The sequence below is a fragment of the Methanospirillum lacunae genome (assembly GCF_003173355.1).
In the GTDB taxonomy this organism is placed as follows: Archaea; Halobacteriota; Methanomicrobia; order Methanomicrobiales; family Methanospirillaceae; genus Methanospirillum; species Methanospirillum lacunae.
Window position 1 is genome coordinate 230,686 of the sequence record NZ_QGMY01000007.1, and the last position, 221,199, is coordinate 451,884.

General features: G+C 45.9%; 212 protein-coding genes, 5 tRNA genes and 1 pseudogene (1 of these 218 only partly in view). 128 read left to right on the forward strand and 90 right to left on the reverse strand.

All coding sequences use genetic code 11. The features are described from left to right. Positions 1-1,002, reverse strand: the 5' end (the start) of a protein-coding gene (locus tag DK846_RS09065) for a right-handed parallel beta-helix repeat-containing protein (protein ID WP_109968619.1). 1,809 nt of this gene lie to the left of the window's left edge; 1,002 of the gene's 2,811 nt are visible here — the first part of the coding sequence; the start codon lies at positions 1,000-1,002; its stop codon lies off the left edge, out of view. A 147-nt stretch (positions 1,003-1,149) separates the two neighbouring features. Between DK846_RS09065 and rbr the strand changes: the two genes are divergently transcribed. Then, positions 1,150-1,722, forward strand: coding sequence for a rubrerythrin (gene rbr, locus DK846_RS09070; protein WP_109968620.1), 573 nt, complete (start codon positions 1,150-1,152; stop codon positions 1,720-1,722). Between the two features lie 11 nt (positions 1,723-1,733). Here the strand turns inward: rbr and DK846_RS09075 are convergent, their stop codons facing one another. Beyond that, positions 1,734-3,443 carry an ATP-binding protein gene (locus tag DK846_RS09075; RefSeq protein ID WP_109968621.1) on the reverse strand — a complete coding sequence of 570 codons (1,710 nt, stop codon included), beginning with the start codon at positions 3,441-3,443 and terminating at the stop codon, positions 1,734-1,736. A 347-nt stretch (positions 3,444-3,790) separates the two neighbouring features. On the opposite strand from DK846_RS09075, the gene preA reads away from it, so the two are divergent. After that, complete coding sequence (gene preA / locus DK846_RS09085; RefSeq protein WP_109968623.1) at positions 3,791-4,990, forward strand: NAD-dependent dihydropyrimidine dehydrogenase subunit PreA; 1,200 nt, start codon at positions 3,791-3,793, stop codon at positions 4,988-4,990. Positions 4,991-5,060: 70 nt separating this feature from the next. Here preA and DK846_RS09090 read toward each other — a convergent pair whose 3' ends face one another. Further along, positions 5,061-5,915, reverse strand: a complete 855-nt coding sequence (locus DK846_RS09090) for an MBL fold metallo-hydrolase (RefSeq protein WP_109968624.1) — start codon at positions 5,913-5,915, stop codon at positions 5,061-5,063. Positions 5,916-6,023: 108 nt separating this feature from the next. Beyond that, positions 6,024-6,743, reverse strand: a complete 720-nt coding sequence (locus DK846_RS09095) for a hypothetical protein (RefSeq protein WP_146201190.1) — start codon at positions 6,741-6,743, stop codon at positions 6,024-6,026. 114 nt (positions 6,744-6,857) lie between these two features. Between DK846_RS09095 and DK846_RS09100 the strand changes: the two genes are divergently transcribed. The 4 genes from DK846_RS09100 (at position 6,858) to DK846_RS09115 (ending at position 9,739) form a co-directional block, all read left to right on the forward strand. Continuing rightward, positions 6,858-7,193: a hypothetical protein gene (locus DK846_RS09100; protein ID WP_146201191.1), complete on the forward strand. Its 336-nt coding sequence runs from the start codon at positions 6,858-6,860 to the stop codon at positions 7,191-7,193. A 201-nt stretch (positions 7,194-7,394) separates the two neighbouring features. Beyond that, on the forward strand, positions 7,395-8,354 hold the full coding sequence (locus tag DK846_RS09105) for an ABC transporter ATP-binding protein (protein WP_109968627.1): 960 nt from the start codon (positions 7,395-7,397) through the stop codon (positions 8,352-8,354). Continuing rightward, the gene (locus DK846_RS09110) at positions 8,351-9,076 is read left to right on the forward strand and encodes an ABC transporter permease (protein ID WP_109968628.1); all 726 of its coding nucleotides are present in this window, start codon (positions 8,351-8,353) and stop codon (positions 9,074-9,076) included. Before DK846_RS09105 ends, DK846_RS09110 begins: the two co-directional genes overlap by 4 nt. Positions 9,077-9,124: 48 nt before the next feature. Beyond that, positions 9,125-9,739: an FmdE family protein gene (locus tag DK846_RS09115; RefSeq protein ID WP_245926509.1), complete on the forward strand. Its 615-nt coding sequence runs from the start codon at positions 9,125-9,127 to the stop codon at positions 9,737-9,739. 36 nt (positions 9,740-9,775) lie between these two features. On the opposite strand, the gene tsaA is transcribed toward DK846_RS09115, so the two are convergent. Beyond that, entirely contained in the window at positions 9,776-10,246 is a 471-nt protein-coding gene (gene tsaA, locus DK846_RS09120; protein ID WP_109968630.1) for a tRNA (N6-threonylcarbamoyladenosine(37)-N6)-methyltransferase TrmO, read from the reverse strand. A gap of 60 nt (positions 10,247-10,306) precedes the next feature. Further along, positions 10,307-11,335, reverse strand: a complete 1,029-nt coding sequence (locus DK846_RS09125; protein ID WP_109968631.1) for a phosphate uptake regulator PhoU — start codon at positions 11,333-11,335, stop codon at positions 10,307-10,309. A 206-nt stretch (positions 11,336-11,541) separates the two neighbouring features. Here DK846_RS09125 and pstA point away from each other — a divergent pair, with 206 nt between their 5' ends. From pstA to phoU, 3 genes are read left to right on the forward strand one after another with little or no spacing between them, the layout of a single operon-like run. Then, entirely contained in the window at positions 11,542-13,491 is a 1,950-nt protein-coding gene (gene pstA, locus DK846_RS09130) for a phosphate ABC transporter permease PstA (RefSeq protein ID WP_109968632.1), read from the forward strand. A gap of 2 nt (positions 13,492-13,493) precedes the next feature. Next, complete coding sequence (gene pstB / locus DK846_RS09135; RefSeq protein ID WP_109968633.1) at positions 13,494-14,255, forward strand: phosphate ABC transporter ATP-binding protein PstB; 762 nt, start codon at positions 13,494-13,496, stop codon at positions 14,253-14,255. 7 nt (positions 14,256-14,262) lie between these two features. Beyond that, positions 14,263-14,913, forward strand: coding sequence for a phosphate signaling complex protein PhoU (gene phoU, locus DK846_RS09140; RefSeq protein ID WP_109968634.1), 651 nt, complete (start codon positions 14,263-14,265; stop codon positions 14,911-14,913). Positions 14,914-14,945: 32 nt separating this feature from the next. Here the strand turns inward: phoU and eno are convergent, their stop codons facing one another. From eno to DK846_RS09170, 6 genes are all read right to left on the reverse strand, one after another. After that, complete coding sequence (gene eno / locus DK846_RS09145) at positions 14,946-16,229, reverse strand: phosphopyruvate hydratase (RefSeq protein ID WP_109968635.1); 1,284 nt, start codon at positions 16,227-16,229, stop codon at positions 14,946-14,948. 107 nt (positions 16,230-16,336) lie between these two features. Next, positions 16,337-17,281: a hypothetical protein gene (locus tag DK846_RS09150; RefSeq protein ID WP_109968636.1), complete on the reverse strand. Its 945-nt coding sequence runs from the start codon at positions 17,279-17,281 to the stop codon at positions 16,337-16,339. 18 nt (positions 17,282-17,299) lie between these two features. Next, positions 17,300-17,965 carry a DUF4956 domain-containing protein gene (locus DK846_RS09155; protein ID WP_109968637.1) on the reverse strand — a complete coding sequence of 222 codons (666 nt, stop codon included), beginning with the start codon at positions 17,963-17,965 and terminating at the stop codon, positions 17,300-17,302. Then, positions 17,959-18,762 carry a polyphosphate polymerase domain-containing protein gene (locus DK846_RS09160; protein WP_109968638.1) on the reverse strand — a complete coding sequence of 268 codons (804 nt, stop codon included), beginning with the start codon at positions 18,760-18,762 and terminating at the stop codon, positions 17,959-17,961. The genes DK846_RS09155 and DK846_RS09160 overlap by 7 nt, the downstream gene beginning before the upstream one ends. Continuing rightward, positions 18,759-20,453, reverse strand: coding sequence for a CotH kinase family protein (locus DK846_RS09165; RefSeq protein WP_109968639.1), 1,695 nt, complete (start codon positions 20,451-20,453; stop codon positions 18,759-18,761). Before DK846_RS09165 ends, DK846_RS09160 begins: the two co-directional genes overlap by 4 nt. Before the next feature lie 325 nt (positions 20,454-20,778). Continuing rightward, positions 20,779-22,422, reverse strand: coding sequence for a CotH kinase family protein (locus DK846_RS09170; RefSeq protein WP_109968640.1), 1,644 nt, complete (start codon positions 22,420-22,422; stop codon positions 20,779-20,781). A gap of 155 nt (positions 22,423-22,577) precedes the next feature. Between DK846_RS09170 and DK846_RS09175 the strand changes: the two genes are divergently transcribed. Beyond that, positions 22,578-23,411, forward strand: coding sequence for a TrmB family transcriptional regulator (locus DK846_RS09175; protein WP_109968641.1), 834 nt, complete (start codon positions 22,578-22,580; stop codon positions 23,409-23,411). 111 nt (positions 23,412-23,522) lie between these two features. Here the strand turns inward: DK846_RS09175 and DK846_RS09180 are convergent, their stop codons facing one another. Next, positions 23,523-23,984 (reverse strand): HNH endonuclease, encoded by a 462-nt coding sequence (locus tag DK846_RS09180; RefSeq protein WP_109968642.1) that lies wholly within the window; start codon positions 23,982-23,984, stop codon positions 23,523-23,525. A 216-nt stretch (positions 23,985-24,200) separates the two neighbouring features. On the opposite strand from DK846_RS09180, the gene DK846_RS09185 reads away from it, so the two are divergent. Beyond that, positions 24,201-25,130 (forward strand): phosphohydrolase, encoded by a 930-nt coding sequence (locus tag DK846_RS09185; protein WP_109968643.1) that lies wholly within the window; start codon positions 24,201-24,203, stop codon positions 25,128-25,130. Between the two features lie 135 nt (positions 25,131-25,265). Here the strand turns inward: DK846_RS09185 and DK846_RS09190 are convergent, their stop codons facing one another. From DK846_RS09190 to DK846_RS09220, 7 genes are all read right to left on the reverse strand, one after another. Next, positions 25,266-26,165, reverse strand: a complete 900-nt coding sequence (locus DK846_RS09190) for a hypothetical protein (protein WP_109968644.1) — start codon at positions 26,163-26,165, stop codon at positions 25,266-25,268. 694 nt (positions 26,166-26,859) lie between these two features. Then, complete coding sequence (locus tag DK846_RS09195) at positions 26,860-27,765, reverse strand: phosphate ABC transporter substrate-binding protein (protein WP_109968645.1); 906 nt, start codon at positions 27,763-27,765, stop codon at positions 26,860-26,862. A 126-nt stretch (positions 27,766-27,891) separates the two neighbouring features. After that, positions 27,892-30,762: a methyl-accepting chemotaxis protein gene (locus DK846_RS09200; RefSeq protein WP_109968646.1), complete on the reverse strand. Its 2,871-nt coding sequence runs from the start codon at positions 30,760-30,762 to the stop codon at positions 27,892-27,894. Further along, a complete protein-coding gene (locus DK846_RS09205; RefSeq protein WP_109968647.1) occupies positions 30,759-32,390 on the reverse strand; it encodes a response regulator in 1,632 nt (543 codons plus the stop codon). The genes DK846_RS09200 and DK846_RS09205 overlap by 4 nt, the downstream gene beginning before the upstream one ends. Beyond that, positions 32,387-32,620, reverse strand: a complete 234-nt coding sequence (locus tag DK846_RS09210; RefSeq protein ID WP_109968648.1) for a hypothetical protein — start codon at positions 32,618-32,620, stop codon at positions 32,387-32,389. Before DK846_RS09210 ends, DK846_RS09205 begins: the two co-directional genes overlap by 4 nt. Before the next feature lie 19 nt (positions 32,621-32,639). Further along, positions 32,640-33,587, reverse strand: a complete 948-nt coding sequence (locus DK846_RS09215; protein WP_109968649.1) for a HAMP domain-containing protein — start codon at positions 33,585-33,587, stop codon at positions 32,640-32,642. Between the two features lie 285 nt (positions 33,588-33,872). Further along, on the reverse strand, positions 33,873-34,715 hold the full coding sequence (locus DK846_RS09220) for a phosphate ABC transporter substrate-binding protein (RefSeq protein ID WP_109968650.1): 843 nt from the start codon (positions 34,713-34,715) through the stop codon (positions 33,873-33,875). Between the two features lie 686 nt (positions 34,716-35,401). On the opposite strand from DK846_RS09220, the gene DK846_RS09225 reads away from it, so the two are divergent. The 9 genes and pseudogenes from DK846_RS09225 to DK846_RS09265 all read left to right on the forward strand — a co-directional run bounded on the left by DK846_RS09225 (position 35,402) and on the right by DK846_RS09265 (position 45,879). Further along, positions 35,402-35,932 (forward strand): hypothetical protein, encoded by a 531-nt coding sequence (locus DK846_RS09225; protein ID WP_109968651.1) that lies wholly within the window; start codon positions 35,402-35,404, stop codon positions 35,930-35,932. Between the two features lie 250 nt (positions 35,933-36,182). After that, the gene (locus DK846_RS09235) at positions 36,183-38,540 is read left to right on the forward strand and encodes a methyl-accepting chemotaxis protein (protein ID WP_245926510.1); all 2,358 of its coding nucleotides are present in this window, start codon (positions 36,183-36,185) and stop codon (positions 38,538-38,540) included. 65 nt (positions 38,541-38,605) lie between these two features. Next, a complete protein-coding gene (locus DK846_RS09240; RefSeq protein WP_109968654.1) occupies positions 38,606-39,685 on the forward strand; it encodes a DMT family transporter in 1,080 nt (359 codons plus the stop codon). Between the two features lie 77 nt (positions 39,686-39,762). Then, on the forward strand, positions 39,763-40,911 hold the full coding sequence (locus tag DK846_RS09245) for an LL-diaminopimelate aminotransferase (protein WP_109968655.1): 1,149 nt from the start codon (positions 39,763-39,765) through the stop codon (positions 40,909-40,911). Further along, positions 40,911-42,200, forward strand: a complete 1,290-nt coding sequence (lysA, locus tag DK846_RS09250) for a diaminopimelate decarboxylase (protein ID WP_109968826.1) — start codon at positions 40,911-40,913, stop codon at positions 42,198-42,200. Before DK846_RS09245 ends, lysA begins: the two co-directional genes overlap by 1 nt. Positions 42,201-42,257: 57 nt before the next feature. Beyond that, positions 42,258-43,553, forward strand: a complete 1,296-nt coding sequence (locus DK846_RS09255; protein WP_109968656.1) for an OB-fold nucleic acid binding domain-containing protein — start codon at positions 42,258-42,260, stop codon at positions 43,551-43,553. A gap of 397 nt (positions 43,554-43,950) precedes the next feature. Next, positions 43,951-44,058: pseudogene (locus DK846_RS18210) on the forward strand (helix-hairpin-helix domain-containing protein); the annotation flags it as partial. A gap of 144 nt (positions 44,059-44,202) precedes the next feature. Then, positions 44,203-45,177: a DNA repair and recombination protein RadA gene (gene radA, locus DK846_RS09260; RefSeq protein WP_342769661.1), complete on the forward strand. Its 975-nt coding sequence runs from the start codon at positions 44,203-44,205 to the stop codon at positions 45,175-45,177. Between the two features lie 3 nt (positions 45,178-45,180). Next, complete coding sequence (locus DK846_RS09265) at positions 45,181-45,879, forward strand: phosphoglycolate phosphatase (RefSeq protein WP_109968658.1); 699 nt, start codon at positions 45,181-45,183, stop codon at positions 45,877-45,879. Here the strand turns inward: DK846_RS09265 and DK846_RS09270 are convergent. Further along, entirely contained in the window at positions 45,861-46,112 is a 252-nt protein-coding gene (locus tag DK846_RS09270) for a PRC-barrel domain-containing protein (protein WP_109968827.1), read from the reverse strand. The two genes, DK846_RS09265 and DK846_RS09270, sit on opposite strands and share 19 nt — an antisense overlap. Positions 46,113-46,254: 142 nt before the next feature. Further along, positions 46,255-46,581 carry a divalent-cation tolerance protein CutA gene (cutA, locus tag DK846_RS09275; RefSeq protein WP_109968828.1) on the reverse strand — a complete coding sequence of 109 codons (327 nt, stop codon included), beginning with the start codon at positions 46,579-46,581 and terminating at the stop codon, positions 46,255-46,257. Positions 46,582-46,682: 101 nt separating this feature from the next. Here cutA and DK846_RS09280 point away from each other — a divergent pair. Together DK846_RS09280 and DK846_RS09285 are read left to right on the forward strand one after the other, a co-directional pair. Continuing rightward, positions 46,683-46,771, forward strand: a tRNA-Met gene (locus tag DK846_RS09280). Positions 46,772-47,304: 533 nt separating this feature from the next. After that, positions 47,305-47,607: an RNA recognition motif domain-containing protein gene (locus DK846_RS09285; protein WP_109968659.1), complete on the forward strand. Its 303-nt coding sequence runs from the start codon at positions 47,305-47,307 to the stop codon at positions 47,605-47,607. Positions 47,608-47,726: 119 nt separating this feature from the next. On the opposite strand, the gene eif1A is transcribed toward DK846_RS09285, so the two are convergent. Next, positions 47,727-48,002 (reverse strand): translation initiation factor eIF-1A, encoded by a 276-nt coding sequence (gene eif1A / locus DK846_RS09290; protein ID WP_109968660.1) that lies wholly within the window; start codon positions 48,000-48,002, stop codon positions 47,727-47,729. 843 nt (positions 48,003-48,845) lie between these two features. Next, the gene (locus DK846_RS18160; protein WP_281269824.1) at positions 48,846-50,174 is read right to left on the reverse strand and encodes a PKD domain-containing protein; all 1,329 of its coding nucleotides are present in this window, start codon (positions 50,172-50,174) and stop codon (positions 48,846-48,848) included. 439 nt (positions 50,175-50,613) lie between these two features. Here DK846_RS18160 and DK846_RS17650 point away from each other — a divergent pair, with 439 nt between their 5' ends. The 4 genes from DK846_RS17650 to DK846_RS09315 all read left to right on the forward strand — a co-directional run bounded on the left by DK846_RS17650 (position 50,614) and on the right by DK846_RS09315 (position 54,150). Continuing rightward, complete coding sequence (locus DK846_RS17650) at positions 50,614-50,754, forward strand: hypothetical protein (RefSeq protein WP_181391705.1); 141 nt, start codon at positions 50,614-50,616, stop codon at positions 50,752-50,754. A gap of 997 nt (positions 50,755-51,751) precedes the next feature. Next, a complete protein-coding gene (locus DK846_RS09310) occupies positions 51,752-53,050 on the forward strand; it encodes a hypothetical protein (RefSeq protein WP_109968664.1) in 1,299 nt (432 codons plus the stop codon). 24 nt (positions 53,051-53,074) lie between these two features. Beyond that, positions 53,075-53,212 (forward strand): hypothetical protein, encoded by a 138-nt coding sequence (locus DK846_RS17655; protein WP_181391706.1) that lies wholly within the window; start codon positions 53,075-53,077, stop codon positions 53,210-53,212. Between the two features lie 176 nt (positions 53,213-53,388). Further along, positions 53,389-54,150 (forward strand): hypothetical protein, encoded by a 762-nt coding sequence (locus DK846_RS09315; RefSeq protein WP_109968665.1) that lies wholly within the window; start codon positions 53,389-53,391, stop codon positions 54,148-54,150. Between the two features lie 51 nt (positions 54,151-54,201). On the opposite strand, the gene DK846_RS09320 is transcribed toward DK846_RS09315, so the two are convergent. The 3 genes from DK846_RS09320 to DK846_RS09335 form a co-directional block, all read right to left on the reverse strand. Continuing rightward, positions 54,202-54,540 carry a hypothetical protein gene (locus DK846_RS09320; RefSeq protein ID WP_109968666.1) on the reverse strand — a complete coding sequence of 113 codons (339 nt, stop codon included), beginning with the start codon at positions 54,538-54,540 and terminating at the stop codon, positions 54,202-54,204. A gap of 396 nt (positions 54,541-54,936) precedes the next feature. After that, the gene (locus DK846_RS09330; protein WP_109968829.1) at positions 54,937-56,307 is read right to left on the reverse strand and encodes a hypothetical protein; all 1,371 of its coding nucleotides are present in this window, start codon (positions 56,305-56,307) and stop codon (positions 54,937-54,939) included. 187 nt (positions 56,308-56,494) lie between these two features. After that, positions 56,495-56,728 carry a hypothetical protein gene (locus DK846_RS09335; protein WP_109968668.1) on the reverse strand — a complete coding sequence of 78 codons (234 nt, stop codon included), beginning with the start codon at positions 56,726-56,728 and terminating at the stop codon, positions 56,495-56,497. Positions 56,729-57,289: 561 nt separating this feature from the next. On the opposite strand from DK846_RS09335, the gene DK846_RS09340 reads away from it, so the two are divergent. The 5 genes from DK846_RS09340 to DK846_RS09360 all read left to right on the forward strand — a co-directional run bounded on the left by DK846_RS09340 (position 57,290) and on the right by DK846_RS09360 (position 62,215). After that, the gene (locus DK846_RS09340) at positions 57,290-57,514 is read left to right on the forward strand and encodes a hypothetical protein (protein WP_245926511.1); all 225 of its coding nucleotides are present in this window, start codon (positions 57,290-57,292) and stop codon (positions 57,512-57,514) included. After that, positions 57,511-57,777: a hypothetical protein gene (locus tag DK846_RS09345; protein WP_109968670.1), complete on the forward strand. Its 267-nt coding sequence runs from the start codon at positions 57,511-57,513 to the stop codon at positions 57,775-57,777. The genes DK846_RS09340 and DK846_RS09345 overlap by 4 nt, the downstream gene beginning before the upstream one ends. Positions 57,778-58,024: 247 nt before the next feature. Next, entirely contained in the window at positions 58,025-58,528 is a 504-nt protein-coding gene (locus tag DK846_RS09350) for a MarR family winged helix-turn-helix transcriptional regulator (protein WP_109968671.1), read from the forward strand. Between the two features lie 97 nt (positions 58,529-58,625). Further along, complete coding sequence (locus tag DK846_RS09355) at positions 58,626-59,942, forward strand: COG1361 S-layer family protein (protein ID WP_109968672.1); 1,317 nt, start codon at positions 58,626-58,628, stop codon at positions 59,940-59,942. 23 nt (positions 59,943-59,965) lie between these two features. After that, complete coding sequence (locus DK846_RS09360) at positions 59,966-62,215, forward strand: efflux RND transporter permease subunit (RefSeq protein WP_109968673.1); 2,250 nt, start codon at positions 59,966-59,968, stop codon at positions 62,213-62,215. Between the two features lie 109 nt (positions 62,216-62,324). On the opposite strand, the gene DK846_RS09365 is transcribed toward DK846_RS09360, so the two are convergent. Both DK846_RS09365 and cdd read right to left on the reverse strand, forming a co-directional pair. After that, positions 62,325-62,864: a cache domain-containing protein gene (locus tag DK846_RS09365; RefSeq protein WP_109968674.1), complete on the reverse strand. Its 540-nt coding sequence runs from the start codon at positions 62,862-62,864 to the stop codon at positions 62,325-62,327. A 96-nt stretch (positions 62,865-62,960) separates the two neighbouring features. Beyond that, entirely contained in the window at positions 62,961-63,338 is a 378-nt protein-coding gene (cdd, locus tag DK846_RS09370; RefSeq protein ID WP_109968675.1) for a cytidine deaminase, read from the reverse strand. 231 nt (positions 63,339-63,569) lie between these two features. Between cdd and DK846_RS09375 the strand changes: the two genes are divergently transcribed. The 6 genes from DK846_RS09375 (at position 63,570) to DK846_RS18340 (ending at position 66,709) form a co-directional block, all read left to right on the forward strand. Beyond that, complete coding sequence (locus tag DK846_RS09375; RefSeq protein ID WP_109968676.1) at positions 63,570-63,929, forward strand: nuclear transport factor 2 family protein; 360 nt, start codon at positions 63,570-63,572, stop codon at positions 63,927-63,929. 371 nt (positions 63,930-64,300) lie between these two features. Then, the gene (locus tag DK846_RS17660; protein WP_109968677.1) at positions 64,301-64,516 is read left to right on the forward strand and encodes a hypothetical protein; all 216 of its coding nucleotides are present in this window, start codon (positions 64,301-64,303) and stop codon (positions 64,514-64,516) included. 467 nt (positions 64,517-64,983) lie between these two features. Continuing rightward, positions 64,984-65,235: a DUF7123 family protein gene (locus tag DK846_RS09385; RefSeq protein WP_109968830.1), complete on the forward strand. Its 252-nt coding sequence runs from the start codon at positions 64,984-64,986 to the stop codon at positions 65,233-65,235. Positions 65,236-65,947: 712 nt separating this feature from the next. Next, a complete protein-coding gene (locus DK846_RS09390; RefSeq protein ID WP_219970680.1) occupies positions 65,948-66,079 on the forward strand; it encodes an MBL fold metallo-hydrolase in 132 nt (43 codons plus the stop codon). Between the two features lie 335 nt (positions 66,080-66,414). Then, entirely contained in the window at positions 66,415-66,558 is a 144-nt protein-coding gene (locus DK846_RS09395) for an alkyl sulfatase dimerization domain-containing protein (protein ID WP_109968679.1), read from the forward strand. Between the two features lie 22 nt (positions 66,559-66,580). Continuing rightward, positions 66,581-66,709, forward strand: coding sequence for an alkyl sulfatase C-terminal domain-containing protein (locus DK846_RS18340; RefSeq protein ID WP_394339596.1), 129 nt, complete (start codon positions 66,581-66,583; stop codon positions 66,707-66,709). A 370-nt stretch (positions 66,710-67,079) separates the two neighbouring features. Here DK846_RS18340 and DK846_RS09410 read toward each other — a convergent pair whose 3' ends face one another. Beyond that, positions 67,080-69,218 carry an ArnT family glycosyltransferase gene (locus DK846_RS09410; protein ID WP_109968681.1) on the reverse strand — a complete coding sequence of 713 codons (2,139 nt, stop codon included), beginning with the start codon at positions 69,216-69,218 and terminating at the stop codon, positions 67,080-67,082. 421 nt (positions 69,219-69,639) lie between these two features. Here DK846_RS09410 and DK846_RS09415 point away from each other — a divergent pair, with 421 nt between their 5' ends. Beyond that, positions 69,640-70,755: a PEGA domain-containing protein gene (locus DK846_RS09415; protein WP_181391707.1), complete on the forward strand. Its 1,116-nt coding sequence runs from the start codon at positions 69,640-69,642 to the stop codon at positions 70,753-70,755. 247 nt (positions 70,756-71,002) lie between these two features. Beyond that, positions 71,003-71,440: a tetratricopeptide repeat protein gene (locus tag DK846_RS09420; RefSeq protein WP_109968683.1), complete on the forward strand. Its 438-nt coding sequence runs from the start codon at positions 71,003-71,005 to the stop codon at positions 71,438-71,440. A gap of 63 nt (positions 71,441-71,503) precedes the next feature. Here DK846_RS09420 and DK846_RS09425 read toward each other — a convergent pair whose 3' ends face one another. Then, positions 71,504-71,755 (reverse strand): DUF7123 family protein, encoded by a 252-nt coding sequence (locus DK846_RS09425; protein WP_109968832.1) that lies wholly within the window; start codon positions 71,753-71,755, stop codon positions 71,504-71,506. Between the two features lie 673 nt (positions 71,756-72,428). Here DK846_RS09425 and DK846_RS09430 point away from each other — a divergent pair. The 4 genes from DK846_RS09430 (at position 72,429) to thiE (ending at position 75,435) form a co-directional block, all read left to right on the forward strand. Then, the gene (locus DK846_RS09430) at positions 72,429-73,115 is read left to right on the forward strand and encodes a tetratricopeptide repeat protein (protein ID WP_181391708.1); all 687 of its coding nucleotides are present in this window, start codon (positions 72,429-72,431) and stop codon (positions 73,113-73,115) included. A gap of 8 nt (positions 73,116-73,123) precedes the next feature. Continuing rightward, positions 73,124-73,921 carry a class I SAM-dependent methyltransferase gene (locus tag DK846_RS09435; protein WP_109968685.1) on the forward strand — a complete coding sequence of 266 codons (798 nt, stop codon included), beginning with the start codon at positions 73,124-73,126 and terminating at the stop codon, positions 73,919-73,921. 86 nt (positions 73,922-74,007) lie between these two features. Beyond that, the gene (thiM, locus tag DK846_RS09440; RefSeq protein ID WP_109968686.1) at positions 74,008-74,808 is read left to right on the forward strand and encodes a hydroxyethylthiazole kinase; all 801 of its coding nucleotides are present in this window, start codon (positions 74,008-74,010) and stop codon (positions 74,806-74,808) included. Further along, positions 74,809-75,435, forward strand: coding sequence for a thiamine phosphate synthase (gene thiE / locus DK846_RS09445; RefSeq protein ID WP_109968687.1), 627 nt, complete (start codon positions 74,809-74,811; stop codon positions 75,433-75,435). Between the two features lie 44 nt (positions 75,436-75,479). Here the strand turns inward: thiE and DK846_RS09450 are convergent, their stop codons facing one another. Both DK846_RS09450 and DK846_RS09455 read right to left on the reverse strand, forming a co-directional pair. Then, positions 75,480-75,914, reverse strand: coding sequence for a HEPN domain-containing protein (locus tag DK846_RS09450; RefSeq protein ID WP_109968688.1), 435 nt, complete (start codon positions 75,912-75,914; stop codon positions 75,480-75,482). Between the two features lie 575 nt (positions 75,915-76,489). Further along, positions 76,490-77,515 carry a DNA adenine methylase gene (locus DK846_RS09455; protein ID WP_245926512.1) on the reverse strand — a complete coding sequence of 342 codons (1,026 nt, stop codon included), beginning with the start codon at positions 77,513-77,515 and terminating at the stop codon, positions 76,490-76,492. Positions 77,516-77,634: 119 nt separating this feature from the next. Here DK846_RS09455 and DK846_RS09460 point away from each other — a divergent pair, with 119 nt between their 5' ends. From DK846_RS09460 to DK846_RS09480, 5 genes are all read left to right on the forward strand, one after another. Next, positions 77,635-78,078, forward strand: a complete 444-nt coding sequence (locus DK846_RS09460) for a hypothetical protein (RefSeq protein ID WP_109968689.1) — start codon at positions 77,635-77,637, stop codon at positions 78,076-78,078. Positions 78,079-78,295: 217 nt separating this feature from the next. Further along, positions 78,296-78,796 carry a protease inhibitor I42 family protein gene (locus tag DK846_RS09465; protein ID WP_109968690.1) on the forward strand — a complete coding sequence of 167 codons (501 nt, stop codon included), beginning with the start codon at positions 78,296-78,298 and terminating at the stop codon, positions 78,794-78,796. 88 nt (positions 78,797-78,884) lie between these two features. After that, positions 78,885-79,538, forward strand: coding sequence for a DUF5591 domain-containing protein (locus DK846_RS09470; protein ID WP_109968834.1), 654 nt, complete (start codon positions 78,885-78,887; stop codon positions 79,536-79,538). 75 nt (positions 79,539-79,613) lie between these two features. Further along, positions 79,614-82,241 carry an ATP-binding protein gene (locus DK846_RS09475; protein WP_109968691.1) on the forward strand — a complete coding sequence of 876 codons (2,628 nt, stop codon included), beginning with the start codon at positions 79,614-79,616 and terminating at the stop codon, positions 82,239-82,241. A gap of 13 nt (positions 82,242-82,254) precedes the next feature. Beyond that, positions 82,255-82,461, forward strand: coding sequence for a hypothetical protein (locus DK846_RS09480; protein ID WP_146201192.1), 207 nt, complete (start codon positions 82,255-82,257; stop codon positions 82,459-82,461). Between the two features lie 84 nt (positions 82,462-82,545). On the opposite strand, the gene DK846_RS09485 is transcribed toward DK846_RS09480, so the two are convergent. Then, positions 82,546-82,618, reverse strand: a tRNA-Thr gene (locus DK846_RS09485). A gap of 82 nt (positions 82,619-82,700) precedes the next feature. Here DK846_RS09485 and mmp10 point away from each other — a divergent pair. The 7 genes from mmp10 to serS all read left to right on the forward strand — a co-directional run bounded on the left by mmp10 (position 82,701) and on the right by serS (position 89,004). Continuing rightward, a complete protein-coding gene (mmp10, locus tag DK846_RS09490) occupies positions 82,701-83,930 on the forward strand; it encodes a methyl coenzyme M reductase-arginine methyltransferase Mmp10 (protein ID WP_109968693.1) in 1,230 nt (409 codons plus the stop codon). A gap of 181 nt (positions 83,931-84,111) precedes the next feature. Next, positions 84,112-84,570, forward strand: a complete 459-nt coding sequence (locus DK846_RS09495; RefSeq protein ID WP_109968694.1) for a 30S ribosomal protein S15 — start codon at positions 84,112-84,114, stop codon at positions 84,568-84,570. Between the two features lie 12 nt (positions 84,571-84,582). Further along, positions 84,583-85,800, forward strand: a complete 1,218-nt coding sequence (locus tag DK846_RS09500; protein WP_109968695.1) for a single-stranded-DNA-specific exonuclease RecJ — start codon at positions 84,583-84,585, stop codon at positions 85,798-85,800. Then, positions 85,797-86,045, forward strand: coding sequence for a KEOPS complex subunit Pcc1 (locus DK846_RS09505; RefSeq protein ID WP_109968696.1), 249 nt, complete (start codon positions 85,797-85,799; stop codon positions 86,043-86,045). The genes DK846_RS09500 and DK846_RS09505 overlap by 4 nt, the downstream gene beginning before the upstream one ends. Positions 86,046-86,088: 43 nt before the next feature. After that, on the forward strand, positions 86,089-86,685 hold the full coding sequence (locus DK846_RS09510) for a 30S ribosomal protein S3ae (protein ID WP_109968697.1): 597 nt from the start codon (positions 86,089-86,091) through the stop codon (positions 86,683-86,685). A gap of 79 nt (positions 86,686-86,764) precedes the next feature. Further along, the gene (locus tag DK846_RS09515; RefSeq protein ID WP_109968698.1) at positions 86,765-87,601 is read left to right on the forward strand and encodes a hypothetical protein; all 837 of its coding nucleotides are present in this window, start codon (positions 86,765-86,767) and stop codon (positions 87,599-87,601) included. A gap of 125 nt (positions 87,602-87,726) precedes the next feature. Beyond that, complete coding sequence (serS, locus tag DK846_RS09520) at positions 87,727-89,004, forward strand: serine--tRNA ligase (RefSeq protein ID WP_109968699.1); 1,278 nt, start codon at positions 87,727-87,729, stop codon at positions 89,002-89,004. 270 nt (positions 89,005-89,274) lie between these two features. On the opposite strand, the gene DK846_RS09525 is transcribed toward serS, so the two are convergent. From DK846_RS09525 to DK846_RS09545, 5 genes are all read right to left on the reverse strand, one after another. Continuing rightward, positions 89,275-89,607: a P-II family nitrogen regulator gene (locus tag DK846_RS09525; protein WP_109968700.1), complete on the reverse strand. Its 333-nt coding sequence runs from the start codon at positions 89,605-89,607 to the stop codon at positions 89,275-89,277. A gap of 29 nt (positions 89,608-89,636) precedes the next feature. Beyond that, a complete protein-coding gene (locus DK846_RS09530; RefSeq protein ID WP_109968701.1) occupies positions 89,637-90,851 on the reverse strand; it encodes an ammonium transporter in 1,215 nt (404 codons plus the stop codon). Positions 90,852-91,244: 393 nt separating this feature from the next. Then, complete coding sequence (locus DK846_RS09535; protein ID WP_109968702.1) at positions 91,245-93,350, reverse strand: DEAD/DEAH box helicase; 2,106 nt, start codon at positions 93,348-93,350, stop codon at positions 91,245-91,247. Continuing rightward, entirely contained in the window at positions 93,347-94,153 is an 807-nt protein-coding gene (locus tag DK846_RS09540; protein ID WP_109968703.1) for a DUF7839 domain-containing protein, read from the reverse strand. The genes DK846_RS09535 and DK846_RS09540 overlap by 4 nt, the downstream gene beginning before the upstream one ends. After that, positions 94,143-94,649, reverse strand: a complete 507-nt coding sequence (locus tag DK846_RS09545; RefSeq protein WP_109968704.1) for an ArsR family transcriptional regulator — start codon at positions 94,647-94,649, stop codon at positions 94,143-94,145. Before DK846_RS09545 ends, DK846_RS09540 begins: the two co-directional genes overlap by 11 nt. Before the next feature lie 57 nt (positions 94,650-94,706). Between DK846_RS09545 and hypF the strand changes: the two genes are divergently transcribed. Further along, complete coding sequence (gene hypF, locus DK846_RS09550; protein WP_109968705.1) at positions 94,707-96,929, forward strand: carbamoyltransferase HypF; 2,223 nt, start codon at positions 94,707-94,709, stop codon at positions 96,927-96,929. Between the two features lie 32 nt (positions 96,930-96,961). Here hypF and DK846_RS09555 read toward each other — a convergent pair whose 3' ends face one another. From DK846_RS09555 to DK846_RS09575, 5 genes are all read right to left on the reverse strand, one after another. Further along, positions 96,962-98,143 (reverse strand): PKD domain-containing protein, encoded by a 1,182-nt coding sequence (locus DK846_RS09555; RefSeq protein ID WP_109968706.1) that lies wholly within the window; start codon positions 98,141-98,143, stop codon positions 96,962-96,964. A gap of 32 nt (positions 98,144-98,175) precedes the next feature. Next, positions 98,176-99,654, reverse strand: a complete 1,479-nt coding sequence (locus DK846_RS09560) for a PEGA domain-containing protein (RefSeq protein ID WP_146201193.1) — start codon at positions 99,652-99,654, stop codon at positions 98,176-98,178. Positions 99,655-99,670: 16 nt separating this feature from the next. Then, positions 99,671-104,302, reverse strand: a complete 4,632-nt coding sequence (locus tag DK846_RS09565) for a PKD domain-containing protein (RefSeq protein WP_181391709.1) — start codon at positions 104,300-104,302, stop codon at positions 99,671-99,673. 324 nt (positions 104,303-104,626) lie between these two features. After that, entirely contained in the window at positions 104,627-106,153 is a 1,527-nt protein-coding gene (lysS, locus tag DK846_RS09570) for a lysine--tRNA ligase (protein ID WP_109968709.1), read from the reverse strand. 232 nt (positions 106,154-106,385) lie between these two features. Then, on the reverse strand, positions 106,386-107,687 hold the full coding sequence (locus DK846_RS09575) for a PEGA domain-containing protein (RefSeq protein WP_181391710.1): 1,302 nt from the start codon (positions 107,685-107,687) through the stop codon (positions 106,386-106,388). A 325-nt stretch (positions 107,688-108,012) separates the two neighbouring features. Between DK846_RS09575 and DK846_RS18215 the strand changes: the two genes are divergently transcribed. The 3 genes from DK846_RS18215 to DK846_RS09585 all read left to right on the forward strand — a co-directional run bounded on the left by DK846_RS18215 (position 108,013) and on the right by DK846_RS09585 (position 111,239). Next, positions 108,013-108,129, forward strand: coding sequence for a symporter small accessory protein (locus DK846_RS18215; protein ID WP_342769660.1), 117 nt, complete (start codon positions 108,013-108,015; stop codon positions 108,127-108,129). Between the two features lie 4 nt (positions 108,130-108,133). Further along, the gene (locus DK846_RS09580; protein WP_109968711.1) at positions 108,134-109,696 is read left to right on the forward strand and encodes a sodium:solute symporter family protein; all 1,563 of its coding nucleotides are present in this window, start codon (positions 108,134-108,136) and stop codon (positions 109,694-109,696) included. 160 nt (positions 109,697-109,856) lie between these two features. Further along, a complete protein-coding gene (locus tag DK846_RS09585) occupies positions 109,857-111,239 on the forward strand; it encodes a S8 family peptidase (RefSeq protein WP_109968712.1) in 1,383 nt (460 codons plus the stop codon). Here DK846_RS09585 and DK846_RS09590 read toward each other — a convergent pair. Both DK846_RS09590 and trxA read right to left on the reverse strand, forming a co-directional pair. Further along, a complete protein-coding gene (locus DK846_RS09590) occupies positions 111,229-113,343 on the reverse strand; it encodes a DEAD/DEAH box helicase (RefSeq protein ID WP_109968713.1) in 2,115 nt (704 codons plus the stop codon). The genes DK846_RS09585 and DK846_RS09590 overlap by 11 nt on opposite strands. A gap of 13 nt (positions 113,344-113,356) precedes the next feature. Next, positions 113,357-113,740: a thioredoxin gene (gene trxA / locus DK846_RS09595; protein WP_245926514.1), complete on the reverse strand. Its 384-nt coding sequence runs from the start codon at positions 113,738-113,740 to the stop codon at positions 113,357-113,359. Between the two features lie 127 nt (positions 113,741-113,867). Between trxA and DK846_RS09600 the strand changes: the two genes are divergently transcribed. The 4 genes from DK846_RS09600 (at position 113,868) to DK846_RS09615 (ending at position 118,534) form a co-directional block, all read left to right on the forward strand. Then, positions 113,868-113,942: transfer RNA gene (locus tag DK846_RS09600), tRNA-Met, on the forward strand. A gap of 145 nt (positions 113,943-114,087) precedes the next feature. Continuing rightward, complete coding sequence (locus DK846_RS09605) at positions 114,088-116,421, forward strand: hypothetical protein (RefSeq protein WP_109968715.1); 2,334 nt, start codon at positions 114,088-114,090, stop codon at positions 116,419-116,421. A 27-nt stretch (positions 116,422-116,448) separates the two neighbouring features. After that, on the forward strand, positions 116,449-117,828 hold the full coding sequence (locus tag DK846_RS09610; protein ID WP_109968716.1) for an MBL fold metallo-hydrolase: 1,380 nt from the start codon (positions 116,449-116,451) through the stop codon (positions 117,826-117,828). An 85-nt stretch (positions 117,829-117,913) separates the two neighbouring features. Next, entirely contained in the window at positions 117,914-118,534 is a 621-nt protein-coding gene (locus DK846_RS09615) for a TMEM175 family protein (protein ID WP_109968717.1), read from the forward strand. A gap of 65 nt (positions 118,535-118,599) precedes the next feature. Here DK846_RS09615 and DK846_RS09620 read toward each other — a convergent pair. Beyond that, positions 118,600-118,671: transfer RNA gene (locus DK846_RS09620), tRNA-His, on the reverse strand. A 239-nt stretch (positions 118,672-118,910) separates the two neighbouring features. Between DK846_RS09620 and infB the strand changes: the two genes are divergently transcribed. Further along, positions 118,911-120,725 (forward strand): translation initiation factor IF-2, encoded by a 1,815-nt coding sequence (gene infB, locus DK846_RS09625; RefSeq protein WP_109968718.1) that lies wholly within the window; start codon positions 118,911-118,913, stop codon positions 120,723-120,725. Positions 120,726-120,860: 135 nt separating this feature from the next. Next, on the forward strand, positions 120,861-121,268 hold the full coding sequence (locus tag DK846_RS09630) for a 30S ribosomal protein S6e (RefSeq protein WP_109968719.1): 408 nt from the start codon (positions 120,861-120,863) through the stop codon (positions 121,266-121,268). Between the two features lie 4 nt (positions 121,269-121,272). On the opposite strand, the gene DK846_RS09635 is transcribed toward DK846_RS09630, so the two are convergent. The 3 genes from DK846_RS09635 to hypB all read right to left on the reverse strand — a co-directional run bounded on the left by DK846_RS09635 (position 121,273) and on the right by hypB (position 123,102). Next, positions 121,273-121,737, reverse strand: coding sequence for a DUF2240 family protein (locus tag DK846_RS09635; protein WP_109968720.1), 465 nt, complete (start codon positions 121,735-121,737; stop codon positions 121,273-121,275). Between the two features lie 238 nt (positions 121,738-121,975). Continuing rightward, on the reverse strand, positions 121,976-122,353 hold the full coding sequence (locus DK846_RS09640) for a 30S ribosomal protein S8e (RefSeq protein ID WP_109968721.1): 378 nt from the start codon (positions 122,351-122,353) through the stop codon (positions 121,976-121,978). Between the two features lie 101 nt (positions 122,354-122,454). After that, positions 122,455-123,102 carry a hydrogenase nickel incorporation protein HypB gene (hypB, locus tag DK846_RS09645; protein ID WP_109968722.1) on the reverse strand — a complete coding sequence of 216 codons (648 nt, stop codon included), beginning with the start codon at positions 123,100-123,102 and terminating at the stop codon, positions 122,455-122,457. 55 nt (positions 123,103-123,157) lie between these two features. Between hypB and DK846_RS09650 the strand changes: the two genes are divergently transcribed. The 5 genes from DK846_RS09650 (at position 123,158) to DK846_RS09670 (ending at position 125,551) form a co-directional block, all read left to right on the forward strand. Further along, complete coding sequence (locus tag DK846_RS09650) at positions 123,158-123,451, forward strand: signal recognition particle subunit SRP19/SEC65 family protein (RefSeq protein WP_109968723.1); 294 nt, start codon at positions 123,158-123,160, stop codon at positions 123,449-123,451. Further along, on the forward strand, positions 123,452-124,093 hold the full coding sequence (locus DK846_RS09655) for a histidinol phosphate phosphatase domain-containing protein (protein WP_109968724.1): 642 nt from the start codon (positions 123,452-123,454) through the stop codon (positions 124,091-124,093). It begins immediately after the preceding gene. A 104-nt stretch (positions 124,094-124,197) separates the two neighbouring features. Next, complete coding sequence (locus DK846_RS09660; protein WP_109968725.1) at positions 124,198-124,434, forward strand: H/ACA ribonucleoprotein complex subunit GAR1; 237 nt, start codon at positions 124,198-124,200, stop codon at positions 124,432-124,434. A gap of 15 nt (positions 124,435-124,449) precedes the next feature. Beyond that, positions 124,450-125,463 carry a transcription initiation factor IIB gene (locus tag DK846_RS09665; protein WP_109968726.1) on the forward strand — a complete coding sequence of 338 codons (1,014 nt, stop codon included), beginning with the start codon at positions 124,450-124,452 and terminating at the stop codon, positions 125,461-125,463. A gap of 16 nt (positions 125,464-125,479) precedes the next feature. Further along, a tRNA-Ala gene (locus DK846_RS09670) sits at positions 125,480-125,551 on the forward strand. Between the two features lie 15 nt (positions 125,552-125,566). Here the strand turns inward: DK846_RS09670 and DK846_RS09675 are convergent. From DK846_RS09675 to DK846_RS09700, 6 genes are all read right to left on the reverse strand, one after another. Beyond that, positions 125,567-125,836 carry a hypothetical protein gene (locus DK846_RS09675; RefSeq protein ID WP_146201195.1) on the reverse strand — a complete coding sequence of 90 codons (270 nt, stop codon included), beginning with the start codon at positions 125,834-125,836 and terminating at the stop codon, positions 125,567-125,569. A 9-nt stretch (positions 125,837-125,845) separates the two neighbouring features. Next, entirely contained in the window at positions 125,846-126,721 is an 876-nt protein-coding gene (locus DK846_RS09680; RefSeq protein ID WP_109968728.1) for a PEGA domain-containing protein, read from the reverse strand. 192 nt (positions 126,722-126,913) lie between these two features. After that, complete coding sequence (locus DK846_RS09685) at positions 126,914-128,047, reverse strand: pyridoxal phosphate-dependent aminotransferase (protein ID WP_109968729.1); 1,134 nt, start codon at positions 128,045-128,047, stop codon at positions 126,914-126,916. Then, positions 128,044-128,451: a 6,7-dimethyl-8-ribityllumazine synthase gene (gene ribH, locus DK846_RS09690; RefSeq protein ID WP_109968730.1), complete on the reverse strand. Its 408-nt coding sequence runs from the start codon at positions 128,449-128,451 to the stop codon at positions 128,044-128,046. The genes DK846_RS09685 and ribH overlap by 4 nt, the downstream gene beginning before the upstream one ends. Before the next feature lie 15 nt (positions 128,452-128,466). Continuing rightward, a complete protein-coding gene (gene ribC / locus DK846_RS09695) occupies positions 128,467-128,925 on the reverse strand; it encodes a riboflavin synthase (RefSeq protein ID WP_109968731.1) in 459 nt (152 codons plus the stop codon). After that, positions 128,922-130,052 carry a pyridoxal-phosphate-dependent aminotransferase family protein gene (locus DK846_RS09700; protein ID WP_109968732.1) on the reverse strand — a complete coding sequence of 377 codons (1,131 nt, stop codon included), beginning with the start codon at positions 130,050-130,052 and terminating at the stop codon, positions 128,922-128,924. The genes ribC and DK846_RS09700 overlap by 4 nt, the downstream gene beginning before the upstream one ends. Before the next feature lie 51 nt (positions 130,053-130,103). Here DK846_RS09700 and purE point away from each other — a divergent pair, with 51 nt between their 5' ends. Then, positions 130,104-130,496 carry a 5-(carboxyamino)imidazole ribonucleotide mutase gene (gene purE, locus DK846_RS09705; RefSeq protein WP_109968733.1) on the forward strand — a complete coding sequence of 131 codons (393 nt, stop codon included), beginning with the start codon at positions 130,104-130,106 and terminating at the stop codon, positions 130,494-130,496. A 289-nt stretch (positions 130,497-130,785) separates the two neighbouring features. Here the strand turns inward: purE and DK846_RS09710 are convergent, their stop codons facing one another. The 3 genes from DK846_RS09710 to thiC form a co-directional block, all read right to left on the reverse strand. Then, positions 130,786-131,076 carry an RNA recognition motif domain-containing protein gene (locus DK846_RS09710; RefSeq protein WP_109968734.1) on the reverse strand — a complete coding sequence of 97 codons (291 nt, stop codon included), beginning with the start codon at positions 131,074-131,076 and terminating at the stop codon, positions 130,786-130,788. Positions 131,077-131,325: 249 nt separating this feature from the next. Further along, positions 131,326-131,616 carry an RNA recognition motif domain-containing protein gene (locus DK846_RS09715; RefSeq protein WP_109968735.1) on the reverse strand — a complete coding sequence of 97 codons (291 nt, stop codon included), beginning with the start codon at positions 131,614-131,616 and terminating at the stop codon, positions 131,326-131,328. A 237-nt stretch (positions 131,617-131,853) separates the two neighbouring features. Then, a complete protein-coding gene (thiC, locus tag DK846_RS09720; RefSeq protein WP_109968736.1) occupies positions 131,854-133,104 on the reverse strand; it encodes a phosphomethylpyrimidine synthase ThiC in 1,251 nt (416 codons plus the stop codon). A 37-nt stretch (positions 133,105-133,141) separates the two neighbouring features. On the opposite strand from thiC, the gene DK846_RS09725 reads away from it, so the two are divergent. The 8 genes from DK846_RS09725 to cgi121 all read left to right on the forward strand — a co-directional run bounded on the left by DK846_RS09725 (position 133,142) and on the right by cgi121 (position 140,767). Next, positions 133,142-133,747, forward strand: a complete 606-nt coding sequence (locus DK846_RS09725) for an MBL fold metallo-hydrolase (RefSeq protein WP_181391711.1) — start codon at positions 133,142-133,144, stop codon at positions 133,745-133,747. Between the two features lie 3 nt (positions 133,748-133,750). Further along, entirely contained in the window at positions 133,751-134,218 is a 468-nt protein-coding gene (locus DK846_RS09730) for a GIY-YIG nuclease family protein (protein WP_109968737.1), read from the forward strand. A 69-nt stretch (positions 134,219-134,287) separates the two neighbouring features. Then, complete coding sequence (locus DK846_RS09735) at positions 134,288-135,307, forward strand: type II glyceraldehyde-3-phosphate dehydrogenase (RefSeq protein WP_109968738.1); 1,020 nt, start codon at positions 134,288-134,290, stop codon at positions 135,305-135,307. A gap of 45 nt (positions 135,308-135,352) precedes the next feature. After that, the gene (locus DK846_RS09740; RefSeq protein WP_109968739.1) at positions 135,353-136,297 is read left to right on the forward strand and encodes a tyrosine--tRNA ligase; all 945 of its coding nucleotides are present in this window, start codon (positions 135,353-135,355) and stop codon (positions 136,295-136,297) included. 74 nt (positions 136,298-136,371) lie between these two features. Continuing rightward, positions 136,372-137,124 (forward strand): serine protein kinase RIO, encoded by a 753-nt coding sequence (locus DK846_RS09745; RefSeq protein ID WP_109968740.1) that lies wholly within the window; start codon positions 136,372-136,374, stop codon positions 137,122-137,124. Position 137,125: 1 nt separating this feature from the next. Next, complete coding sequence (locus tag DK846_RS09750) at positions 137,126-137,665, forward strand: KH domain-containing protein (RefSeq protein WP_109968741.1); 540 nt, start codon at positions 137,126-137,128, stop codon at positions 137,663-137,665. A gap of 116 nt (positions 137,666-137,781) precedes the next feature. Further along, positions 137,782-140,220 (forward strand): ATP-dependent DNA helicase, encoded by a 2,439-nt coding sequence (locus DK846_RS09755; protein WP_109968742.1) that lies wholly within the window; start codon positions 137,782-137,784, stop codon positions 140,218-140,220. 22 nt (positions 140,221-140,242) lie between these two features. Next, a complete protein-coding gene (gene cgi121, locus DK846_RS09760; RefSeq protein ID WP_109968743.1) occupies positions 140,243-140,767 on the forward strand; it encodes a KEOPS complex subunit Cgi121 in 525 nt (174 codons plus the stop codon). Positions 140,768-140,795: 28 nt separating this feature from the next. On the opposite strand, the gene DK846_RS09765 is transcribed toward cgi121, so the two are convergent. Then, positions 140,796-141,284 (reverse strand): MogA/MoaB family molybdenum cofactor biosynthesis protein, encoded by a 489-nt coding sequence (locus DK846_RS09765; RefSeq protein ID WP_109968744.1) that lies wholly within the window; start codon positions 141,282-141,284, stop codon positions 140,796-140,798. 446 nt (positions 141,285-141,730) lie between these two features. On the opposite strand from DK846_RS09765, the gene DK846_RS09770 reads away from it, so the two are divergent. The 8 genes from DK846_RS09770 to pdxT all read left to right on the forward strand — a co-directional run bounded on the left by DK846_RS09770 (position 141,731) and on the right by pdxT (position 148,363). Continuing rightward, positions 141,731-143,005 carry an ORC1-type DNA replication protein gene (locus tag DK846_RS09770; RefSeq protein ID WP_109968745.1) on the forward strand — a complete coding sequence of 425 codons (1,275 nt, stop codon included), beginning with the start codon at positions 141,731-141,733 and terminating at the stop codon, positions 143,003-143,005. Between the two features lie 5 nt (positions 143,006-143,010). Further along, complete coding sequence (locus DK846_RS09775; protein ID WP_109968746.1) at positions 143,011-143,502, forward strand: Lrp/AsnC family transcriptional regulator; 492 nt, start codon at positions 143,011-143,013, stop codon at positions 143,500-143,502. Between the two features lie 9 nt (positions 143,503-143,511). Further along, positions 143,512-144,669, forward strand: a complete 1,158-nt coding sequence (locus DK846_RS09780) for an aminotransferase class I/II-fold pyridoxal phosphate-dependent enzyme (protein ID WP_109968747.1) — start codon at positions 143,512-143,514, stop codon at positions 144,667-144,669. Between the two features lie 97 nt (positions 144,670-144,766). Further along, the gene (locus tag DK846_RS09785; RefSeq protein ID WP_109968748.1) at positions 144,767-145,780 is read left to right on the forward strand and encodes an adenylosuccinate synthetase; all 1,014 of its coding nucleotides are present in this window, start codon (positions 144,767-144,769) and stop codon (positions 145,778-145,780) included. After that, a complete protein-coding gene (locus DK846_RS09790; protein ID WP_109968749.1) occupies positions 145,777-145,953 on the forward strand; it encodes a methytransferase partner Trm112 in 177 nt (58 codons plus the stop codon). The genes DK846_RS09785 and DK846_RS09790 overlap by 4 nt, the downstream gene beginning before the upstream one ends. A gap of 6 nt (positions 145,954-145,959) precedes the next feature. Beyond that, complete coding sequence (cbiB, locus tag DK846_RS09795) at positions 145,960-146,871, forward strand: adenosylcobinamide-phosphate synthase CbiB (RefSeq protein WP_109968750.1); 912 nt, start codon at positions 145,960-145,962, stop codon at positions 146,869-146,871. 3 nt (positions 146,872-146,874) lie between these two features. Beyond that, positions 146,875-147,771, forward strand: a complete 897-nt coding sequence (pdxS, locus tag DK846_RS09800) for a pyridoxal 5'-phosphate synthase lyase subunit PdxS (protein ID WP_109968751.1) — start codon at positions 146,875-146,877, stop codon at positions 147,769-147,771. Then, positions 147,761-148,363, forward strand: a complete 603-nt coding sequence (gene pdxT, locus DK846_RS09805; RefSeq protein ID WP_109968752.1) for a pyridoxal 5'-phosphate synthase glutaminase subunit PdxT — start codon at positions 147,761-147,763, stop codon at positions 148,361-148,363. The genes pdxS and pdxT overlap by 11 nt, the downstream gene beginning before the upstream one ends. A gap of 75 nt (positions 148,364-148,438) precedes the next feature. Here the strand turns inward: pdxT and gpmA are convergent, their stop codons facing one another. Next, entirely contained in the window at positions 148,439-149,185 is a 747-nt protein-coding gene (gpmA, locus tag DK846_RS09810; protein WP_109968753.1) for a 2,3-diphosphoglycerate-dependent phosphoglycerate mutase, read from the reverse strand. Between the two features lie 78 nt (positions 149,186-149,263). Between gpmA and DK846_RS09815 the strand changes: the two genes are divergently transcribed. Beyond that, positions 149,264-150,163 carry a CARDB domain-containing protein gene (locus DK846_RS09815; RefSeq protein WP_109968754.1) on the forward strand — a complete coding sequence of 300 codons (900 nt, stop codon included), beginning with the start codon at positions 149,264-149,266 and terminating at the stop codon, positions 150,161-150,163. 22 nt (positions 150,164-150,185) lie between these two features. Here the strand turns inward: DK846_RS09815 and DK846_RS09820 are convergent, their stop codons facing one another. From DK846_RS09820 to DK846_RS09830, 3 genes are read right to left on the reverse strand one after another with little or no spacing between them, the layout of a single operon-like run. Further along, a complete protein-coding gene (locus DK846_RS09820) occupies positions 150,186-150,401 on the reverse strand; it encodes a hypothetical protein (RefSeq protein WP_109968755.1) in 216 nt (71 codons plus the stop codon). Next, positions 150,394-151,068, reverse strand: a complete 675-nt coding sequence (locus DK846_RS09825; protein WP_109968756.1) for a hypothetical protein — start codon at positions 151,066-151,068, stop codon at positions 150,394-150,396. Before DK846_RS09825 ends, DK846_RS09820 begins: the two co-directional genes overlap by 8 nt. A gap of 4 nt (positions 151,069-151,072) precedes the next feature. After that, positions 151,073-151,471 (reverse strand): GerW family sporulation protein, encoded by a 399-nt coding sequence (locus DK846_RS09830; RefSeq protein ID WP_109968836.1) that lies wholly within the window; start codon positions 151,469-151,471, stop codon positions 151,073-151,075. Positions 151,472-151,951: 480 nt separating this feature from the next. On the opposite strand from DK846_RS09830, the gene DK846_RS09835 reads away from it, so the two are divergent. From DK846_RS09835 to DK846_RS09915, 17 genes are all read left to right on the forward strand, one after another. Beyond that, positions 151,952-154,000, forward strand: a complete 2,049-nt coding sequence (locus DK846_RS09835; RefSeq protein WP_109968757.1) for a sodium-translocating pyrophosphatase — start codon at positions 151,952-151,954, stop codon at positions 153,998-154,000. A gap of 188 nt (positions 154,001-154,188) precedes the next feature. Further along, positions 154,189-154,656: a 4Fe-4S dicluster domain-containing protein gene (locus DK846_RS09840; RefSeq protein ID WP_219970682.1), complete on the forward strand. Its 468-nt coding sequence runs from the start codon at positions 154,189-154,191 to the stop codon at positions 154,654-154,656. Positions 154,657-154,674: 18 nt separating this feature from the next. Next, entirely contained in the window at positions 154,675-154,944 is a 270-nt protein-coding gene (locus DK846_RS09845) for a hdrC-like protein (protein WP_109968758.1), read from the forward strand. Continuing rightward, positions 154,945-155,862 carry a CoB--CoM heterodisulfide reductase iron-sulfur subunit B family protein gene (locus DK846_RS09850; protein WP_109968759.1) on the forward strand — a complete coding sequence of 306 codons (918 nt, stop codon included), beginning with the start codon at positions 154,945-154,947 and terminating at the stop codon, positions 155,860-155,862. Further along, on the forward strand, positions 155,859-156,140 hold the full coding sequence (locus DK846_RS09855; RefSeq protein WP_109968760.1) for a hypothetical protein: 282 nt from the start codon (positions 155,859-155,861) through the stop codon (positions 156,138-156,140). The genes DK846_RS09850 and DK846_RS09855 overlap by 4 nt, the downstream gene beginning before the upstream one ends. Next, positions 156,133-157,713: an NADH-quinone oxidoreductase subunit D-related protein gene (locus DK846_RS09860; protein ID WP_219970684.1), complete on the forward strand. Its 1,581-nt coding sequence runs from the start codon at positions 156,133-156,135 to the stop codon at positions 157,711-157,713. The genes DK846_RS09855 and DK846_RS09860 overlap by 8 nt, the downstream gene beginning before the upstream one ends. Then, a complete protein-coding gene (locus tag DK846_RS09865) occupies positions 157,710-158,639 on the forward strand; it encodes a respiratory chain complex I subunit 1 family protein (RefSeq protein WP_109968761.1) in 930 nt (309 codons plus the stop codon). Before DK846_RS09860 ends, DK846_RS09865 begins: the two co-directional genes overlap by 4 nt. Then, complete coding sequence (locus DK846_RS09870) at positions 158,636-159,325, forward strand: NADH-quinone oxidoreductase subunit I (RefSeq protein ID WP_109968762.1); 690 nt, start codon at positions 158,636-158,638, stop codon at positions 159,323-159,325. Before DK846_RS09865 ends, DK846_RS09870 begins: the two co-directional genes overlap by 4 nt. Continuing rightward, complete coding sequence (locus DK846_RS09875) at positions 159,322-159,741, forward strand: NADH-quinone oxidoreductase subunit B family protein (protein WP_109968763.1); 420 nt, start codon at positions 159,322-159,324, stop codon at positions 159,739-159,741. Before DK846_RS09870 ends, DK846_RS09875 begins: the two co-directional genes overlap by 4 nt. A 15-nt stretch (positions 159,742-159,756) precedes the next feature. Then, positions 159,757-161,226 carry a complex I subunit 5 family protein gene (locus DK846_RS09880; RefSeq protein ID WP_109968764.1) on the forward strand — a complete coding sequence of 490 codons (1,470 nt, stop codon included), beginning with the start codon at positions 159,757-159,759 and terminating at the stop codon, positions 161,224-161,226. Positions 161,227-161,252: 26 nt separating this feature from the next. Beyond that, a complete protein-coding gene (locus tag DK846_RS09885) occupies positions 161,253-161,789 on the forward strand; it encodes a hydrogenase 3 maturation endopeptidase HyCI (RefSeq protein ID WP_146201196.1) in 537 nt (178 codons plus the stop codon). A 60-nt stretch (positions 161,790-161,849) separates the two neighbouring features. Continuing rightward, on the forward strand, positions 161,850-163,871 hold the full coding sequence (acsB, locus tag DK846_RS09890) for an acetyl-CoA decarbonylase/synthase complex subunit alpha/beta (protein ID WP_109968766.1): 2,022 nt from the start codon (positions 161,850-161,852) through the stop codon (positions 163,869-163,871). A 9-nt stretch (positions 163,872-163,880) separates the two neighbouring features. Further along, positions 163,881-164,810, forward strand: a complete 930-nt coding sequence (locus DK846_RS09895) for an acetyl-CoA decarbonylase/synthase complex subunit delta (RefSeq protein WP_109968767.1) — start codon at positions 163,881-163,883, stop codon at positions 164,808-164,810. Further along, positions 164,810-166,135, forward strand: a complete 1,326-nt coding sequence (gene acsC / locus DK846_RS09900; protein WP_109968768.1) for an acetyl-CoA decarbonylase/synthase complex subunit gamma — start codon at positions 164,810-164,812, stop codon at positions 166,133-166,135. The genes DK846_RS09895 and acsC overlap by 1 nt, the downstream gene beginning before the upstream one ends. A 3-nt stretch (positions 166,136-166,138) precedes the next feature. After that, entirely contained in the window at positions 166,139-168,046 is a 1,908-nt protein-coding gene (locus tag DK846_RS09905) for an ASKHA domain-containing protein (protein ID WP_109968769.1), read from the forward strand. Beyond that, the gene (locus DK846_RS09910) at positions 168,046-169,071 is read left to right on the forward strand and encodes a uroporphyrinogen decarboxylase/cobalamine-independent methonine synthase family protein (RefSeq protein WP_109968770.1); all 1,026 of its coding nucleotides are present in this window, start codon (positions 168,046-168,048) and stop codon (positions 169,069-169,071) included. The genes DK846_RS09905 and DK846_RS09910 overlap by 1 nt, the downstream gene beginning before the upstream one ends. 119 nt (positions 169,072-169,190) lie before the next feature. Next, a complete protein-coding gene (locus tag DK846_RS09915; RefSeq protein ID WP_109968771.1) occupies positions 169,191-170,471 on the forward strand; it encodes a tetratricopeptide repeat protein in 1,281 nt (426 codons plus the stop codon). A 24-nt stretch (positions 170,472-170,495) separates the two neighbouring features. On the opposite strand, the gene DK846_RS09920 is transcribed toward DK846_RS09915, so the two are convergent. Then, complete coding sequence (locus DK846_RS09920; protein ID WP_109968772.1) at positions 170,496-171,920, reverse strand: DNA-directed DNA polymerase II small subunit; 1,425 nt, start codon at positions 171,918-171,920, stop codon at positions 170,496-170,498. 213 nt (positions 171,921-172,133) lie between these two features. Here DK846_RS09920 and DK846_RS09925 point away from each other — a divergent pair, with 213 nt between their 5' ends. Further along, positions 172,134-172,865 (forward strand): S24/S26 family peptidase, encoded by a 732-nt coding sequence (locus DK846_RS09925; protein WP_109968773.1) that lies wholly within the window; start codon positions 172,134-172,136, stop codon positions 172,863-172,865. An 8-nt stretch (positions 172,866-172,873) separates the two neighbouring features. Continuing rightward, positions 172,874-173,959 (forward strand): 5-amino-6-(D-ribitylamino)uracil--L-tyrosine 4-hydroxyphenyl transferase CofH, encoded by a 1,086-nt coding sequence (gene cofH, locus DK846_RS09930; protein WP_109968774.1) that lies wholly within the window; start codon positions 172,874-172,876, stop codon positions 173,957-173,959. Positions 173,960-173,961: 2 nt separating this feature from the next. Here the strand turns inward: cofH and DK846_RS09935 are convergent, their stop codons facing one another. Continuing rightward, complete coding sequence (locus tag DK846_RS09935) at positions 173,962-174,330, reverse strand: pentapeptide repeat-containing protein (RefSeq protein WP_109968775.1); 369 nt, start codon at positions 174,328-174,330, stop codon at positions 173,962-173,964. Between the two features lie 158 nt (positions 174,331-174,488). On the opposite strand from DK846_RS09935, the gene DK846_RS09940 reads away from it, so the two are divergent. After that, the gene (locus DK846_RS09940) at positions 174,489-175,580 is read left to right on the forward strand and encodes a hypothetical protein (RefSeq protein WP_146201197.1); all 1,092 of its coding nucleotides are present in this window, start codon (positions 174,489-174,491) and stop codon (positions 175,578-175,580) included. Between the two features lie 97 nt (positions 175,581-175,677). Next, positions 175,678-176,259: a DJ-1/PfpI family protein gene (locus DK846_RS09945; protein WP_181391712.1), complete on the forward strand. Its 582-nt coding sequence runs from the start codon at positions 175,678-175,680 to the stop codon at positions 176,257-176,259. Between the two features lie 17 nt (positions 176,260-176,276). Here DK846_RS09945 and DK846_RS09950 read toward each other — a convergent pair whose 3' ends face one another. Together DK846_RS09950 and DK846_RS09955 are read right to left on the reverse strand one after the other, a co-directional pair. Next, positions 176,277-177,590: a tetratricopeptide repeat protein gene (locus DK846_RS09950; RefSeq protein ID WP_109968778.1), complete on the reverse strand. Its 1,314-nt coding sequence runs from the start codon at positions 177,588-177,590 to the stop codon at positions 176,277-176,279. Between the two features lie 80 nt (positions 177,591-177,670). After that, a complete protein-coding gene (locus DK846_RS09955) occupies positions 177,671-178,165 on the reverse strand; it encodes a DUF367 family protein (protein WP_109968779.1) in 495 nt (164 codons plus the stop codon). A 31-nt stretch (positions 178,166-178,196) separates the two neighbouring features. Between DK846_RS09955 and DK846_RS09960 the strand changes: the two genes are divergently transcribed. Continuing rightward, on the forward strand, positions 178,197-179,033 hold the full coding sequence (locus tag DK846_RS09960; RefSeq protein WP_109968780.1) for a nucleoside 2-deoxyribosyltransferase: 837 nt from the start codon (positions 178,197-178,199) through the stop codon (positions 179,031-179,033). On the opposite strand, the gene DK846_RS09965 is transcribed toward DK846_RS09960, so the two are convergent. The 4 genes from DK846_RS09965 to DK846_RS09980 form a co-directional block, all read right to left on the reverse strand. After that, positions 179,034-179,561, reverse strand: a complete 528-nt coding sequence (locus DK846_RS09965; protein ID WP_109968781.1) for a metal-dependent hydrolase — start codon at positions 179,559-179,561, stop codon at positions 179,034-179,036. Beyond that, positions 179,555-179,992, reverse strand: a complete 438-nt coding sequence (locus DK846_RS09970) for an adenylyltransferase/cytidyltransferase family protein (protein ID WP_109968839.1) — start codon at positions 179,990-179,992, stop codon at positions 179,555-179,557. Before DK846_RS09970 ends, DK846_RS09965 begins: the two co-directional genes overlap by 7 nt. A 1-nt stretch (position 179,993) precedes the next feature. Then, positions 179,994-180,371 (reverse strand): Mov34/MPN/PAD-1 family protein, encoded by a 378-nt coding sequence (locus tag DK846_RS09975; RefSeq protein ID WP_109968782.1) that lies wholly within the window; start codon positions 180,369-180,371, stop codon positions 179,994-179,996. Positions 180,372-180,440: 69 nt separating this feature from the next. Then, complete coding sequence (locus DK846_RS09980) at positions 180,441-181,853, reverse strand: dihydropteroate synthase-like protein (protein ID WP_109968783.1); 1,413 nt, start codon at positions 181,851-181,853, stop codon at positions 180,441-180,443. A 44-nt stretch (positions 181,854-181,897) separates the two neighbouring features. On the opposite strand from DK846_RS09980, the gene DK846_RS09985 reads away from it, so the two are divergent. Continuing rightward, positions 181,898-182,563, forward strand: coding sequence for a CehA/McbA family metallohydrolase (locus DK846_RS09985; RefSeq protein WP_109968784.1), 666 nt, complete (start codon positions 181,898-181,900; stop codon positions 182,561-182,563). Continuing rightward, positions 182,530-183,354, forward strand: coding sequence for a tRNA pseudouridine(38-40) synthase TruA (truA, locus tag DK846_RS09990; RefSeq protein ID WP_109968840.1), 825 nt, complete (start codon positions 182,530-182,532; stop codon positions 183,352-183,354). Before DK846_RS09985 ends, truA begins: the two co-directional genes overlap by 34 nt. A gap of 35 nt (positions 183,355-183,389) precedes the next feature. Here truA and DK846_RS09995 read toward each other — a convergent pair whose 3' ends face one another. Beyond that, a complete protein-coding gene (locus tag DK846_RS09995; RefSeq protein ID WP_109968785.1) occupies positions 183,390-183,956 on the reverse strand; it encodes a chemotaxis protein CheW in 567 nt (188 codons plus the stop codon). A 230-nt stretch (positions 183,957-184,186) separates the two neighbouring features. Here DK846_RS09995 and recQ point away from each other — a divergent pair, with 230 nt between their 5' ends. Further along, entirely contained in the window at positions 184,187-186,025 is a 1,839-nt protein-coding gene (recQ, locus tag DK846_RS10000) for a DNA helicase RecQ (protein ID WP_109968786.1), read from the forward strand. Here the strand turns inward: recQ and DK846_RS18040 are convergent. Together DK846_RS18040 and DK846_RS10010 are read right to left on the reverse strand one after the other, a co-directional pair. Continuing rightward, entirely contained in the window at positions 186,007-186,381 is a 375-nt protein-coding gene (locus tag DK846_RS18040) for a hypothetical protein (RefSeq protein ID WP_245926516.1), read from the reverse strand. The genes recQ and DK846_RS18040 overlap by 19 nt on opposite strands. After that, positions 186,362-186,904, reverse strand: coding sequence for a hypothetical protein (locus tag DK846_RS10010; protein WP_109968788.1), 543 nt, complete (start codon positions 186,902-186,904; stop codon positions 186,362-186,364). Before DK846_RS10010 ends, DK846_RS18040 begins: the two co-directional genes overlap by 20 nt. An 86-nt stretch (positions 186,905-186,990) precedes the next feature. On the opposite strand from DK846_RS10010, the gene DK846_RS10015 reads away from it, so the two are divergent. From DK846_RS10015 to DK846_RS10045, 7 genes are all read left to right on the forward strand, one after another. Then, positions 186,991-187,899, forward strand: coding sequence for a thiamine pyrophosphate-dependent enzyme (locus DK846_RS10015; RefSeq protein WP_245926517.1), 909 nt, complete (start codon positions 186,991-186,993; stop codon positions 187,897-187,899). Continuing rightward, positions 187,893-188,999: a pyruvate ferredoxin oxidoreductase gene (gene porA / locus DK846_RS10020; RefSeq protein WP_109968789.1), complete on the forward strand. Its 1,107-nt coding sequence runs from the start codon at positions 187,893-187,895 to the stop codon at positions 188,997-188,999. Before DK846_RS10015 ends, porA begins: the two co-directional genes overlap by 7 nt. Continuing rightward, entirely contained in the window at positions 188,999-189,529 is a 531-nt protein-coding gene (locus tag DK846_RS10025) for a 2-oxoacid:acceptor oxidoreductase family protein (protein WP_109968790.1), read from the forward strand. Before porA ends, DK846_RS10025 begins: the two co-directional genes overlap by 1 nt. Then, positions 189,526-189,771: a 4Fe-4S binding protein gene (locus tag DK846_RS10030; protein WP_109968791.1), complete on the forward strand. Its 246-nt coding sequence runs from the start codon at positions 189,526-189,528 to the stop codon at positions 189,769-189,771. Before DK846_RS10025 ends, DK846_RS10030 begins: the two co-directional genes overlap by 4 nt. Before the next feature lie 155 nt (positions 189,772-189,926). Then, a complete protein-coding gene (locus DK846_RS10035; RefSeq protein ID WP_181391714.1) occupies positions 189,927-191,792 on the forward strand; it encodes an AMP-binding protein in 1,866 nt (621 codons plus the stop codon). A gap of 121 nt (positions 191,793-191,913) precedes the next feature. Continuing rightward, positions 191,914-192,615, forward strand: a complete 702-nt coding sequence (locus DK846_RS10040) for a tetratricopeptide repeat protein (protein ID WP_181391715.1) — start codon at positions 191,914-191,916, stop codon at positions 192,613-192,615. Positions 192,616-192,829: 214 nt separating this feature from the next. Next, positions 192,830-193,741, forward strand: a complete 912-nt coding sequence (locus DK846_RS10045; RefSeq protein ID WP_109968794.1) for an ion transporter — start codon at positions 192,830-192,832, stop codon at positions 193,739-193,741. A gap of 190 nt (positions 193,742-193,931) precedes the next feature. On the opposite strand, the gene DK846_RS10050 is transcribed toward DK846_RS10045, so the two are convergent. Both DK846_RS10050 and DK846_RS10055 read right to left on the reverse strand, forming a co-directional pair. After that, on the reverse strand, positions 193,932-194,291 hold the full coding sequence (locus DK846_RS10050; RefSeq protein WP_109968795.1) for a hypothetical protein: 360 nt from the start codon (positions 194,289-194,291) through the stop codon (positions 193,932-193,934). Between the two features lie 4 nt (positions 194,292-194,295). Next, positions 194,296-195,717 carry a DHA2 family efflux MFS transporter permease subunit gene (locus DK846_RS10055; RefSeq protein ID WP_109968796.1) on the reverse strand — a complete coding sequence of 474 codons (1,422 nt, stop codon included), beginning with the start codon at positions 195,715-195,717 and terminating at the stop codon, positions 194,296-194,298. 151 nt (positions 195,718-195,868) lie between these two features. Here DK846_RS10055 and DK846_RS10060 point away from each other — a divergent pair, with 151 nt between their 5' ends. Next, a complete protein-coding gene (locus DK846_RS10060; protein WP_181391716.1) occupies positions 195,869-196,108 on the forward strand; it encodes an MTH865 family protein in 240 nt (79 codons plus the stop codon). Positions 196,109-196,513: 405 nt separating this feature from the next. On the opposite strand, the gene DK846_RS10065 is transcribed toward DK846_RS10060, so the two are convergent. Both DK846_RS10065 and DK846_RS10070 read right to left on the reverse strand, forming a co-directional pair. Next, positions 196,514-197,410: a class I SAM-dependent methyltransferase gene (locus DK846_RS10065; protein WP_109968798.1), complete on the reverse strand. Its 897-nt coding sequence runs from the start codon at positions 197,408-197,410 to the stop codon at positions 196,514-196,516. Continuing rightward, the gene (locus DK846_RS10070; RefSeq protein WP_245926518.1) at positions 197,397-198,623 is read right to left on the reverse strand and encodes an MFS transporter; all 1,227 of its coding nucleotides are present in this window, start codon (positions 198,621-198,623) and stop codon (positions 197,397-197,399) included. Before DK846_RS10070 ends, DK846_RS10065 begins: the two co-directional genes overlap by 14 nt. A 146-nt stretch (positions 198,624-198,769) precedes the next feature. On the opposite strand from DK846_RS10070, the gene DK846_RS10075 reads away from it, so the two are divergent. Continuing rightward, a complete protein-coding gene (locus DK846_RS10075) occupies positions 198,770-200,035 on the forward strand; it encodes a threonine/serine exporter family protein (RefSeq protein ID WP_109968799.1) in 1,266 nt (421 codons plus the stop codon). A 143-nt stretch (positions 200,036-200,178) separates the two neighbouring features. After that, positions 200,179-200,997: a MerR family transcriptional regulator gene (locus DK846_RS10080; protein WP_181391717.1), complete on the forward strand. Its 819-nt coding sequence runs from the start codon at positions 200,179-200,181 to the stop codon at positions 200,995-200,997. A gap of 74 nt (positions 200,998-201,071) precedes the next feature. Here the strand turns inward: DK846_RS10080 and DK846_RS10085 are convergent, their stop codons facing one another. After that, the gene (locus DK846_RS10085; protein ID WP_181391718.1) at positions 201,072-201,509 is read right to left on the reverse strand and encodes a DUF3795 domain-containing protein; all 438 of its coding nucleotides are present in this window, start codon (positions 201,507-201,509) and stop codon (positions 201,072-201,074) included. 62 nt (positions 201,510-201,571) lie between these two features. On the opposite strand from DK846_RS10085, the gene DK846_RS10090 reads away from it, so the two are divergent. Continuing rightward, a complete protein-coding gene (locus tag DK846_RS10090) occupies positions 201,572-202,366 on the forward strand; it encodes a helix-turn-helix transcriptional regulator (protein WP_109968802.1) in 795 nt (264 codons plus the stop codon). Here the strand turns inward: DK846_RS10090 and DK846_RS10095 are convergent. From DK846_RS10095 to DK846_RS10110, 4 genes are all read right to left on the reverse strand, one after another. After that, positions 202,351-202,818, reverse strand: coding sequence for a DUF2115 family protein (locus DK846_RS10095; protein ID WP_109968803.1), 468 nt, complete (start codon positions 202,816-202,818; stop codon positions 202,351-202,353). The genes DK846_RS10090 and DK846_RS10095 overlap by 16 nt on opposite strands. Beyond that, positions 202,815-203,693 carry a 4Fe-4S ferredoxin gene (locus DK846_RS10100; protein ID WP_109968804.1) on the reverse strand — a complete coding sequence of 293 codons (879 nt, stop codon included), beginning with the start codon at positions 203,691-203,693 and terminating at the stop codon, positions 202,815-202,817. The genes DK846_RS10095 and DK846_RS10100 overlap by 4 nt, the downstream gene beginning before the upstream one ends. A 36-nt stretch (positions 203,694-203,729) precedes the next feature. Beyond that, positions 203,730-205,946 (reverse strand): adenosylcobalamin-dependent ribonucleoside-diphosphate reductase, encoded by a 2,217-nt coding sequence (locus DK846_RS10105; RefSeq protein WP_109968805.1) that lies wholly within the window; start codon positions 205,944-205,946, stop codon positions 203,730-203,732. A gap of 211 nt (positions 205,947-206,157) precedes the next feature. After that, positions 206,158-206,535, reverse strand: coding sequence for an HIT family protein (locus DK846_RS10110; protein WP_109968806.1), 378 nt, complete (start codon positions 206,533-206,535; stop codon positions 206,158-206,160). Positions 206,536-206,772: 237 nt separating this feature from the next. On the opposite strand from DK846_RS10110, the gene DK846_RS10115 reads away from it, so the two are divergent. Then, positions 206,773-207,975 (forward strand): methyl-accepting chemotaxis protein, encoded by a 1,203-nt coding sequence (locus tag DK846_RS10115; protein ID WP_109968807.1) that lies wholly within the window; start codon positions 206,773-206,775, stop codon positions 207,973-207,975. Positions 207,976-208,132: 157 nt separating this feature from the next. Here DK846_RS10115 and DK846_RS10120 read toward each other — a convergent pair whose 3' ends face one another. From DK846_RS10120 to DK846_RS10130, 3 genes are read right to left on the reverse strand one after another with little or no spacing between them, the layout of a single operon-like run. Further along, positions 208,133-210,670, reverse strand: a complete 2,538-nt coding sequence (locus tag DK846_RS10120) for a glycosyltransferase family 2 protein (RefSeq protein WP_109968808.1) — start codon at positions 210,668-210,670, stop codon at positions 208,133-208,135. A gap of 18 nt (positions 210,671-210,688) precedes the next feature. Next, positions 210,689-211,123 (reverse strand): response regulator, encoded by a 435-nt coding sequence (locus DK846_RS10125; RefSeq protein WP_109968809.1) that lies wholly within the window; start codon positions 211,121-211,123, stop codon positions 210,689-210,691. A gap of 12 nt (positions 211,124-211,135) precedes the next feature. Further along, positions 211,136-212,353 carry an ATP-binding response regulator gene (locus DK846_RS10130; protein ID WP_109968810.1) on the reverse strand — a complete coding sequence of 406 codons (1,218 nt, stop codon included), beginning with the start codon at positions 212,351-212,353 and terminating at the stop codon, positions 211,136-211,138. An 85-nt stretch (positions 212,354-212,438) separates the two neighbouring features. On the opposite strand from DK846_RS10130, the gene DK846_RS10135 reads away from it, so the two are divergent. After that, complete coding sequence (locus tag DK846_RS10135) at positions 212,439-213,503, forward strand: glycoside hydrolase family 26 protein (RefSeq protein WP_181391719.1); 1,065 nt, start codon at positions 212,439-212,441, stop codon at positions 213,501-213,503. Positions 213,504-213,812: 309 nt separating this feature from the next. Here DK846_RS10135 and hisC read toward each other — a convergent pair whose 3' ends face one another. Together hisC and DK846_RS10145 are read right to left on the reverse strand one after the other, a co-directional pair. Next, entirely contained in the window at positions 213,813-214,925 is a 1,113-nt protein-coding gene (gene hisC, locus DK846_RS10140) for a histidinol-phosphate transaminase (protein WP_109968812.1), read from the reverse strand. Beyond that, on the reverse strand, positions 214,925-216,235 hold the full coding sequence (locus tag DK846_RS10145) for a hypothetical protein (protein WP_109968813.1): 1,311 nt from the start codon (positions 216,233-216,235) through the stop codon (positions 214,925-214,927). The genes hisC and DK846_RS10145 overlap by 1 nt, the downstream gene beginning before the upstream one ends. Positions 216,236-216,392: 157 nt before the next feature. Between DK846_RS10145 and DK846_RS10150 the strand changes: the two genes are divergently transcribed. Further along, on the forward strand, positions 216,393-217,703 hold the full coding sequence (locus DK846_RS10150) for an STAS domain-containing protein (protein ID WP_109968814.1): 1,311 nt from the start codon (positions 216,393-216,395) through the stop codon (positions 217,701-217,703). Between the two features lie 19 nt (positions 217,704-217,722). After that, positions 217,723-219,621, forward strand: a complete 1,899-nt coding sequence (locus DK846_RS10155) for a PP2C family protein-serine/threonine phosphatase (protein ID WP_109968815.1) — start codon at positions 217,723-217,725, stop codon at positions 219,619-219,621. 23 nt (positions 219,622-219,644) lie between these two features. On the opposite strand, the gene DK846_RS10160 is transcribed toward DK846_RS10155, so the two are convergent. Then, complete coding sequence (locus tag DK846_RS10160) at positions 219,645-220,970, reverse strand: amidohydrolase (protein ID WP_109968816.1); 1,326 nt, start codon at positions 220,968-220,970, stop codon at positions 219,645-219,647. Positions 220,971-221,199 lie beyond the last annotated feature (229 nt).

Below are 221,199 nucleotides of genomic sequence, written 5' to 3' on the forward strand. Positions count from 1 at the left end.
ATCTACGAGGTTGTTGGTGACAGATCCGCCAGAAATACTCTTGACAGCTAGTGCTCCATCACTGCCATGGATCCCGGTGATGTGGTTTCCGCTCACATTGAAGTTCTTGAGGATATGCTGATCTCCATGGTTCTCAAATCCTCCAGCATGAATACCCCAGGAGTTGGAGTTCACAATCGTGTTGTTCCGAATCTCTATCTCGTTCATAGGAAGATTGTCAACACGGTCATCCACCGGGTTTACAGGGCCGACAGATATACCTCCACCTTCAATTTGGTTATTCTCAACATAGAGATTGTTCTGCTCATAACCGTAATTATTCGGGGTGAGATTTATTCCGGTTCGTAAATAGCCGGTGTTGTTTGCAAGTGCTATTCTGCACCCTCTTACAAGTACAAGACTGGTGTTGGTAAGCGCGATACCTGTAACTCCAGATGATGCAATGGAGCAGTTTAACAAAACTGTCCCCACAGCAGCATTACCGGTGATCACCGGAGAAGTTTGATTATCAGGATCATGAGCAGTGATATTCAGATTCCCCAATGCCGTGAAGTTACCATCTATGTATATAGCGGATTTTTTTGCCGAAACCAGTGAAAGATCTGCAACATCCACCAGGTCACTGGTGCTCACAATGGCGTAGTCCTGCTCTGGATCGCCAACAAGAACAGTTCCATTCACCCCCTGGATTGATACTGCCTTATTTATAGTCAGAGATTCGGGGTAAATTCCCCCTTCAACCTTGATGATATCAAAATCTTTGGATGCATTGATGGCATCCTGGATATGAGAATAATTACATCCAGAGGAACATACCGAGATAGTCGAGATATTTTGAGATTTAAGTGTTTGATCCGGGCTTGTCGGGAATGGTGCACCAGGAAACAAGGCCTTCCAATTTAGATCTGGATTGCCACCGTCCGCAACAGCCAGTACACCGGACGATACGACGAGCATGATACAAACGAGCCCCCATACTCCGAAAGTAAGAACATTCCCCATTGATACATCCCTACCACAACATTGGGTTTAGAATATATAATATTAAGGATATTAATCAGGGCTCCGAATCTGGGGACTTATGAATTTCTTTTTTAGAGGTGGTTATTTACCTGTCTCCCAAATAGTATACATCAAGGAGCAGATCACATGGACCTGAAAGGAAGCCTGACTGAGAAGAATTTATTAGCTGCCTTTGCCGGAGAATCCCAGGCACGATCACGATACACCTTCTTTGCAAGTGTGGCAAAGAAGGAAGGATATGAGCAGATTTCGGCATTCTTTATGGAGACTGCAGAAAATGAGAAGGAACATGCAAAACTATTCTTCAAAGCACTGCCAGGTGGAGAAGCTGAGATAACGGCATCATACCCATCCGGAAAGATAGGGACTACAGCCGAAAACCTGAAAGCTGCGGCAGACGGTGAAAAAATGGAGTGGGGCACCCTTTATCCCGGGGCCGCTGATACTGCAGATAAAGAGGGGTTTCCACAAATTGCCGAGATATTCAGACAGATAGCAAAGGTTGAAGCCGAACATGAAAAGCGATACCGCAAACTTCTCGAAGATGTAGAAAAATCCACCGTTTTCAGCAGAGAGTCAGAAGTCAAATGGAAATGCCGGAACTGCGGATATGTGCACAGCAATAAAAATGCACCACAGATATGCCCGGTTTGTTCACATCCGATTAGTTACTTTGAACTCTGGTGCGAGAACTACTGATCAAATTCGTTTTATTTTTCAAGAGATGGCCTGAACGCCTGGGCAGGAACGATCATCTCAAACAGAACTCCTGATCCAGGGATTCCATCTTCCCGTATTGTAATCCATGTAATCGAGAGAATCTCCTGGATCAAAAACATACCAAAGCCGGTGTTTCTGCCGAATCCTTTCTTGAATATCCTGTCTTTCTCATCAGAAGATATACCTGCCCCGTCATCCTGGTAAATCAGGTGCATGGTCTCATCTTTACATTCTTCAGAGAGAGTGATGGTTGTAACCTGACCGCCATGCCTAACAGAATTATCAATCAGATTGTAAAATACACGTTCGAGGAGGGGATCAGCCAAAATATCATACCTAATATCAGATACTGAAAACTTTATCCCCTGATCTGCAAAAGAACCCGCCACCTTCAAAAAGGCTGCACCCGGATTCTGCCAGGAGGGCTGATGTATGCCGATATCCTCGTATTCTCCCGATGATTCAGCATGCTGTTGCATTAACCGTAGTGTCCGATTCATCCGGTCATAATATTCGAGAGCTTCCTGTTCTGTTGGATTCTGCTTTAAAAGATAGAGGTACAATTTTAGGGCAGATATCTGATTTAATATATCATGCCTTGAGATCCCTGACAGAAGATGAAGTTTCTGATTCATTCCTACAAGTATCTCTTCATTGTGCTTTTTTTCGGTGATATCATGAAAATTCAGAGCACGACCTCTGACTAGACCATGTACTCTGTACGGTGCTATAGAAAGATCATAAATCCTTCCTGAACGAGAGGTGAGTTCAGTTGTGAATACCTGATTTTCTTCAGGAAGCGCAAAGAAGAGTGATTCATCCAGAGAATCAGGTTTTGCCATATGGTATTGTATCAGACGGGAGATCATAAGTTCATCTTCTTTTGTCTCATCCGGGGACCTGATATCCAGTATCTCCCTTGCTGTCCGATTATACCCTTTCACTTTTCCTTCAGGATCGATAACCAGAATTCCATCAGCTGTTGAATCTATTGTTGCCTGGGTAAATGCATTAATATCGCTTAATTCCGCTGTACGCTCCTGGACCATACTTTCCAGATGTTCCTGATACCTAATCAGACTCTCTTCGTTTGCTCTCTTGTTGTCAATCTGAATAATCGTAAATCCAAGGAGAAAAAGTCCAAAAAAGATGACAATGCCTGTATCATCATGACCAATGAGGTATCCCGGGTGATCCATTCCACCATCATGAGTAAAGAATGAGAGAGTTGTAACAGTGATTCCTGCGAATAATAAAGCCAAGATAAATATTTCAAAAACCGGAGGAATGAGGATTATTTTTCGTTTGCGAAGTTCATAAAAAAGACACCCGACAGTTGCAGCAAAAATGGCAATGACAAGGTCAGGAGTGTTACCCGTACCTCCACCAGAAAGGATTCTGTAAAGGACAAAAAAAATGGTGATAATGCCTGCTGATACAAAACCCCCAACATATCCGGCAAGGGGAATGAGGACTCCATTCAGCCCAATTACGGGGTGACTTGTTCCAGTCCAGGGAACAAGGATTCCCATCGCAGCAGCAAAACAGAATATCACCCCGACAAAGACAGAAAACCAGAACGTTTTATTTCGATAGATCCGGGAAGGGATAAAATTGTATAAGAGGATAAGCATTATGAGGATACTGATATTTTCAAACCAGTGACGTGCGGGGTCAGAAATGACAGGAACGATATCCACTTAACCTCCGTTCATAAGAACAGTAATTAATTCTTGATCAGGTAAGGATAATATTCTTCTTTTCAGGTTTCTCCAAGACATTCTCATCATAGGGGAAATATTTCCAACCTTCTCATATCAGATATAGTGCCATCCTCACCCATACTCAAAATGGTGACGTTGAACAGAGTTCTTTCCGGAATAGTGGATCTTTCATTGTATCCTTATCCCACCGAATTCATCAATCATAACATTTCCAATAGACAGATGAAGTGGATGATGTGTATCCATGATTGCAATTCAAAACATAAAGCCACTTCCTGGTACAAAACTAAAATGATAAACAAAGAAGAGAACGAGATCACATTATGCCTGATATTCTAAAGACAACTCTCGGATCGCTCGCACTTCCAAACCCATTTATTCTGGCTTCCGGACCACCTACTGCATCAGGAGAGATGATCAGAAGGGCTTTTCAGGCAGGGTGGGGAGGGGCAGTCATCAAAACAATCCATCCAGACGGGATGGAGATTCAGGATCTTTCTCCCAGGTTTGCTGCATGGACTGGAACAAAAGGGGAACTTTTCGGGTTTGAAAATGTTGAACTGCTCAGTAAAAAGACGGTTTCATATTGGGAAAATGAGATCAGAAGTCTCAAACAGGATTTTCCAGCGAATCTCCTTGTTGCAAGTATCATGGGGGATACGGATTTTTCTACATGGCAGAATCTCGCAATAAGGGTTGGAGATGCTGGCTGTGATGCGATTGAACTGAACGTCTCATGTCCGCATGGAATGCCGGAGGCTGGACTCGGGGCAGCAATAGGACAAAACCCGGATTTAATCAGGAAACTGACAAAGATGGTTTCAGCAGTTGCCAGCGTGCCGGTATTTGTCAAACTTACCCCAAACATCACTGATATCGGCACATCAGCATTGTCTGCAGAAGAAGGTGGAGCAGACGGTGTGTCTGCAATTAATACGATTCAATGTATATTGGGAATAGACATCGATTCCTTTGAACCATTGCCCTCAACAGGAGGAAAGGGAACTTCAGGAGGATACTCAGGCCCTGCAATAAAGCCAATCGGACTAAAGATGGTATCAGACATATCACAGGCAGTTTCACTTCCAATCATGGGAATCGGAGGAATCAGCAAATGGCAGGATGCTGTTGAATATATCCTCCTCGGTGCATCAGCGGTGCAGATCTGCACCGCAGTGATGTGGAACGGATATGAGATAATAAGGGCGATGAAAACAGGAATGGAAAATTACCTGATCCAAAATGGATTTAATTCTCCAGATGAGATCAGAGGAACCATTCTTGGAAAAATGCAACCTCATCATACTATCAGCAGATCAATCAGGGTTGAACCTGCCATTTCAGAGAACCAGGTCTGTTTACAGTGCGGAAAGTGTGTCACAGCCTGCAGGGATGGCGGATATGATGCACTCATACTAACACCAAAAGGGCCGGTTGTTGAGAGAACGCGATGTGACGGGTGTGGGCTCTGTCTTCTGGTATGTGGCTCAAAGGCACTCACGCCTATGATAAGGTCTGGATAAAGATGCCCGGGGAAATACCGAAGATACTGGGCCAAGACTAATATTCAGCCTTCTGATCCTGTACCAGAAATTATGATAACCTGCTTGCAAATCCCAGAAGCCGGGATTTGAGCTGTACCGGATCCTGATCGTGAAGATCTCCGGCATCCATTAGGACCTTCACGAGTTCACTATTTCTCCCGGATTTCTCCTGCCTGACAACCTCGTGAATTAACCGCATATTCAAATTCCACCGGTGTACCGGACCATATGATCCAAGGTGAGCAGAATCTATCAGAGTTTCATCCCTCACTGCACGGATATACGCAATGTTCTCCTTTATCAGATCTCTCGTTACAAGACCTGAATGGGCGGAGATGAGAATCCTGGCCGGATGGTCAAGAAGGGATGTGAGTGTGTCAATATATTGATCAAGGTCATATGCATCCAGATATGGGATTGGATCTTCCACAAGGTCTCCTAAATAGAGAACTTCGTCTGTCATATCATAACAGACTGTTGAGTCCACTGTATGGCCGGGAGCATAAGTGAATCTTATTCCCTCATCTTCAAGTGTAAGTTCATCAGAAAATGTAAGGTTTGGAGGGATGAGTTCAACGTCTCCACGCTTTTGTGCCGCATTCTGTATAAGATCAAAAGCACCCCTCTCGTTCATTCGCTGGCGGCACATTTCATGACCGATTATGATATGATCACGAAATACACAATTTCCCCAGATATGATCCCAGTCCGAGTGTGAGTTAAAGATCAGCAACCTGTGGTTTTCCGGTTTGATCTTTAGATAGGAATTGATCTCCTCAATGGAAACCGGTCCGAGGTGAGTATCACAGAGCAGATCAAACATTTTACCTGAGATCAGATACAAGGAGATTTCATCATCAAAAGTCAGAAGATGTCCTCTGTCTGCAATCCGCTCAACTCTCATATATTATATTAGACTAAACCGGGTAAAAACCTGAATTATGACAGTTCCCTTATGGTCGGATATGAGACACGGAAAAAAGAGTTATCTTCTATCGGGTTTTTCTGAACCTTACTTCACGCTGAGCGTGGAAAGTATTGCATCCCTGACAGGTGCCTCAGCCTCTGCCCGTTCATAATTTGCATAAACAAAGTTGATATTATAGACCAAACCAGGTCTGCAGAACAGGTATGTAACCGCGGCTCCATTCTCTGAATTTACGGCTGTGACCTTGATCACACCAGTACCGTCATCAAATTTTGCCCCTTCGACATCAAACCGGACAAATGTCATGGCCGAAACATTCACCGAGCCATTGACCGCAACCTCATGGGAGATGGTCATCTTCTCGTTGTATAATCCATCGAGTGTGGCGTCTGTGTTCTGCCAGGTTACCTGGATTGAATCTTTACTGTCTGTGGCTGTTAAAATAGTCAGAATATTGATCCCTCCCTGTCCAGCAACAGCCCGCATCTTTTCGAGGGATAAATTGCTGATCTGCTTGAACCGTTCAGGGTAGGAAAATATTACCCCCCCTTCATTATAGGTAATATTCCCAGTTACATGAGTCTGATCACCCGCCAATCCGGATTGGGGCGGGAGAATCGAACCACTATTGGTATTATTTTCAGAAGAATGAGATATAGTAACCCCAGGAACGGCTGTCTGTCCTGTTTGTATTGCCGCAGGAGCAGACGCTTGCTTCTCCTGGCTGTGGGATGTACATCCGGCAATGATTACTCCAAAAGCCAGGAGAATGAGAAGTATTCCGAAGATTCGTTCCTGCTTCATAAGCTCTTCATACATGTACTGGAAGGTAGAAATATCTCTTTTCCGGTTCAGGAACCAATTGAGAAAATCTACATTGATTCATTTTTTTGTCCAACCTATTTGGATGGATGAAAGGTGAAAACTCATCATCCATCAAGCCAATCAGAGTACATGGATATGGTCAGGCAGGTCCTTGAGACGATATCTGAAACAGATGATGCAGTCACAATCAGACATATATCTCATAAGACCGGGCTTGCTCCCACAACTCTCATTGGAGTCATGATGGGAATGATAAACCAGGGGTACATTGGTGAGGTTTTGCCTGATGGGGATAATCAACAGCCCTCACGATGTACCTGTGGTTATTGCACCCGTGATCATGGAAAGAACAGTTCACTTGACAGGAGATTATACCAAATCTCACCCAGAGGGAGAATATACCTCAGGAACTGGGAGGGAAAGGCCTGATAAAAAAACACCTCACCTTGTCCGGACTCTCCATTTTTTCAAAAATCAGGGTCATATTCTGGCCACCATTGATGGAGTGCGTACACTCAAGGCCTCATTTTCGGCATCTGTCTAGAGGGATTGATGGCGCCATTACACAGGTATAAAGAGAAACAGGGCTGATCCTCGTATCAGATAAACGGAGACCACATATATATGCGCATGGGACAGGTAATAGAGATCGAAGGACTATCAAGGAACTTTGGTGATCTCTGTGCTGTCGATGATCTAAATCTCTCTATTGGAACTGAAATATTTGGTCTGCTCGGGCCGAATGGATCAGGAAAGACAACAACGGTTCTGATGCTGACAACCCTGTTGAAACCGACATCGGGAGCCGCATTTATTCATGGTCACTCTTGTTTATCAGAACCAATGAAAGTCAGGGAGCATATCTCATATGTTCCCCAGGAGATGGCAGTTGATATCAAACTCACAGGCAGAGAGAACGTCTGGTTTTTCGCTAAGATGTATGGAGTTCCACGACCTCATGACCGGGTTGATGAAGTACTGGGGATCCTGAATCTGACTGACCGGGCAGATGATCTGGTTAAAACGTACTCTGGAGGAATGAGACGGAGGCTGGAACTCGCCCAAGCTCTTGTGCATGAACCCGATGTACTTTTCCTGGATGAGCCAACCATCGGACTCGATGTCTCTGCACGTCGGAGTATCTGGGAGCATATCACCCGGCTTCGCAGGGATGGTATGACAGTCTTTGTAACCACCCATTACATGGATGAGGCTGATCACGCCTGCGACAGGGTCGGGATCATCGATCATGGCAGACTTGTTGCGGTAGACACGCCTACAGCACTCAAACACCAGTCAGCTCCCGATGTTATCTCGGTCAGAATTTCAGGAGCATATCACCCGATAACTGGTGATTATTTCACTCCTATTGGAAGGGACGGGGAGGTATGGAGCTTTGCTACAGCAGATGGTGTAGCAGCTCTCCCCCAGATCAGGGAACTGCTTGAAAAGGCAGGAAACACCATAAGAGGCGTTTCACTCCGTTCAGCAACCCTCGATGATGTATTTCTCCAGCGAATCACTACACAGAAAGAGCCAGAAGGGTTTGATGAGCGTAAGTTCAGGACCATGCTCAGGAGACGCCGATGAAGCAGATTGCATATTACTTCTGGCGTGACCTGATCCGCTGGAGCCGGAGCAGAGCATCGGTGATCTCCTCCCTGGTGATGCCTGCTGCCTGGCTCATCTTTGTCGGACTAGCCCTTCCAATCAGGTTTACTGACAACTACCTCGAGTTCATCACTCCGGGAATTCTTGTCATGACTGTGTACATGACCTCACTGCAAGGGGGAGCCCTCATCCTTTTTGACAAGATTCTTGGGTACTTCAACAAGTTTCTGGCTCTTCCAGCCCCGAGAGAGACACTTCTCCTTGGTAAGATCTTCTTTGTCACCTTCAGAGGGCTCGTGCAGGCTACGATCATCCTTATACTAGCAATCATCCTCGGGGCAAAACCATTCTCCCCTGCCGGACTTCTTCAGACCTATCTTCTCCTATTTCTCCTAGGGATGCTCTTTTCATGTATTGCCAGCACTATTGCCCTCTACCTTGGAGATCATGACAGTTATGCAGCCGTCAACTCGATGATCAGCATGCCCCTCTTTTTTACATCAAGTGCCCTTATGCCGTATGACAAGATGCCTGCTTGGCTCAGCATCCCTGCTCATCTCAATCCATTAAGTTTTGCAATCGATGGGATTAGGGAAGCAGCAGCAGGAGTCTTCCCATGGGTACAGATATGCGGTCTTTCTGCTGCTCTGTGCCTTGTTCTTGTAATCGCTGTGGTACTGTTCAGACGGATTACTGTGTAGAACTCCGAAAAAGAGATCATGTAGCGAAACCGATGAGAAGATATGTGTATGTCCTCATCACCGATCCCCTCATTTGAGGAGGTCGTCAGATTTCATGGCCATGTTTGTCCAGGGCTGGCAATCGGATACCAGATCTCGCTGGCTGCGATGAATGCACTTGGAGTCACACGACCAGATGACGAGGAACTGGTTGCGATCGTAGAGACTGATGCCTGTGGTATTGATGCAATCCAGGTGGTAACCGGATGCACTGCAGGCAAAGGAAATCTTATCATAAAAGACTATGGAAAACATGTATTTACCTTTATAAACCGGGCAAATGGAGAAGCAGTAAGAGTAATTGGGAAACAGCCTAACATCCCGGAGCAGGCAGAACTCAGCAGCATGAGACCAAAGATATTTGGGGGTAGTGCCAGCGAAGAGGAACATCAAGCCTATCATATCCTGACACACACAGTCGTGAAGAAAATCATAGCCTTACGTCCCGAAGAGGTCGCAACCGTAGAGAAAGTTACCGTAGATCTTCCTGCCACAGCAAAGATATTCTCCTCTATTCCATGTGGATGCTGTGGTGAGATGGTTGCAGATGGCAAAACAAAAGAATACAATGGGAAGAGGATCTGCGTCCCCTGTTATCTGAAACACTCAGCCGTAAAAAAATAACTGAACCCAGTGCAGGGATTAGTAACATTTTTCATATTATGGGGACTTTTCATCTCCGTTTCTCGTGCTAGTTTCATCATGATGAGTCAGTGCCGAATACTCAGCGCCCGGAATACAGTCAAGCCCGGGGATATATGGCTTGATGTCAATTACCGGAGATCCATCAAGCGCCTCGATACCAGAGACTGTGATAATCCCGTTCTCAAAGGCAACAATCCGACCAATTGAAAGGGCAACGGGATTAGGACGAGCAGGGGACCGGATAGTAAAGACCGGTCGATCCTCGATCCAGTCAGGTCTTCGGGAAAACAACTTGCTTCGATCCGCACGATCCATCCAGTATAGCACCCAGATATGTGATATCCCGATCATCTCTCCAAGACCATCCCTGAATTCAGGAAAAATAGTGATCGTAGAGCACCCCTCACATTCCCGTCCCTGCCTAGGTGCCTGCTGACTGTCTTTGAATGGTGAACTGATGACACCGATTGGGGTAAGCTCAATCATAAGAGAACAATGTACATTCCACCGATTAATATGTGATCCAGATAACACAGGATTTTCAAATTATGAAACAGAAGAGTCAGATCTGGCATCTGGAATTACTCCGAAATCAATCACCCGTTCTGCGATATCACCGGAGTACTCACCAATTCTGCGAATGCTGTCTGTAATCTTCCTTGCAACCATCACTGAGTCTGTGGGAAGAGCAAGAATATCCTGATTTATCTGATGAAGGATCTGTTCAAGGGGAGAAGTGGTTCCCAGAACACGGTTAGCCTTTTTCATATCCCGGGAAAAGAACGCAGAAATACTCAATTCAAACAGTTTATCGGCCTCTGCCATTGCCTTGCCAATCACCACACGGACATCTTCTGCCAGGATCTCCTGCTCTATCATGTTAATGCTCCTCGCTATGAGAACACAGTGATCAGCAACCCGCTCCACAATTCTTCCAGTCTGCAGGTAATGCAGGACTTCAGATATGTTTGTCTTCATCCGCTCTGCATTGCGAGGGCTTTGTAGAATCATATTTGTCTGTCTCGAGATCAGCCAGAACAAACGATCAACATCTCGGTCCCTGAACTCTACATCCTGTACCCTTCCCTGATTACATGATTTTAATCCCTCAGCCGAATCGGTGAGCATACCATGTGTGACTGCATACATTCTTCTGAATGAGGTGTCAAGGGGCATATCAAGGGGGTTGAAGAGATCCCTGAGTATTATTATTGTCTCCTCTTCTTCAACAGGTTCAAGCCCGATGACCTGGTCTGAAAAAGCTCTGATAGTTCTCCGAAGAGTCCCCTGAATACGGTCTTTTGATTTGATCTCGATGATATTGTACCCTGCAATATAGATTCCCACCAGAATCCTGAAAAGCATCTGCGAGTCCATTCCCTGATCAATGGTAACAACACGTGAACGGGGGGGGAGATCGCCGGAAAGATTTCCGGTGATCATCAGATCACCATCAGCCTGGATCATCACACCAACCGGATCATTTTTTCTGATATTGAGGGAGGTGACCCACTCTTTTGGCAACGTGAGCACATATGATGAACCTCCGGTCATCTGAACCCTTCTGATATCCATCTATGCTCGGGTCATGCTACTCCCCAGAATATAGTAACTTTCCCCGGCAACTACAGAGACCTCTATAGTTACCATACCCCACAAGAATCTCCGGGAAGAATCATGATAACACAACCGGGGAGATACTAGGACCAGAAAGTATCCAGAGACTGATATGCCGTATTGGTATAATCCGGGCTCTGAACACTCGGCACGAAACGATTATCATGACCATAACGGGCTCTGAACGAACATTCAAGGAACGTCTCACACATCGTCCGATGGAGCAGGGTGTGAAAGTTCTCTGGTTTCTGTGTGCGATCTCATCCATCATAGCGATATTCTGTATACTGGGATTTCTCCTCTATGACGCAATTCCTGCGTTCATGGAGATCGGCTTAATACCATTCCTTACCGGAGACCGGTGGGACCCGACAAGCGTCATCCCGAAATTCGGGACCGTGCCTCTTATCGTCGGCACCTTGCTAGTCACTTTCGGTGCCATGGTCTTTGCTGTCCCACTTGGACTTGCATCAGCCATTTTTATCTCTGAACTTGCATCCCCAAGGCTCAGACAGACATTGAAACCAGCCATTGAACTCCTTGCAGGAATTCCTTCTGTGTTGTATGGTTTCTTCGGACTGGTAATTCTTGTCAGGCTGATCCAGGACTGGGCTCATGTATCAAGTGGGGAGTCAGTCCTTGCAGGATCAATTCTCCTAGGGATCATGGCCCTTCCAACAATCATCAGTGTTTCTGAGGATGCTTTGAGTTCAATACCCAGATTTTTGAAAGAAGGATCACTTGCTCTTGGAGCAACCCACTGGCAGACTATAGCAAGAGTGTTACTTCCTGCTGCTCTTCCTGGAATCACTGCTGCAATTATCCTCGGAATAGGCAGGGCAGTAGGAGAGACCATGGCAGTGATCATGGTAACCGGAAATGCAGGGATCATCCCTGATCCAATCTGGAACATCTTTTCTCCGGTCAGAACCCTGACAGGAACACTGGGTATCGAAATGGGAGAGGTGGCTGTAGGATCCCTTCACTATCACGCCCTCTTCGGAGTTGCAGTACTCCTTCTGATAATATCACTCATAGTAAACCTCCTTTCACTTGAGGTAATGAAATGGCTGCATCGCACACAGACCGGTGGAAAAAATGGCCATAAATCACTGCTTCAATCTATACCAGTAGATCTTACATTCATTACCCCATACCTCTCATGGATTGTGATCATTGGATGTCTGCTCCTGCTGACCCTTGTGGGACTCTGGGAAGGTGCTGTTGCAGTCCTGGTAATACTGGCAATCAACGCCCTGGTTTGTCGGTTCTGCAAAAAACAGCAGATACAACAGATCTGGTTTTCTGGAATTGCACTGGTGATGGTGCTTGTCGTTGCAATCCTTATCTTCATCCTGTACGACATCTTCTCGCACGGGCTCCCGTATGTGAGCCTTGAGTTTATCACGCAGCCACCCACAAACCTCGGGCGTGGAGGTGGAATCTTCCCTGCAATCGTCGGAACCTTTTACCTGATCCTTGGATCAATCGCACTCGCATTCCCACTAGGTATCGGAGCGGCAATCTACCTGGTCGAGTATACCAAGGAGAATACACTTACTAAAATCATCAGGACTGCAACAGACCTCCTGAATGGAACACCATCTATCGTGTTTGGACTCTTTGGATTTACCTTCCTTGTTATCTTTCTCGGGTTTGGAATCTCACTCATTGCAGGTATCGTCACTCTTGCCCTGATGGTGCTTCCAACCGTAATACGAACTACAGAAGAAGCTCTTCGTAGTGTTCCTGACAGCCTTCGTGAAGGTTCGTATGCCCTGGGCGCTACCAAGTGGCAGACAGTTCGCAGAGTGGTTCTCCCACCCGCAATGCCGGGAATTATTACAGGAGCGATCCTGGCGATTGGCAGGGCTGCCGGAGAAACTGCTCCTATAATGTTCACGGCTGTTGTCTTCATGCAAAAGAGACTCCCAGAATCCCTCCTTGATCCTGTCATGGCCCTGCCATATCATCTCTTTGTCCTGGCAACTACGGTTCCAGGAGCCCGAAATAACCAGTATGCAACAGCTGTGGTTCTTCTCGTCCTAGTAATTGCAATATACGGAGTAGCAATCGTGATACGAAATCATTTTGACCGGAAAGTCAGGTGGTAACAATGAACGACGATACAATCATCAATGTCAGAAATCTCAACCTCTGGTACGGAGAGACCCAGGCACTGAGAAATATCTCTATGCCCATAGCCCACCAGAAGGTTACATCTCTCATCGGACCATCAGGGTGTGGAAAATCAACGTTGATCCGGTGCTTTAACCGAATGAATGATCTCGTCTCGGGCTGCCGGATAGAAGGCTCACTCACATTCCATGGCAGGGACATCTACGGATCTGGCGCTGACGCCGTTGATATCAGGATGCAGATTGGGATGGTCTTTCAAAAACCCAATCCCTTCCCAAAGACAATCTATGAAAATATTGCCTATGGACCGAGGATTCATGGCATCAGAGACCGGGCAGAGCTGGATCGGATCGTTGAGTCTAGTCTGAAAAAAGCAGCCCTCTGGGAAGAGGTCAAAACTAGGCTTCATGACTCTGCACTAGGTCTGTCAGGTGGTCAGCAGCAACGCCTCTGTATCGCTCGCACCCTTGCAGTAAACCCCGAGATTATTCTGATGGACGAACCATGTAGTGCTCTTGACCCAATCGCAACCGCAAAGATAGAAGACCTGATTGATGAACTCAAGAAGGATTACTGTGTTGTGATCGTTACCCACAGCATGTCGCAGGCTGCACGTGTCTCTGATTTTACCGCGTTTATGTACCTTGGTGATCTTATTGAATTCGGAGAGACGAGACAGATCTTTGAGAATCCAAAGAAGGAATTGACTGAAAATTACATTACCGGAAGATTCGGGTGAGAAGATCATGACAGAAAAAAGCCAGGCAGAACTAGAGCAACTCCACCAGTCGGTGGTATCATTTGGCAAATTCGCATTAAGTATGCTGAAAGAGAGTATTGATGCTTTTGAGTCAGGGAACACAGAGCAGGCAATGGAGATATCACGATTAAAAAACGAGTTGAAATCCATGTTTGTTCCGCTGGAGGACTCACTCTTCCAGTATCTTGCTCTCTACCAGCCCGTAGCCAAGGATATGCGTGAATGTGTCGCTTCAATCAGAATTATTTACAATTTTGAACGAATCGGCAGAATGGGATATGATATCGCGGAAACAACTGCAATCCTGACAAAATGCTGCAACCTGAAGGACTGTGAGGCCCTCATCTCCATGGGCAGACTCGTCATAGGAATGATTGAGGATGCATTAAGTGCATATGATGAACGCAACATCACAAAGATCATCACAATGCGTGATCGGGATGAAGAGGTTGACACTCTCTACTGTGATGTACTCACCGGGTTTATCAGCAGAATGCAGGAAGAAAAAGAGGATGTCCCAGTCCTTACAAGATATGTGATCATTGACCGTTATCTTGAGCGTTGTGGTGATCAGGCGTGTAACATCGCTGAAATGAGTATTTACATGGTCACCGGGGACCGGATCGAGATAAACTAACCTGATTTCGGGAATAAAAAGTAAAAAAAACCTCACATGGAGGTTCTGAACGCAGATTTTCCAGCGTATACTGCAGAAGATCCAAGTTCCTCGCCAATCCGGAGGAGTTGGTTATACTTCTCAACACGCTCACCCCGGCAGGGTGCACCTGTCTTTATCTGCCCGGTAGCAAGAGCAACAGAAAGATCTGCAATAAAGGAGTCGCACGTCTCACCACTCCGGTGTGAGATCATTGCTCCCCACCCTTCTTTTTGTGCCATCCTGACTGCATCAATTGTCTCAGTGACCGTTCCGATCTGGTTGAGTTTTATCAAAACTGCGTTCGCAGCCTTTTCTTTGATACCCCTGCTGATACGGACAGTATTTGTGACAAAAAGGTCATCGCCGACGAGCTGGACTTTAGATCCTATCGCCTTTGTCAGTTCTGTCCATCCAGCCCAGTCATCCTCGGCAAGCCCATCCTCTATCGAGATGATAGGGAATGTGGTGGTCAGATCGCGATAATAATCTGCCATCTCACCAGAAGAGAGAGAACGTTTTTCAGTCTTCAGGGTGTAGACCCCATCCTTGAAAAACTCGCTTGATGCAGGATCAAGCACAACACAGATATCCTTACCCGGGACATAACCTGCCTCTTCAATCGCAGTAATGATCAGCGAGACCGGTTCGCTGTTTGAGGGAACCTGTGGTGCAAACCCACCCTCGTCACCAACTCCTGTCGATAATCCTTTCTTCTTGAGAACTGATTTGAGTGACTGGTAGACCTCGCACCCCCACTGCATTGCATGAGGGAAGTCAGGAGCACCAACAGGTGCTATCATATATTCCTGGAAGTCAGAGCCCTGCCAGTTTGCATGAGCTCCTCCGTTCATAATGTTCATGCATGGGACCGGAAGTGAGTATGGCCCTGATGCAAGGGATTTGAAGAGTGAAACCCCGTCTGCTGCTGCATGTACTCGTGCAACCGCCATCGAAACGGTGAGAATCGCGTTGGCACCAAGCTTTCCCTTGTTCTCAGTGCCATCGAGAGCGATCATCTTCTCATCAATCGCCTTCTGATCTGCCGCGTTCATACCTGCAAGAGCCTTTGCAATCTCGTTGTTCACCGAGGTTACCGCTCCAATCACACCCTTCCCTGAGAACCTTGCTCCCCCATCCCGGCGTTCTACAGCCTCGTGGATGCCGGTGGAGGCACCGGACGGACATGCTGCACGGGACATGAGCCCGCTGGCAAGAGTTACATCAACCTCAACCGTGGGATTGCCTCGGGAATCAATGATCTCCCGGGCTTTTATTGTCTTGATACTGGTATCCATGGCGTTCCCTCAGTATCTTCACTCAGTGGGAGTGAGACCTGAAATACCCTGTCTTCTAACACAACCAACGCGACTCATGATCATACGGGTGTCTGATGGATGATGAATCAAAGTTTCAACCCAGATTTATAGCCAAAGGATTTCTGCAATAGGGAGATATCACCAGCCACATCAGTCTCATCCTTCCATGTGTTGGTTGCAGCAGTCTTATTCCAGTCATTCGCATAGGGGTTTTTACTTTTACTCTTTGATGAAGTGGTTGTCTTTTTGTCACGTGCCTCATTGATAATGCCGGCAAATCTCGTTTTTACTATCCCCTCTGCAGACTCCTCTCCTAATGAGATGTCAGGACTGACTTCAATCTGATATGAGAGCCCTGCAGAGGTGCTGATTCGTGATCCAACTGCGCGAACCTGGCTCTTTGTTGACACCTCCCCACTATTGAAATTTATCAGTGAGCCCTGAGCCTCAACATAATCAGAGAAAGCTGGATTCGGGATCAGATAATCTTCATCACTAAACACACACATCACAGAATCAGTTGAATTACTTGTATAGTTCCCATTCACATCAAGGAGCAGGTAGTCATTTCCAACAAGGTGCGATCCATCGGTTCCTGAATAGGTCATGACCTTTTCGGATTCAAGGTTAAAGGACGAATCCCGTTGATCAGATGAATCAAACCCGGTATTCTTCACACCGTCAAAGAGGCCTCCATTAGAAAGTAGCGATTCCCGGTACACAGCAGACGAGATCAGCTCACCCTTTCCAATGGTTGTATCGGTTGTCGATCCATTCTTTACTGTAATCCAGTCCATCTTTGTAGAATCATCAAGAGGTCCGTTTGCTTCAATCTGGGATTCAATGGTCATCTCCTGGATCTCCGGAACTGTTGAAGGAAGCCTGTCCGCATCAGCCGTATCAAGTATTCCTGAAGATAGTACCAAAAAAATGAGACAGCAAAAGGAAGATGGTTTCATTGGCCTGTGTTGCCAGCAGCCATGTACAAACTGTTTAGCCGTTCCACTAGGAGAATTATCAGATACTATCATGTTTATCTCAAAAAGGGGTTACTGACCTGTGATCCCTATTGAAGGAAGTTGATCAGGATTGTTCTGAAGTGGTGAAACCAGGGAAGGATCTTTGGGAACCAGGGGAGCGTTCTCATCATACGAGATCATGAGGTCAGCTGAGTCACGTAGATAATCCATCTCAATAACCTCAACCTTCGTCACCGGAAGGCCAGTTCGATCCCTGATATCGGCGATCAATTCATCCCGCATATCTGCCCGTACGAGTTCGATCCTTTCGTACCTGACCAGTTTACACTGTTCATACCTAAATCCCCATTTTTTCTCAAGGATCCAGAGAACCAGGATGATCATGAGATTTGAAAGGACCATGTTGACATACTGACCACTCCCAAAAAGGATCGAGTTCAGGATCGGGAGAGCGATGATGACAAAGAGATAGGTCATCTCCCTGATCGGGACCGTATCGGTGCGGTACCGCAATACAGAGAAGAGTGCAAACAATCCAAACCCGGCACCTATTGAGAGCTCGACCGATGTGAAAAGACCCATTATCAGGTATACAACCACTGAGAAGGCCATGAATGTAAAGACATAGTCCTGTGCCCGCCGATGAGGATAGTAAATTCCTCTGACAATGATCAGGGAGAAGATGAGATTTATTACCATCCCGGCGACAAATAAAACAGAATCTGAAATTACCATCGTATCGGTCCTCCGTGCATCATCTTCTGGAGTAAGCGGAGTGTCATGTTGAAGTTGTTATGTTTGATCAGGTTACCGTACAATAATGAGATCCCGATACAGTACTTAGAGAATCCTTTTGGTTTTACCCGCATCCGGGTCAGATAGTCAAAAGCTGGTGAGTCAGAGTGTTCACTACTCCGCTTCAATTCAGCAATCACAATTTCAGGAAGGGCTAGATCTGTCGATGCACAATGATAAGAGAGATCAACATCCAGAGTGATACGTTCAGGACCGGTTGTTGATACAAGTGTGATACGTTTGTATTCATTGACTAAAACCGGCATGAACTGGGAGTAATCATATGGAAGACATGAACTAAAAAATTCACGGAGATCTGCCCCCAGGGTTGTAATGAGCCCATCAGTTTGCAGCCTGTGTTTTACTGTCCTTCCGGTGTTCTTCTTCTCTTTGACTTCAATGAAACTCAGATCAGACCCAACATACGACCTGGTCCTTACTTTGTAGCGTGGTTTGTTTCCGTTATGATGGGTCAGGTAAAGGCTCAAATGAGGTGAGTCATAATATGTTGTCGAATAGGTCTGGACACGTTGCCCATTTACCTCAAATACCCGGTATGTATCAGGGAGATGTAAGATAAGATCCCGAGCCTGCTCTGCAGTAAGCAGGTATTTAGACTCTTTACGGTCCTGCAAACTGGCATGCTCCATCTCTTCAAGTCCAATGGACTGGAACCGATCAAGAACAGTATCAGGTGATTGTTCTTTTTCGGATACATGTTGCACGGATTCCATCATGCAACCCCCTGATCTTTAAGGAACTTCTGTGCAGCCTCGTACTGTGATGAGGTGTGGGAGATCAGTGAGTCAAGGGATTTCGTGAAATCCTCTGAACTCTTTAGGTGTGTATATCCTTCCTGCTCTCCATTCTCCCCCACCACATACGGGCTGATGAGTTCGTGATTTCTGGTATAGATGGCATTCATCCGATCCGGGTTGAACACTTCAGTGATGACTGCATCAACTGCACTCACATATTTCTGGTGATATACCGGATCATCCATCAGATACCTGATAAGAGGCCAGTCACTCGTGACATTTCCAAGACTGATCTCCTGCGTTGCGCCACCAGGTCCCATATGGGTCATGTTCATCCCATCCCCCATACCCCCAGGACCTCTCATTGGGAATGCTTTGGGTGTCAGGTTCACATTGGTGCCCACATCCTGATTGCCAACATTGTCCATACCAGATGAGAACGGGAAGTTGTTTCCGGCAGAGAAGTTACCAAAATCAGGGTGATCTCCACCCATACCTTCAGAGCCATTCTGCAGTGCAAAGTTGTTGTCCCAGGGAATCCAGGTTACCTGGCCGGTTGAAGGATTGGTATACAGATAGAAATTATGGGCCATCGAGCCGTATGTATCCCAATTCTGGATGACAGTGTTTGTTGCAAGCCAGGTGATGAACTCGTTTACATCAAAGATGGATTCAAGATCAGATCTCCATGCTGAAGGATCTGATATTCTCTTTTCAGAGTTCAATGCAGTGTAGAACTGTTCAAGATCACTGTAATCATTCTGCTTCTTATTTGTCTCCTTATCAAAGAAACTGGAGTTGAATGTGCCGTTTTGGAAGGTTGCATCATGTTCACCTTCGGCTTTGTACAAATTACCAGAATCATCGTCGAACTGGGATGAGATCATGGTATCTCCCACGTCTTCGATCATCGTGTAAAGACCGAAATACTCCGGACCATTCCCTTTATCGATGTATAATTGATAGAAAGAGGCTCTGGGAGCACGGACCCCAGCATCGCGGAAGATCTCTGTGACAATCTTGTCCCTCATCAGGGAATTGTCCCCATACCCACTCTGGAGATTGAGTCTATCAAATCCATAGAGAGTCTGTCCTTTAATTTCAGGATGATCATCCTTGAATTGATCACAGTCTAATTTCAGAGATATTTTGTATGTGCCTTCGCGCCAGGATCCTGATAGAGAGCTGAATCCTTTAAACCTGACCCCTACATTATCAAGGGTTTTTCCATTCAACGTGACTTGGGCAGGAACATACACGGGATTCACGTCAGGCATCCCATGCCCACCAGGCATACCCATCTCTCCAGAATTTTCACCTGGAGTGAAATTCTCATTTGGTAGAGGCATTTGAGTGTTATTTCCAAATTCACCGTAGAGTTCGGTCATGTTATTCAGCATCTTCTGCCAGTCATCAGGTTTTATGACTAGATCAATCCGATTTACAGAGTTATTTGGAAATACCAGATCATAGTCGGGTTCATCTGAATCATCAGCCCCTGTATCCAGATTATCCTGTTTTGAATCGGTTGTGGCAAGGGTAGATACCATGCCTGGAGATGAGGTATTGGAGATCACAGCTGCCTGAACCAGCCCTGCACTGAGCAGGATAATGAGAACTGGCAGAATTCGAGTATATATCATTTCATTCATTCCGATGTTGGTTTTCATGACGGTCCGGGGATTCTCTCTCCGGACAGGGTTGTTATCATCTCAGAATCACTTCCCAGAGGTCATATTCTGCCATGTGCGAAAGAGCAGACTATATAGTAGTACATAACTTACCGACCTATTGAGAATATGATTAATCTGATACAACCAATGGTTGCTATGCTAGGTAGTAAAGAATTTCACAACAACAGGGTTGGATATTGAATCTTTCAGTTCGAAGAGACCATAGCAAAGGTCTAACATCAACTGATGGAAAATCACATTATGAATCAAGGAAAAATAGAACCTTTTTTGAGAAAAAACAGGATAATTGAAAGATATTGGATCAGGAAGCCCCGGCTAAGTTGCCTTTCATCTCTGCCAGGTACGCCATTGTATCGGTGTACCTGGAATCTGCATGAGAGAGCAAAGCTTCAAGTGATGAATTAAATTCTTCAGGACTTTTGAGCAGAGTATAACCCTTCTGTTCTCCATTTTCCCCGATAACATATGGTGCAATGAGATCATGATTTTTAGTATAGAGCGGTTTCAGATTATCTGGATAAAATGCTCCAGATATTACCTTCTCAACCGCTTGAACATACTTCTCATGGTACACCGGATCGTCCATAAGATATCTTATGAGCGGCCACTGGTCATCAACTTCATCAAGGCTGAGGCTTAACTGACCACCCAACGGATGATCACCTCCCATTCCTCCACCAATGCCTTGACCCCCGGGTGGTCCATTCATCGGGGAATCATTTCCAGGTTCAGGTGGCATCCTGGCAAACCCAGGTCCCGCAGCTGGTGACAGGTTTTCTGATCCTATTCCAGCACCTGGTCCAAAGTTGCCACCCATCCCTGCAGACCGATTCTGCAATGCCTCATTATTGTCCCAGGGGATCCAGACAAACCGACCATCTTCCGGATTATGGTATAAGAAGAAATTATGAGACGCCATACCATAGGTGTCCCAGTTCTGAATGATGGTGTTTGCTGCAAGCCAGGTGATGAACTCATCCACATTGAGAATTGATTCAAGACCTGAACGCCATGCAGCAGGATCTGTTGTTCGGAGATCTGAGTTCAGGGCTTCGTAAATCTGTTCAAGATCAGCGGACCCTTTCTTCTTGTTGGTCTCCTTACTAAACCCGCTAATATTAAAGGATGAGTTTGCAAAGGACGATGTACGAATGTTTTCTGCCTTGTACAGATTGCCAGACCCATTCGTGAACTGTGAAGTAATCATTGTATCCGCAACATCTTCGATCATTGTGTACAATCCAAAGTATACAGGTCCGCTTCCGGTGTCCACATATACCTGGTAAAAGGCAGTTTCCGGGGCAGGAACACCGGCATTCCGGAAGATATCAGGGACAACCTTATCACGAATCAGGGAACTGTCACCAAACCCGCTCTTCAGGCTGAGTTCGTCAAATCCAAAGAGTTTCTGATTTTTCAATTCTGGGTTTTCATCCTCGTACTCATCACAGTTTAGTTTCATGGAGATCTTGTAAGATCCTTCTCTCCATGAACCAGAGAGCGAACTCTGTCCTTTAAACCTTATCCCAATTTTATCAAGAGTAACATTCTGGACAGTCACTTTTGCGGGAACAACAACAGGATTGTCAGAATCATCCTGATTCATCTCCAGGCCTTGATGCATCTCTCCTTTTCCGGGACCATCCTCATCAGGATTTCCAGGACCCGGCCCACCCATCGGCATCTGTGAACTATTCCCAAATTCACCATATCTGTGAGTCATATCATCAAGCATCTTCTGCCAATCTTCAGGAGTAATGATGATGTCAATACGTTGTACAGAGTTCTGCGGGAACATAACCTGATAATCAGGTAATGAAGAAAAAGTCAGATTTTTACTATCCGTGTTACCCATCTTTAAAGAGGAATCGGCTGCGAGAACCAGACCCATGCTGGCAATCACTATAGTTACAAGAATTAATCCTGCATACAATTTTGGTTTCATGATGTCAGTACCTTATCTAAACTATAGAGTCAATCATACGGCAATTGAGATAATCAGAACCGCAGAGAAATCTACTATCGTCAGTGTTGTCCGGAAATACTAGTAAAAAATTTTACAACCAATGAGTTGGATATTAACAGGTATCTGATTAGTATATGACAGACAAGTTCCACCAACCTCTTATCTCTGCTCTCAATACGCTCGGTCTTACAACATACGAGGCTAAAGTATATGCAGCACTTGTCCTGTATGATCAGGCAGGAGCCAGGGATCTCATCGAATTCCTGCACATTTCAAAACCAAGTATCTACGAAAGCCTTCAAAAATTACAAGATATGGGCCTTGTTTTTAAAAAATATACTAAACCTGCCGTATATGCGCCAGTACACCCTGAAACCGCCCTCCGTATTCTTCTTGAAACTCATACCCAGGCTGCTTCAATTGCAGCAGAAGAGTTAGACCGACTCAAAAGAGAGAAGATAACAGAAGAACTGGATGAGGCTGTCTGGTCGGTATATGGGAATACCGTAGTAGAACATAAAATCCTGGATCTTATCACCGGGGCTGACCATAAGATTGACTGTGTTATGGGAGAACGTTATCTCCCCATATTCTTTAAAACAAAAATCAGATGCCCGGCCATTTCTCTGACTATCATATCTGACAATCTAATACAGGAACAGGAGTTAATAGAGAGATTCAAGAGCAAAGATGTAACCATTAGACTTTTTACACCTCCCGGTCCTGATTGCCTGCCCCACCCACCGGACTCTAATCCTGATATAGATCAGTACATTGAGATCAGAAATATTCTAGACCTCGTGATTGATGATCGAGAGGCTTTTTCCATACCACCCATAAGGGCGAAAAAGGTATCAGGACTCCATTCTTCAAACAAGGTGATCATCCTGATGACCAGGGACAGAATATCAAATTTTTCTCGACACCTTGAGGGTTGCCAGGCACCTTCTCACAAAAAAGATGGTTAATGGTATAATCTTGAGAGGTGTCCTATTCATTGAAAATAAATCATTTGCACGCATTGGAACAAATATCGTTTCATGTGGTTGCTCTAAAACAATATGATATGCACTGTAATCCTATGATGGATATACCTCTCCTCCCGACTGGTTTATCCAGTCTCCAAAGAAAGTGGCAGGAATATACATTGGCTGGTGTCGTATCCTTATCCTAAATTTCTTCTTTCTGACAATCGACGTGTGCCGCCCATGCTCTTTCTGGTGGCATGAATGACAGAGAACTCTAAGGTTGTGGAGTGTTGAATCACCACCTTCAGAAAGAGGAACTATGTGATGGACCGAGAGCTCTGCAGTATTACCACAGATCTGGCACTGGTGTCCATCCCGCTCAAGGGCCTGACGCCGGATAAGATTCCAGAATGGCGGCCTGCTTCCCCTGACAGATGCAGGTTCAGTTTCCAGCCAGGTGAGAAACCGCCTTTCACAGATATCAGAACAGTACGTCTTCCGTGATCCGGTCAAATTTCCACACCAAAGGCAGGGATGCCCGGCAGGACCAGAAATGGTGTCTGAATCCACCATAATTGATCATCGCCTTCAAAAATATATAGATTTTTCCTAAAGACAATATCTTAAGACCATTTTAACCAATAAAAAGAAGTAATACTAACAAAACCCACATATGAGAGGAAATTTTGAACAATATGTCCAGATGAGGCATAACAAAAATATAGAGAAACTGATACTACCATAAACTCGGTAAGAAACAACCTTGTAGATATCAACAGGAGTATCCCCATGGACAGCAGTTCCACCCCGATTCCCCCAAACATTTCAGAACTGATGGGATTAGACAAATACGATATTCATACCAATACCCAGTCAGAGTTCTCAGAGGAAGAGATCAGACAGCGATCACTCTCTCTTATTGCCAACCTTGTGAGAAGCAGGCTTAAAACCAATAAAGCCTGGGATCTTCTCTCCCATGATTCCGACCTTGTAATACATTGGGAGTGTGCAAACTATATAACAGTCGAGAAACTTGGGATGAATGACCACGGAAGAGTTCATGCCATTGTTGCAACTGCATCTGCTCTTCAGATACTCGAATATCTCATCGCCGGAGGCATTGTTCCCGATATCATCAACTCAGGGATGGGTGATCTTGATGATGCCTTTTTGATAGTATTAACAGCTGCGTTATGTCACGATATAGGGAATGAGGTCCACAGAACAGATCATATTTCACACAGCCTTCTCCTTGCAAGTCCCATCCTCGATCGAATTCTCCCGCAGATCTATGAAGATCAGGAGAAGATGGCAAGAATCAGGGCATTCATTCTGGGATCGATCTACACCCATCATGGAGAGCCAAAACCCCTCACCATTGAAGCCGGAGCAGTCTGTATAGGGGATGCAACTGACATGACCACAGGGAGAGCGAGAACTGCCTACGATCAGGGGAGGGTTTCTATTCACACAATATCTGCACTATCTATCGACACAGTGCAGATAGAACGAGGACAGGAAATTCCAATAGTAATCGCTATCCGGATGTCAAACTCTGCGGGCCTCTATCAGGTACAGGAAATTTTGGGACCAAAGATCGCAGCCGGCCCACTCACCCCATACATAGAAGTAAGAATTGAGTGCAGCGGTGAAACCGATGGATCGGAGAAGCAGATTTTGAGTGGAATGAAATTCATCCAGGGCACACTAATCAGGTAAACGATGCTAAAAACCTGAACCTTTCCCTGAAGACCTGAAACTCTTTTTATAATCAGGAAACATCCGTCATTTCAATAAAACCGAAGTCAGTGCTGTTAAACAATTAAAAAAAAGTGGAAAGTTTTAATTCAGAGATTATACCCTGAATCCGGACTGGTAGGTGAAGGCCTTCTGTAAGGTCTTGATGCCACCGGTCACTTCGGTAGTGTCTTTCCAGGTGTTGGTTGCTGAGGTCTTGTTCCAGGTTGCAGATGCGCCGCCATTTGCACCATTTAATGCATAGTTGCTGTCGCCGCCATCACGGGCTTCCATGATGCTGCCTGCAAAGACTGTCTTTACAGTACCTTCTGCAAAGCCGCTGCCTGAGTTTGCATCAGGAGTGACTGCAATCTGGTAGTTCAGAGCTGCCGGAACATCAGCGGTCTCGGCTACTCCACGAATCTGACCCTTGGTCGAGATCTGAGCGCTGTTTACATTGACAAGGCTGCTCTTGGCAGAGACAATGTTACAGAATGCCGGAAGGTTGCTATTGTCTGCCTGTGAGAAGACACAACGGATGTTACTGTCGCCGCTTCCATAGTTACCTGCAACTGAGAGAGTGTATTCCTCTTCCCCGACCAGGTGTGCCCCTTCTGTGCTGGCGTAGGTCAGAACCTTCTGCTGCTCAATGTTGTACAGACCGTTAGCCTGGTTCTTGGAGTTGAAATCAAAGTTCTTGTTCTCTGCGAGCTTTCCACCATTAGTGAGTATTGAGTCACGGAATGTGACATCAGCAATAGACTGACCAGCCTTCAGAATTCCGGTTGGAATAGAGCTGGGGTTTGCAATTACCCAAGACATAGTGGTCTTGTCGTCGACTGCTCCAGTAACATCAATAACGGTATCAATAGAGAAGACCTGGTTTTCAGGGGTTGCATTGGGCAGACGGTCTGCTGATGCAAAACCGGTAAGTGCCACAAGGGCAACCACTGCTATAAGTGCTGCAATAGAGAATCTCATTCTTACTCCTACAATATTTGCCGATACTCTCAGCATCAACTAGTACTCATGGGTGGATACATGATAAATCGTTTCTTATAATGAACAACCGATGTCATTGAAACAAGTTATATAGATAAACATTGCGAACCATCGAAGGATATTTCTTCGAAATGAATATGCAAATAGATCCTTGTCACCCGAAAAAATCCGCTAACATTTTCGTAAAATTGATAGATTAGGATTTACCTTTGAAGTCTTATATGTATAATGTCACCCGGATAGTCTTTATTCCACCGGTTACTGTGGCCGTGCCTTGTTCTAGGTCTATATGTATCATTTTGTACAATTGCATTCCCAAGTTTGCATCTGATATGATTACAATCTGATAATTCAAGGCGCTGGAACATTATCAATTCTTTTATACACTAAACCGTCCCCTGGAAGAAACATGAGCGCTTTTTAAACGAGGTTACTTTTAGAGAGATAATTTTGCAGAATACCAGGAATATTGATAATAATGGATGTAAAAAAACCAGTGATCTTTTCTGATGTGCTTATTCAGTTACCTGCGACGGGGAGTGAATATTCTTCCTTTCCAAATAGGTGAGTACCTCCGGTGGTCGCATAATAAGAACCAACAGGACTCAGCATTGCACAGCCCATTCTCCAGATCAAGAAAAAGGGAAATTGAAATTCTCTCATTTCATCAATACTACCAGGTATCCTGGAAAAAAGGGAGTTTAAGAAATCACTTGTTAAGGGTTACAAACCCTTCTTCTGTGACGAGTTTCTGTCCATCAGGACTGTCAATATATGCAATGAAATTTGTTGCATCGCCTGAAGGCTCTCCCTTGGTCAGGAGGTAAAGAGGGCGTGCAAGTGGATAGGTACCTGCTTTTACGGTCTCAATACTTGGAGTGATAGTAGTTCCGTTCACCGAAACGGGAACTGCATGAACACTGGAATCGATATATCCAAGTCCTACATATCCGATAGCATTTTCTGTCTGGGCGATGGTCTGCTGGACAGCACCGTTCGAGTTCTTCTCAAGTTGGGTCTTGACATAATCTGCATTCTTCATTACAGATGAGGTCATGAAGTCCCGTGAACCTGAAGCACTATCACGGCCGACTACAACGATTGCAGCGTCACTTCCTCCGACATCTTTCCAGTTGGTGATGTTACCATCATAGATCTTTTTGACCTGCTCCAGAGTCAATGATGGAATAGGGTTTTTCGGATTTGTAATGAACGCCAGACCATCGATTGCAATCTGGTGAGTCTTCAGGCCCGGGTACTTTGTCTTCTCATCACTAGTAAGGTCACGTGAAGCCATTCCAATCATGGTAGTACCTTCACCTGCTGCCTTAACTCCTGCACCAGATCCTCCTCCAGTCACCTGTACATCGATACCGGGGTGAGCAGTCATAAATGATTCTGCAGCTTTTGCTGCTACAGGCAGGACAGTGGTTGATCCGGCAACAGTGAGAACTGATCCACCGGATGTGGCTTTTACGGCAGTGGTAGTGTTTGCAGGGGTGACTTTCTTTTCAGTCTGGCCTGAAGAATTACCAGTGCAACCTGCCATCAGAACAGAGCACAGAAGAAGGCCAATCAGAATACATCCTAACATAGCGGTTTTTGAATTCATCATACTCCAACACTCGTGGGGTTCATACTACTCTGACCTGAGTGCTCATGGGCTTTCCCGCTATACACCATAGAGAGAAAGGATGAAGATGTATTCAACTGATTCCTATAGAGATCTATTGAGAAACAATCAGACATTAAACCTGCTAATATCAGAGTGAATACGACCTGCAAGGCCTGCAACAGTCTCGATATGCAGAGAGATTTCCTCAACAGAACGGCAGGATTCATTACAAGCCTGTGATGATGCATCAGCGTCTTTTGTTGTCTCCTGCATTAGATCACCAATTACCTGTGCACGTCTATCAAGGATCTGAATCATCTCTTCCTGCTCATCAGCAACCTGAACTACCCCCCTGCTCATTATAGCGATGGTTCCTATCTCACAGGACATATTCTGAAACATGTTTACCATCTCTTTTACCGCAATACTCCGTGTTTTTACTTCCTCTCGTGCACCATCAACCCCATCCCTTACCTCTTCAAACGCCTTATTTAGTGATTGGAGGGTATCTGAAATTCCCACCAGTGCACTCTTTGAATCTAGAGCCAGTCGTTTTACTTCTGAAGCTACAACTGCAAACCCTTTACCTGCGTTTCCAGCCTGGGCAGCTTCTATTGCGGCATTTACTGCGAGCAGGTTTGTCTGGCTCGTAATATCGGTAACAAGGCCTATGATCTTGTGTATTCTGCCAAGTTCCTCCTGTATTCTGATTGTTCTTGCAGCGATGAGTTCAGTCGCACCTGATATTGCATCCATGCCGTCTCTACTCTTTCCTGCAAGTTCAATTCCCCGGGACGAGATTTCATCAGCTCTGGATGAGATATCTGCAACAGATTCAGACTTTGATGTCATCAATCGAAGGGAATGCATTGCGGCATCAGTCCCCTTTATCATCTGCTGGACTTCATTTTTGACCTGACCAGCCCGTTCTGAAACAGAATACGCATAAGCAGCGAGCGTCTCTGCCTGACCTGCAACTGAGGCTATCCCTTCTCTCATGAGATCAGCCTCATTGTTCATGGTGGTGGAAGTACTCTTGAGATCCAGAATACTCTCAGAGATCCTGACCCCAATATTGTCAAGAGACGACCTGATAGTGACGAAATCACCAGTTACTTCGAGTTTTCTCCCCATCCGGTTCGCGAAATCTCCGTCAGCATAACCGCTGCACACACGGTCAATCTCGCTGACCACACCCTGACAATAGATACCTATTGCATCAAGTGAGGCTTTCAGGTTCTCAAAATCTCCAGGATATGAGATATTTTCATCCATCCGTGCATCAAACCTGCAAAGGGCATACTCACCACTCACCCTCCTAACTTCTTCAAGCGGTGCATGAATAAGGCCAATCATCCGGTTCATCCCGGTTACCAGTGCCTGGTAGTAACCTGAAAGACCAGAGAGATCACCTCGTGTCGAGAGATCACCATGCATCACCGACATTGTCAGCGATTCCACTGTTGCAATCATCATTTGAAGTGAACTCAGGGCTTCGTCGAGATCCCTGATCATTCCTTCAAACGGGCCAGAAGGAATATCTCCAACTGACACAGGAATCCAACCGGTTTTCAACTGTTCGATGGTTGTTGCTAGTACTCTGTACTGGGCCTCCACCGAGTCGAGCATCTGGTTCATATCCAATACCAGGTCTGAAACCTGTTCATTCTCCTGAAATTGACCAGGATCTAGACGGACAGACAAATTACCGGATGTAAACTGCTTACAGAGATTGGATATCTCATGATGCAATGAATCTCCTGACTGTTCTGGAGCACGTTCCTCTTCCCTGGACTTAATAAGTGCCTCATTAAAAATTTCACCAATATCTGCAAACAATCCCTTGTACTCATTAAGGTTAAGAGGGGTGAGAGAAACGGCCGGTTGAGAACATAAACCACCGGGATGAATACCCAGATCGTGGCGAAAAGACTCTATCATAAGCAACGTCATCCGCGTCCGTGTGCTCATTATGGCATCATCAGGAATTTCAGGGTCAGAGGAGAGGATAACATCCTGAAGGAGAGCCCGTTCAGATATTAGCCCCTGTACCTGTGACATCAGATCCCTGGGATTCTGGTGACCCCCGCACATTAGATGCCCACCTGAAATATCAGTGCAAATCTGCCGGACAGTCTGGCAGCATTTTTGCAGATCAGAGGCACCGGGATCCGTGGTACTGTCTATTAGCGAGCACAATTCTAAAAATCCGTCAGGAATGGAAGATATCCCGGAAGGCAAGGGAGTGATCAGGAGGTGAACAACATGGCGTTTGAGAAGAGGAATCATTCTCCGGTCAGCCTGCACTAGGAAAGAACATAACCCTGGTAACAGAAAAGACACTGGTTCATCCTCTTCCCTGACAGCAAGAATCTTCTCCAGAATCTGATCACCAGGGATTTCTGTTGCCTGAAAGTGAGAAAGGGTTTGTAACCTTATTCCACGGGAGGTAGTTGGATTTACTCCTAGATATGATGCGGCCAGATGAGATATTGAGAGGATAGTTCCATCAGATTCAACAAGTATTTCAGCATGATCTGACCAGGAACGCCGGATTTTGTCATACGAAGGGAGATCATCATCCTCTCTGATTTCAGCCAGAATAAGCAACAAATAGATGAGTGACCCATTTCCATCCATCACAGGCAGGGCAGTGGTTTGATAGAGATCAGACCTGGAAGGGAACCTAAACTCAACAACACTACTTGCGGGTTTTCTCATCAAAGCAGCATCCCAGACAGATTCACCTGACAGAAGTGACATCGGGATATCCTTCAGATGACTGCCACTCAGGGATCTTGATGCATACCCTGATGTGAGGTAGAAGGCATCGTTTGCATTAAGGATGGTCAGCATACCGTCGCAGACAAGAATCGGAGACGGAAAGACCCTGACTTCTTCGCTCCAGTCAGTGTGATTATCTGACGATGAAGTGAGAAGACGGATCAGCAATTCGAGATCGCCAGGTCTTGATGAACCTGCATTATTTGCGTTCATCCCTCGCTCACCGGCAGGGAAATCCTTCCGGACACATCATGTCCGTTCTTGATACGGTATCCTTTCTTCGGGATATGGATTTCAAATCTTGCACCTTTCAGGTTTTGCCCGGTCTCTGCAATGCCCATCCCGGTGATTCCCAGAATTTCTCTTGTATAATAGAGCCCAAGGCCGGTGTTACTCCCAAACCCGCGTTCAAAGATCTTCTCTTTGAGATCATCTGGCACTCCAACCCCATCATCCTCTACGACCAGAACACCGCCATTAATCTCCTCCATAAAACTGATCCTGACAGTAGTGACCCGTTTTCCATGCATGATTGCGTTCTCTATCAGGTTGCTAATAATTTTGCCAAACATCACATCAGTATAGACTTCAACCATTCCGGTAGAGTGAAGGATAGCAAGATCGCCAAACTCATGAGAGCAAGTGATCCCTTCTATTATTGCACCTACAGAGAGCCATCTCGGCCTCTGAATCCCTATTTTCTGATACACATCAGAGAAAACCAGGTGCTCATGAATGCTGTTTATACTAGAACCAATTGCAGCAACATACGGCCTAATCTCGGGGTTAGCTTCTGCACACTCAAGCAGGAGTTCATACGAGTTCATCTGGATGGTAAGTTGGTTCCTGATGTCATGCCTGGTAATACTATTAATGATGTGCAATTTCCTGCTCGTCCCCATTAGTGCCTCCATTGCAGTCTGCTCTTCTTCAAGAGCATAATGGTGGATTGCATAGGCAATCTCACTGCACAACTCAGAAAACATGGCCAGTTCATCAGGATCGGATGCGTAATCACCCGAAAGGGTGACAGACAGCACTCCGTAAACTTCACCGGCATGCTCAAGCCTCATGGTCAGGGCATATTGTCCCTGATGATCAGGATAGAGAGGACATTCCATGCAGGTCTGATTAGGCTCACAGATCACCGGTTCTAGACTCTGTACTATGGCACGACGAGTGCAGGAGGTCCGATTTCCTGCCTTGAGATACGTGATGAGATCATTGATCCGGCTTTCAAGGCCTGCATGATACACTGACCTGACACCACCATCCCGGTCAAAAATGACGACCCGGACATTATGATACCCACGGCCTGAAGAGATGATCCTGCATACATTCTGAAGTTTTCTCTCGATCTCCTCATCACCGTGCAGAGTCCCTGATACCTCACGGAGTGCCTGAAATATCTGGTATAGGTGGTGGATTTTCTGCTTTGTTCTGTACTGTCCGGCAGCATGAAGGACTTTTTTTGCAAGTTCTGCAAACTGGGATCCCGGATCTCCTCCTTTTTGAAGATAGAACGTGGCACCGTTGTTAAATGCCCTGATGACGACCTCTTCACGACCTCTCCCGGTGAATAGGATGAACGGAAGATCATGCCCACAGTCCCTGATCTCTTTGAGAAACTCTATCCCATCCATGACAGGCATCTCATAGTCTGAAACAACCGCATCATATCTGAAAGAGGAGAGTTTCTTTATGGCTTCCTGTGGGCTTGTAGTCGTATCAACAGAGATTTTCCCGGTTTTTTCGAGGTACATCCTGGTGATCTCCAGAATGATCGGTTCATCATCAAGATGAAGAATGTGGATATGGCCAGGCTGCCGGAAAGTTCTCATATTCCGACCCTTTTGATCTTGTCTGCAAGTTCCTGTGCCTGGTCCTGTTCGATGAACATGGCCGATGCGATGCCTACCCACTTTGAGAGGTCTGCGCAATGTGACGGTTCAAGATCCCTGAACGTTAATCCGTTCATGTGAAATTTGGTCTGACGTTCAAGGAGGGTGATAGCTGCCGGCCCGAGGTACTCGGTTGCAATCACCAGGACGGTGTCTGAAGTCGTGGTCATAATGGTCCACCAGGTTGGATCACTCCTGATAATCCTGATGCATGAGAATCTTCAAACTGGTGACCATTCGCTTGAATGAGGAGGCTAGCTCACCGATCTCATCATTGCGTGAGATAGAGATCGTTACGTCTGTCTCTCCCCTGCTTATCCGGTTTGCAGAATCGATAAGGATGTGAATATCCCTGATCATTGTCCGAGAAAAGACCGCGATAATCAGACCGGCACAGATAATTCCAAGGATCAGAATGAGATAGATCGTCTGTCCGACAAAGTTCATCCTGCCCTGAACCACTCCGGCATCCATATCAACACCGACGATCCCGATAACCTGACCTTTTGCATCTTTTATCGGGGCATATGCTGCAAGTACGGTTCCCCAAGGGCGATTTACAAACTCCGGTTCAACCTGTCGTTCAGAGAAGGCGTCTTTCATCGCCCCAGTTGGTGTAGATTCAACATCGCCAATCCTGAAATTTCGCTTTCCTGTATTGTATCCGGAGTCTACAACATATTCTATGTCTGAACTGCCATTACGCAGAGTATATATCTTGACAATATCAGGATCTGATTTTGCCATTTTTGCGAGTTGTTCTGCATTCATAATGTACAGAACTTCAGATTCCATTCCTGGCTGTAACTTGGCAATTTCATTACCATTCAGATCCGCTGCAGTTATTGAAGCCAGCGCCAGCAGTTCCTGCTGGGTTGACTCCTGAATTTTTCCTGAAGAGGCTCCATAGGTGAAGAGGAAGGTAAGCCCTGATATAACCAAAACGAGGATAACAAAACCAGCGGTGAGTTTTGTCATGATCGAATTGATCATGGACGTCATATTGCTTCTCCCATGCACCCAGGCTGCAGAGGGGCATTTTTTGTGAGAGGATGCTTCTGGTATTTCATGAAGGGATGATGAGAATGCTGGATCAATAATAATTCTGAATATAATCTCTTTATTAACCCTGAACATCAGGTCTCTCCTGATAGATCAGGAGATCAATAGAGGAAGAGAAGAGGAATTGAACTATGCCCATGATCCATGAAAAATCTCATACTAAAGGAAGAATAACTCATCAGACAAAGCCACAGAATGTGGCAATTTCTTAAAACAGAGAGATCAAACAAGGTGAAGAGATAGGACCCGGAATGAGTGTCCCAGGATCCTACAGGTTTAGAATGAAATTTGTGTGTATCTCTTCACCGGTAGATCAGATCTTCTAAATTATAGGGCTGGCTATGGCTTTCTTACACTGTTTTACTTGAGTGATACAAATCCCTGCTCTTCAACAATCTTCTGACCATCAGCGCTCAGGAGGAAGTCGATAAAGTCCTTAGCTGCACCTGAGGGTGCTCCGTTGGTTATGAAGTATAAGTCACGGGAGAGCGGGTATTCCTTGCTTTTGACGGTTGCCGTAGTTGGTTTGAGCATCTTTCCATCAACATTCAGGTTAAGAACCTTGACTCCGTCTTCAAAGCCCATACCCACGTATCCGATTGCATTCGGAGTCTGGGAGACGAGCTGCTGGACAGCACCGTTTGAGTTCTTCTCAACCATGAATGGAGTGAAGTCTGCCTTCTTAAGAACTTCGGAAGAGAAGAATTCTCGGGTCCCGGATGCACTATCACGGCCTACAATACTAAACTCAGCCTGCTCTCCTCCGACATCTTTCCAGCTCTTGTCTTTGCCGGTGTAGATATCCTTTATCTGGGAAAGAGTGAGTGAATCAACCTTATTTGCCGGGTTGACGATGATGGCAATACCGTCCTTTGCCACAGGTGTGACAACCAGTTTTGAGTTGGCTGCTTTCTCATCAGAACTCAGTTCTCTGGATGACATACCGATATCGACGGCTCCTTTCGAGATTGCAGAGATACCGGCACCTGATCCGCCTCCGCTCACCTTGACATCAACGTCAGAGTGCTTTGCCATGTATGCTTCGGCAACTGCCGAGGCGATGGGGAGGACGGTGGTTGAACCGGAGATCGTGACTGTCTTTCCTTCTGCACTCACCGCTGCCGGAAGAACTGCAAGGACTACCAGGAGTCCTGCAACCAGGGCAAGAGCGGAGAGTTGTGAACCAGGTACATGCTGCGACATACGCATCACCTCCTTAATCACGTGGGAATGATCATAGAGATTTTCTCATGAAAAACGGGGATCCATAGAGTCATGAGAGAGATCTATATCATCTATTCACCTCCGGAGAGAGTCGAGATCAAGAGGGACCATTTTTGGGATCATATTATACCTATCAGAAATCCGAATCCACGAATAAAGAACTACATGTCTTCTGTTATGGTAAAGATGGTTGATTTGTGCAAACACGTGTAATGACACATAAATAACGGTTCTGCTGGGTAGAGAATATAACGGGATATTAGATATCTGACACCCTAATGCCATGATTTACATGGAGAGTAACATGAACCACCTCGGGATCCACTGGAATTTTACAGGACAGAAAAGAAGAGAAGATGTATAACCAGGTGATCATAGTTCAACAGGAAGCAACGATACTATACTCAGCGACAGAAACTCAAATTTTCAATATCTCTAATTTAGCACCTATTTAATCCTAAAACCCTATATGTTTGAATAAGGGAGTTTCATTCATAATTTACTATGGCGTTGAGTATAATAAAGCAGGGTTATTCAACTCGACAATCGGTAGGCTGAATCAGAGAAAGTTTTCTCATACCTGCAGAAACATAACCGGATCTGTCAAAGGTATCAGATCAAAACCAAACCAAACATATTAATCGCTCGCCACCTGACGCTGTTTCATGAAGAGCCAGTACTGGATCATTCTTGTGGTCATTGTCTTGCTTATCGGGATAGGCGTTGGCGCATTATTCACTCCAAAGGCTCCTACCTTCACTGTCAAGGGGGCCGAGATCAATTCAGTCAATCTTTCTGCGATTGGTCTTTCATTTATTATTGAAGTTGATAGTTCTTATCCAGTTGCTATTCCAATTAAAACACTTACATATACTGTATCATATCAGGGAAGAGATGGCCCTATCCAACTCGCATCAGGTGAAAAGAAAGGAATTATGATAAAGCCAGGTAAGGATGAACTGGTTATTCCCGTACTTGTTTCAAATCCATCCATCGTGAAATCTGCATTTGAAGTATTACGGACAGGGGAAATCAGGTTGATTATTAACGGAAGTGCAACACCAGACTTTTTAGGTGTCGCTCCGGCAGTGCCATTCAGTAAAGAGGTGGCAGTTCCAGTAAAACTTGGTGATATTAGTGGAGATATTATCTCCAGTGTCGGATCACTTGCAGGATCACTTCTTTCAACCAAGTAACCCAGTTTTTTTCCATCTACTCTTTTTTTACGGATTTCAGCACGAACGAAACAGCTTATATTATATATTACTATGCCATGCAAAATCGATAGAATTATGGTAACATCTGTTAGAGTACCTATTCTCTATTCCTGCTTGGATAACAGGGAGAAGAGGAGGGATAATTCTGAAGGTAAATACTGGAGAAAAGATTTCATTTTTTTTAAATAATGCGACAATAGGACAGAAGATCAGGATCATCTGCCTGATATTGGTCATCGTACCGGTCCTCACTCTCGGAGCCATTGCATACACTAGCGCCTATAACGCAGTGTACAGCGATATCAGTCAGAACCTTGGAAACCAGGTTTCTGACATGAAAGATGAAAGCGCGACGGTCTACAACCTTACCCAGAACAAGGTGAATGACGATCTTAACATCCTGAGAAATTCGTTTTATTCTAAAGGGACTCCAGAGATCAATGATGGTAAACTGATACTCTCATCGGGATCATCACGTTATGTGGTGAATGATAACTTCGAGATCGTTGATGGGGTGCAAAAACTGGTTGGTGGGGCTGCAACAATATTTCAAAAAGAGGGTGACAAGGCAGTCAGGATCTCCACTAACGTCATTGGTGATGATGGCAAACGGGCAATCGGCACGACTGTATCTCAGGCAGTATATGACGCAGTCATCAACAAGGGTGAGACCTACTACGGATCGGCAATCGTTGTAGGTAAACCGTATATCACGGCTTATGAACCTATCAAGAATGCAAAAGGGGAGATCGTCGGGATTCTTTTTGTGGGTGTTGAAGAGAATGCCACGGTTGGTGTGCTCAAATCCCAGATAAAGGCAAAGAAGATCGGGGAGAAGGGGTACATGTACGTCCTTAACAGTACCGGGTATACTATCCTTCACCCGACAAATGAAGGGAAGAGCGACACAGATCTCCCCTTTATCAAAGAGATCATCACCAAGAAAAACGGATTTATACACTACAATTATAACGGTGTCGAAAAAGTCGCTGCATACGCGTATTATCAGCCCCTTGACTGGATCATCATCGCAAACGGATCCCTTGCCGACTTTATGGGCCCGATTGATGCTATCAGGAACACCATCATCCTCGTAATCATACTTGGTGTCATCGCAGGGGTTGCCATCTCATACTGGTTTGGAAACTCGATATCAAGGCGGATGACCGAACTCGTCAGGGTTTCTGAACAGATTACCAAGGGTAACCTTTCAGTCAGCGTCAATGAGTCAGCGAGTATGGATGAAATCGGGATCCTAAACAGGTCCTTCCTTGAGGTTATCAGAACATTTGAGCGGTTCAGGGATGAAGTTCAGACGATCAGTTTTGCTACTGCTGAGGGAAATCTAAATGTACGAGGAGACTCATCCAAATTCCAGGGTGACTATGCCCTAATCATCGGTGGAGTAAACAAGACCGTTGACGCGATGGCAATACCAATCAAAGAGGCGATGAGACTTTCAGGCGAATATGCAAAAGGAGACTTTTCCGCACGGGTTGACCAGTCACTTCAGCTTAAGGGCGAGTTTCTCACTTTCAGGGATGCTCTTAACACCATCGGTACCGATATCTCCGAAGCCATCACCAAGGTCAAACAGGAGGTTGATGGATTGTCAGAGGCAATGGGCCATGTGGGGGCTAACGTCAATTCTGTAACGAGCGGAATGGTTGAAGCACACCACAGTATTGAAGACGTCTCTAAAGGAACCGGTCAGGTTGCCCAGATCGCCAGTGCAGTCAACACGATGGCAGACCATTGTGGCAACAGTACCAAACAGATCATGAATGCAATGCAGGATCTCGCAACTACTGTGTCTGAAGTCGCTACTAAGATGAATGATGTAACATCACTGACAGGAAGTGCATCTCAACTCTCAGAACGCGGTAAGGAGGTAGCAGGAAAGGCTGAAGCCGGGATGCAGGGAATCATGCATTCATCATCTGATATCGAACGTATGGTTACCGATATCAACAACCAGATGAGCGAAATCGGAAGGATTGTAGATATTATCAGTTCGATCGCTGAGCAGACAAACCTACTCGCTCTTAATGCTGCGATAGAAGCTGCACGGGCTGGGGAGGCAGGACTCGGATTTGCTGTTGTTGCCGGTGAAGTCAAGGATCTTGCAACCGGTTCACAGAAATCTGCAGAAAATATTGCTTCAATCATCACAGCCCTGCAGCAGAAGACGGCACTTATTGCGGATGCAGTGAAGGTCTCATTGACAGAGGTGAAGAATGGTGATGAGGCAGTTGGAGAGTCACTTGCCATATTCAGCGATATTGTCGGGTCCATATCTGAGATCGACAAGAATATGAACGAGGTGGCAGCAGCGAGCCAGGAACAGGCTGCCTCTGTTGAAGAGGTGACCGCTACTGTTCATGAATTCGGAGACATGATCCAGAAAACTGCAAAGGAGTCAGTTGGACTTGCAGCAGCAAGTGAGGAGTCTTCAGCAGCAGTTGATCAGATCGTCACCATGATCGACCATGTAAACACCTCTATGGATGAAATTAGAAGTGTTGTAAGTAAGGCCCTCGAATCGACTCAGTTTATCGAGGAAGAGATGAGCAAATTCAGAATCTGATCATAAGGTCAGAACCTCCCTTCTCCCGCCTATTTATCGGGCTTTAACACCAATGTGTTCTGACCGTGATCTCGTCTTCTACAAGGCCAATTCTCTTTGTCCTTGCTGCAGCATTTCTCTTTGGCTCTTCAGCACCGATGGCAAAACTGGCACTGGCAGGTATTGCACCGATCACGCTAGCTAGTATAATCTATTTTGGAAGCGGGGGAGGAATGGCAGTATACCGGCTTTTCCGTTATCTTCGTGGGATTGCTGAAGAAGAGCCACCGCTCAATAGGAGTTCTGTTCCCTGGGTTATCGGGGCTTCATTCTTTGGGGCTGTTCTTGCAACAACCAGTCTCACACTTTCACTTCGCACCGTTACAGCCTGGGAGGCATCAGTCCTACTCAGTTTCGAAGCTGTCGCCACTGCACTGGTTGCCAGGGTTGTATCAGGAGAGAGGGCAGGCCCAAGGGTGTGGACTGCACTTGGATGTATCACTCTCGCCTGTATTACCCTTGTCTGGAGACCGGACCATTCACTCGGACTTTCCATAGGAGCAGCCGGCATTATCTTCACCTGCCTCTGCTGGGGTGTGGATACCAGTTGCTCACGAAAGATAGCAGGTCGTAATCCGCTTGAGATTGTGATGTATAAAGGCCTCTTTGCCGGAGTAGTCACCTTCGCAATTTCTAGAATTATCGATGAACCACTTCCACAAGCAGGTCCGGCAGTGGTAGCCGCGATCATAGGTATAACCGGGTTTGGCGGTTTGATGACATTCTGTTTCCTTAAAGGGCTCAGGGATCTGGGTCCAGCCCGAACCGGCTCTTACTTCGGAATAAACCCGGTGTTTGGTATCATCATGGGTCTGATAATATTCAGGAACATTCCAGGCTTGATCTTCATCCCTGCTGCTGGACTGATGCTCACCGGGATCGCAATCCTGTTGACTGAGCATCACAGCCATATGCACCGTCATTCTCCTGATGTTCATGATCATCGGCACAGGCATACCGACGGACATCATGATCATCCACACCCAAAAGGGACCCTTCCTATAGGACCGGATGGATATCATACTCATCTTCACTCGCACCGGGACCTCATTCATGAGCATGAACATACTCCAGACATTCATCATCAACACCAACACACACGGTAACAGATTTCCGGAGATCTTAGGTAGAATCATACTTCCTGCAGCGCAGGATTAAGAATAATCCGGTTCAACCTATCAGCATGTTTGCAAAACGGATCGATAACCTGCCCCCGTACCTCTTCGCCCGCATCGATGAGATGAAGGCAAAGAAACGCAGTGAAGGGGTGGATGTCATCGACCTCGGAGTAGGGGATCCCGACCTTCCCACTCCGTCCCATATTGTGCAGGCACTCATTGACGCTGCACAGGATCCAGACAATCATCATTACCCCTCATACCTTGGAATGCAGGCATTCCGTGAAGCAGTAGCCGGATGGTATAAACGCAGGTTCTCAGTTGATCTTGACCCATCGTCTGAGATCATCTCATTGATGGGCTCTAAAGATGGGGTCGCCCATATCCCAGAAGCACTCGTCAACCCGGGAGACTATGTCCTTGTACCAAGCCCCGGATACCCGGTGTACTCCACCGGAGCACTCTTCTCAGAGGGAAAAGTTCACGAGATGCCACTTCTTTGCGAAAACAACTTTCTCCCTGACCTGGATGCAATTCCTTCAGACATAGCAAAAAAATCCCGGCTCATGTGGATCAACTACCCAAACAACCCCACATCAGCTATTGCTCCGCCAAAATTCTTTGAAGAGGTTGTTCAGTTTGCCCGAGACAACGATATTGTGGTTGTCAGCGACAATGCCTACTCTGAAGTCTCTTTTGACGGATACAAAGCACCCTCATTTCTGGAGACCGACGGAGCATCAGAGGTTGGTATTGAGATGCACTCCCTTTCAAAGACCTACAACATGACTGGCTGGCGTATCGGAATGGCAGTCGGAAACAAGGAGATCATCAGGGGCCTTGGAGTGGTCAAGACAAACATTGACTCAGGAACTTTCAACCCGGTGCAGTATGCTGCTATTGCTGCACTTTCAGGTCCGCAGGACTGTGTCGCAGAAGCCTGCTCTATTTACCAGGAGCGCCGTGATGTTCTGGTTTCAGGGTTGCAGAAACTCGGATTTGATATCCAGGCACCAAAGGCAACATTCTATGTCTGGCTGAAAGTAGAGGACAGTATGGCAACCGCTGCAAAGATGCTCAATGAAGCAGGAATCGTCGTAACTCCGGGTATTGGATTTGGTAAATCAGGCGAGGGATATGTCAGGTTTGCAATAACCAGGTCTGTTGACCGGATTCGTGAGGCTATCGGAAGGATGGAGTCGGTATCATGGTAATGACCCTTCCACCACACCTCTCAGTCAAAGACCGACACCTGCGAATCGGCGGCTGTGATGCAGTGGAACTTGCATTTAAATACGGAACCCCCCTCTATGTCACAGATGAGGACCGGATAAGGGCTAACTTTCATGGATACAAAAAGGCCCTCTCATCACGGTACCAGAATATCAGAATTCTGTATGCTGCTAAAGCAAACGGTAACCCTTCAATCCTGAAGATCCTTGCAGAGGAAGGAGCAGGAGCAGATGTCTTCTCTTCAGGTGAACTCACCATCGCTTTGCAGGCAGGAATGAAACCTGAGTACCTCCTCTTCAACGGGAGTTCAAAGACCGAAGCTGATCACCGGCTTGCAGTCGAAAAGGGCGTCAGAGTCTCACTTGACTCTATCGACGAACTGATGCAGCTTGACCAGATAGCAGGTGAGGCAGGAAAGGTAGTTGAGGTCTCATTCAGAGTAAATCCGGCTATTGATGTTCCAACCCATCCAAAGATTGCCACAGGACTGGCCACCTCTAAGTTTGGAATTCCGGCAGCAACCATCACAGAGGCATATGCACAGGCTCTTGTATGTAAGAACGTTGTTCCGGTCGGGATACACTGCCACATCGGGTCGCAGATTCTCTCTGTGGAACCATTTGCGAAAGAAGCACAAGTTCTGATGGAAGTGGTTGCAGAGCTTCACAAAATGGGTGTAAAATTCAAGTTTGTGGATCTCGGAGGTGGCCTTGGAGTCTGCTATGAGCACTATGGCGGACCTGCTCCTGCATTTGATGCCTATGCAGACGCAATCATGCCAGAGATCATCTCAACCTTCACAAGACTGGGTATCTCACCAGAGATCTGGATAGAACCAGGCAGGTCAATGGTCTGTGACTCTACGATCCTGCTCACAAAGGTCAACTCAGTGAAACAGGCACACAAAACATTCGTGAATGTGGATGCAGGGTTCAATACCCTGATCAGACCAGCGATGTATGACTCGTATCATGAGGTGTTAGTAGCAAACCGTGCAGGAGAGGAACAGGCAGGAACCTACACCATAACCGGGCCGATATGTGAGACCGGTGATATCCTTGCCCATGATCGCAAACTCCCTGCAATTCAGGTAGGAGATCTCATTGCTCTTCTTGATGCAGGGGCCTATGGGTACTCAATGGCATCGCAGTACAACGGCCGGGGACGCTGCGCTGAGGTACTGGTAAAAGGGGATAAATCAGCCCTGATGCGAAGAGCAGAAACAGTTGATGATCTTCTGGCAGCTGTGGTAACACCACCATGGCTGTAAAGTCTTTCCTTTTTTTCTTGACTGAACCCTGCAGAATTACGAGACCGGAGAAGATCCATGGTCAGGTATCACTACGCACTTGTTGATGACCTGATCAGCAGGGAAGAGTTTGATCGCAGGATCGAGAAAAAGATCGAAGCCTGCGGTAACCTTGCCGATGAAGTAGCTGCTGCTCTTCTGGTAGTCCGGGATCTTGGTAGATCACATGTGAAAATCAAAGGACTACGAGGGAGATCCTCGCTCTTCTGTTTCTATGCAAAGATCCTTGCCTACTCAGAAGTTAAGGAATTTGATAGGGCTGATGGGAACAAAGGGCTTGTCGCACGGGTCACGGTTGCTGACGAGACAGGTCAGACAGACCTGGTCTTCTGGGATGAACAGGCTGCAGCGATTAGTGAGTCTTTTGAGGCAGGGGAGGTTGTTGAAGTCATCGGAAGGCATGGAAAGAGCCTGAAAGAGATTCAACCCCTTAACCTGAGGAAAACACATGTCGAGATAAACTGCGACATGAATCCGAAAGAACAGAGGCAGCCTGAGCGAAAGGATATTGATCTCATGTTCATCAGCCTGCAGCCTGCCAAGACCTTTACCAGGAAGGATGGTACTACCGGAGAGATGGTCAGCGGAATTGTAGGGGATGCAGGAGGGACAGCACGTCTGCTCTGTTGGGATGCAGTAATGCTCTCAGGACTTACTCCAGGCATGGCAGTACATGCAGGAGGTGTCCTAGAGAAAGAAGGGGATTTTGGGGGTAGGGAGATCGTGATTGATGAAAATACCCAGATATCTCCTGTAGTACAGATGCCTGAAATTCCATACATCCCGCTCGGAGAAGTGAAACCAGATCAGACCGTGACAGTATCAGGACACTTTGTGCAGGTACTGCCACCACGGCCCTTCACCAGGAGGGATGGAACTTCTTCGTGGGTACGGAATGTAAGGATCTCTGATGAGACAGCCACACTCCCGGTAGTACTCTGGGACGATGAAGCATCCCGGACGTTTCTCACAGGAGAAAAGGTGATCATCTACCATGTGCCTGCCCGGGTAGGGAGAACTGGTGAGACTGAACTTTCGGTGGGAAGAGGAAGTTGTCTGATCATTGTTCCTGAAGGTGGAGAGAGGATCAGTATAGATGGAACCATCATCGAGAGCCCTGAAGGTAAGGTCATTGACAATGGCGTGCAGGCGTTTTTGATCGAGGGATCATACCAGCACGGGACTGAGATCATTCTTCATGGAATCATGAGCGGAAAGAGGCTGTTTATAGAGGGTGATGAGAAAACCGGCATATCTCTGGAGATTGTACAGACAGATCTTAAACAGTTTCTTGAGAGCCTCGAATCAGCCTGAAAATACACTTTCACACAGTGATTTGCACGACCATATAATCATTACGATATTACAACCCTCAATCCACCAGAAAATATCCAATTTACTCCCTTTTTTTGGCACCGACCATTTGATCCTACTACAAGGACCAATCCATCTCATCATTTGCAAAATTCACATCCCGTATGAAAAAATTTGAGGGTGAAATGATGACCATATCAGCCGTTTTTCACCGGATTCATGATCCGCATATCCATATTGCGAAAGTATTGAAAACGCACAATTTCAGATAATTCAAAAATTAAGGGCCAATTATGGCGATTAAGAGTAGTTCTGAATTCTCTCTTTTCACTTTCGCCCTGTTTCCCTGAAGTTTAAATGGGGGTCTGAGTGATGGGTAGAGTAGGGATAGAACATTATGGCAGCAGAAGCATACCAACTTGAGGACATACCAGGCGTCGGACCAACCACTGCAGAAAAACTCCGCGAAGCAGGATACGAGAGCGTTGAAAAAATAGCACAATCAACAGCCTCTGAACTGTATGAATCTGCCGAGATCGGTGAGGCTACCGCTCGGAAGATGATCAAGTGGTGTATTGCTCAGACTTCTCCTGCTGAGCAGTCAGACAGTGAATCCACCTCAGCAGACGCCGGTGTTGAGTTAGCGCCTATGAATACCAGAAGACTGGAAATCGAGGATATACCCGGTGTAGGGCCTGCAATAGCAGAAAAACTTCGTGATGGAGGGTTCCTTACAATTGAAGGAATTGCAACAGCTACTCCATCGACACTCTCAGAGGCCGCCGAGATTGGTGAATCAACCGCCAAGAAGATGATCAAGTGGTGCAGGGAGCAGGCAGACATAGGGGGCTTCAAGACCGGCACAGAGGTCTTTGAGGCACGACTTCTCATCAAGAAACTCAGAACCCTGGTTCCTGAAGTAGACGAACTCCTGGGAGGCGGATTTGAAACCCAGGCAATCACTGAACTCTACGGTGAGTTTGGTTCAGGTAAATCACAGATTGTTCACCAGCTTGCAGTAAACGTTCAGCTCCCCGAGGAACTTGGCGGACTTAACGGATCGGTCATCTACGTTGACACCGAAAATACCTTCAGACCTGAGCGTATCGAACAGATGGTCAAGGGACTTGAGATCGAGGGAGCAGACCCACAGGAATTTCTCAAGCACATACATGTAGCCCGGGCCCAGACATCAGATCATCAGATGCTCCTGATAGAGAATACTCATGAACTTGCAGAAGAACTCAAGAGCCAGGGCAAGCCGGTAAAACTCATCATTGTAGACTCGCTCACCGGCCTTTTCCGGTCAGAGTATGCAGGCAGGGGAACCCTGGCTGAACGTCAACAGAAACTGAACAGACATATGCATGACATCTTTAAACTCTGTGATGAGTACAACGCAATCGGACTTGTCACAAACCAGGTAATGTCAAACCCGGCGGTTTTCTTCGGCGACCCCACAAAACCAATTGGAGGAAACATCGTCGGGCACACGGCAACATTCAGGATCTATCTGAGAAAAAGTAAGGGAGGAAAGCGTATCTTCAGACTGGTTGACAGCCCGAACCTGCCAGACGGTGAAGCTACATTCCTCGTGGAAGAGGGTGGCCTCAGGGCCTGTTAAGTTGTGCTACGAGCAGTTATCACTGACATAGACGGGACACTTACTGACGAGAGACGCAGGCTCAGTACGTGTGCAATAGAAACGATTAGAAAACTCCAGGATAACGGGGTTCAGGTAGTTCTCGCTAGTGGGAACACCTCCTGTATCCTCAAAGGTCTCTCCAAGCTTATCGGAACCAGTGGGACATTTATTGGTGAAAATGGCGGAGTATACAGGGTAGGATTCACCGGTGATCTGAAAATTCTCCCTAACCGCCAGATAGCGCTTGATGCCCTGGATCTCCTTACCAGGCATTTCCAAGAACAGGGGATTACTCTTGACATGTACTCTCCCCGTGAAAGGTTCGCTGATGTCGCATTTGCCCGTAATGTTCCGGTTGACGAGGTCAGAACTCTTCTTGCAGACTGGAACGTATCAGTTCTTGATACCAATTTTGCTATTCATATCCAGGAGAAGGGCTTTAGTAAAGGCTCTGCCTTCAGGCATATCGCAGGTGATCTGGACATACCGCTGTCAGATTTTCTTGCCATCGGCGACTCTGAGAATGATACCGACATGATTCAGGCTTCAGGAACAGGATGCTGTGTTGCTAATGCAGTACAGGAAGTAAAACAAGCTGCTGATTACGTATCCTCAATTCCGTACGGAGAAGGATTTGTTGAGGTTATGACCCGGTTTTTCCCTCACATTCTTGAGAGATAACGGTCAATCACAATAAAATCCTTGATATCACGAACAGATTCAAACGGAACCATCATCCGGTCCCCATCCATTTGGTATCCGGTGGTGTCGTATGTCTCGTCTGGTTCGATGATCAGGTCTGTTATCTGTCCGGTATCAAAATCAACCATAAGGTTGCGCAGCTCGCCGATGGCTTTCCCGTCGTTGGTCATGATCTGCTTGCGGGAGAGGCTCCGTGCAAGTACCGCTTTCATAACAGATTTTTCGGTCGTGAACGATATTAAAGATACTTTTTTGAAAGGGTATTTCACCAGGTTATCCCCCGCAACAGGCTCGCAGATGATTATGACCACCAGGAGCGTCTGATGAGCGCAAAACTTATGGATTTAGTTTTGTTTAGACGGTCTCATTCATGACCCAGTCAATATATCCGGAAAACCCTTTGGAAACCGGGAGTGCAATGATCTCAGGTACCTCATACGGATGAATAGTTCTGATTGCTACAATAAGGTCTTCAACACAATGATTCGCAGTTTTAATGATGAGAAGGTCTTCCTTTTCATCACAGAGATGGCCTTCCCATCGGTAGAGAGACCGGACGGGAGTTATGTTCACACATGCCACCAACCGGCGCTCCAGGAGCTCGCGGGCGATTCGTGTTGAATCATCAGAAGGAGCAGTACAGTAGATAACCGAGATATCAGAAAGGTTCTCGTCAGCCATTGATAGTTCTCGGCTTTCAGGATATATGAAGATCATTCCCTAGCAAGGGAGGAGACAAATATGTTTAAGTGCCTGAAGGTTGTTCTAATATAAGCATCTGTGCTGTTGTGGCCTAGCTGGTTAGGGCGCCAGACTCATAAGAGAAATCTGAGATATCTGGAGGTCGCGGGTTCGGATCCCGTCAACAGCATACTAATTTCAGGTTGGAATTTCTAAACACAATTCCTGCTTGAATTGAAGTTCTTTTTTTACATACCAATAAGATTGAAAACTACTAGAAATGAAGAGGCTATCAAAATATCTCCATTACACGTTTAGATCTCTGGTCTGAATTGCAATACAGACCCCCTTCCTATTACCAAACCATATGGGGCGTAGGGATGGGCGTAATGTATGCGGGGGACTCAGATCATTATCAGAACTTCAACCATAATTTGTCCCATTCTTTTAATCATATAAAAGCCCGAAAGATAAATTATCTGTTCACGAATTGTGTCTTCTGAAAGGGGGGTTAATTATCCTCAGAAAATCACGCTGATGAGAAACTATTTCACGTGACACATCATTGTGGTTCTGCAGACGGATCAGTAAATTCTTACAATAGTTTTGAAAATATCATTTTTGTTGATTAGATTCACTTCTATTTTTATGTAATTCTCTGTAGCAGTAAAATCAATTTTTTATCTGCGTCCAACCTTTTGCAAAACCCAGGAACTGAATTTAATGGATGGAAGTAAGTTATACGTAGGCAATCTCTCCTACTCAACCAAAGAGAATGAGTTATCAGATCTGTTTTCAACATACGGTCAGGTCGTAAGTGCAAAAATTATCGAGAACAAAGGATTTGGATTTGTCGAGATGGGATCATCAGATGAAGCACAGGCAGCTCTCGATGCACTAAATAACGCTGATTTTGGCGGCAGAACTTTAAAAATTGATGAAGCACGCCCGATGCAGCCAAGGACAAATTTTGGCGATAACAGAAGCGGAAGTTCTTCCGGCGGCTATAATAAAAGACGTTACTAATTGTAAAGTAACACAAAAATCCTTTTTCTCACCGATATTCTTTAAAAAGTTTATATCGATGGTTCTATTTTTTTTATTGAATTAACTGGTTTATTCCAGAACCAATAAAAAACAGAAATTTAGACATACTTATTTCTTCGTAACCAGTCCCGTTGAGGAGGAGTGTATCGATAAATAATGTCACATTTCTCGTCCTGGAATGCCCACGGGGTTATTAGTATAATGTCCCCTTCACGAATCCAGACACGGCGTTTCATTTTTCCTTTGATTCTACCAAGGCGGCTCACTCCATCTGAACTACGGACTCGTATATGAAAAGACCCAAGCATTAATTCTGCAATTGCGAATTGTTCACCCTTCCTACTATTAGGAAGTCGGACTCTTATTGTGTCCACTTCAGGCTGTCCAGGTACCGCTGGTGCCGGATTGGTATTTGTATCGCCATCTATCTGTGTTATCTTATCATCTCCGGTAAAAAGTGCAAAGAAACTACGAAAAACCTGTCAAAATGAAAAATTCAAGATTTGAGCAATCAGTTCGCACTAGTAACTATGACGAAATTTCTCTTTTGAAAAAACGTAGTTAGTTGTATAAATAAATGGTGTCTCAACGTATGTATGTATCGGTGTCAGAAAAAGGAGAGATTGCAAATTTTTTTGAGAAAATCGGTTATCAGAGATAACCGGTCTGACAGTTTGCTGAAGAAAGAGAATTAAAGAGGATGCATATGGGTAAAGATAAATCAGGTAGAATCTATACCGGGCATCATCTTACCTACACTCTTTATTATTAGAGAAAACCGATTTAAAAAAGAGTAAATTCTTTGGATTTTATTTAACGGTTAAAATGCAGCTACATTCTCATTTATACCACTGTTGGAGGGGCGACTCTGTTTTTTAAACACCATTACTGTGATATCACAAATATAAATCGGTTCAATCCTTTCTTTTCAGGATTAATCCCTCTTCCTGATCCCATTCCATAGTACGATCACAGGATCCTTTCTCTTCCACGTGTGTCATCCGTTTTCCTTATCAGGGTATGATCTGATAGAATCCCTCAATCTTCAAATTGCTTTTGCACCAATGATGGTTTGTCTGGCAAGGATGGGGAGCTGTTGATCCTCTATTTCCCGGATAAAATTCTCCATATCTTCATATTTATCCAGTGAATTAGTCCAAACAAGAAACAGAACATATCTCTCAGCTTTACCAAGATCTAATTAAGAAAAAGGAGACTCAGGTTGACACTGTTAAATTAACTGTATATGTCCCTGAATTATTGTATTGGTGAGATGGATTCTGCTTTGTTGAACTGACACCATCACCAAAATTCCAGTTCCAGGATGAAGGACTTCCAGTTGATGCATCATAGAACTGGATGGTGAGAGGGTTTACATTCAAACCAGGGACACCATAGAATTTTGCGACCGGGAGAGATTTGATATGAATAACGCCTACACCATAATGTTTCATTCTGGCATAATACCCACCCCAGGTCATGTAATGGTCTGAATAATCCCATGTGTCATGTAAGATGACTTGATCAGTACCAGAATATCCTATTCCAAGCATTGTATGTCCACTCACCTGAATAAGAACTGGATAACCTGCATCAATTTCTGCTTTATATTGAGCATAGGTAAACCCATATCTATAACCCATGGAGTCGATATACTGGTTATAATTTGTTAGGACACTGTAACCGCGTGATTCGGCAAACAGTCTCATACCATGCATCCCATCGCGGCTAAAGTAGTCGTAATCTTTAAAATCATATGTGGGTGAACCATCTGCATACCACCAGAAAGTGGTACTTCCATCACCATTTCCATATTTTTGGTTCATATTTGTACCCATATAATCGGCGATACAATCCTGAGGTGTATGCTCTGCCCAGGAACCGTAATATGGATCTACACCGGAGCCATATGCATAGTAATAATCATCCTTGTGCCCTTTTGTTGCCCTCCCATCAAGCCCATATTGAGATGCTGACAACGGGCACTGACCATACCCTTCAGATGAGGAACCCCAGACGGTGTTGGTTAATGGGAACACTCCGCCATTGGTCGGACCTGTGTAAATATTAGAAAACCCTGCTCTGTCATAGTACCCAAACAACATAGTAGCAGAGGTTGCAGAACATCCATATGACCACCTTAATGCAGGGACTTGACTTGAGGGCAGAGTTTTTACAGAAATATCACTTTTATCTATGATGTTTGATGCCCCGTTCCACCCATCAGGAGGCAGGCCGGGTCCAACAATTCGTTCATCAATTAGACTGCCATTGAGAATTTGACGTGACTTCAGTGTTGTATCCGATGTAGTTAACAAGCCAGAACTGATAGTCGTATTTACTGAAGCGGACATATTTACTGTTGAATTATTTACAGACTGGGTTGTCAGACCCAGAATAGAATGAGAACCAATCTCTTTAAAAATAGATGTCTCATACCTTTGTCCCATTAAAGAGACATCCAGGACATTTGGAAAATCCAAAGATAGGAGACCATTACCAGAGACAGGAAACGTGAGGGCACAAGCAGGGACGGTGAAACCCATAGTGCAACACATCACCAATAACAATGACGAATAACGCAGGTTCATAGTTCTTCTCTTTCAATGATTGATAACCGAAACCATAGCCCTTAATAAATTTGGGAAGGACAAATACGATGTATAAAAGTCAGCGTCATATCTGCATATAATAACTTTCAAATGATATGCGGATACTCCCCCCATAATTAGAATGAATCGGTATATTTTTTAAAAATCGTCTGCATGGAAACCAAGCAGGACCAAGACTGGTCCCGCCGCCAGTGATTCTGATATTTCGATCGAAGGGCTCCCCGTCGATCTTAATCCAGTCGTACATGGTAAAATCACATGCACTTGAGACGATGATGAATCAGATTCCTGAAAAACTATTTACTTGGAGGACGGATGAGGAAAAGCACTTTTCATCAATAATATACAAGATGCTCCAGGGATCATCAAGTAAATGTATCGGTTTAAAGGACTTGTAATAAAATTCCTAACAGTATCAGCCTGTAACAGAACCCTTGCCGGGGATGAGAGTGGTTATCATTCACACACCGAAGAACAAAGGCCTTCTTTTGGAATGGGCCTTCGAGGCCAGTAAATATGAAGTGAATGTTGGCATGAAAGAGATGACCCCCCATCAAGTGATGATACCCCTATCCTGGTGAAAAAAAGGAGCAGAATACTGATCTGAATATTCCGGCACTTCGGAAAGTTTCGGACAAATTACAGAAATTTCCGCAACCAATTCAGGCACCAATTGCAGTCAGATCTAGAATTAATAAATAATAATATAATTTTATGTACTTATTACGGAAATTGTGAGAAAACAGAGAGCAGGATAATTGATTCATGAGAGTGCTTGTGTCTCTTCATCTGAAATTTGCAATTCCGCAAATGGAGATCATGATCATCCATCTGGAGAAAATTTACACTCATATTGTAAAAATAGTCGCCATATGCATTGCAACGATGTCCGCAAATCGTTTGCAGAAACTCATAATGAGTTCAGATAAATCGAAATCTCCGCCAATCCTGGTGAGGAGTCATCTAGGTCCTGGAAGGGGAGGTGCTCTGATTTTTGCGAGATTGACCAGGGATTTGGCAAAGAGTCATGAAATTCTGTGGTCTGAATGGGTTCATTACATGGAACGGATGCCAATAGAGAGACTGTCTATTCATCCTCGAATAAACTGGAAAATCCCGGTCATATTATGCCAAGAGAAAGATTGACATTGTCGCATCGTTCAGGTCTTTTCTCGGTGTGATTTATCCTACATCCCAGGACAGGTTTGCAAATCATTCAGGTCACGGATTCTTTGGAAAGGGTTTGGATATCACCGATGTTAAGGATTACTCTGCCTCATCACTTCTGATTCTTGTTCGATAACCCCGTGCCCTGGAAGATTGGCAGTCACAAGTAAGATCATTTTGCGAATAGAGGACAGATCACCCGGTTCTGGATAATATCAAACTCTCTGATGCGATGAAGGAGGTCTTAAAAATAGTTACACCTTCTTTTAAAAAGCCGTTCAAGTACCAACAGTTGACATGGACCGGGGAGGGAAGACGTCCATCATTCCTGAACGGTGTGTCTGGTGGGTTGCAAAGGTCCTGAGATCCAGCGAAATCCAGATATGCTGCTTGTTCTGGTGAAGGCTCATGCTGTGTTGATGCAGAACCAGCGGGAGAGGAGCGAGTCAGAAAACATGGTCATCATCAACGCAACGGTTGAGGACTTCAGGAGTGCCTGCCGGCTGTATACAGCCCTGAACGGGACCGATGGAGGTCAGCAGTCCAAGCTGACCAGAAGAGAGTCTGAACTGGTTGAGGCGATCAGAACCCGGGGACAGGGCGAGATCACGATCTCGGAGATGCAACATATTACCGGGTGGTCATACTCGGTGATTCATAAGATGCTACATGGTTCAGTCAGTCGCGGGCACCAGTATTCAGGGCTTCTTGAGAAGTGTCCTGCCATCTCGGTCTGTGACCGGACACTGGTTACCGACGAGGGAGGACTCAATGCAGCTCACCGGAGGTCAAAGGCGTATGCCTGGGATCCCTACGTGTATGACTGCTGGATCCCTGATGATGGCTGCTGGCTTGACGGGTACGGGCCAGGTGATATGAATTGGAAGGATCCATCTGGCGGAGATGCGAACGGTGACGGAAGGATAACGAAAGATTCCACCATTGTATCCGGGGATGGTAGCGGGTTGGAAGAGGATAATCTTAGTAATAATAAGATTATTAGTACTCATAACGGAGAATCTGTAAGTATGAAGGAGGGGATCGGAGAGCGATCCTCTGTATGTACACATATACGTGAACTGTCAGGTTCCGCCAGTGTTGATCAAAGTACCCAATCTGATGATGCTGATTGCCCGGTTTTAAAATCAGGGGATGATTCTTGCAGCCACGAGATCCGTAATCTTCCCGCAGCTGCCTCTGTTCGTTCGCCAGGTTCTGAGAATTCCGAAGGATCAGGATCTCTTCCTTTGAGCGGGATCAGGTCAGAGGAGTTTACCAGTATAACCGGGGGATTTGGCACCGGTCCCTGTGACTGTTGCGGGTCTAAATGGGTGAACTATCAGGAGAGAATGACCTCTGCACGTCTGAAAGAGGCTCCACGGATGAACAGGAAGATCTGCAACAAGTGCTACGAGAGGGTACTCAAGGCCGAGTCGTTACAGGTCCGGGTTCTTCCCGGTGTTCTGAATCCGGAATTGATGACCCGGGTCAGCAAGGATCTCGGGAAGTGTGAGGTCTGCGGGAGGCAGAAGGCAACCTGGCAGGATCCGGAAACGAAGACTGTGATATGTGAGATCTGCTACCAGAATCTTCCCGGGATAAGGGAGGCTGCCGATGAGAAAAACGCTGACTCAGTGGTGTGAGAGGGTCTTGTCTGGGTCTGCTTTGTGAGTGGAAATCTGAACCCTGATTCAGTACATGATGCAGTCCGGGTGATTGTTGACTGTCAGGGGGAGATTATCGGCGGGGTAGAACCTCATCCGGTGTTTCCATCCGATGAGGGTGACCTTCCTGAGTCGGCCTAGGGAGTTAAGGTGACGATTCCGGTAGAGGGTCCGGTATATATGGTGGTAGCAGAGCAGGTAGGGAATATGCTGGAGAGGCGGTCCAGGAAAAAGGCGGCAGTGTTTATGCTTATGGAATAATTTTACAACATGATCAATCAATATTAAATCAAATTAGTCATATTATTGAATATTATATGCAAGAAGAAACAGAGAACCAGCCTTTATTTATCGAGATAGATAAAGAAGGATTTATTAATTCAATTGATCAACATTTTGAAAGTAAAATAATTGAACTTCCATCTTTTTATAATCCAATTCATCCTATTTTTTTAGGAAAATCACATCTGTTTTCGATATATCAAGATTCGTATCTATGTATTTTGTGTGGTTTGTACCATCCAGGTATCATGTTGATGGGACAATTATTTGAGATGATTCTAAAAGAAATCATCTTAATTTATGATGGTGTCAATGATGAAAGACCATTAGAATCGATGATTAAATATGCTAAAAATGAAGACAACAAAAAAAGACCCATTAATGGACCTCTGTTACCTCTACCAATATTAGATCTATTTACTAGGGTAAAGGATAATATTCGGAACCCGTATATGCATTTAAATTATGCCAAAATATTCGGTGATGAAAAAATCAGAGGTTTTAAATTTCCATCTGGTGCTACTTTCGATGAATTAATTGAAAATAGCCAAAAAGCGTTTGATAAATTAAATAAAGGAGAGATTAAACTAGTCGATATTGATCCTGTTGTAGATAAGATTATTGCTGACACTACAAAGCGAGATAATGATGCTAAATGGGCAATAGAATGGGCTTGGGAACTATTTCCCTTGTTTGAAATGCTAATTGATGAATATCTAACTGAAGACCAATATGAAAAATATGCCATAGAACATAAGGGTGATTATGATACTATTCCATCCATTGAATTAGATTAAGATTGGAAATAATGTTTTAATTTTTATTATTACTTCATTTATGTGTCTTTATTATAGTAATGGAAACAGTTTATGATATTTTTTCCAATACTCATTTAATGCAGTTTCGTAATGAGACATAATAATTATTGCATCACTGCTTAATGGTAGGTTTTCCGCATTCAATAGATCTAAGAATTCTGCTGATGGCTGATCCACTAGAAGATCTTTTATTTTTGATAATAGAAAGTTTATTTTAGTTATTTTTAATGGGTTTAACTCGTCTTTTTGTTTACCTTTGGATAATATCTTTAATTCATTAAAAATTCCATCAAACATACTTTTTAATAAATTATATTTTTCCCAATCAACCTCAGAGGGATAATTATTCGTAGAGGTTAGTTTCTTCATTTATAATCCTCTTAAATGAAATTTTTTGGGGGGGTATGTTTTTACTTTTTTATTATAATCATCGGTTATCCAAATCCAGTCATTAGAAAATTTTTTAATATTTTCACATCGATATCTTTCCATACTCTCTAAATATTGAGAGAGCATTATAGTAACATCACTATTTGATGGCAACTTATCTATCTCAAACACCTCAAAATCTGAAAATGGCTTATTGTTTTCCGATAATAATGTGTTTGCATTTTATAACACTTTATTAATAAAATTTAATTTAAATATATTTATCTCATCGTTTGGTTTTTTGCTTGAAAGCAGTGAAACCTCTTTATAAAAAACTTCCATTTGTTCTTGAGTAGTTATAAAAAGTTCTATTATTTCTATGTTCATATTATCACCTCATGAAGGACATAATCGAGTAAATTCTACATATTTTTTGTTAATTACTTCTATAGGAAATCGTTGTTTATTTTCATAAATATTACACATTTGAATAATGTCACTATCAGAAAGTATTAGTATACACTTTCTGTTTCCACCCCATAAATTTATTGTATTTCTTACTATTTTGGGTAAGGGAGGGTTTCGAGTAACAATAATCCCGAATTTGCCAAATTGTTCACATAAATATCGATTAACTTGATTTATATGCTCAGGTAATAATTCCTTAACATTTTTTAATTCAAAAACAATTTGACGACAATTATATTCATCATAAAAATATTGCAAAAAAGAAAGAGAACGGTTATTATAAAAGATTAAATCGCGTATTAATATCCCTGAATCGGTCCTACTTTGTTCTGATGCAAAATCTAAATGGGGATAAAATATTGATGGTAACAACTGACAAATATTGTTTTCGTACTTTTTATCAGCATTTCCATCCTTTCCAGTTGGGATTTTTAAAATTGTCGAAATCTTATTTTTAGCTGATAAAATTGGAATTGATGTAAATAAAGGATCATTTGCGCAATCCTTGGAACTTCTTTCTTTAATTTTTAAATATGTCTGTATTTGATCATAATTATTGCGGTTATAACTAAGTATTTTAATGCGATCGGGTAAGATTTCTCCGGGTTTAAGGATTTTTTTAGCAAAAAAATTGTCGCAATAATCTTCACTATTTATCCATGGAACAAATCGAAGCCATCTTTTTGGAACTAATAAGATGGGTTCTCTTGTAGATGGATTTTGTGGAAGGTAGGTCTCTTCATCAATGAAATTATGTGTTTTATAGTCATATACTTTAATTTTAGTTCTATCAATTGGAATATTGTACTTATCACACTGTTCTAATGTGAAATCAATTAAAAATGATTTAATAAAATTACAAGCGATGTCACTAACCCTATCTTTGGATATTGACTCAACATATAACTGTATTTCTTCAAAGTGGACGAATCCAGATTCTTTAATTTGAGGAATATCTTTGAATAGTGAAAGAATCTCTAACCCTTTCTTCTCACCGATACATGTTCCTTTTCTTTTTTTTGAATTTCCTAAACCAACCTCATTACATTCAGATGATTGTATTAAAATATCCAAAGCAACTGATTCTTTTCCAGTTGTTACTAATTTTCCCAAATTATTAAAACAATTAGTAATTGCAGTATGTAATGAATTATCCTGTTGAGATGGAGATTTCCAAAGAAGAAAAGGATCTAAGTATAATGGAATGTCCTCATCTAAATAAGGAATTGCAAAATCAACTTCATTTTGAGTAACGGGAATATTATAATAATCATTCAATCTTGGTCGAATTATTGCCATATTATCCATCTCTATGTTAATGCCTATGAATCCCATGAACACAATAATTGATCATTGTTGAAAAAATTATCTCCAAGCCGTCTATCTTTGAAATTTATCAGTATATGAGATTAAAATATTCATCAAATTGTTATGTGTGTATTAATCAGAATAATTGACCATACAAGAAGGATGTCAATGCTTACAGTTATTTTTCTAGTATACTACCAGATAATGTGCCGTATGTTGGTGTTCCTCCTAATAGTACTTTTTTAAGGTATTTTTCACCTTTTGGAGTTATTCTACATATATTATATGAAATAACATTCCCTCTTCCATCAAAAATTATATCACCCTCAATATAATTTTCTAATTTCAAATTTTTTACAGATTCTGATATTTGTATCGGATTATAATCTTCAAAAGGAGGAATATTTGTCATTGGATTGACATTTCCATCTTCAAAATAATCATTAATTAGACATAATACTGATAAGTCACAATACGAACCTCTCATATATAGGGTAATTTTTTTTCAAATAGAAAAAGTTGCGCAACAACTAAAAAAACCAAAGATACTATTTCCGGTATCTCTCGGAGATATAAAATGGACAGAATATTATTCATGCAAGTTCTTGTACAAGAGCACCGGAGCCAAGACTGTCGGACAGTTTTCAGATTGCACCGTCATCGCAGTTACCACAATTGGGATGACTCCAGGGTACGACAGTTCAGAGGACTTCATTCAGCTGTAGGCTAAAATTCCACGGAAGCAATAGCGAAATTTCAATATCATTCATGTACGATTCACTGATTATCATACTATGAACTCGATCCAATGATAACCGGCATCCAGATGAGAAGAAATATGAGGTTCAGCAAGAGCGAGTGAGGGGTAATACGGGGGAATATGGATGGAAAACCCGAATTTGAGTTGAATATTTTCAGAGAGAGGTAATGATCGCGGCACTTGTACTAAAATTCATCTACCTTGATGAGCAATATGTGCAATATGGCCAGTGCCCAACCATACAAACGCATACCCCTCACCCCTTCAACATGGGAACAACTCTCTCTCCTAAAAAAGCCTGGTGAAACATTTGACCACCTGATATCTGATCTCATCGAAGAACGACAACGGCAGGATATGATCAGACATGTCAGGCATGTAGCAGAACATGGGGACTTTGTCTCACTTGACGAAGCAGAAGAAGCCTGGAAAGAATGAGGGTAGAAGTAGAGAGGCGTGCGTGTGATTTTGTCAGGGAATTACCAATAAAGAGCCGTCGTATTATTCTCACCCATTTGAGAAGACTTGAGGACCCATTACATATTCCTGAGATCGAACGGCTTGGCACTGATGTGTACCGGATGCATATTGCAAGAACATATACGGTTTTTTTCCTCGTTCTACTGGAACAGGATCTGGTCAGAATTACAGACATATATCCCATTGGGATCGCTCACAAACGCTACAACAGACTAAGTTGAGAGACAAATCGAGGGGATATGTGCATATCGTGAAATCTTATTTTTACTTTTTTTTCACCAGGTCAGCCAACGGAGTAATTTCTTTTCGATAGCCTGCGGTTATCGCATACCTAATGAAATAATCGGATCTAGTGGATAATTGATGACTTTCAGCCCACTATCTGAATACTATCACCCATTAATTATACCAACTTGCAATTATTAACTAACACAATTATTTACTATTGCAACTAATAGATCTGGGTAGATGATCAGCCAGGAAGAAAATATCCAGGATGTTGCTGCGAATGAGATTATGAGCCTCTTTATTGACGTCCATACCATCATGATGCTCACAGCCCCGGATATAACCGGAATGCAGGAGGCAAAAATCCGCCTGCTCGGCCTTCTGGAAATGACAGGTTCACAATCGATGACCGAGTTATGTAACCAGATGTTTATATCAAAGCCTTACATGACCCGTCTCGTGGATAGCCTGGTATCTGAAGGATCAGTTGAGCGACATCCGGATGTGAAAGACAGAAGAGTCATAAACATCTCCATGACAGAAAAAGGGAAGGAATACCTCTGTAATATGCTCATGGAGTTAAGGAACCGCATGAAATCCTTCCTTTCCGAATTTTCTTCCACTGATCTCGAAACAATCTCCAAGGCCAGTACAGAATTACACAGAACAATCTCAAAAAACCCCAGAGTCAAAAATCAGGGAACATGGTCATTCTACAATGCACAGAATCTAAAGGAAAAATGACAGACCCCGGATCGATTCTCTCTGGCATACCAAAGATCCATCAAAGCGGTATCCACCCTTCATACACACCGGGTGGAAACAAGGTGACACCATTACCATGAAACTCACACAACTTACAAACGCATTCCTTATTGTGGGCATAGCCCTCCTGACCGTATCGATACTGACATCCCCGGTTCTTGCCGGAACGAAGTACATGTCCGGATCTCCGGATCTTTCTGTCACTATTGTTGGAAACAACGAGTTCGCACCCGGAACAACAGTACCTCTTCAGCTCCAGGTTCAAAATTCAGGATTGAACGAGATCAAATTTGTTCAGACTGATATTGTAGACACTGATGACAATCCAAGCACCGCAAAAATGGTGTCAGTCTCCCTCCTCCCTGGTGATAGTCCTGCCCTGATAAAGTCAGACCCACAGATGATCGGGGACGTTAAGGGATCATCGAGTGTCCCGGTAAATTTTGCTATATTAGTCCCTGATAATGCAAAGGCCGGGAAGTACTCGCTGCCGGTTGAACTGAACTACACCTACCTGCAGAATGCCGAACAGCAGGGAACAGACAGCATCACCTATCGGTATGTTCAGAAGAAAGTAACATTCGATCTGCCATTCGTCGTGCAGTCTGCAATCACCATGCAGGTATCTGATGTAAAAGCCGAGAACATCAACTCCGGTGGTTCGGGATATCTCACACTCACCCTGAAGAATGTTGGAACTGATACCGGGACAAATGCGGTTGCAAACCTGAGCAGAAGCGGGAACTCCCCGATTGTTCCGGTCTCAAACAGCGTATTCCTGGGAACATTAGCACCAAATACTACTGCAACGGCCAAATATAAGATCAGTGTCTCAAAAGATGCAGAGCCCCAGGACTACCCGGTCGAGGTATCTGTGATGTATGACAACGCTGATGGCGAGACCCAGGTCACACCGTCCCAGAAAGTGGGTGTTTCAGTAGGATCTGATGTCGATTTCACTATAACAAGCCAGAGCCCTGAACTCAATCCTGATAAGAAGAGTTACGTCGAAGTTACATACCGCAATGACGGATCGGTCCCGGTGTACGGGGCAGAAGTGAGGATCAGTGCAGTAGATCCGTTCACCAGTGCTGATGACCTTGCATACCTCGGAGACATGAAACCAGGGGAGAGCAAAGTTGCCAGATTCGGCTTAACCCTCGATGCAACCGCTGATACCAAGATGTATGGCCTTGATTCAGAGATAAAATACCGTGACGCCCTGGACGACAGCCATGTTTCAGATACCATTAAGGTACCGATCAAGGTTGTTCCCAACGCAGGACTAGCGGCACTCATGTCTAATCCGGTTGTAATCGGCCTAATTATGATAATCATTCTCGGAGGAGCATATTACCTCTATGAGTACCGGCGCAAACAACAGAACCGGTGAGAATAGCGGGGTAAAAACCGAACATGCAATCAATTTTTTCCGCAGTCTCTGATCTCATCGTTCACAGGCCGGGAATCCTCACCAAGATAATCCTTGTACTGATGGTCATCTCCCTGTTTGGGATGACAATGGTCTCAATGGAGACCGGAACCGCCACCTACATGGATGTAAATTCTCCGGAAGGAGTCCTGATTGAACATTATACAGATACCTTCTCGAAAGAAACCGTAATCCTGCTTGTAGAATCAGATGATTCAACAAGTCCGGAACTCATGCAGTATATCGATACACTGGAAGATCCACTGAGAAACCTTCAGTATGTAACCTCTGTATCAACCATCGTAGATGTCGTGAAATCCCTCAATAACGGAGTCATTCCTTCCTCATCCGGAGAGATGACAGAAGTAATGGCAAAGGTTCCTGATAATGTAAAGAGCGGATATGTTCCATCAGGGATGCTGAATATGGGGGCAATCGGCCTTGAGGCAGGATTATCTGAAAACCAGAAAAAAAGTGCTCTTGCAAATCTCAGGAAGTTTATTGCAAGCACGAATGCTCCACCGGGTGTTTCGATTAAACTGACCGGCTCTGCTGCATTCGATGAGGAGATGGGCGCTGCGATGGGAGAATCCATGGGGACTCTCATCATGGCAGCACTCGTCCTCATGGTCATTGTGATGGGCCTGCTCTTCGGATATGTCAATCACCGGTTCCTCCCGGTTGTCATTGTAACAGCAGGACTTATCTTTACATTCGGATTCATCGGTCTTGTTGGCTACAAGATCAGTATGGCCGTCATCGCAGCGTTCCCGGTTATGATAGGGCTTGGTATCGACTACGCCATCCAGTTTCAGTCCCGGCTTGAAGAAGAGTCCAGGGATCATCCCCTCGCTGAAGCGGTGTATATCACGATTACCAAGACCGGTCCTGCCGTGATGTATGCCATGCTTGCAACATCCATGGGATTTGTAGCCATGTACATCTCACCGGTCCCGATGATGCAGGGGTTCGGCCTCGTCAGTATCATCGGTGTGGTGACCTGTTACATCACCTCGCTCATCGGAATTCCCCTGATTGCAGTACTTATTAATTACAAGGCAAAAGGGCACGGGAATTCAAGGCAGGCGGCAATCGTCGACTCAGTGCTCTCAAAGACTGCGGTCTGGGTAGCAAAACGACCGGTCCCGGTTCTTCTGATCGTTCTTCTGGTTGCGTTTGTTGGAATCCAGGTCGACACCCGGATTCCGGTAAACACAGATGAGAACTCATTTGTGCCACCTGATATGCCCTCGAAGACTACCCTGGACAAGGTGACCAGGACGATGGGTTCTACTGATACAGCACCGATCGTTATCCATGGATCTGATGTTCTCACGCTTGATTCGGTGAACTGGATGAAGGAGTTTACCGATCTTGAGGTCAGGACACGATCGAAGATCACCCAGGGAACCAGTATCGCGGATTATGTGATCACCTATAACAACGGGGTGATGCCACAGACCCAGAGTGAACTGGATGCGGTTCTGAATACGATTCCTAAAGATGTCAGGGACTCGTACGTAAACGGGAATAACGAGGCAGTTATCCAGTTCAATACCGTAAAACTGACGACAACGACCCAGAGTGACCTGAAAGAGGATATCGAAGGGGATTTACTGCTATACCCGGCACCTCCGGGGATCAAGTCACATGTTACCGGTAACTTTGCGATGTTCACCAATCTGGTCAATGATATTGTCGAGAGTAAGGAACTTATCACCTATACCGGATTTATCCTGGTAGTTCTGTTCCTGGCAATTGTATACCGGAACGTAAATGCAATTACCCCGATTGTGCCGATCGCCGCCGTAGTCGGGTGGAATGCAGTCGCTATGAACCTCCTTGGTATTGACTACAATGTCATGACTGCATGTCTGGGATCGATGACAATCGGTGTTGCTGCGGAGTATACCATTCTCGTGATGGAACGGTACATCGAGGAGAAGGAGAAGACCCCTGATGTAATAGAAGCACTCAAGAATAGTGTAAGTAAGATAGGGTCTGCCATCATGGTATCAGGATTTGCAACCTTCTTCGGGTTCTCTGCCCTGATCCTCTCGACCTTCCCGATCATCTCTGACTTCGGGTTAACAACCATCATCGCAGTGCTCTTCTCTCTGATCGGAGCAGTCGTCATCATGCCGGCAATCCTCTCATTTGTTGACAGGATCAAGCATGGTGTAGAAGAGTTAGAAGAAGAAGTGCTGCATATTCCCCTTGCTCACCAAAAATAATTTTTTTTCTGGTCCTGCAGAAAGATCCTGGAACCGGTATTGGTTACAGCCCTATTGTCCGGATGTCCCAAAGAACCACGGGTAATAGATTTAGATACCGCTTAAACCATCAGACCCGGTCAGCAGGCCCTGCGTATATACCTGATCCGAGCCACCAGTCCTCATCTACCCTCTGTACATATCCCAGTTTGGATTCGATCGTCTGGTTGTGAGCGGGATTTGAGTAATAAAATCGGACAAATCCCGACCCGTTTCGTGCCGCATCGAGAAACTGCTGTGTATACGGGTTTCCATATGCATCAGATTCTCCAAGTCTGTTCTTTCCAATCTTTTCCGGGTTGAACGGGTGGGCAAGCGTAGTGCAGTTAAAATCATAGGCATAGATATAGAGTTCACCCTTGACAAACGAACCATTGGGGTTGGAAAATTCAACCAGTGCTGCTTCCCGGCCATGTGTTTTAGCATAGGAAACCGCATTCTCAACAAAAGTGACAAGTGTCTCATTTGAGGTATACTTCTCATGAATTGTAGAATTCGTAGTATCAGGAGTTGAAATGGGGATCGGGGACTGGCTATATACATGACCAGTAGAACTCAGAACAAGGCAGAGAATAAGCACAGCAAGGAGCGGGACCGGGGTATTTATCATACTATAGTGTTGGGTGATCTAATAAAAATGAATCAGTAACTCCCCTAATAACCCATTTGGTCTGTTCATCCCGCAGATGGAGGATATTTTACCGGATCAGGCCAGGTCTGTTGGTCCGAAGGAATTTGGAAGCAGATCACGGATAGTGGTTACTTTCATCTCGGATCCATTTGAGACAACGACCCGTGTGTCCAGCCCGAATTCTGATATTTTCTGCCGGTCAGATCCGCACGGGTACGCAAAATCCCCTCCTGAACTCATAACTGCTATCGCTGAAAACGTCTGCTCTCCTTCTGAAACTGCTTTATAAACCGCAACCTCTGCTGCGGTTACAGATGAGCCGTAAATAACATTCTCCACGTTTGCCCCTGTGAATACAGCTCCATTAGCGGTAAGTAGGGCTGCACCTACTTTGAAGTGTGAATACGGGCAGTATGAGTTATTTTGAGCCTCAATAGATACTTGATCAGGTATTCATCAGTCACTGATTCTGGTGCGATCCCGGTTTTATGAATAATCTAATCATCAGCAGAGAGAGGAATTACGATCAGACTGACGATGACCAGGACCAGATAAGCCAATACTCCATTGTACATACCAGGTATCTATAACTGATAATGAAAATAAACTCGATTCATCTCACAATACATGAAAGAATCAAATATTTGATTCTCATATAGCAAGAGTAATAACGGGTATGCATCTATGAGGCCGAAAGAGGTCCTTCAACAATTTGTTGAGGCATTTAACAGGACTGATGTCGAGAAACTGGTCAGTCTGTACCATGAGGAGGCAATCAACCACCAGGTCGCAGAAGAAACAGTCCAGGGGCACGATGCAATCAGGAAGATGTTTGTAGAAAGTTTTGCGAATGCATCAATGACCTGTATTGTAGAAAATATGTTTGAGGATGGAGAATGGGCCATCATGGAGTGGAGGGATCCACAAGGTCTCCGGGGATGTGGGTTCTTTCATGTCATTGACTCGAAGATAACGTTCCAACGGGGGTACTGGGATAAATTGACGTTTTTAAGGCAACAGGGTCTCCCAATTCCCAGGGAGTAAAGAGTTTATTATATGACAATGATTCAGGAGATTTACTATCAGTAGTGAAAACCAGGATATACCAACAGTTTCTGGCACTGAGTCAGTGGATGGAAATAAGATCTGCTTGAATCAACAGATTTTCGGAGATCTAGTCAAAGTATCACAAGTCATTATCTCCCTGAAGTCATACTCACGAATACCTTATCTACCCGGATGCAGGATTTCCTCATAATTTCGCTTGGACTTCCTATCTTCTCCTATAGGAGATCCCAGCCTTAGACCACGGAACAGGATACCAGCGAACACACTTTATCATTATTCGAGAGACGAAGGTAATGAACATCATAGGATCTATCCTGTTCAGAGACTTGAAATCATAAAAGGGAACAGTGAAACAGGTTTATGACCCTACCCTGTCCCATACCGATTCATGGTTATACAACCTGCTAGTATCAATCTCCGGCAGTATGATCGGACAGTCATCCACCGCTCTCTTTTCATCCGCGATTCACGAACAGATTACCACGGAGCACCCGGACATAACCCTCATCACTTTCCTGTTTCAGAGCGTTGCAACAAGTTGCAACAGTTTAAACCAGGGATAAAACCCACAATCCCTTCTATTTTTTCCATTTATTTTAAAATGCATTTCCCATCTAAAACCAGATGCAACATCCCCAGACGCTGTTAGTTCAGTTATCATGACACTAAGGTAAAGGGGACACTGAAAAAACAATAATCATTATTCAAAAATTATTTCTAACTGATTTTAACAGGTTTTTGCTAACTTATTTATAACCTGTTTCATGCAACAATAGTATGTCACACAGAGCCCTGCACAAGGGTCGCCCGAAAAACCCGGACACCCAGGCAGGTTCTGTGCACAATAGATGAGCTGCGTTCAACATGTCCTCCTACAATCAATGTGACTCATCATCAAAGCAGGAAACCAGACCTCTCAGGAAAGGTTTCCAACTCTCTGTTTGCTGCAATGATCCAAAAGAATCTCAACCAGCCGCCAAATCGGCTGGTCCTTCCTCCTACATTCAATCAATTAGTACATGGAGTTATTATGTTCGCCAAAGGCACACTCACCAGTACCTACAATGAAAGACAGATGACCCTGATAAAGTATCTTGAAGACAGGGTCAAAGAGGGAAAAAATTTCTTTAAATCCAAGTATATCGCCAGAGAAACTGGTCTCTCCTCTAAAGAGGTAGGAACAAACATGGGACTCCTGGCTGAAAATTGCCCCAAGTTCACAATTCAGAAATACAGTTATTCAAACAGCACCACCTGGTTGATAACACCCTCCCAGGTATAACCAGTCTTTTTTTACCAGTTCTCTGTAAAGTACAAAATAACAAGATACTAACACAGAGTTACACCCTTGCCGCCAATCAGAGATAAAATGTTTATAGCCATTTCAGTTCTGGATATCTGACAGAATGATAATCGGTTAGATTTTCTTTTAGATCAAGATTCATATAGACTTCGGTCTTCTATTCAACCTCTGAACAACGCAAGGGGTGAGTGATAACTCTGTAACCTTCAGATGTGAGAGCCTGAACGTATCAAGGTATGAGGTTATCAAAGTTATAGTATGACCGGCATTGAGTCATATGTTGTCACTGATACAGTTCTGACTAAATCCCGTTTTCCAGGAAATGTTTGCACAAACATTTCAACAAAATATCAAAGATGAACCCATTATCAGAGATTTGCACGCCCATTCTATTGGATCACTGAGGAACCTTATAAAGAAAAAGAGTTGTCAGACGTATGTCTGCCGAATTTTTCCATACTTCGTATAGATCAGGTATCAGGTGAAAAATATAGAATACCTTAATCTATGAGAGCCGGATTTTATTATATTTAGATCTTTATGTCTTTAGAAAAAACCCGAATCTGAAAGTTACGCAGAAAAATATAAGTACAAGCCTGTAACAAAGGAAGGATATCCTTTTTCATATGAGAAGGATATTGGCTTTTTTGGATTGCTCTATTTTGCCCTTATTTGCGGGACAATATACCCGGTGAAAGTGGTCATATACTCTCATCCCCATGCTGATCACTATCAGGGAGTAAAGGAGGTCACAACAGATGAGACTTGTAATTCCGGTGATGTCCAGATCATCGCCCCTAAACACTTCATGAAACATGCCTGAAGTGAAAATATGAATGCAGGAGATGTTATGCTCAGGCGTGCAACCTACCAGTACGGAATTCAGTTGTCAGGGATCCAAAAAGCACCATTGACATAGGCCTTAGCAAAAGCCCGTCACCTGGAACTGCGTCGCTGATCGCCCCCATTGTTAATATAAAAAGGTCGGACAGAAACTGACTGTCGACGGCGTTCAGATAGAATTCCAGTAGGCTGAGAACACAGAAAAATGCCATTTTAATGGCAGAAAACTGTACTGCAACTTATCATAACCTTCTGACCCTTTGAGGGGCATAGGTTAGAGACGCATTCTTCGATCTAATAATCTGAAAGAGGCACGTGAGATGGAAAACAGATGCCCTTGAAAAGCTCGGATACCAGGTTGAGTCAGGAACAACTCGAAATGCCTACTTAACGGGTGCACAGGAACTGAGAAACACTGAACAGGTCACCTCTGGAGTAGTATATCAGAGGATATCATGACTGTCATGTCCATGAGCCAGTTATTGGATTATATTTCTGTCAGGTAAATGGAAAGAAGGCTGATGGAGAGGATTACAAGATGAATATCGTTCTATCAGATATGGGTGATAAGGCTCTTATTCAGGTGAAAAATGACGCACTCATACACTGATACACTGGGTTGATACATCCTATCCGGATCCAGCTGTAACAGTTTCGATGCCAGGGATAACACTTGAAAAACTTGCACTCGATCCCTCTGTATTGCCTGATAACGTTACGACAATGGAGGATGGTAAAACCTTTGAGACGGTTTGTCGGAATGCTAGTCCAGTTTTATCCCAGGCTGAACATAGTTACTCCCTGAGTATCCGATTTTTTTCATATCCCATATCAGGGACCTGGGGAATGTGCCACCTGCCCAGCAAAACCTCAAAACATTGGCTTTGAACATCAATCAGAAAAAAGGAATACTACTCTCCTGGATATACTGGTTGAAATACTCACGGCTTCAAACAAAATAATTGATTAAATTAAGTAGTCTATACTACTCCCTTACAATCATATAACGTATTTCGCATCATTGATGTAGAATTTCCTGGATTTGTCTCGTCATTCCATTCTCTTTCAGGAACAACAGGACAACTATCCTGTATCCATTGAGTAATTCCTCCGCTTTTTCTTCCCGGCATTCCCTGTCCATTCTGGCCAAGCAGGAAAAACCTGATCTTTCCGTTGTGAATAAGCGTTTTCAGGGATTCGTTTGTGAGAATGTTATCACCACCAGAATATCCGCCCATTGCCATAACAGGGGCACCATATTTGATGATAAGATCATCTGCTGAACGGGAACTCTCAACTCCAACTAGGTACTTCTCACCAGCCTGATGAGATACCAGGTACAAGTAGACAGCAGAACTGTTTCCCTGAAACTCCCCTGGTCTCATACTATCCTGTCCATGATCCAAAACCAGACCTGGACCCGCAGACGGCATATTGCCTTCTCCTTTAAAGATAACCGAAGTGCATGACCATGCAAATGGTGCAACACAGAGAAGACCAACTGTGAGCAGAACCACCAGGGTCTGCTTCCCTGATGATACCGGAAGAGTGCGTAAGAAGGCCAATACTATAGCACCAAGGATTGATCCTGCAAGAACGATCCAGGAGAGTGGTGCCAGAAAATCTGGATTATACCTGAGAAATATCCACTGACAGGCACCTGTTGCAATGATTGCAGCAATGAACAGCCATCCTTTGATCCCAGGCTTCTGATAGGCATCATACATCAAAAAAGCCCCGATTCCAACGAGACCTGCAAGTGGAATTGCCACCATAACCACGTAATAAGTGTGATAGAATCCGCTTGTGAAACTGAAATACAACAACTCAGGAACAAGCCAGAGAGTCAGGGCGATTGTGAGAATTTCCTTCTCGCTTAGGGCAGTCAATACAGACCACCTGGGCCTGGAAACCCAGGCTAACAGGCCGATTAGGGCAAATGGGAGGAACCAGCTGATCTGTCCAGACATGCCTGAATCCCCCATCCTGAAGAAGCCCGGTTCACCTCCGTCGTTCATTCCCGGATTACCACCAGGACGTCCTCCTTCCATCCCGAACGGAGGGGTACCAGGCGTTCCATTTCCGGCAAACCCGGGTGGGCCTGCAAAAAACCTTCCTCCGGGTTCATACATAGAGCCATCAGTTCCATCAGGCAATGAACCCTGTTCAGGGGGCGTGATATTCAAGTCAGATCCCGGATCTCCAAATCCACCGTTTATACCAGGAGGGAATACTCCACCTGAACCGTCTGGGAATGCTCCCGGAGATCCTCCACGCAACGACCGATTACCACCAATTTCACCACCGCGGAACGGCATAAACCCGCCGAGTAACCGGTTTAGCCCATTATATCCAAAGATTAGGTTAAATTCAGAGTTATCAGTGCTACTTCCGATGTATGGCCGCTGATCGGCCGGTGTCAGATCCATCATCAAAGCCCACGATGCAGAGACCAGAATCAATACAACTAATGCTGGAGCAAGATGCAGGATCTTCTTCTTCCATGAGAGCCTGAAATTAAGCAGATAGATGCCAAAGCAGGCCGGAACAACAGCAAACGCCTGTATCATCTTTATATTAAACCCTATTCCGATAAGAACCGCAGATCCTACAAGGTACCAGGGAGAACCTGTTTTCCAGGCAGTCACAGCCAGAAAAACAGCACCAAGAAGAACAAAGATCAGGAGCCCATCCATGTTGTTTGTCCTGGCGACAGCCACAAAGATGGGAGTGATGGTGAGAGCAAATGCGGCAACAAGTCCAGCCTCTTTTCCCCAAGATCTTGAAACCAGCAGGTACAGCAGTAATACTGAACAGATCCCGGCAAGGGCCTGGGGAAGAATAACGGAGGGGCCTGAAAATCCCAGTAATGCAGCACTCACGGTCTGAACCCAGAGACTAACCGGAGGTTTGTCAACGGTCACAAATCCGGTTGGATCAAAGGAGTTATAGATCATAATCCCTGGATTTGTGAGCATACTCTTCACTGAAGCAGCATAGTACGAGTTTGAATACCCTTCCTTTGCCAGATTAAAGAGGAGAAAGACTGATGCCATGATCAGGATTCCCACCAGAATCAGTTCATGACGATATGTACGAATATCAGATTGAAGGTTCACGAAATTCACCCGGTTCGAAGATATACAATTAAAAGTTGTGAGATGCTGATCTGTGTGCAGTTATTTAATATTCACTATACTTAGTTGTTTGAAGAGACCACCTTACGGTTAAGAATTCGATAATTTAAAGGAACGATCGTAAAAAATCATACCGATTGCATGAAGTTAAGCAGGGAGAAGAAATACCTGTTTCGTGATCAAAGAGATGAAGATTAATCCTATCCTGTAACCGATATAGACTTGTTATCCTGCATATTCATCCTCAGAACCCGGATAAGTGAAAGTGGAACCAACAACAGGGATATACACCTCAATGATGGCATCTTCTTTATTCTCTCATACGGGGATAGCATTCATCAAACAGGACATATGGTGTATATTGCCCTGAAAAGTTGTATACTCAAACAATGGGATGTTCAAGATGAAGCAATCAGCATACGTAACAGTAATCCTCATTTTAGTTGTATTATTTTCAAGTCTTGTGTCAGCAGAAGAGATGAATTTTCAGAAAAACCCCGGAGACCAAATTCACCCAAATATGACCACGGGAACATCAGAGGACATAGTTTCGGGCAGCAAGAATCTGGGTCCTGGTCAACAGGGAGAACAGAGAGGGAAACAGAACATTGGGCAGAGTTCACCAGATCCCATTAACACAGGTGTCCCGGGATCCCAGACTGGAGAAAGCCCTGTTTCAGAGGCAAACCCACAGACAACAAGGCAGACTGCTCCATTACAGAATGAACAGACTGTAAACCAGATGCCCCAGGAAAACCCCACACAGGGAGAAAAACTGGGCACAATTATTAAAGAACCAGTACAGACAAGCAATCCTGCGCAGAAGGTTCCTGAACAAAAACAGTCCCAGGCACAACCGATACAACAACAACCAGACAGCCAGTATCACAACATCCCATTCCCCCAGTCATATCCTGTGTTTAAACAGGATCATGCAGCAATTCAGGTAACCAGCAGCCCGGCTGGTGCATATGTATATCTTGATGGATCCTACAAGGGAATTACACCCTCATCAGGATACCTTGAAATATCAGATCTTTCACCAGGGTCATACACTATTCATCTAACCCTCACAGGATACTCTGACTACACTACAGAGATATTGTTATCCAGAAACGAGGTCTCCACGATCTCTGCAGATCTGACATTATCATATGTCTCATCAGAGTATGGAGCACTCTCAGTTCAATCAAATCCTTCAGGAGCAGGTGTTTATCTGGACAACGAATACAAGGGAATAACACCAGTCACACTCCAGGGGGTTAGAGTTGGGTCCCATTCAGTACTAATCAAAACTGATGGATACTCATCGTACAACGGAGATGTGAATATCATCCCAGATCAGGCCTCTGGGCTCTCAGTCACTCTCACACCAATTGTCACCCAGGCACAGACTCAGGAACCAGCCCCCACACTTCCATCCGCACCGGCACCAACAAAATCACCAGTATCTCCCCTGATAGTCGTGGGTGGCCTTGCAATAGCAGGAATCAAACTTGCTATACAAAAGAAACAGTAAGGACGAAATATACAACACAGGGTTGACAGACATCAATCTGTCAGACTCTTTTTCAGATAGACAGGTCATCATCGTGGTCCTGATCCCACTTATATCATACAGTTTCATATACTTTCCTACAATGCCCGGTCAATCTGCCTGCGCTGTTATCTGAAAGCCCTTTCAAATACATCAAACCAGACAGATATTCCAGATATCAGGCTTATTTATCATAAACATTAATCTGATACGCAGCGGATGCCTCATAATGAAATATCTCTTTCTTCTGATCTTTCTTCTCTCTATATCAGGATATGCCACGACCGCTGCGACCGTTGATGATCCCCAACAGGCTGCAGCCTGGTTTGATAAAGGAAAAGACCTGGCATCCATGAGCAACTATGGAGAGGCTATATCAGCGTATGACAAGTCACTTGAGTACGGAAACAAAGATGAAGCAGTATGGCTTGAAAAGGGTAAAGCACTTGCCAAACTTGATAAATATGCAGAAGCTGTAAAATCATTTGAAAAGGCAATCGAGATAAAATCTGATGATATCGACGCATGGACTCAGAAAGGCGATGCTCTCAACTGGCTTGGGAAAGACAACGAGGCACTCGATGCATATGATAAGGTCCTTGAACTCGATCCGAAAAATTCCGTTGCAAAATTGAAGAAGAACATTATTCTCAACCTCCACAATTGATACCAGTAGATTAGTTCAAAAATCTGACAGAGAAGAGCAGCCAAATCGGGAAAAAGAGTGATATCAGGCCTGCACAGGAGTAACAAGCCAGGTCGTACTGTTCGAGTAACTGTACCTCTCAATGGTGAAGTCGGGACAGGTCTCTGCAAGTATAGCCATATTCGTCCCAACCTCTTTTGAAGAAAGCCCCAGTTCGCGTGCAATGTACTTGGACTTGAAGAAGCCTCTGCCAGAGCGAATCCGGTCTTTTAGGTACTCAATCAGGCAGATCTGACGGTCATTATAGTTGTTATTGAATCGTGCATGTAATAACATGAAATACCTCTCTGCTTTTGAAATGTTACTGATGAACATTGGATGTCGATTGTAGGAGGAAGCCGGTGTGACACCGGCATGAAGTTCGTTCATCTGTGTTCATGAAGTTTGCAAGAGAGACGTACCAGAACCTTGGACCTGACTGACATCCATTGAGGACACGGATTGTAGGAGGACATGTTGAACGCAACCTCGTAGAGTGGATACCAGTCATGGTCCTGGCACTGTAACCAGGTACGCAGGTTCATAGAACCCGGCATCCCAGTCGGCCTCTCTGTGACATACCAATGTTACTTGAAATAGGCTATAAGGAAAACAGGTAAAACTGGGAGAGATCAGTTCGAAATCCGTTCAGGTCAACATAACAGCGATTCAATCAAAACTGGATTACACAAAACGACGTATTTGAATAATCATGCCGTTAAAATCTGTTGCATCCGGTTCAGACTTCATAATGATCTTTAGGATCATATTGTCCCTTCAGGTCTCATGAATTCCCGGAAGATGGGTTTTCACTGTTGAAACCGGTTGCAACTCTATGAAACTGTTGCCATTTTCGCATCAACTCACTGATAATACAGCTTTATGAAACTTATGTTTATGATGAAAACGCGGATGGAAAAGGTTCCTTGTCCTCACAAAGGACATCAGGATATACAGACTAATGGTACTTATGAAGAAAACGTTCATCATCCTGATATGCCTGGGTCTCATGGCAGGTCCTTGTATCGCTGATAAGACCGTGGAAGAGTGGAACAATCTTGGTGTTGCATATTTTGGACAGGGCAACTATGACGAGGCTATCGCTGCATATTACAATGCTACGGCTCTCGACCCATCAAATGCTATGGCATGGGGAAACATCGGTCTCGCCCTGGCAAGCCAGGGAAAATACGAAGAAGCACGTGAAGCCCTGAATAAAACCACCACCCTCAACCCGAACGATGCCCTGGCCTGGTCCAACATGGGTCTTGTGCTTGATCACCTTGGGCAGTTTGAGGAGGCCATTGCCGCATATGACCATTCGCTTCAGCTTAAACCAGATATTGCAAGGACCTGGAACAACCGCGGTCTTGCCTGCCATAACCTCGGGAGAGAGGATGAGGCTCTGACAGACTATGAAAAGGCAACAACCCTTGATCCAAAGTACGAACCTGCCTGGAAAAACAAAGGATCTGCATTATACAACCAGGGAAAATATGAAGAAGCCCTGAAGGCCTGCGAAACTGCACTTACCCTTAATGCAGAAGATGCAGCAGCATGGAAGATAAAGGCTGATGTACTGGAAAAACTGGGTAAAGGGGATGAGGCTCAGAAAGCTTCAGAAAAAGCAGCATCAATCCTTGCAAATTTAACATAAGATAGACCGTGCAGCTCTCGAAGGTGCTTAGAGAGGTTATCCCAAAGTCCCTCCATCACCTCATACCAGACCGGTTTGAAGTGATCGGGGATATTGCAATCCTCTCTATTCCGGACGAACTTTCGCAATACCAGACAACCATCGCCAAAGCGCTAATCAGTCAGCGAAGGAGTATCACCACAGTTCTCAGGCGAGTCTCAAAGATGGGTGGAACCTGTAGAATTGCAGGGTATCAACCAATAATCGGAACAAAGACCAGGACACTTTACAAAGAGTCAGGCTTCAGGTACCGGGTTGATCTCTCTCATGCATTTTTCACGAGCCGGCTGGCAGGAGAACGCCAGCGTATATCAGGTGTTATCAGGCCTGGTGAACTTGTCCTGGTTCCCTTTGCCGGTGTCGGGCCCTTTGTTATTCCAGTTGCTGCCAGGGGGGCACAGGTCATTGCAATCGAGATAAACCCCGATGCCTGTCTCCTTCTCAGAGAGAACATCAGATTGAACCATCTCGAAGACAGGGTTGCCATAATCATGGGTGATGCTTCCCTGGCCTGCAGGATGCTTAAGATCATGTCAGACCGGGCAATTATCCCAACCCCATACGGCCTTGACGAGACTCTCATCCCCCTTTCCCGGATGGTACGCGAAGGGGGGAGTATCCATTTTTATACTTTTGACAATAGGGATGGTGCACAGGAGCGTGCCAATATCCTCTCTCAATCAGGTTTTAATGTTGACCGCTTCCATCGCTGCGGTAATGTTGCCCCCTCAGTCAGCAGATGGGTGTATGACCTGACCATCCGATGATCAGATTAGATGCCAATACCTGAATATTTTTACAGACTGCAGATGAACTGTACGACTGAATCGATCATACCAAACGAGGAGAATAGATGCAAGAGACCCCGTACTCAAAGATATTTGCTACAGCCCGGACCCAGACACCTCTAATTCATCATATCACAAACTACGTCACTGTCAATGATTGTGCAAACATCACCCTTTGTGCAGGAGGTGCACCGGTGATGGCACATTCAACCGATGAGATTGAGGAGATGGTGCAGTATGCCGGTGCCCTTGTTCTCAACATCGGAACACTTGATCTGGCACAGATTGAATCCATGCTTCTTGTCGGAAAAGCAGCAGGAAAGCGGGATATACCAATTATCCTTGATCCGGTAGGGGCCGGGGCCACAACGCTCAGGACTAATGCAGCCCGTAGATTAATGACTGAATTGCAAATATCTGTTCTGAAAGGGAACGCAGGTGAGATAGGAGTACTCGCTGGAGTGGATGCAAAGGTCAGGGGAGTGGATTCAGCAGGAATATCCGGAGATCCAGTTTCAATCACAACGGAGTATGCAGGCCGCTCGGGAATGACCATCGTCATGAGCGGACAGACAGATATTGTCAGTGATGGCACCAGAACTCTGCTCGTCGAAAACGGCCATCCACTCATGGGAGCCATTTCAGGAACAGGATGCATGGCAGCTTCGGTAACTGGTGTATTCGCTGCTTCAGGAAAAGACAGGGTCACCAGTTCTACAGCAGCACTAGCCGCATTCGGAATCGCAGGAGAGAGGGCTGCAACCCTGGCTAAAGGTCCGGGATCATTCAAGGTTGCTCTCTTTGATTCTCTCGCAGCTCTTACCCCTGACGATCTTGCAGAAGGTGCCAGGATCAGGACAGCGTAAATGAGTTACGAACTCTACGTGGTTACTGACGAGGAACTTTCACATGGGGTAAGTCATGTGGAAATTGCACGGCAGGCAGTAGCAGGAGGTGCTGATGTTATTCAACTGCGGGATAAAAAACTCCCAGGCAGAGACCTATTCAGAATTGCATGCGACATCAGGGCAGTCACTGCCGGATCCGGAGCACTCTTCATTGTCAATGATCGGCTGGATATCGCTCTTGCCAGTAATGCTGACGGAGTGCATATTGGCAAGCAGGATCTCCCGCTCTCTGTCATCCGACCCCTCGCACCATCGCCATTTATCATTGGTGTATCGGTCTCATCAGTAGAACAAGCAAAAGTATCAGAAGAGGAAGGGGCAGATTATGTCGCAATCAGCCCGGTTTTTTCCACAGGATCAAAACATGATGCAGGCCCGGGACTCGGTCTCGGGCTGGTAAGGGAGATATCAGAAGCGGTCTCAATCCCGGTCATCGGAATAGGCGGGATTCATGCAGATAATGCAGGAAATATCTTTAGAGCCGGGGCTGATGGTGTTGCAGTGATATCAGCCGTGGTCAGCCAACCAGATATAACTGAGGCTGCCCGTGCTTTTAAACTCCGGATCAGGCAGTTCAGGCCCTGATTATCACTCGTTTTGAAACTATGATCCTGTAATTAATTCGGATATTATTCGGTAGAATTACCGTGATCTTCGGCTCCTGAAGAGGGAGCCGTTGCCTGTTCTTTAGCCCATTCTTCTCGTGCCCATGAAAGGACCATTTTTCCTCCTTCAATCAATTCATGAACGCGTTTTTCAGTGAGAAACACGATCTGTTCTGCTGATATATCAGACTGCCATGCAAAGGGGGTGATATCTAATAGAGCATTTATCGGCTGATCCAGGGTATCGGGGATATACTGCCGCGTCGCATGATGAAGCTCACTGAGTGTCGAGCCACGTTCAGGCCTGACACCGGTCTTCATCACGATCAGTCCTTCCAGGATATATTCAAGGGCACGGTGGGCATAACTGGCAGCCCAAAGGAATGAACCTGCGTTCAGGAGTTCCTGAGCCAAGACAAGTTCATGATCAGCACGATTCAGCCACTGTTCAGCTTTCATTCCGGTTCCTGTATAGAGTTATCAGAGTATCGTATACACTGATAAGAAAAAAGGACTATGCTGAGACAACAGAGTGAGAGGTTCTCCCTTACCATTTACACGAAAAATGGATTGCTATTCTAAGTCGCCGCCCTGATGATCCTTCTAGTTTAGAGACCGTATGGGCGATTACCGTCACACCAACAAGATCAAGGGTACCTTCAGGGGTGTAAATTACCTCGTGTACCTCGATCGCACAGGGCAGCAGATTAGTATGCCATAGGTGGTATTCCCTGTATACCACTGATAGAATATTCACTCCAATGGCAGGGATCAACCCGTATTATCAAAAGCATCAGGTGGATAGAATATGGCATTATGATTTGGTAAGAGAACTATTCCCCTGGATCATGTTTCAGGGAGTGGTGCAATGAGAGGTACTAACCTGTCTGAACTTTGACTGAACAGTCAAGAATACCGGAGAGGAAAGAGAGTCACAACCTCAATACAAATTGTGGAATCAGAAATAATGCGATCCCTATCTATGATCACAGGATTTGGAATACTTCCATGATTTACTGGTATCATGATAGGTTCTACTCTGAATAATTCATCACGATGATCTCACTAATAGTTCCCCGTTTTTTCCCATTGCTGTTGATGGCCCGCTTTGCCATAACCCGCTCAATTCTGTATTGCTCATAAAGATCATCAAAGAAGCGGTCAGTTGGATCTTCGTTTCCAGGATCAGAATTACTCAACATCACTGATGCACCAATCCTGTCGACAGCGTCAAAAAAATCCTTAAGTCGGATTTGATCCTGATCAGAAAACCCGTCACGTGAGTAGCTTGTGAACGAGGATGATTTGCTTAGAGGTCTATATGGAGGGTCAAGATAGACAAACGTCTGGTCGTCGATGTACTCAAGACATCGTGAAAAGTCCCCATGAAGGATAGTTGTGTTCTTTAGTAATGCCGAAGCCATCCGCAGATTGTGCTCATTCACAATTCCAGGATTGCGGTATTTTCCAAACGGGACATTAAACTCTCCACTTGAGTTTACCCTGAATAGACCGTTGAAACAGGTTTTATTAAGAAAGAGAAGTTGTGAAGCACGATTGATCCAGGAAGGGCCGTAGGAGGAAAAATCAAAGTTTGATCGTTCTGCATTCAGTTCTGATCTGATATCCAGGAACAGTTCCTTCTGTTCTGCTTCACCAAGAGCATCATAACGGGACTGGAAATCCTGCAGAAGGAGGAGGAGGGGCTCAACATCCTTTCTTATTACCAGATACGTAAGGACAAGTTCCTCATTTGCATCACAGATAACTGATTCTTTAAACGGAAACAGTTGCATCATAAAGAAGAAGACTGCTCCCCCTCCGATGAATGGTTCTACGTACCGGTTCAGTGCACCAGACCTGAGTCTATCAGGAAATCTGGCATCAAATTCATGGAGAAGTTGAGTTTTTCCGCCAGCCCACTTGAAAAATGGTTTTGCGTATTCATTATCAGCGATGCTCCTTTTTCTGCGGAAGGAGCGGATCAGGGTACTGCTTTTTAGGGTCATGGGATGATTGCGGGTCTTTACCCCGATGTCAGTACATTTTACTTCAATCATGAATCATACCTCTCATTTCAGTAACTGAGTAACACCGGACAGGATGACAACTACATCATTGAAAACCTGCAGAGAACATTTCACAACCCATAAGAACTATAAAACCGATACGGACAATTATGATTCGCAGCGGAATTCTCGTAGTACTCCTCATCATAGTCATCCTGTTTTCAGGATGCACCGGAAAAACCCAGGATGATGACTTTAAGAATCTCGTACAGAACGTGGTAAACGATTTCAAGGATCAGAAAGATTTGATTGCAAAGCCCAATCAGGGCGTGACCGCAGAAAAACTGAACCAGTACAAGTCAGCAGCAGCGTCTGCAAAGGCAACTGCCGAAGCAATGACCCTTTCAGATAAGGTTGGAAAAGCACGAGGGGTGTTCGTCATGGGAATGAATGCAACAATCAGCGCAGTAGATACACTTCAGGCTGCTGGAAAAATGTCAAACCCATCTGATATTGTCACCACAGAGTCGGTTAGCGGATTCTTTGTCACCACTCAGACCAAGCTGGATGACACATGCGATATGATTGGTATTAAAAAAGAGAAGGCATTCTAGATACCATTTAAGGAGGAATATACTCTATTTTTGTACTCTCAGGCCGCGGGGGAGAGAGTAGCACAATATTATTTTTTGTAACATCTGAAAACTGACACATCCTTTGGTTGTTATCTTAAACAATCACTAATTTGAGTGATATTACATTATGTAACGCCCATTTGACAATGGATTTTCATAGAGAAACCTTAAAACCTGAATTCTGAAACATACAGTTATGGAGAAGTTAATCACTTCAGTTATCCTTCTCGTTGCAGCAGCTCTTCTGATCCCCGGATGTTTAGCAGTACAATCTGGGGAAAATGCAACCGAGAACTCAACTGCACCGGTTGAGATCGTAGAGAACATTACTGTTGCTGTAAATGAATCAGCATCCCAGGCTGTAGCATCAGTACCAGAACACACAGACTATACCGCTGATGTCAACACGACTAACCTGACTATGAAGGTAAACCAGACGGTTAGTGTCTCCCTTAAGGAGAACCCAACCACTGGCTTTGAGTGGAATGCCACCAACTCAACAGGACTTGAAATTGTAAACAGTACTCATAATCAGGATAAGGCTCCTGAAGGGATGGTCGGTGTTGGCGGAGTTCATACCTGGATCCTGAAGGCAGTTGAAGTAGGTAACCAGACATTCGACGCAGTATACATGCGTTCATGGGAACCGACAACCGGCAAAGAAGATTCCTACGCACTCAACGTGACGGTTGAATAACCGTCCACCTACCCAATCACTTTTTTGACCTTCTGATGAAAGGGATATTGCAGAGTAACACCCCAATATGTGTGAAACTGGGTTTACCATGCCGGATACCAATGATACCGGATCTAACCGTGAAAAGATGCTGAAAGATCCACCATTTTACCTCCCTGAGTTTGAACAATCATACAGATACATCATTGATGAGTATGATGTCAGTCCACGCGACATAGCTATTTTCATGCCCTGTGCTATGCGTAAACCCTACAGCACCAGCCCAAGCCACCGCCTTATAAGATCGATTATTGCAGATGTTCTTGACCCGTCACAATATCATATCGTTATCTTTGGAACCTGTGGGATACTCCCGGCAGAACTTGAATTGATGTACCCCTACGCCCACTATCACTACATGCTTGGGAAAGTTAAAGACCAGAATATTAAAGATGACTTTCTTCGCATAGAGACTGAACGGGTGGCAGGATACCTGGAAAAGACACGGAATACGTACCGGTTCAGGGTTGCTTACTGCATTGGCCTTTTCAGGGAGGCACTTATCAGAGGATCAGAACAGGCCGGAGTTCCGTTCGATCTGATTCTTCCTTCCAGGGATTTGATCAACGTCATCATCGAAGAAGATTGTCCATTTCAAGAGGGGAGCCTTTCAATGGACGAATATTTACAGGAATTTCATCAGGGCCTGACCGAGATCAAATCAAAAATGGAACAGTCAGAATGTAAAAAATTGGACTGTTGATTCTCTGTGTACCTGTATTCACACGAAAAGATCAATATCTTCAATTGGACAAACGTGGATACTCTCCAATAGTTCATGAAGACAGATCCCCGGTCTTTTTCATCTTTTTCTGCCAGGCTTGGTATTTTTCTGTTGATAATATTTCTCGTTATGATGGTTGTTTTTCTGACTAACTGGTACCTGACAGCCAGGGAAGAGAAAGAGCAAGACTTTCTCTCATCTGAAAAAACCATTGACCAGATTCTGCAGCAATCAATACTCTGGATTGACAGGGGACTGTACCTTTATGACCTCACCTTTGAGACCCCTCTCCGGGATGCAATGAAGATCTACCAAGATGAGTATAATGCCACAGGAGGGGATCCTGAAAAAATTGATTATCAGGGAGTAAAGGAGAAGATTGAGAAGACACTTGGGGATGAATATCAGGTATACGTGATCGAAAACGGGATCATTACTCACACAACTGATCCAAAGGATCTGGGTCTCAATTTTTCTACTTTTGCTCCAGAACTCATACCCAAGTTTAATAAGATCCAGGACTCTGGCCAGTTTATCCTTGATAGATCAGTAAAAGGACATGAGAGCAATGTTCCGGTAAGACTTTTTGCCTACCAGGGCACCCCGGATCGTAAATACCTCCTTGAAGTGGGAAGGATCTTTATCCAGTACACACCTGAAGAAAATAAGGCATATTATTCTGATCTCACAAATATCCTCTGGACACTCAACCCGGACATCGTCTCATTTGATCTCTATAATAGTTTTAACATCCTGATAGCCAACCGTTCAGAAATATCACTTTCAAACACGGATAACGAGACGTTAGATGTGATTGGCAGGACTATCAAGAACGAAAAAGGATCAATTTTACACGATAAGGTGAACCATCGCGACATCGTGTATACGTTCATGCCGGTTCTGCAAACAGATGCACCATCTACCAAGTGGATGAATGTCGCAGCTAGAACGGTTTACTCAACAAACCGGCTTGATAATGAACTGATGATGTTGACCCTGTGGTATATCGGATTTCTGGTAATCACATTCATCCTCGCATTTATTGCAGCATTCACGATCTCCAGGCACCTTACCAGACCACTTCGATGTATGCTTGAGGATCTTGATCTCATCTCTGCCGGTGATCTCAAACATAAAGTCAGGAAATCACCACATCATGAGTTGAATCGTATATCAGATGCAATTAACCAGATGGTGGGTGAGATACTGAACAATATTAGTGCACTCAGGGTTTCTGAGTCACGATATCGCGGTCTTTTTCTATCATCCAATGATGCCATACTGGTTTTGGAAGGAATCAGGATCGTAGATGCAAACCCGGCAGCTGTGGACTTTTTTAGCATTATGAAGCCCCTTGCAGGAGAAAATATTACTTCGATCCACGGACCTGTGGGAGCCATCCTCACAGAGATGATCTTTAAGGATAGTACCCACCAGTCAGTGAAGCAGTTCGTCGAGAGAATTGAGATCATTAAGAATGAAATAGGATCTGAGCAATTTCTGAATATCAGAATAAGTAAGGTGAAGGGTGGAGAGAAATACCTCAGCCAGGTGAGGATTCGGGATGAGACCCAGCAACAATTGGCATTCCGGCTATCGGCACAGCAGGTAGCACTGAGCGAGGCATACAGGCAAATCGAGAATATTCTTGCTATGCTTCCAGATCCGACATTTGTTATTGATACTACCGGACGTGTTCTCATCTGGAATCAGGCCATGGAGAAGATGACCCGGATTCCTTCTGCAGAGATAGTAGGAAAGGGTGATTATCTTTATGCTATACCGTTTTACGGATCTCCAAAACCAATGTTGGTAGATTTAGCAATTCATCCGGAGATGAAATCAGGAGAGTTTTCGCATATTATCAAGAACGGTAATACTTTATACAGTGAGCGATGGTTCAGGGAGACAGAACCATCCCGCCGGTATGCATCTATCAGCGCAACTGCCCTGTATGACAGCCAGGGAACCATTATTGGCGGAATAGAGAGCATCCACGACATTACTGAACTGAAATTTACTGAAGATGCGCTTAGAATAGCAAACACCAAGCTGAATCTCCTTTCGAGCATAACCAGACATGATATATTGAACAAGGTTATGATCGGGAGATCCAATCTCTTCCTGCTTAATGATCTCCAGTTAAACTGTGATCAAAAGAGATTCTTTGAGATGCTCTCGCAATCATTACAATCAATTGAAGAATTCATCGCTTTTACAAAAACATATCAGGAACTCGGGGTTGATGCTCCGGTATGGCAGGATGTACAGGCAGTCTTCATTCAGGCACAATCAAATCTCGATCTCAAGACGGTAAAGATTGATATCAGGATATCCAATCTTCTCATCTATGCAGACCCACTCTTTCCAAAGGTATGTTATAATCTCCTTGAAAATGCGATTCGCCATGGAGGAGACCTCACCCGGATACAGATCTCAACTGAACCTGTACAGACCGGAATCTCCCTGATTATTGAGGATGACGGAGTAGGGGTCCCGGAAGAGGAGAAGGATTTAATATTCGAGCGGGGATATGGGAAAAATACAGGTTATGGTCTTTTCTTAAGCAGGGAGATCCTGGCAATCACTGATATAGGTATCAGAGAGACCGGGATGAAGGGCACAGGAGCTCGATTTGAGATCCTGGTGCCTTTCGGAAAATATAAAAAATTAACAAAATAATTTGGTGAAAGGGATGGAACAAGAACAATGTGATGGAATGGGCGGATGCGGAGTGTACCGGGAGATCGATACAACAGAGTATAGGATTGATGTTGATCGAGTCCGGTCACTTCAGGATACATGGGGAGTTTCAATGACAAAAGACGGGAAGGTTAGAATTCCGGTTTGTTATTACGACGATGTCCTTCCCCTACTCACACGGAGGAGACCTCCGGGTTAGGATTGATTTGGCTATTTTGTCTTAAGATGAAAAAAAGAACTCAAATATGTCATCCAGGCTTTGAATAAAGAAAAGGGATTATGAAGCCTCAGCCGAGATTTGAACTCGGGACCTGTTGATTACAAGTCAACCGCTCTGCCAGCTAAGCCACTGAGGCGCGAACACATATTTCCCTTAAACAATTATTAAACCCACTGTTCATCCGCACATTTTTCCACCTTGAAATTGACCTTATCTGCATGGCACAGCTGACGGTGGACATTGGCGGAAGACCAGGACTTGACTGCAGGGGGTTCTGCTCCTACTGCTACTTTAAACATGCCCGGGAAGTTCCGCCATTCGGCTGCCGCTATTGTCTCCCCTTCACCAAAGGTTGTGAATACTGTACCAGGAGTGTTCAGGAACGATATGCAGGATTCAAAGACCTGAAAGAGGTGGCAGGAGATATTCTCGCCAACCTACAGCTCCTCTCAGGAGATCTCACCCGGATCACTATCAGCGGTGGAGGAGATCCAAGCTGTTACCCTGAATTCACTGATCTTATCGAACTCCTCGCAAGTCTTGAAGCGCCAATCCACATAGGGTACACCAGTGGGAAGGGGTTCGATGACCCTGATATTGCTGAATTCCTCATCACATCAGGCCTATCAGAGATATCGTTCACGGTCTTCGCTGCAGACCCTGAAATCAGGCGTAAGTACATGCATGATCCAACGCCCGAGGTCTCCCTGGAGATCCTGAAACGTCTCGCCGGAACTATTGATGTATATGCTGCCCTGGTCATTCTCCCAGGTATCAATGATGGAGATATCCTGAAAGATACCATCAGATGGCTTGAGAATGCTGGAGTAAAAGGAGTCATCCTGATGCGGTTTGCAAACGAGACAAACCAAGGTTTAATCCTTGGCAACGCTCCGATCATTGAAGGTCAGAGAATGCAAAGTGTCGAAGAGTTTGCCTCCCTTGTCAGACTAACAAAATCCCTGACTACCATGAGGATTTCAGGTACCCCGCTCTGTGATCCTGACCTCGGATCTCCTTTTGCTATCCAGCATGAACCAGATATCCTCGATAAATTACCAAAAATCCATAAACATGCGGCAGTCATCACCGGTACAGTTGCAGCGCCTTTCATACAGGAGATCCTCTCCAAAAGGGGATCAGGAGCAGATGTCATTGCAGTAAACAAGGAGATTGCTGATCTCATCACGATCGATGATCTCAAAGCCCTTGATCTTTCACTGTTACCCGGGACAGTCATCCTCCCGGGAAGGGCCTTCGTCCATCTTGCAGAGGCGGAAGATGTTTTTTCAGCGGATGGAAAAATCAGAACAGTGCTCAGAGGACCTGAAATGCTTACAGCAGACGGAGAGACCTCAATGGGTATGACCAGAGATGATCTTCTCTCCCTTGAGATGGCGGGTTTTTCTGCACTGATAATCCTAATCAACCAGTATGGGGAAGCGTAACCTTATCACCACTAAGAAGCAATAGTATTCCGCACTTTTACAAAGGTGCTGGCAGATGTAAATCCGACGTGGTGTATTGGCCACGGCCTTCAGGCTTTGGGATTGCAGGGAGTCAGCAGAAATAGCTGTCACTCTTTTCCCGCAGGATTATACTCTGTTCATGTAACGGAGGCTTTTAGATATGGCAAGAATGCATGCTCGCAGAAGAGGTATCTCCCGTTCAGTACGGCCGTACCGCACCTCTGCGCCCGATTGGTCAAACACCGACAAGGAAACGATCATTAAGCAGGTCGTTGATATGAAGAAAGAGGGCCTTTCAAGCGCCCGTATAGGTCTCGTCCTTCGTGACAAGTTTGGTGTACCAAGTGTCAAACTCGCAACAGGAAAACGTGTCGACGAGATTCTGCGTGAAAACGGCCTTGAATCATCAATCCCCGAAGACCTTCGCAACCTTATTGAGAAGGCACTCGGGCTACGAAAACACCTGACCGAGAATAAGAAAGATCTACACAACAAACGCCAGCTCAACCTCACCGAGGCAAAAGTCAGGCGTCTGGTCAAGTACTACGTCAAGAGCAAACGCCTGCCGGCAGGCTGGTTATACAAGCCGGAAACCGCAGAAATCCTCCTCTCCCGCTAACACGGTTACAATATGTCCATTGACACTGCTGCGAAGGATCTTGCATCACATATAACCCGACAGGATCAGGTGGAGATACGTTGCCACCACGATGCTGACGGGATCGCAGCAGGGGCGATCATGAGTATTGCACTCTTCCGGTCCCATATTCCATTTCGGCTCAGGGTGGTCCCACGAATACAGAGCCAGGATATCCCAAAAGGAGGAAATATCCTCCTTTGCGATCTCGGCTCAGGGATACCAGACCTTCCTGAAGAAACGATGGTCATTGATCATCATATCCCCCTTTTTGAAGGACCATATCACGTGAATCCCCGTCTCAATGGAATAGACGGGGACACTGAACTCTCAGGAGCAGGAGCCGCATACCTGGTTGCAAATGCCATCGGTGATAACCGCGACCTTGCAGGACTGGTTCTTTCCGGGATTATTGGAGACGGACAACGTCTTGCCGGCAAAAACCACGAAATATACCTCGAAGGGATGGGTAACGGGATTGTATCCAAGAAAAGGGGTATCCGTCTCGCAGGAAGAGATCTCACCGAACAACTGACTCTGGCAACAAATCCATACCTCCCTGGAATTTCAGGTAGTGAATCTGAAACAACCGCTCTCATCAATCAGTGTTCAGATGGATCAGAACTCTCAACTGACATCCTCCTCTCTCTGCTTATGCTCGATGCCGCGGAGCGGAGCCGGCCAGAGGCGCTTCTGAACCTCTATGGCGATGTATATCAACTGGAACGAGAGGTTATTTCAGATGCTCACAGCCTCACCATGCTCATTGATGCATGTGGAAAGGAAGACCAGGGAAGCATCGCTGCAGCGATCAGTCTCAGAAATTCGTCAGATCTTCCCGCTGCCTGGGATATCGCCCGGAACCACCGTTTGAGGCTCATTGATGAGCTCAATAAGACTCTTGGCACAAGCAGGGAGGCAGAGCAGGTGTATGAGATCAGTGACAAGAGACTGGCTAGCGATGTTGCAGATGCGTTAAACTTCATGGATGGAGAGCAGGCTGTAATCGTGGTTGTAAATCAGGACGATGGCACCAGTCATCTATCAATCAGGGTGCCTGCACGTCAGGGTACTGATCTCGGTACACTTGTTCACAGCCTCGCAGCCGATTGTAGCGGTCATGGAGGTGGCCATACTTCCCGGGCTGGTGCAACGATTTCAAGTGAACACCTCTCAAGATTCATTACAGCCATTCATGAGGTGTACGCATGAAGATCACCGGAATCATCAGAACGGTCCATGACGCCCCAGAATGTGTCGCTGCATCGGTTGCAGCAGATAATTTAAGCGAGATGGTTACACGTGCAACCACCCATGAGGGAACAGGTGTCGTAGAGACGACAATAACAGGAACGAAAATTCGTTCTATAATCGCGTCAATGGACGATTATCTCTCGAATTTAACCGTAGCGGAGGAGTTATGCAAACAGAGTTCTGACAAAGGGTCAGAACATTGATCGGAGCGATCAGAGATGCTATCATAACATATGGAGTAAAGAAATGGCAGGAAAGAAACAGTCAGGAAGAAGAGTTGAAGGATGGAAGGCAAAGTCCTGGTATAAGGTCTACAGCCCTGAGAATGTCGGTAAAGTCTACCTCGGTGACACCGTTTCAGATGACCCAGCAAAGTTGATCGGACGGGTCATGACAGCACCGCTCTCTGAGCTGGTCAACGACTACGCTAAGCAGAACGTCAAGATGAAGTTCTCAATCACCGAAGTAGCTGGAGATTCAGCGTACACCTCATTTATCGGACATGAGATCGCCAGAGATTACATAAGATCCCTGGTAAAACGACGGACCTCACGGATTGAGAGTATCGTTAACTTTGTCAGCAAGGATGGCTGCAAAGTCAGGGCAACAGTCACCTGTTTCACCCTTACCCGGGCTGATCAGAGCCAGCAGCACCTCATCCGCAAGGTCCTTTCAGATGATGTTGTCAAGTACGGAACCGAGAATGAACTTGGTGTATTTGTCAATGCAATCATCAACGGTGAGATCTCCAAGGAGACCTTCCGCAAGGTCAAAGAACTCTATCCAATCCGCCGGATAGAGATCATCAAGACCAAGGTTGAGCTTCCAAAGATCCAGAAGTAATTCTGGATTCCTTTTTTTGCATACGATAACTCTTTTCAGCGGGAACCCGGATATCTGAGCAGAGTGATGGAGATCCGGTATGCGTTTTGCTGAATTTTTTGAGGCTGATGAGGTCAGGCTTGTTGAACCACTCTTTTCAGATCTCTGTTATAAAGAGATGGATGAGTTGCTTCTCCAGATTCCTGCTGAGCGAAGCAGAATCCTGATCGATGAGAACGAAGAGATTCTTAGTGTAGGACTGGAAGGAGAATATGGAACAATTGATGCATCCTGCTTTCATCTGCGGACCCCATCAGATACACTCATCTCCAGACTTGAGGATATGGATGGAGATATCTTTCAGGTTACCAGGAGAGAGTTTGAGAATTCAGTCCGGAAATATTACTCCGATAATCTTATCAACACCAGTGAGATAGCCCCTGATGATCTCAACCCTGAACGACTTGTCATAACCCGTGATCTCATCAATTCTTTTGTCGGAAACGAGCATAGTATCCACTGCCTTGACTGCTGCTGCGGGACAGGGATTGGAACATACCTGATGAGAGAGATGGGCATAAATCCTCTCTCATATGACAATGATGATGCCCTTTTGGCTCGTGGATTTGCCGAAGGGCGTCTTGATCCTGAGAGAACTATGTGGATTGATGGCAGGCTTATCGAAGCTTATCTGACCGAGCCAGTGGACTGTGCATTCGGATTTATGTTTGGAGAACTGCAATTGTTTAACCATGACATTTGGTCAGAGATCATATCAGGAGTCTGCGCTGTCTCTGAACGTGTGATGATTACAGTGGGAACAGAGCCTGAGGCATGTATTATCAAGGGATGGATGAAGTCAGGAGGATATGAGCCTGAAATCTGGGAGAATGACCGTGATCCAATTTACGACAGATGGGTCTGTTCAATCGGGTGAAACTGTAAATATGACCCGCTCTATGATACTCTCTCAGGGAGACCGATGCATCAATGTGATGTTATTTGAGAGCAAAGTGATTAGGGAGCGAAGATACGATATGATAGATACCACGGGTGTAACCGATGCTTGATATCAGATTTGTACGGGCAAGCCCGGAGATTGTCAAAGCCGATCTGGTCAAACGAAACGACACAGAAAAGATTGACTGGGTCGACGACCTCCTCACAAAAGATGCCCGGAACAGGGAACTAATCGGACTCAATAATAAACTGAGGCAGAGACGTAACTCAATTTCACACGATATTAACCGTGCCAAAAAGGCAGGTGAGGACGCTTCTCCCCTAATGGCAGAGGCGGCGAGCCTCCCGCAGAAGATTAAGGACAATGAGGTTGAGATGGATGAACTCTCAACAAAGATCCATTATTACCTCATGCGCCTGCCCAATATTCTCCACGAGAGTGTGCCCCAGGGAAAGGATGACACAGAGAATGTTGAGATCAAGAAGGTCGGAACACCACGAACGTTTGATTTTGAACTGATAAATCACGGTCAACTTGCAGTTGATAACGATTGGGCAGACTTTGAACGGGCCACAAAAACATCGGGTGCAGGATTTTACTTCCTGAAAGGAAATCTGGTTCTCCTCGATCTTGCTCTTCAGAGATTTACTCTCGATATGCTGATGGAGCGGGGGTTCACTCCAATCTCACCACCATTCATGATTAACCGGAAGTCATACGAGGAAGTGACTGACCTCGATGACTTTGAGAAGGTGATGTATAAGATTGATGGGGATGATGCATACCTGATCGCAACCAGTGAGCATCCAATCGCTGCGATGTTTCAGGATGAAATTTTCGAAGAAAAAGATCTCCCCCTTCGTTTAGCCGGAATATCTCCCTGCTTTAGACGTGAGATCGGATCACACGGGCTTGATACCAAGGGTCTCTTTAGGGTACATCAATTCCATAAAGTCGAGCAGTTTGTATACTGTAAACCAGAGGATTCCTGGGAAATCCATGAGGAACTCAGAGAGAATGCAGAGGCAGTTTTCCAGAAACTAGGGCTTCCCTATCGGCTTGTAAATATCTGCACCGGTGACATAGGAACCGTTGCAGCGAAAAAATACGATATTGAGGCCTGGATGCCCAGGGAAAATGCATACCGGGAGGTTGTCTCCTGTTCAAACTGTACGGCATACCAGGCAACCCGTCTGAATATCAAAGTAAGAGACAGTAAGGATTTTGAATCCAAGCAATATGTCCATACCCTGAACTCAACCGCCATTGCAACATCAAGAGCCATGAGATCAATTCTTGAAAATTATCAACAGAAGGACGGATCTGTGGAGATCCCAAAGGTTCTTGTTCCATACATGAATGGAAAAGAATATCTCTGATCCTTCCATTTTTCTTTTTTTCCAGGATTATTTCATTCTGAAGCAGATGATCTGCTGATTGAAACAGGTAGACCACATTACATGGTTGACCAATTAGAAGGGGAAAAAAGGAGGTACTAGGGATTACTCCCTTATAATATTGAAGGGATGACGGGAGATTACACTCCCAGATGGATCTATGTTTTTCACGGACAAGACTCTACAAGAGGTGTGCGTGAAAAGGGATAATTTTCAGGTTTTTTGGATATGAAAAACTGAGTGAGATTAATCTTACTCAGTAATCACCTCATTGGTCCTGATTTTGATCGACTTGCTAACAGGCATGACAAAGATACGTCCATCTCCAATCTTGCCAGTGTAAGCCCCTTTCTTGACAGATTCAATTACAGCGTCTGCATCCTTGTCGCTCACGACAAGTTCAATCTCAACCTTTGGAATAAGATCCACTTCGATTGTACCACCACGGTACTGAAGGCTGATTCCTTTCTGTTCTCCCCGGCCCTGGACTTCAGTAATGGTCATGCCGAAGAATCCAGCCTCTTCAAGGGCAGCTTTTACTGCATCGAGGCGTTCAGGTTTTACAATTGCTTTTATGAGCTGCATAGTTGTACCTTTTTAATCGTTGCGCCTGTTTAATGAATCCTCTCTCCATGCTGGGAGATGTCAAGTCCGACGTACTCTTCTTCTTCACTTACACGCAGACCAATTGTCTTTTCAACAACCAGTGCAAGCACGTAGGTAAGTATGAAGGCGTAAGCGATGGCAGCGAATGCTCCAATGCATTGGGAGATAAACTGCTGTGCATTCCCTGCAAGAAGTCCATCCTTACCACCCACAACCGCTACTGCAAATATACCAGTTGCGAGTGCACCCCAGAGGCCACCCATTCCATGAACGGCCCATGCATCAAGGCTTTCATCAAGGCCCTTTCTGATTCTGAAGAGCATCATACCATAGCAGAGTACACCTGCGACAGCTCCAATGACGATGGAACTCATGGTGTCAACAAATCCTGCTGCTGGCGTGATTGCAACAAGACCTGCAATGGCTCCTGATACCAGACCGAGTGAGGCAGGCTTTCCATGAACCCAGCTTGCAAGCATCCATGCAATTGCACCAGCTGCTGCTGCGGTGTTAGTCACAACAAATGCACTTGCTGCAAGGCCGTTTGCTGCGATTGCACTCCCTGAGTTGAATCCGAACCACCCAAACCAAAGCAATGCTGCTCCAAGAAGGGTTACCGGAATGTTATTTGGCTCCATGGAGTGTTCGCCAAATCCCATACGTTTACCAAGGACGAGTGCTACTGCAAGAGCACCAAACCCAGAACTGATATGCACAACCGTCCCTCCTGCAAAGTCCAGTGCACCGAGTTGTGCAGTCCATCCTCCACCCCAAACCCAGTGGGCAAGTGGATCATACACGAGGGTAGTCCACAGGATGGCAAAGACGAGGAATCCTGACCACTTTACCCGCTCTGCCATTCCTGATGTGATGATTGCCATCGTAACCGTGGCAAAGACCAGCTGGAAAACCATGTAGAGAAGGGCGGGAACCGGCAGTTCTGTACCGGCGATAACTGCACCATCCTGACCTACTCCGGCAAGGCCGAGGTTTGCCAGTGATCCGATAAAGCCGCCTACATCAGGTCCGAATGCGAGCGAATATCCGAATAAAACCCACTGAAGGCTTACTACAGCGAATGCTACGAGCGAAAGAGCGATCATATTGATGAGGTTTTTCTTTCGTACCAATCCACCATAGAAGAGCCCGACACCCGGGGTCATGATCATGACCAGGGCAGTGGAAGCTAAAACCCATGCTGTTGCTCCAGTATCAATGTCCATGTTTTCAATTCACCTGTTTGATCACCAATAATGCTGACTCTCTTATCGTAAATTACTTAAAGATTTTCCCAATGCACAAACGCACTACAAAAATCCACGATTCGGAGTCGAAACTTACCTGAACGGATCTACTCCGCCCGGGTTAGTAAGAAGTTGTCTTCCACCTTATTTAAATTTTTTTAGTGATGGTGATCGACAATTCTCATCAGAAGGTTATTCAGGAAGAATAATTGGTTGATGGATCTAAAACGCAGGTGATTAAAGAGATGATTACACTTTTCTCAAAATTCTACAGAATTAATGAAAGGAAAAAAATCATACAAAATCATCAATTTTGGTGTAAAATTTGAGAAACACCACAGGATATACAGTAAGAAGTGATGATAATGAGGGTCAGCGGTGTCTCTTTCCAGGCCTTTTTTTTCTTTTCTCCATGAGACTACCATGAAGTTCTGCCTGCCTACCTCTCTGTCTCTGGAGAAGGGCAGCTTCTTCATCTGTTGCACAGTCAAGCTCAGCAAGGATTTCAAGGGGATCTTTGGTTTCCTTTACAAGATCAATGATTCTTGTAAGCCTTTCCACACCAATGAAGTGTTCTGCCATCAGACGGGAAAGAGGAGTGAGGCGGATGGTTCCCCCTTCACGAAAGACCAGATTCCTCTGCAACAGAAGTTCTTCGACCGGTTCAGGCTCACCCACAAGACTCGCTTCAATCTTCTGCATTATATTTCGGTCACCTGCAGCCACCACAGCATTTGCAACATAAATCTCAGAACTCTGCTCTAGAGTGTAAACAGGAGCAACTTCTCCCATTTCGCCTTTCAGAAGACCCATGGCAACTTCTTCTTCAGTCATCCGTGAACTCCGGGAGTATGACCCTCCTGGTTCTGCAAGGATCACCACTTTTCCAAGATCATGGTAATCAGGTCGTCCTGCCCTTCCTGACATCTGCTGGAACTCCTGCACGGTCAACCACTCAATTCCCATCGCCAGTGAATCAAATATTACCTGTGATGCAGGGAAATCAACGCCTGCTGCGAGAGCAGCAGTTGTGACAACAGCCCTGATCTCACCTTTTTCAAACTGGTTTTCAACATGGCGCCGCTCTTCCTGGGTCAGACCAGCGTGGTAAGGGGCCACTCCTTCACCTAACTTGTCAGAGATAACATGACACCGTGCCCGGGAATTGGTAAAAATAATAGTCTGATTATGAAATCCTTTAGAAGAGACCTTGTTGTACTCATCTTGGACCAGTTTCTTCTCTGTGGGTATCTTCTGCTGGCGTTCAAGAAAAACCAGATATCTCTCAAGGGTCACCGGGCGCTCATCATACCGGACCAGTTCACAGGATAATTTCTTTGCAAGAAGTTTTGGATGTCCTATTGTTGCACTCAAATACAAAAACTGGGCTTTTGGTGAGTTGAACTTCATCCTGGCAATAAGACCGTCAACACGATGCCCACGCTCCTTATCCTCCAGCATCTGGACTTCATCTATGACCACTGTACCGATGTCATGCAGTTTCATACCACACCTGAGCAGGTGGTCAATTCCTTCATACGTCGCAATAATGATAGAAGCTCCCCGATCACGGTTCCCGGGGCGACGGTTGTCACTGATTTGGATACGACTTGTTCCGGTGATGATGGATATCTCAGCGATCTTTCCATATTTTTTTGCAAACCGATCGTATTTCTGAAATGCGAGTGCCACCAGAGGGACAAGGAAAATCATCCGACCCCTCTTCTCAAGGAAATTCTTGAATCCAGCCATCTCACCAATGAATGTTTTTCCACTTGCGGTAGCTGCCACCACAAGGAGGTCTTTCCCGTACAAAAGACCGGCCTCTACAGCAATCTGCTGGACCGGCATCAGAGACTCAACATTGGCAAGATCTACAAACTGGCGGGGCAGGGGAAGCTCATCCAGCCTGCTAGTCTCAACAACAGGATGGGCAATCAATCGATCATAGAGAGTATGATCAAAAGAATGCTCACCAGGCTCAATGGTGGCAAGCACCCGATCAACACTTCGGTACTTATCAAGCAGTTCATCAAGATGAGAGAGAGCATTCCTGCCCAACCGTCCCATGTGGGCAAGTTCACGCCGGAGTTCTTTACGGGCACAGGGTAGGCAGATCCACTCATCTTCTCCGTACATTATCGCCTGATCACGGTCCAGTTCTGCAATGCGATCTTCCATCAGACAGAAACGACAGAGTTCAACATAGGTGAACGGGATCTGCAGATCATGCAAAAAAGCCTCAAATGGCCCATCTGGACAGGTGAGGCGAACCTTTGCACGCCTCAAGTGAATGACCAGATCCCTTGTCGGCAGGTTTCTGTACCCAGAACCACTCCCTCGCCTCATCCGGTAATGGGAAGGCCTGATACCCTTGGGTGTATCTATGAGTTCTATGATGGCTGTCGCATTTACATGATGAGTTTCAAAAAACAGGATCTTGTAATACTTTTTAGTCGGCTGAACGATTGCCTTCATGCAGCTACCAGATCATGAATCTCATAACTGAGCTCTGCCTGTTCAAGCTGTTTCAGATACTCGGTGAAAAACTCATCTACAATCACAATGCCGCAGGGGATGCCGTGCAGAGCTGCTTCTATTACACCTTCACGCGAACCAAAATAGAGATCGGGCACCCGTCCGATTTTTTTGAGCGAGACCCAGGCTTCAAGCCCGACACATGCGACAACCGAAACCCCGCCGATAACCTCGGTAAGTTGGTCGAGTTTGACATTTCGTGAGCCTCCACGCTCAACCCTCGGAACCTTACATACCTGGACAATAGACTCCTTGTGATCGATAATCCCATCCAGTTTAGCAACCCCTGTCTCCTCACCTTTCGGTGTATCAACCGCGATCTCACCATTTGCAGTAGTCAGTTTCCGGGATGCATATAAAATGCCCCCTTTCATGTACACCCCTACCCTGTCGCCCTTTCGGAGATCCTCTGCCGCTATTGCTGTCCATACCGAGACCTGATGGATAATGTCATGCCTCACATGCTTTGCATAGATTTCAAGCATCTCGGCATTCTGAAGGATCCACTCAATCCCTTCACGGGTTACCTCATATCTCCCCCTGCCAGGGGCCTTTATCATACCTTCATCAACCAGATCACGGATATATTCTGATATCGCCTGAGGTGTTACCCCAAGCATTGCTGCAATCTCCTGCTGCCGTACTGCAGGTTGATGCTCAGCTATTTCAACAAGAATTTGAAACCGGGAGACATCCCGTTTATTACGCAGGATCGTATATCCCGGCTCGTCTTCATTCTTCAAGTATAACCAGTCCCTGGCCCTTCACATCAAGGTGTGGAACCCGTTTTGCTACTCCTTTAATGTATATCGGGGTTACATTAAACCTTCGTGCAATGTCATTTATTGAAGAGTTTCCTTTAGATAACTCTCCTTCAAGGCTATCGCCCTTAACTCCTATTTCTGATTCTTCAGAGAATGCAATCGAGAGCAGATCTGCAAGATCCGAGAAATTGCACTGAAAGTTGGCCCTGAATTTGCTATATGTTGCCTTATACTCCTTTTCCGGCTTTTTACCTGGCTCGGGCATGCGCCATTTCTCTTCAAGGAGGTTGCCTTTCTTGAGTATCAGCAGACACTCCCTGACTCCGTCTTCCCCCACTACATCACCGATCTCGCTTCTGGTCATCCAGTTCTTGTTCAGCATATCAAGAATCTTCTTATAGACAGTATTGTTGAAGATGACAAAAAGCGGGACCAGTTCTACGGGATCATTGACTATTCTGATATGACCCGTCAATTCAAAACCCTATAATTATAACGTCTGATAAAAAAATAAAGGTTTGTTGTGTGAGTAATGGAAAGACAGGGCCGGATAATTATCAGGGGTATCGTACAGGGTGTGGGGTTCCGTCCTTTTGTCTATGCAAAAGCACATGAACTCGGAATAGTTGGAACAGTCCAGAATGCCGGGTCAGAAGTCCGTATTAACGCCTATGGTGATAAGTTCGAAAAGTTTAGAGACCTTGTTGCTGACGGAACACCCCTCTCAGTGATAGACTCAGTAGAAACCCTTCCCATACAAGGTCCATGGCCGGACTCATTTTCAATAATTCCAAGTGCCGAGGGATCTCTCACCGGACTTATTCCACCTGATGTTGCAACCTGTGACGACTGTATTGAAGATATATTTAGGATATCAGGAAGATATGAAGGTTATTTTGCCACCTCATGTGTGAACTGTGGACCACGATACTCGATCATCAGAACACTCCCTTATGACCGGGAACGTACAGCGATGGATGAATTCCCCCCTTGTAATGAATGCACAACTGAATACGTAGATCCGCTTTGTCGCCGGCACCATGCCCAGACCATAGCCTGTAACTCCTGTGGACCACAACTTACCCTTCTTACTAGTACAGGAGAGATCCTACAAATCCAGGATCCCATCAAAGAAACATCAAAACTCCTTGATCAGGGTGAAATTTTAGCAATCAGAGGAATAGGAGGGTTTCATATCGCCTGCATCGGGGATGTCGCCGAAGAACTCAAAAAGCGGCTTGGCAGACCTGAGCAACCTCTTGCCATCATGGCTCATCTGGACGTTATCCGGAAACTCACCGATATCTCAAATGAAGAGGAAATAACTTTGAGGAGTCCGGCTGCTCCAATAATGGTTCTTGACAAGAAGGATCCTACAGCAATTTCACATGTAAGTAATCTACACACTGTCGGCTGTATGCTCCCATATACCGGATTGCATCACCTGATCTTCGCAGCCCTTAAATCTCCATTCCTGATCATGACCAGTGCCAATGTCCCCGGGTATCCTATGATAACGGATCAGGAGCAGATTGTTTCCAGGTTATCAAAAACGGTTGGATATATCCTCACTCACAATCGGGATATCGTAAACCGTTGTGATGACTCAGTAATCAGAAAAAACCTGATTATCAGGCTTTCCCGGGGACTCGCACCAAGGAGGGTGGCACATGACCTTGGAAACGAGGCCATTCTGGGGGTAGGCCCTGAACTCAATGCAAATGTCACTATTTACCGGGATGGGTTCACAATAACCTCACCCCATATAGGAAATGTTAGAAATCCTGCTACCTTCGCCTACCTGACAGAGACAATAGAAAGACTTTCCAGCCTGTTAAAACCAAATATCAAAGTAATTGCCCACGATCTTCATCCTCAGTTTCTCTCAACACGTTTTGCTAAGGAGATGGCTGAAGATATCGGTGCCACAATTATTCCAGTTCAGCATCATATGGCCCATATTGCCGCTGCCTGCCAGGATCCATGCGTTGGCATTGCCATTGATGGTGTTGGGTATGGAACTGACGGTACAGTATGGGGAGGAGAGATCTTTACCGGTGAGGTACCTCATTTGAGTCGCGTTGCCCATCTGCAACCGGTTTTAATGCCAGGCGGAGATTTAGCAACAAAATTCCCTGAACGAATGTTGTATGGGATCCTTCCAGATGAGCAGACAGAACAGATCTTAACTTCGCGAGGCTGGAGTGAGCCAGACCTTAAAATTTTAAGCCAGCAGGTTAGTAAACGGTTCAATACAGTTCAGACAACAAGTACAGGGAGAATCCTTGATGCAGCAGCTGCACTCCTAGGGATCTGTAGACAAAAAACCTATGATGGAGAACCTGCGATGAAACTTGAATCTGCAGCATGGGGAGTGAAACCAGAACTGTGGCCACTATCCTTTGGAAAGGACCAAGACAGTAGAATTCTTGATACTTCATCCCTCCTCATGATCACCAGGGATAAGTACGCCAGGTCTGAAAGTGATGCAAGTGCAATTCAAACGATTGCTTCCTCATTCCAATTTAACCTTGCACGGGGTATCGCTAAACTCGCGATTGACGCTGCCGAAGAAGAGGGATATACGAATATCGCACTCTCAGGGGGTGTTTCATATAATGAAGCAATAAGAAGAACGATTGCAGAAGAGGTCAAAACACAGGGAATGAAACTGGTTATCAACAGAGAATATCCACTTGGTGATGGGTGTATCTCATACGGTCAATGTGTTTGGGCAGGAATGAGCAGACAATAAATATTGATGCCCAGATTCTTAATTAAAAAAAATTATTTTGATTTTGTCTCTATAATTGAGGTTTTCCTGACAATGGCTGAATTGTCATTGTTCTCAACCTCAAGTGTAACTGTATATCGCCCGATGCCCCCGTACACGTGTAAGGGGTTCATTACAGTGGAATATACACCGTCGCCAAAGTTCCAGTGCCATTTTGTGGGAATTCCCTCAGAACGATCAACAAATTGGACAGATAAGGGTGGCACTCCTGTCACTGGAGTTGCAGAAAAATTCGCAACTAGAGGGACAGGGGTTGGAGTTGGAGTAGATGTTGCCGTTTTTGTCGGAGTTGGCCCACTACTATTCACTATAATATATCCCGGTTTTGTTACTGATGCAGTTCCCCCTTCAGAAAAGGTAACCGTTAATGAAACCGGGTAGGTACCTGATGCATATACATGAGACGGACTTTGAAGATCGGACGAAGTACCATCCCCAAAAGACCAGATGTACCCGGATACAGAACCATTAACCAGAGGAGTAAAGACGACCGTCAAAGGGGCAGCGCCCGAACTTGGTGATGCAGTAAAATCAACAGTTCCAGGAACCGGAGTTGGTGAAATGGTGACAGTAGGGGTCACCGTAGGGAAAGAAGTGGGTGTTGCTGTCGGAGTTGACGTCGCTGTGACCGTGACAGTAGGTGATGCAGTAGGGGCAGGAGTGGCCGAACCGACAGTTATCGTTGAATTGACTATTGTTGCACTTATTGGTGAACCACTATCATCTGTCAGTTCCCCAATTGATGCTACCATACTCGTGGTACCTGTAGCAACTCCTTCCATAGAAAAAGTACAGAGAGTCACATTTGTTGCGCCAGCTTCTATCCCACCCGTGAGATCAACACCAACAACCCTCACTTGATCAGCAGGCAGAGTGGTGCTGTTTTTCATCGTATACACTGATGGAAATGTAACAGATACAGGCCTCGCAATTCCAACAGGGGTCATCGAGGTATCAATTTTAAAGCCCGCGAGTCCATTCGGTACCGAATCCAAGACCAGAGCAGAAGAACCGGTAGAACCTGTGCCAGCAATAGTTACATTCTGAATTGTCAATGTCACAGCAGAAGACACAGAGATAAGAGAACAAAAGAACAAAATCGATACCAAAGCAGGAATTATTCTCCGACGTAATCCATCACATTTTTTACTCATGATCTCAACCTTTGGTTCCATGCTCCATATTATTGAAAACAAAAGAGAGAGCCTCAGGGGCTCATGTTCACATATTCGACAATCTTGTTAGTCGGTGGGAAATATGGCTGATCATAGAAGTAACTCTGGATGACTGCAAGCCCATTCCTGACATCAAGGGTATCAGTCCAATTTGCATATCCATCCTTAACCAATGTCAGGTTATGAGTTCCTACAGCCAGGTTAAGAACCATCACATCAGTCATACCAACTTTCTTATCATCAATGTATGTTGTTACCAGTTCCGGGTAGGTCACAATGTATGCGGCTCCGGTCTGTGGGGGATCAGCAACAAGTTTTCCAATCTCAGCATAATGGGGCACCATCTCATATCCGGATACGAATGTAGGCAAAACACCATTGTTTGCAATTACCGGGTCTACTATGTCATAATACCCTTCTTTATGAAGCCTGAGTTGATAGGTTCGGGGTGTAAGGTTGGTTACATTTACCGGGGTAATGCCCTGGTACGCATTATTCAGGTAACATTCTGCCCCATCAGGAACAGAATAAATTGTCATTGAAGTTTTGTCTCCACGCTGTGGCATCCTCATATTTGCAGCAACAATGTAGTTTGCCCGTGACGTTTCGTTGCTGTACTGGCTGTTGGAGGCATTTAATGAGACAGAGTAGATTCCAGGAATACGATAGATATGTTGCGGATTCTCTACGACCGACGTTGAATCAGATGAATTATCACCAAAGTTCCATAAGAATTTTGTAGGGTATCCTTCTGATAGGTCTGTAAATTTTACGGTCATTGGTGAAGGTCCACTGGTTACATCTGCTGTGAAGTTAGCGATAACTGTCGGAACTGGTGTCGGGGTTGCCAGTTGCACAATTGTTTGAGTAGGTGTGGGAGTTATTGTGGGAACTGTTGTGAGTGTCGGGGTTGCCGTAATCGTTTGTGTTGGAGTTACTGTTGGTGAACTCGTTATGGTCGCTGTAGGTGTCGGAGTGATAGTCGCGGTAGTTGTAGATGTTATGGTTGGCGTAGGACTAGGAGTCGGTGTTGAGGATGAACCTCCTACTACGATTCCAGCCTGTGACATGGAAAACTGAATCGCATTCCCACTATCATCTGTAAGTTCTGACACCGTTAGAACAAGATTGGTTGAACCTGCTGCAACTCCCTCAATTGTAAGAGTTGCAACCGGAACATTGGTAGCTCCTGACTTAATGGTGTCCGAAAGATCAACGGCCGTTATATTAACTGACTCTCCTGGAAGGGTTCCATCCACATTTTTCATTGAGGCCCAGTCAGGCATCGTAACAGCGGTGATCTTTGCAACTCCGGATGTGGAAAGTGCTGCATTTAATTTATATCCAGCAAGGCCGGTGGAGACTGTATCAATGGTAATCGGAATGCTGGCACTCTGGCCAGCTCCGCTGATGCTTACCCCTGATAGTTCAATAGTCGTTGCTGATCCTACCCCGACAAGGAGCAGGCATCCAATAAGGAACAATGCAATTCCATTTCTTTTCTGAATCATGTTATTCACCATATCTTCACCAGTGTGAGTAGGCATCGAAAAATTTCTGGATATCATTGCCATCAACTACCCCATTATAGTTATAATCAAACGGAGCGACAGGATATGAATTCAGGTAATCTTTTGACCATTGCTGGAAGAAAACCGTAACATCGTTCGAATTAACAATCCCGTTACCATCAAAGTCATCAATCAGACCGTCATGCGTCAAGTCTGGTTTGAGATCATTTGGAGGTGTTGTATAGCCAATCAAGGCACCGACTGAACTTACGCGTATCGGAGCACTTGTTGACGTCAAACCCATGAATGAATCGCCAAACTGAGCGGTTGAAGCTGAAACGTTCAGGCTCATCACTGCAGAACCGGATGCCGATCCATAGAGTGTGATGTTACCGAGAGAGACATTTTGCGACCCATATCCAATTCTGCTAGATGTATCAAGCCCCGCAAGTGTCAGGTATTGTGCCTTGCCTTCAGGACTTGCTGTTACAGACCATTTGTCTGCATCAATCCACCAGGGATGATCAACAACAAGACCGAAGTTAGTTGCATTTGTACTGTTCAGATCCAGTTTGATCTTAAAACTGGAAAGACCATAGTCTGCCCTGCTCAGGCTGACCTGTACCTTTCTCCAGTTGTTTGAACCTGTTGTCATGTTCACTACCGTTGGGTTAAACACAACCGTCCCTGAAGTACTTGCATTGTTGATCTGAATTGTTTGGTTTACCGAGCCACCATACTGGCCGTACTTGTTCCAAATCATAAGAAGAACCGGATATAAACCAGGAGTCGGATATGAGTGAGACGGAGTACCTGAAACATTTGTTACACTTCCATCCCCAAACATCCAGTACCATTCTATTGGGCTGCCTGAACTGGTATCATTGAACTGGATTGGTTGGGTTACAACTCCAGAGGATGGTGTTGCTGTAAAACTGACAGACATCGGGCTAGCAACGCCAATAGACTGATTGTACATCATACCGGTCGTGGAAGTATTTGGCCAAGTGTTATTTGCTACCTTCAAAACTGGTGTGAAATCCCCTACAACGCTGTAGAGATGAGTCTGATTTACCCAGTTATTATTTGCAGGCCATGTAGAATCACGGGTTTGAGTGCTATGGTTTCCATCACCAAAATCCCACCATGCATTATCAATAAGGTTCGAAGTTGAGGTATCTCCCTGGAAAAAGACACTGAGAGGAATTGTTCCGTTATACTTGGTATAGAGAGCCGGAGCTGTTCCATTAAAGAGCAGAGTTGGACTGATATTACCGTTGACTGTGATATAATCCTCACGTCTTGATAAACTGGGATCACCACACTTATTCCAGACACTCAGATTAACGGAGTATACTCCTGGATTCCAGTACGTGTAACTTGGGTTTTTCGACGTACTTGTAGCACTCACATTGGAATCATCAAACTTCCAGTTCCAGGTAACAGGAACTCCGTCAGACTTGTCATAAAAATTCACAGTAAGGGGTGCAACTCCGGTTACCGGAGACGCCTCAAATCCAGATGTGACATTTCCATAAACAGAAACATAATTCGTTTTAGTCAAAGTACTAGTTCCGGCAACGTTTGAGGCTTTCAACGTAACCGAGAAATTCCCACCTATACTGTAGACATGTGACACATTCTGTGTCGTAACTGTTGCACTGTTATCTCCAAAGTTCCATTCCCATGCAGTAGCAGAACTGTTGGTTGAGGAACTTCCAGAAGTGTCAATGAACGACACCTCTGCTCCAGGACACAGTTCAAGGCGATCACTTCCAGTTGTATTAGTGAAACTTACATATGGGGGTGCCATAACCCGGACTGCTCTCTTCACCGATGTATAATTACAACATGTTCCAGTCAGTGGTGTCAATGTTACATTGTACGTTCCAACTGAGGAAAACTGGTGAGTCGGATTCTTCTCTGTTGAATTCTGGGTCCCATCTCCAAAATTCCATTGGTATGATGCCGGAGTATAATTGATTACATCTGGGGAGAATGAGATCGGAGCCTTCCATGGAACATCAATAGGTGTCTGTGAGTTGTTATATGCCGGGAGGGTGAAATTTGCAGAGATATACGGATTACATACAGTAATTGAAGTCGGGTTTGACATCGAGGAGCCAGTATAAGAGTACAATGTCAATGTTGGCTGGTATGTTCCAGTTGTATTGTACTGATGAAATACATCTACTGCAGTAGCTCCAGTGGTATTAGTATTCCCATCTCCAAAGTTCCATATCCGTTGCACGATATTTGCAGAGGTCGCTGAGGTATCATTGAATCTTACGACCAAAGGAGCGGGACCACAGGTGAGGTTCGGAGAAAAGGAGGCTAGCAGACTGCTTTTTCCAAACTTCATAACAAAGGCATCATAGGTGTTGGAACTATACGTCTCTAAAATACCTCTGTCGATTCTACTGCCATTATACCAACTTGAATCACCAACAGGATATGTTGACTGATTAATCCAGTTCAGAACAGGAAAACAATCATTGGTGCAGTTGCTACCACTTACGAGATCCTGAATTGAAGGTGAATCAGTCCACCCGGTAATATAAACTGTGTTTCCATCCCCAGACACCGCAACTGCGTGAGATACCTCGCTGCTACTCCCACCAAAGACGGTAGAGTATACCCAGTCACTCCCGGCCGCATTCACGCATGTCAGGAATCCATCCTGATCACCGGTGTAGGTGATAGATTTAATAGAGTCATACTTTGGGAAACTTTCTGATTTTGTATATCCTGTCACATACGCACGGCGACTACTATCTACTGCAATGCCATATCCCCAATCATCTGAGCTTCCACCAAGATAGGTCGAATAGAGAAGGCTTGCTCCGTCAGTCGAGAATTTTGTGACATAGGCATCCTTTTCAAAGTAATCATACACCCACCCTTTTTTCTTTTGTTTTGCATACGTAGTGACCGGGAAATCAGTCGATGCTGTGGCTCCGGTCACATAGGCACTAAAGTCTGAATCGATTGCAACCGCTTCACCGTAGTCGTACCCTGTTGAACCTCCAAGATAGGTTCCATACACCAATGGTGATGAAGCAGCAAAATTAAACTTCATTAAAAATGCATCTTGAGTCCCTTTCAACGTCTTCTGGTAACCGGTCGCAGTTGAGGGGATCAGATTATTCGAGGATGTAGTTCCGACAACATACACCATCCCCTGGCCGTCTACTGCAATGCCATTTCCAGATTCTGTATTACTACCACTAATGTAGGATGAATACTCCAGGCTATTTCCGGTTGGATTGAGTTTCGAGACAAAACCATCACCCATCACTGCATTATTATTTGGAGATTCCTGATATGCCCCGGATGTTACCGGGTAGTTTTCTTCAGTTTTCTTCAGTGGGCTGTTCCCAACAGTTGAACCGGTGATATATGCAGCACCCAGACTATCAACAACAATATCATTTGCCTGATCCGCAAAGTTTCCACCAAGATAGGATGAATACCAGAAGTTAGTTCCATCAGCACGGAGTTTAGTCACAAAAGCGTCATTTGAACCATGCAGGCGTCCTCCATTCTGAATCGGCAATAAAACAGGGAAATCAGAGGAGTATGTGTCACCGGTTATGTAAACATTGTTGGAACTGTCCACTGCAATACCCCGGCCGAAGTCAGATGAACTTCCTCCAAGGAATGTTGAGAATGCAATTGAAGCATTGCCATTTGAATCCGTAGTGAGTTTGGTAACAAAGACATCCCGGCTGTTATGACAGTATGTTCCGTTGTAACTAATCGGAGAGTTGACATTTAGAGGGTTTACAACAGGGAAATTACAGGATGAGGTATACCCGGTTACATATGCATCGCCGGAACTGTCAATAGCAATGTCCATTCCATAATCCTCAAGAGCCCCTCCGAGATAGGTTGAATACTGAAGGTACGGATCGATGATCAGGGTGTATGCAGGATTATAATCGCCCAGTTTAAATTCGACTCGGTTATTGTCAAGTACAGTGTAATTAGAACTGACTTCTGATCGGGTTCCATTTATTTCCTGATAACTTACCGGTGCAGCTTCGATAAGGTTTCCAAACTTTGTTTTGACAATCAATGATCCGTCAGCAGCCAGTGTTATGTTCTCAGCACCAGAGTAAACCAGTTTAATGGATTTGGGATCCGCACCCGGGCTGACCTGATATTCTCTCTTGAGTACCCCTTTTTCGCCAGCATATGACAGGTTGATACCTGGCAGGATACTTGCATACTTGATCTCTCCATACCAGGGAACATGTTGCTTATATGCCGACTCATTCTGGCCCATGAGGAAATTGGCATACCCCGGGAGTTGATTAATTGCCTCGATGTCAATACCGGCCCGGGCACCTTCTAGGGTGACAACCAGCGGGTGGAGCCCACTCTCATCGCCGCCTGTATCATTCCCACCAACACCGGAGACAAGCAGCCCGTCCTTAGTAAAATCAAAGGAAAAGTCCTGTGATTTTGCCTGATATTGAATGATATCAGGCGACTGTCCTACATTTTTAATAAACTGGACAGGCTGGGAGGAGAGTTCCTCAATTGAAACATTACCTCCAGTCGTTACACTCCCCGCTGCCGGCATCCAGCAGACCAGCAAAACAAGGAGCGCAGTTATCAATACATTATGTTGTATTCGTATCATCTCATGCATACCCCCGAACCTTTTTTTTGTAGCACGCAAATCCCCCACATTTTATCTGAAATATAATAATAATCCTAATTATTACATTTCATTAGAGGGCCCACATTCCCGGGCTTTCCTTTGCTAAACAACACCCATCTCATACCATGTACAATATGACAAGGATGTCTTTTTATGGATTATAAGTGTTTCTAAAAATAGTGGACGAAATCCGTTATTATCGAAAACCGGAAAGATGAAAGAACCCGTATCTTCATTAGAGGCAGAAAAAGAATTATATTAGGAGCCTATATTCAAAAATACGTATAAATTCGGGAAATGCGCCTATTGGTTATCCTTCCCTGTAACACTCTCCTCTTCATCTGAGGTTACTTCCCTTCTCATAGAAGGGAAGAGGATGACCTCCTTGATCGAGGTGTTACTGGTACTGAGCATAACCAGACGGTCAATTCCAATACCCACACCACCTGTCGGGGGCATGCCATACCCAAGTGCATTCACAAAATCGTAGTCATGCATTTGGGCTTCTTCGTCGCCAAGACGGCGTTTCTCTTCCTGGGCTTCAAACCGTTCAAGTTGATCCAGAGGATCATTCAATTCCGAGAACCCATTTGCAAGTTCCATTCCAGCGATAAAGAGTTCGAACCGCTCCACATACCCTTGCTTTTCCCTATGCACCTTTGCAAGGGGAGAGTTCTCGATTGGGAAATCAATGATAAATGTTGGCTGAATCAGTTTCTCTTCAACCAGAGTCTCAAAGAAAAGAGGAAGGGCCTCGCGGTGGCTGCAAACAGCCTCTATTCCTTCCACCCCGAGAGTTTGTCCTTTCTCCTTGAGTTCTTCAAGTGTATATTCAAAGATGTCAACTCCACCAATGGTCTTCACTGCCTCGTCCATCGGCATTGAGTTCCAGGGAGATGAAAAATTTAGGGTCTGTCCTTCATAGGTGACCTCATATCCGCCAGTCACTTCCTTAACAATACCGGATATTATCTCTTCAGTCAGGCTCATCATATCTCTATAATCAGCATATGCCTGATAGATCTCCACCATTGAGAATTCAGGGTTGTGACTGGTGTCAATATCCTCATTCCTGAAGTTCTTGGCTATTTCAAATACCTTCTCAAATCCTCCGACTACTAGCCGCTTCAGATAGAGTTCAGGAGCAATCCGCATGTACAGCTTCTGCTCAAGGTAGTTGTGGTAGGTTGTAAACGGCCTGGCATTTGCACCACCATAGATCGGTTGAAGAGTCGGAGTCTCAAATTCCAAAAATCCGCGTGAAATCAAGTTATTTCTAAGCTCGGATAGGATCCTGCTCCGGGTCCTGAACGTCTCCCTGCTCTCCTCATTGACGATCAGATCCAGGTATCGCTGTCGATATCGTTTTTCCAGATTCGTCAGACCATGAAACTTTTCAGGCAGTGAACAGAGTGCCTTGGTTAGGAGTTCAAAATCATCAACCCAGAGAGTGATTTCGCCAACCTTGGTTCTAAACACTCGTCCCGTGACTCCAACAATATCACCACGCTCAACCCCTGATTTAAACACTGCAAACTTCCCTTCAGGGAGTGAATCTTTTCTGATATAAAGTTGGATTCTTCCAGATTCATCCCCAAGATCGCAGAAAAAGGTCTTGCCGTGATCACGGACAATGTAGATCCTGCCTGCAGTCTTTACCTGTTCAGGGGAGGGGTCGTGGGTTGCCGAATCGAATGCTTCCCTAATATCGGCAATCGTGTGGGTTCTCTTAAATGTTGGAGGATAGAGAGGGACTCCTTGATCCTCAAGAAGACTTCTTTTTGCGAGACGCTGCTCGTCGAACTGTAACGCTGGATTATCAAATGACATGGTTGATGTATCTCCTCCCCCTGGTTTGCCCTAGTTGCTGACAGTCTATCCGGGACGGGGGAGGGGCTGACTAGTGCAAGCCCCGACGGTTATGACCTGTTTATATTCAGCAATACCGCAATATTCGCTTAAATTATCAAGGGCAGGCCGGAAATAACCTTCGTAAAAAGAGGAGGGTTTTGAGTCCCTGGGAAAAAACAGATACGTGTAAGAACAAGAAAATAAAAAAAGGTCAGATCTTCCTGACGTAATAAAAACCTATAATCGCAAGTGTTAAAACGATCAGAATGGGGGAAGGCCAGGGTACCCCATTAGACGTCGTTCCTGCAGCTTTGGTGTCAGAGGTTAGTGCAGTATTTATCTGAAGCACCTGTCCTGGTATGACTTCAAAAGACGAATTATATTCCTGATATCCATCAAGTTTTATTGAGTAGGTATGCTTTGCTGAACAGACGGCTTCAACTGTAGCAGGAGTTGTTCCTTTCAGTTGCCCATCAACAATGATATCAGCACCTGCAGGATCTGAACTCACCATCACGAGGCCGCATGCCTGTGGCATAGGGCTTGGATCCATCTGTACTGTCACCGGAGTAATTACTCCTGCAGTGGCCATAACCATGGCTTCAAAATCTTCGTAATTCCTACTTGTGATATATATTCTATGACTTCCCGGAGAGACATTAGAGATCTCAAGAGGTCTTCCTGTTTCAGTCAGTCCCTGGTATTGATCATCAAGAAACACAGTGGCGCCCGGAGGTTCGGTGGTTACAACAATAAAGCCTCCCGATGCACCACTCGCCGGATGTAGAGAGGCATACACAGGGGTTATCACCTGATTCTGAACTGACACCCATTCAAGATAGTCATCATATCCGGCACGACTAACTTTAACTTCATGCCGACCGGGGGGAATATTTCCTACAACAAGATTGGTTGTTCCTGCATACACACCATCTACATACGCCATGGCCCCACCGGGATCTGAACTGATTTCAAATGTCCCTGAACCAGTGCGGATGGTCAAGTTCGCTGCAACCTTGGCAGTCTCCCCAGGATGAATCTCAACGGTTCTGACAAAGGGTTCATACCCCATCATAACCAGCGAGATCAGATGAGTTCCAGTCGGCAGATTATGATAGGTCCAGGGAGCCATCTGCCCATTTCCGTTGTCAACTGTTACCATCGCACCAGAAGGGGATGAACTCACTTCCAACGTGCCTGTGGTTGCAACCGGAACTAGTACTGCCATTACCGGGATCATTCCACCTGACTGAACAGTCTGATTATAGGTCTGTTCCCATATCTGGAAACCCTGTATCATGACCCTGATCATCGTTGCATTGGTAGTCATGGCAGAAACAGGAACTATCACCGGAGTCTCACCGGCAAATGCTCCATTGACTATAACATCTGCACCTTGCGGATTGGATTTAACCTCGAAATATCCCATTTGGGTCTGCTGAGCTGATACTGGAGTCAGGAAAATTATGAAAACGATTGCCAGAAGGTATACAGATCTCCCTAGTGGGAACATCTCCCTCATCATAACGGTAAGGTTATCAGGTTGTACCTGAAAAAATATCGGTTACATTTTTCCGATGAGGAATGCTGGCTGATTCAAAAAACAGAAGGAGAGGATCTGATATGGTGCAGATAATTGATGATAATGCACCATTGCAATTACAATTCATATATCATGAAGAACAGATACTGTACCGGTAAACTGATGCGAATCTGTACAAGTCCTAACAGCGGATTCTTATCACCCTCATTTTTCTTCGTGTTTAGATAGGGGGCTGGAATTTTCCAGTCCCCAGGTACTGACAACGCAGACAGGTTACCGTAGGTCTTCGATAATTATGTTAACTATATGTGGAATCTCTGATCCGACGATTATTGCCGGTTATGTCCTATCTATAGGATTCGCTCTCGCCTGTATCGTGTATGGACTGATAAACTGGAACAGGGGAGGATAAATAAATGCCAACAGATCCGATTGTCACTCTGGCCATTGTTCTGGTTTATGTTGGGATTACCCTTATTCTCGGATATATAGGATATAGAAAAACCAACCATGCGGAAGATTACTTACTTGCAGGCAGAGATACCCATCCGGTTATCATCGCACTTTCGTATGGTGCAACGTTCATCTCAACTTCTGCAATCGTAGGGTTTGGAGGTGTTGCTGCAAATCTCGGAATGGGCCTCATCTGGCTGACTGTATTCAATATTGGAATTGGTATTCTTCTCGCATTTGTGATATTCGGAAAGAAAACACGGGAGAAAGGGGTGGAAACTGGTGCAGTCACCTTTCCCGATCTCATGGGAAAGATCTTTCAAAGTCCGGGACTGCAATTTCTCTCTGGCCTGATAATCCTTATCGGCATGCCACTCTACACTGCAGCAGTTCTGATCGGTGGAGCCAGATTCCTGGAATCAACCCTCAACATCTCCTATACCTCTTCACTTATTGTCTTTGCAGCAGTGGTTGCGATATATGTAATGTACGGAGGACTCATCGCAGTCATGTACACCGACGCATTCCAGGGAGGTATCATGTTTGTCGGGATGACATTGCTCCTGGTGCTTACCTATGTTTACTTAGGTGGAATCACTACTGCAAATTCAGCCCTTGATGCAATGTCTAACCTTGTCCCTGCATCACTAACGGCCCAGGGAATGACTGGATGGGCATCAATGCCTAATATCGGTTCGCCTATCTGGTTCACTCTGATAACTACACTTGTTCTGGGAGTGGGAATTGGTGTCCTGGCCCAGCCCCAGCTGGTTGTCAGGTTCATGACCGCAAAGGACAACCGTGCACTTAACAGGGCTGTTCTTGTAGGCGGGCCATTCATCCTGATGATGACTGGAGTTGCCTTTACCGTCGGTGCTCTCACCAACGTCTATTTCCTACAACATACCGGAAAGATAGCAGTGGACGCTGCCGGAGGAAATATCGACTCTATCATACCGGTGTACATTAACCAGGCAATGCCCGAGTTGTTCGTGATCATATTCATGCTCACGCTCCTTTCAGCAGCCATGTCCACGCTCTCGGCCTTGTACCACACCATGGGAACCGCCCTTGTATGTGATATCTGGGGTCGGGGAAAGACCTGCGCTCTTTCAGTCAGGGCAAATCAGATTGGATGCCTGATCATGATGATTTTGAGTGTAATCCTCGCCCTGTTAATGCCTGAGGGGATTATCGCCAGGGCTACAGCAATGTTCATGGGACTTTGCGCCTCAGCATTTCTTCCCGCCTTCGCTGTAGGGGTCTATTCGCACCACCCTTCCCGTGCCGGAGCTATCTGGAGTATGGTTATAGGGGCTCTTACCTGGTTCTTCTGGACTGCGTTTGTACATACAGCAGAAGCTAAAACACTTGGGATTTCCCAGGTCCTCACAGGAGTGCAGACGATCCTCGGGCTCCCCTGGTCTGTCATCGATCCCCTCGTGTTTGCACTGCCTCTTTCCTTTATAGTCATGATACTCTTCCAGTTCAGGGAACGTGTGCAAATACGACAGAATTCATGCTGAAAAGGCTCATACTCTTTTTTTGTTTATCCGAGAAATATATTAACGAATGACCCGTAATCAGTCATACAATAGCAGTTGGTGTCAAGTTCAGATCTATTTCGTATACTAAGGTGGGATTGCAATAAAATCGAAGAGCACAATATTAGTTCTTGTTCTGCTCGTGCTCTATTTGACAGGTAGTGTAACTGCTGGATCCCTTCCTCAACCTACGAACCATTCACCCGAAGATACAACCATAGCCACTAATATCGATGAACACAAAACCCAGGGAGATATCCTTGTGAGAAGTAACGGGATACGGGAAACCTTTGGTGTGGCAGGGAAAGGAATCAAGGTTGGGGTGATTGCTAACGGTGCGCAATCCATCAATATCTCTCAAAAAACCGGGGAACTTTCTGCAGTGCATGTCCTTTCTGAAGGAACTGGTGACGAAGGGACGGCAATGCTCGAGATTATCCACGACATCGCTCCTGATGCAGAACTCTATTTTTACGCATATGGCAGCAGCTCAGACACATTCAAAACCGCAGTGACAACCCTTGTAAACGCAGGGTGCAATGTCATCTGCGATGATCTCTACTTCTTCCGCCAGCCATTCCTACAGGACGGGGATGTTGCTGATTATATCAGATCCGTCCTCAAGGCAAATCCACGTCTGATCTACGTGACAGTGGCCGGAAACTTTGCCCCACTCCATTATCAGGGACCCTGGAAGACCGGGTTATCATACGGAAAAAACCAGACATTACAGGATTTTGCAGGAGGAGCCTGTGCAGTGAATATCACCCTTCTTCCTGATGAACGGGTGATTGCTACGCTCCAGTGGGATGATCCCTGGGGCAATTCATTCACGGACTATGATCTGATACTCACTGATCCAAGAACAGGAGCAGTGCTAGCAACCAGCAACTTCACACAGAACGGAACCACCGATCCCTTTGAACATCTCGTTTACGACCCTTCAGGACCAAACTCGGAGAAGGTATCTCTTCAGATTGTTAGAAACGGACAGACCGCAACTCCCAACATTCTTGAACTGTTCATCAGGGGTGTTGATGCGAAAGGGGTTGATAATGCATTCATGAAAGATCCCACGGACTCGATATTTGGCCATGCAGCAGTCGAAGATGTTGTAACAGTCGGATCTGTAGAACCGGTTCCCCCCTTTACTATATCACCGGATTCATCTCATGGGCCTGTGACCATCAGGTATCCTGTTTCGACTAAACGCTGGAAGCCAGATATTTGTGCCCCAACCAATGTCAATGTCAGTGGTGCAGGGAATTTTCCAAATCCATTCCCGGGAACAAGTGCTGCTGCACCACATGTTGCAGGAGTCATAGCCCAGCTTTGGAGTGCTTTTCCTGATGTTTCCCGTGACGAACTGAAGCAGGTGATCTACCAGAGTGCCGATGATCTGGGTGCTCCCGGATGGGATGAGATTTACGGGTACGGACTGCTCAATGCAGAACGGTCTTACCGGTTGCTCTTTGACAAAAACAAACCTGCCTACAACACAAGCGAAGCGATCCTCAAATCATAATGCTGGGAGCCAGGATTATCCTGCGTGATCCCATCTCCAGGAGAAGGTCATCAAGTTTGAGCTCGTCATAAACGAGCATCTCTTTCAGACATTCCCCTGGAAGGAAACAAGTGAAGGGTTTGTCAGTTTCCAGGAAATGCCAGATCCACTCAGGTGGGATATTTAGATCCACGTTTTCCATGCCTAGTCTTTCCATAATCCAGCCAGAGGTGATATCCGGGGATGAGAGCCGGATAGATATACCGTCAGAACCTGCTGTAAGAACTCTGAAATTTTCATTCCTACATGCCTCTTTCAGGTAATGGCAGAGTATCCTGTTCCATTCATCACCGAGGAATGAATATATACTCATACAATCCCCCTCACTACGCACCACAATAGAATCGGGTCCTACTCCCTGTGGAAGAGATGACACAAAATCATTGACTCTATCCCGAACTAGATCAGGAAACGGAAGATCTAAAAGTCCATTTCTTGCGATTTTTGCTACCTGCTGCATCAGGAGAAAACTCGTTCCCTGAAAGGTTCCCCCAAAGACAGGGGGATCTGCTGGAGACTTAATAGGAGTGGCCTGAATACCATCCTTTTCTGAATGAACTCCTGTTGTAACCCATGATATACCACCCAGTCTGAAAGAGCCTGTCCTGCAGCGATCAGCACTCCTGGATGATATTGTCCCTATAAGATCCCCTCCAGACGATCTCACCTTACAGATTTTTCCATCACCGATTACCGAGAACAGGGAACCATGTTGCTGACCTGCCCATGCCTCGAGTTTTGGGCCGGGCATACAAAATTCCTGATCAGGAAGAATGTACCCCTCGCTGATCAGCGATGAAATGATGAGCCTTATCCGCTCATCAGAGATCCTCTGACACCAGTTACATCCGGATACACTTCTGATCAAAGTCTCCATAGAGACTCTCCACTTTGAGAGAAGAGTGATGATGATCTGTTGAACCAGAACCCGGTATGGGTATCTGATTATCCGGACATTCTCCACAAGATCTAAAGCAGCTGAAGATATTGCGGCAGCAACCAAGACGGTCTCTCCAGGATCCCTCAGTATAAAAACCATCTGGGCACAGTTGCCTCTCCTCCCAACCCTCCCCAGGCGCTGGAGAAATGAAGAGACACTGAATACGGGACCAGAGTGAACCACCAGGTCAAGTGCTCCGATGTCAATTCCCAGTTCGAGTGTTCCTGTACAGATGATAGTTCCGGATTTTCCCTTACTAAATGCCTGTTCAGCCTCACTTCGAGTTGCTGGTGAAAGTGATGAGTGGTGCACAAAAACCTCAAGACCGGTTCCTTCAAACAGACTTGAGAGAATCTCGGCTTCCCCCCTGCTTCCTGCGAATATGAGTGAGCGTTTTCCCTTGATCAGGGGCAGAATCCGGGTGTTCTCTGAACCATCCCACCCACACAGAAATGTAAACTCACGAAGAAGGGTTTCATGTTCTGCCATGATCACCTGCGAACCAGTACCCCTCCTACTTATCCAAGATAGGACCTCATCCGGGTTTCCGATGGTTGCAGATAAACCAATTCGCTGAACTGAAAGGCCCGACTTCTGTTCCATTTTGGATAGGGATGCCATGAGCTGGCTTCCCCGCTCAGAAGATGCGAGTGAGTGAACCTCGTCAATAATGCAGACTCTGATCCTCTCTACAAGGAGGGAACCAGAAAGACCCTTCAGAAGAATGGTCAGGCTTTCAGGTGTTGTAAGAATTATCGCAGGAGTATCAGAAACCGGAATTTTGGACCCAGGGAGATCACCATGAATCTGGAGAACAGAGAGATGGAGTGGAGTAAGCATATGGTCAAGTCGGACAGCCATGTCGATGATGAGGGCCTTAAGAGGAGAGATGTACAAACAGACCGGTAGATCTGGATGCCGGTTTAAGATCATATCCAAAACCGGGATAAACGCTGCCTCACTCTTTCCTCCTGCCGTTCTGGCAGTAAGGAGGATATCATCACCAGTACAGATCGGTTTGTATGCGAGTTCCTGAATCCCCGTGAGATCCTTCCATTGCAGGGTATGACTGATAACCTGTTTCAGTGAGGGATGAAGCTGAAAAAAAATCGAGTCAACAGTCATTACCCGGACCGGATTACACTATATTGAACGCGACTTTGATCTGCTGTTCAAGCTGTGGTCGTGGAAGAACCCCTGCAATCTGGTTTATTACCTGACCGTTCATGAAGAAGAAGAGCGTCGGTATTGCACTGATCCCAAACTGGTAGGCAATATGCTGGTTCTCATCAGTGTTGCATTTTGCAAACTGTACTTTCCCAGCAAACTCACCTGACAGGTCTTCGATCACTGGCGCGAGCATCCGGCACGGGCCGCACCAGGGTGCCCAGAAGTCCACAATTAGCCGGGGATATTGGTTCACAGTATCGTTAAAATTCTGTTCGTTCAGAACAAGGATACCACTATGTGGGCCATCTCCCGCGGATGCAGGAGGATCGAACCGTTTTCTGAGCTCCTCCATTTTTCGCTCCCTTATCTCCTTGAGTTCATCATCCATACCAACTAGTTGTCAGATCCAGCAATAATCTTTCTAGCATAATTAGGGGAATATATATATAGATCTGGCACTAACATTGTAGTCCTCATTAAGCGAGGTGGGGTAGTCAGGATATCCCGTCGGGCTCATAACCCGAAGACCGATGGTTCAAATCCATCCCTCGCTATTCTGTTCTCTGATGTATTCACTTTACTTTTCAAGAAGTAGTGTCCTTGTGCTTGTTTTCGCATATGCTCTTTATTCAAATCTAAATAAATCGGTCATCAATCTTCTGATTCAATCCAAAGTGAGCGGATTCCTGTGATGAGCATATGAATCTGGATGTCGAAGAATGGACAGCACGGATAGAAAAAAAGTCATCAGCCAAAATTATTTCATATTCACGAACCCTGGAGAAAGGTCCTGCCTTCAGTGCCGGAGTGAAATGCAACGTTCTTCAAATCGGTGCCCTGCATACAGTTACACTTTTTTCTATTCCCTCACATCCAAGTGAAGATATAATATCAGATATTTTTGCCCATTCCAGTAGTTCGGGGGCATCTGCGGCAGTTCTGATCTCTCCCTCTGGAGGACATGTTTTTTTTTCTGATGATACAGATGCAGATTTTTTCGGGCTCATTAATCTCTGCAAACCTCCCGGATTATCAGATGAATCTCTTCATACAGAAAAGATCCAATTCAAAAATCAGGCTGAAGCGTTAAGTAGGCATCTCATAGAGATCAGGAAAGACCTGAGTAGTTGGCTTTACCGAAAGGATGGTGAAACTCCTGGATCAACCCGCGAACTTACAATCCAGACCCTGATAAACCGAGTCATACTGACAAGGATTTTTCAATCCTGCGAAAGAGGGGAAAGAACGGAGTATGGATCTCTCATGGATGCTCTCAGTTCATTCGCATCTACAGTCCCAGTTCTGGATTCCTATGATATCAGGACTAGAATTCTGGATGAGGAAACCACAAATGAAGTAAATCGGCTCGCTAGTTTACCGGTTAAGGATCTAAAAAACATAAGGCTCTCGTGGATCAGTCCTGAAGACTGGTCATCAGCGTTTGCCATGTATCTCACTTCTCTCCCGAGGGAACCACATAAGAAAAAGGCTTCATCGGATGAAGACGAGCAGGAAGGGTGTAGAGCAGTCCTGAAGTCAGGTGTAGGTAAACTGATAGCCGGGGCTCTTTCCAGGGATGAGAGTCTGGTAGGATCATTCTGGGATCCCGCTGGCGGGTGTGGTGAGATTGTCGCCACAATGCTCAGGAGAATCCGGATTGTCCTAAACAAAGATGGAAGAGATACCATCACTGGTCGCCTCATCGCTGCTGGAGATATGGTACACGCTAACGATGCATCTCCAATCTACGTTGCCATGATCAGGTTCGTGATTGCCTCGTGGATCCTGAGCGGTGAGTGTACTGATCCTTCTCTTATCAGAACTCCCCTCTGGTATCCATTCCTTTCTTTAGACAGACAGATCAGGACAGGTTCTCCCTTGTATGATGAGAGAGCGTATGAAGAGTTTGCGTCGGTTCAGGAGGGATATCCAATCCTCCGCCACCTCCATCCCCTTCCTGTAAAAGAATTTGCGCAAAGGAAACCCTTTTCTCTTATCATCTCATGTCCAGAAGGAAAAAGTCCGGGAGGTCCTCCGGAGATTGCCCGTTATCTCACAAGGCGTTTTTTCTCATATACAGGAGGAACAGATCGGGGGGCATTGTATACTGAGCTTGCCAGGGAGATGCTGGCACCAGATGGCAGGGCAATCATCTTTCTCAGAAAAAACTGGCTTTCAGAGTCATCATACCGGGGATTCAGACAATGGATTGCGCACACTTCAGGAGTCACCATAGTTGTACCAGAAGACGAGCACGGTAAAGGAGATGCAGATTGTCTTTCTGCGGTGATCCTTCATTCGGTTCCTGAGAAGACTCACACCGTGTTCAGGTTTCCCACCGGAATGTCAGAACCGATTTCAGGAATCAGAAAATACCAGATTTTTCCAGAATATCACCATAAAGATGACGGGTGGAGTCTGCATGATCCCTGGGAGACTACAATGATGGAACGGCTCTCTCATGGAACAATGACTCTCAGCGAGTACCTGTTTGATGAATTATATTATGGAATTGCGGGTTATCAGATCAGAAACAGAGCGGATTTCTGGATATCACTGACATGGAAGGGATCAGATCTTTTCGTTGGCAGGGGTAAAACCCCGGAACCCAATGCTGAGGTCATCATACCAGGAGATGATCCATATCTTGTTGCACTTCTTCACTCTTCTATTGCCAGGTGGTACTTCAAGACCAGTATTCGCAGATCCATTGTTTCCCCTGATCTGATGAACCTTATCAGGAATCTTCCAGTCAGGGTGATTGACCATTATTCTCCAGAAGAAAAATTGATTTCTGAACGGATCGGGGTTACTGCATCCCGACTTGAGATGCTTGGAAAAAGGAGAGAGATATGCCATGCATGGCATGATATAAACAGAATAGAGCGGCAGATAACAACCACACAGGAGGAGATGGATTATCTAATAAATATCCTGTACGGAATATCTCCCAAAGATTGCTCGGAGATCAGGCAGCGTATGAAAACTGACGGGACATTTGATATACAGAATACAGGTTTTCAAATACGATGAAAGCAATTTTACCTATATCCTATCCCTATGATCATCAGACAATTCTTCATCCCGGGTATTTCCCATAGTTCATACCTAATTGGTGGAACCGGTTCATGCCTGATCATCGATCCCTCCCGTGATCCAGATCAGTACCTGAATGCAGCCCGGCAGGAAGGGATGAAGATTACAGGGATTTTGGAGACACATCTTCATGCTGATTTCATATCAGGACACCTGGATATTGCTGATAAGACTGGTGCTCCCATCTATATGCCTGAGCGGGCTCATGCCCTCTTCCCTCATATTCCAGTACACCATGGATCAGTCATCACAATAGAGGATATGAGGATTGAGGTGAGAGAAACACCGGGACATACACCTGAACATATATCCTACGTACTCATTCACCAGAGTCGATCTGATAGCCCTGTTGCTGTATTTTGTGGAGATACCCTCTTTGTCGGTGATGTAGGCAGACCAGATCTCTTCCCCGGAAGGTCCCAGGAACTTGCGTCAGAGTTATTCACAAGCCTGCATAAGGAACTTATGACACTGCCTGACTATTGCGAGGTTTATCCTGCTCATGCTGCAGGATCATTTTGTGGACGGTCTCTCGGAACGAAAAGAACAAGCACCATCGGGTATGAGAAGATTGCAAACCCGGCTCTTGCTATTCCAGACCGGGAATCCTTTGTTTTAAGCCTTACCAATGATATGCCACCTGCTCCTGATCATTTTCACAGATGCACGGAAATTAACCAGAGAGGTCCGGTTCTACTTGCAGAATTACCTGATCTTAAGGGACTTAGTGCCACTGAAGTCAGGTTGATGATTGAGTCAGGAGCCGTTGAGGTGGTTGATATTCGCAGGTATGATGCATTTGGGGGATTTCATATCCCTGCGAGCCTGAACATTGATTCTGAAGTCAATTTTTCCACGAACGCGGGATGGATTGTCAGACCCGACATAAACCTGATTCTTGTCGGCTATAACCCGGAGCAGGTCGCCGATGCAGTAGTGATGATGCATCGGACAGGGATTGATTCCATATCAGGGTATCTCTCAGGGGGAATTCAGGACTGGGTACAATCAGGATTGAAAACAGATAATGTGAGGATAATATCAGTCCATGAACTTGCGTCCCTTATGGATAATGAACCTGAACTTCTGATCCTTGATGTTAGAGAACCAGTCGAGTATGCTGGATATCATATCCCAGGGTCTATCAACATTCCGTGGCCTGATCTCCGTACGAGACATAGTGAAATCAATGACTCTGGCCTTGTTGTTGTAATCTGTGGATCAGGAGTCAGGGCAGGGATGGCCTGCAGTATACTAAAACGGGCTGGACACCACAATATCGTGAACGTAGCCGGCGGGTACACGGGCTGGATCGCGGCAGGGTTTAACCAACGTTTGACATAGTCTTTCAGATTTATTTCGCAGGGATTATTGCAGACCGCGTGGATTCACTAATGGATCAATTCAGTATTTTATATAGGGATCAGATATGAAACGATCAGAATACTACGAGGAGAAAGGTCTTGAACGAATTATTAATATCAGCGATGCTATCTTTGCGTTTTCTTTGACACTTCTTGCGGCTGATCTGATTGTGCCTGATCTCACCGGGATGAATTCACTCCAGTTTTCAGAGGATTTGATGGGAGAGATTCCCAAGTTTCTTTATTTCCTTCTGACATTTCTGATAACGTGGGCCTACTGGACAAAACATCACCGGATATTCCGGTTTATCAAAAGATACGATGATATCCTTATCAGGCTGAATATGTTCTTTCTCCTCTTCATCGTGTTGATGCCCTTCATCACCAAGGTTATCAATGAACACAGCAGTATTCAGATCGCGGTGATCATAGCTGCAATCGGATACGCAGCCCCAGGTTATCTGGCCAGCATCATGTGGCACTATGCATCAACCAATTACCGGCTCATTGATTCAAATGTTCCCTATGATTATATCAGAAATACAATCATTGAGAATTACATCAATCCAGTCATATTTACATTCTCAATATTCCTTTCATATATTAAACCGGTGTATACCCTGTATTGCTGGGCTTTGCTATTTCCAATCGGATACATAGCTCAATACAGAATCGAAAAGGAATAAACCGAAACCATTTTTTACGCGGATTCAAAAATTCCAAAAAAGTGAGGGTTATTCGTTGACCCGTAGGCCTGGACCGGGAATCGAACCCAGATCGAGGGAACCACAATCCCTTAGGATAACCATTACCCCACCCAGGCAGAATGCACCATATATGTTAACAGTTTATTCACTTGAATCTATCCATCACTGACAAGATGACAATACCCCATGCTTAAGAAAATAGATCCTTCCTCTCTCTTCTCTTCCCTTGTGAATCATTATTAGAGAGCACCTCTCATGTATAGTCATTCAGCCCCCAATTACCATACCTGAATAATATTACTTCTGGGAATTTTCTGGTGCCAGAAGATGGGGGCCCTCGAACGGGGGTGCAGCGATGGCAAAGAAGTCTGATAAAAAGAGTCAGAGTAGTAGTGATAATCCAAAGATCCGTACCCCAATTGTCTGTGTGTTAGGTCACGTAGACCATGGGAAGACCTCACTCCTTGACAGGATCCGGGGTTCATCAGTAGTATCAGGCGAAGCTGGCGCAATCACCCAGCATATCGGGGCAACCGTTGTTCCGATCGAGACAATTCTAGCAATGGGAGGAGTAAATAAGAACCTGAAGTTCAACATCCCGGGTCTTCTCTTCATCGATACGCCAGGACATCACTCATTTACCACACTTCGGGCACGGGGAGGAGCTCTTGCAGACTTGGCAATTGTCGTGGTTGACATAACTGATGGATTCAAGCCGCAGACTATTGAAGCTCTGCAGATCCTTAGAGGATGCAAAACTCCGTTTGTGATGGCTGCCACAAAGGTTGACCGGATATCAGGATGGCGGTCATTTCCAAGCGAGACATTTCTCTCTAGTTTCGCCAAACAAAACCAGAGAGTTATCGATCTTGTAGAGAAGAAGACCTATGAGATTGTGGGCTCCCTGGCAGAACACGGATTTTCGTCAGAACGGTTTGACCGGGTAGACGATTTTGCACGGACTCTTGCGATAGTCCCGGTTAGCGCGCATACAGGCGAAGGGATTGCAGATCTGCTGATGGTGCTTATCGGGCTTGCACAGCGATACATGGAGGAGTCACTCACTCTGGCCGTGGATGGACCTGGATCAGGAACTGTGCTTGAAGTAAAAGAGGAGAAAGGACTCGGGGCAACGATAGACGTGATCCTCTTTGACGGAACCATATCTGTGGGTGATGAGATAGCAGTTGCATCAAGTACCGGGGTGATCACAACCAAAGTCAGGTCACTCCTTCAGCCACGACCGCTTAAAGAGATCCTTATCGAAGACCGTTTTTCCCGTGCCAAGTCCGTTGCTGCAGCAGCCGGTGTTAAAGTGAGCGCACCAGGTCTTGATCAGGTCATCGCCGGATCTCCAGTCAAGGTCATTGATGGCAATGAGAACGAGGTAAGAGAGAGCATCGAGAGAGAGATGACAGAGATCAACGTAACACTCTCTCCTGAAGGCCTTATTATCAAGGCAGACACCATCGGTGCACTCGAAGCACTCTGTAAAGAGCTTACTACAGCGGAGATCCCGGTGATGAGGGCAGAGGTCGGACCGGTCACACGACATGACGTAATCGAGGCCGAAACGATAAAAACACCTTATTATCGTTCAATCATCGCATTCAATACTCAAGTCCTTCCCGATGCCCAGGACCTTCTGAACGAACCGATCTATGCGGAGATGGTCGAATTGTTCAAAGGCAATGTCATCTACCATGTGCTTGAGTCATTCCTAGAGTGGCGTGACGATATGAAACGTCACCTGGATCAGAAACGTTTTGAGCAGATCATCTTTCCGGCAAAGATGGTTGTACTTCCTGACTGCGTGTTCAGACAAAACAATCCGGCAGTTGTTGGAGTCAGAATCCTTTCAGGCAAACTCAGAAACGGCGTTAATCTTATCCGAAAGGATGGAAAAAAGGTTGGTCAGCTTAAAACTATCCAGCTCCGTAAAGAAAATATCCAGGAGGCAAAGGCAGGAGATGAGGTTGCAATCTCGATAGACGGAGCAACTGTGGGTAGACAGTTTGATGTCAACGATGAGTTACTCATCAATATTCCTGAACGGCATGTAAAAGTGCTTGAAGCCGAAATGATGTCGCACCTTACGATCGATGCCAGAGAAGTTCTTGATGAGTTCACCAGGCTTTACCGGAAAGAGAATCCATTCTGGGGAAAGTAGACTTATAAAGATCGTCTGCAGATATATACGGAGACTGCTCGGCTCAGCTGAGTGATGGGAAATTTACACGTGCCAATGATATAGTCTCTTTCAGAGACTCTGACAGCTGCTGACTAAACAAAAAATACTGATAATATGGTTGACTTTAAAGTAGTACTCTCTGACCCGGCAACAGGTAAAGCATACAACATCGATGCAACCGGTGGTGCGGCCGGGTCCTTCATGGGAAAGCGTATCGGTGAAGAGATCGATGGAACAGCACTTGGATTTGAAGGATACAAGATCCGTGTCACCGGTGCATCAGACCGTAACGGCACACCTGCCAGAAAGAGCCTTCCAATCGCAGGAAGACGCCGTGTCCTGGTAAGTGGCGGTGTTGGATTCCACCCAAAACTCGAGGGTGAGCGTCGCAGGAAGATGGTCCGTGGATCAGAGATCACCGCAGACTTTGTCCAGATAAACGCGGTTGTGGCAAAAGAAGGTTCCAAGCCACTTGCATCTTACTTCGCCCCGGCAGAGGCACCTGCCGAGGGTGGGAACTAATACTTTATTCTTTTTTCATCAGATCTGATCTTAACACTGGGACAAGATCAGCATAAGGTGTCTCAAACTCTTTGGCAAGAATTACCAGTGCAGCTCCGGGTCTTAGCTTTCCGTCAAACCGATCCCTGATCAGCTCATTCATACGGCTCGCAACCTCCTCCTGACTCATCCCACTGCTTGAAACAATCCGATCCATTAGCTGGGAGACAGGATCCGCAACTTCAAAAATCGCAGATGACGGTTTGTATCCAATTGGGATCTGTACTTCTGCAGGATCGAAGAGAAGATAGAAAAATTCACCGTCTGTTCTGATAAGGCCCTGATCGAGCCCTCGTCTGAGTAGCAGATCAACCTGATCCCGGTCCATCCATCTTCGATCGAAGGAGTAATAGTAGATCAATTCACTTCTGCCAAGTTTTTCTGCACGGCTGTGATAGAATGGCGCGGCAAGTGTTGTTTTAAGCGTCATCTGGATCCCTGAATTATCCCCTGATATTACTGCACAGGTTCTCTTGTAGCCTTAATAGCATGATGCACATTTGAACAATTGAGATTGTAATTACTCAGTACTATGGGTGGCAGGTCTTGAAACACAATCTCCGTTTCACTTCGATTATCGCAAATATAGTGCCTTGCACTTTAATTGTCGCTCTTTCAGAATCCCTGATTAGAAAAACCAGGACCAAAACTGACAACTCAAAAAAAGATTATTCGATCAGAACAGCGTTGATTACGCCGTGCTGTCCCGGACGGCTGACAATACGTGCCTTTCCTGCACTGGTACTGATGATTGCACCCTTAGTCAGAAGGTTTCGTCGTACATAGTTCGGGTTGGCAGTGTTCTTTTCAACATTATCGATCTTGACCTTCTTGGTCTCTCCAGTCTTCGGGTTGCTGACTGCAGCAAACTCTGCACGAAGTGCACGGATCTTCTGGTTTCCTCCAAAAGTCCGGCTTACCTTGCGCTTCTCTGCACCGACGTGAGTTTCTGTCGGTGCTGACCCAATCTCCCTGCGTCTCTTTCCGCACGCCGGATGATATCTTCCACCAGTAGATTTACGAACCGATCTTCCTTGCCATTGCATGTTATCTTCCCTCTGATATTGGTGACGCTGTTTTGGTTGTGGGAGTCCTTCTTACGCCACAGAGTCCTATATCTATCACCCGCGCAGGTATATAGTCCCTTTTATGAGAGGATTTCATCAAGGAGGGCATCTACTCCATCACCAGTCTTCATATTAGTTCTGAAAACCTTCATTGACGGATTATACCGGTGCATATCGCGTTCCATACGTTCAAGATCAGCACCAACTGCTTCAGCCAGATCTACCTTGTTCAAAACCCCTATTGTGCAACCACGAAACATCATCGGATGCTTGTTAACCACATCATCGCCTTCGGTTGATGAAACCACGACTATCCGTTTTTCAGCACCAAGTTCAAAGTCTGTGGGACAGACCATGTTTCCGACATTCTCCACAAAGAGGATATCAACCGCATCAAGAGGCAGGTGGTGCAGGGCATGTTCCACCATATGAGCATCAAGATGGCATTCTTTCCCGGTATTTACATTTTCAGCAGGGATCCCAAGAGAAGTGATCCTGCGGAAATCATCATCTCCGTATACATCTCCGGCTATTGCAGCCGCTTTCAGGTTTTTATTTGCAAGACGGGGGACCAGTTGCTCAATAAGAGCAGTCTTTCCTGATCCAATCCCGCCAAGTAGATCAAACGCCCTGACCTTGTGCTTTTTCAGATGAGCGGCATTCTCATCTGCAATCCGCCGGTTGGATGAGAAGATATCCTTCTCAATCGAGACGTCGATATGATGCATACAGTTAGGTCTTGCCCGCTGGTTGTTTATAGGTTCAGTTCAAAGATCGTTAAGAATGGAGAAGGGACTAATACTTTATCCCTGCTATTTTGACGCTAAACTCATGCGCAAAGAGGGGCGCAGGGTTCCCAAGGAGCAGGCAGTTTTTGCACCTGCAACCCCGGATATTGAAAGAGCACTAGCGTCATGCGGAGTGAAGTACCGCAGAGAGAAGAAATCTCATCCATCCTGGTGGTGGAAACATGAAGGAAGGGTCATAGCTGAGTGTGAAGGCCCAAAAACAGAACTGCTCTCTAAAGTAGCATCAGAACTCAAAAAAATATCACCAAAAACTCCACCCAGAAAATAGATGTACGATCTACATACCCATACCATCCTCTCAGATGGTGAACTCCTTCCCTGCGAACTCATCAGGAGAATGTCAGTTCTAGGCTACGACACTGTTGGTATAACCGATCATGCGGACATGAGCAATATCAGCCATATTATTGCTGCCATCGAAAGGGTCAGAAGCTCTGCCGAGGAGTATGGGATCAGGCTTCTGACCGGCGTGGAAATAACCCATGTTCCCCCGATTGAGATTCACCGCCTTGCAAAGCTGGCAAAAGATGAAGGTGCTGATATCGTTGTTGTTCATGGTGAAACCGTGGTTGAACCAGTAGCACCCGGAACAAATATGCAGGCCTGTACCTGTGAGTATGTTGATGTCCTTGCTCATCCCGGGCTCATTACGAGAGAAGAGGCTCAGGAGGCTTCTGAGAGAGAGATCTTCCTTGAGATAACAGCACGGGGAGGACACAACCGGACCAATGGACATGTAGCCTTAGTCGCCAGTGAGACTGGATGCAATCTGGTTGTGGATTCTGACGCTCATGCACCCGGCGATCTTATGAATGATCATACCAGGGAACTTGTGATCAGGGGAGCAGGTGTCCCATCAGGGCGTGCTGAAGAGATACTGACCTTAAAAACAAACCGGTTTTACCGCTGATAGCACTCTTTTTTAAACATTCACCTAAAGTATAAATACGGGCCAACCGCACATATATACGTTGCTTAGTCAATCTCCGGTGGGGGGATTAATTTTTTCAGGTGATGCATGTGGTTCGCGCGATTGGTCGGGTAAAATGTAGTTCAGGGAGCCATATGCTCATCGTCGAGTGTGATGCTGCCAAACTTCCCCGTCTGTACAGTCATGTACTGGACAAACGGTGGAAGCCGGTTGGAAAACTCGTAGAGATATTCGGAAATATATCATCCCCGTATGCAGCTGTTCTCTGTACCATTCAGGATCGGGAGAAGCTGATCGGTGAGAAAGTGTTTATAAAATAAAATCAGGAGAGAGAGATGTCAGAAGAGATAGAAAAACTCCGGACGCTTCAGAAAGAGAGGGAAGCTCTGAAAAACCGTCTCGTCGGAAAGGTTGCCGAGAAACAGAAGAGGGTCGAGAACCAGACCGAGACGCAATGTCCTGAGTGTGGAAGCAGGCAACTGGTTCACGATTACGAGCGTGCAGAACTTGTGTGTCAGCAGTGCGGTCTCGTCCTTGATGCTGAGTTCATTGATCGTGGCCCTGAATGGCGTGCATTCGATCATGACCAGCGTATGAAGAGGTCCCGTGTCGGTGCTCCGATGACCTTTACAATCCACGACAAGGGTCTCTCGACTATGATTGACTGGCGTAACCGTGACAGTTACGGTCGTGCTATCTCATCCAAGAACCGTGCACAACTGTACCGTCTCAGAAAGTGGCAGCGGAGAATCAGGGTCAGCAACGCAACAGAGCGTAACCTTGCATTTGCACTCTCTGAACTGGACCGTATGGCCTCTGCCCTTGGTCTTCCACGTAACGTTCGTGAGACTGCTGCAGTGGTATACCGAGATGCAGTTGACAAGAATCTGATCAGGGGAAGAAGTATTGAGGGTGTCGCAGCAGCAGCCCTCTACGCAGCTTGCAGGCAATGCAGTGTTCCACGAACCCTTGATGAGATTGCAGAGGTGTCACGTGTATCCCGAAAAGAGATCGGAAGAACATACAGATTCATCTCACGTGAACTCGGGCTTAAACTCCTCCCAACCTCACCAATCGACTACGTGCCAAGGTTCTGTTCAGGTCTCCAGTTGAAAGGAGAGGTTCAGAGCAGGGCTGTAGAAATCCTCAGACAGGCCGGAGAGCGTGAACTCACATCCGGGCGCGGACCGACTGGCGTCGCAGCCGCAGCAATATACATATCTTCCATTCTTGGCGGTGAACGCCGGACCCAGCGTGAGGTTGCTGAGGTAGCAGGCGTAACAGAAGTTACGATCAGAAACCGGTATAAGGAACTGGCAGAAAAGTTAGATATTGAGATCATCCTCTAAAATCCTCTTTTTCTTGGGGCTCGTAGATCAGGGGTAGATCGCTACGTTCGCAACGTAGAGGCCGCGGGTTCAAATCCCGCCGGGTCCATAAAAAAAGTGATTATCAGGTTTTATTAGATAACAGACAGTCAGGGTCGATAACAGACCGCATGATGACTGGAACCTTGATACCTGCTTCTCCAGGAACTCCCATCAGGCTATAGTAGAGATTCCATGTTCCTGAACTGCTTTTGTGAATTTCAGGATCCAGGATCCATACACCTTTCTGCTCACTCTCAAGGATCGGTTCATTTATAGAATGAGAAAATGTGAGTCCATCAGACGAGGTGGCCAGCATCAGTCGCTGTCCTTTAGCCCCTACAGATAGATCCACATAAAAGAGTCAGTACGTCCCATTTTGAAGGAGTGCCACTGTTGGATCCGTTGCTGATTCCAGACGATACCCTTCATCGTTCATCCAGGTCTTCCCATCATCACCTGATACAGCACTCCTGATGGCTCCTTCAGATACAGCATAGTACATCCTGAGTTTTCCATCAGCCATCCGAAGCCCGGAAGGAATCGAGTACTGTCCTTTCATGTCCTGATCAGGGACCTGGGAGAGTTTCACCTTTCCTTCCGGAGTGAACCTGAAACCATCTTTGGACCGGGCACTGTACAGTGAAGGACCATTCTCATCATTGATCCCATAGATCATCCGGTATCCACCATCAGAAGTGGAAAACACCCATGGACTTGAGAATGGAGAAGAGGCATTACTCTCATCAGAAGGGAGCAGGCATCCATCAGGGAATTCATGCCACTCTGACCCATCGGCTGATCCTGCACACCTGACACCTTCTCCTATTCCAGAATAATATGCCATAAGGTTGCCATCGGGGAGTGTTGCCACTGTTATTGAAGATCCAAGCAGACCAGTCATTTCAGGCGTTCCCACACAGTCACGGATCCTGATCATCCCGGGCACATACTTCTGAGTTGAAGAGCCGAAGGTGAAGATGATCTGGTCTGATCCATTCAATGGAAAGGTGATATTTCTGCTCTGAGCCTGGTGTCCGGTGACTGTTGCAGCGATCTTATGCTCACCAACCTGTACATCTGAGAGATTCTGAGGAGTAGTCCCGATATATGATCCGTCCACGAATATTGCCACCCCCGGCAGATCAGCATCCACTCTGACAGAACCCATAGCCCCGGCAGGGAGCAGGAGCAGCAGAAGGGTAATGAACAGGAGGACCATCAAACGGGGATTTTTCATATCATGGGATCAGCATGCATTGAATAAGTATTTTCGTGTAATCCCGGGCTGAAAAAACCATATAACATGGGGCAAACGGATAGCACGCAGGGTATCTGCACTTCAACCTGACATAAGTTCATAAAAATTCATTTTTGGATGATAGATAATCAGATTCTGACCGATGAGATATAAAGAGGATAGAATCAGAGGTTATACAACCTTTTCGATGCGGTTCATTGCTTCTGCAAGTGTATCCATTGAGGCTGCATAACTGAGCCTGATCCATCCGGGTGTATTAAACGCGACTCCTGGGGTCACTGCAACATGGGCCTCTTCCAGCCAGCGGTTTGCAATTGATGCATCATCTCCATCGACTTTGAGGTAGGCATAAAAAGCACCTTCTGCCGGGGCATACCCAATTCCCATATCCATCAATCGGTTAAGAACAAATTCACGGCGACGTTCAAACTCGTTTCTCATTTCACTGATACACTGCTGTGGTCCTTTGAGGGCAGCTACAGCACCGAACATCGCAAAGGTTGTCGGATGGCTGATTGTATGCTGTTGCACCTTATTCATGTACCCGAGGATCTCCTTCGGAGCAACCGCATACCCAAGACGCCAGCCGGTCATCGCATATGCCTTTGAAAACCCATTTATTGTGATCGTCCGATCTACCATTCCTGGAAACATTGCCAGTGAAAAATGGATCTGCCCATATACCAGTTTTTCATAGATCTCATCAGAGAGGGCAACAAGATCATGATCCTGACAGATGTCAGAGACCAGCCTGAGAGATTCCCGGTTTAAGACCGATCCGGACGGGTTTGACGGACTGTTGACGATGATCATTCTGGTCTTGTTGTTTATCTTCTCAAGAAGGGAGTCTTCGACCTGGAAAGTTTTCTTATGAAGAGGGTGATGAACCGGGGTTCCTCCGGCAATCTGGATACATGGTTCGTAACTCACCCATGAAGGATCCAGAATAACAGCCTCATCACCGGGGTTAAGTACCGCCTCGCATGCCTCATAGATCGCATCCTTTGCTCCGCAGGTGACAATGACCTGATCATTTGTACATGAAAATCCGTTTTCAGCCTCTATTTTTTCAGAAATCGCTGATAAAAGAGATGGGATCCCTTTTCCGGGGGCATAATGAGTTTCTCCCCGGTTAAGTGCATCGATACAGGCGGCGGTGATGTGGGCTGGTGTCGGGAAATCAGGCTCTCCAATAGAGAGACTGATCACATCGACCCCTGATGCCTGTAATCGTCGAGCCTTATCAGTGATCTCGATGGTCGCTGAGGGGGCAATAGCTGCAAGTTTTGACGAGAATGATCTCATGCCAATCGTTGAACGAGTTTGATGGCTGATTCAACAGCCCGCTTACCATAATCGACACGGTCATTTGCTTCAAGCCGGGTCATACCCGGACCGGATATACCGAGGGTTACCGGCTTTTCGAACTCGAGAGAGAGATCAATAATCTTACGTGCTGCATGTTGGACTACGATCTCGTCATGCTCAGTTGATCCCTCGATCACACATCCTATAGTGACAACAGCATCAACATTCTTTTGTTTGAGCATCTTCTTGATCGCAAGAGGCATGTCATATGCCCCGGGAACATAGAAACGCTCGACAACCTCAGCTCCAAGAAACTTTGCATGCTCCTCTGCCTCGATCTCCATCATGTAGGTGATGTCTCGGTTGAATTCCGCAACCACAAATCCCAGTTTTATTGCCATTATTAAATCTCCTGGTTACTGACGTGCAGCACCTGCATCAGAGAAACCCTGCCGCTGGCCTGAACCTGCCTCCCGCTCAAGGGTACCCGGACGCATGAGTTTTATCACATTTACCGCGTGTTCACGGGCTCGCTGCTCGGCAAGCCATGCAAGCTCAGAATCATCTGCCGCTTCATCCTCATGGACAAAGACCTCAATGATATGCCTGTTTGTCATCAGCTGACACTGGATCAGCCCGGTTGATGCCTCATGAGCACACATCCGGTCTTTTTCCTTGCCACCGGGCATCCCAAGAGCCATGCAGATATCGCACTTGTACTCTTCGAAGAGTTTTTTACAGGCTACCGGGAGGTCCTTGACTCCCGGTACTGTGTATCGTTCGATGACGACACTCCCGTGTTTTTTGAGTTCATCGATCGCGAACTTGCCCATATTTACCCTGGCAAATGTGGTGTCCGCGACACCGATTCTCATCCCAGAACCTCAGCTGCTGCCATGACACCCGAAGATGTCACTTTATGACCGCTCTTCTGGATTGCATACTCGGTTGCTGCAAGTGTTGCAAGGAGTTCAGGCGCTGATACACAGCCCATGTGTCCAATCCTGAATATGACATCTTTTAGATGATCCTGGCCACCTGCAATCTGAATACCAAACTTCTTGACATGGCCTCTGAAGTCCTTGTCGTTTGAGCCCTTTGGAATCCTTGCTGCTGTAACAGTATTTGAGTACTGGTGGATTGCATCAGTCTTCGGGAACATCTCTACTCCCCAGGCGGCAACCGCTGCACGGACGGCCTTTGCCATACGGTGGTGACGGGCAACCCGTTTTTCGATACCTTCCTCTTCAATCAGCAGGCATGCCTCGCGAAGGGCAAAGAAAATCGGAACAGCAGGAGTGTATGGGGTCTCCATTGGAGACTTGGCAGCATTTTTCCGGTATGCCGGAAGATCGAAATAATATGGCGGATTCTTTACAGCCTTTTCCCAGGCACGGGAAGAGACAGAGACCGCTGCAAGGCCTGCCGGAGCGGCTAGACACTTTTGTGAGCCGACAATTGCGACATCGACTCCCCAATCATCAGCCTTTACATTGTCCCCACCAATGGAGGTGACTCCATCCATGATAAAGAGGGCATCATGTTTGCGGCAGATTTTTCCAACTTCTGCACCCGGGTTCAGGATACCTGCAGAGGTCTCGTTGTGGACCATGGTCACAACCTCACACCCGTTCTCCAGGGCTTCCTTTAATGCCTCAAGGTTGAGAGGGGTTCCCCACTCAGACTCTATTGGGACTGCCTCGCCATAACGCTCACCAATCTTCCAGAGGCGCTCACCAAACTTACCGTTGATGAGATGAGCCATCTTTCTGCCCTTTCCAAAGTTGGAGACTGCGGCCTCCATCCCTGCTGTGCCAGATCCAGATATGACCATGAGATCGTTATTTGTTCCAAAACATGTTTTGAGAACACGGACAATATTAGAATAGGCACCACCAAATTCAGCACCGCGGTGATTGATAGCCTGCCTGGCCATCGCGAACCGCACCCGTTCTGGGAGTGGAACCGGACCGGGAAGCATCAGGAGAGTCTCATCTTCCATACAATTCAGCTATACTTATACCACTACTGCCTGATTATATCTTGGAAGATTATGGTTGATGTGAGCATCATCTGCGGTTCTGCCTCTGATGAAGAGGTAGCAGAGAAAGTCTGGACTGTCTTGAAAGAAAAGGGTATCTCATATGATTACCAGGTCATATCAGCCCACCGAAACCCCGGCAGGCTTGACGAGTATGTTGCAGGATCAGACGCAAAGATCTATATTTGTATTGCCGGACTTTCGGCTGCCCTTCCCGGAGTTGTTGCATCTAAAACAGAAAAACCGGTCATCGGTGTGCCAATTTCAGGAAAACTCATGGGCGGACTCGATGCCCTTCTCTCGATTGTACAGATGCCCAAGGGTGTACCCGTGGCTTGTGTCGGAGTTGATAACGGACAAAACGCTGCACTTCTCGCAATAAGAATTCTAAATCTCTGTACATAACACAATCACGGTATGACATCGAAGGTAGTTTTTCAATAGGACAGTAATATAACACAGGAACAGGGCCCAATTTCCCGTTAATAACATCCAAATTTTTAAAACTCGTTATTAGGTTCAGCTGATTCAAATGGATTTCAGCTTTCCAGTTACCCTAGAAGGCTGGTATCTCTTCTTTTTATTTCAACAACAGGTCAAGAATTCCCAGTGAACAATTCCTGTTAGAGTAAACAATTACAATGAATATCGTCTTAACCGAGACGGTGAGATAAAAAAAGTGGTATTGAAGTATTTAGTACCGGCGACGGTTGCCACCGTAGCCGCCACCGCTGCCAAAGTCGCTGCGGGGCTGCATTGGGCGTGCTTCGTCAATACGGAGGGTACGGCCTTCGAAAACAGTCTGGTTCAGTGCATCCATTGCTGCCTGGGCTTCCTCAGAGGTTCCCATTTCAACAAAGGCGAATCCTTTCTGTTCGATTACTTTTACACTTGCTACTTCACCGTACTGGGTGAATAAATCACGAAGCTGACCTTCATTAACAGAGTATGTCAGGTTACCAACGTAGAGTCTCTTTCCTTCCATTGCTAAATCACAGATTCCTTATGTTACATCCGCGAGCTGGCCATCCTGAAAAAATATTCAGAATAAATCAGAGGATTTCCGAAAACAGCCTGAAAACGATTGTCCGTCTTACCGACGAAAATTGCTCACGAAAACTATTGTCAGGATATTCCTGCGTCTGTGTTATAATGTTACTATTACAGGTTCTTATACCTGCGTATCATGTTATGCAAATTTCTTAAAAAAAGATCCCCAGAGGGGTATACTGTATTAGTAACGGCGTCCGGCGCCGCCACCATATCCACCGCGGTCAAATTCGCGGCGTGGCTGCATCGGGCGTGCTTCGTCAATACGGAGGGTACGGCCCTCGAACACGGTCTGGTTCAGTGCATCCATTGCTGCCTGGGCTTCCTCAGAAGTTCCCATCTCAACGAAACCGAATCCTTTCTGCTCGATAACCTTGGCGCTGACCACATCACCATACTTGGAGAATAATTCCCTGAGCTGGGCTTCATTTACGGAGTACGTCAGGTTTCCGACGTAGAGTCTCTTTCCTTCCATAGCAAATCACGTAACTAATTTACATACGCAGATAGCGGCCACAGATCAGGGATCTTGATGATGCCCACGGACTGACGAACATAGCTTTTTCAGAAACGATCTGCCTGAGGCAGATGATGCTTCGAGCGACTATATAACCGGACTACCGTACGTCTGCACGCAAATATTGGTAACATCTATTAAAAAATCTTCCTCACCCTGCAGGAACACGGAAACCTTCCCAATATGGACTCAGTTTCATCCGAAGATATCCCTGACCATCTTCACTGCACAGAGATCTCCACACATGGAACAGGTCTCACGATTACCATCTCTATCATGAATTTCTTTTGCACGCTCAGGAAAGAGAGAAAGAGAGAACTGTTGTTTCCAGTCAAGGTCCCGGCGTGCCTGTCCCATCTGCACCTCACGGTTATAAGCAGCAGCGTTTCCCTGGGCAAGATCGCCAACATGGGCTGCTAAAACCGACGCCCTTGTTCCTTCAATAATATCGTTTGTCCTGGGAAGGGCAAGATGCTCACTCGGCGAGACCATGCAGAGGAAATTTGCCCCGTTCTGGCAGGCGATTGCTCCTCCAATTGCTCCGGTGATATGATCGTATCCAGCTGCAATGTCGGTCACCAGAGGTCCGAGGAGGTAAAGGGGAGCCATGCCCGTGAGTTCTTTGATCATCTTCACGTTGTATCCAATCTGATCGATTGGCATATGTCCCGGCCCTTCTATCATGCGCTGAACACCATGCTCATGAGCACGCCTTGCAAGCCTTCCAAGGTTCAGGTACTCAACAGTCTTGGCTTCCCGCATGGCATCCTCATGGCAACCAGGCCTCATCCCGTCTCCCAGACTTGCAACCACGTCATATTCGGCCAGGATCTCAAGGAGATAATCATACTCTGCCCAGAGCGGGTTTTCTTCATCCCGGGAGATCATCATCGCTGCATGAAATGAGCCACCCCTGGAGACGACGCCCATTGTTCTGGGATCCTGGCGGAGACTCTGCACTACTTCACGATTCACTCCGCAATGGAGTGTGAGAAAATCAACACCCTGCTCACAATGCTCGCGAATGACTTTAAAGAGCAGATCAGCATCAAGGTCAGCAACATTTCCCGCACGCCTGACTGCCTCATAGATTGGGACGGTCCCGACAGTCACCGGAAAGGAGAGGATCATACTGCGTATTTTTGGAAGGTCGCCACCTGTAGAGAGATCCATCAGGCAGTCTGCACCAGCAGATATTGCTGCAGTGGCCTTCTCCTTTTCCATGTCAACATCGCAGAGATCCTGAGAGGTTCCCACGTTCACGTTGACCTTAACCCTGCATCCCTCCCCTATTGCACAGACCGGATGCTCTCGTCTTGGGTTTGCCGGGATCACTACCCTTCCGGTCCGGATCAGTCGCTCCAGCTGATCAGGTTCTATCAGTTCAGTCTTCGCAGCCTGGTTCAGCAGATCGAGATCAACCCTGTACTCCCGGGGAGTCACCATATCATACTTTTTTGCCTTGAGGGAATATCATAGTCACATGACCATCAAGCTCATCCCGGGCAGAGGGATGTATGCCAATGCCTATCTCGCACAGGGAACCGTTCTTGTGGATGCCGGGATCACCCCGATGTCAGTTGAGGCGCATCGGGAATCCATCAAATATATTGTGCTCACCCACTGCCACTTTGACCATATTGCATATTTGGGACCATTGGTTAGTATGACAGGAGCAAAGGTCTGCATTCATGCAGCAGATGCAGATGGACTCAGAGAAGACAATCTGAATCTTGCAATGCAGTTCGGCTCACATTCCCCCGGAATAATTCCAGATATTATCCTTGAGGATGGAAACCAGCTGGAAGGGCTAGAAGTTATCCACACCCCTGGTCATACACCTGGGAGTATCTGCCTCTATAACAAAGAAACAAGAGATCTCATCTCTGGAGACACCGTTTTTTCTGACGGGGCATTCGGGAGATACGACTTCCCAGGTGGAAGCCGGGAAACTCTTAGTACATCACTTGACCGGGTCGCAGATCTGGAAGTAAAAGGATTGTACCCGGGACATGGACTTCCTGCTCTTGATCATGGAGAACGGCACATCAAGGCTGCCCAGGCTCTCATGAGATCAGGGTATGCCTGATCAATGAAACCAGGAATCTATGTTCTCCTTCTCTTTGGAGAGGGTGCAGTCAGAATCGGATCTCTTGGAACAATTTCATTCTCACCAGGGTTTTATTCATATGTTGGATCTGCTCTCGGGCCAGGTGGGCTCGCCCGGGTATCAAGACACATGATGGTGGCTCTGGCCAGGGACAGAAAACCCAGGTGGCATATAGATTATCTGCTCATGAATCCAGGCTTCAGACTTGTCCAGGTGTTCTGCGCTGCGACCCTTGAGCGACTAGAATGCCCTCTTGCGCAGGCCATCAATCTCCCCCCAATCCAGAGGTTTGGATCCTCTGACTGTAGTTGTAAAGGGCACCTGTTCTTTTCTCCTGATAACCCGGAAAAAGTAATCATTGCGGCTTTTGATGCCATAAGGCTGCATCCAATGATCAAACAACCTACATTGTCCAGACATTTCCCCCGGAAAGAGTTTGGCAATGTATAATATTTGTGTAATCAGAATACCTCACACGGGAGGATCTGCACCGGATTGTCCGGTGAGAAATGAATTGTTATGATCAAGGTTGCAATCAACGGGTACGGAACCATAGGTAAGCGAGTTGCTGATGCAGCGGCAGCGCAGAAGGATATGGAGATCATCGGAGTCTCCAAGACAAGACCAACTGCTGAAGCCCTTGTCGCAGTCAAAAAAGGATATCCGGTTTATATTGCTGACATCAGTAAGAAAGCCGCCTTTGAGAAGGCAGGCATCCCGGTTGCCGGATCGATTGAGGAGATGGTCCAGAAGGCTGATGTGATCGTTGATGGGACTCCCGGAGGGGTCGGAGAGTCGAACAAGGCTCTTTACGAAAAATACGGGAAAAAGGCAATCTGGCAGGGAGGAGAAGACCACGATCTTGCAGGATTCTCCTTCAATGCCCATGCAAACTACAAGGATGCCATCGGAAGGCAGTTTGTCAGGGTCGTTTCATGCAACACCACCGGCCTTTGCCGGGTAATCAAGGCACTGGACGACAAGATCGGAGTTGCCAAGGTCAAGGCTGTGATGGTCCGCAGGGGGGCAGATCCTCATGTTGTCAAGAAAGGACCAATTGATGCAGTAGTACTTGATCCACCGACAATTCCAAGTCACCATGGCCCAGATGTCAACACAGTCCTGCCTCACATTGACATCGTAACGATGGCCATGATTGTACCTACTACCCAGATGCATATGCATGCAATCCAGATGGAGCTGAAGAGAGAGAGCTCCAGAGACGAAGTACTGGGTGTCATGAAGGCACATTCACGGATAGGACTTGTTCAGGCAACCACCGGGATCAAGAGTACGGCAGAACTCAAAGAGTATGTTATGGATCTCGGAAGGCCACGTTCAGATCTCTGGGAGAACGGTGTCTTCGAGGCTTCAGTTGCAGTTATTGGCAAAGATCTCTATTTCTTCCAGGCGATCCACCAGGAAGCCGATGTAGTCATTGAGAACGTGGATGCAATCAGAGCCATGGCCGGAGATGTAAAAGACCCCGAGGTTTCAATAAAGATGACCAACGAATCCCTTGGATTTGTCGCTATCTGACCGGCCCACCCAATCATTAACTCTTTTCAGCGCCTACGTGTGTGAATGGATCCCTACTCTCTCGCGGTGCGAAACACGGTCGAGGTCGTCACGGAGGAAGAACTACGTGGACTGCTTGCAAAGTCAGGCAGGAAGGTCTATGCCGGTTACGAACCGAGCGGTGAGATCCACCTCGGCCATCTCGTTACAATCAACAAATTGATTGATTTAAGGGATGCCGGCTTTGAGGTGATCGTCCTTCTCGCAGATCTGCATGCATTCCTGAACCGCAAGGGCACCATGGAAGAGGTTGCCAGACTCGCAGCGTATAATAAAAAATGTTTTGAAGGGCTCGGACTCACAAATATCACCTATGTACTTGGATCAGATATCCAGCTGAGTCGTGAATACCAGCTCCTTGTCCATGAACTTGCCCAGCAGATTACCCTGAACCGGGCAACCAGAAGTATGGACGAGGTCGGCAGACAGATGGACAACCCAACTGTCTCACAGATGGTATACCCGATCATGCAGATGGCAGACATTGCCATCCTTGGGGTTGACGCAGCAGTAGGAGGGATCGACCAGCGGAAGATCCACATGCTCGCACGTGAGTTTCTTCCAGGCAAAGGCTATCCGTCACCAGTCTGTCTCCATGTCCCTATCCTGAACGGGCTTGACGGAAAGAAAATGTCTTCTTCGCAAGGGAATTACATCTCTGTCGCAGATAGTGAAGATGCAATCAGAAAAAAGATGAAGAAGGCATTCTGCCCACCCGAGATCGAGGAGAACCCGGTTCTGCAGGTGCTAAAACATCATATCTTCCCAAGAACCGGATCTCTCACCATTCAGCGACCAGAAAAGTTCGGAGGAGACCGGATGTTAACCTCATACGAAGAGACAGAGCAGGCATACGCAGCTGGTGAGATTCATCCGGCAGATCTCAAGAATGCAACAACCGAATCACTCATACAGATTCTGGCACCTGTGCGAAAATATCTGGAAGGGTAAAAAAGGAGGGGATAAGCATCGAACGCGACCGGCATGATCTCCATAAGTATGACAAACGTGTCGATGCTTCCCGGATGAGAATCAAAGATCTCGATCAACTCAAGGTGCGGGAAGATGTATTTGACGAGATCACCCTCCTAGCCCTGTACAAGATGGTGAACAAAGGCTGGATATCCGCCATAGGTGGCTCTATTTCAACAGGAAAAGAGGCTAACGTCTTTCTTGCGGACAGAAAAGAGGAACAGGTTGCCATCAAGATCTACATGACCAGGACAGCCAACTTCCAGAAGATGCAAAACTACATCGCTGGAGACCGCCGGTTTATTAATATCGGTAAAACCCGGCGGGACATCGTTTTTGCCTGGACAAGAAAGGAGTTCTCAAACCTGAAGCGGGCTCTTGAAGCCGGGCTAGCGGTTCCAAAACCACTTGTCTTTGACAGGAACATCCTGGTTATGGAATTTCTTGGTGAGGATGAAATTCCATATCCCCAGCTCAGAGTTGCAAAAATTCCAGACCCGGCGGTGGTGTATGCAAGTTTGATGGAGTCCCTTCGAATTCTCTGGCAGACAGCAAAACTGGTACATGGGGATCTCTCTGAGTACAATATTCTCTATGGTGGAGGGAAAGCGTGGCTGATAGATATGGGGCAGGCGGTCACACCTGATCACCCTCATTCAATCATCTTTCTCAGGAGGGATCTGGAGCAACTCAACCGGTTCTTCTCTCCCCTCTGTGAAACGATGGTACTTATTGAGGCGATGCGGCAGGTCACCGGTATACCACACTTGCCTGAAAATGCAGGAACTGAACTGAGCGAGGCGTAATATGCAGCAGGAGACACGAATTACCAAGGAACGGATAGGTGTCCTCATCGGAAAGAAGGGGATAACCAAGCGGGAGATCGAGGAAAAGACCAAGACCGTCATTCTTGTAGACAGCGAGGAAGGCCTGGTCTCAATCGAGGGAGAAGAGGCTGACGGATTTCTCAGGGCTGTTGAGGTTGTGAAAGCTATTGCTAGAGGTTTCTCACCTGAACGTGCTTTCAGACTCTTTGAGGATGAGGATCTGTATCTTGAGCTGATGGAACTCTCGGACATAGCCGATACCCCGGCAAAACTTGAAAGAATTAGGGGAAGGATCATCGGAAGGGATGGTAAATCAAGATCACAGATAGAGGACCTGACCAATACTGAGATCTCGGTGTACGGGAAGACTGTCGCTATTATCGGAATGATTGAACGGGTTAAGGTTGCACGTGAAGCGATTGAGATGCTCATCAACGGTGTCTCACATGAAAGCGTGTATGCATTCCTTGATCGGAAAAAGCGTGAACTCAAGCAGGATATGCTGAATTATTATTACTGATCCTGATGCCAAATATCCCACAAAAAAATATTCAGACCTGCAGAGACGGGAGTTCATGGTATCCTTTCTTTTCCTTTTTTTCTCTGTTTATCGCCCTGGATACGATCAGGTGAATCATGGAGATCACAGCCCTCCCCCTTCCAAACACCCTTATTGAGAGTTGTTTAAGTAAGGGGATCAGGGAGCTCTATCCTCCACAGGCAGCCTGTGTTGATGCCGGATTATTAGAGGGGAAAAACCTCCTGATCTCTATACCAACTGCCAGCGGAAAGACTCTGCTTGCTGAGATGGCAATGGCATCTCAGATTGCCAGGGGCGGAAAGTGTCTATATATTGTGCCACTCCGGGCACTTGCCTCAGAAAAGTTCGAAGAGTTTAAAGCTCATGGATCAAAGGTAGGGGTTGCTACCGGGGACTTTGACAGGACAGATAACCAGCTCGGCTCCAACGATATCATCGTGGCAACGAGTGAGAAGGTGGACTCACTCCTGCGTAACCGAACCAGGTGGCTCAGTGAAGTTACACTCATGGTCCTTGACGAAGTTCACCTGATAGGCTCTGAGCACCGGGGAGCGACCCTCGAGATGGTGATCACCAAGATGCGGTACGCAAATCCGCAGATGCAGATCATCGGTCTCTCTGCAACAATTGGAAACCCGAAAGCGCTGGCATCCTGGCTTGAGGCAACCCTGATATCAAGTACCTGGAGACCGGTTGATCTCAGACAGGGGGTGTACTTTGATGGAACAATCACGTTTGGTGGTAAAACAGAGCCGCGTTCAGTAAGGGCTGTTACTAAACATGATGATCTGAATCTCTGCCTTGATACTATCGAAGAGGGGGGTCAGTGCCTGGTCTTTGTGTCTTCACGAAGAAATGCTGAAGCCTTTGCCAAACGGGCAGCTTCTGCGATAAAAGCAGGAACTCCAGATTCAAAGGAACTTGCCATCCGTATAAGGCAGCTGCGGGATGCTGATCAGCCCAATCTTCTGGCAGAGTGTGTAGAGCGAGGGGCTGCATTTCACCATGCCGGGCTCAAACGGGAAGAGAGGCTCATTATCGAGGAGGGATTCAGGAAAGGATATCTGGAGATCATATCAGCAACACCAACCCTTGCTGCCGGACTTAATCTGCCTGCCCGCAGGGTGATCATCAGGGATTACATGCGGTTCACCTCAGGAATGGGCATGGTACCAATCCCTGTGATGGAGTACCACCAGATGGCAGGACGAGCCGGACGGCCACACCTTGATCCATATGGGGAAGCCGTTCTGATCGCAAAGGATCGGCAAACGGTGGAGAAACTTATCGAGTTTTTTATCGATGCCGGAGCTGAGGAGATCGATTCCCAGTGTGCTGACGAAAATGCACTCTGTGCACACATACTCTCCCTGATCGCAACCGGATTTGCAAGGGATACTGCAGCACTTACCGATTTCATGGAGCGGACCTTCTATGCCTTTCAGCACCCTCATTCACGATCCATGGGAAGGATTGTTGGAGAGTCAACACGATTCCTGGTCTCTGCAGCGATGATAACAGATGAGGAGGGCCAGCTCTCTGCAACGAAACTTGGTCACCTTGTATCAGTACTGTACCTCGATCCTCACAGCGCCAGAAATATTCTTGATGTCCTGCAAAAATCTGACCAGGTTACAGATATTGGAATTCTCCACCTGATCTGCACAAGTCCCGATATGCCCCGGTTGTATCTGAAATCAGCAGATACTGCCTCACTCAAGTCATTTCTCTATAAAAACGGTGATGACCTCATGGTCCCACTCCCATATGATTCAGAGGAGGAAGAAATCTGGCTTGCTGCCCTGAAGACAGCGCTAGTACTGACAGACTGGGCAGAGGAAGTTTCAGAAGATAAGATGGAGGAACGGTACAGTATCGGTGCCGGTGATATCTACAACGTGGTTGATTCAGCGAAGTGGCTACTCTATGCAGCAGACAGGCTGGTAGGGATGGAAATTCCTGCTTTCAAAAAAGAGATCAGCCAGATAGGTATAAGAGTACAGTATGGAGTGAAAGAAGAATTGCTCCCTCTGGTACAGCTGCGCAATATCGGAAGGGTGAGAGCCCGCAGACTCTATAATGCCGGGTACACGAACAGGGACAGACTCAGGGAGGCAGGGCTTCCGGTACTAACCCGGATACTTGGTCAGCATCTGGCAAGACAGATTCTCACAGCTGTAGGCGCTAAGGTACCTGATTTACAAATAAGTGGGAAAAAAGAACCCTCTTTATACAGAACTGGGAGTGGTGAAGTTGAGGATTTGACTGACATCCCAAAAATAGGACCCAAACTTGTAGTAAAACTGAGAGAAAATGGGATAAACTCAGTATCTGATATCCTGAAAACAGATTATGAGTCACTTGCTGGAATCATCGGCTCAAAGCGGGCAGAGACAGTACTTCAGTATCTGTCAAATCAACATCAGATCATTTTAGGAGAAGATACTTCAGACGATACCGTAAAAATGGAAAAAGAAAAAGAACAGTTCGGAGTAAAAAGGGCAGGACAGCAGTCATTTAGTGACTTTTTATGAGAAGGGGTAGGTGAGGAGAAGGATGAAAAATGATGCTATTCAATCTGAAGTTCACCAGGTACGGTTTCACGTAACAGAGAATAAGGATTTTTTACAGAAACTCCGTGCTCTGGGTAAAAAATCAAAATGCTCCTTAATCTGCGTAGATCGTAATTCTGTTGCAGGGAGGCGGCATGTTGAGGCGGCATTACATTTTGCTTTCCGGTCATTCAAATCAGATTCACCAATATCCCGGAGTCTTGAGGTTGAATCCCTTCTCTATGCAGCCGGGACAAGGCAGACAGGATTAATAGGACCATTCGGAGTAAAACCTGGTGAAAACGAATGCTACCTGTGTTTAATTCCTCCCTCTGATGAAGCTGAAAAAGAACTTCATGAATTCATGGATTTTGTAGATCATGAAAACTGGGAGGAAATTTCGAGTGAAAAATTACAATGCTTACAGAAGTTATTTGGAATTAGCGAGAATGAACTCCAAATAACAGGGATTGAAAGAATTACTGATCTTGTTCTGGAACGAGTAGCCCTTCTCAATATAAACCGTTGATCTCTGCTATTTTCGAAAAGAAAAAAATTTATTTGTTAGCATGTGTCAACAGATGTTTAATTTCAGGAATAATAATCTCCTTTGTTGCAAGGGTGGCTGCATTCGGTGATCCTGGAATACAAAATATTAGGTTTGTACCAATAGTTCCCGCAATTGCCCGAGAAAGAACCATTCGGGTTCCAACTTCTTGAAAACTTTTTGTTCTGAATAATTCCCCAAATCCATCCAAGTGCTTCTCTAAAAGTGGTTCAACTGCTTCAATCGTACAATCATCTCTTGTTATTCCTGTTCCTCCTGTGAGGATTACACAATTACATATTTCAAGAGCTTTTATTACTCCTGATCTAATAGCCTGAATTTTGTCAGGTATTACTGAAGTGTATAAAATTTGAATATTAGCCTCATTAAGAAGTTGTTTTATTGCTAATCCACTTTTATCTTCTTTTTCTGTTCTTGAAGTTGAAATAACAAGTATTCCAACATGAACAGTGATTTCCTGAATATGTGAAGGATCCATATCTATCATAGGAAGAATGGAAAGAGATAGGTATTGGTTGAATGTTTACCTTTTGTTGTAAACAACCCCCACCCCTTTGTTTCCACTGGAGAAGAATATTTCAGCAGACACTAGTGGAGGTATACTTCAATATATTTTCAGTATGTACCATATTAAAATTTAAGCTTAAATAAGTTGTGTAATGTACAACAAAGAATTACTAAATTTCTGAAATGTATGATTTAATAAAAAAAGGATTTAAAAGATAAAACATTGTTATTTGGAGAGTTCTTCAAAAAAAAGGTTCCAGTGGAAATAAAGGGGTGGGGGTAATCTCATCAAATGATGATGAATGAGATTCAAGTTTATAATAAAAATATCTCTTTTTTATTGCAGTTATTGAAGTCATCCAAATTTCCTATAGTATTAATGGAACATCCATCTAACCTAGATAGGATAGATAATCAATGACGGAAGAAACATCCGGTTCATCCGGGCTTTTTGATAAATACCTGGCTGAAAACCGCATTTTTAAGGATCGGGAAGTTCTCCGGCATTCATACCGACCCCACATTCTTCCTCATCGTAAACCGCAGATTGATCAGATTGCATCTATACTAGCTCCATCTCTTCAGATGGAAACTCCCTCAAACATTCTGATCTATGGTAAAACTGGGACCGGAAAAACAGCTTCCGTTCGTTATGTAGGGACTGAACTTGAGCAGGTTAGTGCCAGAAGAGGAACCATCTGCCGTGTTGTTCATCTCAACTGTGAGGTTATTGATACTCAGTATCGTGTCCTTGCCCAGATAGCTAAACTCATTCTAGGTGAGGATGATTTCCCAAGTGATCGGCTCAGGACCCATATTCCAATGACCGGGTGGCCAACTGACCAGGTTTATGCTGAATTAAAAAATCAACTTGAAACTGTTGCAGGCGTTTTTATCATTATTCTTGATGAGATAGACAAGCTCGTTAAGAAAAGTGGTGATGACACTCTTTATAATCTAACCAGGATTAACACAGACCTTGCGAGATCCAAAGTATCCATTATTGGTATTTCAAATGATCTTGGATTTAAGACATTTCTTGATCCCAGAGTTCTCTCCTCTTTATCAGAAGAGGAACTAGTTTTCCCACCGTATAATGCAACCCAACTCTGTGATATTCTTCAACAACGTGCTGCCATTGGATTCATTGAAAATGCTCTCGATGAAGAAGTTATTCCACTCTGCTCAGCCCTTGCTGCCCAGGAACACGGTGATGCCCGTCGTGCTCTTGACCTTCTGAGAATATCAGGAGAACTCGCTGATCGGGAAGGTGCACATACAGTTCACGTTGAACACGTGAAAAAAGCTCAGGCAAAGATAGAGACAGATAGTATGGTTGAATGTATCAGAACCTTGCCTACCCAGAGCAAAGTGGTCCTGTACTGCATGCTTCTGCTCCATCGCGCCGGACAAAAAATATTCATATCTGGTGAAATTACCAGGATTTACCGGGAAATTACGCCCTTACTAGATATTGATGTCCTGACTATCCGCAGGATATCAGACCTTATATCAGAACTCAATATGCTTGGAGTCATCAGTACCAGGTTGGTAAACCGGGGAAGGCATGGAAGAACCAAAGAGATGTGGTTCGATACCAACACAGACAAGATCTGGGAGGTTATCATGGAAGAGCAGGACGATCGTCTTGCACAGATTGATGCAGAACTTCTTGTAACCATGCTACGGTGATTTTAATGGACGATAAAGACAGGACACTCCTCTCCCTTTTAGAAGAGGACTGTACAACCCCGGTGCATGACCTTGCGGTCATGCTTGAATGCAGCGATGATGAGATCCTTTCACGCAAAAAAGTGCTTGAAGAAGCAGGTATCATACGAAGATACTCAGCAGTCATCAACTGGGAAGCAGTTGAAGAGGGCCTGGTATTTGCAATCATTGAACTGAAGGTTGCCCCTGAACGTGAACGCGGGTACGATCAGATAGCAGAGCGGATAGCCAGGTTTTCAAACGTCAGAAACCTCCGGCTAAGGACAGGCTCTCACGATCTCGAACTCTTGGTGGCTGGAAAAACCATGCAGGAGATTGCCCGCTTTGTATCAGAACAGATTGCACCCATGGACCGGATCAGGGAAACAGCAACCCACCTTATCATGAAGACCTATAAAGAGAATGGTGTTCTGTACATGGAGCGGGAAGAGGGTAAACGACTTCCCTTTTCGTTTTAGGAGAATTTGATGAGGGATTTTGTTTCAGAGAGGGCCAGGGCTATCCCACCGTCAGGTATCAGGCGTTTTTTCGATCTCGCTGGTAAGATGGAGGATGTAATCTCCCTTGGTGTTGGCGAACCAGATTATACCACTCCATGGCATATCTGCGAAGCAGCGATAACCTCGATAGAGCAGGGTCACACCTCGTATACCTCGAACACCGGTCTTGAGACACTTCGAAGAGATCTATCCTCTTTTCTGAACAACAGATACCAGATCTCGTATGATCCACTCTCCGAGATGATCGTCACCACGGGAGTATCGGAAGCACTTGATATTGCAATCAGAGCAGTAATCGATCCTGGTGACGAGGCGCTTGTGGTTGATCCGATCTATGTCTCATATGGCCCGTGCGTCACCCTCGCAGGTGGTAAACCTGTTCTCATGCCATGTCTTGAAAAGGATCACTTCAGATTGACTCCTGATCTGCTCATGGAGCATATCACACCCAAATCGAAGGTGCTCATCCTGAATTTCCCAAATAATCCGTCCGGTGCGGTGATGAGGAAAGAGGATATCAAAGGCATCGCCGATGTTGCAATTGATCATGACCTCCTCATTCTCTCAGACGAGGTATATGCAGAGCTTACCTATGAGGGGAAGCATTGTGCTGTGGCATCTGTAGATGGACTCTGGGAACGGACTGTCACTCTGTCAGGTTTTTCAAAGGCGTTTGCGATGACCGGATGGAGACTTGGTTATTTCTGTGCGCCTAAGGAGATAACTGCGGCAGCTTTGAAGATTCACCAGTATATCATGTTGTCAGCCCCAACCATGGCTCAGTACGGGGCAATCGAAGCTCTGCGCCACGGGCAGGATCCTATGGAACAGATGGTCAGAGAGTACCATATGCGTCGTAATCTCTTCGTTGATGGGCTTAACAGGATAGGTCTTCCCTGCCACCTTCCTGAAGGGGCATTCTATGCCTTCCCATCAGTGAAACAAACAGGCCTCTCAGATCAGGAATTCGCAGAACGTCTGATTACTGAGGCCGGTGTGGCAGTAGTACCTGGCAGTGTCTTTGGAACTGCCGGTGAAGGACATGTGAGGTGTGCCTACGCAGTCTCACGCAATGATCTCTCTGAAGCAATCGCCCGGATGGGTGAATTCATCCAGAATCTTTGATCTTTTTTCACAGTTTTTTCATTCTCTACAATGAGAGGAGTCTCTGATTTTCAGAAGGGAGAGTATATGTCATATGGTCTCTTATCTATCCGGTTGGATGAGTTGTACCATCATCGTGGGCGGCAACTTTGGTGACGAAGGAAAGGGGAAGATCGTCTCCCACGTCGCTCACAAAGATAAACCTACTATTATTTCTCGTGGAGGTGTCGGGCCAAATGCCGGACATACCGTGATGGTAGGTGAAAAGAAGTTTGGCGTGAGGATGTGCCCGTCAGGATTTGTCTTCCCTGACGCCAGGCTTATGATTGGAACCGGTGTCCTCGTGGATCCCAGGGTTTTTGCCCAGGAGGTAGAGGTCCTTGGTGTTAAAGACAGGATCTTCGTTGATGAGCGGTGTGCCATCATTGATCTCAACCATATCGAGGAAGATAAAAGTAATACCCATCTCGCCAAAAAAGTCGGGTCAACAGGTACCGGCTGCGGTCCTGCAAACAGAGACCGGGCTATGCGGGTGGCAAAACTTGCACGTGATCTTCCTGAGATGAAACCCTACCTGATTGATGTTCCAACAGAGATCAATACCGCCCTTGATGCAGGGGAAAACGTAGTGTTAGAGGGAACTCAGGGTTTTGGAATCTCGCTCTATTACGGATCATACCCATATGTTACTTCCAAGGATACCTCAGCATCCCAGATGGCTGCCGACAATGGGGTAGGTCCAACCAGGATCGATGATGTTATCGTTGTCTTCAAGGCTTTTCCGACCCGGGTAGGAGAAGGCCCCTTCAGCACCGAGATGTCAAGCAACAAAGCCCATGATCTTGGTATCCAGGAATTTGGAACCGTTACCGGACGTGAACGAAGGATTGGGGACTGGGATAGCAAAATGGCACGATATGCATCTATGATCAACGGCTGCACACAGGTTGCAATCACAGGTGTTGACCACATCGACAGCTCATGCTTTGGTGCCACAGATTACTCCCAGCTCTCAAAACCGGTTAAGGAATTTTTGAAACAGGTCGAAGAAGACACCCGTTCTCCGGTGACATTGATATCAACCGGCCCGGAGATGAGCCAGATTATCGATCTCAGGGATGAACTTGTATGAAGCGTGAACTCTATGATATCCTCTGCTGTCCGGTCTGCAAAGGAGATCTTGAACTGGTCGTAAAAGAAGAGAACGATGTTGAGATCCTTACTGGTTCTCTCATCTGCCACGCATGTTCGGTAACATACCCAATAGAGGAGGGAATCCCCAACCTCCTCCCCCAGAATATCTGATTTTTCATGTTTCTTACCCCGCTGGTTTTGATCCTCTCTCTTTTTGTGGATCGGGCTCTCGGGGATCCTCACTCCCGGTTTCATCCGGTTGCAATGATTGGGAGTTTCATCGGTTGGTGGGGTCAGCCCCTACGGTGGAGTCCTGCTCTCCAGCGATCAGCCGGTGTCGTCTTCTGGATTATTACAGTCGTCATCTTCACTGTCCCCTTTTACTTCTTTTCTCTATATGCATCCTGGTTCCTGATGCTTCTTGTAGGCCCGTTTCTACTCAAGATATGCTTTGCCCTCAGATCGCTTGAAGAGCATGCTGCTGCGGTGGCTGCTGCAACGAGTCCTGATGCAGGAAGAGAAAAGGTTCAGATGCTGGTCTCCCGTGATACCAGCGCCCTCACCGACGAGCAGATTCTCTCTGCCGCGTATGAATCAGTTGCAGAGAACCTGAACGACAGCATTATCGCTCCACTTTTTTACTTCATGATATTTGGGCTACCTGGAGCCGCCTTCTACCGGGCTGCGAATACCATGGATGCTATGCTTGGGTATACAGACGAACGGGTCCGCATTGGATGGTTTTCTGCCCGTATGGATGATATCCTTTCATACATCCCGGCCCGAATAACTGGTCTGGTGCTTATTGTCTATTTCTTCTTTAAAAGGAGATTAAGCCCTGCTTTCAGGATCTTGAGGCGGGATCGTAGGCTTCGTCCTGGTTTCAACGGGGGCATTCCTATGTCACTAATTGCAGGAGGAACTGGTGTCATGTTTGAAAAACCCGGAAAGTACCGGATCGGTGATCCCGAGCAGCAACTCAGAGTGGCAGGCCCTGAAATTATCTCAGCAGTCAGGGGATCTACCCTGATCTTCGCAATAGTTGCCTCAACTGCATCAGTTTTATGGAATCTCCTACCCAATATATAAGGAATGAAACTCGAAGAACTTCGGTACGGCACTGAACTGATCAAGCGCGGATTCGCATCCATGCAGAAGGGCGGTGTAATTATGGATGTGGTGAACGCTGAACAGGCCGGGATCGCCGAAGAAGCGGGGGCTGTTGCAGTTATGGCCCTCGAACGGGTTCCGGCAGATATCAGAGCAGCAGGTGGTGTGGCACGTATGTCAGATCCGGGGATGATCAAGGAGATCATCGATAAGGTCTCTATCCCGGTGATGGCAAAGGCAAGGATCGGCCACTTTGTTGAGGCGCAGGTCCTGCAGGCACTCGGGGTAGATATGATAGATGAATCCGAGGTTCTCACCCCTGCTGATGAAGAGTTCCATATCGATAAAAAACAGTTTACAGTTCCCTTTGTGTGTGGTGCCCGCGACCTTGGTGAGGCACTCCGCCGAATCAATGAAGGAGCGGCCATGATAAGGACCAAGGGAGAGGCAGGAACCGGTAATGTTGTCGAGGCTGTACGACACAACCGTACGATCCTTGGAGAGATCCGCAGGCTGAAAGGTCTTGAGGAGACTGAGCTTATCAGGAGGGCTCGCGAACTTGAAGCTCCGGCTGATCTTCTGATTGAGACTGCTAAGCGGCAGCGTCTCCCGGTGGTCAACTTCTCTGCCGGTGGTATCGCCACACCCGCAGATGCTGCGTTGATGATGCAGCTTGGCAGTGATGGTGTCTTTGTGGGATCAGGGATATTTAAATCACAGAATCCGACAAAGATGGCGAAGGCTATTGTGGAAGCAGTCAACCACTTCAATGAGCCTGAAGTGATCGCTGAAGTCTCCCGGGGTCTTGGTGAACCGATGCGGGGGATAGAGGTACACACCCTCCCTCCTGAAGAGAGGCTGGCTTCACGTGGATGGTAAGATCGGTGTTCTTGCCCTTCAGGGCGATGTGAGTGAGCACATTCAGGCATTTGAGCAGGTAGTTCTTGAGCGTGGGCTTGACCTTCCGGTTGTTGAGGTGAGACTTCCTTCTGATATGGAAAACCTGATTGCCCTTGCTATACCAGGTGGAGAGTCCACCACATTTATGCGGCTCATCGATCAGAATGGCATGCGGGAGAAGATCAGGAATTTCTCAGGGGGTATATTTGCGACTTGTGCCGGGATGGTTGTCACTGCCCGCGAGGTAAGAGGCGAATCCAGGTTTGTTCCCCTTGGTATCGTTGATACAGTGGTCAACCGGAATGCCTTTGGCAGGCAACGTGAATCATTTGAGGCTGATATTCCGGTTGTAGGAGTTTCCTCACCGTTTCACGCGGTTTTCATCAGGGCCCCTGTTGTTGAAAAAGCCGGGCCTGGAGTGATACCAATTGCCACTCTCCCACAAGGTATTGTAGGGCTCAAGTCAGGCAAACATGTGGTCCTTGCATTTCATCCAGAAATCGGAGGGGATCTCAGACTTCACCATCTCTTCCTTGATGGGGTCATCCCCACCCCTCACTCTAGCGCGTAACCCCTTCATTTCCACTGGAATATAAAAATAGATCTTTATGGTTCTGTCATCCTCAAAAAGGGCATTCAACCAGAATTACTTTGCCTTTCCCTGATTTTTTACAGCATCCATTGCTGCCTTCACTGCTTCTTCATCACCGAGGTAATAGTGTTTTATTGGTTTTAGATCAGAATCAAGCTCATATACGAGGGGTATTCCGGTTGGCACGTTGAGACCAGTGATCTCATCATCAGAAACCTGGTCAAGGTGTTTGATGAGTGCCCGCAGACTGTTGCCGTGAGCAGCGATGAGTACCCGTTTTCCAGACTTTATCGCTGGTGCAATATCTGCTTCCCAAAGTGGGAGAAACCGTGCAACAGTATCTTTCAGACACTCAGACAGCGGTACCTGTTCAGCGGAGAGTTCTCCATACCTTCTGTCATATCCCGGATTTGTTTCATCACCGGGTGCAAATGCCGGTGGTCTGATATCATAACTGCGACGCCAGATATGGACTTGTTCTTCCCCATATTGTGCTGCTGTTTCTGCCTTGTCTAGACCGGTGAGCGCTCCATAGTGACGTTCGTTGAGGCGCCAGGATCTGACAACTGGTATCCACATAAGATCCATCTCATCCTGGATGGTCCAGAGTGTCCTGATAGCCCGTTTCAGGACTGATGTCCAGGCAATATCAAAGGTGTATCCTTTCTCTTTCAGCAGCTGCCCTGCTGAGTGGGCCTCTTTCAATCCCTGAGGGGAGAGATCGATATCTTTCCAGCCGGTAAACCGGTTTTCCCGGTTCCACAGGCTCTCACCATGACGTATGAGGACCAGTGTGTACATGAAACTCAGAGGGATGTTGGTTTACAAATGGGTTAAAACTCTGGAAAGGTTATATCCGCCCGTCACCAATCTTGACGTATGGGTACTGGTGTCGGATGTGCTGCGGTGGTAGTGCTGGGTCTGCTCCTGGTTATTACCGGATTTGTGACAGGAGCCGTAAACGTCTCGACTGAAGGACTTATCGTGACAGATTCCGGATATCCCGGGGGATCTGTCACGATTATCGAGGTTCTGAAGAACAAAGGTGACAGTTCGTCAGGATCTGAAAAGGTTACGTATTATCTGGTAAACGAGTCAGAGCAGAATGCAACCCCAGTACAGATTGGAACCGCTGATCTCTCTCCGATGTCTGCTGAAGGTGAATACTCGAGTGCGAATACCTATATGCTCCCGATGAACCTTGCAGACGGGGTGTATACATTTGTCCGTGAGGTCATGGGATCAGACAAAAAGACCTCGTCTGGAAAGACCATCAGGATCTCGGATTCAACCCGGCCTTCAGGAAAACCTGCTGACCTTGTGGGTCTTGGAGTAATCACCCCACGTCAGGCCGCTCCCGGCGAGACTATAAGGCTGATTGCAGCGGTGGGTAACAACGGAGGTGCTGATGCAGGACGATTCTCAGTTGATTTTTATCTCACTAACCGGAGTATGAAGTTCTCAGAACCGCTGCTTCTTGGGACCTGGGATATTGAATCAATTCCGGCTGGTGGTCAGGCAACAACAACCAGATCGGTGACCATTCCGACTACAACACCTCCAGGTGAGTATGGAATTCTCATGGATGTAGATCCATCAAGAGCAGTAACTGACAGTAACCCGTCAAATAATGACTGGTACCGGGAAGGGGTGATAAGTATCACCGGACCCACCATTGCGATGGGTCCGTTCCCGAGCGGTATGTTGATCAACACCACTTCATCGGTGATTGTTGTCCCAAATAATACAAGCAGCCAGGCGGTATATTCAAGAGATTAACTTACATTCAACTCAATTTGTTTTATACCGGCTGTGCATTGAGTAGTACATCATCTGAAATCCCGTCTTCCAGTGGAGAAAAATTCCATTCTCCATTCTCTTCGATGATAAGGGCAACAGGCTCGGATGAGAGCCACCAGCTTTCCATTAAGAAATGGATAGAAACCCTGACAAGTGAATAGAAACTTCTTTCTCCGCTTTTGATTGGCGTGGTGAAGAAAAGGTAATGATCAGACACTCGCTTCACCTGATATGAATCCCGGTACCTTGATGTTAAATAAGGGTAGAATTTCAGGGAATAATCTCTGTAATGATTTGATAATCAGCCCTGCAGGGTATTCTATTCTGAGTCCACCGGTAAGATCAGCTTCAAATGTCAATTGATCAAAGACCGGGATTAGGATAGCCGAACAGAAGAACCTACAGACTGGTGCAAGAGCCTGGTAATAACCATATACCAGGCCTGTTGATACCGGATCTCCAGACCCGAATTTGACCGATCCGGTTATTCTCTCTATTCTGATATGGGTCAAAATGAGTGGAATGATTTTTTTTATCAGAGATATGAATGGTATCATTCTTCGAAGATCCTGTTCAGGCTTTTTTTCTTCAGATGATGTGGGTACCTCTTCCTGGACTGCATCACCGCCTGACGGCCTATGCAACGGTATCTGATAGAGTTCAGTTCTTCTGATTTTGAAAATTACCTGTATCCCTTTACTTTCTGGACTTATACAGATGGCCAGAGGCCCCCATCTGATACATGCAGATCCAGCTTTCGTGTCAACTCTCCATACACCTGTGAATGTGATGATAACCGGTGTGCAGTAGATCAGAAGAGTGACACCACCGAAAAAGAAGAGAAGTATTACTATCAGAAAAAAACTGATTATCAGCTCTAACATAGCGCTATGTTGAAGGTTCTGACTCCTGCTGTGAAGGTTTCTCGGCTGTATCCTTCTTTTTGATGAAATCAATCACCTGTGGAACCAGAGTCTCACTGAGTGAGGTAATTACCTGGGCAATTGGATTATTATTTTTGAGTGATACAATCTGAATTCCCTCAACACCGCTGATGGTTTTGTCAGTAATGATAACCGCAACGGGTTCAATACCTCCTCCTGCTCCTCCGGCGCTTGTGTTTCCCTTATCACCAAATCCCCCTCCTGCACCAAACCCGATTCCAAACTTGGTCACCGGGATGATCATCCGGTTGCCGAGATCAATCGCTTCACCCATGACATTTTTTGCATTAATGATCTCATGGAGTTGCCCTGCTGTCTCTTTGAGCATCTCTTCTGTCGTCATATGTATCTGAAGGGGATGCATCGTGAGATTATTAATAGATTCCTGAATCCATGAGGCCATCTAATTATTTCAGCCATTTCCTTTAAATTATTAGTAATTGAAGAATCAATTGGGCTTTAGTAGGATTCATTCTCGTTTGATTTCCTTGAGACAGAATTTTGTTGAAATATAGATTTTCGATATATCGGCGCGATAACTTTGAAGGGTAAATTTTCTCGGATTCAGACAATAAGAACCCATAAATCTACGGATGTGATGAATAATCAGAATGGTTTTGATAGTAAAAATTCGTGTAGATATGACGCCCGTCTCTCATAGCGCAGGGGAAAGGATATAATTGAAGAGATCTATCCGCGTGCCCAGAAATATTAAATCGAACGGTCAAGCCTATTCTGCTGAAAAAAAGCCTGTACTGGGCGTAACCAGGTAATTCTGCATGGGCAGAATTTATAACGAACTATAATGACTTGAGTATGAACTATGTTGATCATCCCTTTTATTTTTGTGATCGCAGTTCTTGCTCTTGGTGTGGCAGCCTTCTTTGTCCGCCAGATCAAGTCTGCTGATAAAGGCAGCGTCAAGATGCAGGAGGTCGCTGCTGCTATCAGTGAAGGTGCACACGCCTTCGTGAAGCGACAGTATACGACTATTGCCATTATTGCAATTATTGTAGCAGCCATAATTTTTGTGGTTTTTACTCTTGTAGGAAAACCAGATCAGGCATGGCACACTGCTGCATCCTTTATTCTGGGTGCGTTTCTGAGTGCTCTTTCCGGAATTATCGGGATGTTCACCTCTGTAAGAACAAACCTGGTATCAGCAGCAGCAGCTGAGAAAAACCCGGCCCGGTCACTTGTTGTGGCACTTCGCGGTGGGGCAGTTTCAGGGCTCACAATCATTGCTCTCTCACTGATTGGTATCTCTGTCATTTTCACCCTCTTTGGTGCAAATCCGGAGGAAACCCCGTTCCTCATCGTAGGGTTCGGGTTTGGTGCATCCTTCATTGCACTCTTCGCCCAGCTTGGTGGTGGAATATACACCAAGGCAGCAGATGTTGGTGCAGATCTCGTTGGTAAGTTTGAAGCAGGAATTCCTGAGGATGACCCACGAAATCCGGCAGTTATTGCTGACCTTGTCGGCGACAACGTTGGTGACTGTGCAGGTCGTGGTGCTGATCTCTTTGAGTCAACATCTGCAGAGAACATCGGTGCAATGATTCTTGGTGTTGCCCTGTTCCCGGTGTTTGGGGTATCAGGAATTCTCTTCCCGCTTATCATCGGAGCGCTTGGTCTTATTGCAACTGTTATTGGTATCTTCTCAGTCACTGAGAAAGATGCCCAGCATGAAGACCCGATGCATGCTCTGAACAAGGGATATTATATTACCGCAATCGTTTCAGCGATATTCTTCTATTTCGCTGTTATGTACCTGCTGAACAATATCTGGTTCTTCTATGCAGGACTGGTAGGGCTGGCCCTTTCCATCGTCTTCCTGAATATTACTCTCTATTACACAGATCACCGCTTCAGACCTGTTCAGGAGATCGCAAAGGCTTCAACCGGTGGACCGGCGATGAATATCATCTCTGGCATGAATGTTGCCTTTGAAACAACTGCATTAGCCTCAATATCTATCGGTCTGGCCCTGATCATCTCATACAGACTAGGTGAGATGTCAGGTGTTCAGTCTGGTGGTCTTTATGGAACTGCTATTGCCACAATGGGTATGCTTGCACCCTGTGCATACATCCTGGCCATGGATACATTCGGCCCCATCGTAGACAATGCCGGCGGTATTGTTGAGATGAGTGAATCCTCAGAAAATGCTCAGCGCAATGTCGCAAAGCTCGACTCTGCAGGAAACACCACCAAGGCTCTGACTAAGGGATACGCAGTCGGCAGTGCAGCCCTCTCTGCATTCCTGCTCTTCAGCGCCTACATGACCGAAGTCTCAACCCTCACCGGTCATGTATTCTCTGTAGTCAACATGGCAAAGGTGGATGTATTTGTTGGTGGGCTCCTTGGTGCTATGCTGGTCTTCCTCTTTGCTTCATTTGCAATCCGCGGTGTATCGCTGACTGCACAGTATGTAATTGAAGAAGTCCGCAGACAGTTTAAAGAGAAGAAGATTCTGGAGGGAATTGACAAGCCGGACTATGCCCGGTGTGTGGATATCACTACCCGCGGTGCCCTCAAGAATATGATTCTCCCAGGCCTGCTGGCAGTTCTCTTCCCAATCTGTATCGGTATCCTCCTCAAGTATGAAGCCATGGCTGCATTCCTGATGGTTGGAACTATCACCGGTCTGCTGATGGCTCTGGTCCTCAATAATGGTGGAGGAGCCTGGGATAACGTGAAGAAGTTCATTGAGAGTGGTGCATATGGTGGAAAAGGAACCGAAGCCCACAAGGCAGCAATCGTTGGAGACACTGTCGGAGATCCATTCAAGGATACCGCCGGTCCTTCACTTCACGTGCTGGTAAAACTGCTTGCAACTACCTCTCTGGTACTAGCAGCACTTTACATCTAATCTTTTTTAAGTTAATTCAGTTCACTATGTGAATCCCGGTCATCTGTGAAAATTGCGAATGAAAACTGTTTTCTTCTCTCTGTCCTAATACTGAAAGAAGTTATATACTTGTAACAAGATGATCAATCACTTCTGATCATAAGACACGTGTATTGACTCAGAACTATGCTTCAGTAATTCTGATTGTTATGGAGAGTGTTCAGTTAAAAACACCGGATCTCGATCCCGCTCCAATGAATACAAAGATAATTCTCCACAATCCTGATCGGTGTACCGGATGCAGACAGTGCATGACTGCATGTTCTTTTAGGAATTTTAATACCTATAACTACGATCTCTCACTGTGCAGGGTGATTCGTGGCCCTGATCATGAATTTGTACGTATTCACTGCCACCACTGTTCAGATCCCATGTGCCTTGCTTCCTGTCCGGTTAGTGCAATATCCAAGGATCATCAGACCGGGATTGTATCAGTTGATAAGATGCGATGCATCGGATGCAAATCATGTACCTGGGCATGTCCGATATCAGTACCACAGATGCAGCGGGGTCTTAAGGCGATGACCAAATGTGATCTCTGTGGTGGAGATCCAAGTTGTATCAAAGTCTGCTCAGCCAAGGCTATACAACTGGTATCCCGTGAAGAGAATCGATGACTTTAGGAGGAGAAAGAAATGAGTGATATTTTTCCCTGGCGTCGTCCGGTTAAAGTTCCTGTTCCAACGACGGTAAAGACACAACTTATCAGACATTTCTCAACCGGCCTTCTCTATCCCATTAATGAAGAGATCATGGAGTATAGACGGAAATCAGGGCTCAGCCCGATTCCGCCCACGGCTCATGGGTACCCTGAAGCTGTTCAGGATATCCAGACCCTGATCAAGGCCATGAAGGTTGATAAAAAGATCGGACTTGATCTCGACACCATGGAGTACCAGTACTAAATGGCAGACTATCAGGAATCATCACAAGGCAACAAACCTGCTGGAAAATCCAGATATTCGTTTTTCTTAGGGTGTGTCATGCCTGTTAAGATGCCATGGGCTGAGTCTGCTATCATGCAGACATTGCCAAAACTTGGTATTGATCTAGAATACCTGAAAAAGGCAACCTGCTGTCCGAGAGCCGGGGTATGGATATCTGTTGATGAACGGGTCTGGCTTACATTGGCGTCGTACAACCTTCTCCAGGCAGAAGGTGATGGTCGTGATGTCATGGCCTCATGTAATGGCTGTTATGTCACCCTGTATGAGGCAAACAAGCTCCTCAAAGAGAACCCTGAGAAGTTAAAAGAGACAAATGAGTACCTGGCAAAAACCAATAATCATTATAATGCTTCCATCAGGGTTAGGCATCTTCTTGAAGTCCTGTATGAGGAAGTAGGGGTTGACCGAATCAGCCGTGAGACAAAAAAGGTTCCAATCAGGGTTGCCCTTCATCCTGGCTGTCACATGCGGATTTTTGAGGATGGGCGGCTGGTCAGGTATTTTACCGAGCTTACCACTTCTCTTGTTAATGAAGTAGTCTCGTATGAAGAGGAGCAGATGTGCTGTGGTCTGCAGGCAAATCTTGCAGACAGGAAATTTGCAACATATGAACGTGCAAAAAGGAAGTTTGACGGGATAAAAGCACTTAATGTGGACGCTCTTGTGATTGTATGTTCTGGGTGCTATGACCAGTTTGAACGGGCGGTCCAGATTCTAAAAAAGGAGATCGATTATGATTTTGATCTCCCTATCATCCATCTTGCCGAACTCCTTGCACTCTCGATGGGTATCGGTCCTGATACGTTTGGAATGAAGTACCTGAGGACAGCACCGGTTGACTCGATCATCGCAAAATGGGAGAATGATAGAAGATGAAACCATACTTCATCGTCTCGATGATAATCCTTGTGATTAGCGTCATTGGGGCGATATTTCTCCCTGAACAGAATGGCTCACCAATACTTCTCTTCCTGTTTGTAGAGTTGGCTTCGCTAGTCTCGTTTTATGTTTTCTTCTCTGTGATAATCCCGACCCTCATTCCCGAGTACAGGAATGTGGATGAGAATTTCAACTGTGGTGCAAGTGAGATCTACCTCAACCAGGACGAGATCTATACGTTAGAATCGCCATTTGGGAGCGTGCGTGATGAGTGAGAAAAAGCCATCACTCGAGGTCACTGAGATAGGGTCAGAACAGGTCAGCAGTGAAGTGTCTGTGTTTCTAGACAAAGGGGCACGGATGATGTATGCCTCTGCAGTTGATATGGGTGTTCCAGGGATCAGGATTGATTATTACTTCACATTTGATGATGAAATTCCAAGTCGGAATCTTGCTCTCCGGACATATATCAACAGGAAAAAGCCGATCTTAGAGTCAGTAACACCACTCACCCCTCTTGCAGACTGGGCAGAGAGGGAGATGATTGAGTTTCTGGGTGTCCAAGTGAAGAATCACCCGGATCCAAGACATCTCTGGCTTCCCCTCAACTGGGATGATATGTATACCAGTACCCATCACCAGGAGGATACACAGAGTGAGAGAGTAAATACAAGCCCTATTGCTCATCCGCCTTCTGATAATATTCTGACCAAACATCTCTCAGTAGTGCCGTACGGGCCGTATCATCCTGCTTTGATAGAGAGTAATTACCTGAAGATGTCAGTTGAGGATGAGGTCGTCAAGGATGCAGATCTGAAACTCGGCTTTAATCATCGTAGTGTCATCAAACTTATGGAGAGACGTGATTATTACAAAGACCTCTTCCTGGCTGAGCGGATCTGTGGGTTTTGTAATGTTCATCACTCTCTCACCTTTGCCCAGTGTGTAGAGGATATTGGGGATATCACAGTTCCCAAAAAAGCCAGATATGTCCGGACACTTCTTGGTGAGATGGAGCGGATGAAAAGTCACATCCTGGCAATCGGTCTCATGGGCGATCTGACCGGGTTTCGGACTATGTTAATGCATGCCATAAGAATCCGTGAAGATATCCTTGACAGCCTTGAGATCATGTCAGGCCAGCGGATTAGTCATGGTATTATCACCCATGGGGGAATCAGAAACGATGTGACCCCGGTCCATACCGATGTAATCCTCTCAAAACTTCAGAATCTTAAGAAAGAAGTCCCTGAATACTTTGAGCAGTGTCTTGCCAATGACGTATTCACAGGAAGGCTTCATAAAACCGGCGTTCTTACCCCGGATGTAGCCAGAAAATCCGGTGCCGTTGGTCCCATTGCAAGAGGGAGTGGCCTTAACGTGGATATCAGGAAGAACCTCCCCTATGCAGCGTATGAGGAGGTAGATTGGGATATTGTTACTGAAAATGGGGGAGACTGTTATGCACGGATGCAGGTGAGAATGAGGGAAGTCCTCATGTCCCTTCATATCTGCGAGCAGTGCTGCGATGTAATACGATCAGCCCCATCTGAGCTTGTCACACAGGTGAATGAACTGCCCTGTGGTGAAGGATTTTCAAGAACTGAACCACCTAGGGGAGAGCTCCTCTATCATGTAGCTTCAAACGGAACAAACACTCCTGACTTTGTCCGGCTGCGGGTTCCCACCTTTCCAAATGTCAGGATCATGCTGAACCTGATCAAGGGAAGTGTCATTGGTGATGTTCCGGTAATCATCGGCAGTGTCGATCCCTGTTTTTCATGTACTGACCGGGTAACAACGGTAAATACAGTAAAACCTCCAGTGCAGGGTGGTAAAGGATCATGACGGAGTTATTCTGGATAAATCCATTCATAGCTCTTTTTATCGGCATTCTCATCTCATTTTTGTTCAGAAAAATCAATGCTCGGATACAGTCACGAAGAGGTCCGGTGATCAGGGTTCCCCCGGCCTGGCGTGACATCAACAGGACAAAGATCTTTCAGCCGCTCTATGATATTCTCAAACTCTTTTCAAAAGACACATTTATTCCGGAAAAAGCGAGCTTACTGTTCATCATAGGGCCGGTTATGGCTCTTGTCTGTGCAGTGCTGGCAACATTATTCGTCCCTATTGCCGGGATCTCGTTTGACTACTCATTTGGCCTGGTTGTTCTGATTTACCTGCTCATGGGTGAGATTCTCTGTGTTATTGTTGGAGGAATCACCAGTGGTTCCCTGTTTGCGGTAATTGGAGGTGTCAGGGAGATAGAACTGATGCTTACAAATGAGATTCCGTTTATTCTTGGGACATTTGCTCTTGCCATATCATACGACTCCCTGTCAGTGAATGACATGATGGGTTTCAATCTAATAACCAACCCATTCGCAGCAGTAGTTGTGTTTCTTTCAATCCTCGTGAAACTGCACATAAAACCGTTTGACATTTCAGATGCAGAATCAGAGATTGTGAGCGGTCTCACTACTGAATACAGCGGGAAATTACTTGGTACAATCGAGATCACAAAGCAGATGATGGCCTTTGTTCTGGTCGCACTTTTTGCTGATCTTTTCCTTTGGGTTCCATCATCAGGGTTAGGTGCCTGGGTGGTTTTCTTTGTAGGTGTTGGATTTACCTCTGTCATGATCGCTATGGTTCATTCCCTGTTTGGAAGGTTCAGGATTGATCAGGCTACCTGGTGGCTGCTCAGGGTCCCGCTGGTTCTGTCAGTTATTGCAGTATTCTGGGCAGCAGCCTGGAGGTATGTACTATGAAACTTTCCACTAAAATACAGGCTTTTAGCGGGCTGGTCTCAAATCTGTTTCATAAACCGGTCACTGTCCGTGAGTCATTCGGTTTTATTGCCTACCTTTCCAGAGGGCTTCCCCGCCGTGATGTAATTAGATGTACAGGATGCGGGGCATGTAACGAACGGTGCTCAAGCGGGGCAACAAGCATCACTGACCATGAAGGCATGAGGACTGTATCCATCGATAGTCTCAGATGTATCTTTTGTGCACGATGTGCAGATATCTGTCCAGAAGGTGCGTTAGATCTGTATTTTGGAACTGTACATCATGATAAGGATATGAGTGGAGCAGCAGGGACCATTGAGCATGCTGCCACTTCTGATATGAGCAGACAGTGCCTGCATGATCATGATCTTGACCTGTCTGCATCTGTTCAATATGCAAAAGCTATTAGTCTTTCTCATAAACTGGAGGATAAGAGTGTCACGGTTGACACGCTTCTTCCCCTCCAAAAGTGCAGGTTCTGCGGTGAGGAGATGCCTGTTACTGAAAAGTTTTTACAGGTGATGGCAGAACGGATGCTCACCCATCTGAAACCTGAAACAGCCGAGGTTGTCAGAAAGGATCTTGAGTTGTATCTGACTGCATGCATTTCATGCCGGCAGAAACTCAGTGTAAAATGGAACACTCATCCGAGGAAGTTTATATGAGTCTTTCAGGCACCTTTCTCAAGAAATCCCCCTGGGTGTATCATGCACATGCCGGGGGATGCAATGGGTGTGACCTTGAGATACTGGCTAGTTTTGCCCCCCGGTATGACCTTGAGCGTCTTGGGATAAAACTGGTTGCATCTCCGAGGTTTGCAGATATTCTGCTTGTTACCGGTCCCGTTCCTCTTCACACAAAACCGTTTTTAGAGAGGATCTATGCCCAGACTCCAACACCCAAAAAAGTGGTTGCCATGGGTGCCTGCGGTTGTTCAGGTGGGGTATTTGTTGATAATGAGAATTACTCTATCGCAGGTCCTGTGGAGAAGATTATCCCTGTTGATGTGAGGATTCCGGGATGTCCGCCAAAACCGGAAGCAATTGTGGATGGGATCCTGAAAGCGATGAGGATGTTCTGACATGGAAGGAAAGAGATGTTAGATTATTATGCCCTAGTCCCAGTTCTGCTCCCGATCCTCGGGGGTATTATTCTCTATCTGCTACTTGGATTCTCTGAGAGAATTCAGCGGAGTTTTATCGTATGCTTCATGGCTCTTCTCTTTGTGATGAATCTTCTCTACCTCATCGCATTGCAAAGCGGGAGGATTGATCCAGCGGCAGTGGGTCCAATAGTGCTAGATGCTCCCGGGATATTCATCTCAACTCTGGTGGCATTCCTTGGAACGATGGTTCTTGTTTATTCATTCCTGTATCGCAAAAACAATCACTTTGACTCAACATTTTTCATCCTTTACTTTGTTCTTGCAGGAATGATGTGTGGTATGGCATGCACCTACAATGTGCTGGTGATGCTGGTACTTCTTGAGGCTGCGACCGTCACGAGTGCAGTTCTCATCCTGTTTGGTAGGACAAAGCGTGCGATCAGGGCTACCTACATCTACCTCGCAATTAGTATCTTCGAGGTTATCCTTGTCATCTACGGGGCATTCATTCTGTTCAGCAGTACCGGAACACTGGACCTCAGGTTCATGGATATCTCCTTATTATCGTCAGATGATATCACTCTCCTTGCACTCCTGTTTCTTTTTGGGTTTGGAACCAAAGCAGGACTGCTCCCCTTGGGAAGTATCTGGCTTCCCCCTGCCCATGCTGATGCTCCAGCAGCGATCAGTGCAACGATGTCCGGCATACTCATCAAAGCAAGCGTTGTTGCCATGGTCAAGGTGATGTACCCCTTCTTCCTGATTTCTAACGGTGAGATGCTGATGTTCATTGTTACCTTCTTTGGGACTCTGAACATGGTTCTCGGAGGCGTTATGGCACTCTTCTCCTACCACATCAAGCGTCTTCTCGCATGGAGCAGTATCAGCCAGATTGGGTACATTATTGTAGGATTTGGGCTCGCGACCCCTGTTGCAATATATGGATCACTGTTTCACATCCTCAACCACATGCTCTTCAAAGGCAGTCTCTTCCTGATCTCAGGTGTACTCCTGTATCAGGTGCATACTCTCCAGATCAAAAAGATGGGCGGGCTTGGAAAAGCCATGCCTCTGACTGCCATATCATTTCTTATAGCATCGCTAGCCATGTCCGGAGTGCCGTTTCTGAATGGTTTCATCAGCAAGGAGCTTATATATGATGGGTCCATAGATGCAGGATTCCCTGTTGTTTTCTCGCTGTTGGGTCTTCATTTCACTATCATCAGCATATTTGGCTGGATTACCAGTGTCGTGATCTTTGTCACACTGATGCGGGCGTTTTACCTGATATTCCTGGGAACACCCCGTGAATCGGAGAGGGAACTGAATGATCCACCGCTCTACATGATTATTCCGATTGTAACCATGGTAGGGCTATGCATTATCATTGGTCTGTTTCCCGATCTGGTTTCAGGTACCCTGCAGTACATTACACAGGTTCTCTTTGAGATGAGAGGGTAGTGAGACCCCTCAATCATGATTTTTCTATGATTCAATCACCGGATTTTTATTCAGTTCTTACTTCCCGGATTGGTGGTATTGATCCAGAGCAGATCGTTTTTGTCGGGTTAGGGAACCGAATGTTAGGGGATGATGGAATTGGCCCTGCTCTTCTTGATCATCTGAAAAAATATCTGCCCCATACTGTTGATGCAGGGGTTACACTTGAGGAGTATACCGGTGTAATCAGGCGCCTGAATCCTTCTGTCATTGTAATTTTGGATGCTGCTGACTTTGGTGCTGAACCAGGCCAGATAAAGATAATTATGGCTGAAGAGGTATCGCTGGTCAGAATAGGTACTCACAAGATTTCACTTGATATCATCATGGAATATTTGAGTTCAGAGACTGGAGCAGAGATCTTTATTCTGGGGATTCAGCCTGAGCATATTTCATATTCATCCAATCTTTCTCCATCGGTTGACAGGGCGGCCCGGGAGTGTGCTGAAGTAATTATCTCTCTTTTGTGTGGGAAGAATGGTTGTGAAAACCACAGTTCGGGTTTTATTCCCTCTTTTGATTAACCCAGACAGGGCAATACCAACCTACTAATTGTCCTGCAACAATCTATGGTGTGAGAAGACATGGTTCAGATTGATACATCAGTTTCATCAGGAATCAAGAAGATTGCAGAGCAGGTTGCAGATATTTCTTCATTCCATGGGTATCAGGATACCGCATACTATCTCCCGATCTCCTATGCAATCTCTGGTTCTGGGATTGATTCAAATCAGGTAGCACAACAGGTATTTGAAGCAACTCACCAGAGTCCCCTTGTTGGTGCTGAAATCCTGCTTGCATGTCGGGGGGCAGTTGACGGCCCCCCGTATACTGGTTTTATCGAGGATTCAGTGATTAGAAAGCTTGGATACACTCTTGTAGACGGGAGCATTCTCGGGCTTGCCCTGATTGTCGGAAACCCATTAAAAGCTGACTATGCTGCTGCAATATGCAGGGAACTGCAGGAAAAACTTATGCTCACGTTCCTTGCCGGTGGAGTGGTAGAATCCCTGACATCAGCAGGAGTGAAGGTCGGGCTCGATCTTCGGCTTGTTCCTCTTGGGAAAGACTCCCTTGGTGCCGTCTATTTTGCAGACATTCTTGCCAGGGTTGCAATGATGTTCGGGGGCGTTGCAGCGGGTGATGCCCACCGTCTTGTTGCATATGCAACAGAGCGGGCCAAAGCGTTTGCTATTGCTTTTCCCGGGATGACAAACGAGGAGATGGCGTTCATTGACGGTCTGCGGGTGCTTGGGATTCCAATCATTCATGCGGGTGGATATGAAGGAAAGGACTGGACTCAGGCTGACCCTACAGAGATCGTAAAAACAGGCATGGAACTGAGAGGAATTCGTGTCCAGGTCACCTCAATACCGATTCCAATGGCCTGTTCTCCTGCCTTTGAAGGGAAGGCAATCAGGAAAGAGGAGATGTACGCAGAGTTTGGAGGTACCCGCTCACCGGCATTTGAACTCCTCAGGGTAAGAGATGCCCATGAAGTTACAGACGGGAAGGTCACAGTCATCGGCCCGGAGATAGATGCAATCCAAAAGAAGTCTGCAGCCCCGCTCGGCATCATCGTTGAAGTAGCCGGTAAGGCGATGAAGAAAGAGTTTGAACCTGTTCTTGAACGCCGGATTCACAATTTCATCAATTACGGGGAGGGTTCGTGGCACTCGGCTCAGCGAGATCAGATCTGGGTCAGGGTCTCGGAGGATGCCGTGGCACAGGGTCTGAAGATTGCAGATCTTGGGAAACTATTAGCCGCAAAGTTCAGGATGGATTTTCCTACCCTTCTCGATGCTGTACAGGTTACCATTCTCACAGACCGCGATCAGGTTCTTGCTGCCCAGAAAGAAGCAGAGTTCATCTATTCAGAACGGGATGAACGAATAGCCGGGATGAAAGATGAGGATGTCACCCTGTATTACTCCTGCACACTCTGCCAGACCTTTGCTCCGAACCATGTCTGTGTGCTTACACCAGAACGGCCAGCCCTCTGCGGGGCACTCACTTGGCTGGATGGAAAGACAGCCTACGAGATGTCTCCCTCAGGGGCGAACCAGCCTATCGAAAAAGGTACTTTGATCAACGAAGAGGCAGGAGAGTACGAAGGAGTGAACCGGTTTGTCAGGCAGGCATCCCACGGGGAGGTCGAGCGTTGCGTCCTGTACAGCATCATGGACGCCCCTATGACCTGCTGTGGTTGTTTTGAAGCAGTGGCCATGATTCTGCCTGAGACAAACGGGATCATGATCGTGAGCAGGGAGTACAAAGGTGAGACCCCCTCTGGTATGACCTTTTCAACCCTTGCCGGGACAATAGGTGGGGGGGCACAAACACCCGGATTTATCGGGATATCGAAAGGATATATCTTGTCTGATCGGTTTATCCAGGCAGAAGGCGGTCTTGCCAGGATCGTCTGGATGCCCTTGGTTGTTAAGGAAGAACTTGAGAAGAAACTTCGGGAAAAGATAGATTCAGCAGGACTCTCCGGTCTCTATGAAAAGATCGCTGACGAAACCATTGCAACTGATATAGAGGGACTGCTTTCTTTCCTAACCTCGGTTGATCATCCCGCATTATCGATGGCCCCGCTGCTGTAGGTGCAAATAATGATGATATCATACACACCCGGTTGGACTGCATCGATCCGCGAGGTAGTAATCGGTGCAACCGCTGCAGAAGGGGGAACACGCCGCATCTCCTATCGGATTGGTGGTGAGTCTGATCTCCCCTGTATCGGTCAGGGAAAAAAACCCCTCATTGCCTTTGAGATCTGTGATGATCCTGCCCTCTGGCCAGATGTTGTCAGGAGTGCCTGCACAAAACTGATTGACAATCCTCCTGCCTGGGCTTCATACGTGGACACTACCCTTCAGGCAGACCTTATAAGGCTCAATCTCACCTCAACACGGAGAAGAAATTTTGACGCATACGACTCTGTGGGAAAAACGGTCACTGCGATTCTTGCTGCAACGAGTCTTCCCCTGATCATCGAAGGGAGTGCAGATGCAGAGATTGACTCAGAAGTATTCCAGCGGTGTGGTGAAGCAGGGGAAAAAGAGAGGCTTGTGCTTGGAACTGCAGAGGCTGCCAGGTATCGGAGTGTTGCAGCAGCAGCAATAGCATATGGTCATTCGGTCATCGCCCAGTCACCGATAGATGTGAATCTTGCAAAACAACTCAACATCCTGCTCAGGGAGGCCGGTGTTCCTGATGATCGGGTCATCATCGATCCCTACACCGGGGCACTTGGATACGGGTTCGAGTATACCTATTCAACCATGGAACGGATCAGGTTTGCAGCCCTGAAGGGAGATGCAGATCTTGCTATGCCAATGATCTGTGCTCCGTCAGATACTCTGACCATCAAAGAGATCAGGGGAGCTGTACATAACCATGAAACAGCGGTCTCATGGGAGGTGGCAACCTCAGTTGCTGCTGCCCTTGCCGGAGCAACAATCCTGGTTGTCAGGCATCCGGGCTCTCTTACCCAGCTCAGAAAAGCGATAGATTCGCTTTGGAATCCGGAGGTGTTTTGATGGCACTCAAGGCCCTTGACATCTACAAACTACTCCCCAAAAAGAATTGTAAAGAGTGCGGGGATCCGACATGCCTCACCTTTGCAATGAAACTGGCTCAGGGAAAAGCCGAACCTGATCTCTGTCCCTACCTTGACGAAGAGGCGAAGAACATCCTTGGTGCCTCGACCCGGCCACCGATCCAGAAAGTGACGGTTGGCATGGGAACCCTCTCGTTCACAGTCGGTGATGAGTTTGTATTCTACCGGCACGAAAAGACGTTCTATCATCAGCCTGGAATATTGTATGCCGTATCTGACACCGAATCAGACGACCGGATAAGGGAGGTTATCTCCCAGGTCAGGGGATGTAAGGTAACGAGGATTGGCATTGACCTTCTGCTGAACGGGATTGCAATATCGGCTGATTCCGGTTCATCTGAGCGGTTTGTCGCGGCTATTTCAACGGTGGTGTCCGGAAACCCTGATCTCCCCCTGGTTTTGATGGCTTCTGAACCTGCGATCATGGAAGCAGGTCTTGCAGTCTGCGGCAATTACCTTCCGCTCATCAGGGGGGCAGGAGATAAGAACATCGAAGAGTTCTGTTCATTAGCAAAGAAGTATGGGGCTCCGCTTGTGGTCTCCGGGAGCGACCTGCAGAGGTTAGCAGCTAATGTAACCCGGTGTACCGGGCTTGGTGTCACCCAGATGATGTTGGATCTCTCTGGAACTGAAGGAGAGTTTGTCAGGACCTCAACTCTTGTTCGCCAGACAGCCCTAGCTAGATCTGTCCCGGGTCTTGGCTACCCGGTGTTTCTTGACGCACGGACAACCGGTTTCTCCGGCCTTATTACCGGGATTGTGAAGTTTGCCTCTGTAATTGTTGTTAACCCACTCTCCCGGACCGAGATGCAGGCTGCTCTTGTGATGCGACAGAACATCTACACAGATCCGCAGAAACCTATCCAGATGACACCCGGGCTCTACCGGGTTGGAACACCGGGACGTGATGATCCGGTTTTCCTTACTGTCAACTTCTCTCTTACCTACTTCACTCTGCAGGGATATCTTGAATCAACCCGTCGTTCCTGCTGGCTCCTGATCGTAGACACAGAGGGAATGTCGGTTCTGACCGCGGTTGCAGCCGGGAAACTGAGTGAGTCGGTTGTCAAGGATGCGATTGAAAAGTTTGCGGTTGCAGACGAAGTGAACAACAAGACCATCATCATCCCTGGGTATGCATCCCCGCTATCTGGAAGGATAGAGGAGTATACCGGGTGGAAAGTCATCGTCGGTCCCCGTGATGCGGCAGAGATAGCATCGTTCATCGAGGAGGAGCTGAAGTAACCGATGCCTATCGTTACCTTTCTTCCAGGGTTCAGGAAAGTAGAAGTATCTACATCCGACTCTCTCATGACTGCGGCCCAGAAAGCCGGCCTTGCCATCAATGCAGTCTGTGGCGGTGTAGGAAAGTGTGGAAAGTGCGTAATGTTCCACAAGTCAGGTAGAATCAGATTTGACACTGAACGGTTTAGGGAGTTCTTCAGCCAGGAAGAGAGAGATGCCGGGGCTATCCTCTCGTGCGAAGCATATCCGGAGGATGACTGTCAGATCATGGTCCCTGAACGGACACTGATCCAGAGTCAGCAGATTCTCATGAATGTGATGGGTCAGGAGACTGTGCTCAACCCGTCAATCAGGAAATATTACGTGCAGGTCCAACCTCCGACCCTTGCCACACCAACCTCTGATCTCTACCGGCTTTTAGATGCAATATCCGGTTTAGATGGTCCAACAAGTAAACAGGTCTATGTGCCGCTGGAGATTCTCCGGGTAATTCCCTCAATGCTCAGGGACAGCGGATGGAAGGTCACTGCAACGATCGCCAGGCTCCCTGCAGGATATAGGATGATCGAGATCGAGAAGGGTGATACTTCCAGCCAGTTGTATGGGGCTGCTGTGGATCTCGGAACCACCACTGTGGTTGCGTTTCTTCGCGATCTTAATACCGGCCAGGTGATCGGTGTTGGCTCTGCCTATAACAAGCAGATCTCCTGTGGTGAGGACATCCTCTCGCGGGTAAACTACAGTAAGAGGAAAGGACTTGGACGGCTCCAGGAACTGGCGGTTGACTCAATAAACGCTGCAATAACCCTGGCAGCGAACAATGCCGGAGTCGACAGAGACGACATCTGCGAGGTTGTGATTGCGGGAAACACCATCATGACCCACATGCTCCTTGCGATCGATCCCTCATACATGATCGAGGAGCCATATGTTCCGGTGGTCAGACGTTCACTTACTGCTTCAGCCGGACGGGTCGGTCTTTCGATAAAACCTGAAGGCAGTGTTTTCATCTTCCCTGCTGTCAGCGACTTCATCGGCGGGGATATTGTAGCTGATATTGTGGCATCAGGGATGGCAGAGAGTCCTGATATCTCCCTGCTGATAGATATCGGCACTAACTTTGAGGTTGTACTTGGCAACAACGAGTGGATGTTTGCCTGTGCAGGAGCAGCAGGCCCGGCACTTGAGGGTGGAGAGGTTCTCTTTGGGATGAGGGCAAATCCCGGAGCTATAGAGAAGGTATCGATTGATCCTGCAACCCTTGATCTGAGGTGCGAGACTATCAACGGAAAGAAACCAGTGGGCATCTGCGGTTCAGGACTTATTGATGTGTTGGCAGAACTCCTGCGGTCCTGTGTAATTGACAGGACCGGGAGGATCAACACCACCATCAGCCATCCCCGCATACGTCAGGGTGAATACTTCCCTGAATTTGTGCTTGCCTGGAAGGACGAAACCGGTATCGGGAAAGATATCGTGGTGACAGAGAATGACATCAAGAACCTGATTATGAGCAAAGCCTCAACGCTTGCTGCATGTATTATCCTGATGAACCAGGCTGGAATAACCCGGGAGGATATCAAGAACCTTTACTTTGCAGGTGGGTTTGGGAACTACATCAACAAGGATAATGCGATTACTGTCGGGCTGATTCCCGAAGTGCCGGTAGATCGAATCATCAACCTTGGAAATGGGGCAGCAGAAGGGGCCAATATCGCTTTGATCAACAGGAAGATGCGAAAATTTGTTGACGACATCGCATACCGGATAGGGTATGTCGAGCTCAATGCAGAACCGACTTTCATGGATGAATACACAAAGGGGACATTTCTGCCCCACACCGATCTCACGCTCTTCCCCATGGTTGAGAAGAGCCTTGAGCTCTGTCGTCTCCGTGTAGAGGCTAAATAATGGCAGATTTTTTGAAGTCTCCATGCAGCATCGCATCAGGAGTCGGTTCCCTTCCTCATACAGATCCTGTCCAGGCTGTTGATGATATTCTCAGGCTCTGTCCCTCAATGCCATACGCCCCGACCCTTCCGAACATCTCCCCGTTTGAAGCAATCATCTGGCACGACTCAGAGTTTTTGCCAGGCAGGGTCGTTCAAGGAAACAAGCTCTATGTGGATCGATCCCTGGATTTCTCGCTTGAGATGGAGCGGGTGTACCTTGATTTCATGGAGCAGAATGTTGATCGGTACGCTGCATCACCCGGGTACGCAGCTGGTTACTTTGAGATGGCTAACCGTGATCTCTCACAGGTCTGGTGTGTCAAATGTCAGATTACGGGTCCGGTTACATTCGGGCTTACCATCTCTGATCAGGATCGCCGTCCGCTTGCATATGATGGCCAGTACTTTGACATGCTCACCAAGATGCTGGCTCTGCGGGCACGGTGGTATGAGGTGCTGATGCAAAAGACCGGTGCCCGGCAGACACTGGTGGTTATTGACGAACCGTACCTCGCTGCCCTTGGATCGTCAGTAATGCAGCTCACCCCGGAGATGATTGCATCAGTCTTTGAGGATATCGGCTCTCTCATCGAAGGCGGCATCGGTGTTCACTGTTGTTCAAACACTGACTGGGGGCTCCTCATGTCCTTTAAACCGGCAGTCATCTCGCTTGATGCATACGGTACTGCCAGGGAATTCCTTCTCTACCGTAACCAGATCAGATCGTATCTTGAATCTGGAGGAATCATTGCCTGGGGAATTGTTCCTGCTGAACTCGATAAGTTCAACCTGGAGACGACTGAATCTCTCTGGCAACGGTACCTCTCGATCAGAAACGAGCTTGAACCCGTGGTTGGGAAAGCACTCTTTGATATACAGGCTGTTATCACCCCGAGCTGCGGTCTACGTCTTGCTGATGTACCGGGTGCTATCAGGATCATGGAAACCGTTGCTGAGATCTCAAAGCGTGCACGGAGTCTATAACGCATCCGGTATTACACCTTATTCTCAGGTCAGATATCCATTATCAGAGTTGCCTCTTTACGTCCGGTTCTAAGGGCCGGAAATCCTTTCTCATCCGCACCCTGAGATCTTCTCAGGTTATGATAAGTCGTCCCCTCTTCACTGCAGTACTTCTGTTCATCTTAATCACTCCGTTTCTGGTTCAGGCGGTAGTTGATCCTCTCTCCCAGGCAGATGATGCCTATAATAATGGGGAGTACGAGCGTGCGATCCGGTGGTATGACGAAGCCCTCTCTACCAATCCAAACGATCAGGATGCTGTGATGGGGAGACTCAGATCTCTTGCAGCTCTCTCCAGGTGGGACGAAGTTATGAACGGGATTAACCGGTTCAATCTTACCTCATTAGATACAGGGGAGGTCTCTATTCTTCGGGCTGAAGCAGCGGTTAAAACTGGGAATCCAAAAGAGGCCCTGAATATCCTGAACAATACAACAGATCTGAATCGAACCGAAGAGGTGCGAATACGATCAACCGCACTTATCGCCCTGGATCAAAGTGAAGAAGCAGCCTCACTTATCAGAAATATGGAAGCCAATGGGCCTCTTGATCCCCGTCTTTCTCTCCTCATGGGAACCATCCTGATCAAGAAAGGGAATGTGAGTGCATCTCTTCCTTACCTTGAAGAATCGTATCTGGCCCTTCCACATGATCCTGATCCTTCGATCTATCTTGCAGATGCAGTAACATCCCTGGGAATGTACGAAGAGGCCCTGGATTTTGCTAATTCTGCAGCGTTTCTCAACCAGAGTGATCCAGGTACCTGGGTGACTATTGCGTACCTGAACAGCCGGCTTGGCAGATATGATGAAGCAATCGAAGCACTTGAACATCCGCTTGCAGTAAAGCCTGATGATCCGCAGCTTCTCAATGCAAAAGCGTATGCTCTTTATCTGAGTGGGCATGGAAGTGAAGGTCGCATTCTCGCTGAGGAGGTCCTCAGACAGCATCCTGGAAATCCGGGAGCCATGGATACACTAGGGTGTATCCTGCTTTCTGAAGGAAATGTAAAAGAGGCAACTGATTACTTTGAGCAGGCAGCTGAATACTTCCCTAAAGATCCAGAGGTACTCTCCCATCTTGCAGAAGCATACCATCTACAGGGACTGGATATCAAAGCTGAAGATCTCTATCAGCGTTCTATCAGGATCGATGGGTCCTCCGGACGAGCATGGAAGGGATACAGCGAGGTTCTCATGTCGCTGGAGCGGTACCCGGAAGCAGCCTCTGCTATCGCCGAAGCTTTTACATATTATCCAAAAAACAAAGAACTCATCGCCTGGGAAGAAAAGGCTGACAAAGTTCTTGTTGACTGGTATCTCAAAGAAGAGGCAGCAAACACCACCTCAAGCCATGAATGAAATCTTTGCATAAAAGGGCCTGAATTAGTTGGCTATCATCGGGTCAGGCATCCCTTCACTAAAGTCGTAGATCTCGGGTTTGAGAGTCTGTAGGTTTAGGATGACCGCTTGTGCTGGTGTAGGCTGGATATTCATCTGCTTCTGAAATGCGGTCTGACTTTGCCAGGTTCCTGCATTTATTGCGAGCACTCCCCGGTACCGGGTGATCCCGGTGATGTGGACATGACCACAGTGGACCACTTCTGGGATTGGATCAATGATGAGCCGATCTACGGTATCTGCTGCTATTGGTGTTCTTTTTCCATAGCACGGAGCAAGGTGACGCCGCTTGAGCATCTCAGGGATAACATCATGAGCTTTCTCATAACTAGCACCAGGTATCACACCGATAAGGTCATCAAAAGACCTCCCATGGTACATGAGAATCCTGACCCCTTGAAGATTGACAAGAGCGGGATTCTCGACCCAGATGCAATTCGGTGGAAATGATCCAATGAATTTTTCGGGAATTACAGGTTGTGGCTCAGCTCCCCGTACAACATCGTGGTTTCCTGGTGCAAGCACTATCTTGAGATGTGACGGGAGCTGAGAGAGCATCTTTCCAAGTGCTTCATATTGCCCATAGATATTTGGAATGGTTAGTTCTTTGTCCTGTCCCGGGTAGATACCGATCCCGTCAACCAGGTCTCCGGCTACCAGAAGGTACGAGATATCACTCTCTTTCAGCCAGTCTGAAAACCGGTACCAGGCATCCTCAAGAAATGTATCAGATCCGACATGAATATCAGATATCAGTGCAGCATACCCGGGTTTGTCACTCATGTATGGTGAGTAGGTGAATGGGATATCAGGTCTGAAGAGTTGATCCGCAAACATGAGAGAACCCTCTGGTGAGAGAGTACCTCTGACCCCTATCACCTCGTCAGGCACGATCTTCTCTGCTTCTTCAAAGTCATCCCGGTCCTTGTTGAAGAGAATACTAATAAATCCGGTAGGGTCCTCTATCTCTATCAGACGGTGTCCCTTTCCCGTACTCCGGGCCTCTACCACCATCCCGGTGATAGCAAACTCTTCAGATTTATACCGAGAATTCCGTTTCAGTGCCTCAATTGGTATCGGGCTGCATCTCCCCCTGACCATCCCAGAGAGTCTGGTATATCTGTCATGAAAGTATGCGACATAATCCTCCACTCTTCCAGCCGGTTTGCAGGTGCCCTTTCTTCCTGCTATCACCTCAAGGGATGGATCTCCCAGAAACCTCATCCCATCCCTTGCCGGTTTAGTCCCTGGGAGGTGACGGCCTGAAACTACCAGACAATCACGCGGGAGTGAAGAGATGATTCTTTCGATGAGACTGTCATCATTCTGCTCCCTGATGTACCTGACCACATCGGGGTGAACCTGAAGCCGGCAATCCAGAAACCGCTCTACAATGGCGGATGAGTTAATTGGATTCCCTCCGGGTATGTAGAAGTGAACAAGTCAGCTGGACGGAACCAGGTTTTGAAGACAGACTCACGGTACTATAGATGGGATTTGAAATGGGATCAAGATTTTGAGACTCCACTGTCCTGGTGTTTCAGATGCTGAAAGTTTACATATGAAGTAGTGTCAGGCAGTTCAATATTAATAATTCTCAGATGGAACCTACATACTTACACTATGGCAGCAAAGTCCGAAAAAAAGCCAATAAAAACCTTAATATCAGATTTCTGGAAAAGTGATGAGCAGATCCCGTCTGCAGTCCGTGAAATAGCCTCTGTTCTGGTTACTGTTGGCATCATCGTAGCCATCCTCTTTCTGGGTTGTGGGACATGGCCTGCCATTGTCACCATCGAATCAGAAAGTATGGTCCCTCATATGAATGTCGGCGATCTTGTCCTGGTGGTTGCTGCGGACCGGCTTGGACCCCTTCAGAGCATGGCTGAAGGCAATGAATCAGGGTACCAGAAATACAGCCTCCCCGGTGACGTTATTATTTACCATCCGAATGGGAATACTGAACTTCATCCGATTATTCATCGTGCCCTTTACTGGGTTGAAGCCGGGCCGACAAATATCACATACCGTGAGATGAACAAGGCAACCGGCCAGATAGAGACAAAACAATACATTGCTCCCCATGCTGGATATATCACAAAGGGAGATAATAACCCGGTTATTGATCAGACAGGATTTGGAGATAATTACCGGGGAACCGGTTCTCCCATACAACCGGTAAAGAAGGAGTGGATTGTTGGCAAGGCTGTGTATTCAGTACCGTATGTCGGATATCTGCCTCTGAATATCGGACCGGTCATAGTCATAGTCATAGCACTTATGATCCTTCAGGAACTCTATACCCGGCGCAAAACCTCCGGTCCCCAGAACAAGACACAGACAAAGAAGAAGTAACGAGAATCATGAATCTTCATACACTCCTTTCAGACACGCTTGCTGGTCATCGGCTTACACCTGAAGAAGGTGCGTTTCTTCTGTCAGTGACCGGGAGAGACCTCCACCACCTTTTTGCTGCAGCGGATGAGATGCGGGAGAAGAAGGTAGGAAATACCGTCACATTTGTACGCAACCAGAATGTACATATAACCAACATCTGTAAGAATCTCTGCGGGTTCTGTGGGTTTGGCAGAAAAAAGAACGATTCTGATGCGTATCTCTTCGGCAAAGATGAGGTTCAGGCACAGGTTCGCGAAGCCAAAGCACGGGGTGTCACTGAAATATGTTTCCTTTCTGGAGTTCACCCCGATTTCAGACTCAAAAATTATCTCTCATTTCTGGAATGGGCACATGAGGTCTTTCCTGATGTTCATATTCATGCATACTCTCCTGATGAGGTTGACTGGATTGCAAGGAAAGATAACCTTACACCTGCTGAAGTCATCACATCCCTCAAAGACGGCGGGCTTGGAAGTCTGCAGGGTACTGCAGCTGAAGTCCTTGTCGATGAGGTCAGGGATGTCATCTGTCCGGCAAAAGTGAGAACAGCGAGGTGGGAAGAGATCATCAGGGAGGCTCATAAACTTGGACTCAGCAGTTCCGCAACGATTATGTATGGATCAACTGAAACTCCAGATGAAAGGGCTGCACATCTTGACTTGATCCGGGGCATTCAGGATGACACTGGTGGTTTCTCTGAAATGGTTCTCCTCTCTTACATTCATAGCAGAACTCCTCTTCATCAAAAGGGGACTATCCGTTTTGGTCCCACAGGAAGAGATGACTTGGTAACAACTGCGGTCTGCCGGTTATACCTGGATAACATCAATCACATTCAGGTATCATGGCCAAAGATTGGAATAAAAATGAGTCAGTTGGGTTTGCTTGCCGGAGCAGATGATCTATCAGGCACTATGTACATCGATGATGTTACCGGCGATGCCGGTGCAGATCTATCTGATATCTTTGAACCTGAAGAAATGGCACACATCTGTGCGGATATCGGGCGGGAACTCAAAGAAAGGTCGACACTCTATAAGATCCTAAAATAACCTTACCCTCTTTTTACCTGTCTGACATCAGCCCCTGTCAGGTTAGCCCCTCGGAAGTCAGCGCGGGTTGTCTTGATATTAGTGAGCCGTGCTCCGGTGAGATTTGCATTAATTAGAACAGCTTCGCTCAGGTCCGTGTTGCTTAAATTTGCCTTTACCAGGCTTGCTCCAGCAAAATTTGCTTTTCGAAGAATCGAGAATTCAAAATCAGCCTCATCAAGTCGTGCACCGTTCAGGTTGATCCCTTCAAGGTTCAGACCATTCAGATGGGCCCCCCGGAGATCAGGTCTTTTGCGAGGATTGAGTTCTTTCCATTTATTCCACACATCCACCCCTTCCTTGATAGCCTTCACCTGTTCTTCGTCAGCCATCTACACCAACCAGTTAAGATTATTTGACATTTCCGGGGTATAGCAGTTTTGTCAAGTATGGTGAAAATTGTCAGTTTCAGCAGTAATGATGAGTATATTAGGATCTTCTATCAGGTGGACCAAAAGTTTATCAGCTGGCTGTCCTGATCCTCTGAGTAATGACACGGCTTTTATTCTCGATTATGCTGATGCTTGGTATACTGCTGGTAGGCCTTCCAGCAGTTGTATTGGCTGCTGATCTAGTTCTTGAACCGATGCCAGATACTCTTCAGGTAGCTCCTGAAGGTACGGTATCACAGGATGACCAGTTCTTCTCTACTGCTGTACCGATTATAAAATCAATGTCAAATGGCACAGTTCCTCTCGGAAGTCAGCAGATGAAAGTGAATAGTGCGTATTCATCTATGAAGGGAATGAAGATCAGTCCTGAAAGGTATGATGAGGCTAGAGCAACACTTGCGTATTTGTATTACTCGGTGAAAACAGGAGAAGCGTATGAGAATTATCATGATACGAAAAATTCTGTTGCTTCTACCACAACAGGCGTTGAATTTTACGATCTTGCCCAGATCTATTATCAGACTGCTTCAATATGGTGGAATCGTATTGCAGCCTCATATCCAAAGGTAACCCTCTATAAACTTCCAGCCGTGAGTGATACCTTCCCTGATGATGATATTGGAATGGGATCTGTCCTTGAAGGATTGAAATATCCGGTGCTCATGGAACACAGAAAACCGGATCCATCAAAGCCATATCAGACAGACGAAATTAACACCACGATATCCAGGTGGATTGAGGACAATATTGAGAGTATACCCCTGAACAAGTCTGAACGCAATGACGAGTCAAAAGGGTATTACTTCATCATGGGAGATGATGTTTCAAGAGCCAAGTCTACCTATGTCTCACTTACTTCCAAAAATGTTCCCGCTGAATTTTTAGAAACAGCAAATTATATTGATGCATTTCTTTACTATATCTCCCAGGCCAGGGAATATTACAACAACTACCTGACTGAGAGGACGAATATTGTATCAGCCACAGATGGCAGGGTTCCCTATGACAAATCAAAGAGTTATTATGAAGAGGCTCAGGTTGCCCTAAACATGTTCAGGGATAAGGTGGCAGGTGTAAACAGTACGACCACAATTCCTGAATTCCCTATGTTTGATGAGGTCCCTCTCGGTCCTCAACTTGATTCAGAAGGGACGCTTCATGATTACTGGGGAGGAACATACTGGACATAGGCGACCAGATACCCAACGTTTCTTTTATACAACCGATCAGATATCCAGTCACCAGTATTGCTATACCATTCGGAATACAACTCTTTACTACCTTTTTATGAAGATCCTGATCGCTGTTCCTCCTACCGGCTATCATGACAAGGAATTATCCCTGGTCATTGCGGTGTTTGATCATAACAAAGCAGAATATGAGTTCGCATCAAACCAGGCAGGATACGCGAAGGGTACCCTTGGTGGAAGGGTCTATGTCCCGTTGAGTTTTGAGGATGTGATTCTCCATAAGGAATCAGAATATGACGCCATGGCGATACTTGGAGGTCATGGGGGTCAAGCCCACTTCTGGAATAGTAAGGATCTGCTCGAACTCGTCAAGATTTTCAGATTACACCGCAAAGTGCTAGGTGCCATCAGTACATCCCCGGTGGTGCTTGCCAGGGCAGGCATCCTGAAAAAGCGGCCTGCAACTGTTATCAATGGTCCTCCCATCAGGGAGATGATGAAGGCTGATGTTAAATTTGAGGATAAACCTGTGGTATTTCTGGACCGGATAGTCACTGCCAGAAATCCCGATGACGGCAAAAGGTTTGCTGAACTCATCATCGAATACATTCTCGGTAACCCTGAGTTCAACGGGCCTCAGGTGGTCCCGGCCCCGAACAAGCTCGGGTTTGACATCTGATCTCTGTTTGTTTCTGGTTATGGTGTAGCCGCGAGTTTTCCTGCCCGCTCAAAACACCGTTCAGCATCCCGGTCCTGCCCGTTCTTCTGAAGTGCCTTCCCTTTAGCGTACCATGCCACCGAAGAATCCGGTTTCTTATCGATGATCTGATCAAAGTACTGGATTGCACTTTTATACTCCCCGACATCGATGAGCAGGTTTCCTAGTTTGTACATCGCATCGGTATGCGAAGGGTCACTCCTGATCGCTTCGAGGTAGCACCTGACCGCTTCTTCAAGGTTGTCTCCCCGTTCAAGGAGTTGTGCCATCTCATAGTAGGCATGTGAATTGTTTTGATCTATCTCAACCACCCGCAGGAAACAGGTGGTAGCATTCCGGTATGCACCAAGTTTCCTGTATGCAACCCCTTTTGAGAACCAGGCATTGATGTGCCTTGGAATTATTTTGAGTGTCTGGTCAAGATACTGAATGGCTTCCTGATATTTACCCTCCTTGTATAACGCCTGGTTTCCCATCACAAAGTATACATCTGCGATATTTTTACGATATTTTGTACTGCCAGGGTCTCGTTCCATCGCGGTCTCGTATGCCTCAATGGCTTCATCATATCTATGGAGAATTTTGTACGCGTTTCCGGTAAGAAGCCATGCAGGGGCAAAATCGGGTCGTTCCTTTATACATCGTTTGAAATATGATATTGCATGTTGATAGGCCCCTATCTTCATGAGTGAGCGACCCATCCCGTAGAGAATATCCGGGTCCTGGGGTCTGACCTTTATTGCATGATCATAAGCCTCAATTGACTCGTGATATTTTCTCAGGTCATAGAGGTACCTCCCTTTCAGATCCCAGGGATACGAATAAGATGGATCGATTTTTTTAGCCTTATCAAAAAAATCAACAGCCTCGTCCCTCTTTCCAAGAGTCCAGAGTGCCATTCCCTTCTCATGATATGCAGCAGGGTATTCAGGATGTAACACCAGTGCCCTGTTACACAATTCGATCGCTTCGAGGCATTTCAGGGCGTCCTGTGTCTTTTTTGCGAGACCCCTGAGTGCTTTTGCCCTGTTGGTGATTGCCTCAACGTACTCGGGTTCTATCTCAAGTGCCCGGGTGAAACATTCATCAGCCCTGTCGTAGCGTTCAAGTCCTAAAAATGCCTTACCCATCCCGTTCCAGCATTTTGAATTTCCTCTATCTAATTCAAGACCACGGTTGAAGGTTTGGATGGCTGCCTCAAACTTCTCTTTGGCAAGTTGGTTCTCTCCTTTCTGGCAATAACCATCTGCCGGGGTGGCATCAGATCCTCCCAGCCAGTCTCTGATTCCCATAATATTGAATGTGGCGATCCTGCACTTTTACATTATTCTACTGGGATAAAAACCTATATCTGGCAAAACTGGTGACCAGATCAGAAAAATTCTCCCTGAATTTTTATCACATCAGTACTGTCAATCGCCTGTGCATAGGCGTCCAGTGGTTCCTGGTTCAACTCTATGAATCTGATCCCCCAGGATACTTTTCCAAGGATCTCCCGTGCCTGTTCCTCCTCACCGAGTATGCAGAGGCCAGCTGCCATCGCTTCAATTGAAGTCAGTTTAAAGGGTTTGCCAAAGTTCACCGGGTTTGCAGCGAGGAGAAACGGAAGAGCCCGCCTGAACCTCCAGTTACGTACGATGCTGGTATCAAGCACTGCCCATGAACAATCAAGAGCGGTAATGGTCCGTGTTCGTTCTTTGTCTGCAGGAGATAATGCCTGTTCTGCTGTGGGATCGAGAATGAGACTGCTGCGGGGGACGTGGGTTAAACGAGAGAATATTTTGACCATTCCTGCCCGCTCCAGTTTCTTCATCGTGCATTTCTTCGGATCACAAGTGTTGTCCCGGTATGCAAGGAGCGGTATCATCTATCATGACTGCACGTGATATGAGATAATAATGTACCTTCTCTTCTGTCCCTGTATCAGGGAACCAGGTCTGCGGGCATCAGGAATTACCACTGAACGCGATATCCTGGCATTTGATCAAGTTCTCTCCCGGTGCAGGTCTTATGGAATTGATATGCGATTCCTTCCCTGTCCCGAGACCCTGTACCTGGGAGCCGACAGGAGCCCTGCTACATTCTCTGAGAGGCTAGATACACCCGATTTCAGGCATCTTCTTGATCAGATGGAACGGGAGATCAGGTCCACGATTGCAGATCTCGGAGTCCCCTACGCCATTGTCGGAGTTGATTCGTCACCCACCTGTGGGGTGAATAAAAACTGGAGATCTCCAACTGGCCGTGAAACAGGGAGGGGTGTTTTCCTGGATCGGTTTCCAGATATCCCTGCGTACGATGTCTATGCTGTAGCTATGAGCAGGATTTACCTGGCTGGCCCACTCTTCTCTGAAGCTGAGCGCACCTGGAATATCAGACTTGCACAATATCTTCGGTCGTATGCATATGATGTGTATCTTCCTCAGGAGATCGGGGATTCATCGGCATCACGGGGAATGGATGCACATCTGGAGATTTTTTCCCGGAATCTTTCGGCCCTTGAAAACACGGATATTGTTGTTGCAGTGATTGATGGTGCTGACGCCGACTCTGGAACATCTTGGGAGATGGGATATGCCTATGCAAAAGGAGTTCCTGTCATTGCAGTCAGGACCGATTTCAGAATGGTCGGTGCCATTGAGCATGTGAATCTCATGCTTGAGCAATCAGCTGTGGTAACTCATAACCTGGAAGAGCTCCGTGAGGCTCTTCCCTGCCCTTTACCGGTTTCCTGATCATCTCCCGGTAAGAAGAAGCAGGAGAGCTGATGCCCCTGAAAGAATGCCCGCCCTTTCCCTGATGAGATTATTTTCGGTTCTGCTAATCAGAAGAAACAGTAATCCGAGTGCAAAGAGGTACTCCGACGGGGTTGTCAGTTCACGCATAAGGCCCCAACCGAAGTAGTTCTCCATCTGGTAAACAGGGAACGGCCCGAGCAGGGGATAAAACCAGTTCACCGGTATCTTCCACATCTCATCCAGGATCTGATGAGTCATGATACCAATCCCAAGGGCAACTGTAATGTACTTGTTTCTGAAGAGAGCAGTTGTGATCAAAAGGATTATTGTGAGTCCCATCAGGGAATGGGCGATAAGTCTCCCATCTCCTATTGATGGAAAAATGATGTATCCAAGTGGTTTGTCAATAAGGTCAGGGAGAACAGATCCCAGTACACAAGCCGGGAGAATGTACCTTGATTTAAACCGATTTTGAAGGAGCAGTCCAGATGCTGCTCCGAAAAAGAGGTGGCAGGCTATTAACATGAGCAGTTATCAGACACTGCACGTCGTCTGATCTCCTCTGCAATTCTGCGTGAACTGGTAAAAGGGGTTCCTGCGTACTCGCTGATTCTGATGATCTCGGTCTTTAGTCCACGTTCGCTCAGGGAGTCACGAAGACGACTCTCCTGAAAGTGCTGATTGAACCCAAGTGTGATGATATCGGGTTTTATCTCTTCAATGGGCCTGAACATATCATGCTGATCGCCAAGTACTGCTTTAAAAACTCCTTTCAGGGCCCCAACCATAATCACCCTCTGTTCTTCAGGAATAATCGGCCTGGGTTTATGTTTCACGTTTTCATCCCTGGCGACGATGACCCAGAGTTCAGTTCCCAGATGCGCAGACTCACTGAGGTACCAGAGATGCCCGGGGTGGAGGATGTCGAAGGTTCCGGTTGCGACTACTCTACGGATTTTACTCATCCGGTATTACCTCGAGCTCAATACTTGTCCCGTCAGCGTGGAAACACCTCCAGTCATCCTGACCATAGGGGTGTCCGACGATGATGTGGCAGGACCCGGTCCGTGAGAAGAATGCAAGATCTGCTTCTGACGGCCGTATTGCTCCGCTTGGATGACTGTGTGCGCTTCCGATATATCCGACGTTGAGTGGGATCATCTCAAACAGAACCGAAGCACTCGCTGATCCCCCAATGGTTCCGGGAATAATATCCACGTTCCGGATCACGCCCTCTTCTGTTGACAGAAGCGCTGCAAACTCCCGGGGGTGTGATTCCTGTCCCATGATAAGCAACAGGGAAAGGGTATCTGCTGAGATTCCTCTGATATTCATGAATTATCCATATACCTGAAGGAGAAGATGTTGGACTTCATCATTCATTGATTGTTCCCCGGCTGCAGATCAGAATGGGCCATCCTGTTCAAAGCTTCGCCCGAATTTTATCGCAAGTTCTGCCTTGAAGAGTTCACGACCCAGGTATCCGGCATGATCGAGGAGTGATATTGCGTCCTGCTTTAAAAGGGTGTAGAGTACATCCTGCCATCGTTTTCCTCTGACTGCTGATCCGTTCCTGACAGCGATGATCCATCCGTCCTCGATCCCGATTCTGAAATTTCCGCGCGGATCATATTGAATCTCATCAGGCATCTGTTCAGCATCGACAATACTGGAGTATTCCAGGGGAGGTTCTCTTCTTTTACGTTTCTCTTTGATGCAGAAGAGATCAATGCCGAGATCCTTGGGATATGGACGTTCACCGGTGAGGAGCATCATCTCGGTTGCCCTCCTCATCTCTTTGATGGAATCCTGTGTTTTATCGCTGTGTTCACTACAGAATATGATGGCAGCATGGAGTTCGTGTGCCATCGCTGCAAGTAGGGCATTGATCCCGATTGAATCGGCATCAATCAATTCAATTACGTTGCCAGCCCCAAAAAAGAGAGGACAGCCATGATCTGAAAAGCCGGCAAGGGACCTGGTAAGTCCCGATCCTGCGGGTTGCAAAAGGGGATCGGCGATAAGCCGGGTCAATCCCAATTTTTTTGCCTGCTCTATTGTCTCTCCAAGGGCTCGTTCCAGGGGAACAATAACCGCTGCTGCCCTGGCCTCTATGATATCGGGTCCCACTTCATTGATATTCCCATCATGGAGTGAGAGAATCAGATCAGCTCGTGGCAGTGCAGCCCTGATGAGCTCAGGGTTTTGGGTATCAACAGCCAGAGGTCCAGGCAGATCAGAAATTCTTTCAAACACCCTCCTCACGTCATCAGGTGTTGCATCAAACCCGAATCCAAGATCAACGATGTCAGCTCCGTCCTCAAAAAACCGGATTACCTTCTTCCTGATATCCGGATGGCGATGAGCATCCATGATCTCGGCCAGGACCTTTATCCGGGATCCTTTTCCGATCTTGACTCCCCGGATTGAGAAATCTCCAGTGGCCTCGGTTTCAAGTAATTTAACCTTGTCTGCAGCCTCTTTCTGTCGTAATGATGTGAGCAAATCATCGGCAGGAATCTCACGGGACAGCTCTATTGTATCTATGACTCTGAGTATCAATGAGAGATCTGCTGCATGACGTGGTCCACGATAAATTGGCACTCCCGTTTCTTTTTCGACCTGTTGAAAAGAGGCTGTGCACATACCTGATGTAATCACCATGTCATATGATCCATCAACAAGCAGGGTCCTCAGGTGATGAGGAGTGAGAAATGATGCGAGTTCACCGGTAACTACCACCGTAGCATCGTATCCTGTGGCTGCTTTCCTGACAACCTCTTCGGTGATCCTGCCGGTTGGGAGGAGTATCCGCATCATCCTTTCTTAATTACTGCAGGAGATAACCTATAGTAGTAGTGATGTTAACTGCTGATCTTCATGTCCATACATCCTGTTCCGGAGACGGTGAGAGCCGGGTTGAAGAGGTACTTGCAGCAGCACGCGCAGCAGGTCTCGATGCCATTGCTCTGACTGATCATGACACCATAGAAGGCTGCAGGATTGCAGCCTCAATAACCAGTGATGTCCTGGTAATTCCTGGTGTAGAAGTAACAACTAGGCAGGGTCACCTGCTTGCACTCGGAGTCAGTGGAGAGGTTCCTAAAGGTCTTGATGTCCTTGAAACAATCGCCCTGGTTCATAAAATGGGTGGGGTTGCAATCCTTCCGCATCCGTTTCATCGGTACCGGCACGGAGTCGCCCTAAAAAAGAAAGAAGCTCTCGAGGCAGCAGATGCTATTGAGGTCTTCAACAGCCGGTATATCCTCGGTGGAGCAAACAGGAAAGCTGCCCGTTATGCCCGTAGACTTGGAAAACCCATGGTGGCTGGAAGCGATGCACATAACTGCAGGTATATTGGGTACGGCAGGACAATCATCGAGGCAGACCGCAGTATTGCCGGTATCCTTGAGGCCATCAGAAACGGAAATACAAAGCCCGGGGGCAGGCGGACTCCTGTCAGAACCTATACTAAACAGTCACTTCGGAACTCATGGCGGAAACTGAAAGGCAGAATTACCAGGTGAGGGTTGCTTTTCGTATAGGCTATCTTGGGACCTCATTTTTCGGCTCCCAGTTCCAGCCCCGTGACCGGACCGTGGAGGGAGAGATCAGGCAGGCCTGCATCAGGGCTGGCCTGTTTACTGATACCCGGGAAGGCAGGCTTGCATTCTCCGGCCGTACTGATCGCGGGGTTCATGCCCGGTGCCAGGTTATTGCATTCTCGACACCATATCCGGATCGTGCCAGGCGTGCACTTCCTGGTCAGCTTCCCCCTGATATCTGGGTTGATGCCTTCTGTGAGGTCCCTGATTCATATTCCCCACGTCGGGATGTGATCAGCAGGACCTACCGGTTTTACTTCCATGAGATGCCTGAAAATCCCGCTTTGATGAAAGAGGCTGCAAAGTTATTCCTCGGAAAGCACGATTACTCCTGCTTTGCACGTGTTGAACCGGGAAAAGATCCCATACGAAGTATCACCACGATAAACGTACATATTGAGGAAGATTGTTGCTGGATAGAAGTGACAGCCCCGAGTTATCTCTGGCACATGGTCAGGTGCATGGCTGCGGCTCTCACCCGTGTATCATCAGGTCTGCTCACACTTGAAGAACTTGAAGTAATGCTCACCGGCAGATGTAGCAACAAGGTGAAACCTGCTCCTCCCGATGGGCTCATTCTCTGGGAGATAACTGATCAACTCCCATGGCGACCGGTTCCTCCACTAAAACGAACATTCAAACTCCATGCTGATGCTGCAGCAGATCACCAGCTCATGGCCAGGGTCCATCGCATTCTTTCACCGGGGTTATGAGTAATGCATCAAAAATGGATTCAAGAAAAGTTGGGTTAAAGATCCCGCTCTACTTTTGCAATCATCGTCTTGATATCAAGCCAGATGATAAGTTCACTCTTGTCTTTGCCAGCGGTCTTGGTCTTCTTTCTGATAATCCCCAGAATGTCCCGCTCACTGTTTTGTGAAGCATGGGCATCAGTGTCGATGTCTTCGTCAGCATAGGTGGTGACAGCCAGAACATCATCTACAAGGACTCCGATCATCTTCTCAGAGACAGCCTGATCGAGAACAATGATGCGTGATTTCTTCTTGTCTCCTGCCTCCTGAGTGATCTTCATCATATCTTTCAGGTCGATGATGGTTGTTATCACACCTCTGAGATCGATGATTCCCTTGATAAATGAAGGGGTGTTTGGCAGCGGTGTAATCTCGGTGGTGTTGATAACCTCTCTTGTGTCAAAAAGATCGATGGCAAAGAGTTCATTCCCCAATATGAACTCTACAACCCGCATGTTTCCTGTAGTATTTGCTCGGGTTCTTACCTGCTTGGTTCCCTGTGGAATTCCCATGTTCTCCTGTTGAACTTCTTCTGAATCACTATCTACAAGAAATGTGCCCATATTTTCCCTCCATCAGACATACCGGGCTTCATGGTGTCAGGGCTTGCTGATACCCTTCTCCCGTCTCTTAACTAACCTTATCAGGGTGTTGAATCATGAATCTTTCGTTTATTTATTTCAGCGATACCGGTGAATGACACGAAAATGATCCTTGTGATTCCAGAATCAGAAGTTTACATGCCCTGGTCAGGCGTGCAGTTATCCGGCATGGAAACGAATAATGATGAAAGATGACCGCCCCATCGCCCGAAATGGTTCTGAAACGCTGGTTTGGATACCCTTCATTCAGACCACAGCAGGGCGAGATCATCAGAGAGGTGATCAACGGACGTGACGTGCTTGCGGTTATTGCTACAGGCGGAGGAAAATCTGTCTGTTACCAGATACCTGCTCTTATAAGGGAAGGTCTCTGTGTCGTCGTCTCGCCGCTGATTGCACTGATGAAGGATCAGGTTGATGGCCTGAAAGAGCTTGGCATCCCTGCGGCTTTCATGAACAGCACCCAGGACTCCAGGCAGAAGCGTGAGGTTGAGGATGCAATCAGGGCAGGGACTCTCCGGATTTTGTATGTTTCTCCTGAGCGGCTGATCCTACCATCTTTTCTGAAATTTCTCGCTGAAGTTCATCCAAGCCTTGTGGCCGTTGATGAGGCTCACTGCATTTCGCAGTGGGGGCATGAGTTCAGACCGGAGTACCGGCGGCTCGCAATTATCAAGGAGACGTTCCCAGATGTCCCTGTTATAGCACTCACGGCAACAGCAACCCCCTCGGTAAGGACAGACATCATCAATGAATTGAAACTATCCAATCCTGCAGTCTTTATCGGGAGTTTTAACCGGGCAAATATTTCGTACCTTATTGAAAAGAAAGAGTCTCCTGATGTTCGGGTGGTTTCATTTCTCAGGAAACATGCCGGGGAGTCAGGGATCATTTACTGTTTTTCCAAGCGACAGGTTGAGGACCTGACCGCCACCCTGCGCAAAAATGGGTTTGCTGCATCTGCATATCATGCAGACATCCCTCCTGCAGAACGCCATGCGGTCCAGGACAGGTTCCTTCGTGATGAGACCCGAATTATCGTAGCCACGATTGCATTTGGGATGGGAATCAACAAACCTGATGTCAGGTTTGTCATCCACTATGATCTCCCCAAGAATCTGGAGCACTATTACCAGGAGACAGGCCGGGCAGGGAGGGACGGGGACCCTGCAGAGTGTCTTCTCCTCTACAGCAGGGCAGATTACCGGAAGATATCATTCCTGATTGATAAGATGGGCGACGGGGTTGAGAAACAGGTTGCGATCAGGAAACTCCATGACATGATCGGATACTGTGAAACACGGGCCTGCCGGCGTGCAGTTATCCTGACGTACTTTGGTGAGGGATACAATGAGCCGAATTGCGGGGGTTGTGATAACTGTGCTTCAGGCAGAAAAACCATGGACGGCAAGCAGGTTCTAAAGACTATCACAGCCTGTGTGGATGAATTGGAGGGTGGATTTGGGATTTCTTACCTCGGTGATATTCTGTCAGGTACAGCAGATGAGAAAGTAATAGGCAACGGGCATGACAAGATCTCCTGCTTTGGCATCGGTAAACCCCACCGCAAAAGGCAATGGCTCTTCTGGATACGTGAATTGATCTACTGCGGATATCTCACATCATTTGGCACAAAATACCCTGTTGTCAGGGCAAATGACCGAACCCGGGATGCCCTGTCTGGAAAAATCCCGGTGATGATCGGAGAGCCTGATTTCCAGGCAGTGCTTGCACCCGGAGCAGTTGCAGAAGAGACTCCGGTTTACAGTGCAAACCTGTTTGAGATCCTTCGAGATATCAGGAAAAATATCGCCGATGAAGAGGATGTCCCACCATTTCAGATCTTTCCAAATAGGACTCTCAAAGAGATGGCGACCCGCCTCCCCAGGACGAGGGAGGAATTGCTTACCGTGTATGGGGTTGGAGAACACAAGGTTTCACGGTATGGAAAACAGTTTCTTGAGGCTATCTGTGCGTATGCGGATCATCGCCAGACCATTGTGATGAAGGCTCACAAGGCCAGATTATGACTCGTCCATGTAACGGTTGTGGGAAATGCTGTATGAATATGCGGCAGTACATCCGTATCGGGAATCAGTCTTCTGACGGGAGATTTTCCTGTGAATGTACTCTTACCAAAGAAAAATTCCAGGCCAGGGTTTCCAGTAAGGATACTGCCCGGATGTTTGATCGAAACTTTCAGTTCAGGTACCCGAAGGCATGTCCGTTCCTTGTGCTGGGTGAAGGTGATACTTTTTCCTGCCTGATCTATAACGACCGGCCAGGTCACTGCAGGTCTTTTCTCTGTTCCCACTGTAAAGAAGAGGAAGAAGAAAACAAATAGACCGGTTCCTGGTATAACCTCATCAGGCCGGTTTCGCTTCAATGGTGCCTGGAATGATCCGGTTCATCAGCCATTCCGGAACCTGTCTGTTTGTTCTGAGTACTATTTTGAACGTATCTCTGTCTTTCTGGACACCTGTCCATGTTACATTTACCTGATATCCTGTGTCAAAGACAGGAGTTCCAAAGATCCGTAATGAGAAGATCCTCGGGCTGATCTGCCTGGTCTCATTCATCTCCATCTCCTCCCGGTGATTGCCGATCTTAAGTGCTATTCTGTCACCGGTCTGCATGGCGAGGATATCAAGACTACCTACATGCACCCGTTCACTGTCAGGCAGTGATGCCTGGTACGTCGTTGTATAGGGAAATGGTGTATCTTGAGTTGCCTGCTGATCAGGAATAATTTGCATGGTCAGGACTGCTGCTCCAGCAATTCCTGCAACCACGATGATCAGAACCAGAACCCGAATCAGAGTTCTGTGGTTACTCTTTCTCATCTCCAGGTCTTTCCATTTTGTTGGCCCTCCAAAGCTTGGTTCCTCAGGGTCTGGTCTGTTTGTCATGCAGTTCCCTATCCGGTATTAGGATATCCCCCTGTATCAGCGTGCCGGCCTTTTGCGGTACCCTGATCAAACTATCATTATTTATCATGAAAAACAAACGGCTAGTGACACTCATGCCAACGGTTCCTGACACCGAATATATCCATAAATGCACCTCGGCATGTGCCGGATGCAGTTCTGATCTGATCCTCAGGCATGTCCTGAAGGCTGCAGGTCCAGATACCGTACTGGTGGTTCCGGCCTGTTGCACCTCGGTGCTGCAGGGTGTGTATCCGAATACGTCATTTGGTATCCCTGTTTACAATGTAGCGTTTGCCTCTGCAGCAGCGGTTGCTTCAGGAATGGCAGCAGCATTTGAAGAGCTGGGAAAGAAGACGAATGTTATTGCCTACGCAGGTGATGGAGGAACGGTTGATATCGGAATCCAGGCACTTTCCGGTGCCCTTGAACGGGGAACCAACTTCCTGTACATCTGTTATGATAATGAAGCGTACGGGAACACCGGGATGCAGCGATCAGGTTCCACCCCGCTTGGTGCCCGGACAACAACAACGCCAGGCGGCAAGCCACACCCCAAAAAGGATCTTGACCGGATTATTGCAGCCCACAATCTCCCATACATGGCAACCAGCTGCAGTGCCTACCCTCAGGATCTTGTAAAAAAGGTTGAAAAGGCACTCTCGATCAACGGGCCGAAGTTTATGCATGTACTTGCTCCCTGTCCCCCAGGATGGCGGTACGATGCTTCTAAAACAATTGAAGTAGGCAAACTTGCAGTTAGAAGCGGTATCTGGGCAATGTATGAACGTGAGTACGATACTCTCACCATCTCGGGCCAGACTAAAGCCGCGATGATGAAGCCGGCACCACTTGAGGATTACCTTAAGATGCAGGGTAGGTTCTCTGGACTTAAGCCTGAACAGATCACTGAGATTCGCCAGTCCATGGAGCGAAACCTGCGGCTGCTCAAACTGGAGGCTGAAGGAACATGCTGACCATTTCAACCGGAAACAACGCGGTTGCTGCAGCTGTCCGGGAAGCCGGGACCGCTGTGGTTGCTGCCTATCCCATCACTCCGCAGACTGAGATTGTCGAGCAGATTGCGAACTTTGTAACAAAAGGAAGCATGAAGGCCAGTTATATCCCGGTCGAGAGCGAACACTCGGCGATGGCTGCCTGCATCGGTGCCAGCATCACAGGAGTTCGGACTTTTACTGCCACCAGTTCCCATGGACTTTTGTACATGCACGAGATGGTGAACTGGGCTGCTGGAGCACGACTTCCTATTGTGATGGCAAACGTGAACAGAGCAGTCGGACCGGGCTGGAACGTCTGGGCTGAGCATACTGATTCACTACAGGCACGTGATACCGGCTGGCTTCAGGTGTATGTAGCAACAGTGCAGGAAGCCTATGATGCAACCCTGATGGCATTTCGGATCGCTGAAGATCGGCGGGTCTATCTGCCGGTGATGGTGAACCTTGATGGATTTGCTCTTTCCCATATCACCCAGCAGCTTGAGGAAGTCAAGGCAGGAGACTTCATTCCACCCCTGGTCCTAGATCACAGGATCGATACCGAGAATCCGGGAGGGTACGGATGTATGACCTCGTCGGTAGACTACGTCAGGATCCGTTCAGATATTGAACGCTCCATGCGTGACTCGGTTGAGGTGATCAAGGAAACTGAAGCTGAGTTTGCACAGCGATTCGGCAGGAAGTATTCCTGGACAGATGATTACCGATGTGAGGATGCAGAAGTGCTGATCCTCTCGATGGGAACGCTTGGAAAAGAGGCCGAAGTTGCTATTGATATCCTCAGAGACGAAGGAATCAAGGCCGGTTCGATGCGTGTGAGATGGATGCGCCCATTCCCTGAACTCGATCTCCGGGACCGCGAACTTGTCGTCATCGATCGGAATTATTCATTCGGATTTGGTGGTATCCTTGCCGGATCAATAAAGGCAAAAACCGGGAAGGATTGTTACAACGTTATTGCCGGCCTTGGAGGACAGGAGGTTACCTACAATGATATCGCCTCCTTTGTCAGGAACCGGAAGACAGGCACTGAAGAATGGTTTGGGGTGAAGATCTGATGTATGAGATTAGGCTTCACTCCCGGGGAGGTCAGGGTGGTGTAACTGCAGCCAAGCTGATGGCACTTGCAGCATTTCGTGACGGCAAGTATGCAACGGCTGCCCCATTTTATGGTGCAGAGCGTCGTGGTGCCCCAATTGTATCCTTCATCAGGATTGACGATAAGCCGATCAAAATCTACTCCCAGATACACCAGCCGGATCTTGTTGTGGTGCTTGATGCTTCGATTATTGATTTGGTTAATGTTTTTGACGGCCTCAAGCCTGATGGAAAAGTACTGATCAATGCGCCAGAGGTTCCAAAAGCAGCTGCAGGATACAAGACCTTCTTTGTAGACCTGACCGGTATTGCTCTGAAGACCGATCTGGTAGTTGCCGGAAGTCCGATCCTGAATACTCCGGTAATCGGAGCACTAGCAAAAATGGGTCTCTTCTCACGTGAGTCTGCCCGTGCAGCAATATCAGAGATGTTCGCAGATGAGCGGAATCTGAAAGCCGCCATGATGGCATATGAGGAGCTGGTGATATGAGAGAGAGACTCGCAATATCCCGTCCGGTTGAAGGAGCCTGCGGAAAAACCGGAACCTGGCGTGTATTTCGTCCGGTTGTTGACAGGGACAGGTGTAATTCCTGTGGTATGTGTGCAATGTACTGTCCGGATGGCGTCATCGACAATGACTATCAGATCGATCTTGTCTTCTGCAAAGGGTGCGGCATTTGCGCGAATGAATGCCCGAAGAAAGCGATCACCATGGTCAGAGAAGGCGAATAATCCAACCATTTCTCACCCTTTTTCTGCGATTGTAATAATTCCCGGGATGCTGTAATTTTATCAGGCCTGACTTTATCTGTACGATTATATGCTGGTGCGAATTATTTCATATACTGCACCAAACAATTATCCCCAAACCTGAACCACATGGTAGTATGGTCCGGTACTCAATAACGATGGAGGATGATCTGACCAAGCGGATCGACCAGGAGTGTAATGCCAGACAGTTATCACGGTCTGACTGGATCACTGAAGCCTGCGCCCGTCAGCTCAAACGCCTCTCCGGGTTTGGGATATATCCTTGTGGCCAGTCCGGCCCGCTCATCGATGATTCGCCTGCACTGGTCAGGCACAATATGCAGAATTACGAAGAGACGTACCGGAACTTCAAGATAGAAGTACCCGAATACTTCAACTTCGGATTCGATGTCATCGATGCCTGGGCAAAGAAGGATCGCAACAAACTTGCGATGGTTTGGACAAACCAGCAGGAAGCAGAACACTTTTTCACCTTCCGTGACATCTCCCGCAGATCAAACCAGATTGTCAATATGCTGATCAAGTACAAGATCGGCAAAGGCGACAAAGTTTTGATCATGCTTCCACGGGTTCCGGAATGGTGGTTCATGACAATCGCCCTGATCAAAGTTGGTGCGATTTACATTCCTGCCCCTACGATGCTGACCCAGAAGGATATCGAGTACAGAATCAACGCTGCGGATGTCAAGATGGTCATCACCTCTGAAGAGAATGCCGATAAGGTCGAGGCAGCATCATCACACTGTCCCTCTCTTGAGGTGAAGATGATCAATGATGCACAACGGCCGGGTTGGATCTCATACCTGACTGAGCTCGATTATCCTGCACCGGTTTCATCACGGATTGTAAACCTGAAGGGACTGCGGAAAACAAAATCATCAGACCCGATGGTTATGTTCTTCTCATCAGGGACAACCGGAGAACCGAAGATGGTTGTGCATACCCATGACTATCCACTCGGACATATTGTGACAGCCAGGTTCTGGCATGACCTGCGAAGCAATGATCTGCACTTTACAGTTTCAGATACCGGATGGGCAAAGTCTGCATGGGGAAAACTCTTTGGCCAGTGGATTGAGGGTTCTGCCATTTTCGTGTATGATTACCGCCACAAGTTCAATGCAACTGAACTGCTTCCGCTTATTGAGAAGTACGGGATTACAACCTTTTGTGCACCGCCAACAATCTACCGGATGCTGGTGATGGCAGATCTTCGCAAGTATGACTTCTCAGAACTTCGTCACTGTGTGAGTGCCGGGGAGATGATAAATCCTGAAGTTATCAAGGCGTGGAAAGATATGACAGGCCTTGAGGTGTACGAGGGATATGGACAGACTGAACTTGTTCTCTGTGTCGGGACATTCCCATGTATGCAGCCAAAGTATGGTTCCATGGGCAAACCCTCTCCTGGCTGGCATATTGAACTCCACGATGAAGATGGCAAGCCCGTCAAACCTGGTGAAGAGGGTTCAATCGCGATTAGTGTCAACCCAAAGCCTGTTGGAATGTTCCTTGAATATCATAACAACGATGAAGCCAATAAGAATGCCTTCAGGAATGGGTTTTACTACTCTGGCGACAGGGCAATGATGGATGAGGACGGGTACTTCTGGTTTGTTGGTCGTGATGATGATGTTATCAAGGCTTCCGGATACCGTATTGGCCCATTCGAAGTTGAAAATTCACTTATAGAGCATCCGGCAGTAGGAGAGACAGCTGTTGTAGGCTCACCTGATATCATCCGTGGATTTGTCGTCAAGGCGTTTGTTGTTCTGAAAGAGGGGTACAAACCTTCAGAACAACTGGCACGAGAGATCCAGGATTATGTCAAAGGAGTAACTGCACCATATAAGTACCCGAGAAAGATCGAATTTGTCACCGAACTCCCAAAGACCATTTCAGGCAAGATCAAACGGAAAGATCTCCGTGAGCTTGAGATGAAGCGGTTTGAAGAGGAACAGAGGGACGGTAAGCATCGATAATCCTTTCCTTTTTGCGCGTTTTGGTAATTATAATGGTATGAAATGTCTGGAGTCATTTTCCAGATTAATTCAGTTCACCAGCACAGGAAAACATCTTTGTTATGAACATCAGGAGAGTACTATGAGATCGGTCTCTCTTTCGCAGCGGGGTTATTGCTGGGCCCTGCCAGCATTTGTGGTGGTTGCGGTTTGTTGTCTTTTTCCCCTTCCGGTCAGTGCTGAAGATGGCTATTCGGGTGGTGCACCATTAGGCGCTCCAAACTGGCTTTTAGAAAGGATGGATACCAGTATCATGCCTGACTATTATCTTCCACCGAATACAACAAGCGACCAGGTCCGGGTTCCGACATACAGTTCGTATATTAGCAGCGGTAATAAACTCCTGACTTCAGGCTCTTATGCAGATGCAAAGAGTGCATTTGAGAATGCTATACAGAAAAAGCCTGAATCATTTGATGCCTGGGTTGGCCGGGGTCTTGCACTAGAAGGACTCAACCGGTCTCTCACCTCGATTGAATCATATGATAAGGCAATCAGTTATGCACCAGATGATGGAAGTTCATGGGTTGCTCATGCTGGAAAAGGAAGAGTGCTTCTAGATCTGAACAAATATCAGGATGCTGCTGATTCACTTGAAACAGCAATTAATGAGTATACCAGATCTGGTTCGAGCAATATGGATGATCTTGTTTCAATGTACAACCATCTTGCTGAAGCGAAGAGCAGGCTTGGTCTCAAGGATGAGGCTGATGCAGCCAAGAAAAAGGCGGCAAGCCTGAAATCAGGCACTGGCCCGATATTTGGAAATAAAAGTTCCCTTTAGGTCATCATAACCTAAAACACCTGTCATACTTTTTTCCCGCAGACAGATTCTGCATTATAGTGATATTCATACATCTTCAAACCTGACTACTCTGTGACCCTCATCGATGAAGTGGTTCATATCACCCTGGTGAACTGGAACCTGATCAGAAACAGGATGAGGAGGGATGAGAGATCAATCCTGATGTCGGACAGATTCCATTGGAGTTAGTGGGATGGTGCTAAAAGAGCGATATAATAGGGTAAAGAACCGGGTTCACGTGATACTTGATGATCCAAGTCCAGGGGATCGGGTTGCATTCAATATTCAATGGTTCCTTGCTTTTGTGGTTCTTCTCAATGCAGTGGTAATTGTCCTGATCACTGTCCCTTCAATCGACAAGCAATACAGGATTCTGTTTGGCCCCCTGATGAATTTCTGCCTCTTCATATTTACGATCGAATACGTGCTGAGAATATGGTCCTGTACATCATCCCCAGATCTTAAGGGAATGATAGGTAACCGCTTCAGGTATGCTATGCACCTGTACCTGCTCATTGATCTCATCTCAATTCTTCCTGTTTTTTTTCCATTCATATTCAACCGTCACCTGACCATACTTAGGACATTCCGACTGCTTTCAATTTTTAAACTTGGCAGGTACTCCAGGTATTCACAGTCACTTGCTCAGCTGAAACGGGTCCTTTTCAGAAAGAGAGAAATTTTTGCCATCATGGTCTTTATCCTGATCTTTGTAGTTCTCTTCTCATCAACAATCCTCTACCTTGTGGAAAATCCTGTTCAGCCAGATAAATTTTCAAGCATTCCTGCTGCAATGTGGTGGTCTGCGATGACTGTTACAACTGTAGGGTATGGTGATATTTATCCAATAACTCCACTTGGAAAGATTATCGGATCATGTTTCACCTTCCTTGGAGTGCTTGTACTCGCTCTCCCGTCTGCCATTCTTGCGACCGGATTTATTGAAGAAAAGAATAGATTATCTGATTCTAGTCCATTACGGCGGGTTGCATCAGCAAGTTTGATCAGATATTTTTCTTCACTGCATGATCAGGGGAAGATGTCTGATCAGGAGTATGAAGAATATTCGTCAATGGTTTATTGCTTACATTCCAGAGATGAATAAAAAATCAACTGATGAACAATAGACCGGAGATGTGTGTTTTATTTACCCAAACAAGGATGGTTTGGATTTCCTTCAGAAAATTTTATACGTTCCTTGTTTTGTACACAACCCAGTTTCCAAGCTTCTTGATAATCCCGGTTCCCGGGCTCGAAATAATATAAGGTAATACAATCTGCGATCAGGACAGCAACTAACTATCCATCTGCTGTTCTTCTTTATTCTCTTCTGCCTGGAAAGGAGCATCAATTTTACTGAGTATCGGGTCGGGCTGAGCAGGTGGTTCATTTGGGTACAGCGATCCGGTTGTATTTATCCTGTTCATAGCCTGTTCTTCTTCTATGGATACAGCAGCATCAACTTTCTTTGTCTCTTTAGTGTCACCTTTGAATGCCTCAAGTGGCATAACGCCCATTAGCAAAAGGATCAGAAAAAAGAGAAAAATGGTCACGATGATTCCCAGAATAATTGGAGCAGCTGGATTGCTCCACACTGATGCAGGCATTTCTGCCCTGATACCTGCGTCAGGTCTTTTTTCAGGATGTGGATTCATTCAGTTATACTCCTCTTTCCCCGGATTTCCTGACAAATATCATGAGGATGAGGGCGATTATCTGAATAGTCATAGCGAAGAGGAATGCTGAATCAAATGCAACTGCAAGCTCTGCCGGCTTAAGAGTATGAGCAGCCATCTCAGCCATTTTTGGACCGAGTGTTGCGGTTGCAACGAGGAGGGTGATGGTAACTCCAAGAGTAGAGCCAAGGTTGGTCATCATCCTGAGAAGGCCGGATGTCATTCCCCGTTCTGTATCTGGTGATTCCCCCATTATCGCACTATTTAGTGGAGCAAATGCGATACCTGCTCCTGCTCCGAGAATAAACAGATAGAATGCCACTTCACCGGTATGGCTTGAGATGGATATGGTAGACAAAAAGAAGAGGGCAAGGATCATGATGATGAATCCAACCATAATTGGTTTTTTTGTTCCTATGACATCTGATACTTTTCCCGCAATTGGTGCAGTCATAATATTGCCAACCGGAAGTGAGAGGAGCAGGGCTCCTGATGTTCCTGTTGGGAGTTCTTTTACAATTTCAAGATAGAAGGGCATGAGAAACATGACCCCTGCAAGTCCCATCTGCAGGATGAGAATGTTGATGTTCTGAATTGTGTAAGAACGGTTTTTGAAGACTGAAAGAATAATAAGCGGCTCAATCGCCTGTTTCTCACGTATGAACAGGAGAGTCCATGAGACAATTGAAAGAGCCAGGGCTTCAATGCCGGTTCTGGTATCCTGTGTCTGAATCTGGTTCAGTCCGATGATCAGGGATCCAAGGGCGATGAATATCAGAATGACTCCCGGGGTATCAAGTCGTGAAGAGGGGGATGTTGCTGTACGGGTTGGGATAACTGAAATGCCAAGAAGAATAGCAAGAATTCCAACCGGAATATTCACGTAAAAAATGTACTGCCAGGAGAATGCACTGGTGAGAAACCCTCCGATCACCGGACCGAGAGCCACACCAAGCATGGTAAACATTGCAACAAGACCGAGGGCCTGTCCCCTTACCTTTTCACCCAGGTATGAAGTCACCATAACAGAGCCGAGAGCAGCGATGATTGCACCGCCGATAGCCTGGATCATCCTGAAGAAAATCAAAAGATCTACACTAGGGGCAACTCCGCAAAGAGCAGATCCTATTGTAAATATCGCAAATCCCACAACAAAGATCTTTTTGTATCCTTTGATGTCTCCTAACTTTGCTGCAGCCAGAAGCAGACTGACAAGAATTATCAGATATGCATTCAATACCCAGGATGCAATTACTGTTGATACATTGAACGCTTTTGCGATACTTGGAAGTGCAATGTTCACAATGGTTGCATCAAGACCGGCCATGAATGATCCCAGTGAGATCACCAGTACGATCAGGAGTTCTCTCCCGGTCATATGGGATGAGGGGTCTGATTCTGACATAGTAGTAGTGATCCTTTCTGCAAAGTTGATAAAGGATAGGTAGAGGTTTTACCAAAATCAGTGTGATGATTCACACCTGATAGAACCTAAAAATGAATCAGGATCTCGAAAGTTATTTCTCTTCCTGTTATGTAGATCCCTTTTCATGGGTATGAGAGAAGAGCTTCTTACTCACTGGATCGAGGCACTTGGTAATGTTTCATTCCCGGTTTCTTCTAAAGAATCAGTATACTCCGGTCTTCCAAAAGGTGCAGCAGGAAATATGACTGTTGGAGGACTGGTTGTGTGCAATGTTGGAGAACTATTTGAAAAGTTTCTAAAGCCTTCCGACTTTCCAATAAACTCAGCAGAAGAGCTGGTTCTTCTGATCTTTGATCGCGCTGGAATATAAGGCAGGACTAGGCATCAATATTAGCCCGGATTTAGATTACTTCACAGGGACCTATCTGAAGACAGGTTCAGCGATAATTAACGTTTATAAATCGGCGTATTAGGCTTCTTTTATAAAATAAGACCCGGATCTGATCCTTGATATTCATGAATAATATTCAGGTCATAAAACCTTAAATAATCGAATATTTTTGAAAAATATCCCTAATTATCATTTTAATAACACACACCTATCAAATCATATCTGATGGGTAATACTTATGGTGTCTTGCTTGGAGATCGTGAAATATAATGTGCCTGGCGATGATGTTTTTTAGAGTCCATTATTGGGATAAAATCAAAAATCTAATCAATTATCGGTTTTATAATCTAAAAATGTCCATTTTTTGTGGGTAAAACATAATTTTCATATCTTAGCAATGTAAAAAGTTACCATCCTATTCTGATCAGTTACATCTTCTGAAAGGACGTTTTCATTGGTGCGAACTTCTGAAAATCCGGCATTTGTAAGGATAGATCTCATTTCTTCTGTCCGATAGTAATGATTCCAAAACCTGTATGTCTCAACGCTCTCCATTTCTGAACAGATAATATGCTGCTGCAGGATCACGCTCTGGTCAGGATAATGAAATGATTGTGAAAGTGCGAGATATGGATGTGGTTTCCAAAATCCAGACTCTGTTATTTCCCAGTCTTTTTTATCTGGATTCAAGATTCCTGGAGCATGTTCATTCAGGATATCAAAAATAAACAGACCTCCCGGGTTTAACATGGTTTGAATGCGGTGTAACAGGAGATCCCGGTCTCTTGGAATGAGAACTGAGAAATCACAGTAAATCATGATTACCAGATCATACCTGTTCTCAAGGTTCAGATCCAGATAATCCTGATGTATATATGTGATGTCGAGGTCATTCTTTTGAGCCTGCGATTTTGCATATTCGATCGAGTTATGGGAACAATCAACACCGGTCACATGATGACCGTGTTTTGCTAAGAGTTCATCATAGAGCCCGGGTCCACATCCAAGATCAAGAATTGTTGAGTGGCTCTTTAGATGGGACTCTATCCATTCAACTGTTCTTGAGATTGTTGGAAATTTTCTGCTAGCTGCATCTGTATTCTGATCCAGGTGAATCCGGAGGAGTTGACCTGAGATATATGTGTCATCCCACATCCGGTGTGTTCCTGGTTGATAGAGGATCGGAGCACTGGTTAGTTCAATGAGTTTTGAGAAATCCGTGTTCATCATCTTCAGTTTTATTGCGGAGGTTTCTCCTGCCGTTTTTTTAATATCGATCATCTTCCGGGCCTATAATCTTTGATGGGTTGAGGTCTGGAACTGAAAGTGTAAACAATATTATTCCGAATATCCCTGCAGTGTAGACTATTGCAGATTCACAATACCCGAAAAATCCGATAAGTGTACCCATACAGGCAGTTCCGATCCCGGCGCCTCCAAAGAGGCCGAGTCCGACCAGTGCAGATGGAAGCCCTTTTGATCTCGGACTGATCTCAAAGACCAGCGTTGCAATAGTTGACTGTATGCATATGTACCCAAGTCCGAGTCCTACAGACACGAGCAGTCCAGTCTGCCATCCGGGAAGCAATGCAAACAGGAGGAGAGATCCGGATGCTAAAAGTCCACCGTATACGATCATCCAACGTGATCCAATTTTTCTACTCATTTTTCCAGCCTGTGTGCCTCCGATGAGAGCTGAAAAACCAAAGAACATTACAATCTCCCCAATCTGCGTATATCCAAGGCTCACTATCTGGTGTAGAAAGGATCCAAGATAACTATACATCCCAATCAGAAAAAATCCGGATGCACCGGCGAGAGGAAATAATATCCATGATAATGGGTTATGATAAATAATCTTCAGTTCTTCATGCACTGTCATGACAGATGCTGTCTGCCTGGTCTGTGGGATCTTGTGTATGAATATGAGTGTACAGACAGCTATGCCAGAGAAGAGCATGAACGGCACCCGCCATGAGAAAAATTCTGTGAGAAGGCCCCCGATGCCCACACTAAGACCCTGGCCAAGAAACACAATTCCCATGAATATTCCTACAAAGTGCTGTCTCTCTTTCAAAGGGATTGCATCTCCAAGACAGGCAAGTGATATGGCGATAATGCCAGCTGCGAAAAAGCCTGTAAAAGCCCTCCAAAATATCAGGGTCTGAAGAGAGCCAGTCAGGGCACAGGCACCGGAACCAACTGTAAACCCGATAAGAATCCAGAATAATACTCTGGCTTTTCCAGCATGATCACTGATCAAACCAAACACAGGCTGCATACATCCATATGGGAGAAGGTATGCTGTCAGGACCAGTCCGGCAGAAAGAATGGAGACTCCAAGATCTGAAGCGATTGCCGGGAGTGCCGGGGACACAAACCAGTTATCAGCAGCGGAAATGAATCCGGCAATTCCGAGTATAAGCACCAGGGAATGAGGTGATTGGGTATACAGGCTGACCCGTTCCTTTACCATTCCCGGTTTTCGAGTCATGATAAAGAGATCTGTCCTTCTTCCCTTTCAAAGAACTCATGAACTGGTGGATCATCAGAAATTCTGATGGATTTCTGGTTGTAGTGTCTCTGTGGATCGCTAGAAGATATTAGTCTCATATATTCTGACATCACCAGAAAGTACACATGAACTGCATTGGAGATGAGGTGGAAGGGTATGAAAGTGCAGACCTCTATCTCGATCTTGCGGTTATTCTCTATGAAGCCGGTGCCACTGTTCAACGAGTCGGTGATTCTGTCAGGTGGCTCGCAGGAAAACTTGGTGATGAGAAGGTACACATATCAGTCGGTTATGAAGTTATTGAACTGAGTGTTTATCATGGTGATCATACTGAAAACCGGCTCTATGTATTGCGTGATCCTATCAGGGTAAATGTATCTGTTTTGCATCAGATCAGTGGCATTCTCCATCAAATTCCTTCATATCATGGGGATATTTCTGCAATAAGGGAGGACCTGAATACTATAAGAGCAAGGTCACCTGTATACCCGGTCCCGGTAATTATCTTTGGGACTGGGATTGCCTGTGCTGCTTTTGGGTGGATCAATCATGCAGATCTCCCTGCCCTCTGGGTAATTTTCCTTTCTGCAATCTTTGCTCTTTCAATCAGGTTACGGTTTGGAAAAGACCTGAATAATCTCTATCTCACAACTCTTGTGACTGCTCTTTCAGGAGGATTGTGTGCGGTGGCACTAACTCCTGTTTCCCAGACACAGACCCCGCAGGTTGCTCTGATCTCAAGTGTTCTCTTTCTGATTCCGGGAGCAATGCTGATCAACGGAGGTCTGGATATTATCAGGGAACACACCAGTTGTGGAATTGCCAGGCTCACTTCTGTATTTACCCAGATTTGTATTATTTCCGGAGCCTTACTCATCCCTCTTGGCATGATGACCCCTGCCATCCAGCTTCATTCTTCTGGAGATGTCATTACACTCATCCCGACCATGACTATAGCGGCCGGAATAGCAGCATGTGGATTTGGAATTCTATTTAATACCCCGGTTTCTGTTCTGGCAGGATGTTTTGTCTGCAGTGCAGCAGCCAGGCTGATCAGAGAGACAGGGATCTCTGCCGGGTTTGATCCCTTCTTTTCTCTCTTCATTGGTATGAGTATCGCAACGGTCATTGCGGCCGGTATTGGCAGATATGCCCGGGTTCCTGAAGTGCTCCTCTCGGTAATCGCAGGAATTCCTATGGTTCCTGGTCTTGCAATGATCCAGGGGTTGCAGGGATTGTTTACCCTTGCTCATACAGGTACAACCCAGCCAGATCAGATTCTTATCTACGCTCTGCAACAGATGCTCTTCGCAGGTGTGGCTATACTTGCCCTTGTCGGGGGTATAATCTTCCCGATAATAATTATCGCGAGGAAAAAAATGCGGATATGATATCTCTTATACAATACCTGGATCCTGCAACAACGGTATTATCAAATATCTCCCGGTAGTTGAAACTCTCACCCGTAGGAGACTCTGACCTTCTTTATTGGTGGTTGATCCACCTGATATGGTAACCAATGAATTCAGATCTGATGACTATCGGCAGATTTTCCCTCATCACCCGAATTCCTGTAAAAACCCTGAGGTATTATGATGAAAAAAAACTCCTTGTCCCTGAAAAAAAAGATTTTTTCACCGGATACCGGTATTACCTGCCTTCCCAGGTTGATCGGGGAGGATGTATTCGTGTTCTGAGTTCACTTGGGTTTACAGTCCGGGATATCAAATTGATTCTCAACGCTTACGATGCTGGTGACACCGGCAAGATCAGAGAGATCTTTGGCACCCGGGTCGTTGCAGTACGATCTGAAATCAAGGCTTTACAAAAAATCGAGGCGATACTCGGAGAATCTGATGCGTCTTTGGACAGGATATCTATGCTGGAAAAATTACCTGATTTAAAACACATTGAGCAGTTTACTGTTCTCTCTACCCGGCAGAGTGGCACTTATGACGAAGCTATCCCACAAATGGTGACCATCCTTCAAGATACGCTTAGTCTTTCAGAAAATCAGAGAGACGGGATCATCAGTGGTCCATTTATGACAATGTATTATGATCTTGAATATAAAGAGGAAGATGCAGACATTGAATGTGCATTCCCGGTTGCTGAAAAGGTAGAAATTAAAGATCCCAGGGTATTGATAAAAACAATCCCTGCAGGGAATTATCTCTCGATCACTCATACCGGTCCGTTCTCCGGAGTTGCTCTTGCCTGGACTCGGTTGCTTTCATACGCAACAGAAAAGCAGTATGCAATTGCAGGACCGATTATCGAGATCAATCATAATGATCCTACTCAGGTTCCTGAAGATAAGATCAAGGTAGAGTTACAGGTTAAGGTAAACTAACCTTACCAGTACCAATTTTCTGGCTATACTACATGGGCTATTCTTTACTTGTTCAATAAATGAAAGAGGGTTTCTTATGTCATTTTCATAAATTCCCTACAGAGATATGGTTCAATAAAATCTTTGAATTCATCTGGAGTAAGAGTATCCCGGCATCCGGGAGCAACAGACTCTACCGATGCCATATGCTGTTCTATACGATCACAGGGAAATTCATTACACTCTCCGCAGTGGGCGATCTTTCGATCCTGAACACAGTTTCTCATCCCACAATCTCCCCCAATCCGAAAAGGATTTTCACTATCCGGTTTCAGGCAACCGTCACACCTGATTGCTTCTGCGGGAATCTCAAGTCCATATATTTTATGCCAGGTTTCAGAAACTCGGTTTCGATCTTCCTCACTTTTGATGTTTCCAATATATGCCGGGCACTGAGAGCAATGAAACCCACAGCAAGCACGAATGTCTTCTGATCTTGTTACCTTGTTGTCATCATACATCTGTTCTTCCATACACATTTTACGTGAAAGATCAAGATATAGCAAAAGGTAATTTCACTATAGTTGGGTTTTACATGAGGAAGGATGAGATAGAAGAGCGGATTATTGGAATTGAAAAAAACCTCAGGGATCTTGGAACTACCCAGCGTGAACAGGGAGAGATGATCCTTTCAGAATTACGGTCATTTCAACGTCTCTTTGTCGAAGAGCAGATAGAAACGATGCGGCGACAGGTAGTTACCAGCCATCAGAATATGATTCTGCAGTTTGCCATTTCCACCATCAAACGTGAATTCGACTCAGTCTGTCCAAATCCCTGCTCTCTGTATGACCGGGGGTCATGTATTGACTTTTTTATCAGCAGACTTCGCGAATCAGCAGAAAGAATGGATCCTGATGAGGCAGATGAGTTCCTGTCCAACCAGGTAAAGCAGGATCAAGATCTAGTGGTGAAGTATCCTGAACTTGGTAAGGAACCATGCCTTACGTGTTACAAGATATATACTGCTGAACGTGATCACCTGATGCAGGCGATCGGGGAATTGTCTTCTGTTCGATCAACACTCCGGAATCGTAATCAGGTGGCTCTTATCAGGGATCTCCCCGAGGATGAAGTGCTAGCGAAGATCATAGAACCACTCTCCCATCCTGCACGGTTCAGTATGATCAAAGCACTTTCCATGAGCACCATGAGCTATACAGATCTCAGTTCGCTTACCGGGTATAAAGGGGGCCATCTCCTTTTTCATGTCACCCGTCTGATCGAAGCAGGGCTGGCAGCAAAAGATGAATCATCAGGGCAATATCTGATAACAGAAAAAGGGATGGGACTGATGAATCTCATCAGAAAGATTTACTCCGGGATGTAAGGTTTACATACACAAAACCTGCAGAGTGAAGGTTCGTCATGTAAATACCGGTTTTTTCCGGTACAATAATACTCATCATCCCGTTTTTCTATCCTGAAATCATCTGTCACCAGATCTGGGGGATGGAGCGGTCGTTTAGCATAAAACGTCAGGTATAGTGATATCGCTGTGATATACCCGGCTAAATCCTTCTCGCCAGGAGCATACTGCATGAGATAGGAGTGCAAGGCTTCCCGCATGGCGTTCTCTCTTCCTTTTTCAACACTGACGTCTGAATCAGTCTCCTGGTTTAGGATCTCAAGCATAGTTTGGTAATTGTATCTGGAAAGCTGGGAGATTACCGATGGAGGTTTCCCTGAATTGGTATCCACCGCTTCCTTGCATGTCGCGATGTATGGAGTCAGGTTTTCAATCTCCTGACGTATCCGGGATAACAAGGATCTATCGGTCATCGCTCTTTGATTCGGACCGGGTTTCTGGCTTCACATGGCACCCCAGTCTGGCACAGACCACATCCGTATTCATCGATCCCGTACGTTTCGCGTGCATACGTCTGGGCTACTCCGAAACAGTGGTTTCTGCAGAGTTCCTTATCATGGCCAAGCGGGGTTATTGCACCGACCGGACAACGTTTCATGCAGATCCCACAGGTTTCTTTAGCGTAGAAGAGGCATGAGGCATGATGATCCGTATATGGGCGAGGTGTAGGGGGAATCCTGATCTGTGCAATAACTGATCCACAGATCACAGCCTTTCCTATTGGTGTTATCAATCCGTCACACAGACCAAATGTTCCGAGACCTGAAACATATGCAGCGTGGCGATCTGACCAGGTGGAGGCCAGGCCATAGGTTTTTGTTTCCTGGATTGAAAAAAAGGGAACTGCTGTCGGATTGATCGCAGAAATTCCTGCATCCAGAAATATTCTGACCAGATGTTCGGCGAGGTATTTACTCACGTCTCTCCCGAAATGCTTGGCCCGAATCCATCGTTCAGATGGATACATTGTCTCGCTCCGGTTATCCATGCAGGTCGCTCTGGTCTGTGGCAGGATCCAGCTGATGATAGTAAGGTCTTCTGCAACAACATGAATTCCGGGAACAGCCTGACAGAAGATCTCTGCCGGTGTTAGAGAAGGTGGACCGATATCAGTAGCAATTTCATCATACAGTGGATCTCCCCCTGAAGAAAACCCGACCAGTGGCTCCTCATACGCCCTCTCATTTGCCTGGTTTCTCAGACTGTTTGCTGGTGAATCCCTACAAAATTCTCTGATACTTCCTTCCAGAAAACTGGCTGGATTTGTGTGTAAATTTTCTGGCTTCATGATGGGTCAGTTCTGGATCCGGCCGTAGCCGGGTGGTTAACTGCACCCGGACCAGCCACAGTGCTTGCAGATCCCCTGATTGCATCCTTCCCCGAAATCAAGAGGCTGGCGACATTCAGGACAGAGACGTTTTTCTTCCGTTTTTGTAATCGACCAGTCTTCGAGCGTAGTGATACTCTGGTGCTTTGCTGCGAGATCAATGCACCGGCCCACCACGTCTGCACACGACACTCCCTCTGATGATGAATTTTTGATGGCAGAAACACAGTTCACTTTGCCGAACTGTCTTACAAATTTCTGGTATGGCACGCCACTCTGAAGACCGGTACTGATAGCTCGTCCGAGGGCGCTGCTATTTGCATCACACCCACCAATCCCCACAGTTCTGATAAACACCTCGATGGGTTTTCCTTCAAGAAGATTAACAGTAACATAAAGACGGCAGCATCCTGACTGACAAATGTAGGTCTTACCAGAGAGCTCCTTTGGTCGTGTCATATTAAGTGAAGGAATCTTCTCAGGAAGGTTGCGACCATCATCAGCCTTGAGTTCGGGTACCGGCTCGTTCTTATCGGTTTCACCGCTTAGGGCCAGGACAACCGTCTCCCTACTTCCTGTTCTGTATATCGTGATACCTTTCAGATCGAGTTTCCATGCCATAAGCAGGGCTTCTTCGCAGTCATCACGTGTTGCAGAGGAAGGCATGTTGATGGTTTTGCTGATAGAAGCGTGGACATATTTCTGGAATGTGGCCTGCATCAGGATATGATCTTTCCATGAAATATCCAGGGCTGTACGGAAGAGTACCCTGAATTCATCAGGGAGCCAGGCGAGATCCTGAATGGTTCCTGTCTTATGGACGTGACTGATCACATCCTCAGTTCGTTCTTTCAGTTCATCTCCGGTCAGGTGCATACTGGAAAGAGTCTGGACAAGAGCTTCTTTGAAGACAGGGTTGACGATAACAAAAGTTTTGCCTACCGTGTTCTTTCTGGTGTAAGCAAAAGAGAATATTGGTTCTATTCCACTGGAACATCCAGCCAGAAGTGAGATGGTTCCAGTAGGCGCCACTGTGGTCATGGCAGCGTTGCGGACCGGGTACTCTTTCCAGATGCTCCCATCCCATGCTGGAAAGGGTCCAAGGGATGATGCCAGGATCCGAGATTCATCAACAGCGGTCCTGGTGAGTTTCTCCATTATCTGTTCACACCAGGATCTTCCTTCTGGAGAATCATATGCGATACCCAGCCTGAGCAGAGCATCGTGAACCCCCATTACACCAAGTCCTATCTTTCGTGTTTTCAGGGTTGCTTCTGCAATCTGTGGAATGGGATAGATATTACGTTCGATGACAGTGTCAAGGAACCTCACTGCCATCCTGACCGTCTCTTCCAGTAGTGGTTCGTCCAGGATGCCATCTTTGATGCAAGCGTCAAGGTTGATACTACCGAGGACACAACTCTCGAATGGAAGAAGTGGTTGTTCTCCACATGGGTTGGTTGTATCAATATCACCCAGTTGTGGAGTGGGATTTCGTTTGTTGATCTCATCGTAGAAGAGAATTCCTGGTTCACCGTTCTCCCAGATTCCATCAATAATCCCGTTCCAGATCTCCCCGACAGTGACCGTCTTCCCTGAATGCGGGTGGGTGAGCCAGACCAACTCGAAGGCTTTTTGTTCCACCAGATTCATGAACCGGTCGTTGACCATGACTGAAATATTGAAGTTAGCAATATCCCCTTCTTCTTTCTTGGCAGTGATGAAATCGAGGATATCAGGGTGCCACACGTTGAGAATCCCCATGTTGGCACCTCTCCGACGGCCTCCCTGTTTGATGACATCAGTTGCTGCATTAAAGACTCGCATGAATGAAACAGGTCCTGATGCTACCCCATCAGTGGAACGTACCGGCGACCCCTCAGGTCTGATGTGTGAAAAGTTGTATCCTGTTCCCCCACCAGTCTTGTGAATTATTGCACCCTGTTTCATGGCCTCAAATATCCCGTCTATTGAGTCCGGGACCGGGAGGGTGAAACAGGCAGAGAGTTGACCAAGGCCGGTGCCGGCGTTCATAAGGGTGGGGGAGTTTGGAAGAAACCGAAGTGAAATCATCGCTTCAAAGAACCTGTCCTGTTCAGCTTTATCATCAGCGAGAGCATGAGACACTCTATGGCAGATATCTTCGAAGGTATGTTCTCCTTGGCGGAGATATCTGGCAGAAAGAATATTATCGACAACGGGGGAGGAAGTCACAACATAAATATTGGATGTGAGAGGATTTGAGTAAACCCCACTACCTTTTTGTACCCGAATTGTGGGTTATGTGATCTCAAACCAGGACGCTGCAAAACTACTCATGAGGATAAAAATCAGGGATATACTATATATGGACATCTGGGATTGCAGAAAGGATCGGTTGTTTTTTGCTCTTATGGATTATTTTGAGAGTAATTCCCGGTGTCTGTTAGTACTGCTGTTTCCCTGGTATCACTCCTCTTACTCCGCCTCTGGGGTCTTTCATATCCCCGGAGTACCGGGGAATAAGATGGATATGCAGGTGCATGATTGTCTGGCCAGCAGCAGAACCATCGTTGATCCCGATGTTGTATCCATCAGGGTTAAACGTTTCATCAAGATATGATTTCGCTACCCTTATTAGATTCCAGAGTGCAGAGAGTTCTGTCTCAGTAGCCTCAAAAACAGATTTGAAATGACGTTTTGGGATAATCAATAGGTGTCCTGGAGAAACCGGATTTTTATCATACCTGGCATAGACTTCATGGTTTTCCAGAATAGTTTCTTCTGGTCCGGGTGTGCAGAAGATACAGGATTCAGTTATCATAATCGTTGCTCAATCTATAGATAATAACCATGATATCCGATATTTGATCACAGATTTCACATTCATTGGTATAATGTCATTTAAAATAATTTGATCCACAAAAAACTCTGGCTATTGTTTCTAGACTAACATTAACTTTCACACCCTTGAGCATTTGCTCTACCTTTTTTGCCCTGATTGTCCTTGTATTACTCATAACAGAGAAATCCGAATATCATAACTTACGGCATACCATCCATGAATCAGTCTAATATTACCCTCAAACGAAGATTATCACTTCTTCTCTTTGTAATTATTCTCATCTCGACCGCATCAACAGGTATAGGTGTAGGGCTTTACTCATACAAGCAGAATCTTGATTTAATTGATAGTACTATTTCAAGTGTTCAGCAGGAAACCCAAGATAGATCAGAGGCGTTTTTTCTCATTCTTGCCGGTGCTGAACCGTCAATAGATTCTGAAATGGGCAGAGGTCTGCCTGCTATCTCTAAAGATATCGGAGCACTGAACAAATCCGTTTCTTTTGTCACTGCCCGGGATCTAAAACCGATAGCTGAGCGGAATAATGTCGATGACATCTATTTGATCAATGGGTCTGGTGTAATCTTCTCCACAACATACCCAGAGGATCAGGGATTTGATCTAAAAACCGTCGGGCTTGAATCATTCCTGAAAAATATCCTGAATTCAGGGAACTCCTCGATGGATCGGGCGGCGGTAAATGCACTGAACGGGGAAGTAACGAAGTATGCCTATTACAGCGAGCCCGGTAGCGATTACATCATCGAAACATCGGTTCAACTCCGAAAGGCACTAGTCAGAACCCTATCGCAGGATTTCACCTCGTTTCTGATGGATGATTTCCTCCCAAGAATTCAGGAGGAGAACCCCTTTGTTCTCGATGTTGATCTCTTCTCATCTAATACTCTGAGTCAGTACTCTCTGATCCATGAAGGGAGAAAGATGGATCCAGAGATCTACATGCAGGTCTATGATAAGGGAGAAGTCAGGATTCTCTCCGGGAATAACCTGACAGTCTATACACATTTTAGACCGAAGGAGAAAGAAGCAGATTATACTGGGAATCTGACCAGCATGATTGTCTATGATATAAGCATGCCTGGGAGGGTATTGTTTGAAACAGCCTGGCACACTCTTGTCATTCTGATCCTGATAACTCTCATTGCATTTCTTGTATCTGGCCGGCTTTTTGATCGTTTGGTTGTGTATCGTCTTCATACCATTCTCAATGGATTGCACCGAATCGGTGAGGGAGATTACTCTGTGAAGATAGATGATTCAGGCACTGATGAATTTTCCCGGATTGCCAATGAGATCAACCGGATGTCAGGATTGATCCTTGCTCGTGAAGAGGAACTGAAAAACCTGAGTCGTGATCAGGAAGGAGTGCCGGATCTTTCATGTGCCTCTCAGAAATGAGAGGCAGTGTCTGATTCCCATGATAATCTGGGCCGGTCCGGTTGCTTATATCGGTGTACCTCAATAATTTTCTCTTCCTGTAATATGACCAGCCGGTGTAATGTAACCCGGAATGGGTGTGGATAATCAATCCCCTTGTTTAAAAACGAAAAATAAATCAGATTGCTGCCTGGAGAATAGTAATCCTTACTCCTGATTCATAGATGCGGGTAATCTGAATCTCTGCAGATATGTTGCCTCCAGGTATGGTAAGGACAGCGGGAGTTGAATCAATCCTGTATGTTGAGACTCTTTCAGGCGAATTAACCTTCACTTCGTATACATGGGTGGTATCTTTTGTGCCCTGATCAGGTCCTTCAGCTTGTATCTTGATGGAATTAGTATCAGGATCATATGTAAGAGTCATGCCTGGCTCCTGGGAACTTACGATCTCCTGCTTTTGCCACAATTTGATCCCTGATTCTTCAGTTGGAACCTGTGTTATCTGGGGTGTGGCTTTGTTAGGCTTAGGAATCGCCTCATAATTCAGGAGTCTGGGCTCCTGCCCTGCCTGTATCTGATTTAAAGGAATTAGAGCCTGTGAAAGACCTGGAACTTTTGTGATCTTTACGTGGTCAGATATCGGTGCAAAGGGAATAATATCTACAATGATTAGGGCAAAAAGGACCAGACAGATTGTAAACCCGATGGACAACGCCAACTGGGGAACTGTCATGTGGGTCTTCCCATTCCTGACTTCCGGTTCTTTCACATCGATCCAGCGAACCTGACGGGCAAGGTTTTCAGGTTCCTGTCTTATCTTCTCCTCGGTAAGGAGAGAGGTTCCATGAGCAGTCTTCTCCCACTTGTATGCCTTTCCCGCGGCAAGTTGGATCAGTCCCTTCCATGCGCCGATGCTCATAAATGTCCAGTAAATCGGAGAGAACAACGAATAAATTAGAAGATCCTTCTGTTTCTCTTTCCAGGTGGCCAGAAGCATCATCACCAGAAAGAAGAGGTTGCCGATGATCAGGTTGAAGACCGCGATTGCTGCAAACGGCCAGAAATCAAACCAGCGTGAGAAATACTCGGGGATGATAAACCCTGCAACAAACACTCCCCATAGAAACAGGTTCATGAGGGGCAGGTAGAAGTTGCCTCCGAATCCGGTCTGGAAAACGAGAAAATTTTTTAGCCCGATATCCCGGTATACTTTTACCGGGTGACGCATCGTCACAAACCATGTGATAACAAACCCTTTGACCCACCGTGATCGCTGTTTGATCCATGAACGGACACTGGTCACTGCTTCTTCATAGGTATGAGAGTTCAATACCCCGGTCTTGTACTTCTTTCTGGCAATCCGCATCCCGAGATCGGCGTCTTCGGTGACATTGAATGGATCCCATGCACCAAGTTCCCTGAGCGTCCTCATTCTGAAGTGGTTGCTCGTTCCACCGAGTGGTATTGGTGCACCGATCTTGTCAAGACCCTGGATATAATAGTCGTAGTAATACGAGTATTCAATAGAGAACCAGCGGGTCAGAATATTTTTGCGCGGGTTGTAAAAGTTGAGCAGACACTGGATACAGGCATACTCAGGACCGAGCCGGCGAAAAGCCAGGACTGTCTTCTTGAGCTGATCACGGTCTGGCAGATCTTCAGCATCATATATGACCACGAACTCACCACGTGCCCGTTTCAGACCGTAATTGCATGCACGTGGTTTGGTCTTCAGTTCGGCGTTCGGGATAATTACCGGGTGAAATATACTAAGAAATCTTCGGTATTCATCCTCCGACATGGGGGAGATAATCTCCTCAATGTTTCCGAACAGTCCTAGTTTTCTTGCTTTTCCGATGGTCTCCTCGTCCTCCTCTTCCATCAGTATCTTTACATCCAGTTTTTCCCGTGGATAATCCATCTTTGCGATGTTACTGAGGATATGAGGAAGCATCTCTTTTTCATGAAAGAGTGGGACCAGAAGTGTGTATATTGGAAGATCTTCATCGCGAATTGCTTTGATATCATCATCTGTGATGAAGATAACCCGTTTAGTTCCTGAAAGACCCTGAAGTGAGATATAAAATTTTATCGGGTTCATCAGGAAATAGGTGATATTTATGATTGTAAAGATTAGAAATGTCCCGAAATACGGATTATACACGATGAGCAGAGCCATCAGAAGAATAAAGAGTATTATTGTCCCTTTCTGCCAGGGAATCAGGATACGGTACGCAGATTCTTCAGGCTGCCTGTCTACGAGTTCATTTAATGCACTGTATGCATGTGGTGCCTCATAGCACCCTTCACTCATCGACTTTACTGTATCAATTGATACAACGACCTTCTCAATTTTTTTATGAAATACATCTTCAAGTCGTTTGAAAAGATCGCTATCCAACGGGTTTGCTGTTGCTACCCTGACATATCTAGGTTTTGATTCAAGAAGCAGTATCAAAGCCCCCTCTTCCACTGTATATGGGAGCATGCAACCGAGATCGAGAGTTTTGGTTATGGCTTCCTTCTCAATAAATTCGAGACCTAGCCGATCAGCAAGTATGGAAAAGAAGGTATCAGGAACAAAAATGCGGTATTTTGCCAGATAACTGATTATTGATTCTGCTGTGATTTCAGGATCAGTCAGCGCCCCAATATTGGGAACGTTTAACTCGGTTAGAAGGGTGATTACCTCTTCTTTGGTTACCGGGTTCATAAGATAATAGGACTTCTCTCATCTCCGTATATTTAGTAATTTCTCTTCCAAGAATCCTGCAATCTTTTCACCGTCAACAGATGTTTCACGCTCCTGTTCCTCCAGTTTTTCTTTTACCTTTGCTAGGAGCATGTCAGGATCAACCGGTTTGAGGATATAGGCGTCAGCTCCTGCATTAAGCGATATTACTGAATTTTCAAGGCTGGCATACCCGGTTACCATGATCTTCTTCATGGCAGGACGGATTTTATGAGATTTTTCTAAAAGTTCGGTTCCTTCCATGTCCGGGAGTTTAATATCAAAGAGAGCTAAATTGAAGAAGGTAGATTCTATCTTTTGAAGTCCATCCCCGCCAGTGGAGGCTGTCTCAACTTCATATCCATCGATCTCAAGAATTTGTCTTGTACTGTCCAGAATCCCGAGATCATCATCGACAACAAGAATTCGTTTCATTGATTTTCAGTCCTAGTTTGGTAATGACGTATGATCATCCGGAAGGAGAACCTCAAATGTGGTTCCTGCCGGTGATGTTTCTTTCACAGATATGGTTCCCCCATGTGCTTCAACCAGCCGTTTACATACTGGGAGACCGAATCCGGTCCCCTTTGACTTCGTGGTAAAGAGAGGTTCAAATATCCGATCCTTTACTGATGGTTGTATACCAATCCCCGTATCTGAGATTGTTATACTGATACGTTCACTCGATTTCGATGTTTTTAGCGTCAGTGTTCCCCCATGTTCCATTGCCTGGATAGCATTAATGATCAGGTTTTCCATAACCCTTCTAAATAGAGTAGTATCTACTGAAATCTTAATTCCGGGTTGGTACTGCCTCTGAACAGAGATATCCTCGGGTAAGGTTATCGATCCTAGCAATTCATCAAGAAACAGTCCGGGATCGGTGAGAACAAGGGTCGGGTTAACTTCTCGTGCGTAGTTCTGTAGGTCAGAGACTATTTTATTGAGATATTGGGTTTCAGATCCGATCCTGGAGAAGAGATCAGGTATTCCATGCTTCTGAAGAATTGCTGCTTCATCAGGATCCATATTTGTGATCTTGTGTGTGAGGAGGTAATTCATATTGGTAATTACCTGGAGAGGATTTCTCATATCATGTCCGATCATGGTAGAGAGTTCACCTATCACCGCAAACCTCTGAGCTTCTTTAAGCTGCTTGGTCCTTTCTTCAACTAGTTCTTCAAGATGCTTTGAGTAGAGCTCAAGGCGATTTCGTGTCCGGTATAACTCCACTGCTTGTCTGATCTTCTGAGAAAGATCAACATAGATCTCATCAGGAGGATGATCCAGATTTGCAGTATGATCAGACTTCAAGGACTCACTATCCGGGACAGTGAAGAGAATGAAGGGAATTTTTATACCCTCACCCTGAAGTGCCCGGTGAAGATCAATCCCATTCATATCAGGCATGTCATAATCAGAAACAACCGCGTCAAATCCGTTCTCCTTGGAAAGGGTAAGAGCCTCCTGACCTGTTCCGGTGGTTATTATAGATAGAGGACTTGTTTTTTCCAGGTTGTTCTTTGATATCTGTGCAAGTTCCGGGTCCGTATCAATAAGAAGAACCTTTAGAGTATCTGCAGGTCCTACCACCGACTGGTCCCCGAAGTCTGAAGGGAGGAACGTTGATGGGAGAGAATTATTATTAAATGGATTGGAAGGCATTACACTCGTGATAATGGATATTACGGCGGGGCTCCCTAAAAATGTAAGTATTGGTTGTGGGAGTTGTGGTTATCAGGTATCTAAGATGAGATGCAGAAAATTTCGTGTCCTTCTGATCGTTATGCTCCTTTTTGGTTGCTTTGTGCCTGTTTCCGGCGGAATAGGAAATACATCTCTCTGCCTGCCGCAACAGGGAGCATTCTGGCTGGGGGTACACCCTCCTGTTCAGTATCATGCCACCGAAATGGATGTTACCAACTCAAGTATTGCTTCATTTGCACGTGCTGTGGGGAAAAAACCGGCAATTGTAGTGTTTTCTCATGAGTGGGGGGTCAATAAAAGTTTTCCGTCAAAACAGTTTGCTCAAATATACGAATCTGGCGCAACTCCCTGGGTCAGGTTAATGCTGAGATCAGATATCCATCAGAATAAACCAGAACCACTCTTCACGATGAGTCGTATTTTAAATGGGGCATATGATGCAGAACTGAGGAACTGGGCTGTTCAGGTAAAAAATCTCGGGTACCCTGTTATTGTTGAGTATGGCACTGAAGTGAATGGAAAGTGGTTCCCATGGAATGGGTACTGGACTGGAAATACGCATGGTGCAGAAAAGTTCAGGGAGACCTATCGCCATATATTTCAGGTTCTTGAGAAAGAAGGGGCATCAAATCTTATCAGAGTATACCATGTGAATTGGCATAGTGATCCTGATGAATCATGGAATACTATTGCAGCCTATTATCCGGGGGATGAATTTGTTGATATTATTGGTGTATCAGTATACGGAGCACTTACTCCAAAGGAGAAGAATGTAAAACCGTTTTCGGAGATGATGGATCTCTCATACCAGGAAATTGTTGCATTAAACACGAGTAAACCTATTATTATTGCAGAAACTGGAACCGATATTAACAATGAATATATAAATCCAGTTGTTTGGACAAAGGATGCTCTGATGAATCTGAGTAGTGGGCGGTGGCCAGGAGTTATTGGAATAGTCTGGTGGAATAGTGCATGGCCAAATGATTCAACTTCTGGATATAATACTTCGATGAGGGTAGAAGAGGATTCTACGTTGCAGGAGTTATTACACAACCTGATTGGTAATGATAGTCGATTTGTGAATAAAACAGACTTAACCTGTTAGGTTTCGCATAATGCATAGGATATTCTGATAGAACAATAGGGGCGTATAGTTTCTCCCATGAGCTCGCGTAAATCAGTAATGGTCTCTCCATAAGGTATCTTAACGTTAGAGTTTGGAAAAAGACTGGGTGCACAACTGCTTTGGCAGCTCCGCCACCTTGGCCAGATCAGGTCTCAAGGGGTTAAGGGAGGGATGATTGTGAACATTGCAAGGATTTCATCTGGTTTTGGGAACTGGAAGAAAAATGTGTAGTAATCATGGACTGAACAAGTTGGTTCTTTACGATAGTAAATTATATCTCGCTTAATTTCAGATACACCTCGGCAGGACTGACAAAAAACCCTCCATAACTTGTACCTGATGAAAAGTAACCCGGATATAGTTAGGGAATCGGAACTGGGTCATAGGTCTGACCATATATCCATGATGCATCAACCGTCGATACAATAGTGTGTCTGAAATAGGTGCATGAATCAGAATAAAATTACCTTCTCCTGAAATGTATTCCAGCCCCATCTTATCTAGTTCACATTCCATATAATGTCGCGACTCAGTAATCATGGATCGAGTGTTGCGGATATGAGAACCATCATCTTGAAGAGCACCGATTGCAGCAGCTTGCGCCAAGGCATTTACAGAATACACTGGTGAGGTGCGTCTGATAACATCAGCAACCATGGGACTCGATGCCAGATAGCCGATTCGTAAACTTGCGAGACCGTACATCTTGGAAAATGTTCTGAATACTACGAGATTCGGATAACGTGAGATGAGTTTAATACCATCCGGATAATCCGAAGCTGCAACATATTCTGCATACGCCTCATCAATAACAACTATCTGCTCACCATGCACCATATCAAGAAAATTTCTGAGTTTTTTATCGTTCCAGTATGTTCCTGTCGGATTATTGGGATTACAGAGATAGATAATCTTAGTATTTTTATCTCGTTCGGCTAGGATTGCATCACTATCAAATCCATTATTCTTAAGGGGAATGAGTTTGGTTTTTATTTCTGAGAATCCTGCGACCCATTCATACACTGAAAAGGTCTTATCTGCAGTAATAATATTATCACCAGGCTTGCAAAATGCGTGGATGATTGAATTAACACCTTCATTTGCACCATTACCAATAATAAATGAATCAATTGACAGCCCAGAGAGTTGTGACAATCGATGCCTTAAGTAATATGAATCTCCACTGGGGTATTGTGCAATTAAAACTGGATCAAATCTTACAATTGCATCAATGGCCGCCTGTGGGGGTCCTAGTACATTCTCGTTATTATTCATTCTGTGTAGGAACGGGGCATTGAATAGCTTCCTTAGTATATCATCAGGTTTACTGGGAATATAGGGGGAAATATTCTGTAAATGTGAAGGAACTTGTTTTAGGATCGAAGGTTGTGAATCATTCATCAAAGGTTTTCACCTATATAATAGAAAACAAGGATATCACTCGTTCCTCCCCAGGGGATGATATAGGACGGAAAAAATCCAGATTTTATTAGTACTGGAACTAGGAAGACTTCCATCTCGTTACTGAGATCCATCTCATATGTTATTTCTGAAATTTCCTGCTTTGTAAGATGAGAAATATGGGCAGCAAGGATTAAAGCAGCATCTGTACCAACTATTCGCAAGGTGAGTGAGGCAATTTTCCTGTTGTTATCAATCCTGACAGAAAAAACTGTGAATTCATCTGGGGTCTCACCAGCTGGATGAGAAGAAGTGAGAAACCTCGGAAGATTCATTTTCTCATACCACTCGTTTACAACCTGGGTAAAATCAGGATGCACAACAACAGTTACACCAGTATCCTCTTCGAGCTGGCGGTACAGTGGCATACTGGTATCAGATAATTTTCTCTGATCTTTTTTAGGATAATTCCAGGCAATTGTGGGTAACTTTTCGAACCAGGATTCTGGTACACCAGGAAGTGGATCCCTGATAATGAGGCTCTTTAACCCTGACCTTCCAACCGATTCAAGGAGAAAACTGGTGAGTTCTTCTCCTGGCTGATGACCTGCAATAAATACATAAGGCCCATGGACCTCAATAAGATGTTCTCCCTCCACCCAGAATATGCATCCAGCCACATTTCCCTTTCCGTCACTATAAACAGCAGCCTGCATTTCACCACTTCTAATCATATCGAGGATCTTTCCTGGGTAGCGACAAAATACAGGCGCACGTGAGCCATATCTCTGTATTATCCTAATAGCAGCCTGTTTTATCTCTTCATGGGTACCGGTCGTACAACTCAAGTTAGGTAATGATGCAGGTAGTGCATCCAGATTACTTTCAGATGCGAGGGGGTACTGTTTTTCTATGATGAGGTGGACAACAGTTTCATCAGGGGTATCTTGATCAAGAATAAAACGGTCAACAACATGTGCTGCAATAAATATTTCCATATGAGCAAGACACCCGGGATCTCGGGGATCACTAGTGGCAGTTATATTCAAGACCTGTAGTGGGATAGTAATCGGGGAAAACTTAAACGTTATCTGGATGTAATATCCACACTCTTTGATATTCAGCGTAAGATCAGAAATGCCATTAGAATGTGACGTCAGATAGGTGTAAACATCCTCACATGCAAGAACTGAACGTTTTATATCATTTTCAGAAAGACCATACGTAATTACTACCTGTTCTGCAAATTGGGTGATTACCGGAAGTATATCCTGAGAGAGGGGTACTTTTAGTTCAATTGATCTCTTCATTCCAGTATCTCTCTAACCCTTTTTTCAGGTATTCAGATAAGGATATCTGCAATATGTAATTTCATTATTTAAGAGGAAAAAAATTTAGAATCACTAATCTACACTCCAATTACAAAAATTCTTCCCTCATTGAGTAGATAATTCAATCAGAATTCCTATGGAAATAACTGTTAGTCGTGTACAAGGGAATCTCATATTTACAATAAATGGAAGGATGGATGGATTCGGATCTCAAAAAGTTACCGAGAGTCTCCAAACAAGCCTTTGTGATTCTGATATTGATATTATTTTTGACCTCAAGCAAATGGATTATATTAGTTCTGCAGGATTACGTGTTTTTCAGGAAATATACCGAAAAATTAAAGAAAGAAATGGAAAAGTCATTGTTTGCCAGGTACAAGACTTTCCCTTAGGTATAATGAAAATGGGTGGATTCCTTCAGGCTCTGGAACTACATACCACCCTTGAAGATGCCATTTCTTCATCCCGAAATAATCTGTCTTTGGATAATCAAAAAAAATCTGAATTGAAATTTACTTTTGAAGAGATTGGCCAGGGTACTGCTTCATTACAGGTGTTGGGAAACCTTACCAATATCGAAGAAGGCAAGATTACAGATGATGATATCCAGAAGCTATTATACACACCAGAAAAATTCGAGATTGGCATCGGTGCAGTCGGGACAAATAAGGAGTCTGTTAAAAATATCCTTGGAAACATGGTAATACTGAACGGAGATATGCTCTGGACGCCTGCTGATGGTAATGAGACTGCAGATTTTTTTACCGGAGATATTATGGAGGGGGGAGAAATTGAGCGATTTGGAATATTCCAGGTTACTCACCTTGGGCCATTCCAGTACATCCTTACCTTACAGGCTGAAAATACCGGTGACCACTCAATTAATGGACTTGCTGAGGAAATTTCAAGGTTTGCTGAAATTAATTGCCCCAATTTTTCCGGTGTCTGGGTTATGAGTATGAAAGCAACTATAGAAGGAATCTGTAGTTCTGACATCACATCTTCCTTGATTACAGCAGCAAAAACGAAACAAAATCAGCAGCATGAGGAAGGAGGGGTGAAACACTCACTTTATCGCATTCCCACAAGAGAATCAATAATAGAAGCAGCATCAGAGGATAATCTTGATAACAGGTATCTGGGAGAGACACTAATCGGGTTTGGATATGGTGTAGATCTGAAAAGGGCAAAAGGTTATTTTTCTCCAGATACTCTTGAAACTATTGCCATTATGCCCTCCCCGATGCACCATTACGACCTTTTTCTGAATATCAATGGGGCCGTATTACGAGATGTTCCTTGGAATCCTTCACGGGATCTGAATCTACAGATATCACAGGAACTTAAAAATGGTTCCCTGGTTACGATGCATCACCTTTTGGGAATCACCAAAATCAGAAATGTATCTGTAGCAATATCATTTATATCTTCAATTTCTGTTAAATAATCAAAAAACTCTGATAATTTTGAAAAAATCAATTCGTAATTATCTTATTATTAATATCATACTAGTTATTGCCATAGTCGTTGGCGGGGTAATCGTATTTTCTTATCTTTCTGCAAAGGATGATGTCCTGTATGAAAACGAAATTATGCAGGCATATTCTGAAAAAAATATTATCGAATCAGTGGATTTGGTGAATGACGGACTCAAACTGATCGATGATACACTAAATTCAGATACCGAAAAATTGTTACAAAAATATCTTGATGCTTACAATAGAAGTAATGCAAGTCCGGAGAATATGGATCTTGAGGCTCTCAGTTCCACATTCAGCAAGGAGATTAACCGCACTGTCAACCTCTATATTTTCAATGCCGATGGGATCATCGCCTATACCAATGAACCCCACGTTAAGGGACTAGATACAAATAAACAGTTTCCAGAATTTTTTAAATCATTGACATCTGTTCGACTTGGCACCCGTTCTGTAAAAGACAGGGTCGTTCATTCTGCCCAGGATTTAAATGATTCTACTGTAAGCGGAGAACTTACGAAATTTGGATATATTCCCACTCCTGATCATCGGTTTGTTCTTGAAACTGGAATAAAATCGGAGGAATTTGCAGATAGCCGAACTCAATTATCATACCAGGAAATGATTGAGAAAATCGGGAAGATAAACACAGATATTGAAAAGATCCAGGTTTATACCGTTTATCAATTCTGTTCTGCCGAGTGGTATGCAAAAGGCAGGGCTGCGAAACAAAATATTACCACTTCACCCCTAATACAAAAAGCAATAGAGGAACGTAGCCATCTCTCGGAAATAAATAGCGAATCTGGAAATTTGATAAAATATTTATTCATCGACCTGAAGGATCCTGACGCTGTTTCAGATGATAGTATTGTGGTCGTGATTGAATATGGTAAAGAACGCATGGAATCACTTCTCCAGGGGTTAATTATCAAATTTGTTGTTTTAAGCTTTTTTGCTATCCTTGCTGGTCTTATACTCGCATTCGTCATTTCAAAACGAATTTCCATATCAATCAGGACAATAATGGATGATGTCAGACGAATTGCCGGCGGTGATCTGGATCATACTATTGGAGGAATGAATACTGAGGAGTTTTCTGATCTACAACTCAGCATCAACCAGATGATAAAAAAAATAAAGCAATATAGTGAAGAACTTGAACGAAGAAGAACTGAGTTACTCGTCGCATCACACATTCAACAAGCAATTCTTCCCACTAAAATTTCAATTCCCGAAGGATATGATTTAGCAGCTATCAACATTCCAGCACTAGATGTAGGCGGAGACTTTTTTGATATCTTCTCACGGGAGAAAGGAACCTGTACTTTGGTGCTTGCAGATGTAGCAGGGAAAGGAGTTGCAGCTTCACTATTAATGGCCTTGTCAAGCACCATCATCAGAGTTCTCTCCAGGTGGACAATAAAACCGATCGAGATTCTTCAGGCTTCAAACAATATTTTCATCGAAGATTCGGGAACGGTAAGTTTCATTACTATGTTTTATGCGATGCTGAATATTTCCAGTGCCCGACTTCAATATGTGAATGCCGGTCATAATCCACCCATTCTCTATCGCTCCGATGGTAGTATTGAGATGCTTGATTCAAATGGGCCGGTCATCGGTCTGATGGATACTGCATCCTATGAACAAAAAAATATTGATCTTCATACAGGGGATGTACTCGTGATCTATTCAGATGGGGTAACTGAAGCAATGAATTCAGAAGGAATTATGTTTTCGGAGGAAAATCTATGCAAAGTTATCCGTGAAAATCACCAGAAATCTGCAACTGACATAATACAGGTTATTCTTCAGGAAATTCGCGATTTTATAAAAGAAGAACCACAATCCGATGATATTACCATCATGGTTCTGAAGAAATAAGGATGAAATAGGGCCTGCAAAGATTAAAATTGTTGATTGACTCTTCTGACCAGTTGTTCTGCGGCGTGTGAAGCTTGATTCATTATCTCTTCTTCCCCGGGGACATACTCATGTAACATAAGAAGCCGCCCATTACAGATTGTTGTATCAACCCGGGATCCAGAACTCTGTGTCAGCATCTGTTCTGGTGATAATCCATTTTTGCCAGGAAAACCTCCGGATGATTTTAAAAGAATTAGGTCTGCAGGTTTTCCAATTTGAAGAACCCCAGTAGATAGTCCAAGAGCACGGGAACCGGCATGGGTAGCAAGAGAGAGAAGTTCCTGTGGTGGAAGAAGTGAGCGGTCATTCCATGAAAACCTCTGTACCATAGCAGCAATCCGCATTGTTTCCATCATATCAAGGTTGTTATTGGAAGCACACCCATCAGTTCCCAGTCCGACATTCACCTTCGCATCCTTGAGCCATTGATAAGGCATTGTCTTTCCAACGGTGAGTTTCATGTTGCTGACCGGATTATGAGCAACATGGACACCTCCTTTCGCAAGAATCGAGCAATCACCTTTGCTAATCCAACAACAATGAGCAGCAACGGTTTCAGGAGTAAGTAATCCATGCCGGTAAAGAAGACCAGTAGGTGTTGTTTGATGGGTTTTTTGGCAATCGAGAACTTCCTTCTCAGTCTCACTCATGTGAATATGGATTGGAACGTGATACTGATGTGAGAAATCCCGACACCACTCCATACTTTGAGGAGTTACTGAATATACTGCATGAGGCCCGATCCCCGGTGTTATCAAATTATTATTCCAGGATTTCACGGTCTGTACATATTTTTCTGTCTCTTTCTTCCTCTGGTCTATTATGTCTGAATCTCCAAAATCGGTATATAATGATGACAATACAGCCCGCATATTCATATCACGAACTGCCTTGGCGACATCCAGTTCAAAAAAGTACATATCAAGAAATGTCGTGGTCCCGGATCTGATCATTTCAAGACAAGCCAACCTGGTTCCTATATAGACATCGTTAGGAGTCATCACGGCTTCAATAGGGAGTATCTTATCGAAAAGCCACTGATTAAATGCTATATCATCAGCATACCCCCTGAATAAGGTCATTGCTGCGTGGGTGTGCAGATTTACAAATCCCGGTAAAACTACCATTCCCTCTGCATCTATACTGAGTATGGCTTCATTGTCATACTTTTTCGAGATGTTTTCCCCAATATCTTTAATTAATCCAATTTCGTCAATGAAAATGTCAATTATCTTATCTGATGAATTTACATTCGTAATCAGGATTGGATAGTTTTTATTGAAAAGACCAGGATCGAGAGAACTCATTATGATAGATTATTGATATGGAGGTAATTATTCGCTTTTAAGAATAGTTGTGTTTTTCAAGAAATTATCCCAGTATTTTTTTCTGGGGCTGTGAAATCGTTTAGATCAACACATCTAGTGTTGTTGTATGGATCTAGATCTAAAAAAACTAACAGTACGTAACTTAAATGTTACAAAGACTAGCAATAGAGTTAACAATTTAGAACAATAGCAGCGTAAAGGTTCTCCC

What these genes read in the sequence shown, in the direction of transcription:
- rbr (WP_109968620.1), top strand. Translation starts at nt 1,150, where the DNA reads ATGGACCTGAAAGGAAGCCTGACTGAGAAGAATTTATTAGCTGCCTTT.
- preA (WP_109968623.1), top strand. Translation starts at nt 3,791, where the DNA reads ATGCCTGATATTCTAAAGACAACTCTCGGATCGCTCGCACTTCCAAAC.
- DK846_RS09090 (WP_109968624.1), bottom strand. Translation starts at nt 5,915, where the DNA reads ATGAGAGTTGAGCGGATTGCAGACAGAGGACATCTTCTGACTTTTGAT.
- DK846_RS09095 (WP_146201190.1), bottom strand. Translation starts at nt 6,743, where the DNA reads ATGAAGCAGGAACGAATCTTCGGAATACTTCTCATTCTCCTGGCTTTT.
- DK846_RS09105 (WP_109968627.1), top strand. Translation starts at nt 7,395, where the DNA reads ATGGGACAGGTAATAGAGATCGAAGGACTATCAAGGAACTTTGGTGAT.
- DK846_RS09110 (WP_109968628.1), top strand. Translation starts at nt 8,351, where the DNA reads ATGAAGCAGATTGCATATTACTTCTGGCGTGACCTGATCCGCTGGAGC.
- DK846_RS09115 (WP_245926509.1), top strand. Translation starts at nt 9,125, where the DNA reads ATGTCCTCATCACCGATCCCCTCATTTGAGGAGGTCGTCAGATTTCAT.
- tsaA (WP_109968630.1), bottom strand. Translation starts at nt 10,246, where the DNA reads ATGATTGAGCTTACCCCAATCGGTGTCATCAGTTCACCATTCAAAGAC.
- DK846_RS09125 (WP_109968631.1), bottom strand. Translation starts at nt 11,335, where the DNA reads ATGGATATCAGAAGGGTTCAGATGACCGGAGGTTCATCATATGTGCTC.
- pstA (WP_109968632.1), top strand. Translation starts at nt 11,542, where the DNA reads ATGACCATAACGGGCTCTGAACGAACATTCAAGGAACGTCTCACACAT.
- pstB (WP_109968633.1), top strand. Translation starts at nt 13,494, where the DNA reads ATGAACGACGATACAATCATCAATGTCAGAAATCTCAACCTCTGGTAC.
- phoU (WP_109968634.1), top strand. Translation starts at nt 14,263, where the DNA reads ATGACAGAAAAAAGCCAGGCAGAACTAGAGCAACTCCACCAGTCGGTG.
- eno (WP_109968635.1), bottom strand. Translation starts at nt 16,229, where the DNA reads ATGGATACCAGTATCAAGACAATAAAAGCCCGGGAGATCATTGATTCC.
- DK846_RS09150 (WP_109968636.1), bottom strand. Translation starts at nt 17,281, where the DNA reads ATGATAGTATCTGATAATTCTCCTAGTGGAACGGCTAAACAGTTTGTA.
- DK846_RS09155 (WP_109968637.1), bottom strand. Translation starts at nt 17,965, where the DNA reads ATGGTAATTTCAGATTCTGTTTTATTTGTCGCCGGGATGGTAATAAAT.
- DK846_RS09160 (WP_109968638.1), bottom strand. Translation starts at nt 18,762, where the DNA reads ATGATGGAATCCGTGCAACATGTATCCGAAAAAGAACAATCACCTGAT.
- DK846_RS09165 (WP_109968639.1), bottom strand. Translation starts at nt 20,453, where the DNA reads ATGAAAACCAACATCGGAATGAATGAAATGATATATACTCGAATTCTG.
- DK846_RS09170 (WP_109968640.1), bottom strand. Translation starts at nt 22,422, where the DNA reads ATGAAACCAAAATTGTATGCAGGATTAATTCTTGTAACTATAGTGATT.
- DK846_RS09175 (WP_109968641.1), top strand. Translation starts at nt 22,578, where the DNA reads ATGACAGACAAGTTCCACCAACCTCTTATCTCTGCTCTCAATACGCTC.
- DK846_RS09180 (WP_109968642.1), bottom strand. Translation starts at nt 23,984, where the DNA reads ATGGTGGATTCAGACACCATTTCTGGTCCTGCCGGGCATCCCTGCCTT.
- DK846_RS09185 (WP_109968643.1), top strand. Translation starts at nt 24,201, where the DNA reads ATGGACAGCAGTTCCACCCCGATTCCCCCAAACATTTCAGAACTGATG.
- DK846_RS09190 (WP_109968644.1), bottom strand. Translation starts at nt 26,165, where the DNA reads ATGCTGAGAGTATCGGCAAATATTGTAGGAGTAAGAATGAGATTCTCT.
- DK846_RS09195 (WP_109968645.1), bottom strand. Translation starts at nt 27,765, where the DNA reads ATGATGAATTCAAAAACCGCTATGTTAGGATGTATTCTGATTGGCCTT.
- DK846_RS09200 (WP_109968646.1), bottom strand. Translation starts at nt 30,762, where the DNA reads ATGAACGCAAATAATGCAGGTTCATCAAGACCTGGCGATCTCGAATTG.
- DK846_RS09205 (WP_109968647.1), bottom strand. Translation starts at nt 32,390, where the DNA reads ATGAGAACTTTCCGGCAGCCTGGCCATATCCACATTCTTCATCTTGAT.
- DK846_RS09210 (WP_109968648.1), bottom strand. Translation starts at nt 32,620, where the DNA reads ATGACCACGACTTCAGACACCGTCCTGGTGATTGCAACCGAGTACCTC.
- DK846_RS09215 (WP_109968649.1), bottom strand. Translation starts at nt 33,587, where the DNA reads ATGTTCAGGGTTAATAAAGAGATTATATTCAGAATTATTATTGATCCA.
- DK846_RS09220 (WP_109968650.1), bottom strand. Translation starts at nt 34,715, where the DNA reads ATGTCGCAGCATGTACCTGGTTCACAACTCTCCGCTCTTGCCCTGGTT.
- DK846_RS09225 (WP_109968651.1), top strand. Translation starts at nt 35,402, where the DNA reads ATGAAGAGCCAGTACTGGATCATTCTTGTGGTCATTGTCTTGCTTATC.
- DK846_RS09245 (WP_109968655.1), top strand. Translation starts at nt 39,763, where the DNA reads ATGTTTGCAAAACGGATCGATAACCTGCCCCCGTACCTCTTCGCCCGC.
- lysA (WP_109968826.1), top strand. Translation starts at nt 40,911, where the DNA reads ATGACCCTTCCACCACACCTCTCAGTCAAAGACCGACACCTGCGAATC.
- DK846_RS09255 (WP_109968656.1), top strand. Translation starts at nt 42,258, where the DNA reads ATGGTCAGGTATCACTACGCACTTGTTGATGACCTGATCAGCAGGGAA.
- radA (WP_342769661.1), top strand. Translation starts at nt 44,203, where the DNA reads ATGAATACCAGAAGACTGGAAATCGAGGATATACCCGGTGTAGGGCCT.
- DK846_RS09270 (WP_109968827.1), bottom strand. Translation starts at nt 46,112, where the DNA reads ATGAAAGCGGTACTTGCACGGAGCCTCTCCCGCAAGCAGATCATGACC.
- cutA (WP_109968828.1), bottom strand. Translation starts at nt 46,581, where the DNA reads ATGGCTGACGAGAACCTTTCTGATATCTCGGTTATCTACTGTACTGCT.
- DK846_RS09285 (WP_109968659.1), top strand. Translation starts at nt 47,305, where the DNA reads ATGGATGGAAGTAAGTTATACGTAGGCAATCTCTCCTACTCAACCAAA.
- DK846_RS18160 (WP_281269824.1), bottom strand. Translation starts at nt 50,174, where the DNA reads ATGGGTTTCACCGTCCCTGCTTGTGCCCTCACGTTTCCTGTCTCTGGT.
- DK846_RS17650 (WP_181391705.1), top strand. Translation starts at nt 50,614, where the DNA reads ATGTATCGGTTTAAAGGACTTGTAATAAAATTCCTAACAGTATCAGCC.
- DK846_RS09315 (WP_109968665.1), top strand. Translation starts at nt 53,389, where the DNA reads ATGCAAGAAGAAACAGAGAACCAGCCTTTATTTATCGAGATAGATAAA.
- DK846_RS09320 (WP_109968666.1), bottom strand. Translation starts at nt 54,540, where the DNA reads ATGAAGAAACTAACCTCTACGAATAATTATCCCTCTGAGGTTGATTGG.
- DK846_RS09330 (WP_109968829.1), bottom strand. Translation starts at nt 56,307, where the DNA reads ATGGCAATAATTCGACCAAGATTGAATGATTATTATAATATTCCCGTT.
- DK846_RS09335 (WP_109968668.1), bottom strand. Translation starts at nt 56,728, where the DNA reads ATGACAAATATTCCTCCTTTTGAAGATTATAATCCGATACAAATATCA.
- DK846_RS09340 (WP_245926511.1), top strand. Translation starts at nt 57,290, where the DNA reads ATGTGCAATATGGCCAGTGCCCAACCATACAAACGCATACCCCTCACC.
- DK846_RS09345 (WP_109968670.1), top strand. Translation starts at nt 57,511, where the DNA reads ATGAGGGTAGAAGTAGAGAGGCGTGCGTGTGATTTTGTCAGGGAATTA.
- DK846_RS09350 (WP_109968671.1), top strand. Translation starts at nt 58,025, where the DNA reads ATGATCAGCCAGGAAGAAAATATCCAGGATGTTGCTGCGAATGAGATT.
- DK846_RS09355 (WP_109968672.1), top strand. Translation starts at nt 58,626, where the DNA reads ATGAAACTCACACAACTTACAAACGCATTCCTTATTGTGGGCATAGCC.
- DK846_RS09360 (WP_109968673.1), top strand. Translation starts at nt 59,966, where the DNA reads ATGCAATCAATTTTTTCCGCAGTCTCTGATCTCATCGTTCACAGGCCG.
- DK846_RS09365 (WP_109968674.1), bottom strand. Translation starts at nt 62,864, where the DNA reads ATGATAAATACCCCGGTCCCGCTCCTTGCTGTGCTTATTCTCTGCCTT.
- DK846_RS09375 (WP_109968676.1), top strand. Translation starts at nt 63,570, where the DNA reads ATGAGGCCGAAAGAGGTCCTTCAACAATTTGTTGAGGCATTTAACAGG.
- DK846_RS09385 (WP_109968830.1), top strand. Translation starts at nt 64,984, where the DNA reads ATGTTCGCCAAAGGCACACTCACCAGTACCTACAATGAAAGACAGATG.
- DK846_RS09415 (WP_181391707.1), top strand. Translation starts at nt 69,640, where the DNA reads ATGAAGCAATCAGCATACGTAACAGTAATCCTCATTTTAGTTGTATTA.
- DK846_RS09420 (WP_109968683.1), top strand. Translation starts at nt 71,003, where the DNA reads ATGAAATATCTCTTTCTTCTGATCTTTCTTCTCTCTATATCAGGATAT.
- DK846_RS09425 (WP_109968832.1), bottom strand. Translation starts at nt 71,755, where the DNA reads ATGTTATTACATGCACGATTCAATAACAACTATAATGACCGTCAGATC.
- DK846_RS09430 (WP_181391708.1), top strand. Translation starts at nt 72,429, where the DNA reads ATGAAGAAAACGTTCATCATCCTGATATGCCTGGGTCTCATGGCAGGT.
- thiM (WP_109968686.1), top strand. Translation starts at nt 74,008, where the DNA reads ATGCAAGAGACCCCGTACTCAAAGATATTTGCTACAGCCCGGACCCAG.
- thiE (WP_109968687.1), top strand. Translation starts at nt 74,809, where the DNA reads ATGAGTTACGAACTCTACGTGGTTACTGACGAGGAACTTTCACATGGG.
- DK846_RS09450 (WP_109968688.1), bottom strand. Translation starts at nt 75,914, where the DNA reads ATGAAAGCTGAACAGTGGCTGAATCGTGCTGATCATGAACTTGTCTTG.
- DK846_RS09455 (WP_245926512.1), bottom strand. Translation starts at nt 77,515, where the DNA reads ATGATTGAAGTAAAATGTACTGACATCGGGGTAAAGACCCGCAATCAT.
- DK846_RS09460 (WP_109968689.1), top strand. Translation starts at nt 77,635, where the DNA reads ATGATTCGCAGCGGAATTCTCGTAGTACTCCTCATCATAGTCATCCTG.
- DK846_RS09465 (WP_109968690.1), top strand. Translation starts at nt 78,296, where the DNA reads ATGGAGAAGTTAATCACTTCAGTTATCCTTCTCGTTGCAGCAGCTCTT.
- DK846_RS09470 (WP_109968834.1), top strand. Translation starts at nt 78,885, where the DNA reads ATGCCGGATACCAATGATACCGGATCTAACCGTGAAAAGATGCTGAAA.
- DK846_RS09475 (WP_109968691.1), top strand. Translation starts at nt 79,614, where the DNA reads ATGAAGACAGATCCCCGGTCTTTTTCATCTTTTTCTGCCAGGCTTGGT.
- DK846_RS09480 (WP_146201192.1), top strand. Translation starts at nt 82,255, where the DNA reads ATGGAACAAGAACAATGTGATGGAATGGGCGGATGCGGAGTGTACCGG.
- mmp10 (WP_109968693.1), top strand. Translation starts at nt 82,701, where the DNA reads ATGGCACAGCTGACGGTGGACATTGGCGGAAGACCAGGACTTGACTGC.
- DK846_RS09495 (WP_109968694.1), top strand. Translation starts at nt 84,112, where the DNA reads ATGGCAAGAATGCATGCTCGCAGAAGAGGTATCTCCCGTTCAGTACGG.
- DK846_RS09500 (WP_109968695.1), top strand. Translation starts at nt 84,583, where the DNA reads ATGTCCATTGACACTGCTGCGAAGGATCTTGCATCACATATAACCCGA.
- DK846_RS09505 (WP_109968696.1), top strand. Translation starts at nt 85,797, where the DNA reads ATGAAGATCACCGGAATCATCAGAACGGTCCATGACGCCCCAGAATGT.
- DK846_RS09510 (WP_109968697.1), top strand. Translation starts at nt 86,089, where the DNA reads ATGGCAGGAAAGAAACAGTCAGGAAGAAGAGTTGAAGGATGGAAGGCA.
- DK846_RS09515 (WP_109968698.1), top strand. Translation starts at nt 86,765, where the DNA reads ATGCGTTTTGCTGAATTTTTTGAGGCTGATGAGGTCAGGCTTGTTGAA.
- serS (WP_109968699.1), top strand. Translation starts at nt 87,727, where the DNA reads ATGCTTGATATCAGATTTGTACGGGCAAGCCCGGAGATTGTCAAAGCC.
- DK846_RS09525 (WP_109968700.1), bottom strand. Translation starts at nt 89,607, where the DNA reads ATGCAGCTCATAAAAGCAATTGTAAAACCTGAACGCCTCGATGCAGTA.
- DK846_RS09530 (WP_109968701.1), bottom strand. Translation starts at nt 90,851, where the DNA reads ATGGACATTGATACTGGAGCAACAGCATGGGTTTTAGCTTCCACTGCC.
- DK846_RS09535 (WP_109968702.1), bottom strand. Translation starts at nt 93,350, where the DNA reads ATGAAGGCAATCGTTCAGCCGACTAAAAAGTATTACAAGATCCTGTTT.
- hypF (WP_109968705.1), top strand. Translation starts at nt 94,707, where the DNA reads ATGGAAAGACAGGGCCGGATAATTATCAGGGGTATCGTACAGGGTGTG.
- DK846_RS09555 (WP_109968706.1), bottom strand. Translation starts at nt 98,143, where the DNA reads ATGGAACCAAAGGTTGAGATCATGAGTAAAAAATGTGATGGATTACGT.
- DK846_RS09560 (WP_146201193.1), bottom strand. Translation starts at nt 99,654, where the DNA reads ATGATTCAGAAAAGAAATGGAATTGCATTGTTCCTTATTGGATGCCTG.
- DK846_RS09565 (WP_181391709.1), bottom strand. Translation starts at nt 104,302, where the DNA reads ATGATACGAATACAACATAATGTATTGATAACTGCGCTCCTTGTTTTG.
- lysS (WP_109968709.1), bottom strand. Translation starts at nt 106,153, where the DNA reads ATGTCATTTGATAATCCAGCGTTACAGTTCGACGAGCAGCGTCTCGCA.
- DK846_RS09575 (WP_181391710.1), bottom strand. Translation starts at nt 107,687, where the DNA reads ATGTTCCCACTAGGGAGATCTGTATACCTTCTGGCAATCGTTTTCATA.
- DK846_RS18215 (WP_342769660.1), top strand. Translation starts at nt 108,013, where the DNA reads ATGTTAACTATATGTGGAATCTCTGATCCGACGATTATTGCCGGTTAT.
- DK846_RS09580 (WP_109968711.1), top strand. Translation starts at nt 108,134, where the DNA reads ATGCCAACAGATCCGATTGTCACTCTGGCCATTGTTCTGGTTTATGTT.
- DK846_RS09590 (WP_109968713.1), bottom strand. Translation starts at nt 113,343, where the DNA reads ATGACTGTTGACTCGATTTTTTTTCAGCTTCATCCCTCACTGAAACAG.
- trxA (WP_245926514.1), bottom strand. Translation starts at nt 113,740, where the DNA reads ATGGAGGAGCTCAGAAAACGGTTCGATCCTCCTGCATCCGCGGGAGAT.
- DK846_RS09605 (WP_109968715.1), top strand. Translation starts at nt 114,088, where the DNA reads ATGAATCTGGATGTCGAAGAATGGACAGCACGGATAGAAAAAAAGTCA.
- DK846_RS09610 (WP_109968716.1), top strand. Translation starts at nt 116,449, where the DNA reads ATGATCATCAGACAATTCTTCATCCCGGGTATTTCCCATAGTTCATAC.
- DK846_RS09615 (WP_109968717.1), top strand. Translation starts at nt 117,914, where the DNA reads ATGAAACGATCAGAATACTACGAGGAGAAAGGTCTTGAACGAATTATT.
- infB (WP_109968718.1), top strand. Translation starts at nt 118,911, where the DNA reads ATGGCAAAGAAGTCTGATAAAAAGAGTCAGAGTAGTAGTGATAATCCA.
- DK846_RS09630 (WP_109968719.1), top strand. Translation starts at nt 120,861, where the DNA reads ATGGTTGACTTTAAAGTAGTACTCTCTGACCCGGCAACAGGTAAAGCA.
- DK846_RS09635 (WP_109968720.1), bottom strand. Translation starts at nt 121,737, where the DNA reads ATGACGCTTAAAACAACACTTGCCGCGCCATTCTATCACAGCCGTGCA.
- DK846_RS09640 (WP_109968721.1), bottom strand. Translation starts at nt 122,353, where the DNA reads ATGCAATGGCAAGGAAGATCGGTTCGTAAATCTACTGGTGGAAGATAT.
- hypB (WP_109968722.1), bottom strand. Translation starts at nt 123,102, where the DNA reads ATGCATCATATCGACGTCTCGATTGAGAAGGATATCTTCTCATCCAAC.
- DK846_RS09650 (WP_109968723.1), top strand. Translation starts at nt 123,158, where the DNA reads ATGGAGAAGGGACTAATACTTTATCCCTGCTATTTTGACGCTAAACTC.
- DK846_RS09655 (WP_109968724.1), top strand. Translation starts at nt 123,452, where the DNA reads ATGTACGATCTACATACCCATACCATCCTCTCAGATGGTGAACTCCTT.
- DK846_RS09660 (WP_109968725.1), top strand. Translation starts at nt 124,198, where the DNA reads ATGCATGTGGTTCGCGCGATTGGTCGGGTAAAATGTAGTTCAGGGAGC.
- DK846_RS09665 (WP_109968726.1), top strand. Translation starts at nt 124,450, where the DNA reads ATGTCAGAAGAGATAGAAAAACTCCGGACGCTTCAGAAAGAGAGGGAA.
- DK846_RS09680 (WP_109968728.1), bottom strand. Translation starts at nt 126,721, where the DNA reads ATGAAAAATCCCCGTTTGATGGTCCTCCTGTTCATTACCCTTCTGCTG.
- DK846_RS09685 (WP_109968729.1), bottom strand. Translation starts at nt 128,047, where the DNA reads ATGAGATCATTCTCGTCAAAACTTGCAGCTATTGCCCCCTCAGCGACC.
- ribH (WP_109968730.1), bottom strand. Translation starts at nt 128,451, where the DNA reads ATGGCAATAAAACTGGGATTTGTGGTTGCGGAATTCAACCGAGACATC.
- ribC (WP_109968731.1), bottom strand. Translation starts at nt 128,925, where the DNA reads ATGAGAATCGGTGTCGCGGACACCACATTTGCCAGGGTAAATATGGGC.
- DK846_RS09700 (WP_109968732.1), bottom strand. Translation starts at nt 130,052, where the DNA reads ATGGAAGATGAGACTCTCCTGATGCTTCCCGGTCCGGTTCCACTCCCA.
- purE (WP_109968733.1), top strand. Translation starts at nt 130,104, where the DNA reads ATGGTTGATGTGAGCATCATCTGCGGTTCTGCCTCTGATGAAGAGGTA.
- DK846_RS09710 (WP_109968734.1), bottom strand. Translation starts at nt 131,076, where the DNA reads ATGGAAGGAAAGAGACTCTACGTTGGTAACCTGACATACTCTGTTAAT.
- DK846_RS09715 (WP_109968735.1), bottom strand. Translation starts at nt 131,616, where the DNA reads ATGGAAGGAAAGAGACTCTACGTCGGAAACCTGACGTACTCCGTAAAT.
- thiC (WP_109968736.1), bottom strand. Translation starts at nt 133,104, where the DNA reads ATGGTGACTCCCCGGGAGTACAGGGTTGATCTCGATCTGCTGAACCAG.
- DK846_RS09725 (WP_181391711.1), top strand. Translation starts at nt 133,142, where the DNA reads ATGACCATCAAGCTCATCCCGGGCAGAGGGATGTATGCCAATGCCTAT.
- DK846_RS09730 (WP_109968737.1), top strand. Translation starts at nt 133,751, where the DNA reads ATGAAACCAGGAATCTATGTTCTCCTTCTCTTTGGAGAGGGTGCAGTC.
- DK846_RS09735 (WP_109968738.1), top strand. Translation starts at nt 134,288, where the DNA reads ATGATCAAGGTTGCAATCAACGGGTACGGAACCATAGGTAAGCGAGTT.
- DK846_RS09740 (WP_109968739.1), top strand. Translation starts at nt 135,353, where the DNA reads ATGGATCCCTACTCTCTCGCGGTGCGAAACACGGTCGAGGTCGTCACG.
- DK846_RS09745 (WP_109968740.1), top strand. Translation starts at nt 136,372, where the DNA reads ATGAGAATCAAAGATCTCGATCAACTCAAGGTGCGGGAAGATGTATTT.
- DK846_RS09750 (WP_109968741.1), top strand. Translation starts at nt 137,126, where the DNA reads ATGCAGCAGGAGACACGAATTACCAAGGAACGGATAGGTGTCCTCATC.
- DK846_RS09755 (WP_109968742.1), top strand. Translation starts at nt 137,782, where the DNA reads ATGGAGATCACAGCCCTCCCCCTTCCAAACACCCTTATTGAGAGTTGT.
- cgi121 (WP_109968743.1), top strand. Translation starts at nt 140,243, where the DNA reads ATGAAAAATGATGCTATTCAATCTGAAGTTCACCAGGTACGGTTTCAC.
- DK846_RS09765 (WP_109968744.1), bottom strand. Translation starts at nt 141,284, where the DNA reads ATGGATCCTTCACATATTCAGGAAATCACTGTTCATGTTGGAATACTT.
- DK846_RS09770 (WP_109968745.1), top strand. Translation starts at nt 141,731, where the DNA reads ATGACGGAAGAAACATCCGGTTCATCCGGGCTTTTTGATAAATACCTG.
- DK846_RS09775 (WP_109968746.1), top strand. Translation starts at nt 143,011, where the DNA reads ATGGACGATAAAGACAGGACACTCCTCTCCCTTTTAGAAGAGGACTGT.
- DK846_RS09780 (WP_109968747.1), top strand. Translation starts at nt 143,512, where the DNA reads ATGAGGGATTTTGTTTCAGAGAGGGCCAGGGCTATCCCACCGTCAGGT.
- DK846_RS09785 (WP_109968748.1), top strand. Translation starts at nt 144,767, where the DNA reads ATGAGTTGTACCATCATCGTGGGCGGCAACTTTGGTGACGAAGGAAAG.
- DK846_RS09790 (WP_109968749.1), top strand. Translation starts at nt 145,777, where the DNA reads ATGAAGCGTGAACTCTATGATATCCTCTGCTGTCCGGTCTGCAAAGGA.
- cbiB (WP_109968750.1), top strand. Translation starts at nt 145,960, where the DNA reads ATGTTTCTTACCCCGCTGGTTTTGATCCTCTCTCTTTTTGTGGATCGG.
- pdxS (WP_109968751.1), top strand. Translation starts at nt 146,875, where the DNA reads ATGAAACTCGAAGAACTTCGGTACGGCACTGAACTGATCAAGCGCGGA.
- gpmA (WP_109968753.1), bottom strand. Translation starts at nt 149,185, where the DNA reads ATGTACACACTGGTCCTCATACGTCATGGTGAGAGCCTGTGGAACCGG.
- DK846_RS09815 (WP_109968754.1), top strand. Translation starts at nt 149,264, where the DNA reads ATGGGTACTGGTGTCGGATGTGCTGCGGTGGTAGTGCTGGGTCTGCTC.
- DK846_RS09825 (WP_109968756.1), bottom strand. Translation starts at nt 151,068, where the DNA reads ATGTTAGAGCTGATAATCAGTTTTTTTCTGATAGTAATACTTCTCTTC.
- DK846_RS09830 (WP_109968836.1), bottom strand. Translation starts at nt 151,471, where the DNA reads ATGACGACAGAAGAGATGCTCAAAGAGACAGCAGGGCAACTCCATGAG.
- DK846_RS09835 (WP_109968757.1), top strand. Translation starts at nt 151,952, where the DNA reads ATGTTGATCATCCCTTTTATTTTTGTGATCGCAGTTCTTGCTCTTGGT.
- DK846_RS09840 (WP_219970682.1), top strand. Translation starts at nt 154,189, where the DNA reads ATGGAGAGTGTTCAGTTAAAAACACCGGATCTCGATCCCGCTCCAATG.
- DK846_RS09845 (WP_109968758.1), top strand. Translation starts at nt 154,675, where the DNA reads ATGAGTGATATTTTTCCCTGGCGTCGTCCGGTTAAAGTTCCTGTTCCA.
- DK846_RS09850 (WP_109968759.1), top strand. Translation starts at nt 154,945, where the DNA reads ATGGCAGACTATCAGGAATCATCACAAGGCAACAAACCTGCTGGAAAA.
- DK846_RS09855 (WP_109968760.1), top strand. Translation starts at nt 155,859, where the DNA reads ATGAAACCATACTTCATCGTCTCGATGATAATCCTTGTGATTAGCGTC.
- DK846_RS09860 (WP_219970684.1), top strand. Translation starts at nt 156,133, where the DNA reads ATGAGTGAGAAAAAGCCATCACTCGAGGTCACTGAGATAGGGTCAGAA.
- DK846_RS09865 (WP_109968761.1), top strand. Translation starts at nt 157,710, where the DNA reads ATGACGGAGTTATTCTGGATAAATCCATTCATAGCTCTTTTTATCGGC.
- DK846_RS09870 (WP_109968762.1), top strand. Translation starts at nt 158,636, where the DNA reads ATGAAACTTTCCACTAAAATACAGGCTTTTAGCGGGCTGGTCTCAAAT.
- DK846_RS09875 (WP_109968763.1), top strand. Translation starts at nt 159,322, where the DNA reads ATGAGTCTTTCAGGCACCTTTCTCAAGAAATCCCCCTGGGTGTATCAT.
- DK846_RS09880 (WP_109968764.1), top strand. Translation starts at nt 159,757, where the DNA reads ATGTTAGATTATTATGCCCTAGTCCCAGTTCTGCTCCCGATCCTCGGG.
- DK846_RS09885 (WP_146201196.1), top strand. Translation starts at nt 161,253, where the DNA reads ATGATTCAATCACCGGATTTTTATTCAGTTCTTACTTCCCGGATTGGT.
- acsB (WP_109968766.1), top strand. Translation starts at nt 161,850, where the DNA reads ATGGTTCAGATTGATACATCAGTTTCATCAGGAATCAAGAAGATTGCA.
- DK846_RS09895 (WP_109968767.1), top strand. Translation starts at nt 163,881, where the DNA reads ATGATGATATCATACACACCCGGTTGGACTGCATCGATCCGCGAGGTA.
- acsC (WP_109968768.1), top strand. Translation starts at nt 164,810, where the DNA reads ATGGCACTCAAGGCCCTTGACATCTACAAACTACTCCCCAAAAAGAAT.
- DK846_RS09905 (WP_109968769.1), top strand. Translation starts at nt 166,139, where the DNA reads ATGCCTATCGTTACCTTTCTTCCAGGGTTCAGGAAAGTAGAAGTATCT.
- DK846_RS09910 (WP_109968770.1), top strand. Translation starts at nt 168,046, where the DNA reads ATGGCAGATTTTTTGAAGTCTCCATGCAGCATCGCATCAGGAGTCGGT.
- DK846_RS09915 (WP_109968771.1), top strand. Translation starts at nt 169,191, where the DNA reads ATGATAAGTCGTCCCCTCTTCACTGCAGTACTTCTGTTCATCTTAATC.
- DK846_RS09925 (WP_109968773.1), top strand. Translation starts at nt 172,134, where the DNA reads ATGGCAGCAAAGTCCGAAAAAAAGCCAATAAAAACCTTAATATCAGAT.
- cofH (WP_109968774.1), top strand. Translation starts at nt 172,874, where the DNA reads ATGAATCTTCATACACTCCTTTCAGACACGCTTGCTGGTCATCGGCTT.
- DK846_RS09935 (WP_109968775.1), bottom strand. Translation starts at nt 174,330, where the DNA reads ATGGCTGACGAAGAACAGGTGAAGGCTATCAAGGAAGGGGTGGATGTG.
- DK846_RS09940 (WP_146201197.1), top strand. Translation starts at nt 174,489, where the DNA reads ATGACACGGCTTTTATTCTCGATTATGCTGATGCTTGGTATACTGCTG.
- DK846_RS09945 (WP_181391712.1), top strand. Translation starts at nt 175,678, where the DNA reads ATGAAGATCCTGATCGCTGTTCCTCCTACCGGCTATCATGACAAGGAA.
- DK846_RS09950 (WP_109968778.1), bottom strand. Translation starts at nt 177,590, where the DNA reads ATGGGAATCAGAGACTGGCTGGGAGGATCTGATGCCACCCCGGCAGAT.
- DK846_RS09955 (WP_109968779.1), bottom strand. Translation starts at nt 178,165, where the DNA reads ATGATACCGCTCCTTGCATACCGGGACAACACTTGTGATCCGAAGAAA.
- DK846_RS09960 (WP_109968780.1), top strand. Translation starts at nt 178,197, where the DNA reads ATGTACCTTCTCTTCTGTCCCTGTATCAGGGAACCAGGTCTGCGGGCA.
- DK846_RS09965 (WP_109968781.1), bottom strand. Translation starts at nt 179,561, where the DNA reads ATGTTAATAGCCTGCCACCTCTTTTTCGGAGCAGCATCTGGACTGCTC.
- DK846_RS09975 (WP_109968782.1), bottom strand. Translation starts at nt 180,371, where the DNA reads ATGAATATCAGAGGAATCTCAGCAGATACCCTTTCCCTGTTGCTTATC.
- DK846_RS09980 (WP_109968783.1), bottom strand. Translation starts at nt 181,853, where the DNA reads ATGCGGATACTCCTCCCAACCGGCAGGATCACCGAAGAGGTTGTCAGG.
- DK846_RS09985 (WP_109968784.1), top strand. Translation starts at nt 181,898, where the DNA reads ATGTTAACTGCTGATCTTCATGTCCATACATCCTGTTCCGGAGACGGT.
- truA (WP_109968840.1), top strand. Translation starts at nt 182,530, where the DNA reads ATGGCGGAAACTGAAAGGCAGAATTACCAGGTGAGGGTTGCTTTTCGT.
- DK846_RS09995 (WP_109968785.1), bottom strand. Translation starts at nt 183,956, where the DNA reads ATGGGCACATTTCTTGTAGATAGTGATTCAGAAGAAGTTCAACAGGAG.
- recQ (WP_109968786.1), top strand. Translation starts at nt 184,187, where the DNA reads ATGACCGCCCCATCGCCCGAAATGGTTCTGAAACGCTGGTTTGGATAC.
- DK846_RS10010 (WP_109968788.1), bottom strand. Translation starts at nt 186,904, where the DNA reads ATGACAAACAGACCAGACCCTGAGGAACCAAGCTTTGGAGGGCCAACA.
- DK846_RS10015 (WP_245926517.1), top strand. Translation starts at nt 186,991, where the DNA reads ATGAAAAACAAACGGCTAGTGACACTCATGCCAACGGTTCCTGACACC.
- porA (WP_109968789.1), top strand. Translation starts at nt 187,893, where the DNA reads ATGCTGACCATTTCAACCGGAAACAACGCGGTTGCTGCAGCTGTCCGG.
- DK846_RS10025 (WP_109968790.1), top strand. Translation starts at nt 188,999, where the DNA reads ATGTATGAGATTAGGCTTCACTCCCGGGGAGGTCAGGGTGGTGTAACT.
- DK846_RS10030 (WP_109968791.1), top strand. Translation starts at nt 189,526, where the DNA reads ATGAGAGAGAGACTCGCAATATCCCGTCCGGTTGAAGGAGCCTGCGGA.
- DK846_RS10035 (WP_181391714.1), top strand. Translation starts at nt 189,927, where the DNA reads ATGGTCCGGTACTCAATAACGATGGAGGATGATCTGACCAAGCGGATC.
- DK846_RS10040 (WP_181391715.1), top strand. Translation starts at nt 191,914, where the DNA reads ATGAGATCGGTCTCTCTTTCGCAGCGGGGTTATTGCTGGGCCCTGCCA.
- DK846_RS10045 (WP_109968794.1), top strand. Translation starts at nt 192,830, where the DNA reads ATGGTGCTAAAAGAGCGATATAATAGGGTAAAGAACCGGGTTCACGTG.
- DK846_RS10050 (WP_109968795.1), bottom strand. Translation starts at nt 194,291, where the DNA reads ATGAATCCACATCCTGAAAAAAGACCTGACGCAGGTATCAGGGCAGAA.
- DK846_RS10055 (WP_109968796.1), bottom strand. Translation starts at nt 195,717, where the DNA reads ATGTCAGAATCAGACCCCTCATCCCATATGACCGGGAGAGAACTCCTG.
- DK846_RS10060 (WP_181391716.1), top strand. Translation starts at nt 195,869, where the DNA reads ATGAGAGAAGAGCTTCTTACTCACTGGATCGAGGCACTTGGTAATGTT.
- DK846_RS10065 (WP_109968798.1), bottom strand. Translation starts at nt 197,410, where the DNA reads ATGATCGATATTAAAAAAACGGCAGGAGAAACCTCCGCAATAAAACTG.
- DK846_RS10070 (WP_245926518.1), bottom strand. Translation starts at nt 198,623, where the DNA reads ATGACTCGAAAACCGGGAATGGTAAAGGAACGGGTCAGCCTGTATACC.
- DK846_RS10075 (WP_109968799.1), top strand. Translation starts at nt 198,770, where the DNA reads ATGAACTGCATTGGAGATGAGGTGGAAGGGTATGAAAGTGCAGACCTC.
- DK846_RS10080 (WP_181391717.1), top strand. Translation starts at nt 200,179, where the DNA reads ATGACTATCGGCAGATTTTCCCTCATCACCCGAATTCCTGTAAAAACC.
- DK846_RS10085 (WP_181391718.1), bottom strand. Translation starts at nt 201,509, where the DNA reads ATGGAAGAACAGATGTATGATGACAACAAGGTAACAAGATCAGAAGAC.
- DK846_RS10090 (WP_109968802.1), top strand. Translation starts at nt 201,572, where the DNA reads ATGAGGAAGGATGAGATAGAAGAGCGGATTATTGGAATTGAAAAAAAC.
- DK846_RS10095 (WP_109968803.1), bottom strand. Translation starts at nt 202,818, where the DNA reads ATGACCGATAGATCCTTGTTATCCCGGATACGTCAGGAGATTGAAAAC.
- DK846_RS10100 (WP_109968804.1), bottom strand. Translation starts at nt 203,693, where the DNA reads ATGAAGCCAGAAAATTTACACACAAATCCAGCCAGTTTTCTGGAAGGA.
- DK846_RS10110 (WP_109968806.1), bottom strand. Translation starts at nt 206,535, where the DNA reads ATGATAACTGAATCCTGTATCTTCTGCACACCCGGACCAGAAGAAACT.
- DK846_RS10115 (WP_109968807.1), top strand. Translation starts at nt 206,773, where the DNA reads ATGAATCAGTCTAATATTACCCTCAAACGAAGATTATCACTTCTTCTC.
- DK846_RS10120 (WP_109968808.1), bottom strand. Translation starts at nt 210,670, where the DNA reads ATGAACCCGGTAACCAAAGAAGAGGTAATCACCCTTCTAACCGAGTTA.
- DK846_RS10125 (WP_109968809.1), bottom strand. Translation starts at nt 211,123, where the DNA reads ATGAAACGAATTCTTGTTGTCGATGATGATCTCGGGATTCTGGACAGT.
- DK846_RS10130 (WP_109968810.1), bottom strand. Translation starts at nt 212,353, where the DNA reads ATGCCTTCCAATCCATTTAATAATAATTCTCTCCCATCAACGTTCCTC.
- DK846_RS10135 (WP_181391719.1), top strand. Translation starts at nt 212,439, where the DNA reads ATGAGATGCAGAAAATTTCGTGTCCTTCTGATCGTTATGCTCCTTTTT.
- hisC (WP_109968812.1), bottom strand. Translation starts at nt 214,925, where the DNA reads ATGAATGATTCACAACCTTCGATCCTAAAACAAGTTCCTTCACATTTA.
- DK846_RS10145 (WP_109968813.1), bottom strand. Translation starts at nt 216,235, where the DNA reads ATGAAGAGATCAATTGAACTAAAAGTACCCCTCTCTCAGGATATACTT.
- DK846_RS10150 (WP_109968814.1), top strand. Translation starts at nt 216,393, where the DNA reads ATGGAAATAACTGTTAGTCGTGTACAAGGGAATCTCATATTTACAATA.
- DK846_RS10160 (WP_109968816.1), bottom strand. Translation starts at nt 220,970, where the DNA reads ATGAGTTCTCTCGATCCTGGTCTTTTCAATAAAAACTATCCAATCCTG.